The 223,393-nt window shown below is 71.3% G+C and carries 203 protein-coding genes and 9 pseudogenes (2 of these 212 only partly in view); 100 read left to right on the top strand and 112 right to left on the bottom strand.

Annotation, left to right across the window (positions count from 1 at the left end):
* Window positions 1-190, bottom strand: partial view of an FMN-dependent NADH-azoreductase gene (locus ACIPSA_RS19165; protein ID WP_402636087.1) — the beginning only. It extends 422 nt beyond the left edge of the window; the window shows 190 of its 612 coding nt (coding positions 1-190); its start codon is at window positions 188-190; its stop codon lies beyond the left edge, outside the window.
* A gap of 545 nt (window positions 191-735) precedes the next feature.
* Between ACIPSA_RS19165 and ACIPSA_RS19170 the strand changes: the two are divergent.
* Window positions 736-960: pseudogene (locus ACIPSA_RS19170) on the top strand (hypothetical protein); the annotation flags it as partial.
* 109 nt (window positions 961-1,069) lie between these two features.
* Here the strand turns inward: ACIPSA_RS19170 and ACIPSA_RS19175 are convergent.
* Genes ACIPSA_RS19175 through ACIPSA_RS19185 form a run of 3 tightly spaced genes read right to left on the bottom strand, consistent with a single transcriptional unit; the run spans window position 1,070 to window position 2,783 of the window.
* Complete coding sequence (locus ACIPSA_RS19175; RefSeq protein ID WP_402636090.1) at window positions 1,070-1,678, bottom strand: flavin reductase family protein; 609 nt, start codon at window positions 1,676-1,678, stop codon at window positions 1,070-1,072.
* Between the two features lie 9 nt (window positions 1,679-1,687).
* The gene (locus ACIPSA_RS19180) at window positions 1,688-2,119 is read right to left on the bottom strand and encodes an SDR family oxidoreductase (RefSeq protein WP_402636690.1); all 432 of its coding nucleotides are present in this window, start codon (window positions 2,117-2,119) and stop codon (window positions 1,688-1,690) included.
* Window positions 2,120-2,174: 55 nt separating this feature from the next.
* Window positions 2,175-2,783: a TetR family transcriptional regulator gene (locus ACIPSA_RS19185; RefSeq protein WP_402636093.1), complete on the bottom strand. Its 609-nt coding sequence runs from the start codon at window positions 2,781-2,783 to the stop codon at window positions 2,175-2,177.
* A 99-nt stretch (window positions 2,784-2,882) separates the two neighbouring features.
* Here ACIPSA_RS19185 and ACIPSA_RS19190 point away from each other — a divergent pair, with 99 nt between their 5' ends.
* Window positions 2,883-3,086: a carboxypeptidase-like regulatory domain-containing protein gene (locus ACIPSA_RS19190; protein WP_402636095.1), complete on the top strand. Its 204-nt coding sequence runs from the start codon at window positions 2,883-2,885 to the stop codon at window positions 3,084-3,086.
* 299 nt (window positions 3,087-3,385) lie between these two features.
* Entirely contained in the window at window positions 3,386-3,616 is a 231-nt protein-coding gene (locus tag ACIPSA_RS19195; protein WP_402636098.1) for a hypothetical protein, read from the top strand.
* A 36-nt stretch (window positions 3,617-3,652) separates the two neighbouring features.
* On the opposite strand, the gene ACIPSA_RS19200 is transcribed toward ACIPSA_RS19195, so the two are convergent.
* The gene (locus ACIPSA_RS19200; protein ID WP_402636101.1) at window positions 3,653-4,228 is read right to left on the bottom strand and encodes a TetR/AcrR family transcriptional regulator; all 576 of its coding nucleotides are present in this window, start codon (window positions 4,226-4,228) and stop codon (window positions 3,653-3,655) included.
* A gap of 233 nt (window positions 4,229-4,461) precedes the next feature.
* Between ACIPSA_RS19200 and ACIPSA_RS19205 the strand changes: the two genes are divergently transcribed.
* Both ACIPSA_RS19205 and ACIPSA_RS19210 read left to right on the top strand, forming a co-directional pair.
* Window positions 4,462-5,439, top strand: coding sequence for a hypothetical protein (locus ACIPSA_RS19205; protein ID WP_402636104.1), 978 nt, complete (start codon window positions 4,462-4,464; stop codon window positions 5,437-5,439).
* A 131-nt stretch (window positions 5,440-5,570) separates the two neighbouring features.
* Window positions 5,571-5,693, top strand: a pseudogene (locus tag ACIPSA_RS19210) (TetR/AcrR family transcriptional regulator); the annotation flags it as partial.
* 296 nt (window positions 5,694-5,989) lie between these two features.
* Here the strand turns inward: ACIPSA_RS19210 and ACIPSA_RS19215 are convergent.
* A complete protein-coding gene (locus ACIPSA_RS19215) occupies window positions 5,990-6,838 on the bottom strand; it encodes a helix-turn-helix transcriptional regulator (protein ID WP_402636107.1) in 849 nt (282 codons plus the stop codon).
* 71 nt (window positions 6,839-6,909) lie between these two features.
* On the opposite strand from ACIPSA_RS19215, the gene ACIPSA_RS19220 reads away from it, so the two are divergent.
* Together ACIPSA_RS19220 and ACIPSA_RS19225 are read left to right on the top strand one after the other, a co-directional pair.
* Window positions 6,910-7,725, top strand: coding sequence for a phytanoyl-CoA dioxygenase family protein (locus ACIPSA_RS19220; protein WP_402636109.1), 816 nt, complete (start codon window positions 6,910-6,912; stop codon window positions 7,723-7,725).
* Window positions 7,722-8,069 (top strand): hypothetical protein, encoded by a 348-nt coding sequence (locus ACIPSA_RS19225; RefSeq protein ID WP_402636111.1) that lies wholly within the window; start codon window positions 7,722-7,724, stop codon window positions 8,067-8,069. Before ACIPSA_RS19220 ends, ACIPSA_RS19225 begins: the two co-directional genes overlap by 4 nt.
* A 327-nt stretch (window positions 8,070-8,396) precedes the next feature.
* Here the strand turns inward: ACIPSA_RS19225 and ACIPSA_RS19230 are convergent, their stop codons facing one another.
* A complete protein-coding gene (locus tag ACIPSA_RS19230) occupies window positions 8,397-8,624 on the bottom strand; it encodes a hypothetical protein (RefSeq protein WP_402636693.1) in 228 nt (75 codons plus the stop codon).
* Between the two features lie 520 nt (window positions 8,625-9,144).
* A complete protein-coding gene (locus ACIPSA_RS19235) occupies window positions 9,145-9,774 on the bottom strand; it encodes a DUF1707 domain-containing protein (RefSeq protein ID WP_402636114.1) in 630 nt (209 codons plus the stop codon).
* 116 nt (window positions 9,775-9,890) lie between these two features.
* Here ACIPSA_RS19235 and ACIPSA_RS19240 point away from each other — a divergent pair, with 116 nt between their 5' ends.
* From ACIPSA_RS19240 to ACIPSA_RS19255, 4 genes are all read left to right on the top strand, one after another.
* Window positions 9,891-10,160, top strand: coding sequence for a hypothetical protein (locus ACIPSA_RS19240; RefSeq protein WP_402636117.1), 270 nt, complete (start codon window positions 9,891-9,893; stop codon window positions 10,158-10,160).
* A gap of 54 nt (window positions 10,161-10,214) precedes the next feature.
* On the top strand, window positions 10,215-10,562 hold the full coding sequence (locus tag ACIPSA_RS19245) for a GntR family transcriptional regulator (protein WP_402636119.1): 348 nt from the start codon (window positions 10,215-10,217) through the stop codon (window positions 10,560-10,562).
* Entirely contained in the window at window positions 10,559-11,542 is a 984-nt protein-coding gene (locus ACIPSA_RS19250; protein ID WP_402636122.1) for a DUF1648 domain-containing protein, read from the top strand. Before ACIPSA_RS19245 ends, ACIPSA_RS19250 begins: the two co-directional genes overlap by 4 nt.
* A 711-nt stretch (window positions 11,543-12,253) precedes the next feature.
* Entirely contained in the window at window positions 12,254-13,342 is a 1,089-nt protein-coding gene (locus tag ACIPSA_RS19255; RefSeq protein WP_402636125.1) for a PP2C family protein-serine/threonine phosphatase, read from the top strand.
* Between the two features lie 466 nt (window positions 13,343-13,808).
* Here the strand turns inward: ACIPSA_RS19255 and ACIPSA_RS19260 are convergent, their stop codons facing one another.
* The 6 genes from ACIPSA_RS19260 to ACIPSA_RS19285 form a co-directional block, all read right to left on the bottom strand.
* Entirely contained in the window at window positions 13,809-14,774 is a 966-nt protein-coding gene (locus ACIPSA_RS19260) for a pirin family protein (RefSeq protein WP_402636127.1), read from the bottom strand.
* 98 nt (window positions 14,775-14,872) lie between these two features.
* Window positions 14,873-16,627, bottom strand: a complete 1,755-nt coding sequence (locus ACIPSA_RS19265; protein ID WP_402636129.1) for an RICIN domain-containing protein — start codon at window positions 16,625-16,627, stop codon at window positions 14,873-14,875.
* A 59-nt stretch (window positions 16,628-16,686) separates the two neighbouring features.
* Window positions 16,687-17,448: a carbohydrate ABC transporter permease gene (locus tag ACIPSA_RS19270; protein ID WP_402636696.1), complete on the bottom strand. Its 762-nt coding sequence runs from the start codon at window positions 17,446-17,448 to the stop codon at window positions 16,687-16,689.
* 71 nt (window positions 17,449-17,519) lie between these two features.
* Window positions 17,520-18,488: a carbohydrate ABC transporter permease gene (locus ACIPSA_RS19275; protein WP_402636132.1), complete on the bottom strand. Its 969-nt coding sequence runs from the start codon at window positions 18,486-18,488 to the stop codon at window positions 17,520-17,522.
* 4 nt (window positions 18,489-18,492) lie between these two features.
* Window positions 18,493-19,740 (bottom strand): extracellular solute-binding protein, encoded by a 1,248-nt coding sequence (locus ACIPSA_RS19280; RefSeq protein ID WP_402636134.1) that lies wholly within the window; start codon window positions 19,738-19,740, stop codon window positions 18,493-18,495.
* A gap of 65 nt (window positions 19,741-19,805) precedes the next feature.
* On the bottom strand, window positions 19,806-21,734 hold the full coding sequence (locus ACIPSA_RS19285; RefSeq protein WP_402636136.1) for a glycoside hydrolase family 127 protein: 1,929 nt from the start codon (window positions 21,732-21,734) through the stop codon (window positions 19,806-19,808).
* A gap of 256 nt (window positions 21,735-21,990) precedes the next feature.
* On the opposite strand from ACIPSA_RS19285, the gene ACIPSA_RS19290 reads away from it, so the two are divergent.
* From ACIPSA_RS19290 to ACIPSA_RS19310, 5 genes are all read left to right on the top strand, one after another.
* On the top strand, window positions 21,991-23,013 hold the full coding sequence (locus ACIPSA_RS19290; RefSeq protein ID WP_402636138.1) for a LacI family DNA-binding transcriptional regulator: 1,023 nt from the start codon (window positions 21,991-21,993) through the stop codon (window positions 23,011-23,013).
* 288 nt (window positions 23,014-23,301) lie between these two features.
* Window positions 23,302-24,129 carry an FAD binding domain-containing protein gene (locus ACIPSA_RS19295; protein ID WP_402636141.1) on the top strand — a complete coding sequence of 276 codons (828 nt, stop codon included), beginning with the start codon at window positions 23,302-23,304 and terminating at the stop codon, window positions 24,127-24,129.
* Window positions 24,126-26,843 (top strand): molybdopterin-dependent oxidoreductase, encoded by a 2,718-nt coding sequence (locus ACIPSA_RS19300; protein ID WP_402636144.1) that lies wholly within the window; start codon window positions 24,126-24,128, stop codon window positions 26,841-26,843. Before ACIPSA_RS19295 ends, ACIPSA_RS19300 begins: the two co-directional genes overlap by 4 nt.
* Before the next feature lie 3 nt (window positions 26,844-26,846).
* A complete protein-coding gene (locus ACIPSA_RS19305; RefSeq protein ID WP_402636147.1) occupies window positions 26,847-27,836 on the top strand; it encodes an antibiotic biosynthesis monooxygenase in 990 nt (329 codons plus the stop codon).
* Between the two features lie 124 nt (window positions 27,837-27,960).
* Window positions 27,961-28,866, top strand: a complete 906-nt coding sequence (locus ACIPSA_RS19310; RefSeq protein ID WP_402636150.1) for a LysR family transcriptional regulator — start codon at window positions 27,961-27,963, stop codon at window positions 28,864-28,866.
* Between the two features lie 28 nt (window positions 28,867-28,894).
* On the opposite strand, the gene ACIPSA_RS19315 is transcribed toward ACIPSA_RS19310, so the two are convergent.
* Window positions 28,895-29,455: a GNAT family N-acetyltransferase gene (locus ACIPSA_RS19315; RefSeq protein WP_402636153.1), complete on the bottom strand. Its 561-nt coding sequence runs from the start codon at window positions 29,453-29,455 to the stop codon at window positions 28,895-28,897.
* 269 nt (window positions 29,456-29,724) lie between these two features.
* Here ACIPSA_RS19315 and ACIPSA_RS19320 point away from each other — a divergent pair, with 269 nt between their 5' ends.
* Window positions 29,725-31,305: an IS200/IS605 family accessory protein TnpB-related protein gene (locus ACIPSA_RS19320; protein ID WP_402636156.1), complete on the top strand. Its 1,581-nt coding sequence runs from the start codon at window positions 29,725-29,727 to the stop codon at window positions 31,303-31,305.
* Here ACIPSA_RS19320 and ACIPSA_RS19325 read toward each other — a convergent pair.
* Entirely contained in the window at window positions 31,302-31,892 is a 591-nt protein-coding gene (locus ACIPSA_RS19325; RefSeq protein ID WP_402636159.1) for an HD domain-containing protein, read from the bottom strand. The genes ACIPSA_RS19320 and ACIPSA_RS19325 overlap by 4 nt on opposite strands.
* Before the next feature lie 56 nt (window positions 31,893-31,948).
* Here ACIPSA_RS19325 and ACIPSA_RS19330 point away from each other — a divergent pair, with 56 nt between their 5' ends.
* On the top strand, window positions 31,949-32,623 hold the full coding sequence (locus ACIPSA_RS19330) for a hypothetical protein (protein ID WP_402636161.1): 675 nt from the start codon (window positions 31,949-31,951) through the stop codon (window positions 32,621-32,623).
* Between the two features lie 31 nt (window positions 32,624-32,654).
* On the opposite strand, the gene ACIPSA_RS19335 is transcribed toward ACIPSA_RS19330, so the two are convergent.
* Window positions 32,655-34,529 carry a glycoside hydrolase family 47 protein gene (locus ACIPSA_RS19335; protein WP_402636164.1) on the bottom strand — a complete coding sequence of 625 codons (1,875 nt, stop codon included), beginning with the start codon at window positions 34,527-34,529 and terminating at the stop codon, window positions 32,655-32,657.
* A 255-nt stretch (window positions 34,530-34,784) separates the two neighbouring features.
* Here ACIPSA_RS19335 and ACIPSA_RS19340 point away from each other — a divergent pair, with 255 nt between their 5' ends.
* Window positions 34,785-35,150, top strand: coding sequence for a cupin domain-containing protein (locus ACIPSA_RS19340; protein ID WP_402636699.1), 366 nt, complete (start codon window positions 34,785-34,787; stop codon window positions 35,148-35,150).
* Window positions 35,151-35,247: 97 nt separating this feature from the next.
* Here ACIPSA_RS19340 and ACIPSA_RS19345 read toward each other — a convergent pair whose 3' ends face one another.
* From ACIPSA_RS19345 to ACIPSA_RS19360, 4 genes are all read right to left on the bottom strand, one after another.
* Complete coding sequence (locus ACIPSA_RS19345; RefSeq protein WP_402636167.1) at window positions 35,248-36,219, bottom strand: NAD(P)-dependent alcohol dehydrogenase; 972 nt, start codon at window positions 36,217-36,219, stop codon at window positions 35,248-35,250.
* 120 nt (window positions 36,220-36,339) lie between these two features.
* Window positions 36,340-37,314, bottom strand: a complete 975-nt coding sequence (locus ACIPSA_RS19350) for a D-cysteine desulfhydrase family protein (RefSeq protein ID WP_402636170.1) — start codon at window positions 37,312-37,314, stop codon at window positions 36,340-36,342.
* 63 nt (window positions 37,315-37,377) lie between these two features.
* A complete protein-coding gene (locus tag ACIPSA_RS19355) occupies window positions 37,378-38,736 on the bottom strand; it encodes a VWA domain-containing protein (protein WP_402636174.1) in 1,359 nt (452 codons plus the stop codon).
* Window positions 38,733-39,590, bottom strand: coding sequence for an AAA family ATPase (locus tag ACIPSA_RS19360; protein WP_402636177.1), 858 nt, complete (start codon window positions 39,588-39,590; stop codon window positions 38,733-38,735). The genes ACIPSA_RS19355 and ACIPSA_RS19360 overlap by 4 nt, the downstream gene beginning before the upstream one ends.
* 144 nt (window positions 39,591-39,734) lie before the next feature.
* Here ACIPSA_RS19360 and ACIPSA_RS19365 point away from each other — a divergent pair, with 144 nt between their 5' ends.
* On the top strand, window positions 39,735-40,307 hold the full coding sequence (locus ACIPSA_RS19365; protein WP_402636180.1) for a TetR/AcrR family transcriptional regulator: 573 nt from the start codon (window positions 39,735-39,737) through the stop codon (window positions 40,305-40,307).
* A gap of 58 nt (window positions 40,308-40,365) precedes the next feature.
* Here the strand turns inward: ACIPSA_RS19365 and ACIPSA_RS19370 are convergent.
* The 7 genes and pseudogenes from ACIPSA_RS19370 to rhaI form a co-directional block, all read right to left on the bottom strand.
* A pseudogene (locus ACIPSA_RS19370) lies at window positions 40,366-40,688 on the bottom strand (ABC transporter permease); the annotation flags it as partial.
* 19 nt (window positions 40,689-40,707) lie between these two features.
* The gene (locus tag ACIPSA_RS19375; RefSeq protein WP_402636182.1) at window positions 40,708-41,391 is read right to left on the bottom strand and encodes a lactate utilization protein C; all 684 of its coding nucleotides are present in this window, start codon (window positions 41,389-41,391) and stop codon (window positions 40,708-40,710) included.
* A complete protein-coding gene (locus ACIPSA_RS19380; RefSeq protein ID WP_402636185.1) occupies window positions 41,388-42,899 on the bottom strand; it encodes a LutB/LldF family L-lactate oxidation iron-sulfur protein in 1,512 nt (503 codons plus the stop codon). The genes ACIPSA_RS19375 and ACIPSA_RS19380 overlap by 4 nt, the downstream gene beginning before the upstream one ends.
* Window positions 42,896-43,651, bottom strand: coding sequence for a (Fe-S)-binding protein (locus tag ACIPSA_RS19385; protein WP_402636187.1), 756 nt, complete (start codon window positions 43,649-43,651; stop codon window positions 42,896-42,898). Before ACIPSA_RS19385 ends, ACIPSA_RS19380 begins: the two co-directional genes overlap by 4 nt.
* Window positions 43,652-43,723: 72 nt before the next feature.
* The gene (locus ACIPSA_RS19390) at window positions 43,724-45,172 is read right to left on the bottom strand and encodes a rhamnulokinase family protein (protein WP_402636190.1); all 1,449 of its coding nucleotides are present in this window, start codon (window positions 45,170-45,172) and stop codon (window positions 43,724-43,726) included.
* On the bottom strand, window positions 45,169-47,208 hold the full coding sequence (locus ACIPSA_RS19395) for a bifunctional aldolase/short-chain dehydrogenase (RefSeq protein ID WP_402636192.1): 2,040 nt from the start codon (window positions 47,206-47,208) through the stop codon (window positions 45,169-45,171). Before ACIPSA_RS19395 ends, ACIPSA_RS19390 begins: the two co-directional genes overlap by 4 nt.
* A gap of 141 nt (window positions 47,209-47,349) precedes the next feature.
* The gene (gene rhaI, locus ACIPSA_RS19400) at window positions 47,350-48,510 is read right to left on the bottom strand and encodes an L-rhamnose isomerase (RefSeq protein ID WP_402636195.1); all 1,161 of its coding nucleotides are present in this window, start codon (window positions 48,508-48,510) and stop codon (window positions 47,350-47,352) included.
* Between the two features lie 262 nt (window positions 48,511-48,772).
* On the opposite strand from rhaI, the gene ACIPSA_RS19405 reads away from it, so the two are divergent.
* From ACIPSA_RS19405 to sigJ, 9 genes are all read left to right on the top strand, one after another.
* Window positions 48,773-50,290 (top strand): sugar ABC transporter ATP-binding protein, encoded by a 1,518-nt coding sequence (locus ACIPSA_RS19405; RefSeq protein ID WP_402636198.1) that lies wholly within the window; start codon window positions 48,773-48,775, stop codon window positions 50,288-50,290.
* A gap of 25 nt (window positions 50,291-50,315) precedes the next feature.
* On the top strand, window positions 50,316-51,356 hold the full coding sequence (locus ACIPSA_RS19410; protein ID WP_402636201.1) for an ABC transporter permease: 1,041 nt from the start codon (window positions 50,316-50,318) through the stop codon (window positions 51,354-51,356).
* Window positions 51,349-52,338 carry an ABC transporter permease gene (locus tag ACIPSA_RS19415; RefSeq protein WP_402636203.1) on the top strand — a complete coding sequence of 330 codons (990 nt, stop codon included), beginning with the start codon at window positions 51,349-51,351 and terminating at the stop codon, window positions 52,336-52,338. The genes ACIPSA_RS19410 and ACIPSA_RS19415 overlap by 8 nt, the downstream gene beginning before the upstream one ends.
* A 30-nt stretch (window positions 52,339-52,368) precedes the next feature.
* Complete coding sequence (rhaS, locus tag ACIPSA_RS19420) at window positions 52,369-53,451, top strand: rhamnose ABC transporter substrate-binding protein (RefSeq protein WP_402636206.1); 1,083 nt, start codon at window positions 52,369-52,371, stop codon at window positions 53,449-53,451.
* 17 nt (window positions 53,452-53,468) lie between these two features.
* Window positions 53,469-53,789: an L-rhamnose mutarotase gene (locus ACIPSA_RS19425; RefSeq protein WP_402636208.1), complete on the top strand. Its 321-nt coding sequence runs from the start codon at window positions 53,469-53,471 to the stop codon at window positions 53,787-53,789.
* 17 nt (window positions 53,790-53,806) lie between these two features.
* Window positions 53,807-55,219: a BNR repeat-containing protein gene (locus ACIPSA_RS19430; protein ID WP_402636211.1), complete on the top strand. Its 1,413-nt coding sequence runs from the start codon at window positions 53,807-53,809 to the stop codon at window positions 55,217-55,219.
* Window positions 55,220-55,296: 77 nt separating this feature from the next.
* Window positions 55,297-56,322, top strand: a complete 1,026-nt coding sequence (locus tag ACIPSA_RS19435) for a LacI family DNA-binding transcriptional regulator (protein ID WP_402636214.1) — start codon at window positions 55,297-55,299, stop codon at window positions 56,320-56,322.
* Window positions 56,323-56,419: 97 nt separating this feature from the next.
* A complete protein-coding gene (locus ACIPSA_RS19440; protein ID WP_402636217.1) occupies window positions 56,420-57,721 on the top strand; it encodes an alpha/beta fold hydrolase in 1,302 nt (433 codons plus the stop codon).
* Window positions 57,722-57,969: 248 nt separating this feature from the next.
* Window positions 57,970-58,872, top strand: a complete 903-nt coding sequence (gene sigJ / locus ACIPSA_RS19445) for an RNA polymerase sigma factor SigJ (protein WP_402636219.1) — start codon at window positions 57,970-57,972, stop codon at window positions 58,870-58,872.
* Between the two features lie 3 nt (window positions 58,873-58,875).
* On the opposite strand, the gene ACIPSA_RS19450 is transcribed toward sigJ, so the two are convergent.
* Window positions 58,876-59,106: a DUF5999 family protein gene (locus ACIPSA_RS19450; RefSeq protein ID WP_402636222.1), complete on the bottom strand. Its 231-nt coding sequence runs from the start codon at window positions 59,104-59,106 to the stop codon at window positions 58,876-58,878.
* 348 nt (window positions 59,107-59,454) lie between these two features.
* Between ACIPSA_RS19450 and ACIPSA_RS19455 the strand changes: the two genes are divergently transcribed.
* Window positions 59,455-60,306: a pentapeptide repeat-containing protein gene (locus ACIPSA_RS19455; protein ID WP_402636224.1), complete on the top strand. Its 852-nt coding sequence runs from the start codon at window positions 59,455-59,457 to the stop codon at window positions 60,304-60,306.
* Here ACIPSA_RS19455 and ACIPSA_RS19460 read toward each other — a convergent pair.
* Window positions 60,268-61,824, bottom strand: a complete 1,557-nt coding sequence (locus tag ACIPSA_RS19460) for a cytochrome P450 (protein ID WP_402636226.1) — start codon at window positions 61,822-61,824, stop codon at window positions 60,268-60,270. The genes ACIPSA_RS19455 and ACIPSA_RS19460 overlap by 39 nt on opposite strands.
* A gap of 108 nt (window positions 61,825-61,932) precedes the next feature.
* Between ACIPSA_RS19460 and ACIPSA_RS19465 the strand changes: the two genes are divergently transcribed.
* Together ACIPSA_RS19465 and ACIPSA_RS19470 are read left to right on the top strand one after the other, a co-directional pair.
* Entirely contained in the window at window positions 61,933-62,538 is a 606-nt protein-coding gene (locus ACIPSA_RS19465) for a TetR/AcrR family transcriptional regulator (protein ID WP_402636229.1), read from the top strand.
* A 137-nt stretch (window positions 62,539-62,675) separates the two neighbouring features.
* Window positions 62,676-63,416 carry a DUF2470 domain-containing protein gene (locus ACIPSA_RS19470; RefSeq protein ID WP_402636231.1) on the top strand — a complete coding sequence of 247 codons (741 nt, stop codon included), beginning with the start codon at window positions 62,676-62,678 and terminating at the stop codon, window positions 63,414-63,416.
* Window positions 63,417-63,473: 57 nt separating this feature from the next.
* Here ACIPSA_RS19470 and ACIPSA_RS19475 read toward each other — a convergent pair whose 3' ends face one another.
* The 4 genes from ACIPSA_RS19475 to ACIPSA_RS19490 form a co-directional block, all read right to left on the bottom strand.
* Window positions 63,474-64,712 carry a lactonase family protein gene (locus ACIPSA_RS19475; protein ID WP_402636234.1) on the bottom strand — a complete coding sequence of 413 codons (1,239 nt, stop codon included), beginning with the start codon at window positions 64,710-64,712 and terminating at the stop codon, window positions 63,474-63,476.
* Window positions 64,713-64,870: 158 nt separating this feature from the next.
* Window positions 64,871-65,920 carry a hypothetical protein gene (locus ACIPSA_RS19480; RefSeq protein ID WP_402636236.1) on the bottom strand — a complete coding sequence of 350 codons (1,050 nt, stop codon included), beginning with the start codon at window positions 65,918-65,920 and terminating at the stop codon, window positions 64,871-64,873.
* 34 nt (window positions 65,921-65,954) lie between these two features.
* Window positions 65,955-67,208, bottom strand: coding sequence for an aromatic acid exporter family protein (locus tag ACIPSA_RS19485; protein ID WP_402636239.1), 1,254 nt, complete (start codon window positions 67,206-67,208; stop codon window positions 65,955-65,957).
* Between the two features lie 134 nt (window positions 67,209-67,342).
* Window positions 67,343-67,837 (bottom strand): FBP domain-containing protein, encoded by a 495-nt coding sequence (locus tag ACIPSA_RS19490; RefSeq protein ID WP_402636241.1) that lies wholly within the window; start codon window positions 67,835-67,837, stop codon window positions 67,343-67,345.
* A 404-nt stretch (window positions 67,838-68,241) separates the two neighbouring features.
* On the opposite strand from ACIPSA_RS19490, the gene ACIPSA_RS19495 reads away from it, so the two are divergent.
* Window positions 68,242-69,531: an ROK family protein gene (locus ACIPSA_RS19495; RefSeq protein ID WP_402636244.1), complete on the top strand. Its 1,290-nt coding sequence runs from the start codon at window positions 68,242-68,244 to the stop codon at window positions 69,529-69,531.
* A 124-nt stretch (window positions 69,532-69,655) separates the two neighbouring features.
* The gene (locus ACIPSA_RS19500; protein WP_402636247.1) at window positions 69,656-70,483 is read left to right on the top strand and encodes an alpha/beta fold hydrolase; all 828 of its coding nucleotides are present in this window, start codon (window positions 69,656-69,658) and stop codon (window positions 70,481-70,483) included.
* Between the two features lie 238 nt (window positions 70,484-70,721).
* On the opposite strand, the gene ACIPSA_RS19505 is transcribed toward ACIPSA_RS19500, so the two are convergent.
* Window positions 70,722-71,762, bottom strand: a complete 1,041-nt coding sequence (locus ACIPSA_RS19505) for a PHP domain-containing protein (RefSeq protein WP_402636250.1) — start codon at window positions 71,760-71,762, stop codon at window positions 70,722-70,724.
* Window positions 71,763-71,888: 126 nt separating this feature from the next.
* On the opposite strand from ACIPSA_RS19505, the gene ACIPSA_RS19510 reads away from it, so the two are divergent.
* Entirely contained in the window at window positions 71,889-72,134 is a 246-nt protein-coding gene (locus tag ACIPSA_RS19510) for a hypothetical protein (protein ID WP_402636253.1), read from the top strand.
* Window positions 72,135-72,146: 12 nt separating this feature from the next.
* Here ACIPSA_RS19510 and ACIPSA_RS19515 read toward each other — a convergent pair whose 3' ends face one another.
* The 3 genes from ACIPSA_RS19515 to ACIPSA_RS19525 all read right to left on the bottom strand — a co-directional run bounded on the left by ACIPSA_RS19515 (window position 72,147) and on the right by ACIPSA_RS19525 (window position 74,905).
* Window positions 72,147-73,370, bottom strand: coding sequence for a ricin-type beta-trefoil lectin domain protein (locus ACIPSA_RS19515; RefSeq protein ID WP_402636255.1), 1,224 nt, complete (start codon window positions 73,368-73,370; stop codon window positions 72,147-72,149).
* A gap of 120 nt (window positions 73,371-73,490) precedes the next feature.
* Window positions 73,491-74,123: a VanZ family protein gene (locus ACIPSA_RS19520; protein ID WP_402636257.1), complete on the bottom strand. Its 633-nt coding sequence runs from the start codon at window positions 74,121-74,123 to the stop codon at window positions 73,491-73,493.
* Window positions 74,124-74,242: 119 nt separating this feature from the next.
* Window positions 74,243-74,905: a DUF4230 domain-containing protein gene (locus tag ACIPSA_RS19525; protein ID WP_402636259.1), complete on the bottom strand. Its 663-nt coding sequence runs from the start codon at window positions 74,903-74,905 to the stop codon at window positions 74,243-74,245.
* 174 nt (window positions 74,906-75,079) lie between these two features.
* Here ACIPSA_RS19525 and ACIPSA_RS19530 point away from each other — a divergent pair, with 174 nt between their 5' ends.
* The gene (locus tag ACIPSA_RS19530; RefSeq protein ID WP_402636261.1) at window positions 75,080-76,042 is read left to right on the top strand and encodes a ribose-phosphate diphosphokinase; all 963 of its coding nucleotides are present in this window, start codon (window positions 75,080-75,082) and stop codon (window positions 76,040-76,042) included.
* A gap of 152 nt (window positions 76,043-76,194) precedes the next feature.
* On the opposite strand, the gene ACIPSA_RS19535 is transcribed toward ACIPSA_RS19530, so the two are convergent.
* Genes ACIPSA_RS19535 through ACIPSA_RS19545 form a run of 3 tightly spaced genes read right to left on the bottom strand, consistent with a single transcriptional unit; the run spans window position 76,195 to window position 79,045 of the window.
* Window positions 76,195-77,676, bottom strand: coding sequence for a glycosyltransferase 87 family protein (locus tag ACIPSA_RS19535; protein ID WP_402636264.1), 1,482 nt, complete (start codon window positions 77,674-77,676; stop codon window positions 76,195-76,197).
* Window positions 77,673-78,536: a class I SAM-dependent methyltransferase gene (locus ACIPSA_RS19540; RefSeq protein WP_402636267.1), complete on the bottom strand. Its 864-nt coding sequence runs from the start codon at window positions 78,534-78,536 to the stop codon at window positions 77,673-77,675. Before ACIPSA_RS19540 ends, ACIPSA_RS19535 begins: the two co-directional genes overlap by 4 nt.
* Window positions 78,536-79,045 carry a glycosyltransferase family 2 protein gene (locus ACIPSA_RS19545; RefSeq protein WP_402636269.1) on the bottom strand — a complete coding sequence of 170 codons (510 nt, stop codon included), beginning with the start codon at window positions 79,043-79,045 and terminating at the stop codon, window positions 78,536-78,538. Before ACIPSA_RS19545 ends, ACIPSA_RS19540 begins: the two co-directional genes overlap by 1 nt.
* Window positions 79,046-79,158: 113 nt before the next feature.
* Here ACIPSA_RS19545 and ACIPSA_RS19550 point away from each other — a divergent pair, with 113 nt between their 5' ends.
* On the top strand, window positions 79,159-79,884 hold the full coding sequence (locus ACIPSA_RS19550) for a response regulator transcription factor (protein ID WP_402636271.1): 726 nt from the start codon (window positions 79,159-79,161) through the stop codon (window positions 79,882-79,884).
* Entirely contained in the window at window positions 79,874-80,986 is a 1,113-nt protein-coding gene (locus ACIPSA_RS19555; RefSeq protein WP_402636273.1) for a sensor histidine kinase, read from the top strand. Before ACIPSA_RS19550 ends, ACIPSA_RS19555 begins: the two co-directional genes overlap by 11 nt.
* Before the next feature lie 94 nt (window positions 80,987-81,080).
* Here the strand turns inward: ACIPSA_RS19555 and ACIPSA_RS19560 are convergent, their stop codons facing one another.
* From ACIPSA_RS19560 to ACIPSA_RS19570, 3 genes are all read right to left on the bottom strand, one after another.
* The gene (locus ACIPSA_RS19560) at window positions 81,081-81,530 is read right to left on the bottom strand and encodes a hypothetical protein (protein ID WP_402636276.1); all 450 of its coding nucleotides are present in this window, start codon (window positions 81,528-81,530) and stop codon (window positions 81,081-81,083) included.
* Between the two features lie 313 nt (window positions 81,531-81,843).
* Window positions 81,844-82,248 carry a hypothetical protein gene (locus ACIPSA_RS19565; RefSeq protein ID WP_402636278.1) on the bottom strand — a complete coding sequence of 135 codons (405 nt, stop codon included), beginning with the start codon at window positions 82,246-82,248 and terminating at the stop codon, window positions 81,844-81,846.
* The gene (locus ACIPSA_RS19570) at window positions 82,245-83,390 is read right to left on the bottom strand and encodes a molybdopterin-dependent oxidoreductase (RefSeq protein ID WP_402636281.1); all 1,146 of its coding nucleotides are present in this window, start codon (window positions 83,388-83,390) and stop codon (window positions 82,245-82,247) included. The genes ACIPSA_RS19565 and ACIPSA_RS19570 overlap by 4 nt, the downstream gene beginning before the upstream one ends.
* Before the next feature lie 681 nt (window positions 83,391-84,071).
* Here ACIPSA_RS19570 and ACIPSA_RS19575 point away from each other — a divergent pair.
* The gene (locus ACIPSA_RS19575; protein WP_402636284.1) at window positions 84,072-85,535 is read left to right on the top strand and encodes a DUF1996 domain-containing protein; all 1,464 of its coding nucleotides are present in this window, start codon (window positions 84,072-84,074) and stop codon (window positions 85,533-85,535) included.
* Window positions 85,536-85,556: 21 nt separating this feature from the next.
* Here ACIPSA_RS19575 and ACIPSA_RS19580 read toward each other — a convergent pair whose 3' ends face one another.
* Window positions 85,557-86,039 (bottom strand): anti-sigma factor antagonist, encoded by a 483-nt coding sequence (locus tag ACIPSA_RS19580; protein WP_402636287.1) that lies wholly within the window; start codon window positions 86,037-86,039, stop codon window positions 85,557-85,559.
* 199 nt (window positions 86,040-86,238) lie between these two features.
* Window positions 86,239-87,189, bottom strand: coding sequence for an NADP-dependent oxidoreductase (locus tag ACIPSA_RS19585; protein WP_402636290.1), 951 nt, complete (start codon window positions 87,187-87,189; stop codon window positions 86,239-86,241).
* Between the two features lie 71 nt (window positions 87,190-87,260).
* On the opposite strand from ACIPSA_RS19585, the gene ACIPSA_RS19590 reads away from it, so the two are divergent.
* Complete coding sequence (locus ACIPSA_RS19590; RefSeq protein WP_402636293.1) at window positions 87,261-88,217, top strand: GlxA family transcriptional regulator; 957 nt, start codon at window positions 87,261-87,263, stop codon at window positions 88,215-88,217.
* 68 nt (window positions 88,218-88,285) lie between these two features.
* Window positions 88,286-89,143, top strand: a complete 858-nt coding sequence (locus ACIPSA_RS19595) for a hypothetical protein (protein ID WP_402636296.1) — start codon at window positions 88,286-88,288, stop codon at window positions 89,141-89,143.
* 4 nt (window positions 89,144-89,147) lie between these two features.
* Here the strand turns inward: ACIPSA_RS19595 and ACIPSA_RS19600 are convergent, their stop codons facing one another.
* From ACIPSA_RS19600 to ACIPSA_RS19610, 3 genes are all read right to left on the bottom strand, one after another.
* Window positions 89,148-89,711, bottom strand: coding sequence for a TetR/AcrR family transcriptional regulator (locus ACIPSA_RS19600; protein WP_402636298.1), 564 nt, complete (start codon window positions 89,709-89,711; stop codon window positions 89,148-89,150).
* Entirely contained in the window at window positions 89,708-90,070 is a 363-nt protein-coding gene (locus ACIPSA_RS19605; RefSeq protein WP_402636301.1) for a DUF1304 domain-containing protein, read from the bottom strand. The genes ACIPSA_RS19600 and ACIPSA_RS19605 overlap by 4 nt, the downstream gene beginning before the upstream one ends.
* A 64-nt stretch (window positions 90,071-90,134) precedes the next feature.
* Window positions 90,135-91,382 (bottom strand): helix-turn-helix domain-containing protein, encoded by a 1,248-nt coding sequence (locus ACIPSA_RS19610; RefSeq protein WP_402636304.1) that lies wholly within the window; start codon window positions 91,380-91,382, stop codon window positions 90,135-90,137.
* Window positions 91,383-91,709: 327 nt separating this feature from the next.
* On the opposite strand from ACIPSA_RS19610, the gene ACIPSA_RS19615 reads away from it, so the two are divergent.
* From ACIPSA_RS19615 to ACIPSA_RS19635, 5 genes are read left to right on the top strand one after another with little or no spacing between them, the layout of a single operon-like run.
* Entirely contained in the window at window positions 91,710-93,536 is a 1,827-nt protein-coding gene (locus ACIPSA_RS19615; protein ID WP_402636307.1) for an ATP-binding protein, read from the top strand.
* Window positions 93,537-93,541: 5 nt separating this feature from the next.
* Window positions 93,542-93,952 (top strand): roadblock/LC7 domain-containing protein, encoded by a 411-nt coding sequence (locus ACIPSA_RS19620; protein WP_030043913.1) that lies wholly within the window; start codon window positions 93,542-93,544, stop codon window positions 93,950-93,952.
* A complete protein-coding gene (locus tag ACIPSA_RS19625; RefSeq protein WP_402636309.1) occupies window positions 93,949-94,320 on the top strand; it encodes a DUF742 domain-containing protein in 372 nt (123 codons plus the stop codon). Before ACIPSA_RS19620 ends, ACIPSA_RS19625 begins: the two co-directional genes overlap by 4 nt.
* Window positions 94,301-94,906, top strand: a complete 606-nt coding sequence (locus tag ACIPSA_RS19630) for a GTP-binding protein (RefSeq protein WP_402636312.1) — start codon at window positions 94,301-94,303, stop codon at window positions 94,904-94,906. Before ACIPSA_RS19625 ends, ACIPSA_RS19630 begins: the two co-directional genes overlap by 20 nt.
* The gene (locus ACIPSA_RS19635) at window positions 94,903-96,144 is read left to right on the top strand and encodes a cytochrome P450 (protein ID WP_402636315.1); all 1,242 of its coding nucleotides are present in this window, start codon (window positions 94,903-94,905) and stop codon (window positions 96,142-96,144) included. The genes ACIPSA_RS19630 and ACIPSA_RS19635 overlap by 4 nt, the downstream gene beginning before the upstream one ends.
* A gap of 280 nt (window positions 96,145-96,424) precedes the next feature.
* Here the strand turns inward: ACIPSA_RS19635 and ACIPSA_RS19640 are convergent, their stop codons facing one another.
* Window positions 96,425-98,155 (bottom strand): hypothetical protein, encoded by a 1,731-nt coding sequence (locus tag ACIPSA_RS19640; RefSeq protein WP_402636318.1) that lies wholly within the window; start codon window positions 98,153-98,155, stop codon window positions 96,425-96,427.
* Between the two features lie 85 nt (window positions 98,156-98,240).
* On the opposite strand from ACIPSA_RS19640, the gene ACIPSA_RS19645 reads away from it, so the two are divergent.
* Window positions 98,241-98,462, top strand: a complete 222-nt coding sequence (locus ACIPSA_RS19645; protein ID WP_402636321.1) for a hypothetical protein — start codon at window positions 98,241-98,243, stop codon at window positions 98,460-98,462.
* A gap of 56 nt (window positions 98,463-98,518) precedes the next feature.
* Here the strand turns inward: ACIPSA_RS19645 and ACIPSA_RS19650 are convergent, their stop codons facing one another.
* The 3 genes from ACIPSA_RS19650 to ACIPSA_RS19660 form a co-directional block, all read right to left on the bottom strand.
* Complete coding sequence (locus tag ACIPSA_RS19650; RefSeq protein WP_402636323.1) at window positions 98,519-98,689, bottom strand: hypothetical protein; 171 nt, start codon at window positions 98,687-98,689, stop codon at window positions 98,519-98,521.
* 288 nt (window positions 98,690-98,977) lie between these two features.
* Complete coding sequence (locus ACIPSA_RS19655; protein ID WP_402636326.1) at window positions 98,978-100,609, bottom strand: amidohydrolase; 1,632 nt, start codon at window positions 100,607-100,609, stop codon at window positions 98,978-98,980.
* 30 nt (window positions 100,610-100,639) lie between these two features.
* Entirely contained in the window at window positions 100,640-102,133 is a 1,494-nt protein-coding gene (locus ACIPSA_RS19660) for an APC family permease (protein WP_402636328.1), read from the bottom strand.
* A 124-nt stretch (window positions 102,134-102,257) separates the two neighbouring features.
* Between ACIPSA_RS19660 and ACIPSA_RS19665 the strand changes: the two genes are divergently transcribed.
* The 3 genes from ACIPSA_RS19665 (at window position 102,258) to ACIPSA_RS19675 (ending at window position 104,752) form a co-directional block, all read left to right on the top strand.
* Window positions 102,258-102,977, top strand: coding sequence for a TetR/AcrR family transcriptional regulator (locus ACIPSA_RS19665; RefSeq protein ID WP_402636331.1), 720 nt, complete (start codon window positions 102,258-102,260; stop codon window positions 102,975-102,977).
* 117 nt (window positions 102,978-103,094) lie between these two features.
* Window positions 103,095-103,559: a pyridoxamine 5'-phosphate oxidase family protein gene (locus ACIPSA_RS19670; RefSeq protein WP_402636333.1), complete on the top strand. Its 465-nt coding sequence runs from the start codon at window positions 103,095-103,097 to the stop codon at window positions 103,557-103,559.
* Window positions 103,560-103,780: 221 nt separating this feature from the next.
* A complete protein-coding gene (locus ACIPSA_RS19675; protein ID WP_402636337.1) occupies window positions 103,781-104,752 on the top strand; it encodes a cation diffusion facilitator family transporter in 972 nt (323 codons plus the stop codon).
* Between the two features lie 101 nt (window positions 104,753-104,853).
* On the opposite strand, the gene ACIPSA_RS19680 is transcribed toward ACIPSA_RS19675, so the two are convergent.
* The 3 genes from ACIPSA_RS19680 to ACIPSA_RS19690 all read right to left on the bottom strand — a co-directional run bounded on the left by ACIPSA_RS19680 (window position 104,854) and on the right by ACIPSA_RS19690 (window position 106,324).
* Window positions 104,854-105,303: a nitroreductase family deazaflavin-dependent oxidoreductase gene (locus ACIPSA_RS19680; RefSeq protein WP_402636340.1), complete on the bottom strand. Its 450-nt coding sequence runs from the start codon at window positions 105,301-105,303 to the stop codon at window positions 104,854-104,856.
* Window positions 105,304-105,395: 92 nt separating this feature from the next.
* The gene (locus ACIPSA_RS19685; RefSeq protein ID WP_402636343.1) at window positions 105,396-106,028 is read right to left on the bottom strand and encodes a LysE family transporter; all 633 of its coding nucleotides are present in this window, start codon (window positions 106,026-106,028) and stop codon (window positions 105,396-105,398) included.
* Entirely contained in the window at window positions 106,025-106,324 is a 300-nt protein-coding gene (locus ACIPSA_RS19690; protein WP_402636346.1) for a hypothetical protein, read from the bottom strand. Before ACIPSA_RS19690 ends, ACIPSA_RS19685 begins: the two co-directional genes overlap by 4 nt.
* Here ACIPSA_RS19690 and ACIPSA_RS19695 point away from each other — a divergent pair.
* A complete protein-coding gene (locus ACIPSA_RS19695) occupies window positions 106,323-107,570 on the top strand; it encodes a cytochrome P450 (RefSeq protein ID WP_402636349.1) in 1,248 nt (415 codons plus the stop codon). The genes ACIPSA_RS19690 and ACIPSA_RS19695 overlap by 2 nt on opposite strands.
* Before the next feature lie 30 nt (window positions 107,571-107,600).
* Window positions 107,601-107,810 carry a ferredoxin gene (locus ACIPSA_RS19700; protein ID WP_402636702.1) on the top strand — a complete coding sequence of 70 codons (210 nt, stop codon included), beginning with the start codon at window positions 107,601-107,603 and terminating at the stop codon, window positions 107,808-107,810.
* On the opposite strand, the pseudogene ACIPSA_RS19705 reads toward ACIPSA_RS19700, so the two are convergent.
* Window positions 107,776-108,021, bottom strand: a pseudogene (locus ACIPSA_RS19705) (TetR/AcrR family transcriptional regulator); the annotation flags it as partial. The gene ACIPSA_RS19700 and the pseudogene ACIPSA_RS19705 sit on opposite strands and share 35 nt — an antisense overlap.
* A 36-nt stretch (window positions 108,022-108,057) precedes the next feature.
* Here ACIPSA_RS19705 and ACIPSA_RS19710 point away from each other — a divergent pair.
* A complete protein-coding gene (locus ACIPSA_RS19710; RefSeq protein ID WP_402636352.1) occupies window positions 108,058-108,594 on the top strand; it encodes a flavoprotein in 537 nt (178 codons plus the stop codon).
* A gap of 25 nt (window positions 108,595-108,619) precedes the next feature.
* Here ACIPSA_RS19710 and ACIPSA_RS19715 read toward each other — a convergent pair whose 3' ends face one another.
* Window positions 108,620-109,486, bottom strand: coding sequence for an endo alpha-1,4 polygalactosaminidase (locus ACIPSA_RS19715; protein ID WP_402636354.1), 867 nt, complete (start codon window positions 109,484-109,486; stop codon window positions 108,620-108,622).
* Between the two features lie 256 nt (window positions 109,487-109,742).
* Here ACIPSA_RS19715 and ACIPSA_RS19720 point away from each other — a divergent pair, with 256 nt between their 5' ends.
* Window positions 109,743-110,711 (top strand): aldo/keto reductase, encoded by a 969-nt coding sequence (locus ACIPSA_RS19720; protein ID WP_402636357.1) that lies wholly within the window; start codon window positions 109,743-109,745, stop codon window positions 110,709-110,711.
* 58 nt (window positions 110,712-110,769) lie between these two features.
* Here the strand turns inward: ACIPSA_RS19720 and ACIPSA_RS19725 are convergent, their stop codons facing one another.
* The gene (locus ACIPSA_RS19725) at window positions 110,770-111,603 is read right to left on the bottom strand and encodes a phytanoyl-CoA dioxygenase family protein (protein ID WP_402636360.1); all 834 of its coding nucleotides are present in this window, start codon (window positions 111,601-111,603) and stop codon (window positions 110,770-110,772) included.
* 403 nt (window positions 111,604-112,006) lie between these two features.
* Between ACIPSA_RS19725 and ACIPSA_RS19730 the strand changes: the two genes are divergently transcribed.
* Window positions 112,007-113,986 (top strand): ricin-type beta-trefoil lectin domain protein, encoded by a 1,980-nt coding sequence (locus tag ACIPSA_RS19730; protein WP_402636363.1) that lies wholly within the window; start codon window positions 112,007-112,009, stop codon window positions 113,984-113,986.
* A 106-nt stretch (window positions 113,987-114,092) separates the two neighbouring features.
* On the opposite strand, the gene ACIPSA_RS19735 is transcribed toward ACIPSA_RS19730, so the two are convergent.
* The 3 genes from ACIPSA_RS19735 to ACIPSA_RS19745 all read right to left on the bottom strand — a co-directional run bounded on the left by ACIPSA_RS19735 (window position 114,093) and on the right by ACIPSA_RS19745 (window position 117,862).
* Window positions 114,093-115,364 (bottom strand): hypothetical protein, encoded by a 1,272-nt coding sequence (locus tag ACIPSA_RS19735; RefSeq protein WP_402636365.1) that lies wholly within the window; start codon window positions 115,362-115,364, stop codon window positions 114,093-114,095.
* A gap of 266 nt (window positions 115,365-115,630) precedes the next feature.
* Entirely contained in the window at window positions 115,631-116,317 is a 687-nt protein-coding gene (locus ACIPSA_RS19740; protein WP_402636368.1) for a DUF4232 domain-containing protein, read from the bottom strand.
* 156 nt (window positions 116,318-116,473) lie between these two features.
* A complete protein-coding gene (locus ACIPSA_RS19745) occupies window positions 116,474-117,862 on the bottom strand; it encodes a serine/threonine-protein kinase (RefSeq protein ID WP_402636371.1) in 1,389 nt (462 codons plus the stop codon).
* A gap of 46 nt (window positions 117,863-117,908) precedes the next feature.
* Between ACIPSA_RS19745 and ACIPSA_RS19750 the strand changes: the two genes are divergently transcribed.
* A complete protein-coding gene (locus tag ACIPSA_RS19750; protein WP_402636373.1) occupies window positions 117,909-118,457 on the top strand; it encodes an RNA polymerase sigma factor in 549 nt (182 codons plus the stop codon).
* A 77-nt stretch (window positions 118,458-118,534) separates the two neighbouring features.
* Here the strand turns inward: ACIPSA_RS19750 and ACIPSA_RS19755 are convergent, their stop codons facing one another.
* The gene (locus ACIPSA_RS19755; protein WP_402636376.1) at window positions 118,535-120,913 is read right to left on the bottom strand and encodes a SpoIIE family protein phosphatase; all 2,379 of its coding nucleotides are present in this window, start codon (window positions 120,911-120,913) and stop codon (window positions 118,535-118,537) included.
* A 254-nt stretch (window positions 120,914-121,167) separates the two neighbouring features.
* Between ACIPSA_RS19755 and ACIPSA_RS19760 the strand changes: the two genes are divergently transcribed.
* From ACIPSA_RS19760 to ACIPSA_RS19775, 4 genes are all read left to right on the top strand, one after another.
* Window positions 121,168-124,254, top strand: a complete 3,087-nt coding sequence (locus tag ACIPSA_RS19760; RefSeq protein ID WP_402636379.1) for a glycoside hydrolase family 2 TIM barrel-domain containing protein — start codon at window positions 121,168-121,170, stop codon at window positions 124,252-124,254.
* 260 nt (window positions 124,255-124,514) lie between these two features.
* On the top strand, window positions 124,515-124,754 hold the full coding sequence (locus ACIPSA_RS19765; protein ID WP_402636381.1) for a hypothetical protein: 240 nt from the start codon (window positions 124,515-124,517) through the stop codon (window positions 124,752-124,754).
* A gap of 3 nt (window positions 124,755-124,757) precedes the next feature.
* Window positions 124,758-125,135, top strand: a complete 378-nt coding sequence (locus ACIPSA_RS19770) for a toxin Doc (protein ID WP_402636384.1) — start codon at window positions 124,758-124,760, stop codon at window positions 125,133-125,135.
* 479 nt (window positions 125,136-125,614) lie between these two features.
* Entirely contained in the window at window positions 125,615-127,270 is a 1,656-nt protein-coding gene (locus ACIPSA_RS19775; protein ID WP_402636386.1) for an RICIN domain-containing protein, read from the top strand.
* Here ACIPSA_RS19775 and ACIPSA_RS19780 read toward each other — a convergent pair.
* The 5 genes from ACIPSA_RS19780 to ACIPSA_RS19800 form a co-directional block, all read right to left on the bottom strand.
* Entirely contained in the window at window positions 127,255-128,244 is a 990-nt protein-coding gene (locus ACIPSA_RS19780) for a 2-hydroxyacid dehydrogenase (protein ID WP_402636389.1), read from the bottom strand. The genes ACIPSA_RS19775 and ACIPSA_RS19780 overlap by 16 nt on opposite strands.
* On the bottom strand, window positions 128,241-129,410 hold the full coding sequence (locus tag ACIPSA_RS19785) for a lactate 2-monooxygenase (protein WP_402636705.1): 1,170 nt from the start codon (window positions 129,408-129,410) through the stop codon (window positions 128,241-128,243). The genes ACIPSA_RS19780 and ACIPSA_RS19785 overlap by 4 nt, the downstream gene beginning before the upstream one ends.
* 132 nt (window positions 129,411-129,542) lie before the next feature.
* Window positions 129,543-130,214, bottom strand: a complete 672-nt coding sequence (locus tag ACIPSA_RS19790; protein WP_402636391.1) for a cyclase family protein — start codon at window positions 130,212-130,214, stop codon at window positions 129,543-129,545.
* A complete protein-coding gene (locus ACIPSA_RS19795) occupies window positions 130,211-131,803 on the bottom strand; it encodes a purine-cytosine permease family protein (protein WP_402636394.1) in 1,593 nt (530 codons plus the stop codon). Before ACIPSA_RS19795 ends, ACIPSA_RS19790 begins: the two co-directional genes overlap by 4 nt.
* A gap of 157 nt (window positions 131,804-131,960) precedes the next feature.
* Window positions 131,961-132,524 carry a hypothetical protein gene (locus tag ACIPSA_RS19800; RefSeq protein WP_402636397.1) on the bottom strand — a complete coding sequence of 188 codons (564 nt, stop codon included), beginning with the start codon at window positions 132,522-132,524 and terminating at the stop codon, window positions 131,961-131,963.
* A 324-nt stretch (window positions 132,525-132,848) separates the two neighbouring features.
* Between ACIPSA_RS19800 and ACIPSA_RS19805 the strand changes: the two genes are divergently transcribed.
* On the top strand, window positions 132,849-133,283 hold the full coding sequence (locus ACIPSA_RS19805) for a protease inhibitor (RefSeq protein WP_402636400.1): 435 nt from the start codon (window positions 132,849-132,851) through the stop codon (window positions 133,281-133,283).
* 135 nt (window positions 133,284-133,418) lie between these two features.
* Here ACIPSA_RS19805 and ACIPSA_RS19810 read toward each other — a convergent pair whose 3' ends face one another.
* Window positions 133,419-133,790, bottom strand: a complete 372-nt coding sequence (locus tag ACIPSA_RS19810) for an STAS domain-containing protein (RefSeq protein ID WP_402636403.1) — start codon at window positions 133,788-133,790, stop codon at window positions 133,419-133,421.
* A gap of 292 nt (window positions 133,791-134,082) precedes the next feature.
* Window positions 134,083-135,588, bottom strand: a complete 1,506-nt coding sequence (locus ACIPSA_RS19815; protein WP_402636406.1) for an MFS transporter — start codon at window positions 135,586-135,588, stop codon at window positions 134,083-134,085.
* Window positions 135,589-135,838: 250 nt separating this feature from the next.
* On the opposite strand from ACIPSA_RS19815, the gene ACIPSA_RS19820 reads away from it, so the two are divergent.
* Complete coding sequence (locus ACIPSA_RS19820) at window positions 135,839-136,366, top strand: SRPBCC family protein (protein ID WP_402636409.1); 528 nt, start codon at window positions 135,839-135,841, stop codon at window positions 136,364-136,366.
* A 4-nt stretch (window positions 136,367-136,370) separates the two neighbouring features.
* On the opposite strand, the gene ACIPSA_RS19825 is transcribed toward ACIPSA_RS19820, so the two are convergent.
* From ACIPSA_RS19825 to ACIPSA_RS19845, 5 genes are all read right to left on the bottom strand, one after another.
* Window positions 136,371-139,232: an NHLP bacteriocin export ABC transporter permease/ATPase subunit gene (locus ACIPSA_RS19825; protein ID WP_402636412.1), complete on the bottom strand. Its 2,862-nt coding sequence runs from the start codon at window positions 139,230-139,232 to the stop codon at window positions 136,371-136,373.
* 1 nt (window position 139,233) lies between these two features.
* Window positions 139,234-141,456: an NHLP family bacteriocin export ABC transporter peptidase/permease/ATPase subunit gene (locus tag ACIPSA_RS19830; RefSeq protein WP_402636415.1), complete on the bottom strand. Its 2,223-nt coding sequence runs from the start codon at window positions 141,454-141,456 to the stop codon at window positions 139,234-139,236.
* The gene (locus ACIPSA_RS19835; RefSeq protein WP_402636418.1) at window positions 141,453-142,259 is read right to left on the bottom strand and encodes an HlyD family efflux transporter periplasmic adaptor subunit; all 807 of its coding nucleotides are present in this window, start codon (window positions 142,257-142,259) and stop codon (window positions 141,453-141,455) included. The genes ACIPSA_RS19830 and ACIPSA_RS19835 overlap by 4 nt, the downstream gene beginning before the upstream one ends.
* Window positions 142,260-142,368: 109 nt before the next feature.
* Window positions 142,369-142,584 carry a type A2 lantipeptide gene (locus ACIPSA_RS19840; RefSeq protein ID WP_402636421.1) on the bottom strand — a complete coding sequence of 72 codons (216 nt, stop codon included), beginning with the start codon at window positions 142,582-142,584 and terminating at the stop codon, window positions 142,369-142,371.
* A 514-nt stretch (window positions 142,585-143,098) separates the two neighbouring features.
* On the bottom strand, window positions 143,099-143,512 hold the full coding sequence (locus tag ACIPSA_RS19845) for a PaaI family thioesterase (RefSeq protein WP_402636424.1): 414 nt from the start codon (window positions 143,510-143,512) through the stop codon (window positions 143,099-143,101).
* A 199-nt stretch (window positions 143,513-143,711) separates the two neighbouring features.
* Between ACIPSA_RS19845 and ACIPSA_RS19850 the strand changes: the two genes are divergently transcribed.
* A complete protein-coding gene (locus ACIPSA_RS19850; protein ID WP_402636427.1) occupies window positions 143,712-145,124 on the top strand; it encodes a S1 family peptidase in 1,413 nt (470 codons plus the stop codon).
* A 108-nt stretch (window positions 145,125-145,232) separates the two neighbouring features.
* Here the strand turns inward: ACIPSA_RS19850 and ACIPSA_RS19855 are convergent, their stop codons facing one another.
* Window positions 145,233-147,392, bottom strand: coding sequence for a SpoIIE family protein phosphatase (locus ACIPSA_RS19855; protein WP_402636430.1), 2,160 nt, complete (start codon window positions 147,390-147,392; stop codon window positions 145,233-145,235).
* Window positions 147,393-147,794: 402 nt separating this feature from the next.
* Between ACIPSA_RS19855 and ACIPSA_RS19860 the strand changes: the two genes are divergently transcribed.
* The 3 genes from ACIPSA_RS19860 to ACIPSA_RS19870 all read left to right on the top strand — a co-directional run bounded on the left by ACIPSA_RS19860 (window position 147,795) and on the right by ACIPSA_RS19870 (window position 152,149).
* Entirely contained in the window at window positions 147,795-150,260 is a 2,466-nt protein-coding gene (locus ACIPSA_RS19860) for a SpoIIE family protein phosphatase (protein WP_402636433.1), read from the top strand.
* Window positions 150,261-150,341: 81 nt separating this feature from the next.
* Window positions 150,342-150,617 (top strand): hypothetical protein, encoded by a 276-nt coding sequence (locus ACIPSA_RS19865; protein WP_402636436.1) that lies wholly within the window; start codon window positions 150,342-150,344, stop codon window positions 150,615-150,617.
* Window positions 150,618-150,685: 68 nt separating this feature from the next.
* Window positions 150,686-152,149 carry a cytochrome bc complex cytochrome b subunit gene (locus ACIPSA_RS19870; RefSeq protein ID WP_402636708.1) on the top strand — a complete coding sequence of 488 codons (1,464 nt, stop codon included), beginning with the start codon at window positions 150,686-150,688 and terminating at the stop codon, window positions 152,147-152,149.
* On the opposite strand, the gene ACIPSA_RS19875 is transcribed toward ACIPSA_RS19870, so the two are convergent.
* Window positions 152,085-152,468, bottom strand: coding sequence for a cytochrome c oxidase subunit 4 (locus ACIPSA_RS19875; protein WP_402636439.1), 384 nt, complete (start codon window positions 152,466-152,468; stop codon window positions 152,085-152,087). The two genes, ACIPSA_RS19870 and ACIPSA_RS19875, sit on opposite strands and share 65 nt — an antisense overlap.
* A complete protein-coding gene (gene ctaD, locus ACIPSA_RS19880) occupies window positions 152,465-154,147 on the bottom strand; it encodes a cytochrome c oxidase subunit I (protein WP_402636442.1) in 1,683 nt (560 codons plus the stop codon). Before ctaD (ACIPSA_RS19880) ends, ACIPSA_RS19875 begins: the two co-directional genes overlap by 4 nt.
* A 166-nt stretch (window positions 154,148-154,313) precedes the next feature.
* Here ctaD (ACIPSA_RS19880) and ACIPSA_RS19885 point away from each other — a divergent pair, with 166 nt between their 5' ends.
* From ACIPSA_RS19885 to ACIPSA_RS19900, 4 genes are read left to right on the top strand one after another with little or no spacing between them, the layout of a single operon-like run.
* Complete coding sequence (locus ACIPSA_RS19885; RefSeq protein WP_402636444.1) at window positions 154,314-155,381, top strand: glucose-1-phosphate thymidylyltransferase; 1,068 nt, start codon at window positions 154,314-154,316, stop codon at window positions 155,379-155,381.
* Window positions 155,378-156,349: a dTDP-glucose 4,6-dehydratase gene (gene rfbB / locus ACIPSA_RS19890; protein ID WP_402636447.1), complete on the top strand. Its 972-nt coding sequence runs from the start codon at window positions 155,378-155,380 to the stop codon at window positions 156,347-156,349. The genes ACIPSA_RS19885 and rfbB overlap by 4 nt, the downstream gene beginning before the upstream one ends.
* The gene (gene rfbD / locus ACIPSA_RS19895) at window positions 156,346-157,230 is read left to right on the top strand and encodes a dTDP-4-dehydrorhamnose reductase (protein ID WP_402636451.1); all 885 of its coding nucleotides are present in this window, start codon (window positions 156,346-156,348) and stop codon (window positions 157,228-157,230) included. Before rfbB ends, rfbD begins: the two co-directional genes overlap by 4 nt.
* Window positions 157,231-157,245: 15 nt before the next feature.
* Window positions 157,246-158,049, top strand: coding sequence for a hypothetical protein (locus tag ACIPSA_RS19900; protein ID WP_402636454.1), 804 nt, complete (start codon window positions 157,246-157,248; stop codon window positions 158,047-158,049).
* On the opposite strand, the gene rfbC is transcribed toward ACIPSA_RS19900, so the two are convergent.
* The 3 genes from rfbC to ACIPSA_RS19915 all read right to left on the bottom strand — a co-directional run bounded on the left by rfbC (window position 158,034) and on the right by ACIPSA_RS19915 (window position 161,276).
* Window positions 158,034-158,657 carry a dTDP-4-dehydrorhamnose 3,5-epimerase gene (rfbC, locus tag ACIPSA_RS19905; protein WP_402636457.1) on the bottom strand — a complete coding sequence of 208 codons (624 nt, stop codon included), beginning with the start codon at window positions 158,655-158,657 and terminating at the stop codon, window positions 158,034-158,036. The two genes, ACIPSA_RS19900 and rfbC, sit on opposite strands and share 16 nt — an antisense overlap.
* A gap of 28 nt (window positions 158,658-158,685) precedes the next feature.
* Window positions 158,686-160,626: a glycosyltransferase family 2 protein gene (locus ACIPSA_RS19910; protein WP_402636460.1), complete on the bottom strand. Its 1,941-nt coding sequence runs from the start codon at window positions 160,624-160,626 to the stop codon at window positions 158,686-158,688.
* 203 nt (window positions 160,627-160,829) lie between these two features.
* The gene (locus ACIPSA_RS19915; RefSeq protein WP_402636463.1) at window positions 160,830-161,276 is read right to left on the bottom strand and encodes a MarR family winged helix-turn-helix transcriptional regulator; all 447 of its coding nucleotides are present in this window, start codon (window positions 161,274-161,276) and stop codon (window positions 160,830-160,832) included.
* Window positions 161,277-161,414: 138 nt separating this feature from the next.
* Between ACIPSA_RS19915 and ACIPSA_RS19920 the strand changes: the two genes are divergently transcribed.
* The 3 genes from ACIPSA_RS19920 to ACIPSA_RS19930 are packed head-to-tail and all read left to right on the top strand — an operon-like array spanning window position 161,415 to window position 163,493.
* The gene (locus ACIPSA_RS19920; RefSeq protein WP_402636466.1) at window positions 161,415-161,921 is read left to right on the top strand and encodes a metallophosphoesterase family protein; all 507 of its coding nucleotides are present in this window, start codon (window positions 161,415-161,417) and stop codon (window positions 161,919-161,921) included.
* Window positions 161,922-161,933: 12 nt separating this feature from the next.
* Window positions 161,934-162,521, top strand: coding sequence for a GNAT family N-acetyltransferase (locus ACIPSA_RS19925; protein WP_402636469.1), 588 nt, complete (start codon window positions 161,934-161,936; stop codon window positions 162,519-162,521).
* Window positions 162,522-162,578: 57 nt separating this feature from the next.
* Window positions 162,579-163,493, top strand: coding sequence for an aminoglycoside phosphotransferase family protein (locus tag ACIPSA_RS19930; RefSeq protein ID WP_402636472.1), 915 nt, complete (start codon window positions 162,579-162,581; stop codon window positions 163,491-163,493).
* A 334-nt stretch (window positions 163,494-163,827) separates the two neighbouring features.
* On the opposite strand, the gene ACIPSA_RS19935 is transcribed toward ACIPSA_RS19930, so the two are convergent.
* From ACIPSA_RS19935 to ACIPSA_RS19965, 7 genes are read right to left on the bottom strand one after another with little or no spacing between them, the layout of a single operon-like run.
* Window positions 163,828-164,457, bottom strand: a complete 630-nt coding sequence (locus tag ACIPSA_RS19935) for an SRPBCC family protein (RefSeq protein ID WP_402636475.1) — start codon at window positions 164,455-164,457, stop codon at window positions 163,828-163,830.
* A 31-nt stretch (window positions 164,458-164,488) separates the two neighbouring features.
* Window positions 164,489-165,595 carry an XdhC family protein gene (locus ACIPSA_RS19940; protein WP_402636478.1) on the bottom strand — a complete coding sequence of 369 codons (1,107 nt, stop codon included), beginning with the start codon at window positions 165,593-165,595 and terminating at the stop codon, window positions 164,489-164,491.
* A 50-nt stretch (window positions 165,596-165,645) separates the two neighbouring features.
* On the bottom strand, window positions 165,646-166,818 hold the full coding sequence (locus ACIPSA_RS19945; RefSeq protein ID WP_402636481.1) for a VWA domain-containing protein: 1,173 nt from the start codon (window positions 166,816-166,818) through the stop codon (window positions 165,646-165,648).
* Between the two features lie 5 nt (window positions 166,819-166,823).
* Window positions 166,824-167,699 (bottom strand): AAA family ATPase, encoded by an 876-nt coding sequence (locus ACIPSA_RS19950; RefSeq protein WP_402636711.1) that lies wholly within the window; start codon window positions 167,697-167,699, stop codon window positions 166,824-166,826.
* A 15-nt stretch (window positions 167,700-167,714) separates the two neighbouring features.
* The gene (locus ACIPSA_RS19955) at window positions 167,715-168,569 is read right to left on the bottom strand and encodes an FAD binding domain-containing protein (protein ID WP_402636484.1); all 855 of its coding nucleotides are present in this window, start codon (window positions 168,567-168,569) and stop codon (window positions 167,715-167,717) included.
* Window positions 168,566-170,953 carry a xanthine dehydrogenase family protein molybdopterin-binding subunit gene (locus ACIPSA_RS19960; protein WP_402636487.1) on the bottom strand — a complete coding sequence of 796 codons (2,388 nt, stop codon included), beginning with the start codon at window positions 170,951-170,953 and terminating at the stop codon, window positions 168,566-168,568. The genes ACIPSA_RS19955 and ACIPSA_RS19960 overlap by 4 nt, the downstream gene beginning before the upstream one ends.
* Window positions 170,950-171,444 carry a (2Fe-2S)-binding protein gene (locus tag ACIPSA_RS19965; RefSeq protein WP_402636490.1) on the bottom strand — a complete coding sequence of 165 codons (495 nt, stop codon included), beginning with the start codon at window positions 171,442-171,444 and terminating at the stop codon, window positions 170,950-170,952. The genes ACIPSA_RS19960 and ACIPSA_RS19965 overlap by 4 nt, the downstream gene beginning before the upstream one ends.
* Before the next feature lie 255 nt (window positions 171,445-171,699).
* On the opposite strand from ACIPSA_RS19965, the gene ACIPSA_RS19970 reads away from it, so the two are divergent.
* Window positions 171,700-173,724 (top strand): GTP-binding protein, encoded by a 2,025-nt coding sequence (locus tag ACIPSA_RS19970; RefSeq protein WP_402636493.1) that lies wholly within the window; start codon window positions 171,700-171,702, stop codon window positions 173,722-173,724.
* A 277-nt stretch (window positions 173,725-174,001) separates the two neighbouring features.
* On the opposite strand, the gene ACIPSA_RS19975 is transcribed toward ACIPSA_RS19970, so the two are convergent.
* The 3 genes from ACIPSA_RS19975 to ACIPSA_RS19985 form a co-directional block, all read right to left on the bottom strand.
* Window positions 174,002-174,700 carry a hypothetical protein gene (locus tag ACIPSA_RS19975; RefSeq protein WP_402636496.1) on the bottom strand — a complete coding sequence of 233 codons (699 nt, stop codon included), beginning with the start codon at window positions 174,698-174,700 and terminating at the stop codon, window positions 174,002-174,004.
* Window positions 174,701-174,837: 137 nt separating this feature from the next.
* Window positions 174,838-175,671, bottom strand: coding sequence for a hypothetical protein (locus ACIPSA_RS19980; RefSeq protein ID WP_402636499.1), 834 nt, complete (start codon window positions 175,669-175,671; stop codon window positions 174,838-174,840).
* Window positions 175,646-176,191 (bottom strand): RNA polymerase sigma factor, encoded by a 546-nt coding sequence (locus ACIPSA_RS19985; protein WP_402636502.1) that lies wholly within the window; start codon window positions 176,189-176,191, stop codon window positions 175,646-175,648. Before ACIPSA_RS19985 ends, ACIPSA_RS19980 begins: the two co-directional genes overlap by 26 nt.
* 86 nt (window positions 176,192-176,277) lie before the next feature.
* On the opposite strand from ACIPSA_RS19985, the gene ACIPSA_RS19990 reads away from it, so the two are divergent.
* A complete protein-coding gene (locus ACIPSA_RS19990) occupies window positions 176,278-177,186 on the top strand; it encodes a serine/threonine-protein kinase (RefSeq protein WP_402636505.1) in 909 nt (302 codons plus the stop codon).
* Between the two features lie 98 nt (window positions 177,187-177,284).
* Here ACIPSA_RS19990 and ACIPSA_RS19995 read toward each other — a convergent pair.
* Window positions 177,285-177,398 (bottom strand): annotated as a pseudogene (locus tag ACIPSA_RS19995) (IS5/IS1182 family transposase); the annotation flags it as partial.
* Between ACIPSA_RS19995 and ACIPSA_RS20000 the strand changes: the two are divergent.
* Together ACIPSA_RS20000 and ACIPSA_RS20005 are read left to right on the top strand one after the other, a co-directional pair.
* Window positions 177,385-177,807, top strand: a pseudogene (locus tag ACIPSA_RS20000) (helix-turn-helix domain-containing protein); the annotation flags it as partial. The pseudogenes ACIPSA_RS19995 and ACIPSA_RS20000 overlap by 14 nt on opposite strands.
* 14 nt (window positions 177,808-177,821) lie before the next feature.
* Window positions 177,822-177,911 (top strand): annotated as a pseudogene (locus ACIPSA_RS20005) (GNAT family N-acetyltransferase); the annotation flags it as partial.
* A gap of 330 nt (window positions 177,912-178,241) precedes the next feature.
* Here ACIPSA_RS20005 and ACIPSA_RS20010 read toward each other — a convergent pair.
* Complete coding sequence (locus ACIPSA_RS20010; protein ID WP_402636508.1) at window positions 178,242-178,697, bottom strand: hypothetical protein; 456 nt, start codon at window positions 178,695-178,697, stop codon at window positions 178,242-178,244.
* 1,191 nt (window positions 178,698-179,888) lie between these two features.
* On the opposite strand from ACIPSA_RS20010, the gene ACIPSA_RS20015 reads away from it, so the two are divergent.
* The 3 genes from ACIPSA_RS20015 (at window position 179,889) to ACIPSA_RS20025 (ending at window position 184,260) form a co-directional block, all read left to right on the top strand.
* Window positions 179,889-181,529, top strand: a complete 1,641-nt coding sequence (locus ACIPSA_RS20015) for an FG-GAP-like repeat-containing protein (protein ID WP_402636511.1) — start codon at window positions 179,889-179,891, stop codon at window positions 181,527-181,529.
* A 192-nt stretch (window positions 181,530-181,721) separates the two neighbouring features.
* A complete protein-coding gene (locus ACIPSA_RS20020) occupies window positions 181,722-182,105 on the top strand; it encodes a hypothetical protein (protein WP_402636514.1) in 384 nt (127 codons plus the stop codon).
* Between the two features lie 295 nt (window positions 182,106-182,400).
* Complete coding sequence (locus tag ACIPSA_RS20025) at window positions 182,401-184,260, top strand: endoglycosylceramidase (RefSeq protein ID WP_402636715.1); 1,860 nt, start codon at window positions 182,401-182,403, stop codon at window positions 184,258-184,260.
* A 59-nt stretch (window positions 184,261-184,319) separates the two neighbouring features.
* On the opposite strand, the gene ACIPSA_RS20030 is transcribed toward ACIPSA_RS20025, so the two are convergent.
* Window positions 184,320-185,570, bottom strand: a complete 1,251-nt coding sequence (locus ACIPSA_RS20030; protein WP_402636517.1) for a YncE family protein — start codon at window positions 185,568-185,570, stop codon at window positions 184,320-184,322.
* A gap of 184 nt (window positions 185,571-185,754) precedes the next feature.
* Here ACIPSA_RS20030 and ACIPSA_RS20035 point away from each other — a divergent pair, with 184 nt between their 5' ends.
* Window positions 185,755-186,414: a TetR/AcrR family transcriptional regulator gene (locus ACIPSA_RS20035; RefSeq protein WP_402636520.1), complete on the top strand. Its 660-nt coding sequence runs from the start codon at window positions 185,755-185,757 to the stop codon at window positions 186,412-186,414.
* 211 nt (window positions 186,415-186,625) lie between these two features.
* Window positions 186,626-188,605 (top strand): RICIN domain-containing protein, encoded by a 1,980-nt coding sequence (locus ACIPSA_RS20040; protein ID WP_402636523.1) that lies wholly within the window; start codon window positions 186,626-186,628, stop codon window positions 188,603-188,605.
* Window positions 188,606-188,614: 9 nt separating this feature from the next.
* Here ACIPSA_RS20040 and ACIPSA_RS20045 read toward each other — a convergent pair whose 3' ends face one another.
* Window positions 188,615-188,950, bottom strand: a complete 336-nt coding sequence (locus tag ACIPSA_RS20045) for a hypothetical protein (protein WP_402636526.1) — start codon at window positions 188,948-188,950, stop codon at window positions 188,615-188,617.
* Complete coding sequence (gene ctaD / locus ACIPSA_RS20050) at window positions 188,947-190,572, bottom strand: cytochrome c oxidase subunit I (protein WP_402636529.1); 1,626 nt, start codon at window positions 190,570-190,572, stop codon at window positions 188,947-188,949. The genes ACIPSA_RS20045 and ctaD (ACIPSA_RS20050) overlap by 4 nt, the downstream gene beginning before the upstream one ends.
* 105 nt (window positions 190,573-190,677) lie before the next feature.
* Between ctaD (ACIPSA_RS20050) and ACIPSA_RS20055 the strand changes: the two genes are divergently transcribed.
* A complete protein-coding gene (locus tag ACIPSA_RS20055; RefSeq protein ID WP_402636532.1) occupies window positions 190,678-191,226 on the top strand; it encodes an RNA polymerase sigma factor in 549 nt (182 codons plus the stop codon).
* A complete protein-coding gene (locus tag ACIPSA_RS20060; RefSeq protein WP_402636535.1) occupies window positions 191,219-192,196 on the top strand; it encodes a CU044_5270 family protein in 978 nt (325 codons plus the stop codon). Before ACIPSA_RS20055 ends, ACIPSA_RS20060 begins: the two co-directional genes overlap by 8 nt.
* A gap of 75 nt (window positions 192,197-192,271) precedes the next feature.
* On the opposite strand, the gene ACIPSA_RS20065 is transcribed toward ACIPSA_RS20060, so the two are convergent.
* On the bottom strand, window positions 192,272-193,120 hold the full coding sequence (locus ACIPSA_RS20065) for a hypothetical protein (RefSeq protein WP_402636538.1): 849 nt from the start codon (window positions 193,118-193,120) through the stop codon (window positions 192,272-192,274).
* 60 nt (window positions 193,121-193,180) lie between these two features.
* Here ACIPSA_RS20065 and ACIPSA_RS20070 point away from each other — a divergent pair, with 60 nt between their 5' ends.
* Window positions 193,181-193,729: a MarR family winged helix-turn-helix transcriptional regulator gene (locus tag ACIPSA_RS20070; RefSeq protein ID WP_402636541.1), complete on the top strand. Its 549-nt coding sequence runs from the start codon at window positions 193,181-193,183 to the stop codon at window positions 193,727-193,729.
* Window positions 193,730-193,753: 24 nt separating this feature from the next.
* On the opposite strand, the gene ACIPSA_RS20075 is transcribed toward ACIPSA_RS20070, so the two are convergent.
* Window positions 193,754-194,119 (bottom strand): nuclear transport factor 2 family protein, encoded by a 366-nt coding sequence (locus ACIPSA_RS20075; protein WP_402636544.1) that lies wholly within the window; start codon window positions 194,117-194,119, stop codon window positions 193,754-193,756.
* A 170-nt stretch (window positions 194,120-194,289) separates the two neighbouring features.
* On the opposite strand from ACIPSA_RS20075, the gene ACIPSA_RS20080 reads away from it, so the two are divergent.
* Complete coding sequence (locus ACIPSA_RS20080) at window positions 194,290-194,583, top strand: hypothetical protein (RefSeq protein ID WP_402636547.1); 294 nt, start codon at window positions 194,290-194,292, stop codon at window positions 194,581-194,583.
* 38 nt (window positions 194,584-194,621) lie between these two features.
* Here the strand turns inward: ACIPSA_RS20080 and ACIPSA_RS20085 are convergent, their stop codons facing one another.
* On the bottom strand, window positions 194,622-196,382 hold the full coding sequence (locus ACIPSA_RS20085) for an ABC transporter ATP-binding protein (protein ID WP_402636550.1): 1,761 nt from the start codon (window positions 196,380-196,382) through the stop codon (window positions 194,622-194,624).
* Window positions 196,383-196,413: 31 nt separating this feature from the next.
* Window positions 196,414-197,019: a rhodanese-like domain-containing protein gene (locus tag ACIPSA_RS20090; RefSeq protein WP_402636553.1), complete on the bottom strand. Its 606-nt coding sequence runs from the start codon at window positions 197,017-197,019 to the stop codon at window positions 196,414-196,416.
* 90 nt (window positions 197,020-197,109) lie between these two features.
* On the opposite strand from ACIPSA_RS20090, the gene ACIPSA_RS20095 reads away from it, so the two are divergent.
* Window positions 197,110-197,397 carry a metal-sensitive transcriptional regulator gene (locus ACIPSA_RS20095; RefSeq protein ID WP_316754609.1) on the top strand — a complete coding sequence of 96 codons (288 nt, stop codon included), beginning with the start codon at window positions 197,110-197,112 and terminating at the stop codon, window positions 197,395-197,397.
* Between the two features lie 6 nt (window positions 197,398-197,403).
* On the opposite strand, the gene ACIPSA_RS20100 is transcribed toward ACIPSA_RS20095, so the two are convergent.
* Together ACIPSA_RS20100 and ACIPSA_RS20105 are read right to left on the bottom strand one after the other, a co-directional pair.
* Window positions 197,404-198,150: a sulfite exporter TauE/SafE family protein gene (locus tag ACIPSA_RS20100; RefSeq protein WP_402636557.1), complete on the bottom strand. Its 747-nt coding sequence runs from the start codon at window positions 198,148-198,150 to the stop codon at window positions 197,404-197,406.
* On the bottom strand, window positions 198,147-199,925 hold the full coding sequence (locus tag ACIPSA_RS20105) for a rhodanese-like domain-containing protein (protein ID WP_402636560.1): 1,779 nt from the start codon (window positions 199,923-199,925) through the stop codon (window positions 198,147-198,149). Before ACIPSA_RS20105 ends, ACIPSA_RS20100 begins: the two co-directional genes overlap by 4 nt.
* Before the next feature lie 197 nt (window positions 199,926-200,122).
* Between ACIPSA_RS20105 and ACIPSA_RS20110 the strand changes: the two genes are divergently transcribed.
* The 3 genes and pseudogenes from ACIPSA_RS20110 to ACIPSA_RS20120 form a co-directional block, all read left to right on the top strand.
* Window positions 200,123-201,208 carry an S-(hydroxymethyl)mycothiol dehydrogenase gene (locus ACIPSA_RS20110; protein ID WP_402636563.1) on the top strand — a complete coding sequence of 362 codons (1,086 nt, stop codon included), beginning with the start codon at window positions 200,123-200,125 and terminating at the stop codon, window positions 201,206-201,208.
* Complete coding sequence (locus ACIPSA_RS20115; protein ID WP_402636566.1) at window positions 201,208-201,837, top strand: MBL fold metallo-hydrolase; 630 nt, start codon at window positions 201,208-201,210, stop codon at window positions 201,835-201,837. The genes ACIPSA_RS20110 and ACIPSA_RS20115 overlap by 1 nt, the downstream gene beginning before the upstream one ends.
* A gap of 52 nt (window positions 201,838-201,889) precedes the next feature.
* Window positions 201,890-202,231, top strand: a pseudogene (locus ACIPSA_RS20120) (short-chain dehydrogenase); the annotation flags it as partial.
* On the opposite strand, the gene ACIPSA_RS20125 reads toward ACIPSA_RS20120, so the two are convergent.
* Entirely contained in the window at window positions 202,222-202,761 is a 540-nt protein-coding gene (locus ACIPSA_RS20125) for a hypothetical protein (RefSeq protein WP_402636569.1), read from the bottom strand. The pseudogene ACIPSA_RS20120 and the gene ACIPSA_RS20125 sit on opposite strands and share 10 nt — an antisense overlap.
* A gap of 50 nt (window positions 202,762-202,811) precedes the next feature.
* Here ACIPSA_RS20125 and ACIPSA_RS20130 point away from each other — a divergent pair, with 50 nt between their 5' ends.
* A complete protein-coding gene (locus ACIPSA_RS20130) occupies window positions 202,812-203,609 on the top strand; it encodes an SDR family NAD(P)-dependent oxidoreductase (protein WP_402636572.1) in 798 nt (265 codons plus the stop codon).
* Between the two features lie 4 nt (window positions 203,610-203,613).
* On the opposite strand, the gene ACIPSA_RS20135 is transcribed toward ACIPSA_RS20130, so the two are convergent.
* Complete coding sequence (locus tag ACIPSA_RS20135; RefSeq protein ID WP_402636575.1) at window positions 203,614-205,008, bottom strand: pyridoxal phosphate-dependent decarboxylase family protein; 1,395 nt, start codon at window positions 205,006-205,008, stop codon at window positions 203,614-203,616.
* A 62-nt stretch (window positions 205,009-205,070) separates the two neighbouring features.
* Between ACIPSA_RS20135 and ACIPSA_RS20140 the strand changes: the two genes are divergently transcribed.
* On the top strand, window positions 205,071-206,486 hold the full coding sequence (locus ACIPSA_RS20140) for a PLP-dependent aminotransferase family protein (RefSeq protein ID WP_402636578.1): 1,416 nt from the start codon (window positions 205,071-205,073) through the stop codon (window positions 206,484-206,486).
* A gap of 107 nt (window positions 206,487-206,593) precedes the next feature.
* On the top strand, window positions 206,594-207,292 hold the full coding sequence (locus tag ACIPSA_RS20145) for a L,D-transpeptidase family protein (protein WP_402636581.1): 699 nt from the start codon (window positions 206,594-206,596) through the stop codon (window positions 207,290-207,292).
* Between the two features lie 36 nt (window positions 207,293-207,328).
* Here ACIPSA_RS20145 and ACIPSA_RS20150 read toward each other — a convergent pair whose 3' ends face one another.
* Window positions 207,329-208,531: a Gfo/Idh/MocA family protein gene (locus ACIPSA_RS20150; RefSeq protein WP_402636584.1), complete on the bottom strand. Its 1,203-nt coding sequence runs from the start codon at window positions 208,529-208,531 to the stop codon at window positions 207,329-207,331.
* Window positions 208,532-208,679: 148 nt separating this feature from the next.
* On the opposite strand from ACIPSA_RS20150, the gene ACIPSA_RS20155 reads away from it, so the two are divergent.
* Both ACIPSA_RS20155 and ACIPSA_RS20160 read left to right on the top strand, forming a co-directional pair.
* Window positions 208,680-209,837, top strand: a complete 1,158-nt coding sequence (locus tag ACIPSA_RS20155) for an ROK family protein (protein WP_402636587.1) — start codon at window positions 208,680-208,682, stop codon at window positions 209,835-209,837.
* Between the two features lie 100 nt (window positions 209,838-209,937).
* On the top strand, window positions 209,938-210,123 hold the full coding sequence (locus ACIPSA_RS20160) for a hypothetical protein (RefSeq protein ID WP_402636590.1): 186 nt from the start codon (window positions 209,938-209,940) through the stop codon (window positions 210,121-210,123).
* 59 nt (window positions 210,124-210,182) lie between these two features.
* Here the strand turns inward: ACIPSA_RS20160 and ACIPSA_RS20165 are convergent.
* From ACIPSA_RS20165 to ACIPSA_RS20180, 4 genes and pseudogenes are all read right to left on the bottom strand, one after another.
* A pseudogene (locus tag ACIPSA_RS20165) lies at window positions 210,183-211,830 on the bottom strand (SpoIIE family protein phosphatase).
* A gap of 125 nt (window positions 211,831-211,955) precedes the next feature.
* Window positions 211,956-212,606 (bottom strand): class I SAM-dependent DNA methyltransferase, encoded by a 651-nt coding sequence (locus ACIPSA_RS20170; protein WP_402636718.1) that lies wholly within the window; start codon window positions 212,604-212,606, stop codon window positions 211,956-211,958.
* A gap of 163 nt (window positions 212,607-212,769) precedes the next feature.
* Window positions 212,770-214,137 (bottom strand): S1 family peptidase, encoded by a 1,368-nt coding sequence (locus ACIPSA_RS20175; protein ID WP_402636593.1) that lies wholly within the window; start codon window positions 214,135-214,137, stop codon window positions 212,770-212,772.
* A gap of 118 nt (window positions 214,138-214,255) precedes the next feature.
* A complete protein-coding gene (locus ACIPSA_RS20180; RefSeq protein WP_402636597.1) occupies window positions 214,256-215,086 on the bottom strand; it encodes an SAM-dependent methyltransferase in 831 nt (276 codons plus the stop codon).
* Window positions 215,087-215,283: 197 nt separating this feature from the next.
* On the opposite strand from ACIPSA_RS20180, the gene ACIPSA_RS20185 reads away from it, so the two are divergent.
* Genes ACIPSA_RS20185 through ACIPSA_RS20195 form a run of 3 tightly spaced genes read left to right on the top strand, consistent with a single transcriptional unit; the run spans window position 215,284 to window position 217,672 of the window.
* Complete coding sequence (locus tag ACIPSA_RS20185; protein WP_402636600.1) at window positions 215,284-216,462, top strand: MalY/PatB family protein; 1,179 nt, start codon at window positions 215,284-215,286, stop codon at window positions 216,460-216,462.
* Between the two features lie 48 nt (window positions 216,463-216,510).
* Complete coding sequence (locus ACIPSA_RS20190) at window positions 216,511-217,269, top strand: type 1 glutamine amidotransferase domain-containing protein (protein ID WP_402636602.1); 759 nt, start codon at window positions 216,511-216,513, stop codon at window positions 217,267-217,269.
* A 10-nt stretch (window positions 217,270-217,279) separates the two neighbouring features.
* Window positions 217,280-217,672 (top strand): PPOX class F420-dependent oxidoreductase, encoded by a 393-nt coding sequence (locus tag ACIPSA_RS20195; RefSeq protein WP_402636605.1) that lies wholly within the window; start codon window positions 217,280-217,282, stop codon window positions 217,670-217,672.
* A gap of 90 nt (window positions 217,673-217,762) precedes the next feature.
* On the opposite strand, the gene ACIPSA_RS20200 is transcribed toward ACIPSA_RS20195, so the two are convergent.
* The 3 genes from ACIPSA_RS20200 to ACIPSA_RS20210 all read right to left on the bottom strand — a co-directional run bounded on the left by ACIPSA_RS20200 (window position 217,763) and on the right by ACIPSA_RS20210 (window position 222,054).
* The gene (locus ACIPSA_RS20200; protein ID WP_402636608.1) at window positions 217,763-220,561 is read right to left on the bottom strand and encodes a hypothetical protein; all 2,799 of its coding nucleotides are present in this window, start codon (window positions 220,559-220,561) and stop codon (window positions 217,763-217,765) included.
* Window positions 220,562-220,714: 153 nt separating this feature from the next.
* Window positions 220,715-221,128, bottom strand: coding sequence for a Zn-ribbon domain-containing OB-fold protein (locus ACIPSA_RS20205; RefSeq protein ID WP_402636611.1), 414 nt, complete (start codon window positions 221,126-221,128; stop codon window positions 220,715-220,717).
* Between the two features lie 143 nt (window positions 221,129-221,271).
* On the bottom strand, window positions 221,272-222,054 hold the full coding sequence (locus tag ACIPSA_RS20210) for a TetR family transcriptional regulator (RefSeq protein ID WP_402636614.1): 783 nt from the start codon (window positions 222,052-222,054) through the stop codon (window positions 221,272-221,274).
* 156 nt (window positions 222,055-222,210) lie between these two features.
* Between ACIPSA_RS20210 and ACIPSA_RS20215 the strand changes: the two genes are divergently transcribed.
* Together ACIPSA_RS20215 and ACIPSA_RS20220 are read left to right on the top strand one after the other, a co-directional pair.
* Window positions 222,211-223,038 (top strand): hypothetical protein, encoded by an 828-nt coding sequence (locus ACIPSA_RS20215; RefSeq protein WP_402636617.1) that lies wholly within the window; start codon window positions 222,211-222,213, stop codon window positions 223,036-223,038.
* Window positions 223,039-223,135: 97 nt separating this feature from the next.
* Window positions 223,136-223,393, top strand: partial view of a peptidoglycan-binding protein gene (locus ACIPSA_RS20220; protein WP_402636620.1) — the start only. 423 nt of this gene lie beyond the right edge of the window; only the first 258 of its 681 coding nucleotides appear in the window; it begins with the start codon at window positions 223,136-223,138; the stop codon falls past the right edge of the window.

Raw genomic sequence — 223,393 nt, forward strand, 5'->3', positions numbered from 1 at the left:
CGGCCGGAGCGAAGACGCCGGTGACCCAGTCCGCCGAGACGAAGTTCGGCACGTGCACGGTCACGTCCCGGTAGGTCACGATGCCCTCGGGGTTCTGCTGGCGCCAGGCGGCGACGTATCGGGCGCTGATCTGCCGGGTGACGGAGTCGGCGCTGCGGGAGCTGGAGTCGATGTGGAGCAGGTGCGGCATGAGTCTCTTCCCAGAAGTTCAGGATTGACCGTTCCATAATCAGCTTGTGGACGTGGAGCGGTCGCAAGGGATGCAGGTGTGGTGAGTTGCCCGGGGCGGGCTTCGCGTGCCGTGACATGGTCGACGGCAATAGCCGGGCGGCCGGGGAATGGAGCGGTTTGCTCTCCCTCGACCCCTTCACTGTACTCGATAAAGTTTAACGGTCAACCATTGGTCTTCGGTCGGCGTGCAACGGGGGCGGGCCGGAGCCCGCGAGGGCCCCGGGGCGTCATACTTCCGCCGACGGCAGGACCCGGGACGCGTTGGCTGTCCTCTCTGTCTCGCTTGACCGCATGCACCCGGCTTGCCGCCCGGGTGACGGGGTGGGCATCGCATGAATGGGCGATTTCGAGGCCGGCGCCGAACGTCGATGGTCAGACGGATCGCGGGTGGTGAAGAGCACCGGCGAAACCGGAACCTGAACCGGAACCGAAGTCGCAGACGGGCATCGGCGTAGGCCCGGCGACGGCTCCCGGGCCGCGCAGGGCGGGCGGTGCGAGGCATGCGGACGCATCGACGAGGTGGAGGTTCACCACGTCGCCAAGCTCACCGACCTCGGACGATCCGGGAACCGGCCGCCGTGGGCAGCTCTCATGGCCGCGCGACACCGCAAAACCCTCATGGACTGCGGAAGTTGGCACGCGGACATCCGCGGCACAAGACCTGTGCCAGTACTCCGCGGTCGTGGCATTCGGCTGGCCTGGCAGAAGGCAAACGACTTCCGGATGTGAGCCTGATGGAGGCCGTCTTCGCTCATCGCCCCGCTGCTGGGACAAACTCCCCGAAGGCATCTTCGGCCTCGACCTGATTGCCGCTTCAACGGCCGTCATGCGGCCTCGGTCATTGGGCGCTGGGTTCCTCGTAGGGGACGCGGTTCAAGTGCAGGACCTCGCCCAGAGTGCCCCATTCGTCGCCGCCGAGTTTGGTGAGCGGACGCAGCAGTTCACTGCTGGGCCGGCCGTCGACGAGGTAGTCCTCGTCAACTGCGGCATGGAGCACGCGTCCGAAGACCAGGGTGGAGTTGCCCATGCGCAGGGTGGTGTGCGAACGGCACTCCAATGCCACATAGGCGGCGGCGACTCTGGACGGGCGTACGCACCTGCTGGCTTCGCGCTCGATGCCCGCAGTGTCGAATTCGCTGACCGAGCGCGGGAAGTCGATGGCAGTGGCGTTGATCTGCTGCAGGAGTGGTTCGGACGAGAAGTTCACGACGAACTCCCCGGTGTCCTCGACGTTCCGCAGGGAGTCCTTTCGGCCGATCGAGGTGAACTGGACGATCGGGGGATCGGTGCTGGCGATGCTGAAGAAGGAGTGCGGGGCCAGGTTCTCGGTAGTTCCGTCCGGTGTGATCGTGGATACCCAGGCGATCGGCCTCGGAATGACGACCGATGTCAGGAACCTGTAGAAGTCCGCGCTGCTCATTGCCTCGGGAGCGTATTCCACACGCATGATGACCTCTCAGGAGCTGTTGCGGCCGATGCTCGCACCGCCGCCGACGCGGAGGATCTGGCCGGTGATGAGCTCGTCCGGGCGCCCGAACCTGCCCATGGGAACGGTCGCCAGGTAGCGCGCGGCTCCGGCCGACCCGGGCGGGTTGTTCCGCCGGAACAGCTCGGTCTCGTGGGGCCCCGGGGCTACGGCGTTGACCGTGATCCCCTGTGCGGCGAGTTCCCCGGCCCAGCCGCGCGTCAAGAACTCCATGGCGCCCTTGGCCGCACCGTAGGACGTCCGTTCGGCCAGGCCCAGGGTGACCAGACTGGTCACGTTCACCACGCGGCCCCAGGACCCGCGTCGAGGTCTGCGTGGATGGCACCCTCGGCGATGCTGTCCGGGCCGTGCGAAAGCCCTACCGCCTCGGCGGCGCCACAGCGATGCGCGGCGCCCTGAAATGGGCGGGGCGGGGCAGTGGACCTGTGCGGCGTCGCCCGTCCGGGTCCTGAGCTGTTCAGCCGGTCCCGGGGGGTGCGGGTAGCCCCCGGCTTACTAGGTCCACGGCCTCGGTCACCAGGGTGACCACGTCCGGTCCGGAATCCGGTTCCCAGCAGCTGATGGCTGCCTGCTGGGCCGCGAAGACCGCAGCGGCGGTCGTCCGTACATAGAGGTGGCACTCCGGCAGGCCGGTGCGTGCCGCCACCGCCCTGGTCACCGCGTCCTCTACAGCGCGGTTGGTCAGGGTGATCCGGGGCAGGAGCTCCGGACGTTCGCGCAGCAGGAGCACGCGTTCCAACCAGATCTTGCCGGTGGCGAGCTCGCTCAGCCGCCCGACGAAGACGGCCCGGATGGCCTCCAGCGGGGTTTCCTCCGGGGGACGGGCGGTGATCCGCTCCTCGATCAACGCGGGTGTCCCCTCCTCCAGCATGAAGGCTGCCTCGTCCTTGCTGGAGAAGTAGTTGAAGAAGGTGCGCGGGGAGACCCCGGCGTCGGCGCAGATGCTCTCCACCGTGACGGCTTCCGGGCCGTGACGACGGAAGAGGGCTACTGCGGAACTCTGCAGCGCTCGGTGCATCGCTCGCTTCTTGCGCTCGCGCAGCCCGTCGGGGCGGTTGCTCTCCATGTGTTCGTCGCACCCCCTGTGAGCTGATGGCCAGGTGATTGCTACAGTACTGCAAAAATGCAGTCCTGCAAAAAACTAGGGCGCCAACTGGTGCGCAGCGTGACCGACGGGACCGGTGAGTACGCCGCGACCGGTCTCCCCGAGGGACGCCTCAGCATCGTGGTCTCGGCGCCCGGCCTGCATCCGATGGTGCACCAGACACTGCTGCAGAACGGAATGACGGCCAGGGCGGACTTCGCTCTGCACGGCAGGCCGCAAGGGCGCCACGCCAAGCCGGCGCAGGTGATCAACGCGCAGTCGTAACCGGACAGTCGCAGGATCGGCGCCGGTCCTGGATGCAACGCCGACCTGGAACGGTCGCGGCCGTCTGCGGGACCGACACTCCGGCTCGGCACCGCGCACGCTGGGCGTCGGAACCGTGGCGCGCGCCCGAGGGGTGGAAGTACCTCGTGAAGTGGACCGTCGTAGTTGATCGTGGACGGGGGCGCCATACAGGTGCGGAGGGGCCACGGTGGAGCAGGACGACCAGCGGCGCTGCGGGGTCGGTGAGGCGGTGTTTGTCGTGGTGCCGGCGGGAGCGGGCTTGGTGGCGTCGTCGCCAGGTGGACCACTGCAGGTGGAAGGTCGACGGCACCGACCTGTCCAGCCCCTCACGCCGCACCGGCACCTGCGCCATCGCCTTCGCCGCATCCGGCACCTACGCGGTCTTTCCGGTCCGCTCCTTGGCGGCCTGCGCGGCCCGGTCGGCCCGGACGTGGTCCTGTATGGGTTCGTCCGCCGGGGTCAGCACCTCGCCGACCCGCGAGCGGGTGATGGTCCACTCCTTCCATTGAGGCGCCCGGTCGGTGAACGGAGTGTGGCCGCGCCGCTCAGTCCAGCACAGTCAAGGCGCTGGACAGGGCACTCTCCAGGAAGGCCCGGCCGACACGAGCCTTGCCCATGACACGCATCCCCTGGATGAAGGTGGTGAGAAACCGGGCCAGCGCTGCGGGGTCCTTGTCGGCGGACAGGTCCCCCCGCGCCTGCGCCCTCTCCAACGCGCCGGCGATGGTGCCCTCCACCAGCTGTAGCGTCCCACTGACCCGGTCCGCGGTCGCCGAATCAGCGGAGCGCTCGGTGGCGGCATTGACCAGGAAGCAACCGCGTTCTGGCTCGCACAGGTCCGCCTCCGCCATGGTGCGGAGCGTGGTGCGCAGTGCGGATCGCACGTCGACAGCCGACTCCAGCGCGGCGATCAGCTCTCCGGCGTTGCGGGAGCAGTATCTCTCCAACGCCTGGGCGTACAGCTTCTCCTTCGAGCCGAAGGCGGCGTACAGGCTGCCGCTGCCGATGCCGAGTTCGGCGGTGAGATCCTGCAGGGAGGTCGCGGCGTATCCGCGGCGCCAGAACAGGTTCATCGCGCGGTCGATCGCCTGCTCTGTGTCGAACTCCCGGGGGCGTGCCATGGACGCCAAAGTAATAGTTATGGACTGAAGCATCAAGAATGATGCTGACTCGCCGCTCGGCGGATGATGTGTGGGCCGAAGCGGGCGAGTACCTCACCGAGAAGGAACTCACCGACCTGATCCTGGCGATCGGCAGGATTCGGTCGGTGCCTCGGCTTCGGCCGTCACGGGGATGCTCGTCGGCCGGGAAGCGGAGCTGCGAGGCATCAGCAGGCTCCTTTCGTCCGAGGGCGGTGGCGCCCTGGTCCTCGACGGAGAACCAGGCATCGGCAAGACCAGTCTCCTGGCAGCCGCGCAGCCGCGCAGCCGCGCAGCCGCAGGCCGAGGACGTCGGCTTCACCGTTCTGCACCTGGCCGGATCCGAGTCGGCCGCGGAGGTGCCGTTCCAGGGACTGCACCGGCTGCTCACCCGTCTGCTCGATCGGGCCGCCCGCCTTCCCGCAGCGCAGCACCTGGCGCTCATGACCGCCCTCGGACTGCGACAGGAACCCGCGCCTGAGTCCTTTCTCGTCGCTCTGGCCGAGGCCGCTGCCCAGGGTCCGGTGCTGGTGTGCGTGGACGATCTGCAGTGGCTTGACCAGTCGGGTGCCGGCGCCCTGGCCGTCGTGGCCCGGCGCCTCGGCTACGACCCGATCGTGCTGCCGGCCACCTCGCGCACGCTCGCGGAGGAGCGGCCCGCCCCGGCCGACCTGACCCGCGTCGACCCGGGCCCGCTTTCCGAAGCCGACGCCCGCGGGCTCGTGCGACGGGCCCGCGCGGATCTCGATCCGACCGCCTGCGGCCACATCCTCACCCGGGCCGAAGGCAACCCGCTCGCCCTCGTGGAACTGTCGAAGGGTTGGTCGCCCGACCCGGTGGCCTACCTTTCGGAGCCGGGAGAGCGCGGCGACGTGCTCACGGTCACCGCGCGGCTGGAGCGGGCCTTCGTCGGGCGGCTGGAACTCGCGTACGGCGGCTGGCCGCGGCGCAGGCGGCAGGGGACCGACTCGCACGGCCCACTGCGCGAGGCGCTGGCCGTCTTCGAGGCGATCGGAGCACGGCCCTGGGCCGATCTGGCCGGGGAGCGGCTGCGGGCGGCAGGACATCGCGCGCCCACCCGGCAAGGGAATGTCCTGGCGCAGTTGTCGCCGCAGGAGCTGCGTCCGCGCCGGCAACGACCAGACCCTGCCCATCGATCCGTGCCGACTGCAGTACGTCTACCAGGGCGTTGACCCCAACGCCGACAGCTCCGACTACAACGCACTGCCGTGGCGGATGGGCCTGCTCACCCAGACCAACTCCACCTGCTGACCGCCTGAACCATCACCGCGCATCCACGCACCCCGCCGGGGCTCACCCAGTGACGGCAGAGCTGATCAGCGAGGCCGCCGAACGCACCGGGCACCAGTTGGCCCAGCCCGCCGAGACGATCGCGAGGTTCTTCCTCACAGGCTTCGACGGGCTGACGATGCAGCACCTCTCCGTCGCTCCCTGATCAAGGCCGCCGCCCTCGCCGGAGGAGCCATGGTCTGATCGGAAAGCCGCGTGGGCAGTTCGCCGTCGGGGAACGGCTTGGCGACGCCCGCCTCACCTGCGGGCCCAAGAGCCAGCCCCGCCTGCCGATCGCCTCGCCTCCCGACACACCCGAGCCGCGTGACCGCGGCGCCGGTCGGCAGGGCGGGACATCGCCGGACGCTACGACGAGGTGCTTCCGTTCTTCCGCGCGTTCGCCCACCGTTCAGCCGGTGACGTACCGCATCCTCGCCACCGGCCGGACGTCCCTCAGAATGACGCCCCATCCGGGACCTGGGCGCTCTGGACGACGGTTTGAGCGGCGCGGATGCTGCGCGGGGCGGCACCGAGTTCGCGGCGACAGGCCTTGTTGAACGCCTGCAGGTCGGGAATGCCGACGGAGGAGGCGACGGCGGGGATGGACAGCGTGGTGGCCCGCAGGAAGTGACGCGCCCGCTCCATCCGCCGGGCGCGGATGTAGCCGACCACGGTCTCCCCGGTCGCGGCGCGGAACAGCCGGGTCAAGTGGTTGTGCGAGACGCCCGCTGCCTTCGCGATCTCGGGTACCGACAGCGGCTCCGCCAGCCGGGCCTCGATCAGCGCGGCCGCGGCCGCGACCGCGGGATGGGCGGCCTGCGGGCTCGCCGCCCTCGGCGGGGCGAGCTGGGCGACCCGCCACAGAGCGGCCCACACCTCGGCCGCCGACCGCGCCGGAGTGTGTGGCCAGGCGGCCAGCGCCTGTCGCAACTGCCGGGACAAAAGGCCGACTTCGGGCCCAGCATCCTGGATCATCGGGATGCTCCAGGGCCTGCCCGCCGAACCCAGACGCAGATGTACGTAGAGGTGCTCGGAGCGCCCCCGGTAGCGATAACGGACCTCGGTGCCGGGCGGAATGAGGCTGACCCTGCCGGCGCGGATGGTGTGCGGGACACCGTCCACCGTGAGGTCGGCCTCGTAGCCGTAGAGGTGGAACTGCCACAGGTCCGGCAGGAGGAACTCGTCCACCTGGCCTGCGGGCCCGTGCACACCGATACCGACGGCAGCGAGCACGGGAGGCTCGTCGAGAGGGGCGAGGACCTTGTGCGTGGACACCTGCACTCCTTCGGCGCCGGGGCTCATGGTGATATTCGACCACTGAAGAGTGAACCCGGCCCACCCGGTGAACGATTGCCGCCCCTAGCGTGACGGTCATGGAGAACAGGCAAGAGCTGCTCAGCTCGGTCCAGATGGCGCGCTTCGTGGCGCGTGGATCGCTGCGCCTGGACGCGGTGGTCCCGGCGGAGATGAACGCCGAGGGCCTGGCGGCGTTGGCGGACGGGGTGCCGCCGGTGCCGTACGGGACGCCGGCGTGCAAGGCGTACGGGGAGGGTTCTTTCGTCCGCAGACTGCTGGAACTTCCGCAGGTGTCAGGGGCCCTGCACAGTCTGGTGGGTCCGCAGCCGACGGTGGACCACCACGCCGTGCACGTCCGCGAGCCCGAGGGCGGCGAGGCACAGCCGTTGCACGGGGACGCCATCATCGACGTCCGGCCGGACGCCTTCGACGTGCAATTGATGTACTACCCGCAGGCTGTGACTCTGGAGATGGGCGGCACCCTGAGCGTGCCCGGAAGCCACCTGCGCCGCATCAACGAGTCCGACACCGGCCGCTACCAGAACCTGCGCGGCCAGGATCGACTGGTCTGTCCGGCCGGAACGGTAGTGTTTTTGCACCACGGGCTCTGGCACGGCGGCAGGCGCAACGACAGCGACACGGTCCGCTACATGTTCAAGATCCGCTTCAACCCGACGGTCCGCCAACGGCTCCTGTGGGACACGTCGGATCTGGACGACCCGCAGGTGGTCCGGGAACTGGACGTGACGTTCCCCTGGTACGAGTGGGCGACGGGTCGCCTGGAGCGCTACAACAGGATCCTGCTGTGGCGGGAACTGACTGGCGACGACGCCTTCGACATCGACTACTGGGTGACCAGGGTCTCCAATCGCCCGCAGGGGGCGGCGATATGACGACTGAATCGACCCACCTCACCCCGGCGCCGGGCACGGCCCCCGCCGGGATGCGACGGCAGCAGGTGCTGGTCCTGTACCTGGCGACCTCCGCCCTCGACTCCTACGTCGTCGGCTGGTCACTGTACGACGGCACCGGCCTCACCTCACCGACCACGGGCGACAGCGACGAACCGCCGTACGAGTCCGGACTGGCGGCGCTGCGGGACGGCTGGCGACTCATCCAGGCTGCCCAGTTGATCCCGCCCCATCCGGGCCACGAGTACGACGTCTCCTTCCTCAAGCACGAGTTCTTCTTCGAACGCATCTGTGATGTGCCCGGTCATCGGACGGAGTGCCCGTAGGCCCCACGGACGACGCCGGGCACGCGCCGACGCCGAACGGGCCGCGGTGATCGCCTTCGCTGTGGCCCGCGGTCGGCGCAGTCGTCGTGTCGCCGGCTGCGGAGGGACCGGAGACGAGGGCCAGTGGCCGGCGCGGTCGAGCAGGCTCAGCGCGTCGGGCACGTCGGGTGGGGCGGGAACCCGGCGAGCGCGTCGTGGTCCGACACGGCCGGTTTCCCGTTCGGCGACACCCGTACGGGCTGTCGACGGCGTCCCGCACAGCGAGACGACCGTGTCGATCGTCGCCAACACCGGCCGGCGATCACCGTCGTGACCGCCGGCCTCAGGTCAGGACGTCGTGCCGGTCACTGTGCTCCCCGACTTGGTCACGTAGTACGTCGCGGTGGCGCCGCTCCAGAAGTGGAAGGTGAGCTTCACGCGCGCGTTGTCCTTGACCGCGTCGAGGAAGGCGGCCGTGAGGCGGATGGCCTTCTTGGCGTAGTCCGGCGCGAAGGCGGTGTTGAACTGCTGGTCCGCTCCGGGCGGTGGCAGCGCGCTCCTGCTGCCCGTGATCAGTCAGGACACGGTGTGGGAACTGGCTGGTGCCGGAGTGCTGTTGCCCCGGAAATCCACCTCGTTCGGTCCCAAGCCGACGGCCGGTCTGGCGATGCGCGTGCTTGGCCTGTCGTAGCTCCGCTCCGGTGCCATCGACGCGGTCCTGAACTGCAGTTCGGCGCTACGGCCAATTCCCGAACTTGTAGGGGATGAGCCCGAGTTCCGGTGCATCTCGGTACACCCACGTGATCGACATGTTCAGGTACTCGGCGGTCTGCTTGGCGTTCATGAACTGCGTGGGCCTGCACGGTCCTCAAGGTCACATGGGTCGAGAAGCCCCGAGCCTTCGGTGCAGACCACGCTTTGTCGAGGCGGCGGATCGAGTGGTAGGGGAACGCTCCCTCGGGCCCTTCAAGCCTTCCGCTCCACGAGGCGGTGGCCCGGCTCGCTCAAGCACGGCCCACAGCAGCGCAACCGTGCCGGCATCCGCGTTGGGCCGCCGCTGGGGGTCGGCGGACGCGCACGGCAACGGATTCGCCCGCTATTTCGCGTCCGACGCCTCGACCCGCACGCTCCCGCCATGCGTCGATCCCGTCACCGTGATCACATGCGTCACCGCAGCCCCCGGCACCGCGTGCCGCGAGGCATTGTCGCGGACCCGTCCGCCATGCGTCGAGATACCGCTCAGGTCGACCGCGACTCCCGGCGGCACCGTCAGCCGCACGCTTCCGCCGTGCGTCGAGATTCGGAGCGTGCTCTGCCCGCCCTCGGGCAGCCGCGCCAGGGTGTAGTCCAGCCGCGCCGAGCCGCCGTGCACATCGAGCTCGATGATGCGCGGCACCACCCATGCGCCCTCCCGGCGAAGCCGCTGGCCGTTCACGTGCCACCGCTCCACCTCCCCGTCCGCCGCAGCCGGGGCCGTCGACGCGGGCGCACGGACGGTCGGCGGAGCAGGCGCCGCGACCGGCAGGTCATCCGCGAGCGGCTCCAGATCTGCGAAGGTGCGCGCGGTGAGCGCACGCTCCACTCGCTCCTCAAGCTCATCGATGTCCAGCCGGCCGTCCGCCGCCGCATCCCGCAGGATCTCGACCATCCGGTCGCGGTCCGCATGCGAGACACGCAACAGACGTGGATCGCGCTCGGCTCGGCCGCTCGGCCCCTCGATGCTCATAGCCATGTACCTTACGACCCAGCCCGCACCCCGGGCGAGCACGAATGACCGGGCCCGGCCACTGCTCTGGCTGACCTCGCCGGGTCGGCTCGTCGTGGCGCCGATGTTCCAACCCGTTGATCCGCGCGCTGCCGGCAGCCGGCAAGGAGCGCGAGGCGGTGGAGTTCTGCATGGGCTGGGAGCCGGGCACCTCCAACGCGCACTTCGGAGAGTGGATGGACGCCCTGGACAAGGTGGCGGGCATCAACGGCGCCCACTTCGCATCCTCGGTGCGGGACGGCCGCTCGGCGGTGAACGGCTTGCTTCCTTGGGCGGGCGGACTGCTGTGCGCGGCGATGCTCCTCGTGGTGCTCGGGCTGCGGCCTCGGACGGCGGAGTTTCGCTGAGCCCGAGAGACCCCTACGACACATGAAGTGATTGGTGCTATCTTCATTAGCACCATGCTTCTGAGGTTGAACGCGAACGACAACCGCCCTCTGCACGAGCAGGCGGCCGGTGCGATCCGGCGGGCCATCGCTGAGGGCGAGTGCGGGCCGGGCGACCGGCTCCCCCCGGCGCGGGATCTGTCCCGGGCGCTCGGGGTGAACGTCAACACTGTTCTGAGGGGGCTTCGGACGCTGCGCGAGGAGGGCCTGCTGGAGTTCCGGCGGGGCCGGGGAGTGACGGTCGCCGACGGAGCGGACCAGCGCTCGGCACTGCTGGATCGCGTACGCGACCTGGTGGCCGATGCCGCGCACCTGGGCTACGGCAAGAGCGACCTCATCGAGATGATCAAGGGGGTTCCGTGACCGACCGTGCGGGACGCAAAAGCGGAGCGGTATGGGGCGTGGCCGGCGCGGGTGCCGGTGTCCTGGTGCTGCTGGTCGGACTGCCGTCGGCCGCGAGCGGCCGGCTGCCGGACCGGCTGGCGACTCACTGGAGCGCCGGTTCAGGCAGGCCCGACGGTTCCATGCCGTTGTGGGCTGCCGCGCTGTTTCCGGCGCTGATCTGGGCGGTGCTGACAGCCGTTGTGGCGCTGACCGTGTGGCGGGCAGGAGCCGGCGCGGTTCCGGGGTGGGCGGTTGCGACTCTCGGATTGGGTGGTGTGGCGCTGGTCGGCGGGCAGGTGTCCGTGGTGCGGGCGAATCTGGACCACACGGACTGGCACGAGGCGGGCTCGGTGACCGGTTGGGCCGTGGGCACGCTCGTCGTGGTGGCCGTGGGTGGTGGGGCCTTCTTGTTCGCCGTGTGCCGAAAACCGGCTGCTCCTCGGTCCGTCGAGGACGGTCCGACCATGGATGTTCCTGCCGGGGAACGGTTCGTGTGGCTCTCGTCCGCATCGAACCCGTGGCTCCAGGTGACATCCGCCGTGACGGGGCTGCTCGCGGTCGCCGCAGTGGTGGCGGTGTCGGCGGGGCTCACGGACCGGACCTCGGGGGTGGTGGTCGCCGCGGTGCTCGCTCTCCCCTGCGTTCTGGTCTTGTGCGGTTCCTCGGTGCAGGCGCGGGTCAGCGAGCGAGGGCTGGAAGTGGCCTTCGGACCCTTTGGCTGGCCGAGACGGCGTTGGGCCCCCGACGGCATCGAGTCCGCTCGTGCTGAGAACCGTACGCCCGCCCAGGTGGGTGGCTGGGGCTACCGGCTGAGCGGGCTGGGGACCACCGTGATGCTGCGTGGTGGCGAGTGTCTGGTCGTCCGGTCCAGCAACGGAAGGGAATTCGCGGTGAGCGTGGATGACGCCGAGCGCGGAGCAGCCCTCTTGAACTCCACCTCAGTCCGACGGGCCGGGTGACGGGCCGAACGGCCGCCGCGGCCGGCGCCGTGCTCAAGCTCACGGCCAAGGCCTCGGAGGAAGGCGGCAGCACGCCGACCGCCTCGCCGACGAGCTCGGAGAGCTCCGAGAGCGCCAAGCTGACCGCGTCGAGCAGTGACTCGACCGCCCGTGGTCTCGGTATTGCCGGGCTGGTCGTGGGCGTCCTGGTCTGGCGGTGGCGTTCGCCGTCGTGCGCGGCCGTTCCACCGGATCCCGGGCCGAGTAGAGCGCCTGCCAGTGACCACACCGCCGGTCCGCCAGTGTGGACCACTCCTGTGAGTGAACACCTCTGTTGGGCTGGGGCGATATGGTCGTCCTGGAAAGTCTGGGCCAGTCTCGAGGGTCGGGATTGGTGCAGTTGTCCTTGTCGTCCAGGGGTGCGGCCGCTGCCGCGGCACACGTCAGGGGGCTTCTTTGCCGCCAGAGACACAAGCATGCGCTCTGACGTTCCCGGGCTCCGATCGCCGAGCGACACCTCGTGCGGGTTCCAGCACCGACACGGCCAGGCTGACTTTCCTGCGCGACGCCGTCCGGGGTATCGGCGCGACCCTGGATCTCGAGCGCCAGGCCGGCCAACTGGCCGGCCTGGCGGTACCGGGGTTCGCCGACTTCGCATCGGTCCATCTGTGCGATCAGGTGGTTGCCTCGGAAGATGACCTCGCACCTCAGAAGCTGGAGGGTGCGGTGGTGATGCACCGCGTTGCGGCAGTCCACCATGAGGACCCGGACTGCCAGGAGGAACTCCGCCCGGGGAAGACCTTCGTCTACCAGGCCGACACGGCCATGGCCCGATTCCTTGCGGCGGTCGAACCGGTCCTCATCCCGCAGGTCGGCGAGGACGTCCTTCAAAAGCTCCCGGCAGAGCTCGACGGCCCGGCGGCCCGATCGGTGCTGAAGGGCTCCTCCCTCCTGCTGGTGCCGCTGCTGGCGCACGGCGCGGCCCTCGGCTTCATGGCATTCGGCCGTAAACCCGACCGCCCCGCTTTCGTCGCCGCCGACCTGACAGCCTGTGAGGAGGTGGCCGGGCGGGCGGCCCAGGCCCTGCACAACGCCAGGATCCACAGCGACGAAGCGACAACATCCGCGGTGCTGCAGCGCAGCCTGCTTCCTACGCCGCCCCCTCGCCTGCCCGGAGTGGAGATCGCCTACCGGTATCACCCAGGAAGCCGCACCACGCAGGTCGGAGGGGACTGGCTGGACGTGATCCCCCTGCCGGGGCACCGAGTCGGACTCGTCATCGGTGACGTGGCGGGTCACGGCCTGCACGCGGCGGTCGTCATGGGGCAGCTACGCACGGCGGTCAGAACCCTCGCCACCTTGGACCTGCCCCCCGGACGGCTACTGGCCCAGCTCGACGCCTTCGCGCAGCGCCTGGGACACCCCCACCTGGCGACCTGCCTGTACTGCGTCTACGACCCGACGACCGGCCGCTCCGCCCTCGCCAGCGCCGGCCACCTGCCGCCGGTCCTTGTGGCGCCCGACGGCAGCAATGAACTGCTGACGGTCCCTGTCGGCGCTCCGATCGGAGTGGGCAGCACCACCTTCGACACGCTGGAACTGCTCACGGATCCCGGCAGCCTCCTGGTGCTGTGCACCGACGGCCTGGTGGAGACCCGCGGACAGGACATCGAGGAGGCACTCCGCGCGCTCGGCCGAAGACTCACCGCTCAGCGCACGCCGCTGGAGGACGCCTGTGAGGCACTGTTGCGGCTCCGGCATCCCGACGGCCACCACGACGACATCACCCTGCTCATGGCCCGCCTGGACGGCCTTCCATGAAACTCGCCGCGGACTTTGGTTGTCATCGCGTCCACTTGCCACCCTGATCCTGATCTCGAATGCACCCGGCTAGCGAGTCTGGGACCCGGCGGATGAAGGAACCCGGTGGATTGTGAAACGCCAACCCGTGTTGCGGTCAGCATGGTTCCGAAGAGGGTGGGCTTCCGCGCTCGCCGAGGAAAGAGCGATCCGCCGGCGACTCGCGGCGCGAGTTCGAGAACGCGGTGGTGAGAGGGAGACGGGAAGTGTGAGCGGAGTCGTCGCAGAGAACTGACTGTCTGTCAGTAAAGTCAGCATTGGGTCAGCATCAGTCCGGCCAAAGCTGGTTACGGCTGGCGAAACCTGCACTTCGAGGTGGAGTGGAACGGGTGGCGTGAAGGAGGTTTGCTCACGTGGTCTGAGCGAACCGGGCGGGGCGCGTTTCACCTCGCCCGGCTATGCGCGCGCCGGGCTGGAAAGTACCAGCTCAGCGGACCCGACCCCGCGGCTTCAGTGGCACCGGCGGCAGCTCCGGCGCAGGCAGTGGATCCCCGTCGTACCCCTTCACTTCCCCAAATCTCGCCCCGTTCATCCAGCCCTCACGAGCCCGTTCGATGTCGTCCTGCGTACGTCCGACAAAATTCCACCACATGATCAGCTCTTCCTCGAACGGCTCGCCTCCCAGCAGCATCAGCCCGGCGTCCGACTCGGCCCGCAGCGGCAGTTCGGTGCGCCCGCAGCCGAGGTAGAGCATCGAGCCCGGCAGTACGGGCACCCCGTCGACGTGCGCCTCTCCGGACATCGCCAGGACCCCGTACTCGAAGTCCGGTTCGAGGGGCAGCCGGACGTCGGCGCCACGGGTGAGCGCGAGGTCTGCGCCGACGATGGGCGAGTACGCCGTACCGGGCGAGGCCGAGCCGTCGAGCGCGCCCAGGATCACGGTCGCCGTGAGGCCGGGCCCCGTGACCGTGGGCAGCTCCGGGTGGTGCTCGAACGCGGGCTCGACGTTCCGGTGCACGTCCGGCAGCGCGACCCACAGTTGCGCGCCGTGCAGGAACCGGGCGTGCGGCCGCGGGCTCTCCTCGGAGTGGCTGATCGCCCGGCCGGACGTCATCAGCCCCAGTTCCCTCGGCCTGATGGTCTGCAGGCTGCCGGTCGAGTCGCGGTGCAGCACCTCGCCCTCGTGCAGCCAGCTCACCGTCTGCAGCCCCATGTGCGGATGCGGCGGGACCTGCATGCCGGGCTCGTCGGCGATGTCGTCCGGGCCGTAGTGGTCGACGAAGCACCAGGCGCCGATCATGCGGCGGCCCAGGTTGGGCAGCAGCCGCCGTACCTCGGTCGACTCGCCCAGCTGGACCTGGCGAGGACTCAGCAGCTCCCGGACGGGTTCGGCGACGACGAATCCCCGGCCGCCGCACACACTCGGCACCGCCTGACGGTCAAGATTGCTCATGCCGGACAACCTAGCCCCGGCGCGGCGCCACCGGCAGGCCAACGCCTCGGTACGGCCGACCGTTCAGCCCAGCGGCGAGCCGCGACCGGACGGCGACCTCAACGCGCCGTCAGTTTCCACAGATGGTCGGCGGTGCCGTTGTCGTCCCACTGGAGGACCTGGGCCCCGGACGAGGTGCTCATGCCGTTGACCCCGAGCAGCAGCCCGCTGTTGTAATTGGCGATCTTGTAGTAGCCGTCGCCGGACGGGATCATCTGCCAGAGGTGGTCGGCTGTGCCGTTGTCGCCCCAGATCAGGGCCGTGCCGCCGTCGGAGGTACTCATGTCCTTGATGCCGAGGAGCAGCCCGCTCGCCCTGTTGGTGATCTTGTAGAGGCCGGAGCCGGCGGAGGCCAGGGTCCAGGACTGGGTGCTGCTCGTGCCGGACGTGGCCTGCACGGCCGAGGTGCCCTGCGCCGTGCCCGCGCCCGCGGTGTCCAGGGCGAGCCCGCTGTTGCGGTTGGTGATCTGGTACGTCCCCGCGAGCGAGGCCGAGGTCCCGCTGGGCGTGATCACCAGGTGGTAGCCGTCGAACGCGTTCATCGCGACCGGCACGGTGATCGCGCCGCCGCTCACGGTGTAGTCGGTGTCGGAGACGGTCACCGGCCCGGACACCGCCGTCGTACGGCCCTTGGAGGGGGTGTACTCCAGCTTGACGTGCACCGTGCCGCCGAACGCCGACAGGGAGCCGAGCCCCTTGATCTGCACCGCGTTCGATCCGGCCCCGCCGCCGAAGACGACGCTGATCTGCCGTCCGTCACCCGTCAGGGAGGCCGCGCCGTCGATGCCGGTCTGTGCCGGGGGAGTGGTGACCAGCATGTTCCCGGACATGTCGCCGTACCACTTGTACAGCCAGTACGAGCCGTTCGGTGAGGCGCCGGTGTCGGTGAGCGTGTCGCCGAGGGTGCCGTAGTGGTTCCAGAAGGCCAGCTCGGCGTCGCGCACGCCCGCCCGCTCGAACTTGGCGACGTAGCCGATCAGCGAGCCCGGCACGCCGACCTCGCTCGGAGTGCCGTACTCCTCGATCGCGATCGGACGCGGGCTGAGGCCCAGGCTGCTCTCCAGCGCGCGGTACGCCGAGACGTGCGCGGCGATGTCCTTGCTGCCCTGCAGCTCGTGCCAGGCGATGACGTCGGGCACGGTGCCACTGGCCTTGGCGTCGGTGAGGAACGTGGTCATCCAGGACTGGTTCCACGCCGAGTGGCTCGGGCCCTGGATCGGGGTCGTGGTGTCCTTGGCGCGGACCTCCTGGTACGTGCGCGCCCAACCGGCGTCGAAGGCGCCCGCGTTGGCGGTGTCCCAGGTCCAGTCCGGCTCGTTCCACAGCTCGTAGGCGGCGATGTTGGTGGCGCCGGAGGACCGCACGGAGGCTACCTGCTGGTCGACGGCCGACAGCCAGTCGCTCCAGCTCACCCACTTGTACGGGAAGTCCGGGTACCAGTCCGGCATGCGGACGACCACCTTGGCGCCCGCGCGGGCCGCCTTGGCGGCCACCACGAGTGCGTCACCAGCGGGCTTGGGCTCGCCGTTGGGCAGCTGGGAGCCGCCCGGGGCCATCTGCACGAAGGTGTTCGGCTTGAGCGGGGTGACCAGGCTGTCGGCGGGGGTGCTCGCGTCGGCGAGGCCGTAGAGGCTGCCGGTCGCCACATGGGTGACGGGGCGCAGGGTCTGGTCGGCGTTCACGACCAGGGTGGTGGAGGCGGTGGGGGCCGCCTGGGCGGGGACGGCGGCGGTGACCAGCGCGGCCGCGGTGAGGGCGGCGGCGCCGAGGGCGGCCGTCAGGCGTACGGGGAGGGGTGGACTTGTGCGGCTCATGACAAATTTCTCCTCACTGGGGAACTGGGGGGAATCGGGGGAGGGGACGGTGGGGGTGATCAGTCCTTCACGGCACCCGCGGTCACGCCCGCGGCCACGTAGCGCTGTGCGAGGACCAGCAGAACGGCTGCGGGGATCGACGCGACGACGGCGGTGGCCATGATCGCGTTCCATTCCTGGTTGTTGTTGCCGATGTAGCGGTAGATGCCGAGGGTGATCGGCTTCCAGTTGCCGCCGCCGTCGAGGGTGTTGGCGAAGACGAAGTCGGACCAGGCCCACAGGAAGGTGAACAGCGAGACAGTGACGACGGCGTTACGGCTGACCGGCAGCACGACCGACCAGAAGGTGCGGAAGGCTCCGGCGCCGTCGATGCGGGACGCGGCGATGAGCTCGCCGGGGATGCCCGACATGAACGCCGCGCAGATCATGACGCCGAAGGGCACGGCGATGGTGGAGTCCGCGATGATCAGCCCCCACCAGGAGTTGAGCAGACCGAGGTCCAGGAAGATGCCGTAGAAGCCCATCGCCATGACGATCCCGGGGATCATCTGCGCCATCAGCAGCGCCAGGCCCAGCGCGCCGCCGCCGCGTGGGCGGAGTTTCGCCAGGGAGTAACCGGCGGGGGCGGCCAGGAGGAGGGTGAGGGCGACCGTGCCCAGGCCGATGAGCAGGCTCGTGCCGAGGTAGGGCAACTGGTCGTCCAGGACGGCCCGGTAGCCCTCGAAGGTGGGGTGCAGCGGGAGCAGGTCGGGCGGGTACTTGCGCATGTCCCGCTGCGGGGTGAGGGACACGTTCAGCATCCAGTACACCGGGAACAGCATCAGCGCGGTGAGCAGAAGCCCGATCAGGGTGTACAGGGAGTTCACGGTGTTCGGGGTGTGCCGGTGCGACTTCACGCCTCCTGCCTCCTCTGGACGCGGATGTACAGCAGCCCGAAGACGAGCGCGATGAGGATGAGGATGTTGCCGACCGCGGCCCCGGGGCCGAACTTGGGCAGCAGGGTGCCGAAGCCGAGCTGGTAGGACCAGGTGGCCAGGGTGGACGACGCGTCGCCGGGGCCGCCCTTGGTCATGATCCAGATCAGGTCGAACACCTTGAGGGTGTAGACGAGCCCGAGCAGCAGGGTGATCGCGGACACCGGGCGCAGCAGCGGGAAGGTGATCCGGCGGAACTGCTGCCAGCCGCCCGCACCGTCGAGCGCCGCCGCCTCGTACAGCTCGCCCGGGATGTTCTGCAGCCCGCTGTGCAGGATGACCAGGTTGAACGGGATGCCGATCCAGATGTTGGCGACGATCACCGAGGTCAGCGCCCAGTCCGGCGAGGTCAGCCAGCCGACCGGGTCCACGCCCAAGAAGTGCAGGAAGTAGTTCACCACTCCCGACTCGCTGTTGAACATCCACGACCACGTCGACGCCGAGACGATCAGCGGCAGCAGCCACGGGACGAGGAACAGCGCCCTCAGCACGGTGGAGAGCCTGAAGTGCCGGTTGAAGAAGACCGCGAGCGCGAGCCCGATGACGTACTGGAAGGCGATCGACACGAAGGTGAAGGCCATCGTGTGCCGCATCGCCGGGCCGAACGTCGGATCGTCCAGCACCTTCCGGAAGTTGTCCCAGCCGGAGAACGGCGCGTCGCCCGCCACGAAGGACCGGACGGTGTAGTCGCGCAGACTCAGGTCGAGGTTGCGGTAGAGCGGATATACGTAGAACGCGGTGAGGTAGGCGAGAAGGGGTGTCACGAAGGCGAGGGCGGTGAGGCGGCTCCTGCGCCGGTGCCGGCGGCGCAGGGACAGTGCGTCGGCGCCGCTCGCTCCCGCGGTGGCCGGTGCTCGCCGCGAACGGTCGACCCGGGCGATGGTCATGCCGCTACTGGCCCTTCTGCGCGCTCGACTGTGCCGTGGCCAGCGCGTCCTGCGGGCTCTTGCCGCCCGACAGCGCCGCCTGGACCGCGGTCCACATGGGCTGGGAGATGGCCGGGTACTTGGTGCCCAGACCGCCGCTGGTCCGGCCGCGAGCCGCGGCCACCGCGTCCACCCACGGCTTGAGCTTCGGGTTCCGCTTCACCTGCTCGGCCTGGACGGCGCTCGTCGGCGCGACGTACATCAGTGTCGTGTCGGTGGGCAGCAGATTCGCGTCGCTGGTCAGACACGTGACGATCTTCTTGCTGACCTCGTAGCGTCCGGAGTCCTTCTGGACGGGGACGGTCACGAACTCGCCGCCCGTCGGCACGGGCGCCGAACCACCGTGCCGCCCGGGGATGTTGATGATGCCGTAGGCGAAGCCCGCCTTGTCGGCGTTGCCGAGCTGCCAGGTGCCGTTCTCGCTGAACGCGTACTCCCCGGTGGCGAACTCCTGCCAGCTGGTCGTCTGCGTGTTCTGCAGCACGTCCTTGGGCGCATACCCCTCGTCGACCCACTGCTTCCACAGCGCCAGCGCGGCGACCCCCTTCGCGGAGTTCAGCTCGATGAGGTCGCCGTCCGCGCCCCAGAACCAGGGCAGGAACTGGAAGCTGCCCTCCTCCGTGTTGATCGCGGAGAAGGTGATGCCCTTTTTCCCAGCCGCCCTGACCTTCTTCAGCGCCGCCGTCAGCGACGTCCAGTCCTTGACCGAGGCGGGGTCGACGCCCGCGGCGGCCAGGATCTTCTTGTTGTAGTAGAGGGCGAGGGTGTTGGCGCCGATGGGCACGCCGTAGGCCGCGTTGCCGATGGTGCCGGCGCCGATGATGTTCTTCTGGATCGACGAGGCGTCGAGGCCGAGGTCGCTCGTCTTGTTGAGGATCCCCGCCTCCACCAGTGTGGAGACGACGGGGTTGTCCACGAGCATCACGTCGGGCGCGTTGCCCTGCTGGGCGGCGAGCAGCGCCTTGTTGCCCAGGTCCGTGGTGTCGTACGAGGTCCGCTTGAGCTTCACCCCGGCCCGGGTGCCGCACGCGCTGACGAGTCTGCCCCAGGCGGAGGTGGCGTCGAACTGGGGGTACGGGTCCCAGAAGGTGTACGTCCCCCCGGACGGGGAGGACGACCCCGAGGAGTTGGAGGCGCCACCGCAGGCGGTGAGGGAGGCGAGCGTGCCGACGGCGGCGAGCGCGGCGAAGAGCGTACGGCGGGTGGGTATCACGGGGTGACCTCGCTGTCGTGGGGCGGGGTGTGGGGCGCGGAGTGTGGGGTGTGGGATGCGGGGTGTCAGGAGGTGGGGAGCCAGACGCGCATGCTGCCGTCCTCGCGGTTGGCCCAGGCGTGGTACGGGACGGCGGTCAACTCGACGGGCTCGCCGTCCGGTTCGGGATGTGTTCCGTCCACCTCGGCGTACGGCCACCACCCCCGGTCGGGGATGCTGCGGCGCCGGCCGGCGGCCACCACGGTGGTGATGCCGCCGAGCAGGTCCGGGCGGTGCTTCACGGCCAGCGGACGGGTGGGGTCCAGGACGATGTCGTCCAGACCGCCGCCGGGGTGGTCGACCTGCTCCAGGCAGTGGACGAGCGGCCCGCGTTCGATCGCCACGCAGCCGCGTACGGCGTCCACCCGGGGGTCGGCCGCGGTCAGCCGTGGCTCCAGGCCGAGTTCGAGGACGATCTGGTCGCCGGGCGCCCAGGTGCGCTCCAGGCGCAGCCAGCCGTCGGAAAGGGGCGCATCGGTCCGGTCGTACGTCCGTGTGCCGCACCGCACGCGGAACTCCCGTGCCCACTGCGGGATGCGCAGGGACAGCGTCCAGGGGCGGTCGGCCGGGGTCTCCTCGACCGTGAGGGCGACGGTGCCGTGCCACGGGTAGTCGGTCTCGGCGCGCACGGTGACCGGGCCGGCGGCGTAGCGACCGGTGACGTACTGGTGGATCTGCAGACCCCGGTCGTCTCCGGAGGCCAGGTAGTGCTCCAGGCTCGCCAGCAGGCGCATCGCGTTGGGCGGGCAGCAGGCGCAGCGGAACCAGCGGGTGCGGCGGGCCGACTGGTCGCCGCCGGAGTCGGTGTGTCCGTCGCGGACCTGGAGCGGGTTGACGTACAGCCAGCGCTCGCCGTCCAGGGAGACACCCGCCAGGAAGCCGTTGTAGAGGGTGCGTTCGATCAGGTCGGAGTAGCGGGCCTCGCCGGTGAGCAGGGCCAGGCGCCAGCTCCACTGGACGGAGGCGATGGCGGCGCAGGTCTCGCAGTAGGCGCGCTCGTTGGGCAGTTCGTACGGGTCGCCGAAGTCCTCCTGGTCGTGGTGGGCGCCGAGGCCGCCGGTCAGGTGGGTCTTGGCGGTGGTCATCGAGTGCCACAACCGCTCGCCCGCTGCTCGCAGTTCGGCGTCCCCGGTCTCCGCCGCCAGGTCGGCCGCGGCCGCCAGCAGGTACAACTGCCGTACGGCGTGGCCCTCGACGTCGGTCGCCTCGCGCAGCGGCACGCGGTCCTGGCAGTAGGCCTCACCGCCGAGCAGCCCATGGCCGTGCCGGTCGACGAAGTAGCCGGCCAGGTCCAGGTAGCGGCGCTCCCCGGTCTCCCGGTACAGCTCGACCAGGGCGGTCTCCACCTCGGGGTGGCCGTCGATGCCGTCGATCGGGCGGCCGCTCGCGGGGAGGCCGAAGACCGAGTCGATGTGATCGGCGAACCCGCGGGCCACGTCCAGGAGTTCGGCGCGTCCGGTGGCCCGATGGTGGGCCACGGCCGCCTGGATCAGGTGGCCCGCGCAGTACAGCTCGTGGCCCCAGCGCAGGTCCCGGTAGCGTTCGCCGCCCTTGACCAGTTGGAACCAGGTGTTGAGATAGCCGTCGGCCTGCTGGGCGGCGGCGACCAGGGAGACGATGCGGTCCACCTCGGTGGCCAGTGACTCGTCGGCGTCCTGGCCGAGCTGCCAGGCGGCCGCCTCCAGCCACTTGTAGACGTCCGTGTCCACGAACGGATACGCGCCCCGGAACCCGCCCTCCGCCGCGCCCGCCGCCAGCCGCAGGTTGTGCAGGTTGCCGGCGGACTCCAGCAGGCCCGGTCCCTGGGGGATGGAGACGCGGGCGTTGGTCGCGCGGCGGGCGTGCCAGAAGCCCGCGTCGATGCCGGCGGCCGCGGGGCGCAGCGCGGCGTGGGTGTCCGGGCCGAGCCGGACCGGGCCGGTGGGGGAGGGCAGGGCGGAGCGTGTGCGGGGCATGGCTCTCCGGGTGGGTGGCGTGACGGCGTTCGGAGTGTTCATTGTTCGCAATGTCGAACGTTGTCCGGGGAAAGGGTCACAGTCAGTCGCGGAGCAGTTTTGAGCAACCGTTTTCTCGCCGAGAAGTACAGGGGAGCGGGGCGGGTCGGTCAAGACGTGCTGCAAGAAGTTTTTCAACTTGCCCGACCTTCTGGCACTTCCGCCGGACGGCTGCCACGATGTGAGCCGTCGTCATCACCCAGGAAAAGGCTTGCCCGTGACCTCCGCTCCAGGCTCTCCCCCCACCGGCCGGGCCAGGCTCGCCGACGTCGCCGCGCTGGCGGGCGTCAGTGTGGGCACGGCGTCGAAGGCGCTGAACGGCGGCGGCCGGATGCGTCCCGAGACCCGGCAACGGGTGCTGGACGCGGTGGAAGCGCTCGGATTCCGGCCCAACCAGCATGCCCAGAGCCTGCACAGCGGCCGCAGCTGGACGGTCGGCCTGATGACGACGGACGGGATCGGCCGGTTCAGCACCCCGGTGCTCCTCGGCGCCGAGGACGCGCTCGGTGCCGGGAAGATCTCGGTCCTGCTGTGCGACACCCGCGGCGACGCGATCCGTGAGCAGCATCATCTGCGCAACCTCACCGACCGCCGGGTGGACGGCATCATCGTCGCCGGCCGCCGTACGGACCCCCGGCCGCCGCTGACCGGCATCGACCCGTCGATCCCCGTCGTCTACGCGCTCTCCCCGTCCACCGACCCCGCCGACACCTCCGTCGTCACCGACGACCGCGGCGGCGCCCACCTGGCCGTCGAGCACCTGCTGGCCACCGGCCGCACCCGTATCGCCCACGTCACCGGCCCGGAGCACCACCAGGCGGCCCGCGACCGCGCCCGGCACGCCATCGAGCACCTGCGGGGCGCGGGACTGGAACTCGTCACGGGCCGGGTGCACTTCGGGGAGTGGAGCGAGGCGTGGGGCCGGCGCGCCGCCGACGCGGTGCGGCGTACGGCGCCGGACACGGACGCCTTCTTCTGCGGCAACGACCAGATCGCCCGGGGTGTGGCCGACGCGCTGCGCGAACGGGGCAGGAGCGTCCCCGGTGACGTCGCCGTCGTCGGCTACGACAACTGGGACACCATGGCGCTCGCCTGTCGGCCACCGCTCACCACGATCGACATGAACCTGGCCGAGATCGGCAGGATCGCCGCCCTGCGCCTGCTCCACGCCATCGACACCGAGCCCGAGCCGGGCGTGCACACGGTGCCGTGCCGGCTGGTCGTGCGCGAGTCCAGCTGAGCCGGCCCGGTCTGACCTTCTTCTGACCTCCTTGCGCATTCAACGTCTTCATATCCGCACGCCGAAGCCCTGGCCCGGCGCGGCCGGGCAATGGTTTCTGAGATACGCTTGAAAAAGGTACGCGCGCCCGCCGGAACCTTATCGAGCGTTCGATCCGAGCGGTCACAAGTGACTGCCCCGCTGTTCGGCGCGCGCACCGATACTGATGCCAATATTTCGGACCGTACATGCGCAGCCCCATCTGGTCGATCCAGTTCGGCTGGCGTTTTCAGTTCGGCAGGCGTTTTCATGGACCTCAACACCATCACCGAAGTCGTCCGGCGACCGAGCGAGCGGCCAGGCGCGGACTGGCGCGAAGGCGACGCCTGGCTCGCAGGCGGAACGTGGCTGTTCTCCGTCGAGCAGCCGGACCTGCGCCGCCTGATCGATCTGACAGCCCTGCGCTGGGAACCCCTCGTCCCGAGCAGCACGGGCCTCGAAATCGGTGCCACATGCACCATCCGTGACCTGTATTCCTGCCCGCTGCCACGTGACTGGCTCGCCGGTTCCCTGATCGCGAAAAGCTGCGAGGCGTTCCTGGCCTCGTTCAAGGTCTGGAATTCGGCGACCGTCGGCGGAAATATCTGCATGTCTCTGCCGGCCGGCCCGATGATCACCCTGACCGTCGCACTCGAGGCCAAATACGTACTGTGGGGTCCGGGCAGGTCCGCGCGCGTCGTCGATGCCCTCGACTTCGTTACCGGCGACCACCGGAACATTCTCGCTCCCGGGGAAATCCTGCGGAGTGTCGACATTCCGGTGCGCGCCTTGCGGAAACGCGCCGCGCACCGCCGTTTCACACTGACCCGTCTCGGCCGTTCGACGGTGTTCCTCATCGGCACCCAGACGCCGGGAACGAGCGATCTGCTGCTCACCGTCACGGCCGGCACCACACGCCCGGTGCGCCTCGCCTTCGACACCATGCCCGATGCCCGGACCCTGCGGCAGAGCATCGACGACATCCCCGCCGACATCTGGTTCGCCGACCCCAACGGGACCCCTGACCACCGGTGCCACCTGACGAAGCACTTCGCCGAAGAGATCCGTCGCGAACTCATGGCTGGGAGCCCGGCATGACCTACATCGTCAATGGACAGTCCTTCGACGAGACACCACGCCCCGGCCAGTGCCTGCGCACCTTTCTGCGCTCGCTCGGCCACTTCGGCGTCAAGAAGGGCTGCGACGCGGGCGATTGCGGCGCATGCACGGTGTGGCTGGACGGCGATCCGGTGCACAGCTGCATCACCCCCGCGTTCCGCGCGGACGGCCACGAGGTGACCACGATCGAGGGCCTCGGATCACCCGGCGACCTGCACCCGATGCAGCGCCGGTTCCGTGACGCCCCGGGGTTCCAGTGCGGCTTCTGCACCGCGGGGATGATCATGACGGCGGCAACGCTCACCGAGGCCCAGAAACAGGACCTGCCAAGGGCGTTGAAGGGAAACCTGTGCCGCTGCACGGGCTATCGCGGGATCGAGGATGCCGTGCGGGGCGTCGCCGGTATCGAGACGGCCGCGCCGGGAAAGGCCGTCGGGACGAGCGTCGGCGCGCCGGCGGCCGATGACGTGGTGACCGGCCGCGCCGAGTTCACGATGGACACCCACATCGAGGGCATGCTTCACCTCAAGGTGCTGCACTCACCCCACGCGCACGCCCGCGTCGTCTCGATCGACAAGACCGCCGCACTCGCGGTGCCCGGTGTGCATCGGGTCTACACCTGGGAAGACGTGCCGCGCAGGCGTTTCACCACGGCGATTCACACCGACCACCTGGTGGATCCGGACGACACCTTCATCCTCGACAACACGGTCCGCTTCGTCGGCCAGCGCGTCGCCGCGGTCCTGGCCGACACGGCCGGCGCGGCGGAAGAAGGCTGCCGACGCGTCGCCGTCGAGTACGAGCCGCTGCCGGCGGTGTTCGACCCCGAAGAGGCCATGGCCGAAGGGGCGCCACAACTGCACGGCACACACGATCCGTTCATCCGTGACCCCGTCCGCAACGTCCTGATCGAGCTCCATGCGCACATCGGGGACGTCGAGGCGGGGTTCGCCCAGGCCGACGTCATCCACGAAGGCACCTACCACTCGCCGCGGGTGCAGCATGCGCATCTCGAGACCCACGGCTCGATCGCCTGGATGCAGGACGGCCGGCTGAACGTCCGAACCAGCTCGCAGTCGCCGTCGATCGCGAAGGTCAAACTCGCCCATCTGTTCGCGCTGCGCCCGGACCAACTCCGCGTGTTCTGCAAGCGCGTCGGCGGCGGTTTCGGTGGCAAACAGGAAGTGATCACGGAGGACCTGGTCGCGCTCGCCACCCTGGGCACCGGGCGGCCCGTGTGCTTCGAGTACACCCGGGAGGAGGAGTTCACCACCGCCTCGCCACGGCATCCGATGACGTTGACGGTCAGGCTCGGGGCGAAGGCGGACGGCACGCTCACGGCGTTCCAGGTCCGCAATGTGTCGAACACCGGCGCCTACGGCAACCACGGCGGCGAAACACTGTACGCGGGTGGCGCGGCCGTCATGATCTACCGCTGCCCGAACAAGAAGTACGACGCGTACTCCGTCTACACGAACACCGTTCCCAGCGGGGCGCTGCGCGGTTACGGGATGACGCAGCCGGCGTTCGCCGTGGAATCGGCGATGGACGAACTGGCCCGCGCCCTGCACATCGATCCGCTCGAACTGCGGCGACGCAATGTCGTGCGACCGGGTGAGCCACTCGTCGCCCTGCACGACGGCCCCGACGACGTGTTCTTCACCGAGGACGCGATCGCGAAGTGCATCGATCTGGTGGGGGACGCGCTGGCTCGTACGGCCCATCAGCCGGCACCCGGCCCCGGGTGGCTCGTCGGGGTGGGCGTCGCGAGTTCGCTGCACGAGACGGCGCCCCCGACCGAACACATCTCGGAGGCCTGGGTCACCCTCGGCGACGACCTCGTCTACGAACTGGCCGTCGGAACGGTCGAGTTCGGCGAGGGGACGTCGACCGCCCATGTCCAGATCGCGGCCAACCAGCTGGGCACGACGCCGTCGCGGATCCGCCTGGTGCAGTCCGACACCGACCGCACGGGATTCGACACCGGAGCGTTCGCGAGCGCGGGACTCTTCGTGTCCGGCAACGCGGTACTCCGCGCGGCCAACGCCGTGCGCGACCGCATCCTGGAGTTCGCCGCCGCGCACACGGGCGTCCATCTCGTGATGTGCTCGATGGACGACGACGGCGTCGTCTGCGGCGACCGGCGTGTGTCCCTGGCCGAGCTCGTCGCACTTGCCCGAGCGCGCGGAATCCGCTTCACCGCCGCCCGCAAGGCGTACGGCTCCCCGCGCAGCGTCACCTCCAACGCGCACGGTTTCCGCATCGCCGTTCATCCGGCGACGGGCGAGATCCGCATCCTTTACAGCGTCCAGGCGGCCGACGCCGGCGAAGTCATCAACCCCGCGCAGGTCCGGGGGCAGGTGGAAGGTGGTGTCGCCCAGGGAATCGGCTTCGTGCTGACCGAGAACCACCATGTCGACGACGACGGTGTCATGGTCAATCCGAACTTCCGCAACTACCGTATTCCCACCTACGCCGACGTTCCTCGTACCGAGGTACTCCTGGTGGAATCGACGGACTCCGTCGGGCCCATGCGGTCGAAGGGTATGGCGGAATGCTGCATCAACCCGGTGGCTCCGGCGCTGGCGAACGCCCTCCACGACGCCACGGGCGTCCGCTACCGAGCGCTCCCCCTGACGCCGGAACGTATCTACAGTCGGCTCGGCCAGATCCAGTCGGTTCCGATGGCCTGAGCAATGAACACCGGAAAGACTGAAAAGACCGGAAAAGGCGAGGATGCCGCCGCTACGGCCGTCATCGGTCAGAAGGTTCTGCCGGGGCTGGAGCGCGAGTTCAAGACGTGGCAGGAGGGCGTCAACTCGGCCGCCGCCGACTACGCCGGGTATCTCGGTGCCGAGATCTCCCCGCCGACCGCCCTGCAATCCGAATGGGTCATCGTGTACCGGTTCGACTCGATACCCCATCTGCAGACGTGGATCAACAGCGCGACCAGGCAGCGCCATCTCGATGTCGGCAGCAAGTACTTCGACGGCCCCGCCACGCAGCAGGTGCTCGGGGGCGGCACGCGGACGGTGGATCCGCTGGTGACCGTTGTCGTCACCCACCGTGTCCATCCGGACCACGTCGGCGGCTTTCTCGACTGGCAGCGCCACATGACCGAGGAGGAGAGCAAGTTCGAGGGGTTCTGCGGAACCGAGCTCTTCCGCCCGATCGAGGGACTTCAGGACGAATGGACCACGCTGTACCGGTACGACAGCGCGGAACACCTGGATGCCTGGCTGACGTCGAAAAAGCGGCAGGAGGTTCTCGCCGAGGGCGAGAGGTTCAACGACTTCAGGATGCGCACGATCGACAACTCGTTCGGGAGCTGGTTCGCGTTCGAGGAGAACGGCAAGGAGACGCCGCCGCCCTCGGAGACCAAGACGTCCGTCGCGGTCTGGGTCGGTCTGTACCCCACTGTGGTGCTGCTGACCCTCGCTTTCAAGCCGCTGGGGCTGCCGCTCTGGCTCGGCCTGCTGCTGAGCAATCTCGTGTCGAGCTTCGTCATGAGCTTCGTCACGATGCCCTATTACGTGAACCCGCTGCTCAAGCGGTGGCTGCGGCCGCCACCGGATGAGCCGGCGGCGAAGACCAACGGCATCGGCCTGGGCATCGTGGCCGTGGTGATGGCGTTCTGGGCCGTCGTCTTCTACGTCGTCACGACCGGGATCTGGACGCTGCGCTGAAACCGGTCACTCGGGCGGCCGGTGCGGTCGAAGAGCCCCGGCACAGGAGGTGACATAGGCAACCAGTGGGGATCCCGTCATCGGGCATTGGGATTTCTATGGGACGCGGAGCATACTCGGACGGGTGGACAGCTCATCCCTCGACCTGAACCTGCTGCGTACCTTCCTGGCCGTGTACCGGTCGGGCTCCTTCACGGGCGCCGGGCAGCTGCTGGGGCTGTCCCAGCCGACGGTGACGACCCAGATGCGCACGCTGGAGCGGCAGGCCGGACGCGAGCTGTTCGAGCGGCTGCCGCGGGGTGTCGCGCCGACGGCCGTCGCCGACGAGCTGGCGGCGCGGGTCGCCGCACCGCTCGACGAACTCGCGGCCGTGGCGGGCCCGCACCCGTTGCCGGGCGGCCGGGCCGAGCCGGTCCACCTGGCCGGCCCCGCCGAGTTCCTGTGCACCAGCGCGCTGCCCGCCCTGGCACCGCTGGTGGCGGAGGGCGTACGGCTGCGCGTGGCGACGGGGCTGACCGAACCGCTGCTGGACGAACTGCGGGCGGGCCGTCACGATCTGGTGGTCGCCACGGCCCGCCCGCGCGGCCGCACGCTGAGCGCGGTCCCGCTCGGTGACGAGGAGTTCGTGCTGGTCGCCGCCCCCGTGTGGGCCGAGCGGCTGAGGGAACCGCTGGCTGTCGAGGGCCCCGTCGTGCTGCACTCCGCGCCACTGGTCACGTACGCCGAGGACCTCCCGATCGCCCGCCGCTACTGGCGCCACGTCTTCGGCCGGCGACTCTCCTGCCCCGCCGCGGTGACCGTGCCCGACCTGCGCGGGGTCCTGGCGGCGGTGACCGCCGGCGCGGGCTTCACCGTGCTGCCCCGCTACCTCTGCGCCGACCAGCTGGCCTCCGGCGCCCTCGTGCCGCTCCACGAGCCCGAGGACCCGCCGATCAACACGGCCTTCCTGGTCCAGCGCCCCGGCCGTCCCGAGAACCCCGACGTGGCCCGCGTCCGCGACTGCTTGCTGCACACCGCGCGTTCCTGGTAGAGGCGACCGTGTTCGCCCGCCCGCCCGGTCAGCCGGCGGTGCTGCCCCGGATCCACTCCGGTGCCGTCACCGACCAGATCTCCTCGTCGTGCCGCTTCCCCCGATAGAGGTAACTCTCGCGCAGCACACCGTCCTTGCTCATCCCGAGCCGACGGGCCACGGCGATGCTGGGCTCGTTCTCCGGGCAGACCCACCACTCGACACGGTGGATGCCGCGCTCCCGGACCGCCCAGTCGATGAGCACGCGCGCGGAACGGGTCACCAGACCCCGGCCGACCGCCGCCGGCTCCAGCCAGCAGCCCGCCTCGGCGATGCCCTGGCCGAGGTCCAGCCGGCGCAGGACGACCGCGCCGACCAGCCCGCCGTCCACCCGGATCCCGCGGATCCGGCCCGTGTCGGCCGCGGCCCTCTGCGCGTACGACTGCAGGAACGCCCGGCTCGACTCCAGGTCGGTGACGACGTCCGGCAGCCCGTTGAACCGCCCGATGAACTCGCGGCCCCGGTCCACATGGGCCAGGAACTCCCCGGCCTGCCATGGTTCGAGGGGGCCCAGCTCGGCGCTGTCGTCGCCCAGGGATATCGCGTGCATCGTCACCTTCGTCGTACGGGGTTCGGAACTGCTGCCGCTCAACCGAACTCAAGTGTGCTGTAGCGAGTATGAGTGATGACCGTCTGCTGGTGCCGATGCGCGTGCACAGGATTTTCACGGGAGCGAACGGGAGTTTGTGTTCCGAATGCGTGACCTTTGCGGGCGGGGCTGGTTGGTTGCCGTGACGGGATCTTTGGCGCCGGTTGGGGGTGTGGGGTGGGCGGGCTGCGGGAGGTGGCGGACCCGTTCGTGGTGCCCGCACCGGTGGGGTGGCGGTCCGGGCCCGGCTGCGGGTGTCGCAGACGGATGCGGCGGTGCTCGGTGAGGTCGGCGCGTTTCTCGGTTCGCTGGCCGCCGGTGATCTCGCGCAGCGGTCCCGTCAGGGACTGGCCCACGACGCGGCCTCGTGGGCGGCACGGAAGAGGGGACTGACCCCAGGCTCCTCGGCGCGGTGGGCGGGCAGTATCACCAAGGCCACACACGACCAGTGGGCGCTGGCCCGGCGCGGTCAGGCGGCCGAGATGGTTTGGCTGCGCGGGCAGATCGCAAGGGTCGAGGCGCGGCTGGCCCGGCCGCTGGGCGCCAAGGCCGACAAGCGGGCGGGGCTGCCGCGTGGTTATGGCTCGCGGGCGGAGTGGCATGCCAAGTCCCGCCGCCTGCACGCCCTCAAAAACCGGCTGGCGGGGCTGGAGGAGGACTGGGCGGCGGGCCGGGTGCACGTGGTGCGCGGCGGCAAACAGCTCGCGCGGCTTCGCCACCACCTGGACGAGGCCCGGCTCACCGGGCAGGCCTGGCGGGAGCGGTGGCGGGCGGCACGGATGTTCCTGGCCGCCGACGGAGAGTCCGGCAAACGCTTCGGCAACGAGCCCATCCGCATCACCGACACCGGACAGGTCTCCATCAAACTCCCCGCCGCGCTCGCCCGCCTGGCCAACGCCCCGCACGGCCGGTATGTGCTGGAGGCGACCGCGGAGTTCCAGCACCGGGGCGAGGAGTGGGCGGACCGGATCACCGCCAATCGGGCGGTCGCCTATCGCATCCACCACGACACCGAGCGCGGCCGCTGGTACGTCACCGCATCCTGGCAGGGCGCCCCCGTTCCGGTGCTGCCGCTCAAGGCGGCCCTGGCCCGGGGTGTGGTCGCGGTGGACATGAACGACGATCACCTGGCCGCCTGGCAGCTGGACATCCACGGCAATCCTGTCGGCGAGCCCCGGCGCTTCTTCTACGACCTGTCCGGCACCACCCGGCACCGGGACGCCCAGATCCGCCACGCACTGACCCGGCTGCTGCACCACACCCGCCGATGCGGGGCCGCGGCGGTAGCGATCGAGGACCTCGACTTCACCGACGGCAGGACACGCGAACACTTCGGGCGCAACAAGCGTTTCCGCCGTCTGATCTCCCGCTTCCCCACCGCCAAGCTGAAGGCCCGGCTGACGGCGATGGCCGCGGAACAGGACCTTGCGCTCGTCGCGGTCGACCCGGCCTACACCTCCCGGTGGGGCGCCCAGCACTGGCAGCAGCCCCTCACCACCACGACCCGACAGACCACGCGCCACGACGCTGCGGCCGTGGCCATCGGACGACGCGCCCTCGGGCACCCGATCCGGCGTCGGACGGCACCGCCCCGTACCCACCAGAGCGATGGAAACGGGCATCGGACCGCCCAGGCCCGACCAGGTACCCCGGGGCGCGAGGGACCCCGCCCCCGCATTCCCGGACCACGCACCAGATGCGTGCCGCCCGGCAGTGGAGCGAAAGCGGGCGACCAGCGTGCCCAACACCGTTCGGGACACGCGGCTGAGCAGCAGTCCTGGCACCAGGACTCACTCCCGCTCAGTCTCTAGGAACGGTGGGACATCTGGTAGGCCAGCCTACGGTCGGCGCCCTCGCCGATGCCCGTGAGGTACTCGTCCAGCAGCATGAACTCCTCCCAGACGGGGCGCCCTTCGGCCCGGGCGAGCCGGTTCACGACCAGGTCCTCCAGGTCGGGGACGCGCTTGTTCTTCCAGACCTTGTCGGCGAGGCTCACCAGCAGGTCCTCCAGGCCGGCTCCCGGTGTGCCCCAGGACGCGTGCGTACCGGCGAACCGGGCCAGCCGGGCCTCCACGCCGTGGGCCAGCAGGAGTTCGCGTCCGGCCTCCTCGTGCCGCGAACCGGGACCGGAGAGCTCGTCGGGATGCAGCGTCTTGCCGACATCATGCGTGGCGGCCCCGAAGAGCACCGCCTCCCGGTCGAAGTCCAGCGCCGGGCAGCGCTCTTCGACCCAGTCGACGAGCCGCGCCGCGACATCGTGCACCGCCCGGAGGTGGGCGACCAGCCGGGGCGGGGCATCAAGTCGCTGAAGCAGCTCGGCGGCCCTTCGCGGAAGCGGTCTCAGGGGCGGGTCCTCGATCTCGTCCACAGCGATCGAAAAAGCATTCGTGAGGGGCACCGTGCCAGAGTAGTCTCCGGCGCGACTCGGACACCGACGGCTTGCGGAGGGCATTCATGCCTGCGGTACACACGGCGTTACTCCTCGGGACGGGCCTCTTCTGGACCGTCGCCTACGTGCTGCTGATCCGTACCGGGGTGCGGGAGCGGACGTTCGGGATGCCGGTCGTCGCGTTCGCCACCAACTTCAGCTGGGAGTTCATGTTCGCCTTCGTGCGGCCGCCGTCCGGTCTCGGGCACGTCATCAACATCGTGTGGTTCTTCTTCGACGTGGCCATCGGCTACACGATCGTCCGCTTCGGCCGGGCCGAGTTCCCCTACCTGCCCGACCGGTTGTTCCTGCCCGCGCTGGCCGCACTGCTGCTCCTCGCCTATCCGGGCATGAACTACGCCTCGGAGCGGTTCGACGAGGGCGCCGGCGCCCTCACCGCGTTCGGCAGCAACCTGGCCATGTCCGGGATGTTCCTGGCGATGCTGGCCGCCCGCCGGGGGACACGCGGCCAGTCACTCGGCATCGCGGTGACCAAACTCCTCGGAACGGCCTGCGCCTCGCTGACGATGCTCACCGACCCCGACGGGGATCCGCGCTACGACAACGCCCTGATGTACTACCTCTACATCGGCTGCCTCGTCGTCGATCTCGCCTACGTGTACGCGGTGTTCGCCGTAGGCCGCGCCGCGGGCGCCGCCCGCTCCGGCGAGCCGGCCGCTTGGAATGCCGTCCCGAGCTGACCGGCACCGCCGCCGCGGTCGCCGGTCTTCCTCAGGACGTCACCAGCTGCCACTGCTGTGAGGCCGAGTCGCTCGGCGCCCGCTGCACCACCGCCGCGCCGTCGCCCGTGCCGTCGACGTCCAGGGCCTTGCCGCTGTTGCGGTTGACGAGGCGCTGGTGGCCGCCGCCCGCCGACTGGAGCGTCCACTGCTGGGTGGGGGTGCCGTTGTGCTCCCACTGGTTCAGGGCCGTGCCGTCCGCGGTGGAGGAACGCGGCACTTCCAGCACCTTGCCGCTGTTGAGGCTGGTCAGCTTGGTGTAGCCGCCCGAAGTCGTGGCGATCCACCGCTGGTTGGCACCGGAGTGCGGGGACCACGCGATCACCGCGGCGCCGTTCGAGGTCGCCGCCCCGCTCACGTCGATGGCCCGTCCCGTCGCCCGGTTCAGCAGATGGAAGGTGCCGCTCGGCGCGGGCGCCGCCACCCGGTTGGCGCCGCGCAGCACATTGCCCTCGGTGGTCAGGTAGTTGGTGGTGTAGTCGAAGCGCGGCGCGCCGGACCACAGGAGGTAGAAGTACTTCATGTTCTCCGAGAACCAGTAGCCGGGCGTCAGGTCGCCCTTGGTCGTCGGGGTCGTCGTCATGTCCGACACGACGGTGTAGCCGTTCGGCACCTTGCAGTGGGACTTCTGCGCGTTCCAGAGCCACTTGGCGCGGTCCCGGTAGACCTCCTTGCCGGTCAGCAGCCACAGGAACAGCGCGGAGTCCGCGTACTCCGGCCGCAGTTGGTACTGGTTGCTGGTCGCGCCGAGCGTCGTGTAGTCGATCCCCTCCGGCGGCAGCCGGTACGACGCCAGCGCCGCCGCCCATGAGGAGTGGTACGACTCGCCCTCGCTCAGGTTGCCGCCCTGGGCGAGCAACCCCGCGTAGAACGCGGTGAGTTCGGACTGTCTCCGGCCGGCCGGCGCCCCACTGTTCATGTCGGCGGACCTGAACCAAAGCCGCCCGTCGTAGGTCTCCCCGAGCCGTCGCAGGACCGCCGAGGTCAGTGTCTGGTACCAGCCGCGGATCTCCGTGTCACCGAAGAACTGGTAGGCGTCCCACAGATACTCGAAGTACGAGTCCACGGGCGGGTCCACCCGGGCGGTCGCGTCGGTCCAGGCACCGCTCTCGACGTCGAGCGTCGTCCCTACCAGGTTCAGCGACGAGCGCCGGTCGTACGGTGCCTTCAGCGCTTTCTTCGCCGCGTCGAAGTACTTCGGGTCGCCGGTCAGCTGGGACAGCCACCCCAGCTCGGTGATGTTGCTGCCGGCTTCGGCGAGCGGCACCTGGCTGCCGCTGACCGCACCCGTGCGCAGGTTGACGTACCGGTACGGCGCCCCGGTCGGCGACGACGTGAACGCGGGCAGCAGTCGGTCGGCCAGGTCGCGCGCCTTGGTGAGCAGGACGGAGCTGCCGGTGCAGTGGTAGCCGGAGAGCAGGCCGCCGACCAGCCGGATGATCGTCTCGAAGACGTGCACGCTCGCGTTGCGGTCGAAGTCCAGGTTCCCGTCGATCCAGGAGACGGCCGCGTCGAGTTCGCCGTCCAGCTCCATGAGGTACAGCGTGTCCAGCGACTCCACGACGGTCAGCCCCAGCGGCACCCCGCTGATGAAGAACTCCGAGCCGGTGCCGGACACCGGGCGCAGCTCGTCGCGGCCCCAGGTCAGCCGCCGGTAGGCGGTCCAGGAGGTGAGGAACTCCTGGCGTACGTCCTCGGCGAGGGCGGGGTCGGCCGGTCCGGGCGCGGCGGCCGCCGATGCCGCCGCGGGGCCGCCGAGCGCGGCGAGGGCGGCCGCCGCCCCGGCCGCCGAGCGCAGCAGGGCCCGGCGGGTCAGACGGGCGCCCAGGGGTCCGGCGGGGAAGGTGCTGGTGGGGGGTGTTGCCATGAGGGGGCTCCGTTCGGGGCGTTGACAACGTTGTCTTCTCGGATCTCCTGGCTCAGGATGCTGGGGTGTTGCGGGTTTTCCGGTGAACTGGGCGCGAGTCGCGGGCAGTCGGCATGCGGCGCGCGGGCCGGCACCGCGGTGCGTGCGGTGCGCGGCTAGCCGAGTCTGGAGCGATGAGCGTGAGCATGTCAATGCTTGCCGCGCCGGGTCGGCAGGCAGACGATGGAGTACGGGGCCGGAAGGGAGGACACCGTGATGTTGGAAGTGAAGACGGTGGACAAGCCGGACGAGCGGCGCGACTTCCCCCGCGGCCATCTCGAAACCGTCCATCTGACCGGGCTGGACTTCGCCGTGGCCACCTTCGAGCCGGGCTGGCGCTGGTCGGAGTCCGTGGGCCCGATCGCGGGCACCGAGACCTGCCGGATCCACCACAACGGCTACGTGGTCCAGGGACGGATGCTCCTGCGCATGGACGACGGCGCCGAGGCCGAGGTCGGCCCCGGCGACGTCTTCGTGTGCCCGCCCGGCCACGACGCCTGGGTCGTGGGTGACGAACAGGTTGTGGTGTACGACTTCGCGGGCGGCATGGCACAGCAGTACGCGAGGGCTCCGGAGACCTGAGCGGCTCCGGAGACCTGAGCGGCTCCGGACCTGCCCCGCGGTGCTCGTCGCCGCGGGGCACGGTCATGGTGGGGCACGGTCATGGTCGGCCGGCCGGTCAGACGGTGACGACGACCTTCCCGCGCGCGTGCTCCTCTTCCAGGTACCGGATGGCCTCGGGGGCCTCGCCCAGTGTGTAGGTCCGGTCGATGACGGGGGCCAGCTTCCCGGAGTCGGCCAGCCGCCTCAGCTCCGCCAGCACCGCCTTGCTGGGCGCCGGGCCGATGAGCGGGCGCAGCCGCTGGCGGACGAAGGGGGAGAGCACGAGTCCCTTGAGGATGAGCGCGGGAGCCCCGAGGAACTGCCCCGGGCTGCCCCCGCCGCCCAGGACGAGCGTCCCGGTGGGCGTGAGGGCGCGCCGGAGCTCCGAGATCCCACGGTTGGCCACCATGTCGAGGACGACGTCGTAGCGCCGCCCGGCGCGCGTGAAGTCCTCCCGCGTGTAGTCGACGACATGGTCCGCGCCCAGTGAGCGGACCAGCTCGGCGTTGCGCGTGCCGCACACACCGGTCACCTCCGCGCCGAGCGTCCTCGCGATCTGCACGGCGAACGTGCCGACCCCGCCGGAGGCGCCGTTGACCAGCACTTGTTGCCCCGGCCGCAGCCCCGCCACGTCACGCAGTCCGCGCAGGGCGGTGTTCCCGGCCAGCGGCAGGGCCGCCGCCTGTTCGAAGGTGAGGGTGGCGGGCTTGCGCTCCACCCAGGCGTCCGGGACGCACACGTACTCCGCGAACGTTCCGTCGACCTCGCCGAACACCTCGTCGCCCGGCTGGAGATCCCGTACGTTCCGGCCGACCGCCGCCACCTCGCCCGCGAAGTCCCGGCCCCGGATCCGGGCCCGGGGCGCGCGGGGGCCCAGCGCCAGCCGGGCCACGTACGGGTCGCCGCGCATCAGGTGCCAGTCGTACGCGTTCAACGCGGCGGCCCGCACCCGCACCAGCACCTCGTCGTCGCCGGGCACCGGCTTGTCCACGTCCCTGAGCTCCAGTACGTCCGGCGGACCGTACCGGTCCTGGACGACCGCTTTCATGCCGTCTCCCCCCTAGCTGTGTACTCGCAGGTTAGGGGCAGGTCCCGCGGCCGGGCATCGGGGAAGTGCCGTAATCCCGGGGGTGGAGGAACGCGGGTGCGTGTAAGGGGCCGGGTGTCGTCAGGGCTCGTAGGTGACGACCCCCTCCTCGGCGAACGCGACGGCCTCCGCGTGCCCGAAGAAGCCGGGCAGCCCGCCGGTGTGCACGAACACCGTCCGCTCGCCCGGCCGGATGTCACCGTCCCGGACGGCGGCGGTCAGACCGGCCAGCGCCCGGCCGGTGTAGACCGGGTCGAGGACCAGTCCCTCGGTGCGGGCGGCGAGCCGGAGCGCGTCGGACGCGGGACCGGTGAGCGTCGCGTACCCGGCGCCCACCTGGTCGCGCCGCACCCGCAGCCGGTCCGGGACGACCGCCTCCGTGGTGAGCGGCGCCGCGAACTCGCCGACGGCGGCGGCCGGATCGGCCAGGGCACCCACGTCGACCCCCAGCACCGCGTCCGCCCCCAGCGACGCGACAAGTCCGGCCATCGTGCCACCGGATCCGAGGGCGACGACCGCGGTCCGCATGTCCGGAACCTGTTCGCGCAGCTCCTCGCCGCACCGCACATAGCCGCGGGCGCCCAGCACACTGGACCCGCCGAACGGAACGAGCGCCGGCCGGGAGCCGTTCTTCCCCAGCCGCTCGCAGATTTCGGCCGCCACCGTGTCCAGACCCGCCCGGTCGACCTCACCCGCCCAGGCCAGCCGCGCCCCGAACAGCCCGTCCAGCGCGAGGTTCCCGGACCGCGACTCGTTCTGCAGGCCGCGCAGCACGAGCACCACGTCGAGGCCCAGACGCGCGCCGGCGGCCGCCGTCAGCCGGGCGTGGTTGCTCTGCGGGGCGCCGGTCGTCACCAGCGTGTCGGCCCCCTCCGCGAGCGCCGCGCCCAGGGTCCACTCCAGCTTGCGGATCTTGTTGCCGCCCCCGCCGAGACCGGTCAGGTCGTCGCGCTTGATCCACAGGTCGTCCGGGCCGAGCCCGATGGCGGTGGCCAGCCGGGGCGCCGGTTCCAGGGGGGTGGGGAAGGTGCCGAGTTCCACGGGCGGATGGGTCATGTCGTACGTCCTCGTCTGCGGGCGGTGGTGCCGCAAGTCGATCACACGACGGCGCCGGACGCCTCACACCGGCAGCAGCCGCGCGATCAGGCCGCCGAGCTGCCGGGCCGTGCGGCACTCGTGCATCTCGACCAGGTCCGCGTAGGCGGGCGCGGCGGAGTCGCCGGTGCCCCACTGGGAACGCTGCTCCGGGTTCAGCCAGTAGACGCGGCGGGCCCGTTCCCCGATGCGGCGGACGGCCGGCAGGTTGGGGTCGCTCATGTTCGTACGGGCGTCACCGAGGACGAACACGGTCGTGCGCGGGCCGACCGCGTCGCCGTACCGCTCCGCGAACTCGCCCAGCGCCACGCCGTAGTCGCTGCTGCCGTGCCAGCCGGTGAGCGTGGCCTCCGCGCGGATGCGGGCGCCGAGGCCCTCCGGGTCGGCCGTGCCGTGGTCGATGAGGCCGGTCACCTCGTCGATCCGGTTGACGAAGGCGAACACCCGCACCTTGCTGAACTGGTCGTGCAGCGCCTGCACCAGCAGCATCGTGAAGTCGGAGAAGCCCGACACCGAGCCCGAGACGTCGCACAGCAGCACCAGCTCGGGCCGCACGGGACGGCGCCGGCGCAGCACCGGCCGTATCGGCACGCCGCCCGTCGACAGCGACCCGCGCAGGGTGCGGCGCAGATCGATCGTGCCGCGCGCGGCCCGGCGGCGCCGGGCGGCGAGCCGGGTGGCCAGCTTCCGGGCGAGCGGCTGCACGGTCCTGCGCAGTTCGGTCAGTTGGTCGCGCCCGGCGAACAGGAAGTCCACCCGGTCGGCGGTCGGCCGCACCGCGCGCCGGGCGATCATGTCCCGGTCGCGCCGCTCGGCGACCCGCCGCCGCGCCTCCGCCGCGACCATCGCGCGGAACGCGTCGATACGGCGCCGGATCTCGTCGTCGAGCAGCCGGTCGGCGAACCCGTCGCCCCCGTTCCGCCCCTGGACGTCCGCCCGTACCCGGGCCAGCAGCGTCTGGGGGCGGAGCCGGTCGAGGGTCTGGTACGACGACCAGCCGTCCGACTCGGGGGAACTCCCGTATCCGCCCAGACCGTCGACCGCCTCCGCGGCCAGCCGCGCCATCATGGTCCGGTCGTCGGCGGCCAGCGCGGCGGCGAGGCGGTCGCGCAGCTCCTCCCGGTCCGCGGACCCGGCCTCGGGCGCGCCGACGCCCCGCGCGAAGTACAGGTCGAAGACCGGGTCGAAGACGGGCCGCTGGGCCGGCCCGTGCAGCAGGGTCGCCGCCAGGCCCTCCCGCAGCAGTTCCCGGTCGGCGAACCCGAGCGCCTCCACCGCGTGGGCCGCGTCCACGGTCTCGCCGGTGCCGATCCGGACGCCGTGCGCGCGCAGCGCCCCGACCAGGCCCGTCAGCCGCTCGACGACACCCGCCGGCGTGCTCACAGGTTGTCCAGGTCCAGCTTGGCGGCCGCCTTGAGGATGTCGTCCTGGTGCTTGAGGATCACGCCCAGGCTGTCGCGTACGACCGTCTCGTCGAGGGTGTCGGCGCCCAGCGCCAGCAGTGTGCGCGCCCAGTCGATCGTCTCGGCGACCGACGGCACCTTCCGCAGGTCCATGGCGCGCAGCGCGCCGATCACCCGAACGACGGAGGCGGCCAGCGCCTCGCCGAGGCCCGGCACCTTCAGCCGGACGATCCGCCGCTCCAGCTCCTCGTCCGGGAAGCCGATGTGCAGGAAGAGGCAGCGGCGCCGCAGGGCCTCGGACAGCTCGCGGCCGGCGTTGGAGGTGAGCACGACGAAGGGGCGCTGCGTGGCCGTGATGGTCCCCAGCTCGGGGACGGTCACCTGGAAGTCGCTGAGCACCTCCAGGAGGAGCCCCTCCATCTCGACGTCGGCCTTGTCGGTCTCGTCGATCAGCAGCACGGTGGGGTCGTCGCCGCGGATGGCGGTCAGCAACGGGCGCGGGAGCAGGAACTCCTCGCTGAAGATGTCCGTGCGCGTCTCGTCCCAGCTCTCGTCCCGGCCCGCGCTGATGCGCAGCAGCTGCTTGGCGTGGTTCCACTCGTACAGCGCGCGGGACTCGTCGACGCCCTCGTAGCACTGCAGGCGTACCAGCCGGGCGTCCGCGACCTGGGCGACGGCCTTGGCGAGCTCAGTCTTGCCGACTCCCGCGGGACCCTCCACCAGCAGCGGTTTGCCCAGCCGGGCGGCCAGGAAGACGGTCGTGGCGACCGCGGGCGAGGCGAGGTAGCCGGTCTCGGCGAGGCGTGCGGAGACGTCGTCGACGGAAGTGAACAACGGGGCCTCCGGCGGGGTCGGGGAGCAGGTGTCCGGTCTCCTATCTAAGCGCTTGTTCACCGCCTCTGTCACGCGGTGTCGATGGTGATCCTCGGCGCACACCGATCGGTTTCCCATCCTTCGCCGGCGCGGTAACCTCGCCGTATGACCACCATGGACAAGGCGTCCCCCCGAGACCGGCTGCTCGACACGGCCGCCCGGCTCTTCTACGACGAGGGCGTCTCCATCGGTGTCGAGGCGCTGTGCCGGGCGGCGGGCGTCTCGAAGCGGTCGATGTACCAGCTCTTCGACAGCAAGGACGAGGTGCTGGCGGCGAGCCTGGAGCGGCGGCGGCCGTGGTACGAGGCTCAGTTCGAGCCCGCCGACCCGGACGCCGTGACGCCTCGCGAGCGGATCCTGTACGTCTTCGAGCGCCTGGCGAAGGCCTCCGCGGACCCCGGCTACCACGGCTGCCCGTACCTGGCGGTACTGGTCGAGCTCAAGAACCCGGAGCACCCGGGCGCCGCGGTCGCCCGCGCGGCCAAGGAGCGCCTGGAGACGGCCTTCCGCAGCCTCGCCGAACGCGGGGGCGCCCGCGACCCCGAACTGCTCGCCCGCCAGCTCATGCTGATCTTCGATGGCGCCAGTGCCCGCGTCGGCGCCCGGGTGGAGCGCCTGGACGACGGTCTGGCCACGGCGACGGTGACGACGCTGCTGGATGCCGCGGGAGTGAAGTAGGGCAAGCCGGAAGGGGACGGCTCCGCCGAAGCGGCCGCACCTTCGTGTCTCCCTCCGCTCACGCCGTTGCCACCGCACCGGCCGCCGGAGTCCGCAGCATCCGCCGGGCCGTCCCCGGACTCGTCCCCGGCGTCGCCGCCGCGACCGCGGTCACCGCGGCCCGGATGCCGAAGGCCTGGCCGGGCAGCGTGCCGTCGGTGCGGACCATGGTGAACGGGACGATGCCGGCCAGGGCGGCCACGGTGCCGAGCAGGACGCCGTCGCCGTGAGGATCAGCCCCTCGACGCTCACCGTGCCGAGCACCTGGTCCGGAGCCGCGCCCGACGGCCGCTGCCGGCCGAACTCCCGGACGCGGTAGGCCGCAGCCGCGTACAGCGAGGGGTGTACACGGCAACACCCCCTACTGGCTCCCGTTCTGAATGTCCGAAGGGACACCGGCCCGGGAGACGAGCACGACCTCCAGGGTGCGCGGGCCGTGCACCCCCTCCACCCGGTCCAGCTCGATGTCGCTGGTCGCCGACGGGCCGGAGATCCAGGTCAACGGGCGGACGGGGTCGAGGCGTTCGAGGGCCTGCGGGACGGAGGAGACGACCTGCTCGGGTACGCGGACCACGCAGATGTGGTGGTCGGGGACCAGGGTGATCCGGCGGCGCCCCTGGTCGGGGCCGCCGTCCAGCACGATGGTGCCGGTCTCGGCGATCGCCACCGCGCACGCCGTGACCACGCTGTCGACCCGGTCGAGCTCGTGCGCGGTGCTGTCCGGCCGGTCGGCGACACGCGTGACGTCCGTGGCCGACAGCCAGCGCTCGTCCAGCCCGGGCGGCACGAGCACCGACGCCGCCTTCCGGCCGGCCAGCAACCCGGCGATCACCGACGGGAGTTCACCGGCCGTACAGCGGTGCACGACCGCCCGGTAGTCCGACAGGTTCTCGGCCAGCAGGTCCGCCGTCCGCTCGACGGTCCGCTCGCCGTGCTCCCGCAGGTAGTCCCGGGTAACCGCCTGCTCGTACGGCGTGTCGTCGTCCGCTCGCACGTCCGCGAGCGCGCGCCGCACCCGGCCCAGGATCCGGTCCCTGCTGTTCACTTCGCGCCCTCCTTGCCGCCGTTGGTCCGCTGCCACCAGTCCCGGAACGGCTCCGCCGGCACGGCGGGCAGATCGCGGGTTGCGCTCCACGCCTTGCCGGGGCCCGGCAGCGTACGGGGATGCAGACGGCGGGTGCGGGAGGCGAGGCGCTGGCCGGTGCGCAGGGCTCCCGGGTGGGTGAACGCCCAGCGTGCCGCGCGCATGGCGGCCCGTTCGGCGGCATGCCCCTTCGCCGGTCGCAGCACGACCTTGTTGCCCTGCCGCGTCGCCGGACCGCCCTCCACGACCCGCTCCCGCAGGTGCACCAGCACCTCGGGGATGTCGATGGCCACCGGGCACACCTCGTAGCAGGCCCCGCAGAGCGAGGAGGCGTACGGCAGCGAGGCGTCGATCTCGCTCTGCGTGCCCCGGAGTTGGGGGCTGAGGATGGCGCCGATGGGGCCGGGGTAGACCGAGCCGTACGCGTGCCCGCCCGCCCGCTCGTACACGGGGCACACGTTGAGACACGCCGAGCAGCGGATGCAGCGCAGCGCCTGGCGGCCGACCTCGTCGGCGAGGGTGTCGGTGCGGCCGTTGTCGAGCAGGACCAGGTGGAAGGTCTGCGGGCCGTCGGCCGTCTCGGAGTCCGTCGTCCCCGTCCATGTGCTCGTGTACGGGTTCATGCGCTCGGCCGTCGAGGAGCGGGGGAGCGTCTGCAGGAAGACCTCAAGGTCGCGCCAGGTCGGCACGATCTTCTCGATGCCGACGACCGAGATCAGCGTCTCCGGAAGGGTCAGGCACATCCGCCCGTTGCCCTCGGATTCGACGACCACGAGCGTGCCGGTCTCGGCGACCATGAAGTTGGCGCCCGAGATGCCGACCTTGGCGCGCAGGAACTTCTCCCGCAGATGCAGGCGCGCGGCCTCGGCGAGTTCGGCGGGCGTGTCGGTCAGACCGTCCGGGGCCGGACGGCCCCACTCGCCCATCTCCGCACGGAAGATGTCCCGGATCTCACCCCGGTTGCGGTGGATCGCCGGGACCAGGATGTGCGAGGGCCGGTCCTTGCCCAACTGCACGATCAGCTCGGCGAGATCGGTCTCGTAGGCATGGATGCCCTCTTCGAGGAGTGCCTCGTTGAGTCCGATCTCCTGCGTGGCCATCGACTTGACCTTGACGACCTCCGACTCGCCCGTCATCTTCACGAGGTGAGCCACGATCCGGTTCGCCTCGTCCGCGTCGGCGGCCCAGTGCACGATGCCGCCCGCCGCCGTGACCGACTCCTCCAACTGGACCAGATACCGGTCGAGATGACGGAGCGTGTGGTCCTTGATCCGCTTGCCCGCCTCCCGCAGCGCGGCCCAGTCGGACACCTCCGCGACGGCCTTGGCCCGCTTGGCGCGGATGGTGTGCGTGGCGTGGCGCAGATTGCCGCGCAGGGTCCGGTCGTTGACGGCGTCGTGCGCGGCCTTCGGAAACGCCGGGTGGGCGGATGGGGGAAACACAGGCATTCCTACGAACGTGCCGCTCATGCCGCCGGCTCCTCCTCCGTGCTCGCCAGGATCTGCGCGATGTGCACCGGCCGCATGCCCGTCCGCAGGCGGGTCATCGTCCCGCCGATGTGCATCAGACAGGAGTTGTCGGCCGCGCACAGCACCTCCGCTCCCGTCGACTCGGCGCTGTGCACCTTGTCCGCGCCCATCGCCGCCGAGACGTCGGCGTTCTTCAGCGCGAAGGTCCCGCCGAAGCCGCAGCATTCCTCGGCGCCCGGGAGCTCCGCCAGCTCCAGCCCCTTCACAGCCCGCAACAGCCGCAGGGGGCGGTCGCCGAGCCCCAGGCTCCGCAGCCCGTGGCAGGTCGGGTGGTAGGTCACCCTGTGCGGGTAGTACGCCCCGACGTCCGTCACCCCCAGCACGTCCACCAGGAACTCGGTCAGTTCGTACGTCTTCGGCACCACCGGGGCCAGCGTGGCGGCGAGGGTGCCCCCACGCCCCTCGGCGAGCGCCCGCTCTCCCATCCGCGGATAGAGCTCCCGCACCATCGCCCCGCACGACCCGGACGGCGTCACGATCGCCTCGTACTCCCGGAAGACATCGGAGAAATGACGGGCGAGTGGCTCCGCCTCATGCCGGTAGCCGGTGTTGTAGTGCGCCTGTCCGCAGCACGTCTGGGCCATCGGGAAGTCGACCTCGACGCCCAGCCTGGTCAGCAGTTTCACCACCGCGCGGCCGGTGTCCGGGTAGAGCGTGTCGTTGACGCAGGTCAGGAACAGGGCGACACGCATCACGGCTCCTCATGGTCGATCATCGGATGAGTGCAGGGTAATGGGCGGCGACGATCGCGGGGAGACCCCGGCTCACGGCGTGGCGAGCCGGGCCTCGGCCTCCCGCCAGCGCGCCGCCCGGCCGTCCGGCTCGTAGCGGGTCAGCGGCTGGGTACGGGCCAGCAGTCGGCGCATGTCGGCACGGTCGCCCACGAGGCCGTGAGTGCGTGCCTGGACCAGGACGTTGCCCAGGGCCGCGGCCTCCGTCGGCCCCGCCACCACCGGCAGGCCACAGGCGTCGGCGGTGAGCTGGCACAGCAGCGCGTTGCGGGTGCCGCCGCCGACCACGTGCACGACGTCGACCGGATGGCCGGCCAGCCGCTGGGCGTCCTCGACCGCCCGGCGATGGGCCAGGGCGAGGGAGTCGACGATGCACCGCGTGACCTCGGCCGGGGTGCGCGGAACGGGCTGCCCCGTCGCCCGGCAGGCCTCGGCGATCCGCTCCGGCATCCGGCCCGGCGCCAGGAACGCCGAGTCCCCCGCGTCCACGACCGACCGCAGCGCGGGCACCTCGGCCGCCTCGCGCAGCAGCCCGCCGAGACCGGGGTCGCCCCAGGCCCGTACGCACTCCTGCAGCAGCCACAGCCCCATGATGTTGCGCAGATAGCGGACCGTGCCGTCCAGCCCCAGCTCGTTGGTGAAGTTGGCGACGCGGCTCTCCTCGGTGAGCACGGGCGCGTCCAGCTCCAGGCCCGCCAGGGACCAGGTGCCGGTGCTGATGTAGGCGAAGCGCTCGCCGACGGCCGGGACCGCGGCCACCGCCGACGCGGTGTCGTGCGAGCCGACCGCCGTCACCGGCACGGGACCTTCGAGCCCGGCCTCCTCCAGCACCGCCGCCCGCACCACACCGGCAGGGTCGCCCGGCTGCCGCAGCGGCGCGAACAGGCTCAGGTCGATGCCCAGGCGGGCCGCGACGTCGTACGACCACGCGCGCGTGCGGGGGTCGACGAGCTGGGTGGTGGAGGCGTTGGTGAGTTCCGTGCCCTGCTCGCCCGTCAGCCAGTAGGCGATCAGGTCGGGGATGAGCAACAGGCGCTCGGCGTGGGCGAGTTGCCGGGTCCCGCGGGCCGCCGTCAGCTGGTACAGGGTGTTGATCGGTGCGTACTGCAGCCCGGTCGCCGCGTACAGCTCGGCGGCGGGCACGGTCGCCCACACCTTCTCGGCGACGCCCTCGGTGCGGGCGTCCCGGTAGTGCACGGGATTGCCGAGCAGGGCGCCGTCGGCGTCGAGCAGCCCGTAGTCCACGCCCCAGCTGTCGATGCCGACGGAGTCCACCTGGCCGGCCGCCCGCAGCCCCTCCAGCACCCCGGCGTACAGCGCGAGGATGTCCCAGCGCAGCCCCTCCGGCATCCGGACAGGCCGGTTGGGGAAGCGGTGTGCCTCGGCCAGCTCCAGGCTGTCGGGGCCGACACGGCCGACCATGACGCGCCCGCTGGAGGCGCCCAGGTCGACCGCGGCGTACGACTTCACGGCGGCGCTCACCGCAGGAACGCGGCCGCCACGCCCGCGTCGACCGGGACGTGCAGTCCCGTGGTGTGCGTCAGGTCTCCGCCGGTCAGCGCGAACACGGCGTTCGCGACATGCTCCGGCAAGACCTCCCGCTTGAGGATGGTCCGCTGCGCGTAGAACTCGCCCAGTTTCTCCTCCTCGACCCCGTACACGGCCGCCCGCTGCGCGCCCCAGCCGCCCGCGAAGATCCCGGAGCCGCGCACGACCCCGTCCGGGTTGACGCCGTTGACGCGGATGCCGTGCTCGCCCAGTTCGGCGGCCAGCAGCCGCACCTGGTGGGCCTGGTCGGCCTTGGTGGCGGAGTACGCGATGTTGTTGGGTCCGGCGAAGACGGCGTTCTTCGAGGCGATGTAGACGATGTCGCCGCCCAGACCCTGCGGGATCATCACCCGCGCGGCTTCCCGCGACACGAGGAAGGAGCCGCGGGCCATGATGTCGTGCTGGAGGTCCCAGTCCTTCGCCGAGGTCTCCAGCAGGGGCTTGGAGACGGAGATCCCCGCGTTGTTGACCACGAGGTCGACCCCGCCGAAGGCGAGCACCGCGGCCCTGAAGGCGTCCGCGATCCGCTCCTCGTGCGTCACGTCCACGGTCACGGCGACGGCCCTGTCGGGACCGCCGAGCTCCTCGGCCACAGTGCCGGCGCTCTCCGCGTTCACGTCGGCGACGACGACACAGGCCCCCTCGGCCACCAGCCGGTGGGCGATCGCCTTCCCGATCCCGCTGCCCGCACCCGTCACCAGCGCGACCCGCGCCGCCAGCGGCTTCGGCTTCGGCATCCGCCGGAGCTTGGCCTCCTCAAGGGCCCAGTACTCGATCCGGAACTTCTCCGCCTCCTCGATCGGCGCGTACGTCGACACGGCCTCGGCGCCGCGCATCACGTTGATCGCGTTGACGTAGAACTCGCCGGCCACACGCGCCGTCTGCTTGTCCTTGCCGAAGCTGAACATGCCCACGCCGGGGACCAGCACGATCGCCGGGTCGGCACCGCGCATCGCGGGGGAGTCGGGCAGGGCATGGCACTTGTAGTAGGCGGCGTACTCCTCGCGGTAGGCGGCGTGCAGCTCCTTGAGACGGACGCTCGCCTCCTCCAGCGGCGCGGTCGGCGGCAGGTCGAGGACGAGGGGCCGTACCTTCGTCCGCAGGAAGTGGTCGGGGCAGGACGTCCCGAGCGCGGCGAGCCGCGGGTGCTCGCTCCGGGCCAGGAAGTCGAGGACGGCGTCGGAGTCGGTGAAGTGCCCGACCTGCGCCCGGTCCTGGGAGGCGACGGCACGGACGTACGGCGCGAGCGCGGCCGCCCGCTCCCGCCGCTCGCCCTCCGGCAGCGCCTCGTACCCCTCGATCACGGGCCCGAACGGCTCCGCCTTGCCGCGCCCGGCGAGGAAGGCCTCGGCGGTACGGATGATGTGCAGCGAGTTCCGCTCGCACTCCTCGGAGCTGTCGCCCCAGGCGGTGATGCCGTGTCCGCCGAGGATGCAGCCGATCGCCTGCGGGTTGGCCTCCTTGACGGCCGCGATGTCCAGCCCGAGCTGGAACCCGGGCCGCCGCCACGGCACCCACACCACGGTGTCGCCGAAGCACTCGGCGGTCAGCTTCTCCCCGTCGGCGGCACACGCGAGCGCGATCCCGGAGTCGGGGTGCAGATGGTCCACGTGCGGGGCGTCCACCAGTGCGTGCATCGCGGTGTCGATGGAGGGAGCCGCCCCGCCCTTCCCGTGCAGGCAGTAGTCGAACGCGCCGACCATCTCGTCCTCGCGCTCCACGCCCGGGTAGACGTCCGTGAGCGCCCGCAGCCGGTCGAGCCGCAGCACGGCGAGCCCGGCCTCGGTGAGCGTCCCGAGATCCCCGCCCGACCCCTTCACCCACATCAGCTCTACATCGCCGCCGGTCACGGGGTCCGTGCCGGTGCCCTTCGCGGACGCGTTGCCGCCGGCGTAGTTGGTGTTACGGGGATCGGCGCCGAGTCGGTGGGAACGGGAGATGAGGGCGGCGGCTTCGGGGTGGGGTGCCATGAACCTTCGGTCCTTACTCGAAAGAGGGTGAGTGCAACGCCCCAAAGGGGCGCGGGGCGGTACCGATATGCGGCTCCGCCCCGTGGGCGAGACCAGCCACAACGGACCCGCAGCCCGCAAACGACGGATCCCGGCAGACGCCTACGCGCCCCAACCGGCCTGCTCCCCTCCAACCCGCTCAGCAACGATCCTCTGAGCCCACCCGGACCGGGCATACGCGGAAACGGGGTCGGGGGCCAGCCCCATCTCCTGCCGGACCTCCGCAAGCAACGGCCGCACATCCGTGTCGTACGCGTCCATCAGCACCGCGTTCGCCCCGAGCACGTCGCCGGAGGCCTGCGCCTCGGCCAACGCCGGCCTGTCGACCAGCAAGGCCTTGGCGGTGGCCTCCTGCACGTTCATCACGGAACGGATGATCGCCGGAATCTTCGCCTCGATGTTGTGGCACTGATCCAGCATGAAGGCGACATCGGGCCCGAACCCGCCGCCACGCACGACCTCGTACATGATCCGGAACAGCTGGAACGGATCCGCGGCCCCCACCATCAGGTCGTCGTCCGCATAGAACCGCGAGTTGAAGTCGAACCCCCCGAGCTTCCCCTCTCGCAGGAGCGTGGCGACGATGAACTCGATGTTGGTCCCCGGCGCGTGGTGCCCCGTGTCCACCACGACCTGCGCCTTGGCTCCGAGCTTCAGGCAATGGGCGTACGCCGTACCCCAGTCCGGGACGTCGGTCGTGTAGAAGGCGGGCTCGAAGAGCTTGTACTCCAGCAGCATCCGCTGCCCCTCGCCGAGCCGCTCGTACACCTCGGTCAGTCCCTCGGCCAGCCGGTCCTGCCGCGCCCGTACGTCGTCCTGCCCGGGATAGTTCGTACCGTCCGCGAACCACAGCTTCAGGTCCTTCGACCCGGTCGCGTCCATGATGTCGACGCACTCCAGCAGATGACCGACGGCCTTGCGCCGCACCACGGCATCCGGATGGCAGATGCTGCCGAGCCTGTAGTCGTCGTCCTGGAAGGTGTTGGAGTTTATGGTGCCGAGCTTCAGCCCACGCTCCTCGGCGAACTTCGCCAGAGCCGCGTAGTCCTCCACTTTGTCCCACGGAATGTGCAGGGCGACGGTCGGCGCGACACCGGTGAACGCATGCACCTGCGCCGCGTCCTCCAGTTTCTCCTGCGGACTGCGTGGAACGCCTCGTTGGGCGAACACCTTGAAACGGGTCCCCGAGTTCCCGTACGCCCACGACGGCGTCTCAATGGCCTGGTTCTTCAGCGCGGCCTTCACCGCGGCGAGGTCGGTCACTTCAGGGCTCCTGTGGTGTCGGCCGGAACGACTGAATGTGTGAAACGATTCAGAACGGCAAGCTATGAGCCCGCCGAAGGGGTGTCAAGCTCTGCGGCCGACCGCGTTTTCCGCAACTCGGCCGCGGCCTTCTACTATCGAAATTTTTTCGACACGGACCCATTGACGTGACATGGCTGCCACGCCTAACGTCCCGGCAATCCAGTTGAAACCTTTCACGACGCGGTGGGGGCCGACCCGCAGGCGTCGTCGAGGAGCCCCCATGACCCACCCGTCCGACACGGGACCGGCCCCGGTGCTGGCGCTGAGGGACGTCTCCAAGTCCTTCGGCGCCGTACGCGCCCTGCGGGACGTCTCCCTGGAGCTGTTCCCCGGCGAGGCGCACGCCCTCGCCGGGGAGAACGGCGCGGGCAAGTCGACCCTGATCAAGACCCTGGCAGGGGTGCACCGACCGGATGCCGGACAGGTGCTGCTCGACGGCGAGCCCGTCGTCTTCCACGGCCCCGGCGACGCCCGCGCCGCCGGAATCGCCGTGATCTACCAGGAACCCACGCTCTTCCCCGACCTCTCGATCGCCGAGAACATCTTCATGGGCCGCCGGCCCCGCCGCACCCTCGGCCGCATCGACCACAAGGCCACCCACGCGGCGACCGCCGCCCTGATGAAGCGGCTCGGCGTCGAACTCGACCCCGACCGCCCCGCCCGCGGCCTGTCCATCGCCGACCAGCAGATCGTCGAGATCGCCAAGGCGCTCTCCTTCGACGCCCGGGTCCTGATCATGGACGAGCCGACGGCGGCCCTGACCGGCAGCGAGGTGGCCCGTCTCTTCGGCGTCGTCCGCACCCTGCGCGAGCAGGGCGCCGCGGTGCTGTTCATCTCGCACCGGCTGGAGGAGATCTTCCAGATCTGTCGGCGGGTCACCACGCTCCGGGACGGCGCCCGGATCGCCAGTGAGCCGCTGACCGGCATGACCGAGGACGACCTGGTCCGCCGTATGGTCGGCCGAGACCTCGACGAGCTCTACCCGAAGCAGCACGTCGTCCCCGGCGAAGTCGCCCTGAGCGTACGGCGGCTGACCCGGGAGGGTGTCTTCACCGACGTCTCCTTCGAGGTCCGGCAGGGCGAGATCGTCGGTCTCGCCGGGCTGGTCGGCGCCGGGCGCACGGAGGTCGCCCGCACCGTGTTCGGCGTCGACCGGTGGGACGCGGGAGAGGTCGAGGTCCAGGGCAGGAAGCTGACCAACGGCGCGCCCTCCACCGCGATGGCCGCCGGACTCGCCCTCGTCCCCGAGGACCGGCGCGCCCAGGGCCTGGTGATGGACATGTCCATCGAGCGGAACATCGGGCTGACCGGACTGCGCACGACCGCGAAGGCCGGGCTGATGGACCGGGGCGCCGAGCGCAGCCGCTCCCTCGACTGGGCGGTGAAACTGCGGGTGAAGTACGCCCGGATCGCCGACGCGGTCTCCACGCTCTCCGGCGGCAACCAGCAGAAGGTCGTCCTCGCCAAGTGGCTGGCCACCGGCCCCAGGGTGCTGATCGTCGACGAGCCGACACGCGGCATCGACGTCGGGACCAAGGCCGAGGTGCACCGGCTGCTCGGCGAGCTGGCCGCCGACGGGGTGGCCGTCCTGATGATCTCCTCCGACCTGCCCGAGATCCTCGGCATGGCCGACCGCGTGCTGGTGATGCACGAGGGCCGGATCACAGCCGAGATCCCGCGCTCCGAAGCCACCGAGGAAACCGTGATGGCCGCAGCCACCGGGAGGACCGCCGCATGACCACCAGCACTCCGGGGAGGGCCGCATGACGGTGACCACCCCGAACGAGACCCCGGTCGCCGAGGTGCCCAGGTCGAGCGGCACGCGGCTCGTGGACCGCGTCTTCAGGATGCGCGAACTCGCCATCCTGGTCGTCTTCCTGGTGATGATCGCCGTCACCCAGGCGGGCAACAGCGCGTTCCTGTCCGAGCAGGGCATCAAGGACCTGCTGCTCAACGCGACCATCCTGGTGCTGGTCGCCACCGGCCAGTCCCTGGTCGTCATCACCCGCAATGTCGACCTGTCGGTGGGCTCGACACTCGGCATCAGCGCATTCGCCGCCGGCACATATCTGCACGGCGGTGGAAACGCGGTCGTCGCCGTCGTCCTCGCGATGCTGCTCGGCGTCGGATTCGGCCTCCTCAACGGTCTGCTGGTCAGCCTCGGCCAGGTGCCGGCGCTCGTCGTCACGCTCGGCACGCTGTACATCATCCGCGGCATCGACTCCATCTGGGTGGGCCCCCGGCAGATCACCGCGGCCGACCTGCCGGGCGGGTTCGTCGACTTCGGCTCCGGCGGGCTCTCGGCGATCCCCTGGCTCGCCCTCATCGCCCTGGCGGTGCTGACGGCGACGGCGTACTACCTCAAACACTTCGGCAGCGGACGGGAGTTGTACGCCCTGGGCTCCAACCCCGAGGCCGCCCGGCTCGCCGGCATTCCCGTGCGGGGGCGGATCCTCACCGCGTACACCTTCTGCGGAGGGCTGGCCGGGCTCGCGGGAGTCATGTACCTCGCCCGGTTCGGCAACGTCGACTCCGGTACCGGCGCCGGCTACGAACTCACCGTGGTCAGCGCGGTCGTGGTCGGCGGCATCGCCTTCACCGGCGGCTCCGGCAGCGTGTACGGCGCGGCCCTCGGCGCCCTGCTCCTCACCTCCGTCAACAGCGTGCTGCCCGCCCTCGGCGTCAGCTCCGTCTGGGTGCTCGCCATCAACGGCCTCCTGCTCCTGCTCGCCATCGCGGTCGACCGGATCGTCGCGCTCCGCGTGGCCGTGGCCCTGAAGAAGAGGAACGCCCGCCATGCCTGACTCCTTGACGCGCGCGATCCGCTGGGACACGGTCGTCGGCGCGCTCCTCCTGGTCCTCCTGCTGCTGTCGTTCTCCTTCGCAGACGGCTTCGGCAACGCCCTCAACCTGTCCTTCCTGATCGGCAACACGCTCCCCATCGCCCTGATCGCCCTGCCGATGACCCTCCTGGTCGTCGCCGGCGAGATCGACCTGTCGGTCGCCTCCACCGCCGGCCTGTCCGGCGCCGTGCTGGGCAAGCTCTGGAACGAGGGCATGGCCATCGAGACGATCATTCCGCTGTGCCTGCTGCTGGGCGCGGTCTGCGGGCTGGTCAACGGCCTGCTCGTGACCCGGCTCGGGCTGCCGTCCCTCGCCGTCACCATCGGCACCCTGGCCGCCTACCGGGGCATCGCACAGATCGTGCTCGGCTCCGACGCGGTCACCGACTTCCCCGCGCGGTACCTGGACTTCGCGGCCGGACGCATCGGGAACACCTTCGTCCCGCAGGCCTTCCCGCCCTTCCTGGCGCTGCTGGCGATCGCCGTGGTCGTCCTGCACGCCACCCCGTTCGGCCGGTCGCTGTTCGCGGTCGGCGCGAGCGAGGAGGCCGCCCGGTTCGCGGGCATCCGCGTCAAGCGCAGCAAGCTGATCCTGTTCACCGCCACCGGCCTCATGGCCTCCCTCACCGGCGTCTTCTGGGCGCTGCACTACGCCAGCGCCCGTTACGACAACGCCACCGGACTCGAACTCTCCGTCGTCGCGGCCGTGCTGCTCGGCGGCATCGACTTCGACGGAGGCAAGGGCACGCTCGGCGGCGCGATCGCGGGAGTCTTCCTGCTCGGTGCGCTGCAGAACGTGATGAGCCTGCTGAACGTCTCCGCCCAGTCGCAGATCGTCGTCACCGGCGTCCTCCTCGTCGTCTCCGTGCTCGGTCCCCGGGTCGTTCGCCAGATCTCCGTGGCGAGGTCGGGCCGTAGAGCCGCCTCGACCCCGATCTCGTAACCCCGCTCACCCTCGTAAAGGACCTCCGTCATGCGCAAGTCATCGATCCGCCGTGCCTGCGCGGCCCTCGCCGCCGTCTCCTCCCTCGTCCTCGCCGCCACCGCCTGCGGCGGCACCACCAAGAACGACGTCAAGAACGAGAGCACCGGCTCGGCCGCCTCGGCCGGCAAGGCGGACCCCGGCGCCGCCCTCAAGAAGGGCCTCACCGTCGGCTTCCTGCCCAAGCAGGTGAACAACCCGTACTTCACCTCCGCCGACAAGGGCGGCGAGCAGGCCCTGACCTCACTGGGCTCGAAGTACAAAGAGGTCGGCACGACCAGCGCCACCGACACCGCCGGCCAGGTGAACTACGTCAACACGCTCACCCAGCAGCAGGTGGACGTGATGGCCGTCTCCGCGCAGGACCCGGGCGCCCTGTGCACCGCGCTCAAGCAGGCCATGAAGAACGGCATCAAGGTCGTCACCTATGACTCCGACACCAACCCCGGGTGCCGCAACGCCTTCGTCTCGCAGGCCAGTGCGGAGGACCTGGGCCGGACCGAGGTGCAGCTGCTCGCCGAACAGATCGGCTACAAGGGCGAGATAGCGATCCTGTCCGCCGCGCAGACCGCGACGAACCAGAACACCTGGATCGGCTACATGAAGGACGAGTTGAAGGATCCCAAGTACAAGAACGTCAAGCTGGTCAAGATCGCCTACGGCAACGACGAGGCCCAGCTGTCCTTCCAGCAGACCCAGGGCCTCCTCCAGGAGCACCCGGACCTCAAGGGGATCATCTCTCCGACCACGGTCGGCATCAAGGCGGCCGCGCAGTACCTGTCCGGCTCCAAGTACAAGGGCAAGGTCAAGCTGACCGGCCTCGGCACCCCCAACGACATGCGCAAGTACGTCAAGAACGGCACCGTCGACGCCTTCGAGCTGTGGGACCCGGCCAAGCTCGGCGACCTCGCCGCCCGCACCGCGGTCGCCCTGGTGTCCGGGCAGATCACCGGCAAGGAGGGCGAGACCTTCAAGGCCGGCGACACCTCGTACACCATCGGCAAGGACGGCGTGATCAACCTCGGCAAGCCGACGGTCTTCGACAGCAAGAACATCGACCAGTTCAACTTCTGACGATCCAAGGGGCGTTGATGCAACGCGTGTGCTTCCTGCTGAAAGTCCGGGCGGACCGCCTCGGCGAGTACCGCGAGCGGCACGCCGCCGTCTGGCCGGAGATGCTCGATGCGCTCTCGGCCGCCGGCTGGCACAACTACTCGCTCTTCCTGCGCGAGGACGGACTGCTCGTCGGTTACCTGGAGACCGAGGACTTCGCGGCCGCCCTGGCCGGCATGGAGGCCACCGACGTCAACGCCCGCTGGCAGGCGGAGATGGCGCCGTTCTTCGAGTCGCCGGCCGGCGCCCGGCCCGACGAGGCCATGAAACCGCTCACCGAAGTGTTCCACCTGGCCTGATCCCTGGAGTCCCGCCGATGAGAAGACGCACAGTTCTGACGACCGCACTCCTGGCCGCCGTGGCGGCCCCCGGCACCGCGAACGCGGCCGACCCCGGCCCGTCCGTAACCAAGCAGGGCACCACCCAACTCGACGCCCAGGCCGTCTACTTCGTCTCCTACGACGGTCTGGTCAACAACAACTCCTTCCAGAAGAACGGCCTGCTGACCTACCAGGGCTACCAGTACGCCGCCTGGTACACCTCGACCCGCAACGCGGTCGTCGCCCGCCGGGTCCTGGGCGCCTCCACCTGGTCGACCGTGACGCTCTCCCACACCCTCAAGAGCGACGACTCCCACAACGTCATCTCCATGGGCGTCTCCAGGACCGACGGCCGCCTCCACCTCAACATGGACTCGCACAGCGACGGCTTCTTCTACGTCAAGTCGGTCGCCGGACTCCTCGACAACCCCGCGTCCACGTCCTGGACCTCGTCCGTCTTCGGCGCCGTACAGACGACCCTCGACGGGCTCGCCCTCACCTCGCAGTTCACCTACCCCCAGTTCGTCGCGACCCCCGAGGGCAGGCTCCAGCTCAGCTACCGCGCCGGCATCTCCGGCAACGGCCGCAACGCCCTCGCCGAGTACGACGGCTCGGCCTGGACCGCGCTGGGGGAGTGGACCAGCTCCACCGGCACCTACACCAGCTCGCACGGCTCCAGCACGGCCCGCAACATGTACCTGCACGGCATCGACTACGACGCGGCCGGCCGGCTGCACGCCTTCTTCACCTGGCGCGAGCAGAACGCCGCCGTGATGTGCAACAGCGGCGGCATCACCAACCACGACACCGGCTATGTCTACTCCACCGACCGCGGCCGCACCTGGCGCAACGACGCCGGCACGCTCGTCGGCACCACGGGAACCTCCGACACGGTGGCCGTGACCGACAGCGGCCTGGTCGTCGACTCGCTCAACCCCGACCACTCCCTGATGAACCAGGAGAGCCAGGCCACCGACTCCACCGGCCTGCCCCACGCGATCATCAGCTATGTCCCCGGCCGCTTCGGCCAGTGCACCACGGACTACGTCAGCGACCGCACGGCGAACGGCCGCGCCTTCCACCTGCGCAAGAACTCCTCCGGCAACTGGCAGAAGACCGAGATCCCCGTCGCGCTGAACTCCAGCCAGCGCACCAAGCTGGTCCTCGACACGTACGACAACGCCTACGCGATCTTCCCCTACGGCCGGATCGCCGGTGCCTCGAAGTCATCCGGGTACACGGACTGGGCGCTGCTGTACGACGGCGGCGACCTGAACGCGTTCGGGGAGGTCGTGATCGACGAGACGCGGGTGAAGGCGGACGGTGTGCTGTCGTTCATGTACCAGGAGAAGTCGAGCGGCACGACCCCCTCGGCGCTCTATGTCGTGGATTTCGCACTCCCTGCCTGACCGTCTGTTCTGGGCAGTGCTGAGGGTAATGTGAAGGCCTCCCCGCTGCCCCCCGCTCACCTGGAGGTCTCCCGCCGATGGCCCAGTCCGTGGGTATCAAGGACGTCGCCCGCGCCGCCGGAGTGTCGGTGGGCACGGTCTCGAACGTCATCAACCGCCCGGACAGCGTCGCGAGCGAGACCCGGGCGCGGGTGCTGTCCGCGATCGACCGGCTCGGCTACGTCCGCAGCGAGTCCGCGCGCCAGCTGCGCGCGGGCCGCAGCCGGATCATGGGCCTGCTCGTCCTCGACATGGGCAACCCGTTCTTCGTCGACGTGGCACGCGGGGCCGAGCGGGCGGCGCGGGGGGCCGGGCTCGGTGTGATGGTGTGCAACAGCGCGCAGAACGCGGGCGAGGAGGCCGAGTACCTGTCGCTCTTCGCCGAGCAGCGGGTGCGCGGCGTGCTGCTCACCCCGGCCGACGCCACCGGGCGGAACATCGAGTCGTTCCGCCGGCACGGCATCCCGTTCGTGCTGGTCGACCGGGTCGCCGAGGGCACCTCCGAGTGCTCGGTCTCCGTCGACGACGTGGCGGGCGGCGCCCTTGCCGTCCGCCACCTCGTGGACGCCGGGCACCACTCCATCGCGTACGTCAGCGGTCCGCCCGGACTGAACCAGGTCCGCGACCGCCGCACCGGCGCGCTCCACGCCCTCGCGGAGGCGGGCCTGGGACCCGACGCGCTGCGCGAGCTGCCCACCGAACGCCTCGACGTGGCCGCCGGCCGGGACGCCGGCGCCCGGCTGCTCGGCCTCGCCGACCGTCCGACCGCCGTCTTCTGCGCCAACGACCTGCTCGCCCTCGGCGTTCTGCAGGCCATGTACGCGGCCGGGGTCGTCGTCCCCGACGACCTCGCGATAGTCGGCTACGACGACATCGAGTTCGCGGCCGCAGCCGCCGTCCCCCTCACCTCGGTGCGGCAGCCCGCCGTCACCATGGGCGCCCTGGCCGCGGAGCTCCTCCTGGAGGAGACGGAGGAACAGAACGGGCCGGGGGCGCACGAACACCGGCGGGTGGTGCTCCAGCCGGAGCTCGTGGTGCGCCGCTCCAGCCTCGCCGCCCGCTGATCGCGTGTTCAGTAAGAATCCATGATCCAGGGGGTCGGACGGCGGGCGGACATGTGCTGAACTGGGTCGCGACCATCCGTCCGTCCCGGGAGACCTGTTGAGCCTCAGCTACCGCCAGCCCGGCGTCGTACTCACCGACCGCCACTTCACCGTGCCCCTGGACCATGCCGACCCGTCGGGCGAGACGATCGAGCTGTACGCCCGTGAGGTCGTCGCCGGCGACAGGGCGCACGCGGACCTGCCGTGGCTGGTCTACCTCCAGGGCGGCCCCGGCTATGGGGCGAACCGTTTCATCGGCAGGCAGGCCTGGCTCGACCGGGCCCTGAAGGAGTACCGCGTCCTGCTCCTCGACCAACGCGGCACCGGCCGCTCCACACCCGCCAACCGGCAGACGCTCCCGCTGCGCGGCGGCCCCGCCGAGCAGGCCGACTACCTTGCCCGGTTCCGCGCCGACTCGATCGTCCGCGACTGCGAGACCGTCCGTGCCCGGCTGACGGACGGCGCCCCCTGGACCGTCCTCGGCCAGAGCTTCGGCGGCTACTGCGCGGTCAGCTACCTTTCCCTGGCCCCGGAGGGACTGAAGACCGTCGTGATCGCCGGCGGCCTGCCCTCCCTGGACGCCCACGCCGACGACGTCTACCGCGCCGCCTATCCGCGCATCGAGCGCAAGGTCACCGCGCACTACGCCCGCTACCCGCAGGACGTCGAGCGCGCCCGCCGGATCGCCGACCACCTCCTGAGCCACGACGTGGTCCTGCCGAACGGCTACCGCCTCACGGTCGAGGCCTTCCAGTCCCTCGGCCTCATGCTCGGCGCGAGCGACGGCAGCCACCGCCTCCACTACCTGCTGGAGGACGCCTTCGTCCGCACCCCGCACGGCACGGAGCTGTCCGACGCCTTCCAGGAGGAGGTGCAGGGCCAGCTGTCCCACGCGGGCCACCCGCTCTTCGCCCTCCTCCACGAGCCGATCTACGGCCAGGACGCCCGCCCCACGGCCTGGGCCGGCGAACGGATCCGCGCCGAGTTCCCGCAGTTCGACGCGGCCAAGGCCCTCGCGGGCGACGCGCCGGTGCTGTTCACCGGCGAGACCATCCACCCCTGGATGTTCGAGACCGACCCGGCCCTGCGCCCCCTGCGCGAGACGGCCGAGCTGCTCGCCGCCCGCACCGACTGGCAGCCCCTGTACGACCCGGCCCGCCTCGCCGCCAACGAGGTCCCGGTCGCCGCGGCCGTCTACCACGACGACATGTACGTCGACACCGCGCACTCCCTGCGGACCGCCCGTGCGATCCGCGGTCTGCGCACCTGGGTGACCGACGAGTTCGAGCACGACGGACTGCGGGCCGGCGCGCCCCGCGTCCTGGACCGGCTGCTCGCGCTCACCCGCGACGAGGCCTGACGCCGGACGCGTAAAAGGAGTTGCGACGGTGGCGGGGCGGCATAGTCTGCGCCCAGGACCGAGCCGAAGATCAGTCAGCTTCAGCTTCGGCTTCGGCCCATGACCGACGACTGACGGCGCGCTCTCGTGACGGCGCGCTCTCGCCGTGGTGGCGCACCCGGACGACCTCGAGTACGGGTGCTCTGCTGCGGTCGCCTTCGCATGGTCCGGCCGATGATCCAGCCACTCGCAGACCGAACGGGGACACCATGAACGACTTACACGGCACGGAAGCCCTCGCCGAGCGCTTCGAGGAACACCGCGGGCATCTGCGCGCGGTGGCCTACCGGATGCTCGGCTCGCTCGCGGAGGCGGAGGACGCGGTCCAGGAGGCCTGGCTGCGGCTCGGCCGCACCGAAACGGACGAGATCAGGAACCTCGGCGGCTGGCTGACCACCGTCGTCGGCCGGGTCTGCCTCGACATGCTGCGCTCGCGCACCGCCCGGCGTGAGGAGCCGATGGACGACACGTTCGTCCCGGACCCGGTGATCCGGCCTCTGTCCCAGATCGACCCCGAGCAGGAGGTGCTCCACGCCGACTCGGTCGGTGTGGCCCTCCTGGTGGTCCTGGAGACGCTGGAGCCCGCCGAGCGGCTGGCGTTCGTCCTGCACGACATGTTCGCGGTGCCGTTCGACGACATCGCGCCGATCGTGGAACGCACCCCGGCCGCGACCCGGCAACTGGCCAGCCGGGCCCGCCGCAGGGTCCAGGGCGCCACCCCGTCGGCCGATCCCGACCTCGGGCGCCAGCGCAAGGTGCTCGACGCCTTCCTCGCCGCCTCCCGCGGCGGCGACTTCGAGGCGCTCGTCGCCCTGCTCCACCCGGACGTGGTGCTGCGCGCCGACGCGGGTGCCCTGGTACGGGGAGCGGCCGCGTCCAAGGTGGTGCACGGCGCGAAGGCCGTGGCCGAACAGGCGGCCACGTTCTCGCAGTTCGCGGGATTCGCCAGGCTCGCCCTGGTCAACGGCTCGGTGGGATTCGTCACCGCGCCCGAGGGCCGTCCCCTGTCGGTCACCGCCGTCACGATCGCCGACGGGCAGATCACCGGAATGTACTTCCTGGCCGACCCCGAGCGCCTCGCGCGGCTGGATCTGCCCGCACTGCAGGACTGAGACTCAGGCGGCCACGGCCACGGCCACGGCCACGGCCACGGCCACGGCCAGCGGTCCCGGGGCACGGTGCGGGCCCACAGCCCGTCCGTCGGGGAGGAGTTCACCGGTGTCGTCGAAGACGATGGTGCCGTTGCACAGCAGGCTCCACCCCTGTTCGGGGTGGGCCGAAACGATGACGGCCCTGTGGTGGTCGGGGAGGTCGGCGCTGGGGCACGGTGGCTGGTGGCTGCACATGGTCCGTCTCCTGGGTTCGTCTGGCTCCTGACTCTGCCGGCTGCTTCTTCTTTGGTAGCCGAAAATGTTTTCCGTTGTATGAGAAGACCTCCACAGGGCCGGAAACTCATCGGTGAGTTTCCGTTCCCTGCGGGGGAGTCGGGCCGGGGTGAGCAGCGGGCGGCACTGGCGAGCAGCGGTGGATACACCGGGGCGGTCACGCCGTCGATGGTGGCTCCGGCGTTCTTGAGCATGGCGCCGACCCGGCGGTTGAGGTGGGGCGGGCGCGGCGTGCCGTCGCGCCCGTCACCCGTCGGGCCTTCGCAGGCCGGGACAAGAACGGCCGCGCAGGTCAGTAGGCTGGGCGTCATGCCTGATCACATAGCCGGCCGGCCGTCATCCGCGACCGAACTGCGCGGCGACTGCGCACAGTGCTTCGGGCTGTGCTGTGTCGCCCTGCCCTTCGCCGCCTCGGCGGACTTCGCGGTCGACAAGCCCGCCGGAAAGCCCTGCCGGAACCTCGGGGACGACCACCGCTGCGGCATCCACGCCGATCTGAGACAGCGGGGCTTCACCGGCTGCACGGTCTACGACTGCTTCGGCGCCGGCCAGAAGGTCTCCCAGGTCACCTTCGGCGGGCAGGACTGGCGCACCGGCTCCAAGGAGCACGCCCGGCAGATGTTCGACGCGTTCCCCGTCGTACGGCAGCTGCACGAACTGCTCTGGTACCTCACGGAGGCGCTGGGCCTTTCCGCGGCCCGCCCCGTCCATGCCGGCCTGCGCACGGCCTTGGAGAAGACCGAGCGGCTCACCCGGCAGACCCCCGCGGAACTGGCCGCGCTCGACGTGGCCGCGCACCGGCAGGAGGTCAACACGCTTCTGCTGCGCACCAGTGAGCTGGCACGGGAGGGCACTCGCGGGAAGAACGGGAAGAAGAAGGACCGCCGGGGTGCCGACCTGATGGGCGCCCGCCTCAAGGGGGCCGACCTGCGCGGCGTCAGCCTCCGCGGCGCCTACCTCATCGCCGCCGATCTGCGCGACGCCGATCTGCGCGGCGCGGACATGATCGGCGCCGACCTGCGCGACGCCGACCTCACGGACGCCGATCTGACCGGCGCGTTCTTCCTGACCCAGCCGCAGCTCAACGCGGCCCGGGGGAGTGCCGGGACCCGGCTGCCGGAGTCAGTCACCCATCCCGTGCACTGGGCAGCGCGGCGCTGACACCGGGCCCTCGGGGACGGTCACCGGCGCGGCCGGCGCGGGGGCGGGGCGCCGCTCCAGGTGCAGTCGCAGCCCCTCCGGCATCAGCGTCAGCCGCTCCGTCACCCGCAGCCGGTAGTCCGGGTCGGACCGGAGGTCGTAGCGCCGCAGCAGCAGGCCGAGGACGAGCGTCGCCTCGTGCAGCGCGAACTGGCGGCCGATGCAGGCCCGCGCTCCGGTCCCGAACGGCTTGAAGGTGTGCGGCGCCCGCCCCCGTACGGCCTTCGCGTCGAACCGGTCCGGATCGAACTCCTCGGCATCCGCGCCCCACACCTCGGGATCGCGGTGCAGCATCGGCGTCAGCACCAGCGCCCACGCGCCCCGCCGCATCGGATGTTCCCCGGCCAGCACCGTGTCCTGCCGGGCCTCGCGGGCGTAGGCGGGCGCGGTCGGCCACAGCCGCAGCGACTCGTCGAGGACCCGGCGCACGTAACGCAACTTCGCGACCTGGTCGTATCCGGGCGCCGGGGAGTCGCCCCAGACGCGGTCCACCTCGGCGCGGGCCCGCGCGGCGACGTCCGGGTGCCGGGAGAGGTAGTGCAGCGCGAAGGACAGCGCACCGGACGTGGTCTCGTGCCCGGCCACCAGGAAGGTGATCACCTGGTGCCGGACGTTCTCCGGTGACAGCCGTTCCCCGGTCTCCGGATGCGCGGTGTCGAGCATCCGGCCGAGCAGGTCCCCGTCCCCGCCGCCGGACCGGCGCCGGGCCTGTACCAGGTCGTCGACGGTGCGGTTGAGGAGGGCGATGTCGGCGGTGTTGCGACGCGAGGCCGCGCGCAGCAGGAAGGGGGCGAGCGGCGAGGGCACGCTGTTCAGCCGCTGGGCGTAGGTGAGCGTGCCCACCATCGCGGTGACGAAGGGGTGGAGCCGGTCGCGCTCGAACGATCCGAAGTCGTGGCCGAACCCCGTGCGGGCGATGGTCTCCAGGGTCAGCTTGGTCATGTCGCCGGGCACGTCCACGGCACGTCCGGCAGCCTGCTCCCGGTCCCAGTGGTCGGTCAGCCGCTCGGCCACGGCGAGCATCATGGGGTGGTAGCCCTCCATGGCCTCGCGGCCGAAGGCGGGGGCCAGGACGTCGTGCGCCAGCTGCCAGTTGGGTTCGTGGTTGTACGCCGTGAACAGCCCGTCCCCGGCGACCGGGCGCAGGTTGGCGATGCCGAGGCCCACGTGCTTGGCGAACCGGGATTCGTCCGCGATGTCGGCCGCGATGCGGGCGCCCCACACGAACACGAACTCCTTGCCGAACGCCTTGCGCCGGAAGACGGGGCCGAGTTGGCGGGCGAAGCGCAGCGAGTCCTGCACGGGGGTGCGCCGGTCGACACCGAGCACGTCGCCGAGCAGGGGGAGCCGGCGCGGCGGATGCGGGATGCGGTGCAGCTCGGGCCAGCCCTGTTCGGCGCCACGGAATCCCTTGGGCAGCCACTGCCCGGCCGTCCCCGTGTCCGTCGTCGTGTCCGTCTCCGTGTCCGTCTCCGCCATGGCGCGATCTCCCTTGATCCAGCCGCAGGTCGAGCGTGTTGTACGTGGATTCAATAGCAGGTTTCAGTCTGATCCCCTCGTTGAATCGACGTCAAGTAAAGTGCGGACATGGCCGCGAACCGGGGCGAACGCACCCGCCGCAGACTCAGCACGGAGGAGCGCCGGGAGCAGCTCCTGTCGGTCGGGGCCAGGCTCTTCTCGGAGAGCCCGTACGACGAGGTGTGGATCGAGCAGGTCGCCGAGATCGCCGGCGTCTCCCGGGGGCTGCTGTACCACTACTTCCCGACCAAGCGGGACTTCTTCACGGCGGTCGTGGAGCGGGAGAGCGAGCGGATGCTGCGCATGACCGAGGCGGTGCCCGGTGTGCCCGTGCGCGAACAGCTCACCACCGGCCTCGACACCTATCTCCAGTACGTCGAGGCCCATGCCCACGGCTACCGGGCCTTCCACCGCGCCGACGCGGCGGGCGACCAGACCGTACGGCGCGTCTACCGGCGGGCCCTGGCCGCCCAGGAGCGCCAGATCCTGGCCGCCCTGTCCGCGGACCCGGAGTTCGGCCCCGTCTTCGGGCAGCGGCCGGATGTGCGCCTGGCGGTGCGGGGCTGGCTGGCCTTCACGACGGCGGTCTGCCTGGAGTGGCTGCGCGACTCGGGCCTCTCCCGGGAACAGGTCCGCGATCTGTGCGCGCGGGCGCTGCTCGGGGTCATCGCGTGACCGACGTCGGGCGACATGGCGGTGCCGACGCCGGGTGACCCCGCGATGCCGACTTCGGGTGACGCGGGGCGGTCCGCGGTTGGCGTGCGGCCCGATCTTCGATAGGTTAGGCAAGCCTTACCTAAGGAGGTTTCGGGATGGGTGACAGCCAGACCTGGACGGCCGTGCCCGGCGCGGCGGAACAGGCCCGTTCGGTGCTCGCCGCGGCGTGGTCCTGCGCGGTGACCGCGGAGGGCGGGCGGGAGGAGTTCGTCGGCGCGCACACCGTGGCCGAGGACGGCCGGGTGATCCTGCACGTGCCCGAGGACAGCGCCCTGCTCGCGGCCGCGATCTGCGCACCGCGCGGCGAGCCGTCCGCCGTGCTGGAGTTCGCCGACGTCGCGCCCGTCGCTGTCCGCAACCGGATCCGCGCCAGGCTCTGGCTCGCCGGCCGGTTCGCCGTCGAGGCCGGTCACCTCGCCTTCCGGGCCACCCGCGTGGTGCTGCGCCGGCCCTCCGGCGCCGTGGTCGTCGGCCTCGACGCGTTCTTCGCCGCCGTGCCCGACCCGCTGGCCACGGCCGAGGCCCAGCTGCTGACCCACCTCGCCGGCGCCCACCCGGACGCCGTCGAGCGCCTCACCCGCCTGGTCGACCCCGACAGCCTGCACGCGGCGGTCCGCGTCCAGCCCCTGGCCGTGGACCGGCACGGGCTGACGCTGCGCATCGAGCGCGCCCGCTCCCACGGCGACGTACGACTGCCGTTCCACGCGCCCGCCGCCGACGTGTCACAGCTGACCGAGCGCATGCACGTCCTGCTCACCCAGGCGAGCGCGGCCTCCTGCCTCCGCCCGCCGGGACCGGTCCGGCGGATCGGGTCGCGGCGAAGCAACGGTGCCTGATCGGCGCAGCTGCGCGTGCCGGACCCCGCGGCTGCGGCCTGGTCCGCCGGGCAGGCCCTACAGAGGCAGCGCGCAGACGGCGACCGGTGAGGAGAACGGCTCGCCCGCGAGCCGCAGTTCACCGCTGTCCAGGTCCACGTGGAAGACGCTCACCGTGCTGGAGCGCTGGTTCGCCGCGAACAGCAGCCCCCCGTCCGGTGAGAAGGCGATCTGCCGGGGGAAGTCGCCGGCCACCGGCACGGTGTCGAGCAGCCGGAGCCGGGCCCCGTCCGCCTCGACGGCGTACCGCGTGAGGCTGTTGTGGCCGCGGTTGGCGAGGTAGGCGTACGAGCCGTTCGCGGTCACCAGGATCTGCGCCGGGTAGCTCGTGCCCTCGCCGGTGCCCGTGGACTGCGCCTCGCCGATCGTCAGGCGGCCGGTGGGCGGGTCGTACGCGCACACCGCGACCGTGTTGTCGACCTCGTTGGCCAGATAGGCGTGCCGGCCGTCCGGATGGAAGGTGAGGTGGCGCGGGCCCGCGCCCGGCCGGGTCCGCGCCCGCGCGACCTCGGTGAGCGTGCCCTTCGCCGGGTCGATGCGGTACGTGTAGACGGTGTCGGTGCCCAGGTCGACGGCGAGGACGTGGCCGCCGTCGGGGCTGGTGACGAACTGGTGCGCGTGCGGGCCCTGTTGCCCGGGGCCGGGCGCGGGACTGGAGTGCGTGACCAGGTCGGTGCGTTCCCCCAGGGCGCCCGACGCGTCGATCGGGTGCACGGCCACGCTGCCCGACCCGTAGTTGGCGCTGAGCAGCCACCGGCCGGTGGGGTGGACGGACAGGTGGCAGGGGGCCGAGCCGCCGGTGCTCCGGCTGCCGAGGATCCGCCGGCCGGCCAGGCGGACGGCGGTCACCCCGCCGTCCGTGCGCTCGTCCACGGCGTACAGGGTGCGGCCGTCCGGGTGCAGCGCCAGGTAGGACGGGTCGGCGACTCCGGTGAGCGTGCCCGTTCCGGTGATCCGGCCCGTCGACGGGTCGTAGGTGGCCAGGCCGATGCCGGTGCCGCCGCCCTCGGCCGAGGTGTAGGTGCCCAGGTAGAGGGGGCGGGGGCCGGACGGCTTCCGGGAGCCCTCGACGGCGGGCTGTTTCTCCGGGGCCGGTGTGGCCGCCGCCGGGGTGGTCGTCCGTTCCGCGTCCGCCGTCGTGTGCGACCGGGGTGCCGCCGGTGCGGGCAACGTCACCACCGCGACCGCACCCGCCAGCGCCCCGACGAACCGGCGCCTGCTCCAGCCGCCGCCCGTCGCCTCCGCACCACTGTCCATGCCCGCACCTCAGGTCGTCGGCTGCCTCGGTCGTGACTGCAACCTTGGCCCGGACCGGCCGTCGAACGCAAAAAACGCAAAAAGGCGACGAGCGCCGCGGCGGACGCCATGGGCGAGACGGCTGCCGGTGTCTACCACTCACCGACGGCTGCCGGTGTCTACCACTCACCGTCCTCGACCGGGTCGCCCGGCATGTCCTTGAGCTGCTTCACCTGGCCGGGAGACGGCTGCTGCCAGGGCTCCAGGTCGTCCCCGAGCCAGTCGCCGACCGGCTTGACCGAGCCGAGGGCGTCCGTCGGGGCGAGGTCCTCGGCGTCCTGGTCGTAGTAGTCGAACCAGGGGAGTCCCGCCCGGGTGTACGCCGCCCGGTCCACCGGCGACGGCGGGGGAGCCTCGCCCGTGATGCGACGCCATTCCGGCGGCGTCACCAGGTGCACGAACACCCGCCCGGCCGGCTTCTCGGCCCATTCCTCGAGCTTCCGGTCGTCCCGGTAGACCTCCTGGCGCATCGAACCCCCGACGCCGAGCCCCATGGCGGCGGCCATGGGAGCACGCGGCGCGGCGGCGGGCGCCGGCACCGCGCCGGGGGCGGGCGGCGCGGCCATGGGCAGGGCGGCGCCGTACCCGCCGAACGCGGTCTTCGTCCGCATCCGCTCCCGGCGGACGCGCTCCCGCTCGCGCCATTTCGCGAGCGGCTCGTCCCGCAGCGGGAAAGACTGGAGCTGGACGCCGCCCCACACCTCCTCGCCCGTGACCTGCCCCTCCACCGTCGCGCCCAGCCCGAGCGGCACGGCCACGAACTGGCGCACCGTCCCCTTCCCGGAGTTGATGCCGTCCAGCCAGGGCTGCCGGGGCAGCGCGAGGTAGTTCTGCGGCTTCCGGGACAGCCGGTCGCTCCACCGCTTGCCGGACACGGCGCACACCTTGCCCACCCCGACCTGCAGCGCGGCCGGTTCCGTCGTGCCCGCGAAGCTCAGCCACATCGCCTCGCGCAGATACACCGGCAGCATCACGCCACCGCGCGCCCGCCACTCGGGCGGCACCGTGTCCGGGAAGTCGGCCACCCTGCGGACCGGGAACTCGCCCAGTCCCGGCGGCAGCGGATGCGTGCCCGTCTCGGGCAGGCGCAGCGTGCGCACGAACCGCACCGCCACACCGCCCGGCAGCCGCAGTGTGTTCCCGTCGATCCGTACGGCTGTGTCGGTCATCCCCCAGCTCCCCCTTCGCTCGCCCGGTTTCCCCTCAGGAAGAACGCCGGTCGGCACCGGGGTGGTTCCGGCGCAGCCGCTCCGGTACGCCCACACGCTCCTGCAGCCAGGTCAGACGCGGCAGCTTCGCGCGCTGCTCACCGGAGACACGGTCCAGTTCCTCCAGCAGGCGGCGCGAGCGGTGCTCGGTGTCGAGCTCGTCGATGATGCGGTTCACCTCGGTCAGGACGGCGCCGTGCAGCTGCCAGTGCCGGTTGTCGCGCTCGACCTCGTCCCGCAGCAACAGGGCCAGCTTGTCGCGGGTGGCCGCCGCCGCGTGCAGCTCCGCGCTGAGCCGTGCCTCCGCCGCGTCGGCACTGTGGCTGAGGTCGGTGGTGACCAGTACGGCGAAGCTGACCACGGCGTCGCCGATCTCGGACAGCAGCCGCTCGACGGTCGCGCCCGCCTCCGAGGGGAACAGCGGATCGGGGTCGCGGGCCTTGGCCAGATCGGTGATGGTGCGGGCCAGCACCCGCAGCACGACCGTGCAGATCTCCAGCGTGTCCAGGCCCGTCCGCAGCACCACCCGGTGCAGCAGGCCCTCCTTGACGCGCGGATTGAGCCGCAGACTGTCCTCGGCCTGCCGCAGGGCCGCGTCCACCTCGACGATGTCGTGGTCCAGCCGGCGCGCCTCGTGCAGCCGTGCCGCCGCCCGCTCCACCGGAGTGCGGCCGGCGGCCTCCTCGCCCATCCGCAGCATCAGCCGCCGCACCCGCCGCGCCAGGCCCTCGATCGACGCCCCGGCCTCGTCCACCCAGACCGGGGGAGGGAGCAGCAGGTTGATGGCGAGCCCGACGGCCGCGCCGATCAGCGTCTCCACCACCCGCGCCCAGGCCGTGTTCCCCACGGTCGTGACCCCGAGCACCAGCATGGCGCTGATGGCCACCTCGGGCACGTACTCGTCGACGCGCACCAGGTGTCCCACGGCCAGCGAGGCCACGATCAGCAGCGCGAGACTCCACCAGGTCAGCCCCACGAGCAGGCTGAAGGCGATGGCGACGAGCACGCCGGCCACCACCGAGTTCACCCGGCGGATGCCGTTGGTGAGCGTGGCGTACAGGGTGACCTGGACGACCAGCAGGGCGGTCAGGGGCGCGGTGAGGGGCGCGGGCTCCGGGCTCAGGCGCAGCGCGACGACGTACGCGATCGTCGCCGCGGCGGCCGACCGCAGCGTCTGTACGACCACGGGGTCCCGGTACCGCCTCAGGAACCGCGTCGGCCCCGCCGTCCACTTGCGTACGTCTTGCATCCCTTGGCCTGTTCCCGTTCGGTGGAGGCGTCGAACGTACCGTTTGCGGACCGGTTGTGTCCGCAACGTGACGTCGGAATTCCGGAACGGGGGCCGGCCGGGTCGGACCCGGGCGGTGCCGGCGGTCGGGGCGGTCAGACGTACAGCTTGTCCAGGAAGGCGGAGAGATTGCCCGTCGTCCGGTCGATCTGCTCCTCGGTCGTGAGGCTCTCCTCGATGCGCATGCCGGACTCGGGCACCTTCTTGCCGCGCGCATACAGCGAGCAGGCCAGGTCCGTGCACATGTACAGGCCGACCGAGTTGCCCTCGCGGCCCGCCGCGCCCGCCTTCCGGGCCGTCATCAGCGAGACACCGCCTCCGGGGTGGGTCGTCAGGCACACCGAGCACATGCTGCGGTGCAGGAGACTCCGCCGGACGGACGGAAAGCGCAGCGCGACGCCGACGGGCCGGCCCTCCCGTTCGGTGACCAGATAGCTGCGGTCGGGCGCGCCGGGATCCCGCCAGCCGAGGAAGTCCAGGTCGTCCCAAGGGCGTTCGGCCAGGTCACGGGGCACCGCCAGACGTTTGGCCTCCCCCTTGGAGCAGTTGACGAACGAGTTGCGGATGTCCTGCTCGGTGAGCGATCGCATGAGGAAGTCCTTCTCGGGATGGCGTGAAGCTAGGGCTACTAGGTTTTTGCCTAGCAAGCCTCTGCACAGCCTAGGCAGCCAAGGCTGGGGGAGCCAGTGGTTTTCCGGTACGACGGCCGAGCCCCGCGACTTCGAGGTGGCGTGGGGATGTCCCTCGTCGCACTCGCCGAGGCGGATGACCAGGACGCCCTGAAATGGCACAATCGCCGCTCATGGGGATCACCGCGCGCGAATTCGACCGGCCGCCACGACCACTGGTGGGCCGGGCTTCCCGGTGGTGACGTGCGTGTGCTCCGGGGCTGAGCGCGCTTAGCTCACAGCGTGAACTAAGGGTTGGAGGAAAGTCGCGCCGAGCCCGCCCGCGGAGGTATGTTGCAGGTCGGGCAGGGGGCGGAGGGAGCCACATGGCGGGGCGGAACGGGCGCACGGTACGGGACCTCAGGCGGGGTAACCGCACGGCCGTGCTGCAACGGCTGTACTTCGACGGGCCGCTCAGCCGCTTCGAGCTCGGCCCGGCGACCGGCCTGAGCTCCGGCTCGGTCAGCAACGTCGTCGCGGACCTGATCGCCGACGGGCTGGTCGAGGAGGCCGGCAGCGTCGACTCCGACGGCGGCCGCCCCCGCACCCTGCTGCGCGTCGCCCCGGCCAGCGGGCACATGATCGGCGTCGATGTCGGCGAGACCCGGGTCCGCGTCGAGCTGTTCGATCTGACCCTCACCGAACTCGCCCGTTCCGAAAGGCCGCTGGAGCAGCAGCGGTACGACGTGGACGTCATCGTCGGTCATGTCCGCGACGGCGTCGCCGAGGTCCTCGCGGCCGCCAGAACCGATCCCGCGCGGCTGCTGGGCGTCGGAGTCGGCGTCCCCGGGATCGTCGAGCACACCGCGGACCGGGGCGCCGTCGTGCACGGGCAGACGATCGGCTGGGACGCCGTGCCGCTGGAGGCACTGCTCCGCTCCGGATCCCAGCTCCCCGATTCCGTTCCGTACTTCATCGACAACGGCGCCAAGACCCTCGGCCAGGCGGAGATGTGGTTCGGCGCGGGACGCGGAGCCCACAACGCGGTCGTGGTGCTCTTCGGCTCCGGCGTCGGCGCCTGCCTCGTCACCCCCGAGGTGGAACACGGGCGGGCCGTCGAGTGGGGCCATCTGACGGTACGGGTCCGGGGGCGGCGCTGCCGCTGCGGCGCGCTCGGCTGTCTGGAGGCCTACGCGGGGGCCGAGTCCCTCCTCGCCCGCTGGCGGGAGGAGGGCGGGTGCCCGCCGGAGCGCACCGACGAGGAGACCGCGCTCACCGCGATGCTGGCCGCCGCGTATCCGCCCGAGGGCACCGCCGCCGACCCCGTGGCGCTCGCCGTCCTCGAGGAGACGGCCGAGTACCTCGGCGCCGGCCTGTCCGACCTGATCAACCTCTTCCAGCCCGAGCGGATCCTGATCGGCGGCTGGGCGGGACTCCAGCTCGGCGCCCGGTTCCTGCCCGCCGTACGCCGCCACGCGAGCGAGTACGCGCTGCGCCACCCGGCCGAGAGGGTGACCATCGACCTGGGCAGGCTCGGCCCCGACGCGGTCACCGTCGGCGCCGCGATCCTGCCGCTCGCCGACTTCTTCGCCCGCGGCGGCCGGCGTGCGCAGCCGGCGGCCGACGACCGGCTCCCGGCCTGGCGGGCGGCACTTCAGGAGCGGGCTCCGCGCTAGGACCTGTCCGGCGGAGGCACCGCCGGTCCATGACCCGTGAGGTAATCGACGCCCGTCGCCGGTGACGGAAGCATGAAGGACGTACCCCCAACCGCACCACCACCGGATTCCAGGAGGACGTCCCATGCCGTACTTCGAGAGCCCCGTCGACGGTGTACGCCTGCACTACGTCGACCACGGTCCGGCCGACGGACCGGTGATCGTCTTCGTCACCAGCGCCTGGCTGGGCTCCGAGATGTGGGAGTTCCAGATGCTGCCGCTGACCAAGGCGGGCTACCGCTGCGTGAGCATGGACCGGCGGGGCCACGGGCGTTCCGACGACGTGTGGGGCGGCTTCGACCTCGACACCCTCGCCGACGACCTGCACGGGATCCTCGACCACCTCGACCTGCGCGAGGTCACCTTCGTCGGCCACTCGGTCGGCACCGCGGAGATCGTGCGCTGCCTGACCCGGCACGGCGACGACCGGGTGGCCCGGGTCGCCCTCGTCAGCGGCATCGCGCCCGGCGTGGTCAGGACGGCGGACAACCCCGACGGTGTGGACCCCGCCGACGCGCTCGCCGCCAACGAGGTCTTCCGGAAGGACAGGGCGGGCTTCTACGAGGCCAACGCCGACGCGTTCTTCGGAGTCGGCCTGCCGGGGGTCGAGGTGTCGCCGGCGTACGTGCGCCACGTCATCAACCGCTGCCTGACCACCTCCCCGCACGCGTCGTACGCCATCCAGGAGGTGGTCGTCGGAGTCGACCTCGCCGCCGAGATGCCCAAGCTCGCGCTGCCGGTGCTGGTCGTGCACGGCACGCACGACGTGTCGGCGCCGCTGGAGGTGTCCGGTGCCCGCTCGGCACGGCTCGTGCCGGACGCCACGCTCAAGGTCTACGAGAACGCCGCCCACGGCCTCCTCTTCACGCACCCCGACCGGCTCAACGCGGACCTGCGGGAGTTCATGGCCTGACGGCGGGCAGAGAAAAGCCCCGACCGCGACGGGGGAATCACGGTCGGGGCGGCCAAGCGGTGGGCGCGAATGGCGGTCGCCTCTCGGCGAAAGGCTCCACAGGGCTTCAGCCGAACGATCGTCCCTGTGGGCTGGAGGTGAGGCCCGGGGACACTGTCCCATCCACACCCACGGCTGGTTCAACGGGCAACCACCCCTGGGTGTTCCTGCCCCGCACCTGGTTCGGCGGTGATCTGCGTCACGCGGCCCGTGAGGGCGTACGACCCTCCCGGGTCCAGGCCAGCAGTTCCGGCGCAGACCAGGTGGTCACCACGCGCTCGGCGGGCACCCCGCACTCCTCGGCCCGGGCACAGCCGAGGATCTGCCAGTCCAGCTGGCCCGGCGCGTGCGCGTCGGTGTCGATCGAGAACAGGGCTCCGGCGTCGACGGCCCCCCGCAGCAGCCGCAGAGGCGGATCGAGTCGCTCCGGTCGGCTGTTGATCTCCACGGCCGTGCCCGTCTCGGCGCACGCGGCGAACACCTCGTCCGCGTCGAACTCCGACTCCGGCCGCCCCTGCCCCGTGACCAGCCGCCCCGTGCAGTGCCCCAGGATGTCCGAGAGCGGGTTGCGTACGGCGGCCACCATGCGGCGGGTCATCGCGCGGGCTTCCATCCGCAGCTTGGAGTGCACGGACACCACGACCACGTCGAGCCGCTCCAGCAGTTCCGGCTCCTGGTCGAGCGAGCCGTCGTCCAGGATGTCGCACTCGATGCCGGTGAGCAGCCGGAACGGTGCCCAGGACGCGTTGAGCCCCGCCACCACGTCCAGCTGCTCGCGCAGCCGCTCGGACGACAGACCGCGGGCCACGGTCAGCCGCGGCGAGTGGTCGGTCAGCGCCGCCCACTCGTGCCCGAGGCGCGCCGCGGTGCGCCCCATCTCCTCGATCGGGCTGCCTCCGTCCGACCAGTCGGAGTGCAGATGGCAGTCCCCGCGCAGGAGCGCGCGCAGCCGCTCTCCGCCGCCGGCCGCCGGGCTCCCGGCCTTCCCGGCCTCCTCCTCCAGCTTCCGCAGGTACTCGGGCACCTGCCCGGCCAGGGCCTCCCGCACCACCTGCGCCGTCTTCGGGCCGACGCCCTTGAGCGACTCCAGTGTCCCGGTGGCCGCGCGCTCGGCGACCTCCTTCCCGGGCAGTGCCGTCAGCGCCTGGGCGGCGGTGCGGAAGGCTCGTACGCGGTACGTCGGCGCCAGGGACCGCTCCAGCAGGAAGGCGATCCGGTCCAGCGCCTCGACGGGGTCCATGGACACCTCCTCCTCCAGGGTTCCCCAGCGCCGACGGGGCCGCACGACGGGTGGCGGAGGCCGGCGCGTCCCCCGATCAGTGACGTGCGTCACTCGCTATCGCCGGTTGCGTTCTACCCTCGATGCATGACCGAAATAGCAGCCCCGCACATCTCCCATCCGCGGATCATGGTGCTGCGGGTGATGACGGGCAAACCGGGCACCCCGCCCTTCCGCATCGTGGAGATCGACGGTCAGGTCGTCGGTGAGGCGCATGCCGTCACCGACGTCCTGGAAACCGCCGCGGCCTTCGGCATCACCGTCCACGACCTGGACGACCCGGAGGTGGTCCGCTGGGTGGGCGGCGACAAGTTCACCTGGAAGCCCCGGTAGACCCGGCCGGGTTCAGCCGACCGTCCACTTCTGGTTGGCGCCGCCCGAGCAGGTCCAGATCTGCAGCCGGGTGCCGTTGGCCGAATTGTTGCCGGTGACGTCCAGGCACTTGTTCGCCTGCGGGTTCACGATGTCGTTCGCGGCGGAGACGGCCCACTTCTGGTTGGGCCCGCCCGTGCAGTCCCACAGCTGTACCGTCGAGCCGTCCGCGGTCCCGTTGCCGGTCACGTCCAGGCACTTGCCGAGCGCCCGGATCGTGCCGTCCGAGCCGACCGTCCACTGCTGGGCGGCGCTTGCGTTGCAGTCGTAGAGCTGTACGGGGGTGCCGTTGGCGGAGTTCGCGCCGGCCACGTCCACGCACTTTCCGGCCAGCCCCTTGATCGCGACTCCGGCCGCCGAGCCGCTCGTCGTCACCGACACCGAGTCCACCACCAGCTGCTGCGGGAAGGCGGTGGAGCTGTTCGGGTCGCCGGGCCAGTCTCCGCCCACGGCCAGGTTCAGGATCAGGAAGAACGGCTTGTTGAACACCCATGTCCTGCCGCCCAGGTCGGCGGGGGTGCGCCGCTGGTAGACGGTGCCGTCCACCGACCAGGTGATCGAGTCCGGCGCCCAGTCGACCGCGAAGGTGTGGAAGGCGTCCGCGAAGGCCTGGCCGCCGGACAGGGAGTAGGCCGCACCGATGCCGCCCGAGCCGGAGTAACCGGGGCCGTGGATGGTGCCGTGGATGGTCGAGGGCTCGTAGCCGACGTTCTCCATGACGTCGATCTCGCCCGAGTCGGGCCAGTTGACCGGAGTGCCGAGCATCCAGAACGCGGGCCACATCCCCTGCCCGCGCGGGATCTTCATCCGGGCCTCGACGTGCCCGTACTGGGCGTTGAACTTCCCGGCGGTGTTCAGCCGGGCCGAGGTGTACTGGCAGGTGCCGTACCAGCACTGGTAGCCGGCCGGGTTCTCGCGCCGGGCGGTGATCACCAGATGACCCTGGCCGTCCAGGGCCGCGTTCTTGTTGCCCGACGTGTAGTACTGCCGCTCGTGGTTGTTGACGTTGTCGCCGGTCTCGGTCTGCCACTTCGAGGAGTCGGGCGCCGATCCGGCGGCTCCGTCGAAGGTGTCGGAGAAGGTCGCGGCGGAGGCGTCGGAGGCGTCCGCCCGCGCGGGGCCGACCGCGGCGGACGCGACCAGAGCGGCGGACAGGGCTGCGAACAGGCATCTGCGGAGCAGGCGTGGGGAAGCCACAGCTCTCCTTCGGGTGGTGGTGGGGGTATGTACCGCCACTTGATTTAAGAAGTGAGATAACAGCGCGTCAAGTGTTTGGTGCGGACACGTCAATGAGATACGGGCCGGCGTGCTCCACGATCAACGCTTCGGCACGCGCGCGTGCACCGCCCGGCCCAGTCGCCGTCCCAGAAACAGGTAACCGACCAGCGCTCCCGCGGTGTTGAGGATGACGTCATCGATGTCGAAGGCGCGCCCGGTCACCAGCGCCCCCTGCGCCAGCTCCACCAGCAGCATCACGATCGCGGTGAGCAGCAGCACCCGCAGGATCCCGCGGGCCCCTGGCGCCAGCACCGGTACCAGCACCCCGAACGGGACGCCCAGCAGCAGGTTCCCGCCGATCTGCTTGACGGCGTCACGCAGTTCCGGCTGGTCCAGGTACGCCTTCAGCGAGCGGCCCGGATGCAGATTGTTGTGTGTGAGCGGCACCGAGGCCGGGGAGGGCTCCAGGGTGAGCCGGGCCAGCGCGGCGGCGAACGCCACCATGAAGGCGAAGGCGCACGCCATCGCCAGCAGCCGTAACGGGGCGGGGAGCGCGCGGCGTTCGGCCCCGCCGGGCCGCGGGGCGCTCTTGGCCGCCGGGCCCGCCTTGGCTGTCGGATCGGCCTTGGCCGCCGGGCCGGTCTTGGCTGTCGGGCCGGCCTTGGCGGCGGGGTCGGCCTTGGCGGTCCGGCCGGACCTGATGGTGCGCAGACTCAGGGCGATACGGGCCATTCGGTCCTCCAGACTTCAACTTCCCCGCGTTGTAAGCCGGTTACCCCTGACGGCTCCGACGATGCCGCCGACGGGGGCGGCGGTCGGCGTTCTCGCCGGGACCGCGTTCCTCGCCGACATCAGGACCCGTACGAGACATGCACCTCCTTGAAGCCCAGGGATCCCAACAGGCCCTGGAGCATGTCGGTGGTGTTCGTCTCGGCCCGCGTGGTCAGCCCGCTGTCCTTGGCCGCCGCGCCGATGTGGCGTACGGCGAGCTGCTGCACGGCGTGCTCGCTGTTGGGATTGTCCGAGAAGAGGTCACCGAGCCGGTCGATCAGGCCGCGCTGCTTGGACACGGTGTAGGAGCGGTCGGCGTCGAGGGCCGGCCTGCCGAGCTGTGCGTGCGGCAGCCGGAGCGTGGCGGAGGTGCGGTCGCCGTTGACCGACACGTCCTTCTGGCCGACCTTGCCGAGGTCGACGTAGGCGTCCACGCTGCCCGCCCCGACGTACAGGGTGCGGGTGCCGCGGACCGCGTCGGGCAGGTACTTGGTGTCCTTCTCCAGGTCCACGACGACCTGGAAGTTGCCGGAGGCGGCGTCGTACCGGCTGATGTCCTGGATGGACTTGAGGAGCGCGGGACCCGACCGGTCGTGCGTCTCGGTGCCGAACAGGTCCTTGAGGCCCGGGAGCACGGCCAGCCGGATCCCGGCGAACAGCACCGCGAGCACCAGGACGAAGGCGGTCACCAGCTTCGCCCAAAGGGGCATGCGGGCCGGCAGGGCCTTGATGGACGTCGTCATGTCGTCGGCCCTCCTTCCTACTTTCCGCATGCCCGCCAAATCCCTTGGCAGACCAATTCGTTGGCCGATCGGCCCCCCTGGCGGAGACGCGCCGGGCGCACCGGCGTGGAGGTCCTCACCTCGGCGGCGTCAGTAGCATGAGCCCCGCAGCCCATGATCATGGAGGAGCGGATCGTGCGTGACATCGCCGTCTTCAGTGGCAGTGCCCACCCCGAGCTGGCGCAGGAGGTCTGCACACACCTCGGGGTGCCGCTCAGCCCCACCCGGGTCAGCCGGTTCGCCAACGACTGTCTGGAGGTGCAGCTTCAGGCCAATTGCCGGGAGCGGGACGTCTTCATCATCCAGCCGCTGGTCAGGCCGGTGCAGGAGCACCTGGTCGAGCTGCTGATGATGTGCGACGCGGCCCGGGGCGCCTCCGCGGGCCGCATCACGGTCGTCATGCCGCACTATTCCTACGCGCGCTCCGACAAGAAGGACGCGCCCCGCATCTCCCTCGGGGGCCGTCTCGTGGCCGACCTCATGGTGGCGGCGGGCGCGAGCCGCGTGCTGGCCATGACCCTGCACGCGCCGCAGGTGCACGGCTTCTTCTCGGTGCCGGTGGACCATCTGCACGCGCTGCGCGAACTCGCCGCACACTTCCGGAAGTACGACCTCTCGCGCACCACCGTGGTCTCGCCGGACCTCGGCAACGCCAAGGAGGCCGCCGCCTTCGCCCGGCTGATCGGCGCCCACGTCGCGGCGGGCGCCAAGCAGCGGTTCGCGGACGACCGGGTGAGCATCAGCTCGGTGATCGGTGAGGTGGCCGGGCGCGATGTCATCGTGCTGGACGACGAGATCGCCAAGGGCAGCACGGTGCTGGAACTGCTGGAGAGGCTGAGGGAGTTGGGGCCGCGCTCGATCCGGGTGGCGTGCACCCACGGGCTGTTCGCGGCGGGCGCCCTGAAGCGGCTCAGCGATCAGCCGGACGTGCTGGAGATCGTGTGCACCAACACCGTGCCGGTGCCGGTTGCGGACCACGAGGAGCACAAGGCCAAGCTGAGCATCCTGTCCATCGCACCTGCGCTCGCCGAGGCCGTGCGCCGCATTCACAACGGTGAGTCCGTCAGCGCCCTGTTCGACGCGCCCCGGAGCGAATAGACAGGAAGGGGACGGCGCGGTTCTCGTCGTCGCGGCCACCGACGGGCCGATGCCGCAGACCAAGTGCTGTACCCGTCGGCCTGCCGGCCTCTCGCCGCTGATCGCGGTGCTTCTGGGAGCTGGTTCACCCGGGCAAGGCGGTCGCCGCACCGTCAGGTCCGCTCCTCGTCGGACCGCCGGTCGATGCCGAGGAGAGCCTGGCGTGCCCTGCCGGAGCGGAGGCAGGCGCCCGTGCCGATCACCACGGCTGCGATGCCGTAGGCCCATGCCTGTAGGGGGAAGCCGGGCAGGAGCCGGCCGGCGAGGTAGAGGACGGTGCCGGCGAGGGTGACGGTCAGCCACTCCCACCGGCCGTCCATGGCCACGAGGGCGACCACGAGCAGGGAGTACCAGGGATAGCTCGGTGAGAACAGGAGCAGGGCGGTGCCGGTGACCAGCAGGGCGCCGTGCCAGGGACGGGCCGGGTCCCCGCGCCACCACACGTACAGGGCGGTCAGGACGAGCAGCACGGCGGCGGTCACCCCTGCGGCGGTGTCCGGCAAGAGGAGCCTGAGCAGGGCGAAGCGGCGGACGTGGCCCGGTTCGTAGCCCTCCTCGTGGAGGTAGCCGGGGAGGTAGCCCAGCACGCCCGCCCCGGAGGCCGCGACATAGGGCACGTACGCGAGCGCCACCGCGGCGACGGCGGCGGCGACGACACGCAGGACGCGGGCCGGGCCGCGCTGCCCGGACAGGGCGCCGGGCAGGACGAGGACGGGCAGGAGTTTGACGGCGATCGCCGCACCGAGCAGCCCGCCACGGCGGCTTCCGGCGGTGGCGGTGCCGAGCGAGAGCACGACGAACAGTACGCCGAGAGTGTCGATGTGGGCGTTGTTGACCGCTTCCAGGGCGACGGCCGGGCACCAGGCCCACAGCGCGGCACGGGCCGGAGCACGCTCCGGGTCACCACGGCGGCGCAGCACGCGGAGCAGGGCGAGGGTCGTGCCGAAGGACAGGGCGGCGCCGCCGATCTGGAGCGGCTTGTGGCGACTGTCCGGCGGGGACAGAACGTGGACGGCGAAGTACCAGCCCTCGGCGACAGGGGGGTAGATGGTGGGGACGGTGGGTCGGTTGATGCGGACGCACAGGCCACCGCCGGTGTGGGTGAGTCCCCATCCCTCACAGGCTTCCTGGGTGGGGAAGAGCCAGTCGTCGCGCAGCCGGGCGAGTTCGGGTGCGGCGGGCGGGTGGGCGTAGGGGGAGATGCCGGCGGCCTGGACGCGACCGTCCCAGGCGTAGCGGTACATGTCGTTGCTGGTACGCGGCTGCGCGGCGAGCCCGGCCAGGGCGACCGCTGCCGAACCGGCCAGGACGAGGACGGTCGCGGCGCGGACCGGGACCGCGCGTATGGTCCACGCGGCGGCGGCGAACAGAGCCCAGGCGACGGCGTATCCGCCCAGCAGCCGGCCGGGGGCGCTGTGGTTGTCGCCCGCGTGAAGGGTGTCGACGACGACGGCGGTCAGAGCGGTGAGGAGGAGCACCGTCACGGCGACGCGGATCCGGGGCCTGTGGGGACCGGCCGGTGCGGTGGGACGCGGCGGCGGGGGTGTGGCTGAGCCACCGGGATCCTGCCGGTGCGGGGTGGCGGTCTCGGTCATGTGCGGTCGGGCCCTCCGCGGCGTATGGGGGGTGAGGTGTCGAGCGCCGTGTTCGGGCGGTGGAGTTCCAGGAAGGGGCGGTCGTCGGTCGTCCACCGTCCGGTGAGGACCCACCCGGTGGCGTCGGCGGCGTGCAGCAGGGCGGTGGTGCCGACGCGGGCCCAGGGGAAGGAGCGTCCGTGGCGGCCGTGGGCGTCCTCGACGCGGACGGTGAGGCGTTCGTCCACGTCCTGCGGGGCGGCCTCGGCCAGCAGGCGTCCGCCGGGGCGGAGCAGGTCACGCAGGCGGGTGAGCAGGGCCTCCGGGTCGCCGCCGATGCCCACGTTGCCGTCCATCAACAGGACCGTGCCCCAACGGCCTTCTCTCGGCAGCCGGTCGAAGACGGACCGCTGCAGGGCGGTTCCGCCCTGGCGCCGGGTCCGGGCGACGGCGGCCGGGCTGACGTCCACTCCGAGCGCCGGCATACCCCGAGCAGCCAGGGCGGCCACCAGACGCCCGGGCCCGCAGCCGACGTCCAGGACGGGTCCGGTGCAGCGGTGCAGTACGGCGGTGTCGGCGGCGTCGGGTGCGGCGCAGAAGCGCTCCACGTCCAAGGGGAGCAGTTCATCCGCCCCGTCGGTGCGCGGTGTCATGCGGCGCAGGTACAGCGGGCCCCTGCCGAGGCGCACGGCACGACCGTACGGGTCGTCGGTCCAGGGCTCCCCCGACCCGACCGGCGTGAGCCGATCGGCCTGGTGCACCGGCGCTCGCAGCTGGGAAGGCAGCGTGACGTGGAGGAGGTCCTCCTCCGACGCCGTTGGCTCCTCCGGATCGGTACGGCCGGCGACGGAAGTGCGCGTCCCCTGCGCGATGTCGCTCATCAGACGGTCTCTGCGAGCGAGGCCATGGCGGTGGCGAAGCGGGATCCGGGCGGGCAGCAGGTGACCACCGAGGCGGCGTCGGCCGCGGTGTCCACGTCGCGAAGAAGCGGCAGGTCACCGACCGTCAGCCTGGCGTGCAGGGGCCAGGCACCGCGGGCGGTGGGCCGGCGACGGCCCAGGACCAGGTCCGCGGCGCCGTCGAGGACGGGACCGGCGACGGCCGGCAGCAGACCGGGATCGAGGGAGGCGTCGCAGTCGCAGAAGCAGACCACGTCGGCAGTGGCGGCGGTGAGGCCCGCGTGGCAGGCGGCGCCGAAGCCGCGCCGCGGCTGGTGGACCACGTACGCACCCAGGTCACGGGCGATGTCCGGGGAACCGTCGGTGGAACCGTTGTCGACGACGATCGCGCGCCAGCCGGACGGGATCCGCTCCAGCACCCACGGCAGGGCCTCGGCCTCGTCGAGGCAGGGCAGCACGACGTCCACAGAAGAGGGGGATTTCTCGATCACCCCACTCACCCTACGGATGCAAAACGGGCATAAGGGATGTCTGGTCCTTACGGATCGCTGACGTCGCTCGCCGTGTCCGTCCCCGCCCCCGTCCGCCTGTGAGACTCGGCGGTGTGAAACGCGTACTCGTTGTGGACGACGATCCCACAGTCTCCGAAGTTGTCGCCGGATATCTGGACCGGGCGGGATTCGCCGTCGACGTGGCCGCCGACGGCCCCGCAGCCGTCGCTCAGGCCGCCTCCCGGCAGCCCGACCTGGTGGTCCTGGACCTCATGCTGCCCGGCATGGACGGGCTGGAGGTATGCCGCCGCATCCGTATGACCGGACCGCTCCCGGTGATCATGCTGACCGCGCGCGGCGACGAGGAGGACCGCATCCTCGGCCTGGAGGTCGGTGCGGACGACTACGTCACCAAGCCGTTCAGTCCCCGCGAACTGGTGTTGCGGGTGGAGTCCGTGCTCCGCCGAGCCGGGGCGGCGACGGCCGTCCGGGCCGACGTCGCGGAGCCGTGGCTGCGGTCCGGCGTGCTCGCCCTGGATCCCACCGCCCGGCGCGCCACCCGAAAAGGCTCCGAACTATCCCTGACCATAAGGGAGTTCGACCTGCTGGAGTTCTTCATCCGGCACCCCGGGCAGGCCACGAGCCGGGAGCAGCTGATGCAGCGGGTCTGGGGCTGGGAGTTCGGCGACCTGTCGACCGTCACCGTGCATGTGCGGCGTCTGCGCGAGAAGGTCGAGGACGACCCGGCTCACCCTCGCCTGATCAGCACGGTGTGGGGCATCGGCTACCGCTTCGACCCTCCCCTGTCGCAGGAAGCGGAGGCCGGCCATGGTCGGTGACACGTTCCTCATCGCCCTCTACGCGGCGAGCGGCGCGGCGGGTGCCGGACTGGTGGGAGTCGCGGTCCTGCGGGCGCTGCGGCACCGGTCCGTCGCCGTGTCCCTGGCCGTGGTCGCCGCCGTCACCGTGGCGGCGATGCTTGCCGGAACCATGCTGGTGTCCCAGGCGATGTTCCTGTCCGATCACGACCTGTGGGTGGTGACGATGGTGTGCGCCATGGCCGCGGTCGTCTCGCTCGTCGTGGCACTCCTCCTGGGCCGCAGCGTCGTGAACGGCAGCCGGGAGCTGGCCGAGGCCACCCGCGCCCTCGGGGACGACGGCAGCTTCACCCCGCCCGCCACCGCACCCACCGCTGAACTGGCCGAGCTCACCGGCCAGTTGGTTGCAACCAGTGCCAAGCTCGCCGATTCCCGGGAGCGGGAGCGGACCCTGGAAGCCTCTCGACGGGAACTGGTCGCCTGGATCTCCCACGACCTGCGCACGCCGCTGGCCGGCCTGCAGGCGATGACGGAGGCCCTCGAGGACGGCATGGTCGACAATCCGCGCGTCTACCTCACCCGCATCCGCTCGGAGGTCGGGCGCATGAGCGCCATGGTCAGCGACCTGTTCGAACTCTCCCGTATCCAGGCCGGCGTACTGGCGCTGTCCCCGACCCGGATGTCGGTGTACGACCTCGTCGGCGACGCCATCGCCGGCGTCGACGCATTGGCCAGGGAACACGGCGTACGACTCGTGGGTCACGGAGTCGAGCCGGTACCGGTGGAGGTCGACGGCCGCGAGATGTCGCGTGTCCTTGCCAACCTGCTGGTCAACGCGATCCGCCGCACGCCCGCCGACGGCACGGTCGCCGTCTCGGCTCACCGTGAGGCGGACCGGGTCGTGCTGTCGGTGACCGACGGCTGCGGCGGGATCGCCCCGGAGGACCTGCCCCGCGTCTTCGACACCGGCTGGCGCGGTACCGACGCCCGCACCCCGCCGGCCGGCGCCGGGCTCGGTCTGGCCATCGTGCGGGGCATCGTGGAGGCCCACCAGGGACGTGCGGCGGTGCGCAACGTGCCGGGAGGCTGCCAGTTCGAGGTGCATCTGCCCGCGGCGGTCTGAGGCCGACGAGGAGGCAGAACCGGCCCGGCGAGGAGAAGCCGGGGTCGGTCCTGCCGCATGTCACACAGTCGCCCCGGCAGGCAACGTTCTCCCGTCAAGGAGCGGCGTCCGGTGCGTGCTCTGGGGGTACCCCCTGCTCGGGAAGCGTGCCGGGCGTCGCGTCGGGGCGAACGTCCTCGGCGGGCCGGGTCGCCGCCACCGTCAGCAGGGCGAAGGCCACAGCGAAGCCGAGCATGGTGAACACGCCCTTCGGCCAGAAGATGTGACTGCCGACGAACGACCAGCAGGCGGCGAACAGCACGGCAGCACCCGGCAACACCCGCACACCATGGCGCCGCCAGAGCACCGCGCAGGCGGCGAGCGAGGCCACGGCCAGTCCGTACACCCCGGTCCGGCCCAACTCGTCGCCAGTGGCGAACAGCCGTCCGGCCGCCCCATGGACACCGTGGTCCACCACGGTGCCGGCGGAGATGCCGGCCACCGCGTCAAGGCCGGAGTAGTAGGCGGCGAAGCAGAGACATCCGGCCCACGAGAGCACCGTCAAGGCCCCCTCCGCATCACTGCGAGGCCTGCCCCACAAGGGCACCACCAATCCGAGGACAAGGAAGGGAAAGACAGGCAACAGGACGATGTGCAGAACGGCCCAGTGCCCTGCCGTCGCCGCCGTCAGATGCCGAGGGTGCATCAGACCGGCGGCGGCCAACAGCAACGGAGCGGCGGTCACCACGGCGGTCACGCGAAGAGTACGAAGGGATCGCATCCGCTCACGCTAGGCGGCCACCAGGTGCTCCGCCGCGCCCGCCCGCGACGCGTAAGACACCCGTAAGGCGGCTCCTCCTTCGGCCGGACGAGGAACATCACTCATCGGACGGCCGACGACTTCGCCCGAATCCCCGCACAGCCAGGACGAGCGCGGTCACCGTGGCCACGGCCACCAGTGCGATCAGCCAGTTACTCGGATAGTCCAGCGGCAGCACCGACGAGTTGGCCGTCTTCCCCGGCCGTAGCAGCACGGGCAGCGCCACCGTCGTCAACGCGCCCACGACCACCAGGGCAGCACGGACCGGCCCGCGCACACCGCCGCGCACCAGCAACAACCCCACCAACAGCACCATCGGGGCGATCACCGCATCGTGCAGGACGATCGCCCCGCCCAGCCACACCAGCACATCCGGCAGATCGCGGACATCGCTGAGCAGGGACGCTCCGACGCCCATGAGCGCCACACCGGCCACGCCCACTGTCGTACGCAGCACCTTCACCCCAGCACCTCCAGTCGGCCTACCCACTTGGTCTGCAGCACACCCGGCCGATTGGGGGCGATCAGCCGCGCCGGGTAGCCGTGGTCGGGGTCGAGTTCCTCGCCGTTCAGGCGCAGGGCGAGCAGGGTCAGCGGGTCACGGGCGTGCTCGTGCCCCATCTCCGACACCCGGTAGCCGCCCCTCAACTGCAACGACACCACCCGTACCCGCGCCTGCGCCGGCGCCCCCGCACGCTCCAGCAGGTCCGCGACGCGTACGCCGGTCCAACGCGCCGACTTGCTCCAGCCCTCCACGCACGCGATCGGCAGCTCTACCTCATGCTGCGGCAGAGCGCGCAGCTCCTCCAGGGTCAGGGTGTAGGGCCGTGGGCCGACCACCGTCAGGCGGTACTCCTGATCGGCGATCCGGCCGACCCCGGCCGCGGCGGCGGTCCGGTTGACCGGGAGCGCCTGTGGCCCCTTGTCCGGGTGACGGGGCGCGAACAGGAGGAAGTCCTTCAGCGGGGTGAACGACTGGCCCACCGTGGTGAGTGTGACGGCCCCGACGGCCGCGCCCACCGCGGCCAGCAGCGAGCGGCGGTCGGGGCCGTCCTGCGTGGGCAGGGCGAGCGTCCCGGGCGACCGACGGGTCCAATGCGCCTTGATCTCCGGCGCCTTGACCGCGATGTGCAGCATCAGCGCCCCGACGACCAGCCACCCCACCGCATAGTGCACGGGCACGAAGGAGAACGGCCATGGGTACCACTGGGCCGTGTTCAGCAGCCCTGTTGCCAGCTCGAAGACGGCACCGGCCACCAACACCGCGACCGAAAGCCGCTCCAGGGCATGCTTGACCGAGCGCAGCGGCGGCCACTCGAACAGCCGCGGATACACCGTCCACAGCTTCGCCAGCAGCAACGGGATCGCCGCGATGCCCGAAGCGACGTGCAGCCCCTGGGTGAGCCGGTATCCCCAGGCCGGGCGGCTCGGGATGTCGTTGGCCAGCCAGCCCGGCGGATGTTGCATGACATGACTGACCAGCCCGGTGACGAAGCACACGGCGAACGCCGGACCCAACCAGCGGCCGATCGAGGTCGCCGTACGGGCATCATGCAGTCCGCCCTTGAACACCGGCGGAGAGACACTCAGTTTCATGCCCTCCATCCCACTCGGCACCTGGCCGCATCGGAACACCTCAACCCTTACGGAACAGGGACGTTCCAGTCGGCACAGAGTTCGCTGCTGCTCAGGAAGGGACGAGGTCATCCGTGCACACCGGTCCGGGATTCGTACGGCAGTTGGCACAGGAGCTCGCTCCTCGCTGGTTTCTCAGGCTGCATCCGGAGTGACTCCTTACGAGACTCTGACGCGGGGTCGAAACCTCTGTCGCCTCATCTGCCTCAGAGGCAATGCTGACCGCGCCGGTCGCCGAAGCCAGGTGACGGAGAAAGGTTGAGGAGCAGCGCATGATCAGGCATCGCCGCCATGCAAGGGAAGCGGCAACCGCACTGCGGCGCGTCCTTATGCCGCTCTCGTAACTGAAAGACCCACCAGTGCCCGACGACCCGATTGCGAGATCCCGCAGCGGCGTCGAACCGGAACAGCCGCAAGAACGCGAACCGGGTACGCCGCCGGGTCAGGAGTGTTCCTGCCCATGGCGTTGACGGTGGTGGTGCCCGGCCCGGCCTCATGGCTACGTCTGCCGGCCCGCCGGCCCAAGTCCTTCCTGGCATGACACGCCGACAGTTCTCCGCCCCCGCGCTGATGCCCCGTGGCCCCGGTCACGGAGGCAGTCGGTCGGAGACGTGTCACGCCCACTTTGATCGAGAACCTCATAGGAGTCCCATGCGTCGCAACATGCCCAGGCGATCGAAGACGTCGAACCGAGCCATCGCCGCCGTAGCAGGTTTGGTCCTGGGGGCGGGAGGGCTGATAACGGTCAACATGTATGCCTCCGCCGACGTGAGCGGAAACGGCAACTCGACGAAGAGCGCCTCGCAAGGCCAGGCGCAAGTGCTCGCGGCACAAGCCGCCACCATCAGCTGCCCGGATGTCAGGGCCGAACTGACCTCGGTCCCCAGCCAGGCCAGGGCGCAGGTCGACGGGGAACTCGCGCTCCTCGACAAGCAAGTGGCGGAGGCCTACCAGCGGCTGCGGAATTCCGCCCAGGCGATCCAGCGGGGCAGCAACTTCGCCGACAACGCGGTCATGGGGCCGTTGAGGGACGAGCGGGTCGCGATCATCGACCGGATCGCGATCGCCATCGGCAGGTCGGGGACCGGGCCGCAGGGGCTTGAATCCCTCGCCGCGTGTACGCTGCGCGCATCCGGCAACCAGACGGGCACCGGCCGGCAGGGCGACAGCGGCCAGCAGGGCAACAGCGGCCAGAGCGGCAACGGCCCGGTGGCCGCCGACTTCGTGGACATCACCACGGTCCGCCCCAATGTGAGGAATACCCGCAAGTCGCGCGGCGCCTCCCGGGGCACCTTCACCACACAGTGCGGCGTCAACGAGAACAAGCTGCACAACTCCGACAACATCATCGTCGCCCCCGGTGTCGGCAACGGCGCGCACCATACGCACGACTACGTCGGCAATCAGGACAACGACGCGTTCACCAGCAACGAGGAGTTCGCCGCTGCCGGGACCAGCTGCCGCAACCAGGGCGACAAGTCCACGTACTACTGGCCGGTGCTTCGTCTCCAGGACGGCACCCAGGAGTTCGACGCCAAGAAGCTCGGCGGCGGCGCCGAGGGCAACGTCGGCCGCATTCTGACGGCCTCGCAGGTCACCCTGAACTTCATAGGCAGCCCGAAGGGCAAGGTCGTGGCAATGCCCAGGTTCCTGCGCATCATCACCGGTGACGCCAAGGCATTCACGAACGGCGCCGCGAACGCCAACGCGGCGTGGAGCTGCACCGGCTTCGAGAACCGGCAGCTGACGGACAAGTACCCGGTCTGTCCCGAAGGCAGCAGTCTGGTCCGTACCTCCAAGTTCCAGAGCTGCTGGGACGGCCAGAACATCGACAGCGCCAACCACCGCTCGCACGTCGCGTTCGCCGATCCCAGGACCGGTCGCTGCCCGAGCGGTTTCAAGGCCATTCCGCAGCTGGTCCAGCGTCTGGTCTACGACGTGGACGCGCCCAGCCTCGACGACAACGGGCAGTCCAGCCCGTTCTACGCGGTGGACGGTTTCCCGGAGCAGATGCACAAGCCCATCACGGACCACGGCGACTTCATCAACGTCTTCGACGAGAGTCTGATGAACCGGATGGTCCGGTGCATCAACACCGGCCGAAAGTGCCGGTGACCTCCTCTCCGAGGCAGCGGGTCATAAAGAGCCGGACGTGGCCTCGGGCTGTCCCAGGGCCGCGTCCAGCGTCGGCCGCGGGGGCAGCAGCCGTGACAGCCCGGTGAGCCGGAAGACGCGCAGGGTCAGCGGATGGGTGCACACCAGCTCCAGCTGCCCGTCGCGGTCGAGGACCCGGCGCCGGGCCCGGTACAGCAGGCGCAGCCCCGAGCAGTCGAAGAACTCGATGTGCCGCAGGTCGAGCACGATCCGCGCGCCGGGCCGGTCCGTCACCCGGTCCAGGTACGGAGCGATCTCCATGGCCGCCGCGATGTCGATCTCGCCGCGGAACTCCAGCACCGTGTGTCCCCGGTCCTGGTGGATGCGCAGGTGCCGGGTGAGCGGAGCGGGCTCCCGCCGCGGTTCCTGCCGCGGTTCCTGTCGCACGACGGCCCCACCTCCCACCCGCGCCGGGAAAACCGTTCCCGCCCAGCAAGTTACCCTCGATAGACGGAATTTGAGCATGTTCGATTGACATATGTCTTCGAGTTTGGCGCAAGTAGTTCTTCGGTCCGGGTGCCGGGGCCGTCGAGGCCGTCGGCTCCCAGGCCACCGGCGTGGCCCCGGCGACCACGCCGTGCTGTCCTTCACCTCGTGAGCTCAGCGCCGCAACGGCAAGACGATCAGACCCGTGCTCACCTTTCCGGCTCGGTCGGCTTCCGGCTCAGTCGACCAGCAGGACCAGCTTGCCCGTCGTCCGGCCGGTGTCGCCCAGCGCGTGCGCCTCGGCGGCATCGGCCAGCGGGAACGTCCCCGCGATCGTGGCGCGCAGCTTGCCCGCCTCGACCAGCTCCGCGATCGCCCGCATGCCGCCGCGGTCGGCGTCCACGAGCATGCGCACCGCCCGTACGCCCAGCCGCTCGGCCTCCTCGTAGAGCTCCTCCGAGCCGACCGGCAGGATCGAGACCAGGACCCCGCCCGGCCGCAGCACGCGCAGGGAGCGGACCGAGGTGTCACCGCCGATCGTGTCCAGCACCACGTCGACGTCCCGTACGGCCTCCGTGACGTCGGTGCCGCGGTAGTCGATCGCCTCGTCCACGCCGATCTCCCGCAGGAAGTCGTGCTTGCCCGCGCTCGCCGTGCCGATCACATACGCGCCGCGCGCCTTGGCGATCTGCACGGCCACATGCCCGACCCCGCCGGCCGCCGCGTGGATCAGCACCCGCTGGCCCCGCCGCAGCTCGGCGATCTCCACCAGGGCCTGCCAGGCGGTCAGCGAGACCAGCGGCAGCGCGCCGGCCTGCGTGTGGTCGATCCCGGCCGGCTTGCGCACGAGGGCCCGGGCCGGGGCGATCACGTACTCGGCGTGCGAGCCGTGGCCGTACGGGTAGGGCAGCATGCCGAAGACCTCGTCCCCGGGCGCGAAGGCGGCGACGCCGATCCCGGTCTCCTCGACCACGCCGGAGACGTCCCAGCCCAGGACGAAGGGCGGCTCGCCCAGAAAGCCGCCGGTGGCGCGGTGCTTCCAGTCGGTGGGGTTGACCCCGGCGGTCCGCACCCGGACCAGCACCTCGTTGGGGCGCGGCGCGGGCCGCTCGACCTCCGCTTCCTTGAGGACCTCGGGACCGCCGAGGACGTCCTGACTGATGACTCGCATGGTGTTCACATCGCTCATGGTCACCCAGCCTGCCGGGGCCCGCCCGCCCGTGAAATGGCATGATTGCCAAGCTTCGATAAGATCGTGCCATGCATGGCAAGCGGAGTGCGGAACGGGTCGTCGTCCTGGCCCTCGACGGCGTCTACCCCTTCGAGCTGGGCATCCCAGCCCGGATCTTCGGCGCGGCCGACGACCGCTACGAGGTGCTGACCTGCACCGTCGACGGGAAGCCGGTGCGTGCCAACGCCGACTTCTCGATCGCCGTCGACCACGGCCCCGACATCCTGGCCACGGCCGACACGGTGGTGGTCGTCTCCGTCACGCCCTCGCGGATCCCGGCCGAGCTGCCCCCCGAGGTCGCTGCCGCGCTCGCGATGATCCGCCCCGACGCGCGGATCGTCTCCATCTGCACCGCCGCGTTCGTCCTCGCCGCGGCCGGGCTGCTCGACGGCCGCAGGGCCACCACGCACTGGCAGGTGGCCGACCGCTTCCGGGCGATGTACCCGCAGGTCGACCTCGACCCGGACGTGCTGTTCGTCGACGACGGCCGGATCCTCACCTCGGCCGGCGCCGCCTCCGGTGTGGACGTCTGTCTGCACGTGGTCCGCACGGACCACGGCAGCGAGCTGGCCAACAAGGTGGCCCGGCGCTGCGTCGTCCCCCCGTTCCGGGACGGCGGCCAGGCCCAGTACATCGAGCAGCCGGTCCCGGAGAGCGGCGCCGCGAGCACCGCCGCGACCCGCGCCTGGGCCCTGGAACACCTCGACGAACCGCTGACCCTGACCGACCTGGCCGGCCATGCCCGGATGAGCCTGCGCACCTTCGCCCGCCGCTTCAACGAGGAGGTGGGGCTCAGCCCCGGCCGCTGGCTGATCCAGCAGCGCGTCGTCCGGGCCCGGCATCTGCTGGAGTCCAGCGACCTGTCCGTGGACCGGATCGCCGGCCAGGTCGGCTTCGCGACGGGTGCCTCCCTGCGCCAGCATCTGCACGCGGCGATCGGGGTCTCCCCGCAGGCGTACCGGCGTACCTTCCAGACGGCCCGCTGACCCCCGAACGTTCCGGCCCGGTGCCACGTCGAAGGACCGGAACACGAGCGGAGGACCAGGGGGCGGGGATGCGCGGAGGCCTTGTGGCACTGACCGTACTGGCGGCCGTGACGGCGGTGGCCTGCGACGACGGGAACGGGCCGGACGTGGTGGTCAAGGGCACGCCGCCTGCGACGCCCTACAGCGGTCCGCTGTACGTCCCCACCAAGTCCGTCGACCAGAGTACCCCGCAGGCCCTGCGCACCGCGTCCGGCGCGGCCGGCCGGGCACTGGAGTGCGACGGGGAGATCTACGACGGCGGCGGGCCCGACGGGTGGGACAGCCGCGACGGCGGTGACACGCCCGAGGACGGCCTGAAGCTGTACTTCGACATGTTCGAGCCGATGCTCCCGGACCACGGCTACCGCGTGGAGCGCAGGGAAGCGGACCGTGTGCTGTACTCCTTCGACGTCGGCGGCCGTACCAAGGTGGCGGTCGTGGTCGCCAAGGACCAGAAGGACCGGCCCGGTTGGGGCCCGGAGACCAACGCCTCCTGCGATCCGGCCGAACTTCCGGCGAGCTTCACGGACTCACAGGAGTACGAGATCTGGACGGACAAGGACGGCAGGCGGGCACCGGTCGCGGAGATCACCGGTTACGCCGGTGCCGAGCACTGCGACTGGCAGAAGGCCCACTTCCTGGACCTGGGCAGGGGCGAGGACCGCAGGACCTACGCCCGCGACCCCGACGGCGTGCTCGACACCGACATCATGCTGACCGCCCCGTACGACGGCGACGTGCGCATGTCCGCCGACGCGCACGACACCGGATACCGCTACCACGACCGGCAGTTGTGGCTGACGGACGACCGGTCGACGGCGTACGTCCGCACCCCCGACGGAGTGGAGGCCTGGCCCCTGATGAAGCAGGGCCCGGCCTGCAAGTGAGGCGTCACCGGCTCATGTGCAGGGCGACCAGCAACTGCCATACCTGGTCGGCCACTTCGTCGGAGGTGGCCACCAGGAGCCCGTGCAGCCAGTCGGCGAGGACACCCGCGAAGGTGGCCGCCACGGCCGAGGCGACCAGCGGGGCGTCCGCGGCGCCCGCCAGCTCGCGCTCGGCCAGGCTGCGGGCCCGCAGGTCCCGGTGCAGGACCAGGCCCAGCGGCCCGCCGCCGCCCGGCGCGAGCAGGGTCCGGTACAGGGCCGCGTGCGGGGCGAGGCCCGCGAAGAACGCCGGCAGCGCGGGCGGGGCGTGCACCGGATCGGGCCGTCCGCGCCAGGCGTGCAGCGCCTCCACGGCCTCCCGTACGACGTCCGCGCAGGCGTCGGTCGCCAGCGCCTCCAGGCTGTCGTAGTGCACGTAGAAGGTGGCCCGGCCCACCCCGGCCCGGCGCACCAGCGAGGCGACGCCCACCTCCTCCAGCGGGCGCTCGGCGCACTCGTCCAGCAGGGCCTTGCGCAGCCGCGCCCGGGTGCGCGCGGCCCGCGGGTCCTCGGGCGCGGTCCCGGTCACCGGGCGGCGAGGACGGCGGCCAGCGCGAGCGCGCCGGGCAGTGCCTGCGCGAACAGGATGCGACGGTTGGCCGTGGCCGCGCCGTACACACCCGCGACGACCACGCACGACAGGAAGAACACCTGCGCGCGGAACCCGGTGGGATCCGCGGCGATCAGCCCCCATATCAGGCCCGCCGCCAGGAAACCGTTGTAGAGCCCCTGGTTGGCGGCCAGCGGCGCGGTCGCCCGCGCCATCTCGGGGTCGAAGCCGTGCAGCCCCCGGCCCGGCTTCTTCTCCCACAGGAACATCTCCAGCACCAGGATGTACGCGTGCAGCGCGGCCACCAGGCCGACCAGCACGTTCGCCACGATTTCCATGATCAGCGGACTCCTCACACCACTTGGACAGGTGTCCAATATAGCTGGACAGGTGTCCAGGAAGTCACTCGGGGGTGCCGCCTCCCCCGAATCCGGCGCCCCTGCGCAGCTCCCAGGCCCGCAGCGCCAGTTGCATCTCGAAGCGGGCCGCCGGGTCGTGCAGCAGGCCACCGAACAGCTCGTCCAGCTGCCGCATCCGGTAGCGAACGGTCTGCGGGTGCACGGCCAGGCGCGCGGCGACCTCGGTGACGCCCCGGCCGGACTGGAGCCAGCTCAGCAGGGTCTCCGCCAGCCGCTCGCGCTGCGGCGGGCGCACCTGCTCCAGCGGGCGCAGCCGACGCTCGGCCACGGCGTCCAGCAACGCGTCGTCGCGCAGCAGCAGAAGCGTGGACAGATGGTCCTGGCAGCGCACGACCCCGGCGTCCTCCTCGGCGCCCACGAGCACACCCCGGCGGACCAGGTCCAGTGCCTCGGCCGCCCAGCGCAGCGACCGCGCGCCCTCCTGGAGCGCGACCGTCGGACCCATCGCCGCGCGCAGCCCGTTCAGCGCCCCGGCCACCGCCCGGGCCCGCCCCGGCCCCTCCGGGTCGGGCACCACCAGCACCGCCGGCTGCGTATCGAACCGGGCGAGGAACTCCGGCGGCACGATGGGCTCCGTCCCCGACCACGGACCGTGCTCGACCGCCACCACCGCCACCGCCCGCGGCACCGTCCAGCGCGCGGCGTGCGCGAGATCCGCGATCGCCTCGGCCGCGGCCGGGGGATCGGCGGTCAGCAGGTCGATCAGGCGTGCGCGCCGCTGCTGGAGCTCACCGGCCGCGTGCAGACGGGCCTCGGTGTAGCCCGCCGTCGTCGCGGCCGCCATCTCGTCCAGGTGCAGGAACAGTGCCTCGCCGAAGGCGCCCAGCACGTGACGGGGCAGCAGGCCGTCGTCCACCAGGGCGTTCACCCGGCGCCAGGTCACCCGGGCGCCCAGCCGCAGGGCCCACTGGAACGAGTCGAGACTGCGCCCCTCCTCGGCCTCGCCGCGGCCGATGCGCTGGTACGTCGCCTTCACCGGCGCCCAGTCGATGTCCGGCTCGGCCATCCGCTCCAGGAATCCCTGCAGCGCGTGATCCACGCCCCGGTGCACACCCTGCATGTACGTGTCGTCCGTCGGACGCGCGTACTCGGGGATCTCCGTCCTGATCGCCCGGACGACCTCCTCGGTGATATCGGCGAAAAACGGTCTGAGGCGGTCGTGCAGACCCGGCGGCAGTGACTTGAACGGGCCGCGGATGTCGACTTCTTCCGCTCCGGCTCTCTTTGGCACTCCGGCGACGATACCGGCGAGTAACCCGCCGGGGCTCATCACGAACGGACAGTTGTCGCGGCGGGGACTGTCGAACGCTGACAAGTGGGGTGTCGGTAAGTTCCCTCGTCTGTATGGGGGTTTGTCGATTTGGGGCTCCTGTCTGAGAGTGACGGAACCCTCACGTCGGCGATGTCCGCGGTTGATCCTTTCGGGTCCAAACCCGATAAGCTCCAGTCCTGCACTGCGAGTTGACGTCACAATCTTCACGTCGGCTCGTAGTGCGTACTCATGAGTGCGGCCCTTGCACACCCCCCATTTCGATCGTGTTGCTTTCGAAGGATGCAGATGGAACTCGCCACTCCGCCCCCGGCGGCGCGGGCCCCTGTCGCCTGGTACAGCTGGTGGCTGATGCCACTGGCCTTAGGAGGAGGGACGGTTGCCGCCACGTTCATGAGCTCCGAGCGGATAAGCGTCGCGGTCGCCGGTGCCGCCGCGACCGCCGCCGGCTCGGTGTGCGTACGGCTCCTGATCCGCTCGCAGAAGCAGCTGCGCCGCTCCGAGGGCAGCTTCCGCTCCTCGCAGGCCGAGCACTCCCAGCAGTGGCAGCAGCATGTCTCCGGCCTGGAACGGAAGTTCAGCGCCGAGCGCGCCGCCCTGGAGGCCCAGCTGACCGAGCAGGCGGCCGCCTACGAGGCTCGGATCGGCGAACACACGGCGGTCTACGAGGCTCAGCTCGGTGACAACGCCCGGGCGTACGAGGAGCGGCTGGCCGACCAGGCCACGTCCTACGAGGCACAGCTCACCGACCGGGCCGAGGTCTGGCAGGAGCAGGTCGCGCACCAGCGGGCCGCCGTCACGCGGCTCGCTGACGAGCAGCTGCCGGAGGCGCTGAAGCGGCTGCGCGCCGGTGACGCCATCGACGACCTGCTGCCGGCGACGGAGCAGCGCGCGAAGGTCGACAAGGAACTCCAGACGGATCTGCGCCGGATCCTGCGGACCTCCCTGATCGGCGTCGAGGAGGAGTTCAACCGCTCGACCTCCGCCGAGCAGGCCGTGATCAGCATCGGCAACCGCATCCACGTCCTGACCAGCAAGCTCCGCGGCCGCCTGCACGAGATGCAGGGCGAGCACGGCCGGCTGCCCGCCGTGGCACGCGGTCTCATGGAGCTCGACCAGGAGCTCGGCCCCGCCGACTCGCTCGCCGCGAGCATCGGCGTGCTGGGCGGCTCGGACCGGCCGGGCCGGCAGTGGCAGGAGCCGCAGCGGCTGCTCAGCGTGGTCCGTGGCGGCATCGGCCGGATCAAGGACTTCCATCGGGTCGAGGTACGCCATCTGCCCGAACTCGGCGTCGACGGCGGCCTGGTGGACCACCTCACGCTGGTCTTCGCCCACCTCCTGGACAACGCGGCCCGCTATTCGCCGCCCACCGAGCCGGTGATCGTCTCCGGCAAGGAGGTGCCGAACGGTGTCGGCATCGAGATCCAGGACTCCGGCAAGGGCCTGAGCGAGGAGAAGAAGCGCGAGGCCGAGCACTCCCTCACGGGCACCGCGGCCGGCCCCGGCCTCGGCGGTATCTCCGAGGACGCCAACATCGGTCTGCGCGTCGTCGGCATCCTCGCCCGCCGCTACGGCATCCGCGTCACCTTCGCGGACTCGCCCTGGCTCGGCACCTCGGTGGTCGTCGTGGTCCCGCACAAGTACTTCAGCCCCCTCACGGCCGCCACCCCGGCGACCACGCCCGCCGCCCCGGCCACCCCCGCACCCGCGGCGCCCGCGGCCGACGACCCGGTGGTCACCGAACCGGTGCAGGCCGACACCGCCGACATGGTGGACACCACGCCGGGCGGACTGCCCCGGCGCAGGAGCCGGCACCGCGAGACGGAGCCGGACCGGTCACCGCAGCGGGCCGACCGCGCGGACGTCACCCGGGTCGCCGCGGTCCCCCCGGACGAGTCGTTCGCCGGCCTCGCCGCCTTCGCCACGGCCGGACGCGAGTCCACCGGGCCGGAGACGGCGACCGCGGACCGGTCCTTGGCCGAGTTCGGGATTCCGGCCGCCGCCGGGCACGAGTCCACGGAGGAGGAGACCCTCGGCCTGCGCCGTGAGCCCGAGGCACCCGCGACGTCCGACCGCCGCGAGTCCACCTCGCATCGAATTGAAGAGAGCGACTAGTCCACATGACGCAACAGGGAACCGACGTGAGCTGGGCGCTCCGCGATCTGGTGGAGAGCATCCCGGAGATCCGCTTCGCCCTCGTGGCCTCCAGCGACGGCAAGGCCATCACCTCCTTTGGCGCCGAAGACCCCGACGACGTGGACCGCTTCGCGGCCGTGGTGGCCGGCCTGCAGGCCCTGGCCCAGCCGGTCGCCGAGCAGTTCCCCAAGTACGCGGGCCAGCTGCGCCTCGCGATGATCGAGGTCGACGGGGGCCATCTGTTCGTCGTGCGGGCGGGTGTCGAGACGTATCTCGGTGTCCTGGCCAGGGAAGGACTCGACCAGGGCCTGCTGGGACACCAGATGAGGGACCTGGCCCGCAGGATGGGTGAGCTCCTCGGCACCACTCCGCGCCTGGAGGAGCACTCTGGATGAGTGCTCCCCGCCGGCCCACGGACCCGTCCGGTCTTGAGCGCTACTACGTCCTCACCGGGGGACGCAGCGGACCGGGCGGGTCGGCGTCGACCCTCGACGTGGCGACCCTCATCGTCTCCCGCACCGCGCCCTCACCGGGGATGCAGCACGAGCACGAGGAGATAGTCCGGCGCTGCCGCGACCCGCTGTCGGTGGCCGAACTCGGCGCCCATCTCGGATTGCCCTTCAACATTCTCGCGGTGCTGTTGGCGGATCTGCTGGACGCAGGCCGTATTGAAGCCCGTGATCCCATCCCGGCGCACCACGCCGGACGCGGGCCCGACCTCGCGCTCCTCCAGGAGGTACTCAGTGGACTGGAAAGGCTTTGACCATCCCGGCGAACCGGCCGCCGGGGGCACCCGCTCGGTCAAGGTGATGATCGCCGGCGGGTTCGGCACGGGAAAGACCACCATGGTCCGCTCCGTCAGTGACATCAAGCCGCTCACCACCGAGGAGACCCTCACCCAGGCCAGCGTCGAGGACGACCACCTCATCGGCGTCGCCGACAAGGCCGAGACCACCGTCAGCCTGGACTTCGGCAAGATCAGCCTCAACGAAAGCCTGATGCTGTACCTGTTCGGGACGCCGGGCCAGGAGCGGTTCTGGTTCCTGTGGAACGGTCTGTTCAAGGGCGCGCTCGGCGCGGTGGTCCTGGTGGACACCCGCCGCCTGGCCTCCAGTTTCCGGGCGATCGAGGAGATGGAGCGGCAGAACGTGCCCTTCGTCATCGCGCTGAACATCTTCCCCGACTCCAAGGAGCACCCGGTCGAGGAGATCCGGGACGCCCTGGACATCTCCCCGGACATCCCGGTCGTCGCGTGCGACGCCCGCGACCGGGCCTCCAGCCGGGACGTGCTCGTCGCGCTGATCCGTCATCTGCAGGAACGCTCGGCCGTCGCAGTGGAGTCCCGATGAACGACCAGTCCCACGGTTCCGGCGCCGCGGGCGGGTGCCCCGTCGCGCACGGCGACGGCATCACCCGGCTGTACGGACCCGAGTCGGCGACCGACTCGCACGGCATCTACGAGCGGCTGCGCAAGCGGTACGGAGCGGTCGCTCCCGTCCTGCTGGAGGGCGACGTCCCCGCCTGGCTGGTGCTCGGCTACCGCGAGAGCCGCCGGGTGCTGGACAATCCGTTGCAGTTCAGCCGGGATTCGAGGATCTGGCGGGACTGGAACGAGGGCCGGATCGCCGAGACCTCGCCGCTGATTCCGATGCTGGCCTGGCGCCCCGACTGCGTCTCCCAGGACGGCGAGCCGCACCGCCGGCTGCGCGGCGCGGTCAACGATGTGCTGCAGGCTGCTGTCGGCCGCGGTATCCGGCGCCACGCCACGCACTTCGCCAACAAGCAGATCGACGGGTTCGCGGACAAGGGCCGCGCCGATCTGGTGGCGGACTACGCCGACTATCTGCCGATGCTCGTGATGACCCGCATTCTGGGGCTTGCCGAGGCGGAGGGGCGCAGGCTGGTCGAGTCCTGCGCCCAGGTGCTCAAGGGCGGCGAGGACGCCCTGATGCACGACGGCATGATCAGGGAGATCTTCGGTGAACTCGCCGAGCGCAGGCGGTCCGAACCCGGCTCCGACCTCGCCACCGGCCTGCTGGAGCATCACGCGGCCCTCGACCACGACGAGGTCGTCCACCACCTGCGCGTGGTGCTGATCGCCGCGCACGTCACGACCAACCTGCTGGCCCGGGTGCTGCAGCTGGTCCTGACCGACGCCTCCCGGCTCTCCGGGCTGATCAGCGGTCAGCTGAACATCTCGGCGGTGGTGGAGGAGGTCATGTGGAACTCTCCGCCGCTGGCCGTCATGCCGGGGCGCTTCGCCGCCAGCGATGTCGAACTGGGCGGGCAACGCATCGAGGAGGGCGACCTGCTCGTTCTCGGCCTCGCCTCGGGCAACCTCGACCCCGAGGTCCGGCCCGACCCGGGTGTCTCGGTGCAGGGCAACCAGGCGCACCTGGCGTTCGGCGCGGGCCCGCACGAGTGCCCCGGACAGAGCATCGGGCAGTCCATGATCGAGGTTGCGGTGGACGTCCTGCTGCACCGACTGCCGGGCCTGCGGCTGGCCGTGCCGGCGGATGAGCTCACCACGACCGCCTCCACCTGGGATTCTCGGCTGGACAGGCTGCCGGTCGAGTTCCCGGTGTGAGCACGCTGCTGCCCGGTCGGAAACCCGACCGGGCAGCAGGTCGTCCCCGGAGCCCCGTCCGGCCGACTCTGCGGCGGCCGCCGGGCCTTCCCGAGACCAGCGCCCACGCGTGGTCGCCGCTGATCCAGTGTTGGATGGCCTCCACACCCGTCCGCACCCGGTTCCGCTCGTCAGGACGCGGACGGCGACTTTGGCAGTGCTCCCGCCGCCGTGTCGACGAGGTCGGTGGTGAGGGTGGCCCCACCACCGTCTACCGGGTTTCTGGAACGGGACCGAGGCGTCAGCCGTCGAGCCAGTCGCCCGTGACGCCCGTAGGACGGTGTCCCGTGGCGTTCCAGAGGAAATGCGGGTGGGCGCTGCCGAACATATAGGCGAGCAGCGCGGTGTCTTCCCTCCCGGTTTGAGGGTCGTGCAGGGTGTAAAAGTATTCACATCCGACTGCGCCGGAGTCTTGTTGGACATCACGAGCGCGGTCCGGGGACGGTGCGGCTCTGGATGCCTCCACGGCGGCGATGTAGGTGCGGCGCAGGATCTCCCATGCGCTGTCGATGTTGCCGTACCAGGGGCCGTGCAGTGCTTCGAAGGCATGGAGCTCGGCGTCGAAGAGGGGCCATGTCTGGGGGTATTGGGCTCGGCAGCGTGCGGACAGCTCGGCGGTCCGGGGGCTCAGCGCTGGTGCGGTGGGCCGCGGGGTGATGGTGAGGGTGGTGCCGTCGGTGAGGATGCCGGTGCATGCGTTGGGCTGCAGGTCGCAGAGCGGGCACTCCTCGGCCGGGGGGAGGCCCTGGGTGATGCCGTCGAACCACAGGGCGTGGCGGCCCGTGAGCCCCATCCAGACGATGGTGGTGGGCATCAGCCAGGTGTTCCACATCGGGGGATGCGCCTCGGGCATGCAGTCGTACTTGACGCGGGCGATGGCGCAGGCAGCGAAGAGGGCCTTGGTGTGGGTGGGCATGTCGGCGAGCCAGAAGTTGCTGATCTCGCCGGTGAGGGCGTCGGCTCGTACGTCGGTCATGTCGTCGATGACGCGGCACAGCAGCAGGGCGGCGAGGTGTTCTTCCTGCCAGAGTTCGGTGTCGGGTGAGACGTGCCAGAACAGGCAGTCCAGCATCTGCAGGAGTGCGTAGGTGCTCTGGGTGAGTGGGTTGGTCTGGGGGAGCGAGACGGTGCCCGCGTGGTGCTGTTGGAGCCAGTACTCGTCGACGGATCGCTTATGGGCTGCGTAGAGTCCGCAGACCAGGGCCCGTGCGCTGTTGGTGCTGAAACTCTCGGCCAAGCGGCCTTCGACGAGTTGGGTGAGGCGCGTGGTATCGATGGTGTCGATCACGCGTTTGTACTCGTGGAAGAGGAGGATGTCGTCCTCGAAGCGGTGGCGGTGGCCAAGGTCTCGTTCAAGGTCGTTCAACTGCCGGACCCAGGACCATCCAAGAGTCAGGACGCTGTCGAGTTCCGGGCGGTACGGCCAGGTCTTGACGGTGAGGGGACGACCGGCGCTCTGTCGCCAACGGTAGTCATCCAGCGTGCGTGCGGGGGGCGTGGGCAGCCGACGGCACAGGGGGCAGTCGCAGACGGTTGTCTGCTCCTCCTCGCGCGGCGGGGCGAGCGCCCGGCTCCGCCAGGCCCCTTCCAGCATCATGGAGGTCAGTCGGCAGACCTCGATATCGGTGCTGACCTGGGGGAAGGCTGCCTCGATCGTGCGCAGGCTGGTGTCGAGCCGCCTCAACCTGGCGTAGCCCTCCTCGTCGGGTGGGAGGAACGCGCGCGGCGCCAGCTGTAGGGCTCCCTCCACATGCAGCGTGGTGCTGGAGCGGGGGGATATGAGTTCGTCCAGCCGCTGCTGAGCGGCGTTCTGGCAGCTTCGGTACTGCTCCGTGCTCGCATTGATGCGTTTCGCCAAGAGGCGGGCCAGGGTGTTCCCCGCCTCCTCGGGCTGGAGCTGGGCGCTCGGCTGCGCCGGGAGCGAGCTGTCGGCGGGCGCCTTCGGAACAGCACCTACGACTTGAGATGTCACACCGGTCTCCTTCAAGCTGTGGTCCTGGCAACGGAATCGATCGACCGTGGTTGTCGGCCGGTCGTGTCCGAGGATCTTCTGTCCCTTGCGCGACGGCCTCGCCGGACAGCCGGACTCACGCGACCGGCTCCGGCTCCTGCTGCGAACGACGGCGAGGGGCACGACTGCTGCGTTGACGGCCGAGGAAGCGGAGCGGGTCGCCCACCTGCCCGTCGAGGACGAACTGCCGCGTGCCCGCTCGGTTCTCGAACGCGACGGGCCGCTCGTCCACGGCAGATTCACCCTCGACACCGCCGGCCTTCCATGAACGGCCCGCCCTTGTCGAAGCGCTCTTACTGCAAGTCGGGTACCAGCAGCGCCGCTTCAGCTGTGTTGATCAGCAAGCACTCGCGGCCTGCTGCCCGCGGGGCGCAGCGGGGTGATGATGAGCTCGCGCGCGACCTCGGCTGTCGGATCCGCGCGGTCCGGCCGGCTGGCGTCGAACCGGTCGTCGAAGAGAAAGGCCAGGGAGAACCAGTTCATCAGGACGTCCATGTCGTCCGCCGACGCGTGCGGAAAGGTGCGGGCGGCGGCCTGTGGCAGGTCCGAGGGCCTGTACTCGGAGGGTGTCGAAAGGCAGGTCGAACCTGACGTCCTGAGGCATAGATGTCCTTCCGGGATACGGAACGCAGAGCCCCCCGCCCCTGCGAACGGGCGGCCGGATCGGCCGCCCGCGCACTCGAACTCCGCTTCCTGGCCGGAAAGTTGGGCCGAGAAGCGTTACGAGACTGCCCAGAGCGTAAATGATCTACACCGTGATACTGCCGTGACGTGTGTTACTGCTCACGCCTCATGAGCCGCGTACACTACCTGGCCCCCTACATAGGTGAGCGCCACCTTCGCCTCCGCGATCGCCTCCGCCGGTCCCGCGAACGGATCGCGGTCCAGGACCACCAGATCGGCCAGCGCCCCGGCGGCCACCCGGCCCGTGTCGTCCAGCCCGTTCACGTACGCCGACCCGGCCGTGTACGCCGTGAACGCCTGCGCCGCACCGATCCGCTCGCCGGGCAGGAACACCGGGTTTGTGCCGCCCGGCTCCACGCGGTTGACCGCGACATGGATGCCCTGCAGCGGATCCGGGCTGCTCACCGGCCAGTCGCTGCCCGCCGCGAGCCGCGCCCCGGAGCGCAGCAGCGACCCGAACGGGTACTGCCACGCGGCGCGTTCGGGCCCGAGGAAGGGAATCGTCAGCTCGTCCATCTGCGGCTCGTGCGCCGCCCACAGCGGCTGGATGTTGGCGGTGGCACCGAGCCGGGCGAAGCGCGGCACATCCTCGGGATGCACGACCTGAAGATGCGCAAGATGCGGCCGGGTGTCGCTCGGCCCGTTCGCGGCGCGCGCCGCCTCGATCGCGTCCAGCGCGTCGCGCACGGCCCGGTCGCCCAGCGCGTGGAAGTGGCACTGGAAACCGAGTGCGTCCAATTCGGTCACATACAGCGGAAGTTGCTGTGGATCGATGAAGCTGTTGCCTCGATTGGCCGTCGTGCAGCCGCAGTTGTCGAGGTACGGATCCAGCAGTGCCGCCGTACCGTTCTCCGCGACCCCGTCCAGCATCAGCTTCACGCTGCCCGCCCGGAACCGCCCGTGGCTCAAGGCGGCCCGGCGCTCGACGAGTTCGGGGATCTGCTCGGCGCCGCGCTCCCGGTCCCACCACAGCGCGCCGACCACCCGCGCGGTCAGCGAGCCGTCCTGGGCCGCTGTCCGATACGCGTCAGAGGGGTCGTCCATGCCGAGGAAGTCCCCGACCAGCGCGTCCTGCCAGGCCGTGATGCCCAGCGCGTGCAGATGGCGCTGGGCGTGCAGCAGCGCGGCGAGCCGGTCGGCCGCGGTGGCCGGCGGGGTGAGACGGCCGACGAGCTGCATCGCGCCTTCCTGCAGCGTGCCGCTCGGCTCACCGGAGGCGTCGCGCTCGATCCGTCCGTCGGCCGGGTCGGGCGTGTCCCGGGTGATGCCCGCGAGCTCCAGGGCACGGCTGTTGACCCAGGCGCCGTGGTGGTCGCGGTTGGGGAGATAGACGGGCCGGTCGGGGACGACCGCGTCCAGCAGCTCCTTCGTCGGCGTACCGCCCTCGAACGCCTCCATCGACCAGCCGCCGCCGAGGATCCACTCCCGCTGCGGATGCGCGGCCGCGTACGCGCGCACGGCGGCCAGTGTCTCGTCGGCGGTCCGCGTCCCGGTCAGATCGCACTGGGTGAGCTCCAGGCCCGCCGGCACGGGGTGCACATGGGCGTCCTGGAAGCCGGGCAGCAGCAGCCGTCCGGCCAGGTCGACCACCTGCGTCCGGGGCCCGGCGAGTTCGTGCACCTCGTCGTGCCCGACGGCGGTGATCCGGTCGCCGGTGACGGCCACGGCACTCGCCGTGCGGCCCTCGGGGGTGAGGACGGGGCCGCCGGTGAAGAGGAGATCAGCGTGCATGTTCTCTTTCCTTGTGGGGTCGGTCGGGGGTCAGTTGGGGGTGGCGAGCAGCTGCGGCGCGTCGGCGTCCGTGCCCTCGCCGGTGCGGAAGTACGGGGAGCGGCGCACCCACTTGGCGTACGCGGCGGCGACGAAGCCGGACGCGATCATCGCCAGCGGCATGAGCAGCAGGAACCAGCCGTTGTCCGGACGGAGTTCCAGCCGGTCGGCGGAGGTGTAGAAGGACCAGCCGAGGTAGCCGCCGAGGCCCAGGAGCGCGGCGGCGCTCAGGGTGGGCAGCACCACGGCCCGTACCCCCTGCCAGGGGTCGGTGCGCAGCAGGGAGCGGAAGCGCACGGCGGCGGCGAGCGCGGTGAGCGCGTAGGAGAGCGCGACGACGATGCCGACGGCGTTCACGGTCGCCAGGATCATGTCGGCGAGCCGCGGGATCACCAGGGCGAGCGCGGCCACCGCGGTGGCGATCGCCCCGATCAGCAGGGTGCCGGCCGCCGGTGTTCCGTACCGGGCGCTGACCTTGGACCACACCGGGCCGACGGTACGGTCCCGGCTCATCGCGAACATGCCGCGCGCCGTGGGGATCACCCCGGCCTGGAGCGAGGCCACGGCCGAGAACATCAGGGCCACCAGAGGCAGCGCGGCCAGCGGCTGCGCGGCCAGCCGGTCACCGAAGTACGCCAGGCCCTGGGCCCCGTGCCCGGCCAGCTCGTCCTCGGACAGCACCCGCTGGAAGGCGACCGAGCCGAGCAGGAACAGCGCCAGCATCGTCACCAGGGTGATCATTCCGGCACGGGAGGCGTCCCGCGGGTGGCGGACCTCCTCGTTGACGCTGAACGCGGCCTCGAAGCCCCAGTAGCAGAACACCGACAGCAGCATCCCCTGCGCGAGCGCCGACGCCGACGGAATGGCGAAGGGGTCGAACCAGGAGAGGCTGAAGTCGTGCGGGCCGGTGACTATGCCGTAGCCGCAGAACCCGAGCAGCACGACGTACTCGAAGACGAGCAGGCCGCTCTGCAACCGCGCCGCGGTGCGGATGCCCGTCACGGCCGTCAGCGTGACGGCGATCAGGATCCCGATGCCCACCGCCGTCGACTGCGCGGTCGACCCCGGATCCAGCGCGAGTCCGGCCACCCGGTGCAGCCCGGCCTCGCCGGCCAGCTGCAGGATCGCCGACCCGGTGACGGCCGTGGTGTAGGCGAGGAACGCGACCGACGCCGAGAGGTTCACCCAGCCGACCATGAAGCCGAGCCACGGGTTGAGCGAACGTCCCACCCACACATACCCGTTGCCGGCGTTGGGCTCCACCCTGTTCAGGCGGGAGAAGGCGCCCGCGATGCCCAGGATCGGCAGGAACGCTAGCAGCATGATGGCCGGCAGATGCAGGCCGACCACCCCGGCCGTGACCCCGAGGCCGATGCCGATGCTGGTGGTCGCGGCCGTGCTGGACGCGGCGACGGCGATGCCGTCCAGGACCCCGAGGGACCTGCGCAGCTCGGGCGGGTCGACGTTGCGGGACGTGTCGTTCATGGCCGGCTCTCCGCTCGCACCTGGGGGCCTGGCCGGCCCCGGTGAGCGGACATGAAACTGCCCGGGTCCTTCACAGGTCAACGGTGTTGTCATAAGGTGCCCGCACATCCCAGGGAGGACTCCCATGAGCGAACGCGTCGTCCCGCCCACGGCCCGGCAGCGCAGGCGTCCCACGAAGCAGGGCGTCGTCCTGTCCACGGAACTGATCGTCGCCACGGCCCTCGGACTGATCGAGGAGCACGGTGCCGACGCCCTGTCCGTGCGCCGTCTGGGGCGGGCGCTGGGCGCCGACCCCAGCAGTCTGTACCGCTACTTCCGGCACACCGACGACCTGATGCTCGCCGTCGCCGACGAGCTGATCGGCCGCACCATGCGCAGCTGGCGCCCCACCGGCGACTGGCTCGCCGACCTGCGCGAACTGGGCCTGCGCATGCACGACGGCGCCCTCGCCCACCCCCGGGCGGCGGTGCTCAGCTCCTACCGGGTGACCGGACGGGCGTACGAGATCCAGGCCGTCGAGGCCATCCTCGGCGTACTGCGCGGCGCCGGCTTCCCCGACGCCGAGGCGGTGCGCATCTACCACGCCTTCGTCGACCAGGCCCTGGCCTTCGCCGCGCTGGACTCCGCCTCCCTGTCCCTGCCGAGGTCCGCCCGGGAGGCCGAGGCGGAGGTCTGGCGGGCGACCTACGCCCGGCTGCCCGCCGACACCCACCCGCACATCGCCGCGACCGCCCGCCACCTGGTGGCCTCCATGCGGGGGAGCTCCTACCCGGCCGCCCTGGAACTGCTGCTGAGCGCGGCGGCGGCCCGGCTGGCGGAGATCGGCGCGGCGAGGAACGACTGACGGTCACACATGGCCGCGCTCGTCCGTCATCCCGATGAGACCGATCAACGAGCACGATCAACGAGCACGATCAATGAGCCGGATCAATGGCACCGACCACGAGGAGGCCGCAGGCCGATGACGCCGCCGCCCGCCCGCACCGCCGAACAGCGCAAGCAGGACACCCTCCGCAGGCTGGAGCACGACGAGGATCTCTGGGTCGCCACCGCGGCCGCCGACGGGGGAGCGCCTTACCTCGTTCCGCTCTCGTTCGTGTGGGACGGCGAGACCCTGCTGCTCGCCACCCCGGCCGCCGCCCCCACCGGCCGCAACCTGGTGGCGACCGGCACCGCACGGCTCGGTGTCGGACCGACCCGGGACGTCGTCATGATCGAGGGCGACGTCGAGCCCTTGGCCTGCGACGAACTGCCCGAGGAGGAAGCCGACCGCTTCGCCGCGGAGACCGGCTTCGATCCGCGCCGGCTCACCACGCGCTACCTGTACTTCCGGGTCCGCCCACGACGCGTGCAGGCCTGGCGCGAGGCCAACGAACTGGACGGGCGTGAACTGATGCGCGACGGTAAGTGGCTGGTGGACGACTGAACCGGACGGCCGGGAGTCGGCAAGCCGGCCGCCGGAGGCGAGGGGCGCGGCGGGGCCGTACGCGGAGCGCGGACACGACGACCCGGCCGGGCGCTGCTTCACCCCGCGCCTCGGAGCGTCCACGGTGCCCGAACAGGGCTGAGCCGAATCCGGGCCTCCGGTGGAGGCCGTCGGCCCACGGCACGCGGTGTGAGCGGACCGGTCCGGGGCAGTCGGTGTACGTGAGCGGGACATCCTCCGATCGCCGGGCCGACGGCAGGACGCGGGTCACCGTGCTGGTGGCGCTCGTGGCCAATCTGGTCATCGCCGTCGCCAAGGCCGTCGGCGGCTTCGTCGCCGGGTCGCCCGCGCTGCTGTCGGAGGCGGCGCACTCGGTCGCCGACAGCCTCAACGAGGTCTTCCTGCTGGCCGCGCTGCGCCGCAGCCGGCGCCCCGCCGACGAGCGGCACCCCTTCGGCTACGGCAAGGAGCGCTTCTTCTGGTCGCTCCTCGCGGCCGTCGGGATCTTCGTCATGGGCGGCTGCTTCTCCTTCTTCCAGGGCTTCGAGGCCCTGCGCAACGGCACGGAGGAGAAGTTCAGCGGCTATGTGGCGGGCCTGGCCGTGCTCGGCGTCGCGCTGGTCGCCGAGGGGGCCTCCCTGCTGCGGGCGCTGTACCAGGTGCGCGGGCAGGACGGCGGCCGCGGCGGTCTGCGTGATCCGGCTCTGCGCACGGTCGTGGCCGAGGACGCCACCGCGGTGCTCGGCGTGACGCTCGCGATCGCCGGCATGGCCCTGCACATGGTCACCGGGCAGGTGGTCTGGGAGGCCTCCGCCACGCTGGGGATCGGCCTGCTGCTCGTGTACGTCGCCTACCGCCTGGGACGCGACGCGCGCGACCAGCTCATCGGCGAGGCCGCCGACCCCGAGCTGAGCGCCCGGATCCGGGCCCTGCTGCGGGCACAGCCCGAGATCGACAGCGTGGAGGCGCTGTTCACGATGAAACTGGGGCTCGACTCGACCCTGGTGGCGGCCCGGGTGGACCTGGTGCCCGGCGTGGACAGTGAGACGGTCGAGGAGGCGGCCGTACGGATCAAGCGCTCCGTCGCCCGTACCGTCCCCGAGGCCGACAAGATCTTCCTCGACGTCACGGACCGCCCGGCGGCCGAGGCACGGGAGGGCCCCGCCGCGACGGGGGAACGCGGCGGGGCCTGACGCACGGGTGCCCGGAGCGGAGCCGGTTCATGCCTCCCCGGAACAGATTTTTCTAAAAAACCGGGTTCCGCGGCCGGAAAGACGGTGATCCGCGGCCTGAATCAGTCGCCGTCGGCCGGTTCGAGCACGAAGACCGGGATCTCCCTGGAGGTCTTCTCCTGGTACTCCGCGTACGGCGGATACGCGGCCACGGCCCGGTCCCACCACGCGGCCTTCTCCTGGCCGGTCACCTCACGGGCCGTCATGTCCTGCTTGACCGGCCCGTCCTGCAGCTCCACGCGGGGCTCGGACTTGACGTTGAAGTACCAGACCGGATGCTTGGGCGCACCGCCCTGCGAGGCGACCACGGCGTACCGGCCGTCGTGCTCCACCCGCATCAGCGGTGTCTTGCGGATCTTGCCGCTCCTGGCACCCAGGGTCGTCAGCAGGATCACGGGCATCCCCGTGTCCAGCAGTGTCGTCCCCTTGGTGCCGCCAGAGCTCTCGTACAACTCGACCTGCTCCCGCACCCACTGGGTCGGGCTGGGCTCGTACTCGCCCTCAAGAGGCATGAGGTTGGTCCCCTCGTCGGTACTGCGGCTTACTGGCAGCATCCTTCAACACCGGCGCACGCGCGAATCATCCGCTCTTCGGTCCTCGCCGGTCACGCCGGTGACACCGCCATCCGTACCGCGAGCGCCATGATCACGCCACTCGACAACAGCGCGGTCACCAGCCGTCCGCGGTGGCCGGTCAGGGTGTGGCCGAGCAGCGCGCCGCCCCCGGCGAGCAGCAGCTGCCAGCTCGCGGAAGCCGCGAAGGCACCCAGCACGAAGAGGCCCTGCTCCAGCGGGCGTACGGCATCCGCGGTGCGGGTGCCGAGCACCAGAGCGGCGAAGTAGATCACGGTGGTGGGGTTCAGCAGGGTGATACCGAGAAGTCCGAGATACGCCCGTGCCGGGCCGGGTACCGGCCGGTCCGGGCGGGTGGCGAGCCGGTGCAGGCGGTACTGCCGCAGTGCGGCGGCCGCGCCCCACACCGCCAGCACGGCCAGCACCAGGGCCGAGGCCCAGCGCAGCGGTCCGAGCACCGGCCGCAGCACCGCCGCCACGGCGGTGCCCCCGACGGTGGCGAGCAGGGCGTAGAGGCCGTCGGCACTCGCCACGCCCAGCGCGGCGCAGGCGCCGGTCCGAAGGGACGTACGAGCCGTGAGGGACACTAGATAGGTCGCGACCGCTCCGACGGGTACGGCGATGCCGTAGCCGGCGAGCAGGCCCGCGACGAGTGCGGCCGTCACGAGCGCGCGGAATCGGGCCTCCGCGGACGGCCGGGCTGCTGCTGGACCCGCACCGGAACAACAACGGCGGCGGAGGTCGGCGGCAGGAAGGCGTCAGTCGTGGTCATGGGCAGATCCTGCGGTCCGCGACCCGGCGTCGGCAAGAGAATTTCGGCGTGGAAACGACGGTCGAGGACATGAGGTCCGGCCAGATCGCGTGGATCACCGATCTGGCCGAACTTTCCGTCGCTCCATAGGTGCCCGGGGCATCTAATGATGATCGGCACCACGCACCCTTCGTCTGCGAGGTCTTCCATGACGGAACTGCCGGAACTGACGGAACCGACGGAACTCACGAGCCCGGCCCATCCGACCGAACCCGTCGCCTTCCCCCAGGACCGCACCTGCCCCTACCACCCGCCGACCGGCTACGACCCGCTGCGCGACCAGGGCCCCCTGGCCCGGGTCACCCTCTACGACGGCCGGCCGGCCTGGCTGGTCACCGGCCATGCCGCCGCCCGCGCGCTGCTGTCCGACCCCCGCCTGTCCACCGACCGCACCCGCCCCGGCTTCCCCATGCCCACGGCCCGCTTCGCGGCGGCCCGCGCCATCCGGGTGGCCCTGCTGGGCGTCGACGACCCCGAGCACCGCACCCAGCGGCGGATGATGATCCCGTCCTTCACCCTCAAGCGTGCCGCCGAGCTGCGGCCCGACATCCAGCGGATCGTCGACGGGCTGATCGACGCGATGATCGCGCAGGGCCCGCCCGCGGAGCTGGTGAGCGCCTTCGCGCTGCCCGTGCCGTCCATGGTGATCTGCGCCCTGCTCGGCGTCCCGTATGCCGACCACGAATTCTTCGAGGAGCAGTCGCACCGCCTGCTGCGCGGCCCGGAGGCCGCCGACACACTGGACGCGCGCCACCGGCTGGAGGTCTATCTGGGCGGGCTGATCGACCGCAAGAGCCAGGAGGCGGAGCCGGGCGACGGCATCCTCGACGAACTCGTCCACCAGCGACTGCGAGACGGCGAGCTGGAGCGTGAGCAGCTCGTCTCGCTGGGGATCATCCTGCTGGTCGCGGGCCACGAGACGACCGCCAACATGATCTCCCTCGGCACCTTCACGCTCCTGCGGAACCCCGAGCGGCTGGCCGAACTCCGTGCCGACCCCGCGCTGCTGCCGGCCGCGGTCGAGGAGCTGATGCGGATGCTGTCGATCGCCGACGGGCTGCTCCGGATCGCCCTGGAGGACATCGAGGTGGCCGGGACGAGGATCCGCACGGGCGAGGGCGTGGTCTTCGCGACCTCCGTCATCAACCGGGACGACTCCGTCTACGCCGAGCCCGACGCCCTGGACTGGCACCGCCCGGCCCGCCACCACGTGGCCTTCGGCTTCGGCGTCCACCAGTGCCTCGGCCAGAACCTGGCCCGCGCCGAGATGGAGATCGCCCTCGGCACGCTCTTCGAGCGGCTGCCGGGACTCCGCCTGGCCGCACCCCCGGAGGAGATTCCGTTCAAATCCGGCGACACGATCCAGGGGATGCTGGAACTCCCCGTGAACTGGTAAGAGGCTCATGCCATGCACACAGAACGCGCCATGCACATCGACATCGACAGGGACGCCTGTATCGGCGCGGGCCAGTGCGCCCTGGCCGCCCCGGGCGTCTTCACCCAGGACGACGACGGCTACAGCATGCTCCTGCCCGGCCGGGAGGACGGCGGCGGCGACCCGATGGTGCGGGACGCGGCCAACGCCTGCCCGGTCGGTGCCATCAAGGTGACCGAGGCGGAGGCCGCCGCCGGCTGACGTCAGCCGGCCGTCGCCGGCAGCGTCCGCGCCCCTCGCGGGCCTCGGCCGTCGGCATCGTGCTCCGGTCGACGCCCGCCGTGACCATGGCCCCCTCGGCCGGCAGGAACAGGGGGCCGGTCAGTGCGGCGGGCAGCCCCGCGCGGGTCACCGGAGCGGTGAGGTACTCCCGGAACGCCCGCTTGTGCGCGCGCACCTGGTCCTCCACCCGCGAGGGCTGTCCTTCCCGTGCGAGTAGGGTTCCCGGATGACCGAACAGGCCGGGAAACCCTTCCTCTACCTCGTCGTGTGCGCCGCCGGGGTCGCCGCGGGCGTCAGCGAACTGATCACCGCCGCGCAGGAGCGGGACTGGGAGGTCGGGGTCATAGCGACGCCGGTCGCCATGGGCGGGTTCTTCGACGCCGCCGCCGTCGAGGCGCAGACCGGCCGCCCCGTCCGCTCCGCCTGGCGGACCCCGGCCGATCCGCGTCCCTTCCCGCCGCCCGACGCCGTGGTGGTCGCGCCCGCCACCTTCAACACCGTCAACAAGTGGGCGGCCGGGGTCGCCGACACCCTCGCCCTGGGCACCCTCTGCGAGGCCTACGGCGTGGGCGTCCCGACCGTTGCCCTGCCGTGCGTGGCGGACGCGCTCGCCGCCCATCCCGCCTACCAGGACAGCCTCATACGGCTGCGCGGGATGGGCGTCCGGTTCGGCGAGCCCTACTCCGGTGAGCCCGACGAGTACGGCAGGCGGCCCAAGTTCCCGTGGGCGGACGCCCTGGACCTGCTGGAGCGCCACTGGTGACGGACCGGCCGCGGACGGGGCGCGGTCACGGCCGCACCTCGCGCACGTACCCGGCGCTGCCCGGCGTCGAGACCATGCGGTCCCGGCGCACGATGCTCAGCCTGCCGCCGAACCCCGCGACGGCCCGGCGCAGGCCCTCCTCCGAGTACTCGATGACGACCACCCGGTCGTCGAACGCCTTGGCGTAGGTGCCGCACTCGTCGTACTGGCCGCACTCCTCGGCCACGGCGAAGTCCAGCCCGGCCTTCCTCCGGACGCCGGCCAGTTCCGGCGTGTTCTTCTGGCCGATGGCCAGGTGCCGGGCGTGCGCGTGCCGGGAGAGCAGAGCGATGAACGCGGTCGCGTCGTCGGCGGTCAGCAGGTGCCGGGAGCGGGTGTAGCTGTCGTAGTTGTCCGGCTCGACGGCGTCGAAGCCCTTGTCGGCGCACTCGTCGATCCAGCGGCCGACCCGCTTCGCCACGCGCTCGCGCCCGGCCGGGGTGCGGATGTCGAGCAGCGCCTCGTTCCAGTCCTTGTCGACGACCACCTCGCCGTCGGCGTCGCGCAGCAGCAGGTCGGCGGGCCAGGAGGCGCGTTCCTGCGGCTGTGCCTGGAAGGCGTTGACATAGCAGATGTTGTACAGGCCGCGCGCGGGGGACGACGAACGGTCGCGGCTGACGATGCGAACCCCCTGCGGCGGGGGATAGGCGCCACCGATCTGGTAGTCGAAACCGGCGTGCCGCGGCGGGAGCCGCACGTCCGGGGAGGCGCTCCGCGACGACTTCGGCCGGTCCGCCCGCGAAGGGCCGCTCGATCCGCATCCCGTCAGCCCCACGGCCATCGCGACGGCAAGCACGACAGCGCCGACGGCCGTCCCGGGACCTCCGACGCGGGAAACACCCTTGACGGGCATGTCCGCTCCATCAATCGCGGGTACGACCCCGCCTCGGACCGGCGCGGCGGTCCTGGCGACTTGGGCCGGACTGAGAACGTGTCCGTTACCGGCTGGGCGCACCTCTGCGTGCCCGTGCTGGGCATGGGCACGTGATCAGGATCAAATCGTCCGCACACCGCCGCCGTCAAGTGGGGCTCGCACGACGACAAGTGAGGGCCCGTACGACGACGTACGCTCCCAGGTGATGACCGACCCGAAGGCAGGAGCAGCAACGATGCAGTATGTGAAGCTCGGTTCGACGGGCCTGGACGTGTCGCGGATCTGTCTGGGCTGCATGACCTACGGCCTGCCCGACCGCGGCGTCCACGAATGGACCCTCGACGAGGAGGCGTCACGCCCGCTGATCCGGCAGGCGCTGGACGCGGGCATCAACTTCTTCGACACGGCCAACGTCTACTCGGACGGCACCAGCGAGGAGATCGTGGGGAAGGCGCTGCGCGACTTCGCCGACCGCGACGACATCGTGCTCGCCACCAAGGTGCACGGGCGGATGCGCCCGGGGCCGAACGGGGGCGGGCTGTCCCGCAAGGCGATCATGTCGGAGATCGACCACAGCCTGCGCCGCCTCGGCACCGACTACGTGGACCTCTATCAGATCCACCGCTACGACCATGCCACGCCGGTCGAGGAGACGATGGAGGCGCTGCACGACCTGGTCAAGGCGGGCAAGGTCCGTTACATCGGGGCCAGTTCGATGTACGCCTGGGAGTTCTCCAAGGCCCAGTACACCGCCGAGCGGCACGGCTGGACCAAGTTCGTGTCCATGCAGGACCACTACAACCTCCTCTACCGCGAGGAGGAGCGCGAGATGCTGCCGCTCTGCGCGGACCAGGGCGTCGGCGTGCTGCCGTGGAGCCCGCTCGCCCGCGGCCGCCTGACCCGCGACTGGGGCACCGTCACCGAGCGCAGCGCGAACGACAACTTCGGCGGCCGCCTCTACCTGGAGGGCGACCACGCGATCGTCGAGGCCGTCACCCGCATCGCCGGCGACCGGGGCGTCCCGCGCGCCCAGGTCGCCCTCGCCTGGCTGCTCCACCAGGACACGGTGGTCGCGCCGATCGTCGGTGCCTCCAAGCCGCAGCACATCGAGGACGCGGTGGCCGCCGTGGAACTCGAACTGAGCGAGAAGGAGATCGAGGAACTGGAGCAGCCCTACACCCCGCACGCCATCAGCGGCCACTGAAGTGCGCGACCAGCCACGAACGACCCGGAGTCGAAGGACGGCATGACCCGCGGAGCGGTCAGTGGGGTCCGTGCGGCGCGAACTCCGTGCCGCACGGACCGGCGCCCTCGCTCTCCGGGAGCGGTACACGGTCGCCGGACATGGACAGCGTCCGGTAGTAGCGGCCGATGCGCCGCGTGGAGCGGCCGACGTAGTGGCCGATGAAGGAACGGCGGAAGCGGTCGGCGCTGCGGTTCGGCCCCGAGCCGTGCACCAGGCTGCCGTTGAAGAACAGCACGTCGCCCGGTGCCATGTCGACGGGTACGGCCGTCAGGCCGGGCGGCGGGGGCACGTACTCCCGGGTGAACGACCGCTCTACGTCGGCCTCTTCGGGGCAGAACAGGTCCATCCGGTGGGTGCCGGGGACGACTTCGAGACCGCCGTTGTCCCGGTCGATCGCGTCGCAGGCGACCCAGGCGGCCACGCACGTGCCCGGCTCGACCCGCAGATAGAAGTTGTCCTGGTGCAGGGCCTGGCCGCGGGCGCCCGGCGGCTTGAAGTAGAACATGCTCTGCGCGGCCAGCACCTCCTCTCCCAGCAGACCCTCCAGCACCGTTCGCAGTCGCGCGTCCAGGAGGAGGTCCCGGGCGGCCGCGCTGATCTCGTGCGGCTGCATCACCCGCGGATGGGTGTGCAGCGGGTCTGCCGGGCCGTCGCCCCGCGGCGTCAGAGGCTCGAAGTGCCCGGGCACGGGGCCGGACGCGCGCAACTCCGCGAACTCGGCGCACAGCCGGTCGATCTCGTCGTACCCGAACAGCCCGCGCACGATCACCGAGCCCGCCTCCTCGAACTGCCGCCGCATGGCCTGCGGGGGCACTGGTGCGCCGGCGGCACCGTTGTCCGTGGCCGTCATGTGTCCACCCTCCGGTCTCTTGTCCCTGTCCTGCCTCGGACAGCCGAGCCAGGCCGTGCCATCGTCCGGATTTCCCCGCCGGTTCCACTTCAACCGGAGTGATGTCTACTCACCGCCGGGACCAATTGACGTTTTGTCAATTGCCCCGGAAGGCGGAGCAATGCCAAAACCGCTGGTTCCCTTGTTGCGGCGTGCGAGCCTGTGCGAAAGTGTGCGCTGTCGGTGCGCGGACAATTACCTTTCCCGCTGCGCGCACCAGGCCGCTCCGGACACCCCCCACGCTTCAAAAGAGCTGCCGAAGGCGGATGTTCGAGATGCCGAACGCCGGACGGGTAAACTCCGTGCGGCGACATACTCATTGGTATGGACTAAATCCCGTGTTGCGTCTGGGAGGAATGCAGCTGTGAATCACGCACGTCCGTCGAATTCCCCGAGCCCTGTGCGGCCGTTCGACGTCACGGACGAGCAGCTGAGTGCCGAGCTGAAGCAGTGGACGGGCACGACGCCCGCGCTCCATCCCGTGGGCGAACTCCTCGACCGGCACTGGGAAGCGGCCTTCGCCTACGCCCGACTGTGCACCGACGGACCGCGCGCGGCCGGGATGCTCACCACCGCGGCGTTCACGAGGCTCTTCGGCGAGTCGCTCCGCCAGGCGGGCCCGACCTCCGCCTGGCGGTCCCACCTGCTGATCACCGTGCGGCGCATCGCGGCGGAGTGGGACAGCGACGGCCGCCAGGAACTGCTGCACCCCGCGCTCCTGTCCGGCGCCGGTGCCGGGGAGCGTGCGGCCGCCCGGCTCCTGCCGCCCTCCGACCGCCGCCTGCTGTCCCGGGCGTTCCAGCGCCTGCCCCAGTCCTCCCGCGCCGTGCTGTGGCACACCGAGGTCGAGTGCGAACCGCTTGCGATACCGGCGGGACTGCTCGGCCTGGACGAGCAGGGCGCCCACGCCGAACTCCGGCGCGCCCGCGAGCGGCTGCGCGAGGAGTGCCTCCAGGCCCACCGCGAACTCGCCTCCGAGGACGAGTGTCTGCGCTACATCCGGATGCTGGACGTGACCTTCCGGCGCGGCGACGTCGCCGTCGACCCGGACCTCCAGGAGCATCTGAACGGCTGTGCGCACTGCTGCCAGACCGCCGACCAGCTCGCCCAGTTCAACGGATTCCTCGGCGTCGCCCTGGCCGAGGCCGTCCTCGGCTGGGGCGCTCAGGCCTACGTGGAGTCGCGGGCGGGACTGACCGAGGAGGAGACCGGGACCGCCGAACCGGAGCCCCCGCAGGCGCCGGCCGCGCCACCGGCCGGAGGCGAGGCGTTCACCGCCACGGCCGTCACCGTGAGCGAGGCCCTCGCCGCCGAGGCCCCCGTCCCCGCCCAGGGAGACGCCCCCGGCCACCCGGCCCCCGGATCGCGCACCGGTTCGCGCCGTGCCGCGCCGGGATCCCGCACCGACGCCCGCCGCTCCGCTCCCGCGGACGGCATCCGCTCCCGCCGCTCCGCGTTCCGGGCGGCCCGGCGCGCCCGCCGCCGGAACCTGGCTCTGGCCGTGGCGACCGTGAGCGGACTGGTCGTCGTGCCGTTGGTCCTGTGGTCCGTCCTCTCCTCCGGCGGCGGTTCCGCCCCGGCCGCCGACGGCAAGTCCTCCAAGGCGCCGGGTTCCGGCTCGTCGACGTCGGGGCCCTCCTGGGTCGGGAACGAGACGTCCCAGGGCACCCTGAGCGGCCGGCTGCACAACGTCGGGTCCGGGCTGTGCATCGGCGTCGTCGGCGCGAAGGCCGTCAAGGGCGCGGAGACCGAGCTCGCCGAGTGCTCCTCGGCCGCGAGCCAGCGGTGGACGTACGAGACCGACGGAATGCTGCGCAATGCCGCCGCCCCCGACCTGTGCCTCGACTCCCACCTCGGCTACTCGGTGCAGCTCGCCCCCTGCACGGCCGCGTCCGGGGCGAGCGAGAAGAGTGTTCGCTACGACTTCACCCTCCAGGGCGCGCTGGTGCCCCGCTGGAACCAGGAACTGGCCCTCGCCCCCGCCGCCACCGACGGCGCGGGCGCCCTCGTCCTCAAGACCCGCACGAACTCCGCGGCCCAGCGCTGGGTGATCGACACGTCCAAGCCCGACCTCCAGATGGAGGTGGTCAACTGGGACGCCGACAGCACGCCGTCGTCGGCGGCCACGGCCGGGGCCACCCCGAAGGCGGCGAGGACACCGTCCCCGACGCCCACCCCCTCGGCGACCAGCGCGGCACCGCAGCCGACGCCGACGGCCTCCGGCAAGGCCGACACCTGCTCCTCCTACCCGTACTACTGCTCCCCGGACGGCCACTACGGCGACTGGAACAACGGTCCCGGCACCGGCGGCTACGGCCCGGGCACCGGACACCGCGTCCGCTGAGGGGCCGAGCGGCCATCGTTGCCTCCCGGGCCGGCCCGTGCCGTCCCGGGACGGCACGAGCAGGGCGACGGGCAGAGCGACGGGCAGGGCCCTGGCCGCGAGCCGGTTACGAGGAGGACGCGCCCGTCGCATCCGTCGCGCCCGTCGCGCCCAGGAACTCCTCCCAGCCGCCCGTGGGGGACTGCCCGGGGTTCAGCGTGCGCAGCTTGCGGAGCACGGCAGGATCCTGTGCCTCCAGCCACTTCACGAGCTGCTTGAAGGAGACGAAGCGGACGTCGTCGTGCTCGGCCATGCGGCCGATGGCCTCCTCGACGGCGTCCATGTAGATGCCGCCGTTCCAGCGCTCGAAGTGGTTGCCGATGAAGAAGGGAGCGCGGTTGCTCTCGTAGGCGCGCTGGAACCCGTTCAGGTAGGTGTCCCGGGCCTGAGTGCGCCAGGCGTCGAACTGGCCGCTGTCGCCGAGGGGGTTTCCGGCGGACTGGTTGTACATCATGTTGTAGTCCATCGACAGCACCTGGAAGGAATGACCGGAGAAGGGTATGGACTGCAACGGGAAGTCCCAGATCCGGCCGCCCTGCACCTTGCCCGGCCAGATCTGCAGCCCGCCGGGGGAGCTGGCGTCGTACTTCCAGCCGAGCGCGGCCGCGGTGGGCAGCAGGTTCGCCTGGCCCTCCAGACAGGGGGTGCGGCCGCCGATCAGCTCCTTGCGGTAGTCGAACGGCAGCGGGTCCAGGTCGGTGAAGCCGGTGTTCGTCTTCCACTTCGTGACGAAGTCGACTGCCTGTTCGATCTCGCTGCGCCACTCTTCGGGCGACCAGTTGCGCACGCCGTTCGCGCCGCAGAAGTGCCCGTTGAAGTGGGTGCCGATCTCGTGGCCCTCCAGCCAGGCCTCCCGCACCTGCTGGATGGTGGCGTGGATGTGCCGGTCCGCGAGGTAGCCGATGTCGGAGGCGCCGACCGGGTGCTGCGGCGGACGGTACAGGCTCTTCTTGGACTCCGGCAGCGTGTAGATGCCGCTGAGGAAGAAGGTCATCGAGGCGCCGTGGTCGGAGGCCACCTTGCGGAACCGTGAGAAGAGCTTGTTGCTGATCTCGCCCGCGCCGTCCCAGGAGAACACCACGAACTGCGGCGGCCGTTCCCCCGCCTTCAGCCGCGTGGCCTTCGGCTGCTTCGGCTGGGCGCCGGTGTTCGCGGTGGAGCCGTCGCCGATGAGTTTCACGGGCCGGGCCTGCTTGCCGTCCTTGGCGTCCCCACGGCTGTTCCCCGAGCCGCCGTCACCGCCCACGGTCCAGCCCCCGGCCGAGCAGGCCGAGAGGGCGCCCAGGGCCCCCGCCGTCGCCCCCGTGGTCAGCAGCCGCCTGCGTGAGATGCCGCTCATGTTCGTCCCCGATTTCCTCGTCGCGGCTCCGGGCGGAGCCTCCTCGCTGTTCGATCGACGGGTTCGATGGGCGGGTACGGCGGAAAGATCGGAGCGGCCGGGGCCTGTTGCCGTCCTGTGACACTCGTGGCGGAGCGATGACGAACCCCGCCATGACGAACCCCGCCATGAGGGAACTCGCCATTACGGACCCCGACATGACGAACCCCGCTGTCGGGGGAGAAGCAGCGGGGTCCGGGTCGGGGTGGGGCAGGGGCGGAACGGTCCTAGGCGCCGGTACCGGGGCTGATGACCGTCAGGAAGACGGAGGAGGCGTTCCCGGACACGGGCACCTCGCCCGCCGTCCACGTCGCCTTCAGCGAGTCCCGCTCGTCCGGCGGGGTGACCAGCAGCGCGGCAGGGGTCGCCGTCTTCGCTCCGCTGATCTCCGGATTGGAGAAGGTCAGCCCCGCCCAGGCGCTCTGACCGGGCTTCAGGGTGACCGTCGCCGGCGTACCGGAGGAGCGCTTGGGGTCCGGGCCGAGCTGGGTGCCGGAGGCGTTCACGAACGCGGCACCGGGGTAGCCGCGCAGGGTGCAGGTGCGGGCCGACTTGTTGGTGAGCACGATCGGGAAGTTCTCCTGACCGGCGCCCGGGTCGTTGCGGCCCACGGACGCGGACAGCTCGGAGGTGTGGCAGCGCGCGCCGGTGGCGGCGGTGGCCGTACCGCCGTGCGTGGAGCCGGTCGCCGTCGGGGCGGCGGATGCCGGCGCACCGGTCGGGGCCGAGCCGGTGTCGGACCCGGGCGCGGAGGAGGCCGCCGAGCCCTCGGTCGCGGGCCCCGCCGTGCCCGACACCGTCTTCGAGGGCTGGGTCTGGTCCTTGGAACTGCCGCAGGCGGTCAGGAGGCCCAGTACGGCGACCGCGCCCGCCAGCACTGTCGCGCGCTGCAAGGACCGGGGTGTGTGCACCATGTCTGTCAACACTCCTGGATCTTCACGGCACGCGCGAGGCGCGTGCCCGCGGCGCCGTGCGCGCCGTCATGGGTCTTCGATGCGCGGGCCACCGGAAAGGTTCGCGGTCCGCATGCTTCTTTTACCGTGCTCGCCGTTCTTTTGCCTCGCTCGCTGTCAGGTGACCCGGAGCGAGCGAAGTATGCCCTCGGTCGCGTCGCCGCTCCCGTGCCGGCGCACCTGCACGTACACCTGTGGCTGCGTGCCACCGTCCGCCGGGTCGAGCGCGGTCTCGGTGATCGTGCCGCCGTCCGGGCAGTCGGTCCAGGTGCGGACCCGGCCGTGCCAGTCGGCGCTCGTGAAGGCGCGGGCGCCGTCGTAGTGGCAGCCGGAGTGGGCGAGGGCGTTCACCCGGGCGGTGACGTCGCCGTGCTCGCTCAGCCCGATGAACACGCCGTTGACCGCGGCCTTGAGGTCCGGCCACTTCGACAGGTCGTCGGCGACCTCCAGCCCCGGCTGGTGCCCGGACGTCAGGCCCAGGGCCTTCGGATTCCAGCCGGAGCCGCGCAGTTGACCTCCCCAGCCCGCGGGCACCTGCGCCGAGACCCGGCCGGTGGAGTCCGCGACCCGCACCGACTTGGCCGGGGAGTCCCGGTTCAGCAGCGTGACCGTGACCGCCGCGGCCGTGCCGGCCAGGACCGCGGCCACGACGAGCGTGACGGTGTTCAGCCGCTTGCGGACCGGGTCGAGCCTCCTGCGGGGTTGGACCGAGGACACGGCCGCGGACAGCCGGTCCAGCTCTGCCGCGAACACCTCCGCACCCGGCCAGCGCCGCTCCCGGTCCGGCTCCAGGGCGCGCATCAGCGCCCGCCGGACGCCGTCGCCGAGATCCGGACGCAGCCGCTCCGGCCCGACGACCCGCCCCGGGGCGCCCGGCACGGTACCGGTGACCAGTTCGTAGCCGACCGCGCCCAGGCTGTAGACGTCGGCCCGCGCGTCGAGGCCCGCACCGGGCTGCGCCTGCTCCGGGGGCTGGTACCCGGCCGAACCGGCGGCCAGGGTGAGCCCCGAGGCCTGCGCCAGGCTCTTGGCCAGCCCCAGGTCGGCGAGCAGCACGCGATGGACGCCCCCCGGCGCCGTGCGCAGCAGGATGTTGCTCGGCTTGATGTCCCGGTGCACGATGCCCGCCTCGTGCAGGGCCGCCGCGCTCCGGGCGGCCAGCGCCGTCAGCCGCAGCGCCTCGGGCACCGGCAGCGGCCCCGTGGCCAGCCGGTCGGCGAGGGTGCCGGCGTCGGCGTACTCCATCACGAAGTACGGCCTGCCGTCCGGCAGTTCCCCGATGTCGTAGACCTGCACCACCCGGTTGGAGTCGGCCTTGCGCAGCAGCCGCGCCTCGGACAGGAACCGGTCGCGGATGTCGAGCCGGTGCGACCAGTTGTCGGCGAGCACCTTGACGGCCACCGGGGCCTGCAGTACATCGTCGTGGGCGAGCCATACGGTGCCGAAGGCGCCGCTGCCCAAGGGCCGTTCGAGGCGGTAGCGGCCGATCCGCTCCGGGGATTGCATGGGACTATCATGCCTGCCCTGAGATCGACTCCGAAGGGGACCTGGCGTGCACGATGCGGCGCTGACCGAAGACCTCGCCCGGCGCGCCGCCGCGGGCGACCCGGCGGCCTTGAACAGGCTGCTGACCGAGGTCCGGCCGGAGATCCTCCGGCGTTGCGGGCGCTTCCTGCCCTGCCGCGAGGACGCGGAGGAGGCCGCCCAGGACGTGCTGCTCCAGGTCGCCCGGAGGATCTCCACCTTCGAGGGCCGCAGCCGCTTCAGCACCTGGCTGTACACGGTCGTCGCCAACTGCGCCCGGCAGAAGTACCGCGAGCTCAAGCGGCGCGCCGCCGAGCAGCCCGGCTCCATCGAGCCGTCCCAGTACGTCGACCCCCGCACGACCAGCGTGATCGCGGGCTCCCGGGTCGACCTGCTGGAGGCGCTGGACCGTCTGGAGCGCGAGCACCCGCACCTGGTGGCGCCGCTGGTCTACCGCGACATCTGCCAGCTGGAGTACGCGGAGGTCGCCGAGCGGGTCGGCATCCCGCTGGGCACGCTGAAGTCCCGGCTGCACGAGGCCCGCAAGCAGGTGCGCCCCTGGCTGTCGGCCTCCTGAGCCGGCCGCCGGCCCGCCGGTCCGCCGGTCAGCTCCTCCTGCTCGGTCCTCCTGCTCGGCCCTCCTGCTCGGTCCTCCTACTCGTCCTCCTCGAACAGTGCGATCTCCGCCCAGATCGTCTTGCCCTCGGCCGTGTGCCGGCTGCCCCAGCGCTGGGTGAGCTGGGCGACCAGGAGCAGCCCCCGCCCGCCCTCGTCCCAGGTCTTGGCGCGGCGCAGGTGCGGGGCCGTGTGGCTGGTGTCGGAGACCTCGCAGATCAGCGTGTTCGCGTCGCAGATCAGGCGCAGCCGGATGGGGTGCGAGCCGTAGCGGATGGCGTTGGTGACCAGCTCGCTGACCACCAGTTCCGTCGTGAACGCGGCCTGGCTCAGCGCCCAGGCGTCGAGCTGCTCCACGGCCTGCTTGCGGATCGGCGCGACGAGCGCCGGGTCGGCCGGGATGTCCCAGGTCGCCACCCAGGAGGCGGCCAGCCCCTTGGTGCGGGCGAGCAGCAGGGCCACGTCGTCCTGGGCGCCGCCCGGCGGGAGCAGGGTGTGCAGGATCCGGTCGCAGGTCTCGTCCAGGGATTCCGCGTACGCCGCCAGCGCCTCGTGCAGCAGCCGGCGACCGGTGTCGATGTCGCGGTCGAGTGCCTCCAGCAGACCGTCCGTGTACAGCGAGAGCACGCTGCCCTCGCGGAGCTCGATCTCGGCGGACTCGAACGGCAGCCCGCCCAGCCCGAGCGGGGGACCGGCGGGCAGGTCGAGCTGCCGGGGCGGGCCGCCGGGCGGGACCAGGACGGGCGGGGGATGCCCGGCGCGGGCCATGGTGCAGCGGCGTGACACCGGGTCGTAGACGGCGTACAGACAGGTGGCGCCGACCTCGCCGGGGCTGCTGTCCCCGCCGGACTCCTCGGACAGCCGGATCACCAGGTCGTCGAGGTGGGTGAGCAGCTCGTCCGGGGCCAGGTCGATGTCCGCGAGGGTGCGTACGGCGGTGCGCAGCCGGCCCATGGTGGCCGAGGCCTGGATGCCGTGGCCGACGACGTCACCGACGACCATGGCGACCCGCATCCCGGACAGCGGGATCACGTCGAACCAGTCGCCGCCCACCCCGGCACGCGCCGCCGGCAGATAGCGGGAGGCGGCCTCCACGGCGGCCGTGCGGGGCAGCGACCGGGGCAGCAGGCTGCGCTGGAGGGCGAGGGCGGTCTCGCGCTCGCGGGAGTAGCGGCGGGCATTGTCGACGCAGACGGCGGCGCGGGCCGTGATCTCCTCGGCCAGGAGCACGTCGTCCGGGGTGAAGGGGTCCGGGCGCCGGTGCCGGGCCAGCACGGCGACCCCCAGGGTCAGTCCGCGGGCCCGGATCGGCACGGACATCACGCTGTGGATGCCGAACTCCTGCGCCCGAGCGCCACGCGCCGTGTCGACGGCCAGCCACTGCTCCAGGTCGGAGGGCACCGAGGCCACGATCGTGCGGCCGGCCGTGAGCGACGCGGCCTGCGGGGACGAGGCGGGGTAGACCTCGACGTGTCCGGGCTCGACGACTGCCTCGGGGGTGCCCTGGAACACCGAGTGGTGCGCGGCCCGGCGCAGCGGGACCGGCGGGGTGATCCGCGCCGGGGGCTCGCTGCCGTCCTCCTGAGGGTCCAGCAGGTCGACGCGGACGAAGTCGGCCAGCGCCGGCACGCACACCTCCGCCAGTTCCTGTGCCGTCCGCGTGACGTCGAGGGTGCTGCCGATGCGGACGCTGGCCTCGTTCACCACCTGCAGCCGTTCCCGGGCCAGATAGTTGTCGGTGACGTCGTGTGCGGCGAGGCACACGCCGCGCACCCGCCCCTCGGCGTCGGTGACCGGGGCCATCCGGGCCAGCCAGGCGTGCGCCCGGTCCTCGCCGCCGACGTGCGTGAACGTCTGGACGTCCAGCGGGCGGCCGGTGGTGAGCACCCGGAGCAGGCTGTGTTCGAGGTCGTCGCTCTGCGGCCGGCCGCCGATCTCGGACAGCCGGAGCCCCTGGAGGTGCTCGGCGGGCAGGCCGACGACCTCGGCCATCGCGTTGTTCATCGTGCACAGCCGGAGCTGGTCGTCGTACACCGCGACGGCACACGGGGACTGGGTCAGCGCGGCGCCGGCCAGCGGGTCGTCCGGTGTGGGGGAACGGCCGCCCTTCAGCGGGGTGACGACGAGCCAGTCGGCGGGGCGGTCGTCGCACGGCGGACGGTGGTGGGCGAGCAGCCACACCGACACCGTACGGCCGTCGCGGTGCCGCAGATCGAGCGTCCCGTCCCAGCGTGGACCGGAGGGCAGGGGCGGGATGCCGTCGCCGGCCAGCAGTGCCGCCGCGGGGCGGCCCACGACCTCGGCGGCCGGGTGGCCGAGCAGCCGGCGGGCGCCCTCGTTCCATTCGACCAGCGTGCCGTCGCCGTCGATGACAGCCCGGGCCGTAGCCGCGTCGTCGAACGGATAGTCCGGGCCCATCGTCGCCACTCCCAAGCGCACACTCACAGTGAACAGGTGCGTCACTTGTGTTCCAGCGTAGTGCGTCCGCCCCTCCCGCGGATGTCAACCCCGGGCGGCCGGGCCGAGGCGTCGAGGGGGGAATTCGGCCGAGGTGACCCCAGGGGCAGGTGTACGGTCCCGCACCCTTGACGACCGAGTGTGGCACACCGTCAGAATCTGTTTGTTCACGATCAGTTGTGAGTACTTCTGGGCCCTGATGAGGGAGAGCCGTCATGACGGTCACTCGCAGATCGGTTTTGGTCGCCGCCACGGCAGCGCCGACGGCCGGAGCGCTCCTGGGCGCCCCGGGCGCGTGGGCGGCCGGGGCGCCCGGCGGTGCCGGCGGGCGCCGCACGGTCCCGCTCCGGGACGGCTGGCGCTTCGCGCTGGTCAACCCGGGCGGGATCACCGACCCGACCGGCGCGTACGCGAACGCCGCCGACCCGGGCTACGACGACTCGGCCTGGCGCGAGGTCGCGGTGCCCCACGACTGGAGCATCGAGCAGACCCCCACCACGGACCACGGCACCACCAGCGGCACCGGGTTCTTCCCTGGCGGCCTGGGCTGGTACCGGATCGCCTTCACCCTGCCGCCGGGCTACGCCGGCAAGCGGGTCTCGGTGGAGTTCGACGGCGTCTACATGGACTCGTACGTCTACTGCAACGGCACCGAGGCCGGACGCCACCCCTACGGCTACACGGGTTTCGCCTTCGACCTCACCGGCCTGCTGCACACCGACGGCAGTACGGAGAACGTCATCGCGGTCAAGGTGCAGAACCGGCTGCCCAGCAGTCGCTGGTACTCGGGCAGCGGCATCTACCGCGAGGCCCGCCTGGTGGTGACCGAGCCCGTGCACGTGGCGCGCTGGGGCACGTACGTCACGACGCCGGACATCACCGCCGAGCGAGCCGTCGTACGGGTCCGGACAGCCGTCGTCGACGAGTCCGGCGGCGGCGCGGACGTCGAGGTGCGTTCCCGGATCGTCGGCCCCGACGGACACACGGTCGCCCGCACGTCCTCCACCGTGACCGTCGCCGACCGGGCGACCGAGACCCATGAACTCACCGTCCCCGAGCCCCGGCTGTGGGACTTCGACGCCCCGCACCGCTACACCCTGGAGAGCGAACTCCGGGTCGGCGGCGCGACCACCGACACCCACCGCACCGCCTTCGGCATCCGCAGCTACCGGTTCGACCCCGACGAGGGCTTCTCCCTCAACGGCACACACACCAAGATCAAGGGTGTCGACCTGCACCACGACCAGGGCGCCCTGGGCGCGGCGATCAGCATCGACGCGGTGCGCAGACAGATGACCATCATGAAGTCGATGGGCGTCAACGCCTTCCGCACCTCCCACAACCCGCCGTCGCCGCAGATGATCCAGGTCTGCGAGGAGCTGGGCATCGTGATGATGGTGGAGGCCTTCGACTGCTGGAGGACCGGCAAGACGCGGTACGACTACGGCCGGTTCTTCGACGAGTGGTGCGAGCGGGACGCCACCGAGATGGTCCTCGCGGCCCGCAACTCGCCCGCCGTCGTGCTGTGGTCCATCGGCAACGAGATCCCCGACTCCACCAGCACGGCCGGGCTCGCGATGGCCGACCGGATCATCGGGGCCATCAAGGCCGCCGACGACACACGCCCCGTCGTCATCGGTTCGAACAAGTACCACGGTGTGCCGGCCAAGGGCTCGGCCGCCGACCAGATGCTCGCCAAGCTCGACGGACTCGGCCTGAACTACAACACCGCCAAGTCGGTGGACGCCCTGCACGCCGCCTACCCGCACCTGTTCCTCTTCGAGTCGGAGTCGTCGTCGGAGACCTCGACGCGCGGCGCCTACCAGGAGCCGGAGCACCTCAACACCGGCGAGAACCACACGCCGGGCAGGCGCGCGACCTCCTCGTACGACAACAACCTCGCCTCCTGGACGATGAGCGGTGAGTACGGGCACAAGAAGGACCGGGACCGGAAGTGGTTCGCCGGGCAGTTCCTGTGGTCGGGCATCGACTACATCGGGGAGCCCACGCCGTACGACGTCTTCCCGGTGAAGGCGTCCTTCTTCGGCGCGGTCGACACGGCCGGGTTCCCGAAGGACATGTACCACCTGTTCAGGAGCCAGTGGACGAGCGAGCCCATGGTCCATCTGCTGCCCATGACCTGGAACCACGAGGCAGGGGACACGGTGGAGGTCTGGGCGTACGCGAACGTCGCCTCCGTCGAGCTGTTCCTCAACGGAAGGTCGCTGGGCGTCAGGGAGTTCGACACCAAGACGACCACCGACGGCCGCACCTATCTGGAGACCACCGAGGCCACCGGCGACGACCGGACCTTCACCAGCGGCCCCTACCCGGGCAGTTACACCAGCCCGAACGGCAGCGCGGGCAAGCTCCACCTCATCTGGAAGGTGCCGTACGAGCCCGGTGAACTGAGGGCGGTGGCCCGGCGGGACGGCAAGGTGGTCGCCACGCACGTCCTGCGCACGGCCGGTGCCCCGCACGCCGTGCGACTCACCGCCGACCGCAAGTCCCTGGCCGCCGACGGCCGTTCACTGGTGTTCGTGACCGCCGAGATCGTCGACGCCCACGGCGTCGTAGTGCCGGACGCCGAGCACCTCATCGCCTTCGACGTGGCCGGCGGCTCGCCGGCCGGGCTCGACAACGGCCGTGAGGAGAGTGCCGAGCGTTACCAGGCGAGCACCCGAACCGCCTTCCACGGCAAGGCGCTTGCGATCGTGAGGTCCGGCACCCGGGCGGGTGACCTGAGGGTCACGGCAGGTGTGGACGGCCTGCGGAAGGGCACGGCGACCGTGCGCACCACACCCGCCCGCCCGGTCGTCCGCGCACCCGCCTCCGACTTCCGGCCCGACTACCCGACACCCCCGAACTACCCCTGGGCGGACGCGAGTTACTCCGGCCGCTCCGACACCCTCCCGGCCGCGATGCTCGACGGCGACCCCGCGACCGGCTGGTCCAACGCCTTCGCCAAGTCGGCGACGGCCCTGCTGCCCGCCTTCAGCGGGGCCCGCCCCGAGGACTGGGTGTCGGTCGACTTCGGCCGGACCCGCACCGTCGACCGGGTGGAGGTCTCCTTCACGGTGGACACGACGCACGCGCTGCCCGCCGCGGTCGAGGTCGCGGTGTGGGACGGGCGTGCGTACGTGCCGGTGGAGGGAGCGACGGTGGACTGGGCCACCGCCTCGGACTCCCCGACGGTGATCACCTTCGGCCCGGTGAGCGGCGCCCGGATCCGGCTGACGCTGACGAGCGCGCACCCGGGGGAGGCCAAGGGGGCCGTACGGATCAGCCGTCTGGAGGTCTGACGGCCCCACGCGAGCGGTCCGGACGGGAATCGGTCCCCTTTTCTGTCTCGTCCGGACCGTTTTCTGTCTCGTCCGGACCGTTGACGGGGTGTCATGTCTCGAACGGCATCGCGCGCATCCGCGTCCGCGTCCGGCACGGCTTCCACCTCGCTCGGGGCGACCGCCCGCGACCCCCCGGCGTGTTTCCCGTAGGTACCGTTGGACGCACCTCTTGACCTGCGGGTATTTACGGCGGAGTACCCGGGCGGTACCGTGTGGTCATGCCAGCTCTCAATGTGGAGTTCAGTGAGCGCGAGCTAGAGGACCTGCGGCAGATCGCCAAGGAGCGCGGGACGTCGATGAAGGCGCTGGTGCGCGAGGCGGCCGCGGCCGACATCGCCCGGCACCGTGCGCTGCAGGAGGGCGCCGAGGCCTTCCGCCGCTTCTTCGCCGCTCACGCGGACGAGTTCGCGGCCGCGTTCCCCGACGACGAACCGCCCATGAAGGGCGAGGTCGCCTGACCGATGCCGCCCGTCCTCCACATAGACGTGCCCTGGCTGCTCCAGCGCCACGAGGAAGTGCTGCCGGACCAGCCCACCATCAACGACTTCTCCGCGCTGGTCGCCGCCGTCGCCCGGCACCGGGTCGACCCGCCGCGCCTCGGCGTTAACTCCGACCCGGCCTGGCGGGCCGCCGCGCTGTTGCACACCCTCGCCCTGCTCAAGCCGCTCCCGTCGGCCAACGCCCGCTTCGCCTGCGCGACCGCCGTGGCCTACATGTTCGTCAGCGGGGCCGGCATCGACCCGCCCTACGGAGCCCTCGTGGACCTGGCCCGCGACCTGATCTGCGGCACGACGGACGTGTACGGCGCGGCCGACCGGCTCCGCTCCTGGCAGATCTGACATCCGCCCGGGGCCGGGGCGTGTCATGGGGAAGTCGCCCCGCCCCGGGGCCGCCGGCCGAGGGCGGAGGAACGGGGCCGGCGGCCGGTTTCGCGCGGGAGAGCCGCCGTCCTGCGCGGGGCCTCCGAGAAGGGCCGGTTCCCAGTGCACTACCCGGTGGCCCGCGCCGGGAGCGTGCGTGACCGGCCGCCGCGTGCGGTTGCTTCACACGGGGCGCATGGAATGTCGAAAGCAGGTGCGAAGAGCGTACATCGACGCGATATCTGACTTACTTTCAAACCTGTCGATTTCGGGTGGGCGCCTTGTTGGTCGTGAGACACTTGTGCAAGGGTGAACCACCCGTGCGGGGGGTAAAGTTCTGGGACTCATTCCACGGGTGAGGAGCCCGGCCCGACGAGGGGCCGGTGAATTCCCGCTCCCCGCGCACCGAATAGGTACGCACCATAAGCAGCGCCATACGCAACAAAGGAACCCGCTCCGTGCCCACCCCCCACCCCCCGCGTCCTCCCTATCCACCGCCCGGCGCGGTGACGGGAGAACCCGACGAAGCTCTCGCCGCCCCGCTGCGAGCCGGCTCGGACGCAGTGGCCTCCAGGTCCGTCGCGCTGCTGATGGCGCGGCACTGGCAGCCGGCCCAGGAGTACGCGGTCATCTGCCTCGCCACCTCGGGCCCGCTCGCGCACATGGTCACGGCCACCGCCTTCCACCAGATCCTCGACCGGCTGGTGCTCGGCGAGTCGGCCGAGGCGATCCGGCCCCGGCTGCTGGTCGCCGTCCGGGACACGGTCGGGAACTGGTCCGCCGAGGACCGAATATCCGAGGTTCTGCCGGACCTGGGGAAACCCGCCGGGGGCCGCGGCATGCGCGCCGCGAAGTCCATGACGCCCGAAAATCGCAAACTCGCCGAGCGCGCATTCCAGGGCCTTCCGCCGCACGCGCAGTGTCTGCTGTGGCACATCGAGGTCGAGGCGGAGTCGATAAACGTACCCGCCGGTCTGCTGGGTATGGACGCCGACACCGCGGCCGCCGCACTCGCACAGGCGCGGGACAAATTCCGCGAGGGCTGTGTACGCGCCCACCGGGAACTCGCGCCGACCAAGGACTGCCGCTTCTACAACCGCCTTCTCGACGTGCCGATCCGGCGTGGCGGCGCACTGCTGCCGGACGTCCAGGCGCATCTGGCGGAGTGCCCCTACTGCCGGCACGCCGCCGAGCAACTGGGCCAGATCGAGGCCGGCCCGGGCATGCTGCTCGCCGAAGCGGTGCTCGGCTGGGGAGCCCGCCGCTACGTCGACTCGCGCCCGGGCCGTACGGGCTCGGCGGGCACCCGTACGCGGAGCACCTCCCGCCGCACCGGGGGACGCAGGCGCGGGGCGGCGCGCAACCGCCTGCTGGCGCGGATCCCCACGCCCGCACGCCGCACCCCGGGGGAGCCCTGGTCGTCCAGGACGCTGCTCACCGGCGTCGGCATCGCCGGGGCCGGACTGCTCGCGACCGTCCTCGCCGTCAGCGCGCTGTCGGACGGCGGCGACGGCACCGACCCGGTTGCCTCCACCGGTGCCTCCGGCGCCCGGAGCACCGTGTCCGGCGCCGACCAGTCCCCGCCCGCCGCCTCCGCCTCCGGGCTGCCCACCGTGACCCGGCAGACGCGGCTGCGGAACGCCGCCGCCGACCTGTGCCTGGACATCGACGGCAAGCCCAAGGCCGGGGCGGTCGTGGCGCTGTCGGCGTGCTCGTCGGCGTGGACCCAGCAGTGGACGTACGAGACGGACGGCCGGCTGCGCAGTGTGGCCGACAGCGGCCTGTGCCTGGACTCGCACGCGGACGCCGGCGTGGTCATCCTCGGCACCTGCGCGGACAAGCAGTCCGAGCGGGGCGACGACGTGCGCTACGACCTCACCGTCCAGGGCGAGTTGCTGCCCCGGTGGGACGAGACCCTCGCCCTGGCATCCGCAGGCGAGAGTCCCGGGGCGGACATCGTCGTCAAGGTCCGCGACGGCTCCACCGGGCAGCGCTGGCTGACCGACCCGCCGTCGGCCAACCCCGGTTCACTGTCGATCGCTGGCACCGGCGGCCCGTCGGCACAGCCGGCCCAGCTGTCGGACCAGGCCGCGCAGGGTCAGGGCCTGTCCTGATGCACGACGTCCCGCGGCGGGTCCCCCGCCAGGAACCCGGTGACGTTCTGGACGGCGGCCAGTGCGATCCGTACCACGGTCTCGCGGGTGACGCCGCCGACGTGGGGTGAGAGGACCACGTTCGGGGCGCTGAGCAGGCGGAGGGCCGGGGTGGGCGGTTCGGGGTCGAAGACGTCGAGGCCCGCCCCGGCCACGGTGCCCTTCTCCAGCGCGTCCGCGAGGGCGTCCTGGTCGATCAGGGCGCCGCGGGCCGTGTTGACCACGAAGGCCGTCGGCTTCAGCAGCGCGAGGCGTCCGGCGTCGAGCAGGTGCCGGGTGTCGTCGGTGAGCGGCGTGTGCAGCGTGACGTAGTCCGAGGAGCGCAGCAGTTCGTCGAGGGGGACGTGCCGGGCGCCGCCGAGCCGTTCCTCGGTCTCCGCAGCCACCCGACGGCGTCCGGCGTACAGGACGGTCATGTCGAACGCCGTGGCGCGGCGGGCCACCTGCTGCCCGATCTGCCCGAGCCCCACGATGCCGAGCGTCTTGCCGGACAGTTCGGTGAGCGAGTGCTGGAGCCGGGGCAGCGCCCAGTCGCCCTCGGCCAGTGCGTTGTGCGCGGGCACCAGTTGCTTGGCCAGCGCCAGCATGAGCGCGAAGGTCTGCTCGGCCACGTTCTGCGCCTCGGCGTCGCTGGAGCCGATGGTGCACACCGCCACCCCGCGGGCGCGCGCCGCGGCCGCGTCCACGTAGTCGAAGCCGTGGCTCGCGCACTGCACCAGCTCCAGTACGGGCGCGGCGGCGATGTGCGCGGCGGTCACCGGGGCGAGCGCGGTGACGACGACGTGCGCCTCGCGCAGCGCGGCCGGGTCCTCGTCGGCGGCCTCGACGACGGTGACGTGCACGGTGCCGGGAAACAGCGTGGCGAGCGCGTTTCCGGTCGGCCGGCCGCCCATGTGCGGCGGGACGACGGCGAGGACGTTCCTGGGTTCGGTCACACGGACTCCTCGGCGAGGTCGGCGGCGCTGATCGTGGCGGGCGTGGCGTGCCCGGACAGGGCGAGGGTGAGGTCGAACTCGGCGAGCAGACAGCGGATCACGTGCTCGACGCCCGCCTGTCCGTCGAGGCCGAGACCGTAGACGTACGGCCGTCCCAGCAGCACGGCCCGCGCGCCGAGCGCGAGGGCCTTGAAGACGTCGTCGCCGGTGCGGACCCCGCTGTCGAACAGCACGGTCAGCCGGTCGCCGACCGCTTGCGCGACCCGCGGCAGCGCGTCGGCCGCCGCGACCGAACCGGCCACCTGCCGGCCGCCGTGGTTGGAGACCACCACGCCGTCCACTCCGGCGTCGGCGGCCAGCCGGGCGTCGTCCGGGTGCAGGACGCCCTTGAGGACGATCGGCCCGTCCCAGTGCTCACGCAGGAACGCCAGATCCGGCCAGGTGTGGCTCGCGTCCCCGAACAGACCGAGGAAGTGCAGCACGGCCGCGTCGGGATCCTCGTGCACCGGCTTGGCCAGGCCCGCCCGGAAGGCCGGGTCGGAGAAGTAGTTGGCGGTCCCCACCCCGCGCAGGAACGGCAGGTAGGCCTGGTCGAGGTCGCGCGGCCGCCAGGCCAGGATCGGTGTGTCCAGCGTGACGACGAGCACGGTGAACCGGCAGGCCTTGGCCCGGCCGAGGAAACTCCGGGTCACCTCGCGGTCCTTGCCCCAGTACAGCTGGAACCACCGCTCGGCGTCCCCCATCGCCTCCGCCACCCGCTCCATCGGCGTGCTGGAGGCGGACGACAGGATGTACGGCACGCCCTGCGCCGCGGCGGCCTTCGCGGCGGCGGTCTCGGCCTCCGGATGCATGATCGACAGCACGCCGACGGGCGCGAGCGCGAGCGGCGCGGGCAGCGGGCGGCCCAGCACCTCGGCCGAGAGGTCGCGCTCGTGCACGTCCCGCAGCATCCGCGGGACGATCCGCCGCCGCTCCAGGGCCGCCCGGTTGGCGCGCGCCGTACTGCCGTTGCCCGCACTACCCGCCACATAGCCGACCGGCCCCGGGCCGAGCCGCCGCTCGGTCAGCTCCTCCAGCCGGGTCAGATCGGTGGGCAGGCGCGGCACGGCACCCGTCATCCCGTTCAGATAGATCTCGTACTGGAAGTCGGCCCAGTGCTTCGCCATCCGTCCGCCCCGCCTCTCGTCGTTGAGCACGCGTGCCGACGATACTCGCGGGTAAGTGCGGTGCCGTCCACGGGGGATGCGGGCGCGCGGTGCCCGGTCGGCCACGCGCGCCCACCCGCTCGCGACGGCCGGTCAGCCCACGCGGGCGACCGCGCGGACGGGTGCTCCGTCCGCCCCGGGCAGCCGCAGCGGGAAGAGGTACACCTCCACCTCCGGCGCGCCCACCAGCCGGTCCAGGCCGGTGAGGTTCTCGGCGATCACGCCGCCCGCGCCGCACAGCACCCGGTGGGCGGGCAGGTCGAAGCCGGCGGTGGGATCGCCGGGTTCGGGCGTGGGATCCACGCTGAGCGCGTCGACGGCCACCGTGCGCACGCCCGCTTCCACGACGGTCCGGGCCGCGTCCGTAGTGAGCCACGGATGCGCGAGGTACTCGGTGGTGCCCCAGTGCGCCGACCAGCCGGTGGCCAGCAGGAGCACGGCGCCCGGCGCCGACGAGAGAGCGTCCAGCGCGGGCGCCAGCATGCCGGGCGTGATCGGCGTCCGGGCCGGCAGCCCCCGTACGTCCGCGACCACCGCGCGCCCGGCGAACCGGTCCAGCGGCAGTTCGTCGAGGCGGGGCCAGGCGTCGTCCACGTGGTACGGCGCGTCGACATGGGTGCCCGACTGCGAACCCAGGTGCAGCCGCAGCACGTTGACGCCGTCGGCCGGGGCCCGCAGGGCGGGGGAGACGGTGACCTCCGGGTCACCGGGATACACGGGCATCCCGGTGACCACGGGCACCGACAGATCGATCCAGTCGGTCATCGGCCGGCCTCGGCCGCCAGCGCGGGCGACACGCCGTCCGGCTCCGTGCCCGGACCGGTGATCGGCGGAACCGGGGTGTCGACGGTACGGGCCAGCCGCGGGCCCTCGGGGCCGTACACCGCCCGGGGCTCGGGGAACAGTCGCAGCAGCCCCAGGAAGAGCACGGCGGCCACCGCGAGCGACAGCGGCAGGCTGATGTCGACGCCGTTCGCCAGGTCGCCGAGCGGGCCGACGAACTGGCCCGGGATGTTGGTGAACAGCACGCCGACCACCGCGGACACCCACCAGGCGGTCATGCCGCGCCAGTTCCAGCCGTGCGCGAACCAGTAGCGGCCGCCGCGCTGCCGGCGGTTGAAGACCTGGAGCGCGTCCGGGTCGTACCAGCCGCGCCGGGTGTAGAAGCCGAGCATCATCACGACCATCCACGGCGTGGTGCAGGTGATGATCATCGTGGCGAACGTCGAGATGGACTGCACGAGGTCCAGGCCGAACCGGCCGATGAAGATGAACGCGATGGAGAGCACACCGACCAGCAGTGTGGCCTGCACCCGGGACAGCTTCGGGAACACGGAGGAGAAGTCCAGGCCGGTGCCGTACAGGGAGGTCGTGCCCGTCGACATGCCGCCGATCAGGGCGAGCAGACACACCGGCAGGAAGAACCAGCTCGGCGAGATGGCGAGGAGCCCGCCCACGAAGTCGGGGGCCGCAGGGTCGACGTACTTGGGCGCCTCGGTCGCGATGATGCTCGCGGTGCCCAGGCCGAAGACGAACGGCAGCAGGGTCGCGATCTGGGAGAGGAACGCGGCACCGACCACCTTGCGGCGCGGCGTGTCGGCCGGGATGTAGCGCGACCAGTCGCCGAGGAACGCGCCGAACGACACCGGGTTGGAGAGCACGATCAGCGCCGCGCCGATGAACGACGGCCAGAACATCGACTTGGTCGCCGCGTCCGCCGAGGCGGTGAAGACACCGGCGTACGACGGGTCGAAGTCACCGGCGAAGGCGATCGCGCCGAGCAGGAACAGCACCGTCGCCGAGGTCACCGCGATCTTGTTGACGAACAGCATGAACCGGAAGCCGTATACACACACGGCGAGGACCAGCCCGGCGAACAGCGCGTACGCGACGACGTACGACAGCGTGCTGCGCTCCAGGCCGAACAGCCGGTGCGCGCCGCCGACCAGGGCGTCGCCGGAGCTCCACACCGAGATGGAGAAGAACGCGACGGCGGTCAGCAGGGACAGGAACGAGCCGACGACGCGGCCGTGCACTCCGAGGTGGGCGGAGGACGCCACGGCGTTGTTGGTGCCGTTCACCGGGCCGAAGACCGCCATCGGGCAGAGGATCAGCGCGCCCGCGACGACACCGAGGAGGGTGGCCGCGAGCCCCTGCCAGAAGGAGAGCCCGAACAGGATCGGGAACGCGCCGAGGACGCAGGTGGAGAAGGTGTTGGCCCCGCCGAAGGCGACCCGGAACAGGTCCAGCGGGGTCGCGGTGCGGTCGGCGTCGGGGATGCGCTCGACGCCGTAGGCCTCGACCTCGGTCAGTGACGGGGTCGGGGCGGTGGGGACGTGCTCGGGGAGGGACACAGGGGGCTCCAGCGGGGGACGGCGGTGGAGCGCGGGGTGGCGCTTGGGCGGTACGGACGGCCGTTCCCTGTCGCTGGGGTGTGCGGCGGAACGGATGCCGTCCGGTCGGTTTCAGCCGAAGGTAAGACGGTGGACGGCACCCGTACCAGAGGATGTTTCATCCTTCATCGCCGTCTTCAGTGGATGAATCGACCACCTCCTCGACATCCGGTCCCTGTGCGCGGACCCGCTGGACGTGTTCGAGGGAATCGCTCAGTTCGGTGAGCCAGTCGTCGGTGTGGCGCTGGACCAGGCGTACGCACCAGGCGAGGGCGTCGCTGCGGCTGCGGGCGACACCACCGGCGATCAGCGTGTCGAGGACCTGGCGCTCGGGCTGCCGCAGCCGGGTCATCACGGGCGCGGCCACATGTGTGAACAGGGCGCGCTCGGCGCCGCACTCCACGCCCCAGGACACCTTCCGGCGGAAGCGGTGCTCGGCCTCGCGGGCCACGGCCATCCGGGCCTCCCGGGTGCGCTCCCGGAACTCCTGGATCCGGCCCTGGACGGCCGCCTCCCGCTCGGCGTCCGAGACGTCCTCGGTGAGCCGGGGGCCGGGTATGCGACCGATCACGGTGACCTCCTCGCGGTCGACGGACACCTCGACCAGCTCCTCGAAGAGGTCGTCGGGCAGCCGGCCGGCGAACCAGCCGCGCACTTTGTCTCGCTGCTCTGAAGTAATCATGTAATGAGAATTACTCCGACCGAAGGTGAACACAAGGGGTCACGGAGGAGTCAGCCGAGAGCTGAAGCGGAATGTTTCAGGACTATTAACGAGGCGGTGCTAATCGGCCACTTGGCCGCTTTGGGCGATCAAGAACCGCTCAGTTTCGGGGTTGTAACGTTCGAACTCCGTGACTTCACGCCACTGATTCAATACGCAAGGTTACTGAAATCTGTGGGTGGGATGTGTGTTTCGGCGACGGACTCGGCAGAGTGTGGCCCGCCGCTCCGGCGCCCACCGGGCCGAGGGCGGCACCCTGTCGAATCAAGCGGAAGGATGCACACAATGCGGAACACCGCGCGCTGGGCAGCGACCCTCGGCCTCTCTGCCGCCGCCGTCTGCGGACCCCTGACCGGGGCCTCCGCCGCCTCGCCGGCCAGCGCCCCCGCCTCGCTCTACGCCCCCTCGGCCCTGGTGCTCACCATCGGCCACGGCGACAACTCGGCCATGGTCACCCCGGAGCGTGCCGTCACTCTCAGCTGCGCCCCGAAGGCCTCCGGGACCCATCCGGCCGCAGTCCAGGCATGCGCCGAACTACGTGGCGCCGGCGGCGACTTCGACGCCCTGGCGGGCAGCGGCGATGTGCAGTGCACCAAGGAGTACAACCCGGTGCTGGTCACCGCCCAGGGCGTGTGGCAGGGCAAGAGGGTCTCCTATGAGCGCACCTTCGGCAACGCGTGCGTGAAGGACGCCTACGAGAGCAGCGTCTTCGCGTTCTAGGACCGGGATCGCCCGGTCACCGTGACATGCCGGAACAGGCCCGTAACTGGGGAGTGCGAGCCCTTGTCGCGGAGACCGGAGATCTCGCACCGGGGGTCGGACGGGCGGAGTGGGGCCGCCCGCCGACCCCCGGGATCACGGCCGCTCCCCGGGCACCCCGGGGAGCGGCGGAAACCGCTCCAGCAGCCCCGTGCCGCGCAGCAGCCGCTCCAGTCGCGGCCCGTCGCCCACCAGACGCAGCCGGCCCCCGCGCTCCCGGGCCCTCGCCTCGGCCCGGCAGAGCGCGCGCAGCCCTGAGCAGTCGAAGAAGTCCACGGACCGCAGATCGACCAGCACCTCCGGCTCCGGCCAGGCGGTCGCGGCGTCCAGGTGCTCGCCGAGGAGACCGGCCGTGGCGATGTCGATCTCTCCGTAGACCTCGACCACGACGACCGGGCCGACGGCCCGGGTGCGGGCATACCGGTTGGGAAGCGGGCGGACGCCCAGGTGTTCGGTTTCTGGTGTCATGACTGTCTCACCTCGCCCCGGGCATGGATCCGGGTAGTTACCCCGGTGAGCTCGCGACCACCCCTGTGATGCGGTCCGCAAGATCAGTAGCACCCGAAAGGGTGAACTTCCCACCCTTTCCCTTGACTTCGTTCCGCCGTCCACTTCGCGGCGCCCTCGATGTGTACGAACAGCGCGGCACCTCCGACGTAGACGTATACGAAAAGCGAAGAGGGGCCGCCGTCTCCCTGGTGGACGGCGGCCCCTCGGCCTGGTTGCTCCGATCAACGGTCCTGCGGAGCTCGTGCGGAGGTCACATGTGGACGACCGGTGCGGCGGTCGCGTCCTGCTGGGGAACCCCACGCCGGTAGAGCGCGAACGCGATCAGCGCGCCCGCTGCGAAGAGTCCCGCCGACCACCAGAACGCGGTGGTGTAGCTCTCGATGGTCGCCTGCGCCTGGACGAGCTTGCTGGTCGCGTCCCGGCCGGACAGGTAGTCGGTCGCGGCGCTCGCGGCGAGCGTGTTCAGCAGGGCCGTGCCGATCGAACCGCCCACCTGCTGCATGGCGTTGACGGTCGCCGAGGCGACACCGGCGTCCTCGGCCGCGACCCCGCCGGTGGCCAGCTGCATGGCGGGCGGCATGACCAGGCCCAGGCCCACGCCGATGACGACCACCTGCGGCAGCACCGCGCTCATGTAGTGGGAGCCGACGCCGATGCCGGTCAACCAGGCCATGCCGACCGCGGCGACGGCGAAGCCCAGCGGGATGATCGCCTTCGGGCCGATGCGGGGCAGCAGGACGGTGGTGCCGAGCTGTGCCGTCACCATCAGTGCGCCGATCATCGGCAGGAACGCCACACCGGTCTTCGTCGGGCTGAAGCCGAGGTTGAGCTGCAGGTAGTAGGTGAGGAAGAGGAACACGCCGAACATGCCCGCGCCGGTGATCAGCACCGCGAGGAACGAGGCCGCCCGGTCACGGTCGAGCAGGATCCGCAGCGGCAGCAGCGGGTGTTCCGCGCGGGTCTGCCACCAGACGAAGGCCGTGAGGAGCAGGCCGCCCATGATCAGGAAACCCCAGGTCAGCGGCGAACCCCAGTCGTGGGTCTCGGCGTTGGAGAAGCCGTAGACGAGGGAGAAGAGGCCGGTGGCGACGAGGACCGTGCCCGGCACGTCCAGCTTGGAGCCGGCGGCGTCGCGGTGGTTGGTCAGCAGGATCCAGCCGCCCGCGAAGGCGACGAACGCGATGGCCACGTTCACATACAGAGTCCAGCGCCAGTCGAACGCGTCCGTCAGGAGGCCGCCGAGCAGCAGGCCGACCGCGCCGCCGGCGCCCGCGATCGCGCCGTACACGCTGAACGCCCGTGCCCGCTCCCGGGCGTCGGTGAACGTCGTGTTGAGCAGCGACAGTGCGGCGGGCGCGAGGAGCGCGCCGAAGGCGCCCTGCAGGGTACGGGCGGTGACCAGCATCCCGAAGCCGTTCGCGGCACCGCCGAGCGCGGAGGCCGCGGCGAAGCCGACGACGCCGACGAGGAAGGCCGGCTTGCGGCCGAACAGGTCGGCTGTCCGCCCGCCGAGCAACAGCAGGGAGGCGAAGGCCAGGGCGTACGCGGTGACGATCCACTGCCGGTTGCCGTCGGAGAAGCCGAGGTCGGCCTGGGCGGACGGCAGGGCGATGTTCACGATCGTGGCGTCGAGGACCACCATCAACTGCGCGACGGCGACGACCGCGAGGATCCACCATCGCTTGGCGGAGGCGGCGGGCTCCGCCTTCGCCGCGGCGCCCGTGCGGGCGTCCTCGGCCAGGGTCTTCTCGGGCATGGGGAACCACTCCAGGGAAAGTCGTTCAGGAGAGCTCGGGGCTCAGGGATCAGGGCTTGGGGCGACGAGACTGTAAACGAAACCGTTTCGTACGCGTTGAGGCTAGACCACGTTCAGCGAAACGGCAACGTTTCGATTTGTGTCACGCCGCGCCGCTCCCGGAGCGGGCCCGGCCCGTCGGGGAGATCGTGGAGGCCTGTGGCCCGAGCCGGCCCAGCGACGCCGACCCTGATCGAAGGACTGATCCGCCATGACCGCCGACCGCACCGGCACCTATCTGACCTTGGACGACGGCCGCCCGGCCGTCCGCTTCAGCCGTGTCTACGACCACCCCGTCGAGCGCGTCTGGCGGTTCGTGACCGATCCGGACGAGACGGTCCACTGGTTCCCGTCCCGCCTGCGGATCGAGGGGGAACCCGGCGGCACCGTCCACTTCAGCGGCGACCCCCACCAGGCGGACGGCACCGGCACGGTGCTCGCCGTCGACGAGCCGCGGCACCTCTCCTTCACCTGGGGCGGCGACGAGCTGCGCTTCGGCCTCGAAGCGCTGGACGGGGGGCGCACGCGCTTCACGCTCACTGACGTCCTGGCGGAGCGGAACGCAGCCGCCCGCAACGGCGCCGGCTGGGAGGTGTGCCTGCTGGCCCTCGACGCCGTGGTCCGCGGGGAACGGCACGGGGGACCGCACTCCGCGGACGCCGCCGACTGGCAGGAGTACTACCGCGCCTACCTCGACGCCGGAATCCCCTCCGGCGCCCCGGTGCCCGGCCTCGACTGAACCCTCACGCCAGCTGCCGCCGCACCAGCTCGTGCAGCCGGCCGCCGGTGTCCGCGAGGAGTTCGGCGGGCGGACCCTGCTGGGCGACTTTGCCGTCCTCCATCACGATGATCCGGTCGGCGTCCAGCACTGTCGACAGACGGTGGGCGATGACGATCCGCGTGGCGTTGAGCCCCCGCGTGCTCTCGATGACCGTGCGCTGGGTGTCGTTGTCCAGGGCACTGGTCGCCTCGTCGAAGAAGAGGATGCGCGGCCGGCGGATCAGGGCCTGGGCGATCATCAGACGCTGGCGCTGCCCGCCCGAGATCGCCCCGCTGCCCGAGACGATCGTGTGCAGGCCCATCGGCATCCGCCTGATGTCCTCGCCGAGCCCCGCCAGCTCGGCCGCCGTCATCGCCTCCTCCGGCGTGTACGGCTCGGTGCCGCAGATGACGTCCAGGATCGAGCCGGTGAACGGCTGGGCGTGCTGGAGCACCACCCCGCACTGGCGGCGCACGGCCGACTGGTCGAGGGCCGCCAGGTCCTGGCCGTCGTACAGGACGCTGCCCGAGACCGGCTCGTCGAAGCCGATGAGCAGGCGCAGCAGCGTGGACTTGCCGCAGCCGCTGGGCCCGACGATGGCCACGAACTCGCCCGGTCGGACGGCGAAGGACACGTCGTCCAGGACGAGCGGGCCGTCGTCGGCGTACCGGAAGGACAGCCGGCGGGCCTCCAGCGCGCCGGACAGCGGACCCGGCCGGGTGCTCGCCGTGCGCACCTCGGGCGTGGCGTCCAGGACCGGCCTGATCTCCTCGAACAACGGCAGCGCGGCCACCGCCGAGACGAAGGAACCCGTGAGCTGGGTGACCGAGGTCAGCACCATCGTCACCGACGTGTTGAAGGTGAGGAACGCCGCCGCCGACATCGCCCCCTTGGCCGGACCGGCCAGCAGCATGAACATCAGCAGGGTGCACACCGGCAGATAGACCGCGCCCAGCACGGTGGTGAGGTTCTTGATCCGGCCGACCTTCTGCTGGAGCTCCCGGCTGCGCGCGAACTCCCCGGCCCAGGCGGCGTACGCGTAGTTCTCCGCCGCCGCAACCCGCAGCTTGGGCAGACCGCGCAGCGTCTGGAACGCCTGGTTGTTCAGCTTGTTGCCGAGCGTGACGAGCCGGCGCTGCCAGCGCACCTGCCACAGTCCGAGGCCCAGGAACACCGCCGCGATCACGACGAGCATGCCGATCGCCGCGAGCGCCATCGGCACGCTGTACCACAGCAGCAGCCCGAGGTTCATCGCGCCGACCGTCACCGACTGCGCGACCACCGGGCCGACGCCCGCCAGCAGCCGCCGGATCGCGCTGATCCCCATGGCGGCACTGGCGAGTTCACCGGTGGAGCGCTGGGTGAAGAACCGGGTCGGCAGCCTGAGCAGCCGGTCCCAGACGGCCGGTTGGAGCGCCGACTCGATACGGCCCTCCAGACGCAGGATGGTCAGGTTCTCCAGCAGAGTGAACGCGGCAGACACGACCCCGCTGACCATCACCGCCAGACAGACCTGGACGATCAGGCCTGTCTGGGCCCTGGGCACGTACTCGCCGAGCACCTTGCCCGTGGCGATCGGCACCAGTGCGCCGATCGCCACCGTCACCAGCCCGGCCAGCATCAGGTTGAGCAGGTCGCCGCGCGTGCCGCGCAGAGTGAACCGCAACAGCCCGAGCGGACCGAGCCGCCGCTCGGGCAGCGGCCGGTAGAACATCACCGCGCGCGGCTCGAACTCCTCCGCGTTCGCCTTCTCGACCGGCGTCTCGCGTCCGGTGCCCGGGTGCACGGCCGCATAGCCGCCGCGCCGCCACAGCAGCGCGACCGGCGCTCCGGACAGCGCCCGGTGCCCGACCAGCGGGCCCACGTTCTCCCGCCACCAGCGCCCGTCCAGGCGTACGGCACGGGCGCGCACCCGGGAGGCCAGGGCCACCCGCTCGACCGGGTCGAGGCGTTCGCTCTCCGTGCCGCTCTGCGCGGGTTCGGCCAGGGTGATCCCGGTCGCCTCGGCGACGAGCTTGCAGGCCGCGTAGCCGGCGTCGGCGTCGGCGGCCGTCGTACGGCGGGCCGAGCGCCTGCCGATGGAGGCCAGCAGCGTCCGGTCGGCCTGGGCACGGACCGCCTCACCGGCCTTGATCCCGGCGGCGGTACGCGTCTCGTGGGTGCGCTCCAGCTGCTCGATCCACCGGTCCAGCGCGGTCAGCAGCCGGTACTGCTGGTCGACCATGCTCTGCCACAGCGCCGGGTCCATCAGCAGGTCGGCGGCGGCCTCCGCGCCGTACAGGGAGCCGTACTGCACGCTGCCCGGCGGCACCTGCATCCAGAACACGTCGTCGTCGTCCCCCACGCCCGAATGAGCTCCCGCGGGGGCACCCCCATGCGTGGCGGCCCGATCCTCGGCCATCGGTGCCTGGAAGAGGACGGACAGGCCGCGGCCGACGCCCAGGGCGACCGCGTACTCCAGCGGGCTCGACGCCGGGGGCACGAACTGCGGGTTGCCGTACTCGTCGTACGACCAGGTCTGGGTGTGGGCGGGCTGGTACAGCTCGCGCAGGCTGACGCGGTGGACGACGCAGTCGCGTACCGGGCGCGCCACCAGGGTGTGCTGGGGGCCCGCGACCGGGCCGAGCAGCAGCGCGCCCGCCTCCAGACGGCCGAGGTGGTGCCAGTGGCCCTGCTGCGCGGCGTCCACCGCGAACAGGTCCAGGGCACCGGCCGCGACCAGCCACAGCACCTGCGGACCTTCCAGGTCCAGCCGGTTGAAGCCCGCGCAGTCGACGCGCGTGCCCATGGACCCCAGCGCACCGAGCACGAGGTCGCCTTCGTACCCCTCCTGAACAGTCGTCATCTCACCGCTCCCTGACCAGCGCGGCGTACGCGCCGCCGCGCGCCACCAGCTCCTCGTGCCGCCCGCGTTCCACGACCGTGCCGTGCTGGAGCACCACGATCTCGTCGCTGTCCCGGACGGTGCTCAGCCGGTGGGCGATCACCACACAGGCGCAGCCGCGCCGGCGCAGGTTGTCCATCACGGCCAGCTCGGTCTCCGCGTCCAGCGCGCTGGTCACCTCGTCCAGCACGAGGATGCTGGGCCGCCGCACCAGCGCCCGGGCGATCTCGAGGCGCTGGCGCTGCCCGCCGGAGAAGTTCCGGCCGTCCTGCTCGACCTTGCTGTGGATGCCGCCGGGGCGGCGCGTCACCACGTCGTACAGGGCAGCGTCCCGCAGCGCCTCCACCACGGCCTCGTCCGGGATCGACGGGTCCCACAGGGCCACGTTGTCGCGGACCGAGCCCTCGAAGAGGAACACGTCCTGGTCCACGAAGGAGACGGAGGCGGCGAGCGCGCCGCGCGGGATGTCCTCCAGACGGCGGCCGTCGATGCGGATCACGCCGTCCCAGGGCGCGTACAGACCCGAGATCAGCCTGGAGACCGTCGACTTGCCGCTGCCCGAGCCGCCCACCAGCGCCACCTGCTGACCGGGTCCCACGGTCAGGTCGAACCCGGTCAGCAGCGGCTTGTCCAGCGGGCTGTAGCCGAAGGTCACGTTCTCCAGCTCGACGTGCCCGTGCAGCCGGCGCGTGGAGTCGCTCCCGCCGGGGCGGGCGTAGAGCGGGTCGGCCTGGAAGTTCTCCACGTCCTTGAGCCGGGCCACGTCGGCCGCGAAGTCCTGGATGCGGCCCGCCACGCCGTTGAGCCGGGTGAGGGGTGCGGTGAAGCGGGTGACCAGTGCCTGGAAGGCGACCAGCAGACCGACCGAGATGTGCCCCTCGACGGCACGCAGGCCCCCGATCCACAGGATGAGCGCGCTGTTGAACGTGGCGAGCGTCGGCGCGACCATCCCGAGCCAGGCGCTCGGCACGCCGAGCCGCTGCTGCTCCTCCAGCGTGGTGGCGTGCTGCCCGGCCCACTTGCGGAAGTAGCCGTCCTCGCCGCCGGTCGCCTTCATCGTCTCGATCAGCTGCAGCCCGGTGTACGACGTGTTGGTGAGCCGGGCGGTGTCCGCGCGCAGCTTCGCCGTCCGCGTCGCCCGCAGTCGTACGACCAGCCGCATCGCCACCACGTTCAGCAGGGCCACGCCGATGCCGAGGAACGTGAGCTGCGGGTCGTAGGTGTACAGCAGCACGGCGTACAGCACGACCACGACCGCGTCCACGCCGGCCGCCGCCAGGTCGCGGGCCAGCGTCTCGGCGACCTGGTCGTTGGACTGCAGCCGCTGCACCAGGTCGGCCGGGGAGCGCTGCGCGAAGAACGTCACCGGCAGCCGCAGCAGATGGCGCAGGAAGCGGGCGCTGGAGAGGGTGGAGGAGATGATCCGGCCGTGCAGCAGGTTGGCCTGCTGGAGCCAGGTCAGCACCAGCGTGAGCAGGACACAGGTGCCCATCGACGCGAACAGCACGCCCAGCAGGGACGTCTGACCGCCGATCAGGAACATGTCGATGTAGGTACGGCTGAGCGCGGGCACCGCCGCGCCGACCGCCACCAGCAGCAGGCTCGCCAGCATCGCGGCGGGCATGGTGCCCGCGGTGCCGCGCAGCCGGGCCGGCATCGCGCCGAGTACCCCCGGCCTGCGCCCGCCCTTCTCGAAGCCGTCGCCCGGCTCCATGACCAGGACGACTCCGGTGAAGCTTCCGTCGAACTCCTCGATGGGCACGAACCGGCGGCCCTTGGCGGGGTCGTTGATGTACACCCCGCGGCGGCCGAAGCGGCGCCCGATGCCGTCGTAGACGACGTAGTGGTTGAAGTCCCAGAACAGGATGGCCGGTGCCGTGACCTCGGCGAGGGCGGCCAGGTCCATCTGCATGCCCTTGGCGGTCAGACCGTAACCGCGTGCCGCCTTCAGGAGGTTGCTGGCGCGCGAACCGTCGCGGGAGACGCCGCAGGCGATGCGCAGTTCCTCCAGCGGGACGTGGCGGCCGTAGTGGCCCAGCACCATGGCGAGGGAGGCGGCGCCGCACTCCACCGCCTCCATCTGGAGCACGGTGGGCGTGCGCACGGTCTTCCCACGGCCCTTGGGCACGGGGCGCCTGGCCGGGGCGGCGCGTCGGCGGCCGCGGGTCTCCTGGGTGGTGGTCACGGGAGCAGCCAATCGACGGGACGCTGGTCGGCCAGCCGGATCGAACCCGTGGCCAGGGTCATGGAGTCGAGCCTGTACGGCGGCCCCCCGGCAGAGCTCCACTTGTAACCGCTCCTGGTGCCCGCCGACTTGTCGAGCCTGACGAGTACGGCCACGGGGCGGCCCTTCCTGGTGAACTGCTCGCCGAGCTGGCTGTCCCCGAGGAAGGCGGCGATCGACTGGGCGGACTGGGCGGTCCGGTCCACCGACTTCACATGGCCGCGCAGCACGCCGTACTCCTGCGTCGACACGGAGGACACGGTCAGGTCGACGGCGGCGTCCGCGGGAACGGAGGCCGCGTTCTCGGCGGGGACGTACACCGTCGCGTAGAGCGGGTCCGAGGCATGGGCGACCTTCTCCACCGCGGCGACGTCCGCGCCGGTCCGGACGATCTGCCCGATGGTGGCGGCGAGCGCCGTGACGCGGCCCGCGGCGACGGTGCGGACGACCGAGTCGCCCTGGCTCGTACGGACCTTCAGCACGGGTGAGCCGGCGGGGAGCCGCTCGCCCTGCTCGGCGAGGACGGCGGTGACCTGGCCGGCGACGGGGCTCTGCAGGATGTAACTGCCCTGCCCGTGCGTGAGGATGGCCGGCGCGCTCACCGTGGAGGCGACCGAGCCGGTCACCGCCCAGAGGGATGCGGCCGCCATCACCACGACGGTGACGGAGAGCGCCAGCCAGCCCTGCGGGCGGGCGAGACGCACCGGAAGGTCGAGCTCGTCCGGTGACTGGAGCTTGGCGAGGGCCTGTTGGCGGAACTGCACGGGACTTCCCTCACCTGAGGAGAGACGTTCGATACGGCGTGGTGGTGCTGGACACCGCAGAGCCCCGGAGCCGGGAACGGCTCCGGGACTCGACGGCGGCGAGGTGCGATCAGAGACCGGCGACCAGGCTGGTGACCGGGGCGGTGTTCAGACCGGTGACACCCTCGACGGTGCCGACGGCCGTGTTGACCAGACCGGAAACCGGGGCGATGCCGTCCACCAGGCCGGTCGCGGTGCCGAGGGCGTTCACGGAAAGGCCGCCGGAGACGTTGTCGAGGTCGGCGTCCGAGATCTCGGCGGTCTCGACCTGGGGGGTGGAGTTCATGATGGAACTTCCCTTCATATGGATATTTCACAAGGGGGAGAGCGGCCCCCTCCGGTGACAGATGGACCGCCGCGACCGCAGGCGCCGGGCGCCCGTTTCCGGAAGCCCTTCGCGGCCCCCGCGGTGCGATGGATCAAAGCACGCACGCGGCTCGCGCAGCCACTCAACCAGGCGTCTCACCTGGGAACTTGTGCCTCGGAGGACCCCAACCGTGCAGGCGCGCGCACGGCTTGTCGGCGACTCCTTCACATGGCGCACGGCATCGGCGCGGACAAACGCTTGCCCCCGGGGCGGCGAATCCGGCACTCCGCGCCAAAGGCGCGCCGGGGGGCGCGCGTTTGTGCAGATCCGCCGGTCCCGGTGACTTGGTTGAGTATTCAATGTGCAGATTCCCTGAAGCAGGGATTCCGGTCCGAGTTCTCGACGGAACGTGTTCGGCCGATCGCCGACCGTGTCGGCTCAGTGTGTGTCGCGCCAGTGTGTGTCTGGCCAGTACGTGTCGGGCCAGTACGTGTCAGCCCAGTAGCGCGTAGACCGTGCTCGCCCGCGCCGCGATCTGCCCGGAGCCCTCGTCCGTCAATGTGATGTCCGCGAACGCCATCCGGCGGCCCAGCTTGGTCAGCACCGCTTCGATCAGGACATCAGAACCGGTCACCGCCCGCTGGAACGACGTCGACTGCTGCACCGTCGTCATCGGCACGAAGCCGCCGCGCGCGGCCGACACGGCGATCACGGTCGCGGTGTCGGCGGCGGCCATCAGGGCCTGCCCCGACAGCCCGCCGCCCTCCCGGGAAAGCCGGTCCGACCAGGGGAGACGTAGCACCGCACGGTCTTCGCCCAACGCCTCGACCGACAGGTCGAGTTCGAGGACCCAAGGGGCGAAGTTGGCGGAGAGGATCTTGTCGGCTTCGGCAGTGGTCATCGTCATATGGGGGATTGTTCCCGGCCGGGCCCGGCGACACGCGGAGCGTGGCCGATTCACCATCGCAGAAAGAAAGTTGGCAAACGGAATTGAACGCACCGCGTGACCCGCCCGTACCTATGGCCAACCAGGCGCCCCCGATCCGCTGCCGGACACCGGCAGAGACCCCGTCCCTTGGAGGTCGAGAAGTTTGAGTCACAAGCGAATGCCGAAGCGCAAGGCCGCGATAGCGGTGGGCGGTGTCGCGGCGCTCGGAGCGGCGGCCCTTCTGCTGCCGAACGCGAACGCGTCCCAGGACGGCGCCTCGGCGGGTGCCGCCGCCCCCAAGACCCTGAAGGCCACGGACGCCTCGGACCTCGCCTCGCAGCTCGCGAAGGCCCTCGGTGACGCCTTCGCCGGCTCCTACTACGACAGCGGCAAGCAGCAGCTCGTCGTGAACGTGGTCAACGGCGACAACAACCTGCTCGTCCAGGCGAAGAAGGCCGGCGCGGTCGTCCGCCAGGTGGCGAACAGCACGGCCGCACTCAAGGCCGCCGCGCAGACCCTGAAGACCAAGGCGACCATCCCGGGCACCTCCTGGGCCGTCGACCCGAGGACCAACAAGGTCCTGGTGACCGCCGACAGCACCGTCACGGGCGCAAAGTGGAACAGACTGGAGTCGACGGTCCAGGGCCTCGGCTCGAACATGGCGACCATCAAGAAGTCCGCCGGCACCTTCAAGACCAAGGTGTCGGGCGGCGACGCCATCTTCTCCCAGGTGCAGAACGGCACGGTCCGCTGCTCGCTCGGCTTCAACGTCACCGCGTCGGACGGCAGCCCCGCCTTCCTGACGGCCGGTCACTGCGGTGTCGCGGCCAAGGACTGGTCCGACTCCCAGAACGGGCAGCCCATCGCCACCGTGGACCAGGCGACCTTCCCCGGCAACGGCGACTTCTCGCTCGTCAAGTACAACGACGCCACCACCCAGGCGCCGAGCGAGGTCAACGTCGGCAACGGGCAGACCGTCCAGATCAAGCAGGCCGTGGACGCCACCGTCGGCACGACGGTCTTCCGGATGGGCTCCACCACCGGTCTGCACAACGGCCAGGTGACCGGCCTCGACGCCACCGTCAACTTCCAGAGCGAGACCGACCCCAACGGCGTCGACACCGTCACCGGCCTCATCCAGACCAACGTCTGCGCCGAGGCCGGCGACAGCGGCGGCTCCCTGTTCACCCAGGACGGCGGCGCGGTCGGCCTCACCTCCGGCGGCAGCGGCGACTGCACCAACGGCGGCGAGACCTTCTTCCAGCCGGTGACCACCGCCCTCCAGGCGACCGGCGCCACGCTCGGCGACTCCGGCGCCGCAGGTGCCGGTGCCGGTGCCGGTGACCAGTCCGGCGCCACGGCCGACCCGTCCGCGACGGCCGGCGACCAGCAGGCGGGCGGCGACGCGGTCGGCGGCGGCGACCAGTCCGGCGCCACGGCCGACCCCTCCGCGACGGCGGGCGACCAGTCGGGCACCGGTGACCAGACCGGCACCGGCGACCAGTCGGGTACGGGCGACGGCACCGGTACCGGTACCGGTGACCAGTCCGGGACCGGCGCGGGCGACGGCTCGGTCACCGAGAGCCAGTAGACCCACTGATCGGCATCACCAGCGGTTCCGGCCGACGGTGGACGGCCCGGCCCTCCGGCGGGAGGGCCGGGCCGCGTCGTCGTTTCGTCGCCGGACAGGACTGGCGACTCAGCCGTCTGCCCCGTCTCCCCGCGCCCGCAGCAGCAGCAGCGCCACGTCGTCGACCCGTTCCCCTGCCGCCACGCTTTGCCCGACCAGTTCGTCGGCCAGTCGCTCCAACGGCTGGTCCCCGATCGTGGTGAGCAGTTCACCGAGGCAGGCCAGCGCGTCCTCGATGTCGACGCCGGGGGACTCGATGAGGCCGTCGGTGTAGAGGACGAGGACCGAGCCGGGGGCCAGGTGCACCTCCGTCGTCGGGTACGTCGCCTCCGCGTCGATGCCCAGCAGCGGACCGCCGGCCAGGTCCAGGACGCGCACCCGCCCGTCCGGCCGTCTCAGCAGGGGCGGCGGGTGCCCCGCCCGGGCCATCACGGCGAGCCCGTGCGCCGGGTCGAGCCGCAGATAGAGACAGCTCGCGAACAGGTCGGCGCCGAGGTCGACGAGCAGCCGGTTGGTGCTGCTCATGACCTCCTCCGGCGGCTGGCCGCCGGTCGTGAAAGCGCGTACCGCGATCCGGATCTGCCCCATCAACCCGGCCGCGGTCACGTTGTGCCCCTGGACGTCCCCGATCACCGCCGCCGCAAGCGGGCGCGTCGGCACCAGGTCGTAGAAGTCGCCGCCGATCTCCATGCCCCGAGTGGCGGGCAGATAGCGCGCGGCCGCCTCGATCCCGGGCGGCGGCACCAGCGAACGCGGCAGCAGGGCCTGCTGCAGACCGTGCGCCAGCTGGTTCTTGGCGTCGTACAGCAGCGCCCGTTCCAGGGCCTGCGCGATGAGCCCGCCCAGGCTCGTCAGGACGGCCCGCTCGTCGGTCGGGAAGACATGCGGCTCCGCGTAGGCGAACACACAGGTGCCCACCGGCCGCCCGGACGCGATCAACGGCAGGTAGGCCCAGGCCGCGAAGGGGCTCGGGTTCCTGCTCTGCTCCGGATACAACCGGGCCAGCTGCCGCCAGGAGTCGAAGAAAGCGGGCACCCCGCTGTTGAGGACGTGCGTGCCCGGCAGCCGCTCGGTCAGCGGCGTACCGTCGAACCGCTCGACCACGTGGGCATCGGGATACCCGCGGTGTCCCAGCACGTGCAGCCGCCCGGCCTGCGATCCGAGGATCACCACGGCCTGGCTGCCCACGGCGGGGACGATCTCGTCCGCCACCAGCTGCACCACGTCCTGCACGCCCGCCGCCTCGGTCAGCGCGGCGGACAGGCTCAGCAGCTGGGAGATGGTGACCAGACGTGACGGGCCCGCGCCCGTCTGCGGCGCGGAGCGCGTCATCTCCGCCACCGCCCGGGCCTTGGAGACGCGCACGCTCAGCCCGGTCTCGCTCGGGTACAGCCGGAAGGACAGCCAGTCGCCCGGCGGGCGCAGCGCCACGAACGACGTCACGTGCTGGCTGATCAGGGCGGCCCGGTAGCGGTCCTCGTACATCGGGTCGTTCAGCCAGGGCACCGAGGCCCACAGATGGGTGCCGAGCAGCTCGCCGACCGGGGTGCCGAGCAGCTCGGCGGCCGCCGCGTTGGCGAACCCGACCCTGCCGTGCAGATCCAGCGACACGAGCCCGTACGGCAGCCGCGCCACCATCCGCACCGCCTCGACCGTCCCCAGGGTGCCCGCCACGCCGGTCACGGTCGCCGGCAGCAGATCGGGCTCCGCGTGCAACGAGCGGTTGTCCGCCACGGCCCGCTCCAGCCGTATCGCGAGCCGGTCGCAGGCCGCCGTCAGATGCTTCCGCTCCCGCTCGGACAGTTCCGGCGGATGAGAGCCGGGCCAGGTCACGAAGACGGCGCCGTATGCCCTGTTCGCGGTGGCCAGGGGCAGCGCGGCCAGCGCGAAGGGATAGGGCAGGACCACGGCGATACGGGGATAGCGGCGGGCCATGTCCTCCTCGCCGCCCACCCAGACCAGGCGTCGGCCGCGGACCGCCTCCGCGACCGGGATGGGCGCGCTCAGCCCCACCCGCTCCCACGGCGCCGCGAACTGCCGAGGCAGCCCCGCCGTCACCGCCATCTCCAGCACCTGCTCGTCGGCGGCCAGCAGGTACACCCCTCCGGAGTGCGCGTGGACCTCGTCCATCACCGCGGCCAGCGACAGGGACAGCAGCGGCCGCCCGACCCGGGCCCCGGCGACCGCCGCCGCCTGCGCGGGCGTCTGTCCGTCGGACACGCCGACCACCTCCTCGCACGGCCGCGCGTCGCACCCCAGGGACTCAGACTCTCTCCTGGTGGCGCGCGGCGCACGGCGAGCGGGCAGCACCGGGCACACTCCTCCCGCGACCTGCGCGTGGACCAGGGCGCCGGCCCGGTTCGGACACGATGTTCGAGTACCCCGAAGGACCCGGCCCATGCCCGCTCACGGAGAGGCTGACGGGCGTGCGTGTCGTGGAAGTGACCGTCGGCGAGCGCGTACACCTCGGCCTGTTCCGGGCGCCCGGCGGTGGCGGACAGTCACGCCTGTCCCGAGATCACCGTGCGGCACGCATGTGTGAAGACATGTTCGGCTCCTTTCGAGCGCCGCGGCCCCGCGGGCTCCCCGGAACGGTCACAGGGGCTGCGCAGGCGCCCCATAAGCGCTGTAATGGCGGACGTGGTCAGTGAGGGCGCTGCGGTACGCAGAACGAGGAGGGAGCGTGCCGAAGTTGCCCTTGACGCGGTCATGGGCGACCCCGGCTCACCCGACCGGCTGCACCGCGTCATCGAGCAGGCGCTGGTTTTCGCCGGGGCGGCCTTCGCCGGCGTGTACGTGCCCGGCGACGACGGCGCCCTGCGCCTCGTGGAGTCGGCGGGGCTGCCGCGGACGCTGTACGGGCTGCGCGACAGCTATCCCGCCGCGGGCCAGTCGCCGCACGCCCAGGCCCACGGCACCGGGCGGCCGGTGTGGCTCGGCCCCGACGAACTGGCCGCCTGCCCGGAGGCGCGGCGGACACCGTCCCCCGACTTCTTCCTGGCGGCGCTTCCGGTGCGCGCGCAGGGCGGCGGAGGCGGCGGCGGGGGCTGTCTCCTCGTCGTGAGCGAGAGCTCCGACGGCTTCGACACCGAGGACCGCAGATGCCTCGAACTGATCGTCGGCGCGGTCGCTCTGCCCGCCCCGCCGGTGGCCCCCGCCGCCGGTGAACTGACCGCCGACGCCTTCAGCCTGGCCATGGACACGGGCCGCGTCGAGGTCGGCGACGAGATCCTGGAGCTGTTCGGGATCGGCCGTGACGAGTTCGACGGCAAGGTCGAGACCCTGCTCGGGCTGACCGTGCCCGAGGACCTGCCCGCGCTGATGTCCGTCGTCGAGGCCGACCACATGTCGATCGGCGACCGTGAGCTGGAGTTCCGCGTCGTGCAGCCCTCCGGGCCGCCCAAGTGGCTGAGGCTGCGCGGACGGCTGCTGCCGGGCGCCGAGGGCCAGTCGGCGCTCCTCGTCGGCACCGTCGCGGACGCCTCCAAGCTGCGCTCCGACGTCACCGACGTGGCCCGCGTCCAGCGCCTGGCCGCGGCGCTCGCCATCGCGGGCACCGTCAAGGACGTGGGCCAGGCCGTCGTCACCGCCCTGCGCAAGCCCCTCCAGGCCGACCGGATCGCGCTCGCCGAGCTGGAGAACGACCGCCTCGTGGTCACCGTCCTCGACCCGCCCGAACCCGAGTCCTGGCCCGAGCTGTGGCGCTCGGAATGGCGCACCGAGTGGCCCGACGCGCCCGTCCGCGCCATGCCCACCCTCGCCGCCGCCCTGCGCGAGGGCCGCGCCCAGATCTGGCCCGCCGGCACCGCCCTGGAGCCCGCCCTCGCCGAGGTCGGCCCCGGCGGCCTCGCCGTCCTGCCGCTGCCCGCCGGCGGCCGCATGGCCGGCGCCTGCCTCATCGGCTGGGACAGCCCCCACGAGTTCGGCCCCGACGAACGTGCCCTGCTCACCGCCTCCGCGGGTCTGGCAGGCCAGGCACTGATGCGCGCCCACGCCTTCGACGCCGAGCACGAACTCGTCGGCATGCTCCAGCGCACCCTCCTGCCGCGCCGCCTGCCCAAGCTGCCCGGCGCGGTGGCCGTGGCCCGCTACCTGCCCACCACCGCGGGCCTGGAGGTGGGCGGCGACTGGTACGACGTGATCCCGCTGCCGGACAACCACGTCGCCCTCGTCATCGGTGACGTCCAGGGCCACAGCGCGGCCGCAGCCACCCTCATGGGCCAGATGCGTACCGCCCTGCGCGCGTACGCCGCCGAAGGCCACACGCCGGACGTGGTGGTCTCGCACGCCAACCGGCTCCTCCTGGAGATGGAGTCGGACCTCTTCGCCACCTGCTGCTACGTCGACGTCGACATGGAGGAGGGCACCGCCTGGTGCGTGCGGGCCGGGCACCTGCCTCCGGTGCTGCGTCACCCGGACGGCTCCACGGAGATCGTCGAGACCGACGGCGGTCCGCCGCTGGGCGTGGTCACCCGGGCCGACTTCCCCATGACCCTGCTCCGGCTCCAGCCCGGCACCGTGCTCGCGCTGACGACGGACGGTCTGGTGGAGTCCGCCGAGGCCGACATCGACGACGGCATGGGCCGGTTCGCCCACGACCTGTCCGGCTCCGACCCCGCCCACCTCGGGCTGGTCGCCGACGCCCTGCTCGGCAACGCCCACCGCAGTGACGACGTCGCCCTGCTCCTGATGCGCTACGACGGCATGGCCGTACGCCCGCTCCGGGAGAGCTGGACGGTGTGGCGGGTCCCGGAGGCCGTCCGGCACGCCCGCCGCTTCACCAAGCGGACCATGCGCGCCTGGGGCGTGCACGACGACGACCTGGACACCGTGCTGCTCGTCGTCTCCGAGCTGGTCACCAACGCCCTCGTGCACACCGACGGCCAGGTCCGCCTCGACCTCACCCTCGTCAACCACCGGCTCCGGCTCGCCGTCGCCGACGCCTCGCCGCGCAGCCCGGTGAAGCCCACCAGCATCGGCTGGGAGGCCACCGGCGGCCGCGGCATCCTCCTCGTGGAGGCCATGTCGGTCGCGTGGGGGACACTGCCGATGAGCGGCGGCAAGCTGGTGTGGGCCGATCTCGCGCTCGGCGGCTGACCCGCCACACGGGTGTGGGTGCGGGCCCCGCACGGCAGGTCGCGCGGGCTGCCGGCCGCCGCCGTGCCTAGGGTCCTTTGCGTGTCACACACCTTCGAAGAGCTCGTGGCGAAGCAGCGCGCCGCCGAACTGGCCCATGCGCAGGTCCTGGAACTGCGGGACACGTACGGTCCGCCGGCCGAGGCGCAGCTGACCGGCGCCCAGAAGGAGACCTACGAGACGGCCCTGCGGGCCTGGCGCGACCTCGCCCGGGAGGTACAGACCGCGCTGAGCGAGTACGCGAAGGGCGAGGGCCGGCCGCGGCCCGAGATCGAGGCGGAGGTGGAACGAGCGGCGGCGACACCGGAGGACACGTGAACCGCTCCAGCTCCAGCTCCAGCTCCAGCTCCGGCCCGGCACCCGGCGCCGCACGCCGGGCCGAGCGGCTGGCCGACGCCGCGGACGCGCGGCTGCCGGTGCTGGAGGGCGGGGCGCTGCTGCGCAAGGCGTTCCCCGACCACTGGTCGTTCCTGCTGGGCGAGCTGGCCCTGTACAGCCTCCTCGTCCTGGTGCTGACCGGGGTGTGGCTGACCTTCTTCTTCAAACCGGAGATGCGTGAGGTCGTCTACGCGGGCTCCTACGTCCCGCTGCACGGGGTCCGCATGTCGGCCGCCTTCGACTCCACGCTGTACATCAGCTTCGACGTGCGCGGCGGTCTGCTGATGCGGCAGGCGCACCACTGGGCGGCGCTCGTCTTCGTCGCCGCGATCGGCGTGCACATGCTCCGGATCTTCTTCACCGGCGCCTTCCGCAGGCCCCGCGAAGTGAACTGGACGATCGGGCTCACGCTGTTCGTGCTCGCCCTCGCCGAGGGCTTCGCCGGCTACTCGCTCCCCGACGACCTGCTCTCCGGCACGGGCCTCAGGATCGCCCACGGCATCATGCTGTCCATCCCGGTGGTGGGAACGTACGTGGCCTTCTTCGCCTTCGGCGGCCAGTACCCCGCCCACGACATCGTCACCCGCCTGTACTCGATGCACATCCTGCTGCTGCCCGGCGCACTGATCGGCCTGGTCACCGTGCACCTGATCCTGGTCTTCCACCTCAAGCACACGCAGTGGCGCGGACCGGGCCGCTCGAACCGCAACGTCGTCGGCAAGCCGCTCTTCCCCCGGTTCGCGGCCTCGTCCGGCGGGCTCTCCCTCACCGTCTTCGGCGTGCTCGTCCTGATGTCCGCCGTCGCCCAGATCAACCCGGTCTGGCTGTACGGCCCCTACCGCCCCGACCAGGACTCGACCGGATCCCAGCCCGACTGGTACGTCGGCTTCCTGGAGGGCGCGCTGCGCCTGGTACCGCCGTGGGAGACGAACCTAGCCGGTCACACCCTCATGTGGAACGTCCTGCTCCCGGCCGTGATCCTGCCCGGACTGCTGTTCACCGTCCTGTACGCCTATCCGTTCGTGGAGCAGCGCCTGACGGGGGAGTGGGACCGGGAGCGGCACCTGTGCGACCGGCCCCGCGAGCGCCCCGTGCGCACCGGCCTGGGCGTCGCCGGGACCGTCTTCTACGGCGTGCTGCTCCTCGCGGGCGCCAACGACGTCGTCGCGCAGTCCTTCCGGATCTCGGTCAACGTCCTGACCTGGGTACTGCGCGTCGCCCTTGTGGTGGCGCCGGTCGTCGCGTTCTGGGTCACCCGGTGGCTGTGCCTGGCCCTGACGGAGGCGGAGCGGGAGCGCCTGGCGAAGGGCGAGCCGACCGGGGACGTACGGCAGACCGTGACGGGCGGCTACGAGAGCGACCACCGCCCGGTCGGCGACTTCCGTCCCGGCGCGCCCAGAAGACCCATCACCGGTCCGCGTACTGGAAGACCATCCCGAGGACACCGCGCGCCAGTACGCCGAAACCGATGAGGAACAGCCACAGTCCGAACACCACCCCGGTCGCGGTGACCGCGAAGCCGAGCGCGGTGACCAGGGGCCAGATGCTCTGCGCGGGGAAGAACTCCAAGGGCCCCGCGCCATCGGCCACTTCGGCGTCCGGGCGGTCCTGGGGGCGCCGTCCCCTGCGCACGTACTGCACCATGCAGAAGAACGCGATCACGGCGGCCATCCCGAAGGCGACGATCAGCGCGGCCGTGCCCGTCGCGTCGCCCGACCACGCGCCGTAGAGGGCGGCCGTACCCGCGAAGAACAGCGCGACACCGCCGAACAGCAGTCCCTCGACCTTCACCGCAGTCCCTCCTCCTGCGCCCGCCGGACGATCTCGGGGTGGTGCAGGTCGAAGGCGGGCGATTCCGACCGCACCCGGGGCAGCGCCTCGAAGTTGTGCCGGGGCGGCGGGCAGGACGTCGCCCACTCCAGGGCGCGCCCGTATCCCCACGGGTCGTTCTCGGTGACCTTCGGCGCCCGGTGTGCCGTACGCCAGACGTTGTAGAGGAAGGGCAGGGTGGAGATGCCGAGCAGGAACGCCCCCAGCGACGACAGGGCGTTGAGGAGGGTGAAGCCGTCGCCGGGGAGATAGTCCGCGTACCGGCGGGGCATCCCGGCCTCACCGAGCCAGTGCTGGACCAGGAAGGTCAGCTGGAACGACGGGAACAGCAGCCAGAAGTGCACCTTGCCCAGCCGCTCGTCCAGCATCCGTCCGGTGAACTTGGGCCACCAGAAGTAGAAGCCGGCGAACATCGCGAACACCACCGTGCCGAACAGCACGTAGTGCAGGTGCGCCACGATGAAGTACGAGTCCGTGAGGTGGAAGTCGAGCGGCGGCGAGGCGATCAGCACCCCGCTCAACCCGCCCAGCAGGAACGACACCAGGAAGCCGAGCGACCACAGCATCGGGGTCTCGAACGAGAGCGACCCGTGCCACATGGTCCCGATCCACGCGAAGAACTTGATCCCCGTGGGCACCGCGATCAGGAACGACATGATCGAGAAGAACGGCAGCAGCACCGCGCCGGTCGCGAACATGTGGTGCGCCCACACCACCGCGGACAGCATGGTGATCGCGATCGTCGCGCCGATCATCGGCAGGTACCCGAACATCGGCTTGCGGGAGAAGACCGGCAGGATCTCGGAGATGATGCCGAAGAACGGCAGCGCGACGATGTAGACCTCCGGATGCCCGAAGAACCAGAACAGGTGCTGCCACAGCAGCGCGCCCCCGTTCGCGGCGGCGAACACGTGGGAGCCGAACTTCCGGTCCGACTCCAGGCACAGCAGCGTCGCGGTGAGCACCGGGAACGCGGGCAGGACCAGGATCGACGTGAACAGGATGTTCCAGGTGAAGATCGGCATCCGGAACATGGTCATGCCAGGTGCCCGCAGGCACATGATCGTGGTGATGAAGTTGACGGCGCCCAGAGTCGTCGACACGCCTGTCACCACGAGTCCCATCACCCACAGGTCACCGCCCGCGCCGGGCGAGAAGTAGGCACTGTTCAGCGGCGCGTACGCGAACCAGCCGAACGCGGCCGCGCCGCCGGGCATCACGAACCCCGAGACCACCATGAGACCGCCGAACAGGTACATCCAGTACGACAGCGCGTTCAGACGCGGGAAGGCGACGTCCGGAGCACCGATCTGCAACGGCATCACGGCGTTGGCGAACCCGGCGAACATCGGGGTCGCGAACAGCAGCATCATGATCGTGCCGTGGATCGTGAAGAACTGGTCGTAGCCCTGCTCGCTGAGGAACTGCAGTCCCGGGCGGGCCAGTTCGGCGCGCATCCCCAGGGCCAGCAGGCCCGCCAGGAGGAAGAAGCAGAACGCCGTGACCATGTAGAGGCGGCCGATCACCTTGTGGTCGGTCGTCGAGGCCCAGCGCAGCAGAGTCCGGCCGGGCGGGGGCGCGGCGGCGGCGTACCGCTCGACAACCTCGTAGGAATCCGAAAGTTCCGACAGTTCCGACATCGTGCGCGCGACGCTACTCCGACGTCACGGTGCCGTACCCGCGCCACGCCCTGGCTGCCGGCACACGTACCCGTAAGCCGCTCGTGGGACAGGGCGCGTGCTGTCGTAACAAACCAGCAAAACAAACAAAGGTCCGATGCTGACGATCACCGATAGGGTGTGTCGGATGAAGGCTCTGGTGCTCTCCGGCGGTGCCGGTACACGGCTGCGGCCGATCACGCACACCTCGGCGAAACAGCTCGTGCCCGTGGCGAACAAGCCTGTGCTCTTCTACGGGTTGGAGTCCATAGCCGCGGCCGGCATCACCGAGGTCGGGATGATAGTCGGCGACACCGCCGCCGAGATCGAGGAGGCGGTCGGCGACGGGTCGAAGTTCGGCCTGGAGGTCACCTACATCCCCCAGGAGCGGCCCCTGGGCCTCGCCCACGGGGTGCTGCTCGCGCGGGACTTCCTCGGGGACGACGACTTCGTGATGTACCTCGGCGACAACTTCGTGGTCGGCGGCATCAACGCGCTCGTCGACGAGTTCCGCGTCAGCCGTCCCGACGCCCAGATCCTGCTCACCCACGTCCCCGACCCCCGCTCCTTCGGCGTCGCCGAACTCGGCCCGTCCGGGCAGGTGATCGGCCTGGAGGAGAAGCCGGAGCATCCGAAGAGCGACCTCGCGCTGGTCGGCGTCTATCTCTTCACCCCGGCGATCCACGACGCGGTGCGCGCCATCGGTCCGTCCTGGCGGGGCGAACTGGAGATCACCCACGCCATCCAGCATCTCATCGACAGCCGGGCCGACGTGCGCTCCACGGTCATCAAGGGCTACTGGAAGGACACCGGCAACGTCGACGACATGCTGGAGGTCAACCGGACCGTCCTGGAGAGCATGGAGCGGCGGATCGACGGCGAGGTCGACGAGCGGACCGAGACGGTCGGCCGGGTGGTCGTCGAGGAGGGGGCGCGGATCGAGAACTCGCGGATCGTCGGCCCCGTCGTGATCGGGTCCGGCACCGTGGTCAGCGACTCCTACGTCGGCCCCTTCACCTCCATCGCGGAGAACTGCCGGATCACCGACAGCGAGCTGGAGTTCTCCATCGTGCTGCGGGACTCCTCCATCGACGGGGTGGGCAGGATCGAGTCCTCGCTGATCGGCCGGTATGTCCAGGTGACCCCGGCAGCCGGAGTGCCCAGTGCCCACCGCCTCGTCCTCGGAGACCACAGCAAGGTGCAGATCCGTTCATGAATCTCCTCGTCACCGGCGCCGCCGGGTTCATCGGCTCCACGTACGTCCGCACGCTTCTCGCCGACGACGCCCCCGACGCGCCGCACATCACGGTGCTCGACAAGCTCACTTACGCCGGCACGCTCACCAACCTCCCCGTCGGTCACCCCCGCCTGGAGTTCGTCCAGGGTGACATCCGCGACGCCGAGCTGGTCGACAAGCTCATGGCGGAGGCCGACCAGGTCGTGCACTTCGCCGCCGAGTCGCATGTCGACCGGTCGATCGACGGAGCCGGAGAGTTCGTCCTCACCAACGTGGTCGGCACCCAGACGCTCCTGGACGCGGCGCTGCGCCACGGCGTCGGCCCGTTCGTGCACATCTCCACCGACGAGGTCTACGGCTCCATCGAGTCCGGCTCCTGGCCGGAGACCCACCCGCTGGCCCCCAACTCCCCCTATTCCGCGTCCAAGGCCTCCTCCGACCTGCTCGCCCTGGCCTACCACCGCACCCACGGCCTGGACGTCCGCGTCACCCGCTGCTCCAACAACTACGGGCCGCACCAGTTCCCCGAGAAGGTCATCCCGCTGTTCGTGACCAACCTGCTCGACGGCGCGAAGGTCCCGCTGTACGGCGACGGGCGCAACGTGCGCGACTGGCTGCACGTCGAGGACCACTGCCAGGGCGTGGAACTCGTCCGTACGAAGGGCCGCCCCGGCGAGGTCTACAACATCGGCGGCGGCACCGAACTGAGCAACAAGGAGCTCACCGGCCTGCTCCTGGAGGCCTGCGGGGCGGACTGGGACCGGGTCGAGTACGTCACCGACCGCAAGGGCCACGACCTGCGCTACTCCGTCGACTGGAGCAAGATCCGCGACGAGCTGGGGTACCGTCCGCGCCGTGACTTCGCCACCGGGCTGGCCGAGACGGTCGCCTGGTACCGGGACAACCGTGCCTGGTGGGAGCCGCTGAAGCGGCGGGAGTCCCGATGAGGTGGCTGGTCACCGGGGCGGGCGGCATGCTCGGCCGCGACACGGTCGAGGAGCTGCGCCGGCGCGGCGCGGACGTGACCGGCCTGGGCCGCGCCGCCCTGGACATCACCGAACCCGACGCCGTACGGCGGGCGTTCGACGGACACCGCCCGGACGTGGTCGTCAACTGCGCGGCGTACACGGCCGTCGACGACGCCGAGACCGACGAGGCACGGGCGCTGCGGATCAACGGCGACGGCCCCCGGCTGCTCGCCCGCGCCTGCGCCGAACGCGGCGCCCGCCTGGTCCACGTCTCCACCGACTACGTCTTCGACGGCGACGCCCGCGCCACCCCGTACCCGGAGAACCACCCGCCCGCCCCGCGCACCGCGTACGGCCGCACCAAACTGGCCGGGGAGCGCGCCGTCCTGGAGGAACTCCCGGGCGCGGCCGCCGTGGTGCGCACCGCCTGGCTGTACGGCGTCCACGGCCGCAGTTTCGTCCGTACGATGCTGGAGCTGGAGGCCCGCAGGGACACCCTGGACGTGGTCGACGACCAGCGCGGCCAGCCGACCTGGAGCGCTGACGTCGCCGCCCGGATCGCGGACCTCGGTACCGGGCTCTCCCGGGACGAGGGCGCACACGGTGTCTTCCACGCCACCAGTTCCGGCGAGGCCAGCTGGCACGAACTGGCCCGGGAGGTGTTCCTGCTCGTCGGCGCCGACCCGGACCGGGTGCGGCCCACCAGCAGCGACGCCTTCCCCCGCCCCGCGCCCCGCCCCGCCTACAGCGTCCTCGGGCACGCCAGGTGGCGGGAGATCGGTCTGGCACCGCCGCGGGACTGGCGGTCCGCCCTGCACGAGGCACTGCCCCACATCCGCAAGGAGTTCCCCTCCCCATGAAAGGAATGTCCCTCGATGTCGATTCGAGCAACCGTGAAGTCCGTGCTGGGCGAGAAGAACATGAAGGTTCTGCGCCGCCTGAAGCGGCGCCTCGCCGGTAAGGGGACCAAGCCGAGCGGACTCGAAGCGATCTCCAACGATCTCAACAAACTTGCCCTGCACTTCAAGACGGACAAGTGGGGAACGCACCGCTACACCCAGCACTACCAGCGTCATCTCCAGCACCTGAAGAACGATTCGTTCAACCTTCTGGAGATCGGGATCGGCGGTTACAACCGCCCCGGCCAGGGCGGCGCGTCGCTGCGCATGTGGAAGCAGTTCTTCCCGAAAGCGCAGATCTTCGGAATGGACATCCAGGACAAGTCATTCGTCGACGAGGACCGCATCACGACGTTCATCGGCGACCAGTCCGACCCGTCGTCCCTGAACGCCGTCGCCGACAAGATCGGCGAACTCGACGTCATCATCGACGACGGCAGCCACCGCAGCCCGCATGTGCTCACGACGTTCGCCACACTCTTCCCCCGGCTCAAGGACGGTGGCATCTACGCCGTCGAGGACACGCAGTCCTCGTACTGGCCCGAATGGATGGGCAGTGAGGACCGCGACGCCCCGAACACCAGCATGGCGATGCTGAAGCGGCTGACGGACGGGCTGAACTACGAGGAATTCGTGGACGAGAACTATCAGCCGTCCTACACCGACCTCAACGTCGTCGCCGTGCACTTCTACCACAATCTGGTGATCATCGAAAAAGGCAGGAACGCCGAAGGAACCAACAAGCGGAAGGCGCTGAAGCAGCGCTACGCCAAGTCCTGATCCCGCCGAGTGGACCTGGAGCGCAGCCGCTCGTAGTGGGCGGAGCAGTCCGCGTGGGTGGGAAGCAGCCCGGACCGCTCCGCCTCGGCCAGTGAGGGCGCGGCGGCGTCCTTCTCGGAGAGCACCGGCTCGATGTCCTCCGGCCAGGCGATGCCCAGGCCGGGGTCGAGCGGGTGCACCCCGTGCTCGCGCCCCGGGGCGTACCCCGTCGAGCACAGATAGACCACCGTGGCGTCGTCGGTCAGCGCCATGAAGGCGTGTCCGAGCCCCTCGGCGAGGAAGACGGCGTGGCGGGTCTCGTCGTCCAGTCGTACGGCCTCCCAACGGCCGTACGTGGGCGACCCGACGCGGACGTCCACCACCACGTCCAGCACGGCCCCGCGCACGCACGTGACGTACTTGGCCTGACCGGGCGGCACGTCGGCGAAGTGCACCCCGCGCAGGACGCCCCGCCGGGACACCGAGCAGTTGGCCTGGGCCAGGTCCAGGTCGTACCCGGTGGCCTCGCGGAACTCCTCGCCCCGGAACCATTCGTGGAAGCTGCCCCGGTCGTCCGGGAAGACCTTGGGCTCCAGCACCCAGGCACCCGCGATGTCCAGTGGTCGCACGCCGTCACGTCCTCCGTGTCATGTTCTGCTACGCGTTCTTACCCAGGACCGCGCCCACGACGCGCCGCGCCTTGCGCACCAGCCGCAGCAGCAGACCCGGCGCCGGCGGACCGGCCACGCGGATCCCGCCGGCGCGGGTCACGTGCAGCGCGAGCGGCAGCCCGAGGAAGCGGGGTGCCTCGGCCTCCGGGACCAGACACACCTCCGTCCGCCACGTCGCCCCGCTCATCCCGCGCACCGGCACCGATGTCTCCAGCAGCGAGCCCGCCCCGTCGGCGGGGGTGAGCGTGCCCGTCTCCCGCAGGGACCTGCCCGACGCGGTGTCGGTGAACCGCACCAGCACGTCGGCGCGGTCGGGGACGTACAGGGGCAGCACAAGACTCAGCCGGTGGTCGCCCGAGACCGCGGCGTCCTCGGGGGTGAGGCGGCCCACGCCGAGGGCCTTGCTCGCGCGGTCGACGTCCAGGGAGAAGTTGTCGTACTGCTTCGTCCAGTACGGCAGCACCACGCGGCCCGCGACCACGCCGGCGGGCGGCGTAGGGCGGCCCTGCCGCGGTGCCGGACCGAGGCGGCACTCCTTGGACCAGCCGCCGAGGCCGACGCGGACGTACGCGTCCCACAGGCCGCCGTGCAGTGGGCCGCCGCCCTCCGCGGTACCGGGGGCCACGGTGGCCGTGCCGCGCAGCACCAGCCGGACCCGTCCGTCCCCGGCCGGGACCCGCTCGCGGGTGACCTCCACCGGCTGGAAGTAGGAGGCGGAGGTGGCCCGGTCACGCAGGATCAGATCCACGGTGGCCTTCTCGAAGCCGCCGACGGCGTCCGCGCCCAGCCAGGCCGCCGCCTCGTCGATGTCCCGCGGCGCGCTGTCCGCGGGGGTGCCGGGGCCGTCGGCCGGGAACGTGAGCGGCTGTCCGCCGGAGCTGTACTCGCCGGTGAACGCGATGCGCAGGGTCCCGTCCTGCCATTCGACGCCGGTGGGGGCGGCCTTGGGCCCGACGCCGGTCTCCCACTGGGCATAGGCGACCAGGTCGTCGTAACGGTCGTCCCTGATCAGGGACGCGACGATGCGCTGCCCCGGCCTCAGCGCGGGCGCGACACCGGGGCCGAAGCGCTCCAGGACCACCCCGTGCATCTCGTGGAACAGCTCGCGCCGGTAGTCGTCGGGCATCGCGAGCAGCCGGCGGCCGCTCATCCGCTCCACCATCTCGACGCGCAGCCAGCGGCGCAGCAGCCGGTCGCGCAGCGGGCCCGGCTCGGTGTACCGCTCGACGACGTCCAGGGCCTCACGGAGGTTCTTGAAGTAGCCGACCGGCTCGAACCGCTGGAAGCCCGCGTTGGCGGCGTCGTCCCGCTTGACGTGGTAGTAGCAGACGTAGTCGCCGATCACCGAGACGTTGTCGGCGCGCAGATACGCCTCGGTGATGAAGACGTGGTCCTCCAGGCGGCGCCGGCCCTCGGGGAAGCGCAGCCCGGTGCGGTCCAGGAAGGAGCGCCGGAGCATCTTGTGCGGGGTCAGGCTGTCGATCAGCGGTGCGTTCTCGACGGTGGCGTGCGGACGGTTGCGGCGGAACAGCTCCACCGGTACCGGGCGGCCCTTGCCGGCCATCTTGCCGACGATCACATCGGCCTTGTTCTCCACCCCGTACTCGTACATCCGCTCAAGGGCCTCGTCGCCGAGATAGTCGTCGTTGTCGACGAACATCACGAACTCGCCCTCGGACGCGGCGATCCCCACGTTCCGGGGCTTGCCCGACCAGCCGGAGTTCTCCTGGTGGATGACCCGGATGTGCGGGTGTCCGGCGGCGAGCGCGTCCAGTCTGGCCGGGGTCCCGTCGGTGGAGCCGTCGTCGACGAAGATCACTTCGAACTCGTCGGGAGGCAACGACTGGCGCAGCAGCGAGGCGATGCAGTCCTCGATGTACGGCCCGGGGTTGTACACGGGGACGATGACGCTGACCTTGACCGGCATCCGGTTTCCAACTCCCCCTTGGATCGCCACGTGTTGCCTCGGCGGCACCTGTGCGTGGCCGAATGCTAACCCGGTCCTCGTGCGGGCGGAAAACGTCCGCCCAGCACAGAGGGGCCGAGGTCCGTCACTGCCCGTCGTGGGTCTTGGCCAGAAGTTCGAGGATCTCGGCGGTCAGGTCGTGCCCGTCTCCCCGGGCCGCGGTGTCACTGCCGCGACAGCCGTTCCATCAGTCCCAGCGCGGTGAGGACCGTCTGCCGCTCCTCCTCGGTGAACCGGTCCTGGAAGGCGCGGGCCAGCCACTCCTCGCGCGCCTGGCGGTTGCCCTCGACGCGGGCCCGGCCGGCCTCGGTCAGGGTGACCAGCTGACGTCGGCCGTCGTCGGGGTCGGGGGTGCGGCGGATCAGGCCGTGCTGTTCGAGGGCGGCGAGCGTGGCGGCCATCGACTGCGGCCGCACCCCTTCCGCCGACGCCAGGGCGCTGGCCGTGGCGGCGCCGTGTTTGCCGACCAGGGTGAGCGCCGACTCCTGGGACGGGGTGAGGACGCCCTCGGCCTCGTCCGGCGCGACCTCTCGAATGCGGCGCCGCAACCTGCTGAACACCACGCGCAGGTCGCGCGCGGCACGGGCGGCGGAGTCGGAGATGCGGTCCATGCCGTCACCGTAGAATCCTCAGTCTGGACTGTCCAGGCCGAGCTGTGTAATCCGAGCTGTGTGATCCAGGCTGTGCGGTCCAAGCTGTGCGGTCCCGGTGGCTCGGTTGCCCAGCCTGGTTTGCCCTAGTCTGGCCAGGTGCGCCTGCTGCTCATGTCCGACACCCATGTCCCCGCGCGTGCCCAGCGGCTGCCGGGACAACTCCTCGCCGAACTCCCGCACGCCGACGTGGTGTTCCACGCCGGCGACTGGGTCGACACCGCCACCCTTGACCTGCTGGAGCGCCACAGCCGGCGGCTGATCGGCGTCCACGGCAACAACGACGGACCGGAACTGCGGGCCCGGCTGCCCGAAGTGGCGTACGCCGACCTCGGCGGCCTGCGTTTCGGCGTCGTCCACGAGACCGGCCCCGCCCAGGGCCGCGAGGCGCGCAGCGCCGCCCGCTTCCCCGACCTCGACGTCCTGGTCTTCGGGCACAGTCACATCCCCTGGGACACCACCGCCGCCACCGGCCTGCGCCTGCTCAACCCCGGCTCCCCGACCGACCGCCGACGCCAGCCGCACTGCACCTACCTGACGGCGACCGTCGCCGACGGCGCGCTCACGGACGTGACGCTGCACCGGCTGCCGCCGCGCGGTGTGTGACAGGATGCCCCGATGATCTCCGGCTCGCCCATACCGTCCGTCGTCCCCGCAGGCCGGATGGCGGCGGCCGCCCAGCCCGTGCTCGCCCTCCCGAACGGCCTGGAGCTGCGCCCCTGGCGCCCCGCCGACGCGGAGGCCCTGCTCGCCGCCGGACAGGACCAGGCGATCCGCCAGTGGAACCTCCTGACAGTGGAGAGCCGGGACGACGCGCTCCGGCGCATCGAGCGCATGCACGAGCGCTGGCGGGGCGAGACGGGCGCCGTCTGGGCCGTCGCCCGGCCCGGCGGCGCGGCGACGGGGCTCATCGGCTGGAACGACATCGACCTCGCGGGCGGCAGCGCCGAGATCGTCTACTGGGTCCTGCCCGGAGCCCGCGGCGGCGGCATCGTCGTCGAGGCGACGCGGCGGCTCAGCCGCTGGGCGCTGGACGACCTGGGCCTGCACCGACTGCGGTTGTGCCACTCGGTGGCCAACCCGGCATCCTGCCGGGTGGCCGAGAAGGCCGGCTACTCCCTGGAGGGCACCATGCGCGGAGCCCTGCTGCACGCCGACGGCTGGCACGACCAGCATCTGCACGCCCTCGTCCGCGGTGACAGCTGAGGGCCCGACGACAAATTCCGTGGACAACGGAGTGGCCAACTCGATGGAATCCACTCTGTGTTGATCGACTCCGCGCTCGTACGCCGCCTGCTCGCCGCGCAGTTCCCGCAGTGGGCCGACCTGCCCATCGCGCCGGTCCCGCGGGCCGGTATGGACAACGCGACCTTCCGACTCGGCGACCGGCTCTCGGTCCGGCTGCCCCGCTACGCCCACTGGGTGGGACAGGTCGAGCGCGAGCACCGCTGGCTGCCGGTGCTCGCCCCGCACCTGCCGCTGTCCGTCTCCGAGCCGGTGGCGAAGGGCGAACCCGGCGAGGACTACCCGTATCCCTGGTCCGTGTACCGATGGCTGGAGGGGGAGACGGCGACGACGGACGGCCTGGCCGACCCGGTGCGGGCCGCCCTCGACCTCGCCGGATTCATCGACGCCCTGCAGGGCGTCGACACCTCCGGCGGCCCCGGCCCCGAGCAGAGCAACGCCTTCCGCGGGGTCCCGATGGGCGACCCACGCGACTCCATCGCCGTCGAGGCACGGGTCCGGCCCAAGATCGAGACGCTCGGGAGGGCAGGCCTGGCGGACGCCGCCGCGGTGACGGAGGTGTGGGAGGCCGCGCTCGCCGCCCCGGCCTGGGACCGGCCGGCGGTGTGGATCCACGGCGACCTGGCGACCGGCAACATCCTCACCCGGGGCGGCACGCTGAGCGCCGTCATCGACTTCGGCACGCTGGCCGTCGCCGACCCCGCGGTCGATCTGCTGCCCGCCTGGATGTTCCTGCCCGAGGGGGCCCGGGACGCCTTCCGGGACGCCGTGGACGCCGACGACGCGACCTGGGCCAGGGCCCGGGGCTGGGCCCTGGCCTGTTCACTGCCCGTGCCCGACGACCCGTTCTTCCAACAGGACCCGTCCCGCGTCACCCGGGCCCTGCACCACCTGGAGCAGGTCATCGGCGACCATCGACGCCACGCCGCCTGACGGCCCGGCGCGAGGGTTCACGCGTCGGGCCGGCCTCCCGCTGCCGTACTCGCGCGACGTTTCCGGCCACCATCGGGCCGCGGCCGTGACGACCCTCGCCCCGGCCATCGCCCCACCCGGCCGGGTCGTGCCGCCCGACGGCCGGGCGCGGGGATTCGTTCCTCAGGCCCGCCTCCGGCGTCGTGTCTTGGCACGGCGTCGTGCCTCGGCACGGATCCCGGCCACCGCCAGTGCCACCAGCGCGGCGGCTCCCGCGATCACGGCGGCCCGCTCGGCTACCGGCGCCCCGGCCGGCGTCGTGCCGCCCGACGGCCGGGGCGCCGCGATTCGCCCTTCAGGCCCGCCTCCGGCGTCGTGTCTTGGCACGGCGTCGTGCCTCGGCACGGATCCCGGCCACCGCCAGTGCCACCAGCGCGGCGGCTCCCGCGGCCACCGCGGCCCGCTTGGCCACCGGCACCCCGGCCGTGCGGAACAGGTCCAGCGGCTCGGGCTCGGGTGGGGGCTCTGTGACGGCGCCGGCCGGTTCTGCCAGGCGTTCCGACAGGCAGGCCGCGAACTGGCCCACCAGCCGGTCGCCCACCTCCGCCATCACCCCGCGCCCGAACTGGGCCGGCCGTCCGGTCACCGTCAGGTCGGTGTCGACCGACACGGCCGTACCGCCGTCCCGTTCGGTGAGCGTGCCGGTCACCGTGGCCCGCGCCGTGCCCTGGCCGCGGGTCTCCCGGCCGCTGGCGAGGAGCACGATGCGGTGGGCGGACTCGTCCTGCTCCTCGAAGACGGCGGTTCCCTTGTACGTCACCGTGATCGGGCCGACCTTGACCTTCACCGCCCCGGTGACGGTCTTGCCGTCGTAGTCCTCCACGGTCGCCCCGGGCATGCACGGCGCGACGCGCTCGATGTCGAGGAGCGCCTGCCAGGCGTCCGTGACCGGGATCGGGACGGTGAACTCGTGGTGCAGCTCCATGACTTCCTCCTCGCGTTCGGGCTCCTTGTGCTCAGGCGGACCCGGTGGGGTGGATCGCCCCCTCGGTCACGGTCAGCGGCGCACCGCTGCCGCCCCAGCGCAGCGCGACGATCTCGGCGGCCACGGACACCGCGACCTCCTCGGGCGTACGGGCCCCAAGGTCGAGCCCGACCGGCGAGCGCAGCCGGGACAGTTCGGCCTCCGTGAGACCGGCCGCGGCCAGCCGCTCACGTCGTTCGTCGTGGGTACGCCGGCTGCCCATCGCCCCGATGTAGGCGGCCGGCCGGCGCAGCGCCTCCTCCAGCAGCGGTACGTCGAACTTCGGGTCGTGGGTGAGGACACAGATCACCGTCCGCTCGTCGGTCTCCGCGCCGCTCAGATAGCGGTGCGGCCAGTCCACGACGACCTCCACGCCCTCCGGGAAGCGCTTCGGCGTCGCGAAGACCGGGCGCGCGTCGCACACGGTGACCCGGTAGCCGAGGAAGTCGCCGATGCGGGCGACCGCGGCCGCGTAGTCGATCGCGCCGAAGACCAGCATCCGCGGGGGCGGTGCGAAGGAGTGCAGGAACACGGTGACGTCGTCCTCGCGCCGCTCGCCGTGCGGGCCGTAGTGGCGCAGGCCCGTGGCGCCCAGGGCGAGTTCGCCACGCGCGTCGGCGGTGACCGCGACGTCCAGGCCGGTCGTGCCGAGCGTACCGGTGACGGACCCGGGCCAGACGGCGAGCGTGGCCCCGCGCCGCGCCGGCCCGTCGACCACCGTGGCCAGCGTCACCGGTTCGCCCTCGGCGACCGACGCCGCGACCGCCCCGAACGCGGGGTCCGACTCGGGCGTGACGGGCCGCACCAGCAGGGTGATCACGCCGCCGCAGGTGAGGCCGACCGCGAACGCGTCCTCGTCGCTGTACCCGAAGGTCTCCAGCCGGGCCTCCCCGCTCGCCACCACCTCCTGCGCGAGCTCGAACACCGCCCCCTCCACACAGCCCCCGGACACGCTCCCCACGACCTCGTCGCCGGGCCCCACCGCCATGGCGGCACCGGGGCCGCGCGGAGCGCTCCGGCTGACCGCGACGACCGTGGCGAGACCGAACGGGACCCGCGCCGCGTACCAGCGGTCCAGCGCCGGGAGAATCTCACGCACGATCCGCTCCTTTCGCACCCGTCCAGGCACCGCCCAGGCGCCTGTTCGGGTCACACCTGTTCAGAGGCCATCTCCGCCTGGGCCAGCTCCACATAAGCCACCTCGACGGAGGCCGCCTCCGCCCCGCGCACCACCGCCGCCAGCCGCTCCAGCGCCGCCAGGCTGTGCCCCTCGACGAAGGCGTCCACGCTGGGCAGTGCCGCCGCCATCCCGGCGGCCAGGGGCGCGTAGCCCGGACGTGCCTTGCGCGGATTGGCCCAGATCACCCGGTACGCCAGCCCGTGCAAGCGTCGCATCTGCGCCCCGAGCAGCTCCGGATCGCCACGCTCCCACCCGTCCGACAGCAGCACCACGACCGCGCCGCGCGCCATGCCGCGCTGCCCCCAGCGGTTCAGGAACGCGCGCAGCAGTTCGCCCAGCCGGGTGCCGCCGCGCCAGTCGGGCACGGCCGCGGCGACCGCCGCCATCGCCAGGCCGGGGTCGCGGTGCGAGAGTTCGCGGGTCACCCGGGTCAGTCGGGTGCCGATCGTGAACACCTCTGTGCGGCCCCCGCGGGCCGCGGCGTGCGCGAACCGCAGCAGCGCGTCCGCGTACGGCGCCATGGAGCCGCTCACGTCGACGAGCAGGACCACCCGGCGCGGCCGCTCGACCCGGGCGTGCCGCCGCAGCCGCGCCGGCTCGCCGCCGCGCCGCAGCAGCTCCCGCACCGTCCGGCGCGGATCGACGTCCCCGCGCCGGGCCGGCCGCCGCCGCGCGGAGCGCCGGGTCTGCGCGCGCAGCGCGAACGCGGCCAGCAGCCGGTTGAGCTCGGCCCGCTCGGCGGCGTCGAGACCGGCGACATCGCGGTGCCGCAGCACCTCGGCGGAGCTGGCGAGCGTGGCGGTGGGCGGGCCGGCGGCTCTGCTCCCGGCGGGCGCGCGGGAGCCGGCGGGCATGTCCCGTACGACGGGCCGCAGCCGGGGCGGGGGAGCGGCGCGTACCGCACGCGCCGGGGGCTCGTCGCCCGGCCCGAAGTAAGCGGCGAACACCCGGTCGTACCGTTCCAGGTCGTCCCGTGAGCCGCACAGCGTCAGCCTGCCCGCCCAGTACACGTCCGCCCGCATCCCGGGCCGCAGCAGGTCCAGGGCCCGCAGGAACGCCTGGAGCCGGTCGGCGCTGGCGTCGACGCCCGCCCCGCGCAGGGCACGGGCGAAACCGAGCAGGACGGCGTCGGCGGCCGGCATGCCCCTCACGCCCCCCGCGCCGCGAGGACGGCCGTGAGATCGAGCCCCCTCGCCCGCTCGGCGTCCTCCCGGTACTTCAGCACCGACCCGAGGGTCGCCACGGCCAGCTCCGCGTCCACCTCGCTCGCCCCCAGCGCGTCCAGGGCCTGCGCCCAGTCGATCGTCTCGGCCACCCCGGGCGGCTTGACCAGGTCCGCCGCGCGCAGCGCCTGCACCAGCGCCGTGACCTGCTCGGCGAGCCGCGCCGACACCTCCGGCAACCGGCCTCGCACGATGGCGAGTTCCCGGGCGAACCCGGGATGGTCGAACCAGTGGTACAGGCACCGGCGCTTCAGCGCGTCGTGCACCTCCCGGGTGCGGTTCGAGGTCAGGACGACGACGGGCGGCACCTCGGCCCGCAGCGTGCCGAGCTCCGGAATCGTCACCGAGAACTCGGACAGCAGTTCCAGCAGGAACGCCTCGAACTCGTCGTCGGCCCGGTCGATCTCGTCGACCAGCAGCACCGACGGCTGTGTCTGCAGCGCACGCAGCAGCGGCCGGGCGACGAGGAAGCGCCGGTCGTACAGCTCGCTCTCCAGGCGCTCCGCGTCCTTCACCCCGGCCGCCTCGGCGGCCCGCAGGTGCAGCAGCTGGCGCGGGAAGTCCCAGTCGTACAGGGCCTGCGAGGCGTCGATGCCCTCGTGGCACTGCAACCGGATCAGCGGCGCGTCGAGCGCCTCGGCGAGGGCGGACGCGAGCGCGGTCTTGCCCACGCCCGCGTCGCCCTCGCAGAAGAGCGGCCGGTGCAGCCTCAGGGCCAGGAAGCAGGCGATGGCCAGACCGTCGTCGAGGAGGTATCCCGTCTCCTCCAGCCGGGCCCGCACCTGCTCCGGGTCGTCCATCCGGGTGATCGGCACTCACCCCATTCCGGCGGCGGTCAGCACCGCCCGCTTGGTGAGCACCCGGGCCAGGTGCGCCCGGTACTCGGGCGAGGCCGACACGTCCTGGGACGGCTGGGTGCCCTCGGCCGCCGACTCGGCGGCCCGCGCCACCGCGGCCGGATCCCCGGCACCGGCCAGGGCCGCCTCGGCCGCCGCGGCCCGCAGCGGGGTCGCGCCCATGTTGGTCAGGCCGATGCGCGCCTCCGCGATGCCCCCGTCGTCGCGCCGCACCAGCGCCGCCACGCCGACGATCGCCCAGGCCTGGGCGACCCGCTGGAACTTCTCGTAGTGGAAACTCCAGCCGTCCCTCTTCGGCACCCGCACCTCCACCAGGAGTTCGTCCGGCGTCAGCGCGGACTGGAGGTAGTCGAGGAAGAACTCACGGGCCGGGATCGTGCGCCGCCCGCCCGGCCCCGCGGCGACCAGCTCCGCGTCGAGGGCCAGCACCACCGCGGGCAGGTCCCCGGCCGGGTCGGCGTGCGCGAGCGAGCCGCCGAGGGTGCCCCGGTGCCGTACGGCAGGATCGGCGACCGTGGCCGTGGCGGCCGCCAGCAGTCCGGCGTGCCGACGCACCAGCGGGTCGCGGATCACGTCGTGGTGCGTGGTCATCGCGCCGATGGCGAGCGTGTCGCCGTCCTCGCGGACCCCGCGCAGCTCCGGGATCCGGCCGACGTCCACGACGAGCTCCGGGAAGGCCAGCCGCAGCCTCAGCAGCGGCAGCAGGCTCTGCCCGCCGGCCAGCACCTTCGCGTCCTCGCCCGCGTCCGCGAGCGTGCGCACCGCTTCGTCGACGCTCGTCGGACGGGCGTATTCGAATGCCGGGGGAATCATTCCGCGGTCTCCTTTCCGGAAGCGCCCGACCGCACGGCCCGCCACACTCGTTCCGGTGTGCACGGCATGCGCACGTCGTGCACGCCCAGCGGCCTGAGCGCGTCCACGACGGCGTTGACCACGGCGGGTGTCGAGGCGATCGTGCCCGCCTCCCCGACCCCCTTGACCCCCAGCGGGTTGGAGCCCGAGGCCGCCGGAGTCTCCGTCCGGTCGGTCACGAAGTCCGGCAGGTCCGCCGCCGACGGCACCAGGTAGTCGGCCATGGTGCCGGAGACGAGGTTGCCCTCGTCGTCGTACACGGCCTCCTCGTACAGCGCCTGCGCGATGCCCTGGGCGAGCCCGCCGTGCACCTGCCCCTCGACGATCATCGGGTTGACGACGTGGCCGACGTCGTCGACGCAGACGTACGACCGGATGCTCGTCCGCCCGGTCTCGGTGTCGACCTCGACCGCGCACAGATGGGTGCCGTGGGGGTAGGAGAAGTTCTCCGGGTCCACCAGGTGTTCGGCGTTGATGGTGGGTTCCATGCCGTCGGGCAGGTCGTGCGAGGAGAACGTCGCGAAGGCGACCTCCTGGATGGTCTTCCGGGCTTCCGGGGAGCCCTTCACGGAGAAGACGCCGCCGGTGAACTCCAGGTCCTGCTCGCTGGCCTCCAGCAGGTGCGCGGCGACCTTCCGTGCCTTCTCCACCACCTTCTCCGCGGCCCGGTGCACGGCCGCCCCGCCGACGACCAGCGAGCGCGAGCCGTAGGTGTCCATGCCCTGCGGGGCGGCCAACGTGTCGCCGTGCACCACCTCGACGTCCTCGAACGGCACGCCCAGCACGTCGGCGGCGATCTGGCTCCAGCAGGTCACATGGCCCTGCCCGTGCGGGCTGGTGCCGGTGACCACCTCGACCTTGCCGGTGGGCAGCATGCGGATGGCCGCCGCCTCCCAGCCGCCGGCCCCGTACCTCAGGTCGCGCAGCACCCGGCTCGGTGCCAGACCGCACATCTCGGTGAAGGTCGACACGCCGATGCCGAGGCGTACGGTGTCGCCGCGCTCGTTGCGCTTGTGCTGTTCGGCGCGCAGATCGTCGTAGCCGAACAGGGCGAGCGCCTTCTCGGTGGCCGCCTCGTAGTTGCCGCTGTCGTACGTCAGCCCCGCGATCGTGGTGTACGGGAACTCCTCGTGCCGGATCCAGTTCCGGCGCCGCACCTCCACCGGGTCCAGGCCGAGCTCGGCCGCCAGCTCGTCCATGATCCGCTCGATGGCGAACGTCGCCTCCGGGCGCCCGGCGCCGCGGTAGGCGTCGGTGGGCGTGCGGGTCGTGAAGACGCCGGTGCAGTTGAACTCGTAGGAGTCCATCTTGTAGATCGCCGGGTACATGAAGGCGCCGAGGATCGGGATGCCGGGCGTGACGAGCATCAGGTAGGCGCCCATGTCGGCGAGCAGGTCCACCTTCAGACCGAGGAGCTTTCCGTCACGGGTCGCGGCGACCTCGATGTCCTGGATCATGCCGCGGCCGTGGTGGGTGGCGAGATAGCCCTCGGAGCGGGACTCGGTCCACTTCACCGGGCGGCCGAGCTTGCGCGCGACCGCCAGGGCGATGGCCTCCTCGCCGTACACCTGGAGCTTGGAGCCGAAGCCGCCGCCCACGTCCGGGGCGATCACGCGCAGCTTGTGCTCGGGGACGCCGGTGACCATCGCCAGCATGATCCGCAGGATGTGCGGGATCTGTGTCGCCGAGTAGACGGTGTACTCGCCGGAGGCGGCGAGCGGGGTGACGACGACCGCGCGCGGCTCCATCGCGTTGGGGATCAGCCGCTGCTGGTGGTAGCGGCGCTTCAGGGTCACCTCGGCGCGCTGCCGGACCGACTCGAAGCTCTCGCCGGTGGCGAGCGGCCAGGTGTAGCAGCGGTTGGTGCCCTTGTCGGCGTGGACCAGCGGGGCGCCGTCCGTGAGCGCGGCCTCCAGGTCGAGGACCGGGGGCAGCGGGTCGTAGTCGACCTCGATCGCCTCCAGCGCGTCGGCGGCCATGTACCGGTCGCGGGCCACCACGACGGCCACCGGGTCGCCGGCGTAGCGGACCTCGTCGACGGCGATCGGCGGGTGGTCGGGCAGCACGATGTCCTCGGTCACCGGCCAGGCGCACGGCAGCGAGCCGAGTCCCTCGGCGAGGTCGGCGCCGCCGAACACCGCCACCACACCGGGGCGTTCGAGCGCCGGGGACACGTCGACGCGGGTGATGCGGGCGTGGGCCATCGGGCTGCGCAGGACGGCCAGGTGCAGCAGTCCGGTGACCTGGATGTTGTCGGTCCAGTTGGTCTGGCCGGTGATCAGCCGGGCGTCCTCCTTGCGCAGCCGGGAGCGGCCGACCTCGCGTTCGACGGCCTGATCGGTCATGCCTCGACCTCCTCGACGACCTTCTGGACGATCTTCTCCCCGGAGGCGACGAGCACCGCGCGGACGATGTTCTGGTAACCGGTGCAGCGGCAGAGGTTGCCCTCCAGGGCCTCTCGGACCTGGTTCGGCTTGGGATGCGGGTTCTCGCGCAGCAGATCGCGCGCGGCCATCAGCATCCCGGGGGTGCAGTAGCCGCACTGAAGGCCGTGCTGCTCGTGGAACGCGCGCTGCAGCGCCGTCCACTCGCCGTTCTCGGCCAGCCCCTGGACGGTGGTCACCTCGCTCCCGTCCGCCTGTACGGCCAGCACCGAGCAGCTCTTCACGCTCGCCCCGTCCAGGTCGACCGTGCACGCCCCGCAGTTCGAGGTGTCGCAGCCGATCGGGGTGCCGGTCAGGCCGAGGCGGTCGCGCAGGTAGTGGGCCAGGAGCAGACGGGGTTCCACGTCGTCCTCGTACGTCGTGCCGTCCACCTTCACCTTGATATGGGTCATGTGCCCTCCAGACCGTGCGGGCGAGGGAGAGGGAAATCAGCGACCGAACGTGATGTAGGTCACTCTATGACGACCCTTTGGATGCGGCGAGTGCTGTGGCGGGGCCTTTGTTGAGCGTTAATCCATTGCTGTCGGGGTCCGGTTCCTGCTGCACTGCTCGGGTCCAGTCGGCACCCGGAGAGGACCTTCAGATGCGAACTGCGTGCATGTCCACCCAGGAAGGAATCCCACCCATGCCGAAGGACATCACGCTCAGTGCATCTGCTCAATCTCGGAATTCTTGCGCACGTAGACGCCGGTAAGACCAGTCTGACCGAACGGCTGCTGCACACGGCCGGAGTCATCGACGAGATCGGCAGCGTCGACGACGGAAGCACCCGGACCGACACCCTCGCGCTGGAGCGGCAGCGCGGCATCACCATCAAGTCCGCCGTCGTCTCGTTCCCGCTCGACGGCGTCACCGTCAACCTCATCGACACGCCCGGCCACCCGGACTTCATCGCCGAGGTGGAGCGGGTCCTCGGCGTGCTCGACGGCGCCGTCCTGGTCGTCTCGGCGGTCGAGGGCGTTCAGGCGCAGACCCGCGTTCTGATGCGGACGCTGCGCCGGCTGCGCATCCCCACCCTGGTCTTCGTCAACAAGATCGACCGGCGTGGCGCGCAGGACGAGGCCGTCCTGCGGTCGATGGCCCGAAGGCTCACCCGGTCCGTCGTACCGATGGGGAGGGCCGCCGGACTCGGCACCCGCGACGCCCGGTTCGTTCCCGGCCTCGGCCAGGCCGCGCTCGACGTCCTCGCCGACCACGACGACGAGCTGCTGTCGGCGTATGTCGAGAACGTCGAGAACGCCGAGAACGCAGTCTCGTCCGACCGCCTCCGCGCCGCCCTCGCCGAGCGGACCCGGCAGGCGCTCGTCCACCCGGTCTACTTCGGCTCCGCCATCACAGGCGCCGGCGTGCCCGAGCTGATCACGGGCATCGAGCGGCTGCTGCCCCCGGCCGGGGGTGACCCCGACGGGCCGCTCTCGGGCACCGTGTTCAAGGTCGAACGGGGGCCGGTGGGGGAGAAGGTCGCCTACGCGCGGATCTTCTCCGGCACCCTCCGCACCCGCGACCGGATCCTGTTCGGAGCCGGCCCCGAGGAGGGCAAGGTCACCGCGGTCAGCGTCTTCGACCACGGCACGGACGCCCGGGAGGAGGGCGTCGCCGCGGGCCGCATCGCCAGGCTGTGGGGGCTGGGCGGCATCAGGACCGGTGACAAGATCTGGGGGTCCCCCCGCGCGGGCGCGGCCGAGGGCGGGGGAGTGCCGAGTGCGGCGTACGAGCACCACTTCGCGCCGCCTACCCTGGAGACGGTCGTCGTCCCCGGCCGGGACGTGGACAGGCGGTCCCTGCATGTCGCGCTCACCCAGCTCGCCGAACAGGACCCGCTCATCGACGTGCGCCACGACGCGGTACGGCGGGAGGCCTCCGTCTCGCTCTACGGCGAGGTGCAGAAGGAGGTCATCCAGGCGACCCTCGCCGACGAGTACGGCCTGGACGTCACCTTCCGCGAGACGACGACGATCTGCGTCGAGCGTCCCGCCGGGACGGGAACGGCCGTCGAGTACAACAAGAGGGACCCCAACCCGTTCCTCGCGACCGTCGGCCTGCGCGTCGATCCGGCGCCGGTCGGATCGGGCGTGGACTTCCGGCTGGAGGTGGAGCTGGGCGCCATGCCGTACGCCTTCTTCAAAGCGGTGGAGGACACGGTGCGGGAGACGCTGGACCAGGGGCTGCACGGCTGGCGGGTCACCGACTGCGCGGTCACCATGACCCACTCCGGTTACTCGCCCCGCCAGAGCCACGCCCACCAGGGCTTCGACAAGAGCATGTCGAGCACTGGCGCGGACTTCCGCGGGCTCACCCCGCTCGTCCTCGTCGAGGCGCTGCGCCGGGCGGGCACCCGGGTGTACGAGCCGATGCACCGCTTCCGCCTGGAGGCTCCCGCGGACACCCTGGGCGCGCTCCTGCCGGTGCTCGCCCGGCTCGGCGCGGTGCCGCAGACCACCGCGACGCACGGTTCCGGCTGCGTTCTGGAGGGCGTGGTACCGGCTGCCCGGGTGCACGCGCTGGAGCAGCGGCTGCCCGGGCTGACCCGGGGCGAGGGTGAGCTGGAGAGCGCCTTCGACCACTACGCGGCGGTCACCCGTGGCACGGTCCCGCAGCGGCCGCGCACCGACCACAACCCGCTGAACCGCAAGGAGTACCTGCTGAACGTGACGCACCGGGTGGGTGGTTGAGGGCGGCTTGCTCGTGATGCGGGCTACCGGCGACTTGTCAACTTGCGCCTGGAGTCACCCAGGCCCCACATGGACCGGGGCGAGCGCTTCGCCGACTGGCTGCCCCGGGCCCGCATCCACTCGGCGAAGTGACGGTGAGCGCTCGACCAGCGTCACCACGGCACCGAACTACCGATCACGTCACATGAGATGTCCTGCCACCGGGCCTGCGCCCACCGTTCCCCGCTTTGGCACGCCCAGCGGGACAACGCAGGAAGTGCGCCGCGGCTCAGCGAGATCAGCCGGCCAGCCGGTTGATGGCACCGGCAGCGATGCCTTCCATGTAGCCGGGGTCGTCGCTGGGCTGACCGGAGAGTCCGACAATGCCGAACCTGTGGCCGCTACGGATTACCGCGACGCCACCAGAAACCTTGCCGTCGCCGTTGAAGGCCGGGTACCAACTACCCTCGCCGGCCTTGACGGAGATCGCCTGCCCCTTGCCGTAGTACCAGTGACCAGCCGGCTCGACCTGGCAGCCGCGCACCAGCCTGTTGAGCTGCTTCTCGTACGAGGCCGCCGACGTGTCGGTGGAACTGTCTGCGACGGATTCGGTCAGCAAGGTGTCGTCGGCGTCGAAGGTCCAGGTCACGTCTGCATAGGCGCCGGCCTTCCCCTTGGTCAGCGCTCGCATCGTTTCCTCGCCGGAGCATGCCGAGAGAGCTTGCTTCCCGGTCATGTCCACAGTCGCGCCGGCCGGGGCCAAGCCCTGCTGAAAGAAGTCCTCACTCTGCATCAGGTTGGCGGAGCCGAGGCCGGGCTCGGCAGGAGTGGCGGTAGGCGCGGTTGCCGACCGGCGTGCAGAGCTCGTGTCCGCGCCGGCGGCAGCGGGATGCGCGCCGATGCCGACCGCGATCAGGGCGGCACCGACAAAGGCCGCCACTCCTGCGGTACGACCGCGACGCGAGAACTTCTTGCCGGCTGCCTGGTTGTCGAACATCTCATCTCCTGTCTGGTGGTGACGCGGTTCGCGTCTTCGTACACCTGGGAGATGCCGGAGCCACGGGAGATGTTGGACAGCGGTCTGCTGTGATCTGTGTGATCCACCTCACCTCTGTCGGCGGGGTCGGGGTGGTCTCAGAGCTGTGTCACGGCCGCACGAACGATCCGCGTCATCGCAGCCGTGTCCAGGCAGGCATCAACCTCCAGGACCCCGTAGTGGGAGCCGTTGCGGAGTATGGCGATGCCTCCGCACGGCTCCTTGCCTCGTGGCGCTGTCCCCGCGGTGTTCAGGTCACCGTCGTAAGAACCCATCCAGCTCGCGGTGATACCCGGAGCGACATCAATGGTGTGGGTCGGCCCGTAGACCCAGTGGCCGGCCGGCTCCTCCTGGCACGGCACTTCCTCCAACAGCAGCCGCTGGGCGAAGTTCTGAGCCAATGCCGGGCTTTCGGCCTCAGCGGCGACTTCGCGCGCGACCTGATCCTCGATGTTCACCGCCAGCGTGGGATCGCTGTCGTCGGTGTCCCTGGTCGTCACCAGCCCGCGGAAGTGTGCGTCCGGTCCTCCCAAGGTCTCGCCGAGGGTCTTCTCTCCGGCGCACGCCGCGTTGGCGTACCTGCCGTCTCCGACACGATCCCGCACGTAGATGCGCTTGGAGAACCCGGCCTTCGTGAACTCGGCCGCTGCCAACAAGTGCCGGTCCGCCATAGGTCCGTCGGCGGGCTTCGGCGCGGGAGAGCCGCTACCCGGCGAGGACGCCGCAGCGCTCGGCATTGCTGTCGGGGCACCCGGAGCAGAGCGAGCGGGCAGGACGAACCGGCCGGTCAACAGGCCAAGTCCGACGGCTACCGCCAGGATGACGACGATCGTCCGAGCCCGCACGGCAGCACCTTCCGGCTCCTGGTCAAGCTGATGTCGGTCGAGAGTGGAGAGCTGGGGTGCCTCAGAAGCCGGCGCCGAGGCGGTCACGCATGAAGCGACGAGCCTGATGGATGCGGTCCTTGACCGTGCCCAGGGGAGCGTTGGTGATCTCAGCGACCTGAATATAGGTCAGGTCTCCGAGGTCGCGAAGCACAAAGGATTCCACCAGGGCCGGATGCCGCTCCTCGAGCGCGGCCAGCGACTCCATCAGGTCCAGACGGGTACCCGCTATGACGCTTGTCGTCCGTGGGTCGGCACTCTCGGGAACGACCGCATGACTGTCCTCCGCGCGCCGGCGCATCGAGCGATACGTGGACCTGGCGGCGTTCGAGGCGATCACTGTCACCCATCCGAGGAACGAGCCTCGACCGCTGTACTCGTGCAGATGTGTGCTGATGGACAGCAGAGCGTCCTGCGCGGCCTCTTCGGCGTCGGCATGGTGCGGAAGAAACCTGGAGCAGCGGCGCATGACCGTGGGGCGAAGCCTGACGAGGAGGCGGTCCAAGGACGCCCGGTCACCTGCCTGGGCAGACACCACGAGCTGTGTCAGCTCATCCTCTTCGATCACCCTGCTGCCCCCCGTTCACGTCCGACCTGCTCCCCCTGGGCGCACCGAAGTTCCCCGCCCCATCGCATCGGGCAGAATGTTGCCACATGCAGAAGCTGGGCCGGTATCTCCTCGAGGACAGACTGGGCGCCGGTTCGTTCGCCACCGTCTGGAAGGCGTACGATCCCGAGCTCGACACGGATGTCGCGGTCAAGCTGCTGGCCGACAACTGGGCGTCGAACGCCGATGTAAGACAACGATTCCTGGCGGAGGCGAGGCTGCTCCGCAGGATTTCCAGCCCACGTGTCGTACGGGTTCACGACGTCGGTGTCCAGGACGACCGACCCTACTTCGTCATGGACTACATCCGAGGCGGCACGCTGGCTGAGAAGATCGGGCACTGCGTGCCTGCGGAGGCACTCCAGCTGGCAGCCGAGGCCGGATTCGCCGTTCAGGTGCTCCATGACGCAGGCGTCGTCCACCGCGACATCAAGCCGTCGAACCTCCTGCTCGACGCCGGCCGCACGCCCACTGCCGTACTTGTCGCGGACCTCGGCAGCGCGAAACAACTGGCTGACGCATCCGGGTTGACCGTGACCACGGGCACTCCCGCGTACATGGCGCCCGAACAGGCCTTCCAGACCGGCGGGTTCGATGGTCGAGCCGATGTGTACGCCCTCGGTGTCGTCGCGTACGAACTGCTGACCGGACGCAAGCCGTTCGGTTCGGGCGGTCGCGCGATCCTCACTGCGGAGCAGGCATCGACGTCATCGTTGCCAACGATCCCCAGAGAGCTGGGGGTTGCGAACGGCGTCCACACACTTCTTCGTGCCGCGCTGTCCGTAGAACCCGAGGACCGACCGCAAACCGCCAAGGCATTCGCGGATGCGCTGCTGTCACAGGGAGGAGAGGAGCGGGCGTCGACCAGGCCTTCGGGGCCGACACACCTTGCGGTCTGGCTTGCGGCGGTCGCCCTGTTCCTGGTGACAACGGTGCTGACCTGGTCGGTCCGCTGAGCTGGCCGGCTGCGGTCGCGGTGGTTGGCGTACTCCGCCGCAGTACGGCAGCGACTGAAGTCCGGCAGGGTGATGCGTCGGTCAGCCCTGACGGAGTGGAGGCAGAGCCGGATCGCGGCGACGGCGACGGTGCCGTGGAAGACGTAGGCTCGCTTGCCGTACCTCGTTGCCACGGTCCGGAAGGTCTTGAGCCGGTGGATCGTCCGCTCGGCCTTCCGGGCTGCCTCGTGCACCCGACTTGATCGGGCACAAGATGTCGGGTCCGGCATGGTAGGCGCTGCCTGGCGTGGTGATCGTCAAGAGGACGAGCTCGCGGGCATACCGTTGTCGGAGCACATCCGGCGCCGTCGGCTGACCCTCGCGGGCGCCGAAGTACTCGCGGGGCGTGAGACGCCGCTGGAGATCGCGGTGCGCTATGACCACGGCTCCGGCCAGGCGTTCGTGCGGGCGTTCCGTGCCATGCACGGCATCGGACCGGGCGAGGCCCGGCGTACCGACGCCGCGCTCGGCTCCCAGTCCCGGATGGCCTTCCGCCTCACCATCGAAGGGAGCAGCAGTATGCGATCCCGCGTTGTGGACAAGGCGGACTTCGCCATCGTCGGACTCAAGACCCGGGTACCGCATGGTGCAGCAGGATTCCTCCTGGTCTGCGGAAGATCCGCGAGCGTGAAGCGGCACATGGCCTGGACCGGTGGCCGCGGGCCTGCATGCGCCGGGAACTGTGACACCACAGCGCCGTCGGTGCGGGAACATCCCCGAGGCCGTCGGACACCGCAACTGCCGAACGGCACGGACAGACGCTGTCCCCGGACGTGAACGAAGCCGGCCTTTGCCCCTGGAACTGTGCGACCGTCAGGCAGACGGCCGCTGCAGATCATCCGCCGCGGCACCGGCTCGGTGGTGGCCTGGCGGCGGGCCGTCGTGCGCGTGCAGAACCATGGCGGCTGGGCTGGGCAGCTGGGGCAAGTGGTGGGTTTAGGCAGCGTGGGCAACTGAGCCGGTGAGACGAAATCGCCGTCATACGCCAGACGTCTGGCTCAGTGCCGTCCCAGCTGTCACTGGGTCGGTGACGACAGCCGCACCCCACCGCCACGACTACGCTGCCGCACCACCCGGAGGGGAAAGCTCCACAGCCAGACGGCGCTGACCAGCCCGGCAGCGATCACACCCATGAGGTCGTGCCACCAAAACCCGCCCCCACCGGGCGGGTAGACCTCGTCGCCACCCGCGTCGACGGCGGGAACAGCTTGACCAGTCGCGAGGTCCTGTCTTCCGGCCATCTTGATCCGAGTACGCCGGTCGCTTCCGTCCGCAGACAGAAAGGTCCCAACTTCGTCGCAGCCCCTCTTGTTGCAGCGGATGTTCGTCGCTGTCCAGCGACCAGGTCGCCCGTGGCCGTCGCGCGCCGACAGGGCCGGGCCCAACGAGACAAGCAGGCTCACGAAGACGATCGCTGCGCCCGGTCCCGCGACGTATCGCCACCAGAAGCGCCACCCGGCCGGGAAGTACATGCCGCAAACTGTACGGTTGTGCGGGTTGAGTGCCCAATAGCGAGTCGGCACAATCCCCGCGCACAGCGGACACCCTGGCCAGTTCACGGCCGAGGTGCGTCTTCGGGGCACTGTCAACCAGCGCGACCTGGACAACCCCAAGCCTGAGCCCAGGGCCTCCAGAGCCGTGCAGGCGGCGAACGCCGAGTGGCTGACTGCGCTACGACGACCACGTACGCAGTCGGACATCCACGGACGCTCACAGACCGTCCCTCCAGGTCATCCCCAGGTTGCCGCCCCCCCCATATCGCTTCGGGACGAAGAGGTCGTGCCGGAGCGTCATCCTCAACGGGCTGCTCATCTCGGTGAGCGTATGACCTTGTCGTCCCGAGGCACCTTGGGCGGGCGTTCGGACTTGAGCCGCTCTACCTCTCACCTGCTGCCGTGGCAGCTGGCGTTCACCTGCGTCCGCCACAGTCCGCCGGCCTGGTCACACTCGGTGAGATACGCACATAAGAGGTATGTTTGGATCAAGGTCGGCAGTGATCTGCCGAAGACATGCATGCCGGGCTGGAGCACAGGGGAGTCTGACCAACTCGCCCGTCCGGCCACGGCTCGCGAAACGGGGGACTCATGACCATGTACCAGCGCGTGCCCGCTGCGGCGGGCGCGATTGCCGTCCGCGCCGCGCTTCGATCAAAACGGATCGGATGACCGGGGAATCAAGCTCTCCCTCAAGTAACGGCTGGAACGGCGTAGTCGTCGCGACCGCCCAAAGCGGTTGCCGCTGCCTCGGACCCAGGTACCACCGCGCCCACAGTCGGGCTTGCCGGTGTCGAGCCCGGCATGTGTCGAGCCGACTGGGCCGCCCGTAAGGGACCACCAACAGGTCAAGGGCTCCACACATGTTGAGGAAACATGCGCATAACTCGAATACATAAGCTACTGATGTCAGCCGGTGCGCTGGTCCTGGCAACTGCCATGCCCGCCATCGCCGACACCCCTTCCCCGATTGCACCCTCCACCAGCCCCGCGCCCTCCACGCCGTCGGGCCCCTCGGCACCCTCCACGTCGGCAACACCCACACCTTCTACGCCCTCGGTGCCCTCTACTACACCCTCTACGCCCACACCCTCTGCCGACGATGACGATGCGGTCGAAGACGACGCGTGGACGAGCGAGGCGGCCGAGAAGTTCTGGACGTCCGAGCGGATGGCCGCGGCCACACCGGACTCTCCCCGCCCCGAGGCGCCCGCCGGCTGGAAGCCCGCCGCACGCCTGTCGGCCGCGGCAGCCGCCAAGGACGGCTCCTACTTCGGAGGCGTTCCCACCGTTGGCACCTTCTTCCACTACACAAGCAACCCCGCCACCGACAGGCTGGAGGGGCGTTTCTGCTCGGCCAGTGTCATCGACAGCCCGCAGGGCAACGTCATCCTGACCGCCGCACACTGCTCGGGCGGCAGCAAGGGCATGTTCGTGCCCCGCTACGATGGCGCGGCGGCGAACCCTGCCCCCTACGGCCGGTTCCCGGTGCAGAAGTGGGTCCGCGACTCCCGCTGGTACAGGGTGGGCGACAAGCCCACCCGTGACGCCTACTCCGACCTGGACTACGCCTTCGCCCGGGTAGGCACCAACAGCAGCAACCACAGCCTGCAGAAGGCTGTCGGCGCCGCTCTCAAGCTCGGCCAGGTGAATGGCGACTACAGCCGGACCGTGACCGTGGTCGGCTACCCGGGAACCCACAACCCGAAGAACCGGCCGATCATCTGCCCCGGCGTCACAACCCGGCGGCTGCCCGGCTACCGGCAGATGCGCATGGAGTGCGGCGGCTTCTACGGAGGCACCTCCGGAAGCCCCTGGATCACCGGCCTGAACACCACGACCGGCAGCGGAACCGTGATCGGCAACCTCGGCGGCTACTACGGCGGTGGCCTGGAGAACGACAGCGACCGCATCTCCTTCGCCGTCACCTACGATGAGCGCGCCCTGGAGATCTACGCCGCCGCGAAGAACAACACCGAGCCGGAGAAATACCCGCGCGGCTACAGCATGTACCCCACCGGCGGCGGCCTGTGGACCAACGCCAAGAAGATGGCCTCCGGTGACTACAACGGCGACGGCAAGACCGACATGATCGTGGTCTGGGTGGACGGTGAGGTCACCCTCTACGCCGGTGACGGCAAGGGCGGCTTCTCCGGCGAGAAGAGGATCACGAAGTCCGACACCTGGAAGGACGCCAAGGTCATCGCCGGAGGCGACTTCACCGGCAGCGACTCCTCCGACCTCGTCGTGGTCTGGGTGGACGGCGAAGTCACCCTCTACACCGGCGACGGCAGGGGCGGATTCGCCAAGGAGACGCAGCTCCAGAAGCCCAACGACACCTGGCGGAACGCCACCCAGATCACGGCCGGACGCTACAGCGACAACAAGTGGACCGACGACCTCATGGTCCGCTGGGTCGACGGGGAACTCTCCCTCTACACCGACGTCGACGGCCGGGGCCTCCTCCACGAGCACAAGCTCAAGGACCCCAACGACACCTGGGAGCACGCCACGATCCTCACCGCCGGCAACTTCACCGGCGGCTCCAACTGGGACGTGATAGTGCGCTGGTCGGACGGCGAGCTCTCGCTCTACCGCGACGCGGGCCCCTCCGGCGTGGGAACGGAAGTCCGGATGCTGTCCTCTAACCAGCTGTGGACCCACGCCTCCGTCATGACCGCGGGCGCCTACACGCAGGGCGAGCCCGACGACCTGCTGGTGCGTTGGTCGGATGGTGAGACCACCCTCTACACCGACACCTCTACGGCCCTCGGCCGTGAACACATGCTCGTGCCGCCCAAGGCCGACTGACCCACCTCTCAGGAAGGCGAGGTACGCGCGATGTACCTGCGCACTGCAGCGATCGCTCTCACCGCGACCATCATCGGCCTCGCGGGCTCTCATACAGCCTCGGCGGCGGACAGTCCGGGCCTGAGCGTCAGCATCCGCGAAAGCGATAGCGACAGCACCGCAGACGGCCCCCTTCAGCAGGGTGCGCCCGTCGTGGTCACGTCTGACGTCGACCTGACCTCCCTTGCCGCGGACGGCAACGGCAGCTTCACCGTGAAATCTCCGGCGTTCGCCAGGGACGTGACCATGGAGATGCGGAAGAACAGCTTCGGGGAAGGCTACGGCACCATCAGCTGCGACATCCGGCCGGGGAGCTACGTGGTCGACATCGCCGGGCAGCACGAGAAGTCCGCAGCGATCGGCAACCGGGGTCACCTGACCATTACGATCAAGGACGACAACGACCGGTACTGCGAGCAGGCGGCCGGTTTCTCCAGTCGCACCGGCACCGTTGCCGCAGTCGTCGGCGGCGGCGCGATAGTCCTCGCCGCCGCCGGCTACACCGCCGTGCGCCGCCGGAGGACCAGGAACACCTGACCCCGGCAGTACCGGGGGCTGCCGTCACCACACGGCGGCCCCCGCCACAGAACCGACCACCAGGCCCCGTCTCCACCTCCTGGCCGACTCGCAAGCCTCAACTCGCCCTGGATTAACGGGGGCACGCCGTCTCCGCGTCCGTGGACTTGCACTCGTGGCGCCTGGATGAGCCTTGAGAGAAGTCGTCGTCCGGCCCTGGCGCTTCTCTCAGGCCGCGAGTGGGAGGGGGGCGAACGAGCCAGAACTTACTCTGGAGTCAGAAGGGTTGACGGTGTCCTGAAAGCGCTTGACTGTAATGGACATGGCTAATATCCGGGCACGTTTGATCGTTGTCCTGGTTGTCCTCTGTGGATTCCTGGCGGTGGCCGGCACCTCGCCCGCCACCGCTGCCCCCGCCGACTCCCTCTGGTTCGACGGCACCTCCCTCACCGTGCAGAACGGCCGCTTCGTCGACGGTCAGGGCCGTGAGGTCGTCCTGCGCGGCTACAACGTCTCCGGCGAGACCAAGCTGGAGGAGAACAGCGGCCTGCCCTTCGCCTCGGTCGCCGACGCGCAGAAGTCGGCGACCGCGCTGCGCGCCCTCGGCGGCGGAAACGCGGTCCGCTTCCTGCTCTCCTGGGCCCACGCCGAGCCCGTGCGCGGCCAGGTGGACACCGCGTATCTGGCCGCCGCCACCGCACAGATGCGCGTCTTCCTCGACGCCGGCATCCGCGTCTACCCCGACTTCCACCAGGACCTCTACTCCCGCTACCTGTTCAACACGGGCAGCTGGTACACCGGGGACGGTGCCCCCAAGTGGGCCGTGGATCTCGGGAGTTACCCGTCCGAGTCCTGCGGGATCTGCTTCTTCTGGGGCCAGAACATCACCCAGAACTCGGCCGTGACGAAGGCGCAGTACGACTTCTGGCACAACGACTACGGCCTCCAGGACGCCTTCCTGACCACGGCGCAGTCCACGATGGCTTACCTCGCCCAGCACCTGACGGACACCGAGTTTGCGGGTGTCGTCGGCTTCGACCCCTACAACGAGCCGTATGCGGGCACCTACGAGTCGGGCCAGACGTCCCGCATCTGGGAGCGGGACCTGCTGTGGCCCTTCTACCAGAAGTTCCGGGCCCGCATGGACGCGGCCGGCTGGCAGGCCAAGCCCGCCTTCGTCGAGCCGAACCTCTTCTGGAACGCCAACATCGACTCCCAGAAGCAGGAGGGCGGGCTGCTCGACGCGGGCACGCTCGGGTCGCGCTACGTCTTCAACACCCATTTCTACGACCAGAAGGCCATCTCCGGCATCCTGATGTGGGGCAAGGCGGAGGACGGCCAGTACGCGACCGACTTCGGCACCGTCCGCGACCGTGCCTCGGCCGCCGGGACCGCCGCCGTGGTCAGCGAGTTCGGCCACCCCTTGTCCGGGACGGTGTCGGACAAGGCGCCGACCGTGGTGAAGGCGATGTACCAGGCCCTCGACTCCCGCCTCTCCGGGGCGAACTGGTGGTCCACCCCGGCGTCCTCCGGCCCGGTCCTGTCCGGTTCCCAGTGGCAGTGGGACATCTACAACGGACGCCACCACGAGCTGATGAACGGCAATGCCGACAAGGTGCTCACCTCCGGCGACGCCTGGAACGACGAGGATCTCTCCGCCGTGAAGCTCGACGACTCAGGTACGGTGACGCTCCGTCAGGACGCCCGGCTGCTCGACCGGATCTACCCGAGCGCGACCTCCGGCAGCACCGCGGCCTTCACCTACGAGGACCGCTCCCGGGACGGCTCGACCACCCTGACATGGAACCCGGTGCCGAGCTCGCTCCCGAACGTGTCGCGGCTGGTGGGCTCCGGCCAGTACGGCCTCCTGGTATGGCGCTCGGGAAGCGGTACGGCACCCACCGAACTGCATCTGCCCGCGTCCTTCCCGACCGCGTCCACCACGGTCGTCTCCGACCTGGGCACGGCGTACGCGCCCCCGTCGTACACCGCCTCGACCCCGGTCGGCGTGGCCCCCGAACCGGGCGGCACGGGCAGCCGCCGCCTCCTGCTCACGGACAGCGACTCCGGCGTCCTGCACTACGCGCTGGTGACCAACGGGGCGACGTCACCGTCCGCGGACCTGCTGAGCGCGGCCAGGTCCGAGCTGGCGGCCTGGTCGGCGGCGCACTTCTGACAGACGACTGGCCTCCGGGGCGCGTGCGCGTCCCGGAGGCCGGATCACTCCCGTTCACCTCAACTCGACGACGGGCTGGTCCAGTCTTCCTGCACATGCCCCAGCCGGACGCGCTGCGGGTGGTCGCCGACCGCGACGGAGGTGACCTTCTGTCCGGTCGCGAAGTCGATGGCGGTGACCTGGTCGGCTCCGCTCTCGGAGATGATGCAGTCCTTGCCGTCGCCGCTGACCGTGGCCCAGTAGGGCTTGGAGGCGGTGACCAGCGGGCCCTCCTGGAGGGTGGCGCGGTCGACCACCGTGGCGTAGTCGTCCATGGTGCCTGCGACGCACAGCTTGGTGCCCGCCGGGTTCATCGAAATCCCGTGGTGGCGCGAGTCGTTGACCCAGGTGGTGCGGTCTTCGCTGGTCGCCGGGTTCTTCGGCAGGGTCTTCATCCGGGTGATCTTGTCGGTGGCGACGTCGTACTCCAGGAAGCCGTTGAAGAACGACACCTGGAAGTAGAGCTTCGACTCGTCGGGGGAGAAGACCGCGGGGCGGACCGCGTCGGAGAAGTCCTTGAGACCGAAGGCGTCCAGCCGGTCCCGCATGTCGATGATCCTGACCTGCTTGTACGTCGTCGCGTCCACGACCGTGATGTGCCGGTCGCCCTTCGTCCAGTCCCAGGCCGGGTCGTCGAGGGAGGTGTTGACGTCCCCGATGGCCATGTTCCAGATGTACTTGCCGTCCTTGGTGAAGATGTTCTCGTGCGGCTTGTCACCCGTCGCGAACGAGCCGAGCTGCTTGCCGGTGTAGATGTCGAGCACGTGCACGGTGTTCGCGGTGGAGGCGGAGACCGCGACCCGGGTGCCGTCGGGGGAGACGGCCATGTGGTCGGAGCGGTAACCGGACACCGGGAAACGCCAGTTGATCTTCCCGGTCGCCAGGTCGATCGAGACGACGTCGGCGAAGCTCGGCCGGGAGACCACCACCGACTTGCCGTCCGGCGTGGAGTACATGTCGTCCGCGAACTGGTCGTGGCCCTCGCCGACGCCGTTGCGGATGGCCATGAAGTAGATCCACTTGATCGGGTCGGCGTTGATCGCCGCCATCCGGGCGTCCTTGTCCGGGATGACGTTGATCCGGCCTATCTTCGCGAAGTCGCCGGTGGACTTGATGACGTCCGCGGTGCCGTCCCAGTTGTTGCCGACGAACATCACCTCGCGCAGGGAGGCGGCGTCGGACGCGGCGGTGGCCGCGGTCGCGGGAGCGGTGAAGGTCAGGACGAGGGCGGCGGCCACGGAGCAAAGGTGCCTGGGTCTGAAGGCAGGCATGACTGCTCTCTCCTCTGGGTGGGGGTGGGGGTGGGGAAGCGCGTGTCATGACGGGGCGATGAATCTGAACACGCGTGCATTCAGAGTTAACTTACTGAAAAGTAAGGTGGGGTGGCCTTCTCCACAAGACCACGGGCACGACAAAATTGGCCGCAGGCGGGCGAGTTGGGGAAGGGAGGGAAGCGTGGCGGGCAGGCTCAGGGCGCCGACCGGCCGCTATGCGGGAAAGTCCGCTCAGGAGCGGCAGGCGGAACGCCGGCGCCGGTTCCTGGGCGCGGCGCTCCGGCTCTTCGGCGACACCCCGGGTTTCCGGGCCACGACCGTCGCGTCCCTCAGTGAGGCCGCCGGCCTCTCCACCCGCCAGTTCTACGAGGAGTTCCGCACTCTGGAGGACGTCCTCGCGGCGCTGCACCTCCAGGTCAACGACTGGGCCGAGCAGGCCGTGCTGGCCGCGCTCACCGGCGCGGAGGGTCTGCCGCTCCCCGAGCGCGCGGCCGCGATGTTCCGTGCCTACGCGGCGAACGTCACCGCCGACCCGCGCCGTATCCGCATCACCTTCGTCGAGATCATCGGCGTCAGCCCGCGCCTGGAGGAACAACGCCTCGCCCGCCGCGCCCGCTGGGTCGAGCTGATCTGCGCGGAGGCCAAGGCGGCCGCCGCGCGCGGAGAGGCGGCGCCCCGCGACTACCGCATCGCCGCGTCGGCGTTCATCGGCAGCGTCAACGGCCTCCTGCACGACTGGAGCGCCGGCTGGGTGGAGGCGACCCTGGACGAGGTGGTCGACGAACTGGTCCTGCAGTTGCTGGGGATACTGCGGCCGGGGGGCTGGTCGGCGGGGGAATGAGTCCTCCGTACTCCGTCCGCCGGGCCCGTCCGGCGTTCGCGGGCCCAACGGCCCGGTCAGCACGTCGAGTTCACTCCCGTCACATCCGTTGACTTCCCCCTCCTGCGGCTCTACGGTCGGCGCGCGAACCGTTCGGATTGCCGACCCTTGTTCGGAATATCGAAAACACCATCCCTCGAAAAGCTCAGCACCCGCTTTGTGGAGGAGCCGCATGAACCCCCCGCCCCGACGCACCGGCCCACGTCTCCTACGCCGCTGCAGAGCCGCCGCCGTACGCGCCCTGGTCCTCGCCCTGACCGCGACCGCCGCGCTCCTCTTCGCCCAGCCCGGCACGGCACAGGCGGCGACGACCCGTCAGATATCGGTTCCGGCCGCCCCGATGGGCTGGGCCTCCTGGAACAGCTTCGCCTCGAAGATCGACTACAGCGTCATCAAGCAGCAGGTCGACGCGTTCGTCGCCGCCGGACTGCCGGCTGCCGGATACCAGTACGTCAACATCGACGAGGGCTGGTGGCAGGGCACCCGCGACAGCGACGGCAACATCACCGTCGACGCCAGTGAGTGGCCGGGCGGCATGAGCGCCATCGCCGACTACATCCACAGCAAGGGCCTCAAGGCCGGCATCTACACCGACGCCGGTAAGAACGGCTGTGGCTACTACTACCCGACCGGCCGCCCCGCCGCCGCGAACACGGGCAGTGAGGGCCACTACGCCCAGGACATGCTCCAGTTCTCGAAGTGGGGCTTCGACTTCGTGAAGGTCGACTGGTGCGGCGGTGACGCCGAAGGCCTCGACGCGGCGACGACGTACAAGTCGATCAGCTCCGCCGTCAGCTCCGCCGCCGCCACCACCGGGCGCCCGCTCACCCTCTCCGCCTGCAACTGGGGCTACCAGAACCCCTGGAACTGGGCGCCGGGCCTCGCCCCCATGTGGCGGACCAGCACCGACATCATCTACTACGGCAACTCGCCGTCGCAGACGAACATGCTGTCCAACTTCGACCAGGCACAGCACCCGGCCTCCCAGCACACCGGCTACTACAACGACCCCGACATGCTGATGGTCGGCATGTCCGGCTTCACCGCCGCCCAGAACCGCACCCACATGGCCCTGTGGGCGATCTCGGGCGCCCCGCTGCTGGCAGGCAACGACCTGACCAGCATGACGAGCGAGACCGCCGCCATCCTCAAGAACTCCGACGTCGTCGCCGTCGACCAGGACCCGCGCGGCCTCCAGGGCGTCAAGGTCGCCGAGGACACCACCGGTCTCCAGGTCTACGGCAAGGTCCTCTCGGGCACCGGCAACCGTGCCGTCGTCCTGCTCAACCGCACCTCCTCCGCCCAGAACATCACCGTCCGCTGGTCCGACCTCGGCCTGACCAGCGCCTCCGCGACCGTCCGTGACCTGTGGGCCCAGAAGGACCTGGGCTCCTACGCCACGAGCTACACCACCAGTGTCCCGGCGGGCGGCTCCGTGATGCTCAAGGTCAGCGGCGGCACCGAGGCGGCGAGCACGAGTTACAGCGCCACGTCCACCGGCAAGTACACCGCCGTGAGCGCCGCGAGCACCGGCCTGAACGTCGTCGACATCGCCTACACCGACACCGGCTCCACCGCTGTGACCGGCACCCTCCAGGTCAACGGCCAGACCTCCACCACGGTCTCCTTCCCGCCGACCGGCTCCAGTCAGGGCACGGTCTCGGTCCAGGTCAACCTGTCCAAGGGGTCCGTCAACTCCCTCACATTCAGTGGTAGTTCACTGCCCACGCTGGGCGCGGTCACGGTCGCCCCGGTCTCCGGAACCAACGGCAACCTGCTCGTGGGCAAGCAGTCCGGGCGCTGCGCCGACGTCTACAACAACACCATCACCAACGGCACCCAGGCGGAGATCTGGGACTGCAACGGCGGCGGCAACCAGACCTGGACGTACACCTCCCGCAAGGAGTTCGTGCTGTACGGCGACAAGTGCCTCGACGCCTACAACCTCGGAACCACCAATGGCACCAAGGTCGTGATCTGGGACTGCAACGGCCAGAACAACCAGAAGTGGAACGTCAACTCCGACGGCACGATCACCAACGTCAACGCGGGCCTGTGCCTGGACGTCTACAGTGCGGGCACCGCGAACGGCGCCTCACTCGTCCTGTGGACCTGCAACGGCGGCGACAACCAGCAGTGGTCCCGTACCTGACACCGCTGTCTAGGCGGCGGCGAGCACCAGCAGGCTCGTCGCCGCCAGCACCGCACCGCCCAGCACGCACCAGGCCACCAGCCGCTGCCTCAGCGCCCGGTACCTGGCCTCGTACGTGTGCCGCAGTTGCTCGGCGCGTTCGGCGGTGCGCTGCCACGAGACGCGGGCCAGGGCCAGGTACTCCGTCTCGAAGTGCCGCTCAAAATCGTCCCGTTGGCTGTCGGTGAGCCAGCCCAGCCGGGAGGCCGCACGGGCCGCCGCCGCACGGCCCTCCTCCCGTGCGGCGGCGAGCAGCAGATGACCCTCGATCTCCTGGACGAGTGTCCGCTCCTCCCCGGTGCTCATGGCGTGGTCAACTCCCGCTCCGCCGACGGCACCTGCGGATGGTGCAGGTCGAACGCCGGGGATTCACTGCGGATCCGTGGGAGGGTGACGAAGTTGTGGCGCGGCGGCGGGCAGGACGTCGCCCACTCCAGCGAACGGCCGTAACCCCACGGGTCGTCGACCTCGACCTTCTTGCCGTACTTCGCGGTCTTCCAGACGTTGTAGAAGAACGGGAGCAGGGACGAACCCAGCAGGAACGAGAAGATCGTCGAGACCGTGTTCAGCGTCGCGAAACCCTCGACCGCCAGGTAGTCGGGTACACGGCGCAGCATCCCCTGGGTGCCCAGCCAGTGCTGGACCAGGAACGTGCCGTGGAAGCCGATGAACAGCGTCCAGAAGGTGATCTTGCCGAGGCGCTCGTCCAGCATCTTGCCCGTCATCTTCGGCCACCAGAAGTGGAAGCCGGAGAACATCGCGAAGACGACCGTACCGAAGACCACGTAGTGGAAGTGCGCCACGACGAAGTACGTGTCGGAGACGTGGAAGTCGATCGGCGGCTCGGCGAGGAGAACGCCGGTCAGCCCGCCGAAGACGAACGTGACGAGGAAGCCCGTCACCCAGAGCATCGGGGTCTCGAAGGACAGGCTTCCCCGCCACATGGTGCCGATCCAGTTGAAGAACTTCACACCGGTCGGGACCGCGATCAGGAAGGTCATGAAGGAGAAGAAGGGCAGCAGCACACCGCCGGTGACGTACATGTGGTGCGCCCACACGGTCACGGACAGACCGGCGATCGAGATGGTCGCGGCGATCAGACCCATGTAGCCGAACATCGGCTTGCGGGAGAAGACCGGGATGACCTCGGAGATGATGCCGAAGAACGGCAGCGCGATGATGTACACCTCCGGGTGGCCGAAGAACCAGAAGAGGTGTTGCCACAGCAGGGCTCCGCCGTTGGCGGCGTCGAAGACGTGTGCGCCGAACTTGCGGTCCGCCTCCAGGGCGAACAGCGCGGCCGCGAGGACCGGGAAGGCGAGCAGCACCAGGACGGCGGTCAGCAGCACGTTCCACACGAAGATCGGCATGCGGAACATGGTCATGCCCGGGGCACGCATGCAGATGATCGTGGTGATGAAGTTGACCGCGCCGAGGATGGTGCCGAAGCCGGAGAGGGCCAGACCCATGATCCACATGTCGGCGCCGATGCCCGGCGAGCGGACCGCGTCCGACAGGGGAGCGTAGGCGAACCAGCCGAAGTCGGCCGCGCCGTCCGGGGTGAGGAAGCCGCCGACCGCGATGAGCGACCCGAACAGGTAGAGCCAGTAGGCCAGCATGTTCAGCCGCGGGAATGCGACGTCGGGGGCGCCGATCTGGAGCGGCATGATCCAGTTCGCGAAGCCGGCGAACAGCGGTGTGGCGAACATCAGCAGCATGACGGTGCCGTGCATCGTGAACGCCTGGTTGAACTGCTCGTTCGACATGATCTGCAGGCCCGGACGGGCCAGCTCGGCACGCATGAGCAGTGCCATCACGCCACCGAGGCAGAAGAACCCGAACGCCGTGAGCAGATAGAGCGTTCCGATGGTCTTGTGGTCGGTGGTCGTCAGCCATTGGACGGCCTTGACGTGTTTGATCCTCTTCACGTCCCGCCTGTGTCCGCGTCGGCCCCACGTGTCACACTCGGACGACGCGACGAGAATCACGAAAAAGGGTGTGACGATCCGGAGGGTGCCGGACACGAACGGAACATGAGCAACGACGAGATCTTCGCCGCTGCCTATCGCGAGCACTACTGGGCGGTCAGCCGCTATGTCGCGCGGCGACTGGACGGGCGGACCAGTGAGGTCGAGGAAGTGGTGGCGGAGGCGTTCACGGTGGCCTGGCGGCGCCGGGCGGACCTGCCGCCGTCACCGCTGCCCTGGCTGTACGGCGTGGCACGCAACTGCCTGGCGAACGCGGTACGCGGTTATGGACGCCGGCGCAGGCTGGTGGACCGGCTGGGCAACGACGAGAGCGCGCACGGGCGGCAGATCGTGGACAGCCCCGACGCCGAGGGGCCCGGCGCCTGGGTGCACGACGCGCTCGCCCGGCTCTCCCCGGCGGACCAGGAAGTGCTGCGCCTGACGGCGTGGGAGGAGCTCGGCGTCGACGAGGTCGCCGTCGTCCTCGGCTGCGGCAGCCGGGCGGCCGCGATGCGACTGCACCGCGCCCGCCGACGGCTGAAGGCCGAGATCGACCGCATGCGCCCCGCCCCCGCCGTCGACGCGACGCTCGCGAAGGAACACCGCCATGGCTGACGAACTCGGACTCCTGCGCAGCGCCAACCCGGTGCCGGCCGACGGTGCCCACTACGGTGACGGGCCGCTGGACCATCACGCCGAGCGGCACCTCAACCGCCTGCTGCACGACCCGCACTCCGGTCGCGGCCGCCGGCATTCCCGGCTGATGTGGGGCCTCGCGGCCACTGCCGTCGTCGTCGCGACCTCCCTGACCGTGCTGCTCAGCGGCCCCGGCAGCGCCCCCGCCGTTGCCGCACCCCGCCCGCTGACCGTGCGGGCCCACTCCACTCCCGTACCCCTGAAGCAGCTGGCCGAGCTGGCCGAGGTGACCGCGACGGACGGCGACCCGGAACTCCGCAAGGGCACACACGTGCAGTCCTGGAGCCTGAGCATGAGCGACCACACGGCACCGGTCACCCTCCCCGAGGAACGCGTGGTGCGCTGGAACGCGGACGACAGCCACACGGAACTCGTCGTGGCGACCGACCCGCGCCACCCGGGCCGTCCGGTCCTCACCGACGAGGGCGGCGAGCCGCGCACGGTCGAGGACGGCCACGTTCTGAGCCGGCAGACGTATCCGCCGAGCTGGAGCGACGCCCCGCCGGTGGCACGGCCCCCGCACGACGCCGCACGGCTGCGCGCCTACCTGAAGGAGGCGGTCCGCACCGACTCCTCGCTCACGACGCCCGAACTCCTCGACGCCGTCGAGGAGTTGCTGGACAACTGGACACTCGGCGCCCGTGAGTCGGCGGCGCTCGCCCGGCTCCTGGCGGACGTCGGGGGACTGCGGCCCGTCGGACAGGTCACGGACCGGCTCGGCAGGACCGGTCAGGCGTACGTGTACGACGCGAAGGGCAGCCGCCGGATGCTCGTCCTGGACCCGGCCACCGGCGCCGTCCTCGGACTGGAGACCACGTTCACCGAGGACGAGCCCGAGTACGGCGTGAAGACCGGCGACGTCATGGAGTACAGCGCCTGGATGCGCTGATGTACGGAGTACGGCGCCTGGACGCGCTGATCCATGGAGTACGGCGCCTGAATGCGCTGATCACACGCAGGGCGGTCAGGACTCGTCCGCCGGCGGCGGCGTCGTGGGATCAGCCCCGGCCAGGAAGCCGGTGGCCTGGGCGTGGAGCCGGCCGGCGCCGATCGCCTCCGCCCAGCGGGCGATCTCCGTCGCCAGCGCCCGGGCCCCGGCCTCGTCACCCGCGTCGCGTGCCAGCATCGCGAGCAGCATCTGCTGGGAGAGAGTGCCGGGCACCGTGCCCGCGCGGGCACCCAGCGCGGTGGCCCGGCGCCAGCGGTCCAGGGCGCGGTCGTGGTTGCCGGTGTCGTGGTCGTGGCCACCGAGGTGCCGCAGCGCCTCGCGGGCCAGCAGGTCGTCGGGGCCCGCCTCCCCGGCACGCAGGGCGGCCGCATAGTGGGCGGGGGCGGCGGCCTGGTCGGCGAAGTGGTTGTCGGTGATCAGACCGAGGTACATCGAGGCCCAGCCCCGGCGTCCCTCGTCCGGGGCGGTCTCGTGGAGTTCGCGTGCCCGGTCGAGCAGCGCGGCGAGGGCCTCCGGATCCTTGCCCGCCGGGCCGAGCGACAGCGTGCCGTCGACGAGCAGCAGCCGGCCGTAGGTGTGCCGCAGCCGGAGGAGGTCCACGTCCCAGTCGCCGTCCGGGAACTCCTTCTCCGCCTCCGTGATGCGCTCCGCCGCGGTGTCCGTACCGGCGAACCAGTCCCGCTCCAGGGCCACTTCGGCGGCGTCCCGGGCGATCCGCGCGCGGGCCGAGGGCTCAGTGGACGCGGCCGAGTCCAGCAGGCGGAAGGCCCGCTCCCACCGGCCGGCGATCCGCAACTCCCTTGCCGCTGCCAGGAGTTCGTCGAGGTTCAGGACCGCGCTGAGGGTACTTGGGGCATGTGTCATGCCGGGCAAGGTAGTTAGGGAGAAAATCATCCACAAGAAAACTACTGCGGGAGGCAGTGAATGGGGGACTCGATCGACCGGATGGTGGCCGTCTGGGCCAAGGAGCTGGACTGGCTGGACCCGGTCAAGGAGGCGATCGTCGGCCGGTTGGCGATCCTGGCCCGGCACACCGCACAGGCGCGCCGGGACGCGCTGGACTCCGGCGGGCTGAAGTACGGGCAGTTCAAAGTGCTGTTGGTGCTGCGCAGGTCGGGACCGCCGTACGAGGCGAGCCCGTCACAGCTGGCCGACCTGCTCGGGCTGACCCGTGGTGCGCTGTCGGCGCGGCTCGCCCCGGCCGAGGAGGCCGGGCTGATCACCCGTACCCATGAGACGGGCGACCGCAGACGGGTGAGGGTGCGGCTCACCGCCGCCGGTCATGCCGCGTTCGAAGCGCACGCGGTGTCGGAGGACGCGGGTGAGGGCGCGCTGCTCGCAGCACTGACCGAAGAAGAGCGGCGGACACTAGCCGATTTGCTGCGGAAGCTGGTCGTGGCAGCAGAGTCCGCGGCCGACGCGCCTGCCCCAGCGCTGCCCGGGCCGAGAAGGTCCAGGTCAGCCGCGAAGTGACCTGGACCGACGCGATCCTTCTCGTTACTCGTCCCATGCCTGGATCATGATCTGTTCGGTGATCTTGCCGTCGCGCAGCGTGATCATCGACTCGGCGAGTACCCGGACGCCGTCCCCGTACTCGCAGGACTCGCTGAAGGCGGCGTGGTCGCCCTGGATGATGCACTGCTCCAGCTTGTGCGTCATGTCGCGGCTGTAGACGTCGTCGAGCATCTCGGCTATCGCGGGCCGGCCGTGCAGGATCCTGGGCTGGCTGGGCTGGCTGTCGCGGTCGATGATGCGGATCTCCGCGTCGTCCGCGTAGAGCGCCAGAAGGGTGTTCCCCGTGGTTCCTTCTATGCCCCGGCGCAGTGTCTCGGTGTCGAAGGTGGAGCCTGTCGCGCTGCCCATGGTGACCTCCTTCGAGGGCCCGCGGCCCGAAGAGGGCGGGCCGTGAGGACCCCTCCTACGAGCCTGCTCCGCCCGGGCGGCCTCGGCAAGCGCAGCCGGGGCGGTCCGCCTGTCGGGTGAGCGCGGGCCGGTGCCCGTGTCCGCGCGGGCCCCGGCACGTTGCTCAGAGCATGATCTCAACACGACGTATCGTCGCCGCCATCGGTCTCGCCGTGGGCGTCACGGGACTCGCCGCGCCGATGGCGAACGCGGCCGACGCGGGCGCACAGAACACCGGGAAGCTCAACCCGGTCGCCATGCTCGACTCGCTCGCCGAAAGCGGCATCCCGGCGGAGCACAAGGGAGAGCTCCCGCGGGTCTCCGAGCAGTTGAACTCCCTGAACCGCGTCAACGACCTCAACCAGCTGCACCAGGTCACCGACCTGGTCGCCCCGGTGACCGGACTGCTGCCCGCCGTCCAGTAGCGGGCGCCGCGTCGCACCCCCCCGGCCGAAGGACGCGGTCAGCCCGCGGTCGCGAGGAACTGCGTCGCCGCCAGCTCCGCGTACAGCGGGTCGGAGGCCACCAGCTCCCGGTGCGTGCCCACCGCGCGCACCCGGCCCGCGTCCATGACGACGATCCGGTCGGCCATCGTCACCGTGGACAGCCGGTGCGCGACCACGAGGACGGTGGTCGACCGCGCGACGTCGGCGACCGTGTCGCGCAGTGCCGCCTCGTTCACCGCGTCCAGCTGCGAGGTCGCCTCGTCCAGGAGCAGCAGCCGGGGGCGGCGCAGCAGGGCGCGGGCGATGGCGACGCGCTGGCGTTCACCGCCCGACAGCTTGGTCCCGCGGTGCCCGACCAGCGTGTCCAGGCCCAGCGGCAGCTTGGCGACCAGGTCGTCGAGCCGGGTCGTCTTCACCACCCGCGCCACGGAGTCGTCGTCCGCCTCGGGATTGCCCAGGAGCAGGTTGTCCCTGAGCGACCCCGACAGCACCGGCGCGTCCTGCTCCACGTACCCGATGGCCGAGCGCGGCCGGGGCAGCTCCCAGTCCGCCAGGCTCCGGCCGTCGAGCGTGATGCCGCCGGATTCGGGGTCGTAGAACCGTTCGATGAGGGAGAACACCGTCGTCTTGCCCGCGCCCGACGGGCCCACGAACGCCGTCATGCCGCGCGCCGGTATCGCGAAGCTGACCCCGTGGTGGACGTACGGCAGGTCGTCCGCGTACCGGAAGCGGACGTCCGTGAAGGCGAGGGAGGCGGGTTCGGCGCCCGCGGAGGGCAACGGGGCCGGTTCGGAGGCCGGTTCGGCGGGCAGCCGCAGTGCCTCCTGGATGCGGGCGAGCGCCCCGGCGCCGGTCTGGTACTGCGTGATCGCGCCCACGACGTCCTGGATCGGCGCCATCAGGTAGAAGACGTACAGCAGGAACGCCACCAGCGTCCCGATGCCGATCGCCCCGGTAGCCACCCGCGCCCCGCCGACGGCGAGGACGGTGATGAAGGCGATCTGCATCGCCAGTCCCGCCGTGTTGCCCGCCGCGGCCGACCACTTGGCGGCGCGCACGCTCTGCCGCCACGACTCCTCGGCGGCCGCGTGCAGCGTCCGCTCCTCGCGGTGCTCGGCGCCCGAGGCCTTCACCGTGCGCAGCGCGCCGAGGATCCGCTCCAGCGAGGCGCCCATCGCGCCGACCGCGTCCTGTGCCTGCCGGCTCGCCCGGTTGATGCGCGGCACGATCGCGCCGAGCACCGTGCCCGCGCCGGCGATCACCGCCAGGGTGACCCCGAGGAGCACGGGATCGACCACGGCCATCATCACGACCGTGGCGACGAGCGTGAGCCCGCCCGTGCCCAGGGCGACCAGCGAGTCGGTGGTGACCTCGCGCAGCAGGGTCGTGTCCGAGGTGATCCGGGCCATCAGGTCGCCCGGCTCACTGCGGTCCACGGCCGCGATCCGCAGCCGCAGCAGATACGAGGACAGGGAGCGCCGCGCGCCGAGCACCACCGACTCGGCGGTGCGGCGCAGCACGTACGAACCCAGCGCCCCCAGCGCCGCGTTGGCCACGACCAGACCCGCCATCGCGAGCAACGGCCCGGTGATGGACCGGTCGTGCGCCAGGTCGTCGATCAGCCCGCGCGCCACCAGCGGCAGCAGCAACCCGGTCGCCCCGGTGACGAGCGAGAGCAGCGCGCCCGCCAACAGGGCCCACCTGTGGGGTCGTACGTATCCGAGGAGGAGCCGCCAGGCGGGCGGCTCGTTCTCGTGGTCCGTCGCTGCTTCGCTCACGGTGCTCCCTGTCCGGAGTCGGGTGAAGCACTCAGGCTACGTCGGTCGCCTCCGCGGAGGACGTGGCGGCCCCACGCCCCGCCAGCCGCGCCAGTGTCGCGTCGAGGTCGGCCGGGCGCGGGCGGTTGTGCGGCAGCTTCGCGAGCAGGGCGGCCATGCCGCAGGTGTTGGTGAGCGCGGAGAAGACCAGTCCGCCCGCGACGCCGGCCGAGAGCAGCAGCCAGGCCGGGTGGAGCTGTCCGAGACCCAGGCCCGCCAGGACGACGGTGCCCGCGGTCAGCCGTACCTGGCGTTCCATGGACCAGGAGGCCCGTGTGCCCGGTGCCGGGCGGTGCAGCTCGTGGCCGCGCCCGGCCCAGCCGTTCGTGCCGCCGGTCAGGGTCATGGCCCGCACACCGTGTTCGGCGAGGATGTCCTGGGCGTTCTCCGCGCGGGCGCCCGAGGCGCACACCAGGAGCAGCTCGCCGCGCGCCCCGCGCACCGCGGGAAGGGCGCGACGCAGCTGGTCCAGGGGGATGTTGAGCGCGCCGGGCAGGTGCCCGGAGGCGTACTCGCCCGGCGTCCGTACGTCGATGACGGTCAGCTCGGGCAGGCGACCGAGGGCCTGGCCGGGGTCGAGGGTGAGGGGAGTGCTCATGGTGAGTGCGATCCTTCCTGGAAGCGGGTGAGGAACCGGAAACCCCAGGGGCGGGTAAAATACCCCTGAGGGTATGTGAAGGAGTTGGCTGTGGAGCTGCAGTTCGAAGGTGATGAGCTCAAGTCGGTGCTGAACCGGCTGCGCCGGGCGCAGGGGCAGATCTCCGGGGTGATCAAGATGATCGAGGAGGGGCGCGACTGCGAGGACGTGGTCACTCAGCTCGCCGCGGCCTCGCGTGCCCTGGACCGGGCCGGGTTCGCGATCATCGCGACCGGGCTGCAGCAGTGCCTGATCGACGCCGACGGCAACCGGTCGGACGGTGAGACGACGGAGCAGATGAAGGCCCGGCTGGAGAAGCTGTTCCTGTCACTTGCCTAGCGTTCGTCAGAGGACCGCGTCGGCCAGCATGAGGGCGGCCACCGCGAGCAGCGCGTAGGCGAAGACCCGCTGGAGCGAGCCCGCGGACAGCCGGCTCGCCAGCCTCTTGCCGTCCCACGCCCCGAGCACCGCGGCCGCCGCGAACGGGCCCACGGCGGACCAGTCGACACTCATGGCGGAGCCCGTCCGTGCGGCCAGGGCGGTCGCCGAGTTGAGGGTGATGACCAGCAGGCTCGTGCCGACCGCGGCGCGCATGCGCAGGCCGACGACGTTCACGAGGGCCGGTACGGCGAGAAAGCCGCCGCCCACGCCCAGAACGCCGGTGACCGCGCCAAGGCCCGCGCCCACCCCGGCAACCCGGGAGGTCCGCGCGGGTGCGCCGGGCCCCTCGGCGGCGGACGGGCGCAGCATGCGCAGCGCGGCCAGCGCCGCGAGCACCGCGAACGCCCCGGTGAGCAGTGCGGCCGGCAGATCCCGGGAGACCGCGCCGCCGACCGCCGCGGGCACCAGCCCCGCCGCCGCGAACAGCGCCCCGGCCCGCCATCGCACGGTCCCCTCACGGGCGTGCGCACCGAGCGCGGTGGCCGAGGTGACGGTGACGACGACCAGGCTGGCCGTGGTGGCCGCGGCCGGCGTGAACCCGAGCAGATAGATCAACGCGGGCACGGCCAGCACACTGCCACCGCCCCCGAGCGCGCCGAGCGCGAGCCCGGTGACGGCCCCGGCGCCCAGCGCGAGGAACAGGACGCTCACGTGCGAGGCCCCCGGCGGCCGGGACACGCCTGCGACGGTGAGGTGTCACCGGGTACGGCGGACGCGGGCCCGGGGCCGGATGCCCCGGGCAGGTCACTCGTCGCCGCCAGGTGGTGATCCTCGATCACCGGCAGCCCCTCCGCGACCCATGCCCGCAGTCCCCCGACGACGTCCACCGCGTCCTCGCCCCGCGCGGTGAGCAGGGCCACTGCCTCGCGGGAGCGCTTGCCGGAGCGGCATATGGTGACGATCGGGCGGTTCCGGGCGGCATCGGGGAGGGGTGCTCCGGCCGTCAGCGCCGACAGTGGGGCGTGGAGGGCGCCCGGGGCGTGCCCGGTCTCCCATTCGGCGTCCTCCCGGACGTCCAGCAGCACCGCTTCCGCGGTCACGAGCTCCTGGGCCTCGGCCGGAGTGAGCCGCGCCATGGGCAGCCCGGACTCGCGCGCCGCGCCGAACCCGTCGTCGACGGCGACGACGTCACGTCCGGCGGCGTCCAGGACCGAGGCGGCGACGGCGGCCCGCATGCCTCCGGCGCAGTGCACCCACACGGTGCCGTCCGGTATCTCCGCCAGCCGTTCGCGCAGCCGGTGGAGCGGGATGTGCAGCGAACCCCGGATGTGTCCGGCCCGCCGCTCCGAGTCCCGCCGTACGTCCAGCACCACGATCCCCTCGCGGTCCTGCCGGGCTAGTGCGGCGAAGGTGCCGCGAGGAAAGGCCCGCGGCCGCTCGCCCGGACGTATCCACGCCTCGGGCGATCCGGTGGCGGCCGCGGCCGGCCGGTCCACGCCGACCCGGGCCAGTTCCCGCTGGGCGGCCGCGAGCTGGGCGGCCGACGCGGCGAGCAGCGTGACCGGCCTGCCCCACGGCAGCAGCCAGGCCAGATAGGTGGCGAGCTGCCCCTCCGCCTCGAAGTTGAACGCCCCGGCGACATGCCCCTCGGCGAACGCGACCCGGCTGCGCAGATCCACCACCCACTCCCCGGCGGCCAGCCGGGCGGCGATTTCGTCGGCGTCCGCCAGGCGGGGCGGGGTGAGGTCGACGGGGGAGGGGCCCTCGGCATTGGCCGGGCCCATGTGCGCGTAGTACGCCGGTATGTCGTCCAGCCCGGCGAGCAGGTCGGCGACGAACGTGTCCGCGTCCTTGACCAGCGCCTCGTTGGCGGTGCGCTCCCGGCCGATCGTCGACTCCGTCACGTCGCCCGCGGCGTCGCCGGCGGAGCAGAAGCTGCCGAAGCCGTGCGTGGGCAGCACCGCGGTCTCGTCAGGGAGCTCGGCGGCCAGCCGGTGCGCCGAGTCGTACTGGGCCCGCGCCAGCTCGCCGGTCAGCCGGGGCTCCACCAGGTCGGGCCGCCCGACCGTGCCGATCAGCAGCGAACCGCCGGTGAAGACGGCCACCGACCGGCCGGCGTCCTCCAGCACGTACGAGGTGTGGTGCGGGGTGTGCCCGGGCGTGGCCAGGGCGCGCAGCGCCAGCCCGCCCCCGATCTCCAGGCGGTCCCCGTCCGCCACCGGCACCCGTTCGTAGGCGACCCGCGCCCCGGCGGGCACGACGTACGCCGCACCGGTGACCCGGGCGAGTTCCAGACCGCCGGACACATAGTCGTTGTGCACATGTGTCTCGACGACATGTGTCAGGCGCACGCCCCGCCGGGCGGCGGCCGCGATCACCCGGTCGATGTCCCGGGGCGGATCCACCGCCACGGCGCCGTGCGCCCCGCCCGCCAGATAGCCGCGATTGCCCAGTCCCGCCACGTCGATGGTGTCGACGAAGTACACGGCAGCACTCCTCTCCTCGGTGATCCCGGCCGGTCAAATTACCCCCGGGGGTATATGGCCACCGTAGCAGAGGTACCCCCGGGGGTATGTGACGCGTGTGGCGGGAAAGATCCACGACGGCCGTCGCGCTCCGTGCCGTTACCGATCAGTCGCGCGTAGGGTCGAAGGACAGGCACGACGATGGAAGGGGCCAGGCCATGGCGCAGGAAGTACGCGGCGTGATCGCACCGGGCAGGAACGAACCGGTCCGGGTGGAGACGATCGTGGTGCCGGATCCCGGGCCCGGAGAGGCCGTCGTACGTGTCCAGGCCTGCGGGGTCTGTCATACCGACCTGCACTACAAGCAGGGCGGGATCAACGACGAGTTCCCCTTCCTGCTGGGGCATGAGGCGGCCGGCGTCGTGGAGTCGGTCGGCGAGGGCGTCACCGACGTGGCGCCCGGGGACTTCGTGATCCTCAACTGGCGTGCCGTGTGCGGCCAGTGCCGGGCCTGTCTGCGCGGCCGGCCCTGGTACTGCTTCAACACCCACAACGCGAAGCAGAAGATGACCCTCACCGACGGCACCGAGCTGTCCCCGGCACTGGGTATCGGCGCGTTCGCCGAGAAGACGCTGGTCGCGGCGGGGCAGTGCACCAAGGTGGACCCGGCCGTCTCCCCGGCGGTGGCGGGGCTGCTGGGCTGCGGCGTGATGGCCGGCCTCGGTGCCGCGATCAACACCGGCAACGTCGGGCGCGGCGACAGCGTGGCGGTCATCGGCTGCGGCGGAGTCGGTGACGCGGCGATCGCGGGGTCGCGACTGGCGGGCGCGGCGAGGATCATCGCGGTCGACATCGACGACCGGAAACTGGAGAAGGCGCGCGCCATGGGCGCCACCCACACGGTCAACTCCAAGGAGACCGATCCGGTCGAGGCGATCCGTGAGCTGACCGGCGGCTTCGGCGCCGACGTCGTCATCGAGGCGGTCGGCCGCCCGGAGACGTACAAGCAGGCCTTCTACGCCCGCGATCTCGCCGGGACGGTCGTGCTGGTCGGCGTGCCGACCCCGGAGATGAAGCTGGAACTGCCGCTGCTGGACGTCTTCGGGCGCGGCGGGTCGCTGAAGTCGTCCTGGTACGGCGACTGCCTGCCCTCCCGTGACTTCCCCATGCTGATCGACCTGCACCTCCAGGGCCGCCTGGACCTGGAGGCCTTCGTGACGGAGACCATCGCCCTCGACGAGGTCGAGAAGGCCTTCGAGCGCATGCACCACGGCGACGTCCTGCGCTCGGTGGTGGTGCTGTGATGACCACGCGCATCGAACGCCTCGTCACCTCCGGGCAGTTCACGCTCGACGGCGGCACCTGGGACGTGGAGAACAACGTGTGGATCGTCGGCGACGAGCGCGAGGTCATCGTCATCGACGCGGCCCACGACGCGGAGGCCATCGCCGAGGCCGTCGCCGACCGCCGGCTGACCGCCATCGTGTGCACCCACGCCCACAACGACCACATCGACGCGGCGCCCGCCCTCGCCGACCTGACCGGTGCCACGATCTGGCTCCACCCCGACGACCTGCCGCTGTGGAAGCTCACCCACCCGGACCGGGAGCCCGACGCGCATCTGGCCGACGGGCAGGTCATCGAGGCGCCCGGCCTCGACCTGACGGTGCTGCACACCCCCGGCCACTCACTGGGCGCCGTATGTCTGTACGAGCCGGGCCTGGCCACCGTCTTCACCGGCGACACCCTCTTCAAGGGCGGCCCCGGCGCCACCGGCCGCACGTACTCGCACTTCCCGACGATCATCGAGTCGATCCGTGACCGCCTCCTCACCCTCCCGCCCGAGACCAAGGTCCTGACCGGCCACGGCGACTCGACGACGATCGGCGCCGAGGCCCCGCAGCTGGAGGAGTGGATCGCCCGGGGTCACTGAGGGCCGACGGTAAAGGTGACAGAGGATGTCCGGCTTTCCCGTGACCCTGGACAGGGGCCCGCGCGGCGCCACCGCCGTCGCGCTGCCCCCCGGCTGGCTGCGCTCGGAGATCATGCTCGACCACTTCGGCGTCACCGAGGACAACTGGCGGGACGCCCTCGACCGCGTCCCGCACTTCGCCATCTCGGAGTCCCCGCGCTTCGTCGGCCGGGCCGTCACCGCCCTCGCCGCCGACCCCCGCGTCGCCCGCTGGAACGGGTAGTCCCTGTCCAGCGGCGGACTCGCCCGGGCGTAGGGCTTCACGGACCTGGACGGCAGCCGCCCCGACGCGTGGCGGTACCTCGTCGAGGTGCAGGACGAGGGGAAACCGGCGGACGTGACCGGCTACCGCTGACTCACGGCCGGGGGCAGCGGCCAGCGCGCCGAGTGACCGGGCGGCAGCGCCAGATCCTCCCGTACGGCAGCGTAGTAGCCCTCACGGCCGGCGCGCTGCCGCTCCAGCAGAGCCTGCCACGCCCGTGGGTCCCGCCGCTCCTCCCGCAGGAACCGTTCCATCTCCATCGCCGTCACGACCCATTCCCGTGCCTTCTCCACCACCGCCGGGCTCCCCAGCAGGATCAGCGCCTCCCCGGAGGGATCCCGGGCGATGGCCGCCTCGGCCAGCAGCGGCTTCGCCTCCTCGGGCGTCAGGGGATGCGGGTGCGGGTCGATGCCGAAGTGGGCGGCCAGCCGGTACGTCAGCGTGACCGACGTCTTCAGCGTCCGCGCGTAGTCGGCGTACACCGCGAACCTCCGCTCCTCCCAGCGCGCCGCCTGCTCGCGCCGGAACCGGGCCTGATCGCCCCTGACGACCGCCAGATACGAACCGAGGGCACCGATCACGACGCCGATGAGGGCGGGCAGTTGCTGTATGAACGCGGACATGTGCGCACGCTATCTGTCCCGTTGATCGTCCCGGCCGTACGGTCGCACTCATGACCGGACTCACGCGCTTTCAGGGACACGGAGTACTCGTGACGGGCGCCGCCCGCGGCATCGGCGCTGCCGTCGCCCGGCGGCTGGCCGAGGAGGGCGCACGGGTGCTGGCGACCGACCGGGACCTGCCCGAGGCGGAGCAGACGGCGGCCGCGCTGCGTGAACAGGGGCTCGCGGTGGAGGCGTTCGCGTGCGACGTGGCCGACCGGGGCTCCGTGGAGGCGGCCGTCGCCCATACCGTCGGGACCTTCGGCTCGCTCGACGTGCTCGTCAACAGCGCCGCGCACTGCACCCCGGACGTCCCCCTTTTCGAGGACCAGCTGGACGACGCCTGGGCCCGCGACCTCGACGTCACCCTCACCGGCGTCCACCGCTGCTGCCGCGCCGCCCTCCCGCACCTCGCCGCCTCCGGCCGGGGCGCAGTCGTCAGCATCGGCTCCGTCAACGCCCAGATGGACTTCGGCAACCACGCCTACAGCGCTGCCAAGGCCGGACTCGGCTCCCTGACCCGCACCCTCGCCGGACATGCGGCGGCCCGCGGTGTCCGGGTCAACCTGGTGGAGCCGGGCACGGTCCGCACCTCGGCCTGGGAGGGACGGGACGACGACCTTGACGCCCTCCGCGTGCTCTACCCCCTCGGCCGTGTCGGCGAGCCCGAGGACATCGCCGCCGCCGTCGCCTTCCTCGCCTCCCGCGACGCCGCCTGGGTCACCGGCACGACCCTCCGCGTCGACGGCGGACTCACCGCCGTGCACAGCGGATTCCACGCGGCGCGGCGGCCGTTCCGGGAGGTCTGAGAGGTCACGGAGCCGTCGATGCCGCCGCGAGCACGTCCAGCACCCGCCGCGTGTCGGCCTCGGTGGTACGCCAGTTGCTGAACGCCGCCCGCAGTCCGGGCACCCCGTCGTACACCGTCGGCGTCATGAACGCCTGCCCGGAGGCGGCGACCGCCCGCGCCAGGGCGTCCACCCGCTCCTGCGTGGGATCCCCGGCGAGCGTGAAGCAGACCACGTTGAGCCGGACCGGAGCCAGCAGCCGCAGCCCCGGCAGGGCGGCGATGCCCTCGCCCAGGCTCCGGGCCAGGGCGATGTTCCGTTCGACGATCTCGCGGTGGCCGTCGCTGCCGTACGCGACGAGGGAGAACCAGGCCGGAAGGGCACGCAGCCGCCGGGAGTTCTCCGGGGTCAGGTGCAGGAAGTCCGGCTCGCCGACCGGCAGGCCCAGATACGGCGACGCGTTGTGGAACACCGCCACCTGCAGGTCCCGGCGGCGGGTGAACTGGACGGCCGCGTCGTAGGGGACGTTGAGCCACTTGTGCAGGTCCACGCAGACCGAGTCGGCCGCGTCGAGCCCGTCCACGAGATGCGCGTGCGCGGGGGAGAGGGCGGCGAAGGCGCCGAACGCGGCGTCCACGTGCAGCCAGAAGTCGTGCCGCTCCTTCAGGGCCGCGATCGCCCGCAGATCGTCGAAGTCGACGGTGTTCACGGTGCCCGCGTTGGCCACGACGAGCGCGGGCCGGCCGGCCGACTCCGCCAGCGCCGCGTCGAGGGCGGCCACGTCGACGGCCTCCCTGTTGCCCGGCAGCAGCGGCACCTGCCGCAGCCGGTCCCGCCCGATGCCCAGCACCGACAGCGCCTTCGTCACGCTGGAGTGCGGGCTGCCGGAGAGCACGTCGACCGGTCCGAGCGCGGCCGCGCCCTCCCGGGAGACGCTCACGCCGAGCCGCTCGCCCAGCCACTCGCGGCCGATCGCCAGACCCACCGTGTTGGACACGGTCGCCCCCGTCACGAACGCCCCGCTGTGCTCCTCGCCCAGCCCGAACAGCTCACGCAGCCAGGCCACCGTCTCGCGCTCGAGGGCCGCCGCCCAGGAACCCCCCGCGCCGGACAGGTTCTGGTCGTACGCGGAGGTCAGCCAGTCTCCGGCGACCGACGCCGGTGTCGCGCCGCCGGTGACGAAGCCGAGGTAGCGCGGCCCCGCCGAGCCGGAGAAGCCCGGCGCCCACCGCTCGCCGAACCGTGCCAGGGCACCCTCGGCGCCCGCGCCGCCGTCCGGGAGGGGAGCGCGTCCGGGTGCCTGCCCGAGCCGGGCGACCGGGCGCTCGGCCAGGCCGGACACTTCGGCCGCGGCGAAGTCGCGGGCGGACTGCAGGAGTTCGGGAAGCCGGGAGAGGTCGTCGGCGAGTGTGGGGTGCATGAACCGCAGCGTACGGCCGTGGCGGCGTCCGGGACTTGGTCCACTTACGGGAAACTGGACCAATGGAGACGGGCTTCGTCGCCGCGCTCGGCGCCTGGCGCACGCAGGAGGGACCCCTTTCCCGGTCCCTGTCCACAGCCGTACGGGAGGCGGTGGCCGACGGCCGCCTGCCGGCCGGCACCCGGCTGCCGTCGGAACGGGAACTCGCCCGCGCCCTGCGGATCAGCCGCGGCACCGTAGTGACCGCGCTGACCCTGCTGCGGGACGACGGCTGGCTGCACACCCGGCACGGCAGCGGCAGCGTCGTACGCCTGCCCGCCCGCCTCACCGAACGCACCACCCCCTGGTCCCTCGACCGGGGCGGAGCGTCCGGCGCCGACCTCGACCTCACCCTCGCCGTCACGGCCGCGCCCCACGAGGCCTACCTCGCCGCCCTCGCCCGCGCCGCCGAGCGCAGCGCGGCCCTGCTCGTCGACTCCGGCGTCGCCACGGCGGGACTGCCGCGCCTGCGCGAACTCCTCGCCGACCGCTACACGCGCTCGGGCCTGGCGACCCGCCCCGAGCAGATCCTGGTCACCTCGGGCGCCCAAGCCGCACTCACCCTGCTCCTGGACCACCTCCACACCGACCGCAGGGCACCGGTGGCGGTGGAGAGCCCGGCCTACCCGGGCGCCCTGGCCGTCCTGCGCGGACGCCGGGCCCGGCTGCTGCCCGTGCCCGTCGCGGCGGACACCGGCTGGGACACCGAGCGCCTGGCCGACGCCGTACGACGCGGACGCCCCCGGCTCGCCTACCTCGTCCCGGACTTCCACAACCCGACCGGCGCGCACATGGACGGGCCCACACGCCGCGCCCTCGCCGAACTCGCCGACCGGCACGAGCTGACGCTCCTCGCCGACGAGACGATGCGTGACCTCGACCTCAGGACGCCGCCCGGCACCGAGCCCCATCTGTCCGGGCGGCACGTGATCCAGATCGGCTCGGCGAGCAAGACCCTCTGGAGCGGACTGCGCGTCGGCTGGATCCGGGCGGGCGCGGATCTCGTACGACAGCTGCGGCGCAACCCGCTCCAGGCCCAGCTCTCCCCGCCGCCCCTGGAACAGCTGATCGCCACCGAGCTGCTCGGCGACGGACTGGCGGCCCTGCTCGCCGACCGCCGGGAGCGGCTGCGCGCCCAGCGCGACCACCTGACCTCGCTGCTGGCGGCGACCGGATGGACGTACGCCGTCCCGGACGGCGGCCTGACGGTGTGGCTGCGCCTCCCCGGGCCCGTGTCCGCGAGCGGCCTGGCGGCCAGGGCGGCCCGTCACGGCCTGGCGGTCACCCCCGGCCCGCTCTTCGCCGCGGACCGCACGACCCTGAGCCGCCACCTGCGGCTGCCCTTCACCGCGACACCGGACACGCTCACGCGGGCGGTCCGCATCCTGCGGGAGTGCGCCGCGACCGAAGGGGAGCGGGACCGCGCGGCCCAAGGGTGAAAAACTTCACCGTTCCGTCACAACCCGGACGCCCCGTGCAACCGGTAGCGTCACCCACTGGTCTAGACGACAAAGACCACAACCATCGCGAAAGGTGATCACCCACCATGGGGGACATACGCAGACGGGGCGCCATCGCGCTCGGCATCACGGGACTGGTGGCACCGCTCACACTCGCACTCACCACGGCACCCGCCCAGGCGGCCGCGAGCTGCACCACGCAGGCCGGGCCGTACCAGAAGCAGGTGGAGAAGTTCCTCGGCCGCCCGGTCGACGGGAAGCAGTCCGCCGCCGACTGCAAGGCCATCCGGGCCTTCCAGAACAAGCACGGCATCACGCCCGCCGTCGGCTACGCGGGTTCCGTCACCTGGGGCGTGATGGACCTCATGAACAAGCAGAAGGCCGTCGGGAACGACCCCAACAAGGACGGCACGTGCCCGGTGAACAAGGGCCGCATCGCCTGCGTGAACCTCACCCTCCAGCTGAGCTGGGTCCAGGACGGCGACAAGCTGGTCTACGGGCCGGTTCCGGTCCGTACCGGGCGCGACGGGTTCGAGACCCGCACCGGCCTGAAGAAGATCTACTGGCGTGACAAGGACCACGTCTCGCACGAGTACAACGTGCCCATGCCGTACAGCCAGTTCTTCGACGGCGGCCAGGCCTTCCACTCGGTCAACCTCAGCATGTGGAACCCGCCCGGGTCGCACGGCTGCGTGAACATGACCAGCAAGGACGCCAAGAAGTACTGGTCGCTGCTGAAGACGGGCGACGACGTCTTCGTGTACGGCCGCAAGCCGGGCACCTGAGCGCGGCAGGCCCCGGCCGACGGCAGTGCGGAAACGTCACACCTGAGGGGCGTCACCGAAGTCGGGGATCTCCAGCCGAGTCCCGCCCTGGCGCGCGGACTCATGGGCGATGATCCCCGGCAGCGTGTAGCGGGCCGCGACCCAGGCGTTCACGGACGGCAGGGTGCGGGTCTCGACCGCGGTCACGAAGTCGTCGACCAGGAAGTGGTGACTGCCCTCGTGTCCGTTGTGCAGGCGGTCGAACTCCCGGGGCAGCCGTGACCGGTCGTGCACCGGCGCCGAACCCGAGGTGAACGCCGCCCGCAGCTCCGGCGCGATGTGCTGGAGGGACGGGTCGTCGGGGGGCAGGGTGGGCTTGGGCTCCAGCAGCTCGGAGATGTCCTTCACCCCGTTCTTGTCCTGCCACAGGGCCACCGTCGCCAGCTGCTCCATGCTCGCCTCCGTACCGAAGAACCGGAAGCGGGACTCGCGGATGTGGGACGGGTAGCCCACCCGCCGGAACTCGTTCGTGCGGAACGATCCGCCGCCCGCCACGGCGAACAGCGCGGTCGCGTTGGAGACGTCGTTGCCGAACTGGCTGATGTCCTGGTCGAACACCCCGTCCCCGCGCTCGTCGCGCACACCGATCGCGGAGACGCTCACCGCGTGCGTTTGCCAGGCGCCGAGCACCCCGCCCACGGAGTGCGTCGGGTAGAGCAGCGGGGGATAGCTGGCGGTCGCCTTCCAGTTGTCGCCGCCGCTGTAGCGGTACGCGTCGTAGAAGCCGAGGTCCATGTCGTGGACGTAGTCGCCCTCGGCGTAGAAGATGCGCCCGAAGGCGCCGTGGGCGATCTGGTTGCGGGCGTGCACGGTCGCCGGGTTGTACTGGCTGGTCTCGCCCATCATGTACGTCAGTCCCGTCGACCGGACCGCGTCGATGATCGCGCCGATCTCCTCCGTGCTGATCGCCATGGGGACCGCGGAGTAGACGTGCTTGCCGGCGCCGAGTCCCTGGACGACGAGCGGGCCGTGTGTCCAGCGCTGGGTGAAGATCGCGACCGCGTCGACCGCGGGCGACCGAAGCATCGCTTCGTACGAGGGGAAGGTGCCGGTCAGGCCCTCGGCGGTGGCCAGCCGCTCCGCGCGTTCCGGCAGGAGGTCCGTCACGTACACCTCGCGCACGCCCGGATGGGCGAGGAAGAGCTTGGCGAACTGACCGGAGAACTGACCGGCTCCGACGATGCCGAGTGAGAATGTCATGGCTACTTACTTTTGCCGTTGAACAATCCAGTAGTCAATAGTCGCGTCGATGCCCGTCGATATCTCTTCTTGCGCCTATGCTGTTCGGCTTGTTCCGGTCTAGACTGGTCATGTTACTTCCGTAGCGAAAGAAACTCTGCGAGAACCCATGACCACACACGCCGTCAGCTGGCCGCCGCTGAGTCCCGGGGAGCGCTCTGTTGCGATCGAGGTGCTCGTCCACGGCCCGCTGTCGCGCACCGAGCTCGCCCGCCGGCTGGACCTCTCGCCGGGCAGCCTCACCAGGCTGACCAAGCCGCTGATCGAGTCGGGTCTGCTGGTCGAGGTCCCCGAGGCGGGTGCCGCCGCTCAGGTCCGCCAGGGGCGGCCCTCCCAGCCGCTGGACGTCGTCGCGGAGTCCCGCGCGTTTCTCGGCTTCAAGATCACATCCGACCGGGTCTACGGCGTCGTCACCACCCTGAGGAGCGAGGTCGTCGCCCGCCTCGACCGGCCGCTGTCCACCCATGAGCCCGCCGAAGTCGCCGATCTGCTGCGGGAGATGACCGCCCGGCTCACCCCGCGCTTCCCCCTCGCGGGCATCGGCATCGGGGTGGGCGGTCATGTGCGGGACCGTGCCGTGGTCGGGGACTCGCCCTTCCTGGGGTGGCGGGACGTCCCTCTGGCGGCGCTCGTCGAGGAGCGCACCGGACTGCCGGTGGTCGTCGAGAACGACGTCGCCGCCCTGGTCGAGGCCGAGATCTGGTTCGGTGCCGGGCGAGGACTCGACCGCTTCGCCGTCCTGACCATCGGCGCCGGCATCGGCTACGGGCTGGTGCTCGGCGGCAGACGGGTGCCGTACGCCGAGCAGGACCGCGGCTTCGGCCACCACTGGATCATCAACCCCCACGGCCCGCTGACCCCAGACGGCGAGCGCGGCAGCGCCGTGTCGCTCCTCACGATCCCCAGCATCCGCTACCAGATCCGCGCCGCCACCGGCCGCGACGCGACGTACGAGGAGATCCTCGCCGGGGCCGCCGACGGCGAGCCCATGGCCGCCCGGGTGATCGGCGAGGCGGCGCGGGCGCTGGGCACACTGGTCGCCCAGATCGCCAACTTCGCGATGCCGCAGCGCATTCTGCTCGCCGGGGAGGGGGTCGGCCTGATGGAGGTGGCCGGCGTCGTGGTGGAGGAGACCGTCCGGGCCCATCGCCACCCGCTGGCCGAGCCGGTCGACCTCGCGACCAAGGTCTCCGACTTCCACGACTGGGCCCGCGGGGCTGCCGTACTCGCGATCCAGGTCCTGGTGCTCGGTTCCGCCGAGGGGTGAACTCCCCTGTTCCTCTTGACAGATTGACGTGATGAGTAACACGGTCCGGAATGCCCGGATCGCTCATACTTACTCACCTCGCCTTCACGTCGACCGGCATATGCTTCACACCATGTCCACCACTGTTGAAGCCGTCTCCGAGCGATCGGCCGCGGAGGTCAACGAGCAGATCCGGGCCCTGTGGCTCCGGTCGGGCGGGACACTGAGCGTCGAGCAGCGCGAGGAGTACCAGCGGCTCGTCCTGGAGTGGGCCGCCGCGGCCCCGCAGTCCACCTGGGCGGCCTAGGGCTGGCCCAGGGCCTGTCCGGCGGGTCATGCCGCAGACCGTCCGTCCCCCCGGCGCGCTCAGACCGAGTCCGGCGTCCAGGGCAGTTGCTGCTCGAACCAGACCACCTTGCCCGTGCTCAGCCGCGTCGCCCCCCAGCGGTCCGCCAGCCGGTCGACCAGGAACAGCCCCCGGCCGCTCTCATCGCTCGGCCTGGCGTGCCGCAGCCTCGGCACCAGCGGCGAGTCGTCGCCCACCTCGCAGCGCAGTACGTCCGTGCGCAGCAGCCGCAGTGTGATCGGCCGGGTGGCGAAGCGTACGGCGTTGGCCACCACCTCGCCGACCAGGAGCTCGGTCGTCTCCAACAGGGGGTCCAGATCCCACCGCGTCAGGGTCCTGCGGGTCAGCCGGCGGGCCTGCCCCGCGGTCCGCGGATGCGGGGCCAGATACCAGTACCCGACGGCCTCCGGCCGGATGCCCACCAGCAGGGCGGCGAGCAGCGCGATGTCGTCGTCCCGGTTCCCCGCTCCCAGGGTGCCCAGCGCCGCCTCGCACAGTGATTCCGGCGGCAGTGGCTCGTGCCCGGCGGTGGCCGCGCGCAGGCGGCCGAGCAGTCGCATCCACCCCGGTCAGGACGTCGGAGCCGCGGGACTCGACGAGCCCGTCGGTATACAGCAGCAGGGTCGCTCCGCCGGGTGCGGGCAGCTCGGTGGACTCGAAGGAGTCGCTGCCGACGCCGACCGGCGCCCCGGGCGGGATCCGCAGGATCTCCGCGCTGCCGTTCGGGTGCACGAGCAGCGGCGGCGGGTGGCCGGCGTTGGCCACCAGGAGCCGGTGCAGCACGGGGTCGTAGAGCACGTAGAGGCAGGTCGCCATGTGCGGGCCGCCGAGGCGCTCGGCCTGCTCGTCCACGTGGTGCAGGATCTCGTCCGGCGGGAGGTCGAGCCCGGCCAGGGTCTCCACGATGGTGCGCAGCTGGCCCATGATCGCGGCCGAGGCCGGCGAATGGCCCATCACATCGCCGATGACCAGCGCGACACGGTTGCGTGGCAGCGGAATCGCGTCGTACCAGTCGCCACCGACCCGCGCGGTCCGCGAGGCGGGCAGGTACCGGGTGGCCAGCCGGACTCCGGTCGTCTCGGGCAGCGACGCCGGGAGCATCGCGCGCTGCAGCGCGTCCGCGACGGAGGCCTCACGCCCGTACAGCAACGCCTTGTCGATGCCGAGCGCGGTGTGCGTGGCGAGCCGCGAGGCGACCAGGAGGTCGTCGCCGGTGAAGGGCGGCCGGCCGGGCCCGCGCAGCAGGACGACGCTGCCGAGGGCATGACTGCGGCCGCACAGCGGGGCGAAGATCATCCGTCGCCCCGGCGCCTCCACCGCGGCGGCGCTCGCCGCGCCCAGCAGCTCCGCCACCGCGGCGGCGATCCCCGGAACGTCCCCGAACACCGGACGCCCGTCGTGCAGCGGCCCGGCGAGGGGGCCCGTGACGGCCGAAGGCGCGCCCGGTGCCCGGGGCTTCGCGGGGCCCGCCGTCGGCGGCGGCCGGGACCCGAGGTCGGACGGCTTGCGCCGCGGTGTGCGGTCCGTGCTGTGCGGCCGCAGAACGACCGCGCCGGCCGGGGACTCGTCCCCGACCGGCAGTGGATCGCACACATGGACGTATGCCCGGTCGGCGAACGCCGGCACGGCCGCCCGGCACAGCTCGTACAGCATCTCGTCGAGGTCCATGCCCCGGGCGATCCGCCGGGTGGCCGTGTCGAGGTACCGGAGCCGGTCCGTCTGCGGCCCGGCGTCCGCCGGCCCGTCGCCCCACGGACCGCTGCCGGGTCCTTCAGGGGCTCCGAGGTGCTTCGTCACATGGGCTGCTTCCGTCTGCAGCGCAGGAAGATCTGCTCCTCGGGCTGCACGTCCACGCTCGCCGGTGCGTAGGTGTACGAGGTCTCCCCGACGATCTCGAAGCCCGCCGCCTGGACCACCTCGCGCAGTTCGTCCCGCAGATAGCCGGACACCCGGATGGTGCTTCCGATGAACGGGATCGCGAAGTCGTCCACGTCCGCCTCCACCATCGACAACGCGAGGAGGCCGCCGGGAACCAGCAGACGATGGATGGTCCGCAGGGCGAGGGGGATCTCGGTGCGCGGCAGCATGAGCAGGGAGAAGAAGGCCGCGACCGCGTCGAAGCGGCCGAGGTCGCGGGGACCGCCGGGCCGCAGGTCCGCGACGTCCAGCTGGTGGAACTCGGCTTCGGGCACGTTCTGCCGGGCCAGGGCGAGCATGCCGCCCGACAGGTCGATGCCGACGACCTCGAAGCCCGCCGCCACCAACTGGCGCGCGGTGGGCAGCCCGGTGCCGCAGCCCAGGTCCAACGCGCGGGACCCGGCCGGCAGGGACTCGACGATCCACTCGGCGGCGGCGATCTGCCCGTCCTTGTGCGGGAAGGCCTCGTCATAACGGCCGCCGATGGCGTCGAACGCCTCGGCCTGACCCGTGCGGTCGAGCCGCATGTTCCCGTAATCGTGCTCTTCGGTGGGGCTGTTCACGAACAAACTCCCCTTCGGAGACCTCTTGGTGTGATTTTTTCACACGTCGCACGGCCGCGGAACGTCCGACGGGGCCGAGCGACGTGTGCCGGAGCGGTCACCAAGAGTATGCGTCTCCGGGGGCGGATCAGCCCCAGGTGGCCGAGTAGTACCGCTGGTACGCCTTGCGGTCCTGCTCCGCGCGGATGTACCGCGTCGCCACCAGCGCGATCAGGCTGCCCCCGATGACCAGCAGACCGGGACCGACGTTGCGGGTGTCCGTGAGCCGGGACAGCAGGGTCGTGTCGTCCGCGGTGCCGGTGACCGCGGTCGACGAGCCGGGCGAGGCCGCGTTCGGGGCGACGGCGGCCTGGGTGGCCGCGGCGGACGGTGCGGCGCCCTGGCCGTTGGCGTTCTGTGTGGAGACGATCAGCTTCACGCCGAGCGCCGCCATCGCCTTCGTCACCGGCTGGAAGAACGTCGTCCCGCCCGTCGTGCAGTCGCCGCTGCCGCCCGAGGTCACGCCCAGCGCGATGCCCTCGGAGAACAGCGGGCCGCCGCTGTCGCCCGGCTCGGCACACACGTTGGTCTGGATGAGGCCGGTCACCGTGCCCTCGGGATAGTTCACGGTCGCGTTGAGCGCGGTCACCTGGCCGTCGTGCAGCCCGCTGGTGCTGCCGCTGCGGAACACCCGCTGCCCGACCGTCGGATCCGCCACCCCGGTGATCAGGACGCCCTTGCCGCCGCCGACGGAGACCACGGCGGCCCCGTTCCCGGCCTTGCCGGACGCGTACTGGATGAGGGAGAAGTCGTTGCCCGGGAAGTTGGTGTTGACCGTCGTGCCCAGCTGCTGGTTGCCCTGGTTGTCCGCGAACCAGATGGTGTTGGGCGGACCGCAGTGCCCTGCGGTGAGGATGAAGTCGCTCTGCCCGTTGGTGACGTTGAACCCCGCCGAGCAGCGCCCGCTCGTCGACAGGATCGGCAGGGCCGCGTTCAGGCGCGTGGTGAACGTGCCCTCGGTGCGCTCCATGTGCACAAAGCTGCCGATGCCCGCGGCGACCTGGGTCAGCCGGGACCAGTCGGAGGCGGTGACCGTCTTGTCGGCCTCCACCACGACCCGGTTGGTCCGGTAGTCCACCACCCAGGCGGTACCCGCCACCCGGGGTGCCGAACGCAGCGTGGCGGTGGCCGACTTCAGCTCGTTCATGCTGTGCCGCACCATCTTGGCCTCGGCCCCGGCCCGCTTCACCGCCGCCGCGGCCTTCTCGTCGGTGACCGCGACGACCGGGTGCCCGTCGGCGCCGATCCAGCTGCCCGCCGTACGGGCGGTACCCAGCTGGGACACCAGGCCGGCGCCGGTCTTCCCGGCCGTCCGCGCCGAACTCAACGGGACGGCGGACGCTCCGGGAGTCTCGCTCGCCATGGCCGTGGTGACCATCGCGCCTCCCAGAAGGAGTCCGCCGACCGCCGCCAGCTGTGTACCTCGCCGGACGACCCGTCGTCGTGCGTGCCTCATGCATGGCTCCCGAACCCCGAACGCGCGGCTCCAACACCGCGGGGCCCTCCGGTCGTTGAGTGCCCTTCCCTCCATACGTGGCCCGACGCGACGGCGTTCACCGCAGCGCTGATCTTTCTCAGGCCTTGCGGGCCACCCCGCCGAACATGGCGACCTCCTCCGGCTCGGTGCCGCCCACCTCCTCCGGGCGCCAGCGCGAGCAGGACACCAGGCCCGGCTCCAGCAGGTCGAGGCCGTCGAAGAACCGGGTGACGTCCTCGCGGGTGCGCTGGGTGAGCCTGGGCGTGCCGTGCTCGTTCCAGAACCTGACCGCCTCGTCCACGTCCGGCATCGCCGGGCTGGTGATGGTGTGCGACAGCACGAGGTGGCTGCCGGACGGCAGCCGGTCCATCAGCCCGCGCACCAGTCCGTACGGGTCCTCGTCGTCGCCGATGAAGATCACCACGCCCAGCAGCATCAGCGCGACGGGCTTGCCGAAGTCCAGGGTGCCGGCCGCGTGCCGGAGGATCGCGTCGACATTGCGGAGGTCCTCGTCGAGGAAGTCGGTACGGCCCTCGGGCGTGCCGGTGAGCAGGGCACGGGCGTGGGCGAGGACGAGCGGGTCGTTGTCGACGTACACGGTCCGGGAGTCCGGGGCGACGCTCTGGGCGACCTCGTGCGTGTTGTCGGCGGTGGGCAGCCCGGTCCCGATGTCCAGGAACTGGCGTATGCCCACCTCCCCGGCCAGATGCCGCACGGCCCGCCCCAGGAAGAGCCGGTCCGCACGGGCGTACTCGCCGATGCCCGGGTGCAGCTGACGGATCCGGTCGCCGGCCGCACGGTCGACCTCGTAGTGGTCCCGGCCGCCGAGCCAGTAGTTCCAGATCCGGGCCGTGTGCGACCGGCGGGTGTCGACGCGGGCGCGCAGGGACGCGGCGACGTCGTTCGTGACTGTCGGGTTGTCGGTCACGGGTCAGCTCCTGGGCCACCGATGAGAGCAGTGTGTGATACAGAGTCAAGAGGCAATCCAGGCGCCCGAGTTGAGCTCCACGGCACGTCCCGGGCCTTTCGCCCCATGACGGAACGGTGCCGTCTCGCACCCGACCGGCGGAACGTACCCCTTTCGCCCCATTCCGGCTCACCCCGAGGCCCCCTATCTTGAGCCCCATGACCAGCATCCCGCACGAGACGACAGGTGAGCCGAATCCGCTGCGCGCACTGACCCTCGGCCGCCTGCGACGCCGTACGAGCATGAAATGGCGCACCTACCCCGAGGACGTGCTGCCGCTGTGGGTGGCGGAGATGGACGTGCCCCTCGCCGCACCCGTCGTCCGTGCGGTCACGCACGCGCTGGAACTCGGCGACACCGGTTACCCGGCGGGCACCGCCTACGCCGAGGCGCTGACCGCCTTCGCCGCCAAGCGGTGGGGCTGGGACGGGCTCGCCGCGGAGCGCAGCGCGATCGTGCCCGACGTGATGCTGGGCGTCGTCGAGATGCTCAGGCTGGTCACCGGGCCCGGGGATCCGGTGGTCGTCAACTCGCCGGTGTACCCGCCGTTCTTCCAGTTCGTCGAGCACATGGACCGGCAGGTCCTGGAGGCGCCTCTGGGCGCGGACCTGCGCATCGACCTCGGCGTGCTGGAGGAGGCGTTCCGGCGGGCCGTCGCCGGGGGCGGGCGGGCCGCTTTCCTGCTGTGCAGCCCGCACAACCCGACCGGCACCGTGCACACCGCCGACGAGCTGACTGCCGTGGCCGCCCTCGCCGAACGGTACGGCGTCCGGGTCGTGGCCGACGAGATCCACGCCCCGCTGGTCGCCGCCGGTACCGCCTTCGTGCCGTATCTGAGCGTGCCGGGCGGCGAGAGCGGCCTGTCGCTGATGTCGGCGTCGAAGGCCTGGAACCTGGCCGGTCTGAAGGCCGCGGTCGCGATCGCCGGGCCCGCGGCGGCAGCCGACCTGGCCCGGCTGCCCGAGGAGGTCAGCCACGGCCCCAGTCACGTCGGCGTCATCGCCCACACCGCCGCGCTGACCGACGCCGGCGGCTGGCTGGACGCCCTGCTGGCCGGGCTCGACGACAACCGGCTGCTCCTCGCCGCCCTGCTGGCCGACCGCCTGCCCGCCGTCCGGTACCGGCCGTCGGAGGCCACCTACCTGGCCTGGCTCGACTGCCGTGCCCTCGGTCTCGGGGACGACCCGGCCGAGGTCTTCCTAGAGCGCGGCCGGGTGGCCCTCAATTCCGGAATCCCGTTCGGCTCCGGCGGAGCCGGGCACGTACGCCTGAATCTGGCCACGTCGCCGGAGCTGATCACGGAGGCCGTGCGCAGGATGGCGGCCGCTCTGCGGTGAACGGGGGCGCCCGGACGCGGACCACGACCCGGCTGCCATGATGGGCCCATGCGCGTGCTGATGCCGGTCCCCGACCGGGACTTCGACGTGACCGAGGTGGCCGTGCCCTGGCGGCTGCTCACCGACGCGGGCCACGAGGTGGTCCTCGCCACCGAACGCGCCGGGACCCGGCCCGCGGCCGATCCCCGGCTGCTCACCGGAGTGCTCTTCGGGCAGCTCGGCGCGGCGGACGAGCCCAAACGGTGGTACGAGCAGCTCACCGCGGCGCCGGAGTTCACGGCCACGGCCGCCTGGGCGGATGTCCCGGTGGACGACTTCGACGGGCTGCTGCTGCCGGGCGGTCACGCGCCCGGGATGCGGCAGTACCTCGGCTCGGCCGAACTCCAGCGGCAGGTCGCCCGGTTCTGGGCGCTGGGCAGGCCCGTCGGCGCCATCTGCCACGGGGTGCTCGTCCTGGCCCGTGCCCGGGACCCGGAGACCGGCCGCAGCGTTCTGGCCGACCGCCGTACGACCTGCCTGCCCAAGTACATGGAACGCGCCGCCTATCTGTCCACCGCCTGGCGCCTCGGCCGCTACTACCGCACCTATCCGGCCTACGTCGAGGACGAGGTGCGGTCCGCGCTCGCGGACCCGGACGCGCGGTTCGAACGAGGACCCAGGGTGCTCAGCCGGCGCGGCACCGCGAGCGACGACACCCACGCGTTCGTCGTCCAGGACGGCACCTATCTGTCGGCACGCTGGCCGGGAGACGCCTACCTCTTCGCCCGCCGCTACCTCGAACTCCTCGGACGGCGGACCTCCGCCTAGACTGCCGGGCATGGACGACACCCACACGTCGCTGGACCGGCTCGCAACGGGCAAGTACCTGCTGGTCACCAGTTACCGCAAGGACGGCACCCCGGTCCCGACCCCGGTCTGGGTGGTACGGGACGCAGACGCGCTCGGCGTCTGGACGGCCACCAAGTCCTACAAGGTGAAGCGGATCCGCCGCCGCGCCGACGTCCTCGTCGGGCCCTGCGACGCGCGCGGCAATCCGACCGGCGACCAGGTCCCCGCCACCGCCGAGATCGTCGACGCGGCCACGACCGACCACTACCGCGACCTCGTCGCCCGCAAGTACGGCATCCTCGGCCGCCTCACGCTGTTCGGCAGCCGGCTGCGCAACGGGCTGGACGGCACGGTCGGAATCCGGGTGACCCTGACGCCCTGAACGCGGTGACGACCCTGACGCCCTGGGGGAGCCGAGGCTCCCCCAGGGCGGGGCAGCGGGTCGCCGGCCCCTGGTACTGCAACGGTGGTACTAGGACGCGTCCAGCACCGTGCCGTCCAGCACCAGCCCGTCGGGCAGCGGCGCGCCGGTCTCGTCACTGGTCTGCTGGAAACGTACGGACTCCTCGGGCTCGTCGACCCGGTCCGTGACCGTGGGGACGGTGACGTCCGCGCTGGTCTTGCCCGCCGGGACGTTCACCCACAGGTAGATGCCCGTCTTGGACAGGGGGCGTTCCGGGTCGGGCGAGGCCCCGGTGGTCTCCTGGAACCAGTGCGGGTCCACGTCCTTGGTGGACAGCTCCTGACCGGTGACCGGGACCGCGGCGAACGCCGCCGAGAGGTCGATGTCGGCGGTCTCGGACAGCGACAGCCGCCACTTCAGCGTCTTGCCCTCGGTCACCCGGCCGGCGAGCGGGGTCACGGTGATCTTCGGCGCCGGGTCGTCGTTGCGCACGGTGATCCCGCCCAGGTAGGAGCCGACGACCGCGCCGTGGACCGCCTTCACCAGGACGTCGTACTGCACGTCGTTGCCGTAACGCGTGTCGCCCTTGACCTTGATCGGCACGTCGATGTCGTGGCCGCCGGGCCGCACCGTGACAAGGCGGTCCTTGGCCGTGCCGGTGACCGGGTCGACGACATACACCCGCACCTGTCCGCTGCCCTGCCCGGACACCTGGACCGGCACCTGGTAGGTGCGGACACCCGAGTCGCCCTCGTCCACCGTGGTACGGCCGACGTCGACGCGCGGCAGCGCGGCCGCCCGTACCGCCGGAGTGCCGGGGCGCCAGCCCCAGGCGTCCATGAGCCAGGCCTGTCCCGACCGTGAACGCGGCGTCAACTCAAGGGACTTGATGTGGCGCAGGTCGAGCCCGGCGCGGCCGGCGGCGGTCAGCGGCACACGCACCTCGCGCGCCCAGTACGACGCGGTCCGCTCGCTGCCCGGCAGCCCGTCGACACGCACCCGGCCGAGGGGCGCCCGGTGGCCGGAGGTGTCCGTGACGGACACGTCCAGCCGGGTCCCCGTGGAGTTCGGCGGCACGAACACCCGCAGAGCCAGTGCCTTGGCGCCACCGAGAGTGACGGGGCCGGCCGTGCGCACCCGCACGGCGGAACCGGCGGAGGTCCAGCGCAGCGCGATCGCGTGCCGCCCGGCCTCCTTCTCCGTCGACCACATCGCGAAGTGCGGCGAGGCCCCCTTGGCACCGCGGCCCAGGCAGGCGACGGACGGGCTGGGATCCACCGCGGAGCACAGCCGCGCGCCGGCGCCGGTCACGGTCACCTTGCCGTCCGGCAGGAAGCCGGCACCGCGGTTCGCGCCGACCGCGTGGCTCAGGACACGGGCGGGATCCGCCGACGGGGCCCGCCGTCCCGAACCGTCGAGCAGCGGACGCACCCGGTCGTCCCCGGCGAGGAACAGCCGGGCGGCGGCCGCGATGTACGTGGAGCCGGCCTTGTGCTGCTGGTCGGCGGTCAGCCGGGTGGCGGCACGCTTGGCGCACACCGGGTCCGGGTGGTGCGAGTCGTCCCAGAAGTCGTCCTCGGCGGGGGCCTGTGCCTGCCCCGGCGTCCACTCGGTGTTGAAGAAGTTGTGGTTGGCGCCGATGACGTAGACGGCGCTGTGCAGGGCGGTGCCACGGCTGACCGCGCGGGTGCCGTCGACGTACACCTCGCCCTGCAGGTCGGAGACGTCGCCGTCGCAGCCCGGCAGGATCGTCATCGACGGCACGTCGGGCACCGGGTTCTGGCCGAAGACCGTGGGGCCGATGAGGACGGTGCCGCTGATGTGCCAGCGCACCGGGCCGTGGTAGCCGTCCTGGTCGGCCGGCGGCGGGTACAGGCTGTCCAGCGCGGCCCGGCTCACGCCCTCGCCGCCCCGGGAGTGCCCGATGAGCAGGACGCGGGACAGGTCGGCGCGCGGCGCGTTCCTTACGATCGCCGGTGCCGTGCCGGGGTGTTCGGCCCAGTCGGCCCACTGGGCCAGGTGGAGCCGCACCAGTGACGAACGGGCCTGCGCTCCGCCGTCCTCGGCGGCGAAGTCCTGGCCGTTGATGCCGTTGGCCGAGATCGACACCGTCACATAGCCCTGGGAGGCCAGGAGTTTCTGGTCGCGCAGATAGCCGCGGTGGCTCGGCACCGGCTTGCTGCCCGTCTTGCAGGGCCAGTCGCCGGTGATCTCGCCGTGCGGGGCGTAGCAGGTGTAGTGGCGGCCGTGCAGGAACAGCGCGAGCGGGCGTCGGCCGGTGGCTCCGGTGGGCGCCACCACCACGGCGCGCATCTCGACCGGTGCGGAGAACCCGGGCAGGCGCACGGACTTGAGGTTGTACTCGCCGGTCACCGTGCGGTACGAGCCCGGCTTGCCGGGGTCCACGGAGTTGGCGGGCAGCGGGGCCGGGGGCCGCGCCGCCGGCCGGACACCCTTGTTGCCCTTGTCGCCCTCGTCGCCCTTGGACCCATCGGTGCCGGAGGCGTCAAGTCTTCGCCCGCCGGACCACACTTCGAGACTCTTCAGATCGGCCGGCCGGACGCCGTCGAGGCCGAGGCGGAACGTGTGCTCGTCCTTCCCGGGCGCCGGGATCCCCAACAGCCGCCCCCCGGCGCGGAATTCGACCCGCGCGTCTCCCATGGGCACCGGGGCGGCGGACCGCCACGTCAACTCGGGTGCCGTGGGCTTCCCGCCGATCCGCCAGCCGGGTGGGAGGCTCCCGTCGGACACGGCTGCCAACGGCTTTGCGTCAGGCGATGGTTGAGCCTGCGCCGACCACCCCGAGGATCCTCCCGCCACCGCGAGCACCGCGGCGGCGGTGACCCATATTCGCCGGGCACGGACCACTGTTTCCCCTCCTCGAAACCGCGAGTTCGGACACCCCGGCCGTCCCGGGGGTCCCTCGCGCCCCGGAGGACGGGAAGGAGAGGCTGTGGGTTGCTTGTGGAGAGGTGGTGATCGTGGACGATGGCCGAGATCGGAGGGGTCGTTGGCCGGTCGTCAGGTCCAGGCGCGGTACGGCTCGTCGAGCAGCTGGAAGACCGGCTCGCCGCGCACCGGATCCTTGGCCGTGGACAAGCGGACGCGGTCCCCGCTGTGTATGCCCACCGGCGGACCCATGACCCGGCCCCGTACGACGAATCCCTCGGCCATCTCGATCAGTGACACGTTGCGCGCGGCGGGCGTGTTGCGGTGCACCACGGTGGAGTGCCGGACCGTGCCGGTGCCCTCGCTGCGCTCCGTACGCAGCTCGCTGCCCTGGCACACCGGACACAGCAGCCGGTGGTACATGGCTGTGCCGCACCAGGCGCAGCGCTGGTAGACGATGGCGTCCTTGGCGACGGACCCGGAGTCGAGAACGCCCGTCGCGGAGCCGGCCGCCGGACGAACGGCGCTCCCTGAGTGGTGGTACACGCTGGTCAACTCCCTGCGGTCGGCCGGAATGCCGCGTGCCGATGTCAGCCGGGCACGCACGTGCGCGGCTCACCGTGCCACCGTGCACGCCCACAGAGTATGGCACTCAGTGCCACTCGTAAAGGCACTCCGTACCCAGACTTTCAGTCGCGGCGGTCGCGGCCGAGTGTGGACTCGATCTCCTGCACCATGCGCCACAGCGGGGCCCCGCGTCGGGAGACGAGAACGACCACGTCCTCCGGGTGCCCGGACCCCTCGGGCTGCCAGGACACCTCGGGCTGCTCCGCCCGCTCCGGGTACTCGCGACGCCGCTCGGCGGGCGGCGGCGCGCCGGGCCGGCCGAAGGCGGACTGTACATAGGCGAGCGCGTGGTCCACCGTGGCACCGGCGTCGCCCTCGCCGTCCGAACGCAGCCAGGAGCGGAGCGCGTTGTTGTGTGCCGCGACCACCGCGGCCGCGATCACGTCCGCCCGGAGATTCCCGTCGGGCCGCCCGGCGAAGCGCCCGCGAAGGTACTCGGCGAGAGCGCGCTCGTAGCGCCACACCACGGACAGCTCGTACGCGCGCAGCCCCGGCACCTGCTTGGTGAGCCGGTAGCGCTGCACCGAGAAGGTGGGGTTCTCGGCGTACATCCGCAGCACCAGCCGGGCCGCGTCGCAGACCCGTCGTACCGGCTCGTGCTCCTTGTCGCTCGCCGCCAGGAACGCGGTCATGTCGGCCAGGCAGCGCTCGTGGTCGGGGAAGACCACGTCCTCCTTGGAAGGGAAGTAACGGAAGAACGAGCGCCGTCCCACTCCGGCGAGCGCCACGATGTCGTCGACGGTGGTCTGTTCGTAGCCGCGTTCCAGGAACAGCTGGAAGGCCGCCGCGACCAGGGCGTCCCGCATGGGCGGCTTCGCGGACGGCGCCGCGCTGCTGGAGCTCATGAACGTGAACGTAGCACCCGGCCAAGGGACATGGCACTCAGTGCAGTCCCAAGAGGGAACTGAGTGCTTTCCGGTACCGGGGCGCACCGCCCGACGGGAGCCGCCCGCGCCCCGACGTACCCTGTGCGCACGTCCAGCCGCCCGAGGAGATCCCGCATGCCCGCCGCCCGTCCCCGCGTCCTCTACGTCACCGACCTGGCGTACCAGGCCCGCGGGCGCCGCTACTGCGACGAGGACATCTTCCTCACCTCCCGGCTCCACGCCCACTTCGACCTGGCGCTGTGCCATCCGACGGCGGCGGCCGCGCTCATGGACGGGTTCGACGCCGTCGTCGTCCGCAACAGCGGTCCGGTCCATTCGTACCAGCAGGAGTACGCGGCCTTCCGCGCCCGCGCCCTCGACAGCGGCGCACGGGTGTACAACCAGCTCACCGGCCGGGCGGACATGGCCGGCAAGCAGTACCTGCTCGACCTGAGCGAGGCGGGCTTCCCCGTCATCCCCACCGTGGACCGTGCCGAGGACCTGCACCGGCTGCCGGCCGCCGAACGCTATGTCGTCAAGCCGAAGCTCGGCGCCGACTCGATCGGCCTGGAGATCGTCTCCGCCGACCGGCTGCCCGCGATGGCCGACGGGACCGTGCTCGTCCAGCCGTGCGTCGACTTCGCGTACGAGGTGTCGTTCTACTTCGTCGACCACGACTTCCAGTACGCCCTGTACGCGCCGGACCCCGACCGGCGCTGGCGGCTGGAGCCCTACGAGCCGGCCCCCGAGGACCTGGAGTTCGCCCGGCGCTTCATCGACTGGAACGGCATCGAGCACGGGATCCAGCGCGTCGACGCCTGCCGCGCCCCGGACGGCGGTCTCCTGCTGGTCGAGCTGGAGGACCTCAACCCGTACCTCTCCCTGGACGCCCTCACGGACGAGGCCAGGGAGTCCTTCGTCACCGCCATGACCAGGTCCCTGCACCGCTTCGTCCGGGGCTGAGCCGGCCCGGCCCGCTGCTGAGCCGGCCCGGCCCATCGCTGAACCGGCGGGCCGCCGCTCCCGTATCTCTGCACGGGGATCGCGGAAGGAGAGCAGCGTGTCGACACCGCCCGACCCTGAACAGCCGCACGGGGGCCCGGTCCTGGAACCCGTCCGTGTCCTGCGCCTCCGTCGCTTCGACGCGCTCGCGGAGCTCATGCGCGAGATGCGGCCGGACACGGAGGGCACGGACGGCTACGAGGCCGTCGCGCCGCCACGGTGGCAGAACGGCTCCGAGGACGAGACCAGCGAGCTGCCGCCCATCACCGGCGCAGCGCGCGCCACACCGTCCGGCGGCCGCTTCGGTTTCGGCTCG

Source organism: Streptomyces sp. NPDC086549 (assembly GCF_044746205.1).
In the GTDB taxonomy this organism is placed as follows: domain Bacteria; phylum Actinomycetota; class Actinomycetes; order Streptomycetales; family Streptomycetaceae; genus Streptomyces.

What these genes read in the sequence shown, in the direction of transcription:
- ACIPSA_RS19175 (WP_402636090.1), bottom strand. Translation starts at nt 1,678, where the DNA reads ATGCGTGTGGAATACGCTCCCGAGGCAATGAGCAGCGCGGACTTCTAC.
- ACIPSA_RS19185 (WP_402636093.1), bottom strand. Translation starts at nt 2,783, where the DNA reads ATGGAGAGCAACCGCCCCGACGGGCTGCGCGAGCGCAAGAAGCGAGCG.
- ACIPSA_RS19200 (WP_402636101.1), bottom strand. Translation starts at nt 4,228, where the DNA reads ATGGCACGCCCCCGGGAGTTCGACACAGAGCAGGCGATCGACCGCGCG.
- ACIPSA_RS19215 (WP_402636107.1), bottom strand. Translation starts at nt 6,838, where the DNA reads ATGAGCCCCGGCGCCGAAGGAGTGCAGGTGTCCACGCACAAGGTCCTC.
- ACIPSA_RS19220 (WP_402636109.1), top strand. Translation starts at nt 6,910, where the DNA reads ATGGAGAACAGGCAAGAGCTGCTCAGCTCGGTCCAGATGGCGCGCTTC.
- ACIPSA_RS19225 (WP_402636111.1), top strand. Translation starts at nt 7,722, where the DNA reads ATGACGACTGAATCGACCCACCTCACCCCGGCGCCGGGCACGGCCCCC.
- ACIPSA_RS19235 (WP_402636114.1), bottom strand. Translation starts at nt 9,774, where the DNA reads ATGAGCATCGAGGGGCCGAGCGGCCGAGCCGAGCGCGATCCACGTCTG.
- ACIPSA_RS19245 (WP_402636119.1), top strand. Translation starts at nt 10,215, where the DNA reads ATGCTTCTGAGGTTGAACGCGAACGACAACCGCCCTCTGCACGAGCAG.
- ACIPSA_RS19255 (WP_402636125.1), top strand. Translation starts at nt 12,254, where the DNA reads ATGCACCGCGTTGCGGCAGTCCACCATGAGGACCCGGACTGCCAGGAG.
- ACIPSA_RS19260 (WP_402636127.1), bottom strand. Translation starts at nt 14,774, where the DNA reads ATGAGCAATCTTGACCGTCAGGCGGTGCCGAGTGTGTGCGGCGGCCGG.
- ACIPSA_RS19265 (WP_402636129.1), bottom strand. Translation starts at nt 16,627, where the DNA reads ATGAGCCGCACAAGTCCACCCCTCCCCGTACGCCTGACGGCCGCCCTC.
- ACIPSA_RS19270 (WP_402636696.1), bottom strand. Translation starts at nt 17,448, where the DNA reads ATGCTGTTCCCGGTGTACTGGATGCTGAACGTGTCCCTCACCCCGCAG.
- ACIPSA_RS19275 (WP_402636132.1), bottom strand. Translation starts at nt 18,488, where the DNA reads ATGACCATCGCCCGGGTCGACCGTTCGCGGCGAGCACCGGCCACCGCG.
- ACIPSA_RS19285 (WP_402636136.1), bottom strand. Translation starts at nt 21,734, where the DNA reads ATGCCCCGCACACGCTCCGCCCTGCCCTCCCCCACCGGCCCGGTCCGG.
- ACIPSA_RS19295 (WP_402636141.1), top strand. Translation starts at nt 23,302, where the DNA reads ATGGACCTCAACACCATCACCGAAGTCGTCCGGCGACCGAGCGAGCGG.
- ACIPSA_RS19300 (WP_402636144.1), top strand. Translation starts at nt 24,126, where the DNA reads ATGACCTACATCGTCAATGGACAGTCCTTCGACGAGACACCACGCCCC.
- ACIPSA_RS19305 (WP_402636147.1), top strand. Translation starts at nt 26,847, where the DNA reads ATGAACACCGGAAAGACTGAAAAGACCGGAAAAGGCGAGGATGCCGCC.
- ACIPSA_RS19315 (WP_402636153.1), bottom strand. Translation starts at nt 29,455, where the DNA reads ATGCACGCGATATCCCTGGGCGACGACAGCGCCGAGCTGGGCCCCCTC.
- ACIPSA_RS19330 (WP_402636161.1), top strand. Translation starts at nt 31,949, where the DNA reads ATGCCTGCGGTACACACGGCGTTACTCCTCGGGACGGGCCTCTTCTGG.
- ACIPSA_RS19335 (WP_402636164.1), bottom strand. Translation starts at nt 34,529, where the DNA reads ATGGCAACACCCCCCACCAGCACCTTCCCCGCCGGACCCCTGGGCGCC.
- ACIPSA_RS19340 (WP_402636699.1), top strand. Translation starts at nt 34,785, where the DNA reads ATGTTGGAAGTGAAGACGGTGGACAAGCCGGACGAGCGGCGCGACTTC.
- ACIPSA_RS19345 (WP_402636167.1), bottom strand. Translation starts at nt 36,219, where the DNA reads ATGAAAGCGGTCGTCCAGGACCGGTACGGTCCGCCGGACGTACTGGAG.
- ACIPSA_RS19350 (WP_402636170.1), bottom strand. Translation starts at nt 37,314, where the DNA reads ATGACCCATCCGCCCGTGGAACTCGGCACCTTCCCCACCCCCCTGGAA.
- ACIPSA_RS19365 (WP_402636180.1), top strand. Translation starts at nt 39,735, where the DNA reads ATGACCACCATGGACAAGGCGTCCCCCCGAGACCGGCTGCTCGACACG.
- ACIPSA_RS19380 (WP_402636185.1), bottom strand. Translation starts at nt 42,899, where the DNA reads ATGAGCGGCACGTTCGTAGGAATGCCTGTGTTTCCCCCATCCGCCCAC.
- ACIPSA_RS19385 (WP_402636187.1), bottom strand. Translation starts at nt 43,651, where the DNA reads ATGCGTGTCGCCCTGTTCCTGACCTGCGTCAACGACACGCTCTACCCG.
- ACIPSA_RS19395 (WP_402636192.1), bottom strand. Translation starts at nt 47,208, where the DNA reads ATGGCACCCCACCCCGAAGCCGCCGCCCTCATCTCCCGTTCCCACCGA.
- ACIPSA_RS19405 (WP_402636198.1), top strand. Translation starts at nt 48,773, where the DNA reads ATGACCCACCCGTCCGACACGGGACCGGCCCCGGTGCTGGCGCTGAGG.
- ACIPSA_RS19410 (WP_402636201.1), top strand. Translation starts at nt 50,316, where the DNA reads ATGACGGTGACCACCCCGAACGAGACCCCGGTCGCCGAGGTGCCCAGG.
- ACIPSA_RS19415 (WP_402636203.1), top strand. Translation starts at nt 51,349, where the DNA reads ATGCCTGACTCCTTGACGCGCGCGATCCGCTGGGACACGGTCGTCGGC.
- rhaS (WP_402636206.1), top strand. Translation starts at nt 52,369, where the DNA reads ATGCGCAAGTCATCGATCCGCCGTGCCTGCGCGGCCCTCGCCGCCGTC.
- ACIPSA_RS19425 (WP_402636208.1), top strand. Translation starts at nt 53,469, where the DNA reads ATGCAACGCGTGTGCTTCCTGCTGAAAGTCCGGGCGGACCGCCTCGGC.
- ACIPSA_RS19430 (WP_402636211.1), top strand. Translation starts at nt 53,807, where the DNA reads ATGAGAAGACGCACAGTTCTGACGACCGCACTCCTGGCCGCCGTGGCG.
- ACIPSA_RS19435 (WP_402636214.1), top strand. Translation starts at nt 55,297, where the DNA reads ATGGCCCAGTCCGTGGGTATCAAGGACGTCGCCCGCGCCGCCGGAGTG.
- sigJ (WP_402636219.1), top strand. Translation starts at nt 57,970, where the DNA reads ATGAACGACTTACACGGCACGGAAGCCCTCGCCGAGCGCTTCGAGGAA.
- ACIPSA_RS19450 (WP_402636222.1), bottom strand. Translation starts at nt 59,106, where the DNA reads ATGTGCAGCCACCAGCCACCGTGCCCCAGCGCCGACCTCCCCGACCAC.
- ACIPSA_RS19455 (WP_402636224.1), top strand. Translation starts at nt 59,455, where the DNA reads ATGCCTGATCACATAGCCGGCCGGCCGTCATCCGCGACCGAACTGCGC.
- ACIPSA_RS19460 (WP_402636226.1), bottom strand. Translation starts at nt 61,824, where the DNA reads ATGGCGGAGACGGACACGGAGACGGACACGACGACGGACACGGGGACG.
- ACIPSA_RS19465 (WP_402636229.1), top strand. Translation starts at nt 61,933, where the DNA reads ATGGCCGCGAACCGGGGCGAACGCACCCGCCGCAGACTCAGCACGGAG.
- ACIPSA_RS19470 (WP_402636231.1), top strand. Translation starts at nt 62,676, where the DNA reads ATGGGTGACAGCCAGACCTGGACGGCCGTGCCCGGCGCGGCGGAACAG.
- ACIPSA_RS19475 (WP_402636234.1), bottom strand. Translation starts at nt 64,712, where the DNA reads ATGGACAGTGGTGCGGAGGCGACGGGCGGCGGCTGGAGCAGGCGCCGG.
- ACIPSA_RS19480 (WP_402636236.1), bottom strand. Translation starts at nt 65,920, where the DNA reads ATGACCGACACAGCCGTACGGATCGACGGGAACACACTGCGGCTGCCG.
- ACIPSA_RS19485 (WP_402636239.1), bottom strand. Translation starts at nt 67,208, where the DNA reads ATGCAAGACGTACGCAAGTGGACGGCGGGGCCGACGCGGTTCCTGAGG.
- ACIPSA_RS19490 (WP_402636241.1), bottom strand. Translation starts at nt 67,837, where the DNA reads ATGCGATCGCTCACCGAGCAGGACATCCGCAACTCGTTCGTCAACTGC.
- ACIPSA_RS19495 (WP_402636244.1), top strand. Translation starts at nt 68,242, where the DNA reads ATGGCGGGGCGGAACGGGCGCACGGTACGGGACCTCAGGCGGGGTAAC.
- ACIPSA_RS19500 (WP_402636247.1), top strand. Translation starts at nt 69,656, where the DNA reads ATGCCGTACTTCGAGAGCCCCGTCGACGGTGTACGCCTGCACTACGTC.
- ACIPSA_RS19505 (WP_402636250.1), bottom strand. Translation starts at nt 71,762, where the DNA reads ATGGACCCCGTCGAGGCGCTGGACCGGATCGCCTTCCTGCTGGAGCGG.
- ACIPSA_RS19510 (WP_402636253.1), top strand. Translation starts at nt 71,889, where the DNA reads ATGACCGAAATAGCAGCCCCGCACATCTCCCATCCGCGGATCATGGTG.
- ACIPSA_RS19520 (WP_402636257.1), bottom strand. Translation starts at nt 74,123, where the DNA reads ATGGCCCGTATCGCCCTGAGTCTGCGCACCATCAGGTCCGGCCGGACC.
- ACIPSA_RS19525 (WP_402636259.1), bottom strand. Translation starts at nt 74,905, where the DNA reads ATGACGACGTCCATCAAGGCCCTGCCGGCCCGCATGCCCCTTTGGGCG.
- ACIPSA_RS19535 (WP_402636264.1), bottom strand. Translation starts at nt 77,676, where the DNA reads ATGACCGAGACCGCCACCCCGCACCGGCAGGATCCCGGTGGCTCAGCC.
- ACIPSA_RS19540 (WP_402636267.1), bottom strand. Translation starts at nt 78,536, where the DNA reads ATGAGCGACATCGCGCAGGGGACGCGCACTTCCGTCGCCGGCCGTACC.
- ACIPSA_RS19555 (WP_402636273.1), top strand. Translation starts at nt 79,874, where the DNA reads ATGGTCGGTGACACGTTCCTCATCGCCCTCTACGCGGCGAGCGGCGCG.
- ACIPSA_RS19570 (WP_402636281.1), bottom strand. Translation starts at nt 83,390, where the DNA reads ATGGAGGGCATGAAACTGAGTGTCTCTCCGCCGGTGTTCAAGGGCGGA.
- ACIPSA_RS19575 (WP_402636284.1), top strand. Translation starts at nt 84,072, where the DNA reads ATGCGTCGCAACATGCCCAGGCGATCGAAGACGTCGAACCGAGCCATC.
- ACIPSA_RS19580 (WP_402636287.1), bottom strand. Translation starts at nt 86,039, where the DNA reads ATGCTCAAATTCCGTCTATCGAGGGTAACTTGCTGGGCGGGAACGGTT.
- ACIPSA_RS19585 (WP_402636290.1), bottom strand. Translation starts at nt 87,189, where the DNA reads ATGAGCGATGTGAACACCATGCGAGTCATCAGTCAGGACGTCCTCGGC.
- ACIPSA_RS19590 (WP_402636293.1), top strand. Translation starts at nt 87,261, where the DNA reads ATGCATGGCAAGCGGAGTGCGGAACGGGTCGTCGTCCTGGCCCTCGAC.
- ACIPSA_RS19595 (WP_402636296.1), top strand. Translation starts at nt 88,286, where the DNA reads ATGCGCGGAGGCCTTGTGGCACTGACCGTACTGGCGGCCGTGACGGCG.
- ACIPSA_RS19605 (WP_402636301.1), bottom strand. Translation starts at nt 90,070, where the DNA reads ATGGAAATCGTGGCGAACGTGCTGGTCGGCCTGGTGGCCGCGCTGCAC.
- ACIPSA_RS19615 (WP_402636307.1), top strand. Translation starts at nt 91,710, where the DNA reads ATGGAACTCGCCACTCCGCCCCCGGCGGCGCGGGCCCCTGTCGCCTGG.
- ACIPSA_RS19620 (WP_030043913.1), top strand. Translation starts at nt 93,542, where the DNA reads ATGACGCAACAGGGAACCGACGTGAGCTGGGCGCTCCGCGATCTGGTG.
- ACIPSA_RS19625 (WP_402636309.1), top strand. Translation starts at nt 93,949, where the DNA reads ATGAGTGCTCCCCGCCGGCCCACGGACCCGTCCGGTCTTGAGCGCTAC.
- ACIPSA_RS19635 (WP_402636315.1), top strand. Translation starts at nt 94,903, where the DNA reads ATGAACGACCAGTCCCACGGTTCCGGCGCCGCGGGCGGGTGCCCCGTC.
- ACIPSA_RS19650 (WP_402636323.1), bottom strand. Translation starts at nt 98,689, where the DNA reads ATGGACGTCCTGATGAACTGGTTCTCCCTGGCCTTTCTCTTCGACGAC.
- ACIPSA_RS19655 (WP_402636326.1), bottom strand. Translation starts at nt 100,609, where the DNA reads ATGCACGCTGATCTCCTCTTCACCGGCGGCCCCGTCCTCACCCCCGAG.
- ACIPSA_RS19660 (WP_402636328.1), bottom strand. Translation starts at nt 102,133, where the DNA reads ATGAACGACACGTCCCGCAACGTCGACCCGCCCGAGCTGCGCAGGTCC.
- ACIPSA_RS19665 (WP_402636331.1), top strand. Translation starts at nt 102,258, where the DNA reads ATGAGCGAACGCGTCGTCCCGCCCACGGCCCGGCAGCGCAGGCGTCCC.
- ACIPSA_RS19670 (WP_402636333.1), top strand. Translation starts at nt 103,095, where the DNA reads ATGACGCCGCCGCCCGCCCGCACCGCCGAACAGCGCAAGCAGGACACC.
- ACIPSA_RS19680 (WP_402636340.1), bottom strand. Translation starts at nt 105,303, where the DNA reads ATGCCTCTTGAGGGCGAGTACGAGCCCAGCCCGACCCAGTGGGTGCGG.
- ACIPSA_RS19695 (WP_402636349.1), top strand. Translation starts at nt 106,323, where the DNA reads ATGACGGAACTGCCGGAACTGACGGAACCGACGGAACTCACGAGCCCG.
- ACIPSA_RS19690 (WP_402636346.1), bottom strand. Translation starts at nt 106,324, where the DNA reads ATGGAAGACCTCGCAGACGAAGGGTGCGTGGTGCCGATCATCATTAGA.
- ACIPSA_RS19700 (WP_402636702.1), top strand. Translation starts at nt 107,601, where the DNA reads ATGCACATCGACATCGACAGGGACGCCTGTATCGGCGCGGGCCAGTGC.
- ACIPSA_RS19710 (WP_402636352.1), top strand. Translation starts at nt 108,058, where the DNA reads ATGACCGAACAGGCCGGGAAACCCTTCCTCTACCTCGTCGTGTGCGCC.
- ACIPSA_RS19715 (WP_402636354.1), bottom strand. Translation starts at nt 109,486, where the DNA reads ATGCCCGTCAAGGGTGTTTCCCGCGTCGGAGGTCCCGGGACGGCCGTC.
- ACIPSA_RS19720 (WP_402636357.1), top strand. Translation starts at nt 109,743, where the DNA reads ATGCAGTATGTGAAGCTCGGTTCGACGGGCCTGGACGTGTCGCGGATC.
- ACIPSA_RS19725 (WP_402636360.1), bottom strand. Translation starts at nt 111,603, where the DNA reads ATGACGGCCACGGACAACGGTGCCGCCGGCGCACCAGTGCCCCCGCAG.
- ACIPSA_RS19735 (WP_402636365.1), bottom strand. Translation starts at nt 115,364, where the DNA reads ATGAGCGGCATCTCACGCAGGCGGCTGCTGACCACGGGGGCGACGGCG.
- ACIPSA_RS19740 (WP_402636368.1), bottom strand. Translation starts at nt 116,317, where the DNA reads ATGGTGCACACACCCCGGTCCTTGCAGCGCGCGACAGTGCTGGCGGGC.
- ACIPSA_RS19745 (WP_402636371.1), bottom strand. Translation starts at nt 117,862, where the DNA reads ATGCAATCCCCGGAGCGGATCGGCCGCTACCGCCTCGAACGGCCCTTG.
- ACIPSA_RS19755 (WP_402636376.1), bottom strand. Translation starts at nt 120,913, where the DNA reads ATGGGCCCGGACTATCCGTTCGACGACGCGGCTACGGCCCGGGCTGTC.
- ACIPSA_RS19760 (WP_402636379.1), top strand. Translation starts at nt 121,168, where the DNA reads ATGACGGTCACTCGCAGATCGGTTTTGGTCGCCGCCACGGCAGCGCCG.
- ACIPSA_RS19765 (WP_402636381.1), top strand. Translation starts at nt 124,515, where the DNA reads ATGCCAGCTCTCAATGTGGAGTTCAGTGAGCGCGAGCTAGAGGACCTG.
- ACIPSA_RS19770 (WP_402636384.1), top strand. Translation starts at nt 124,758, where the DNA reads ATGCCGCCCGTCCTCCACATAGACGTGCCCTGGCTGCTCCAGCGCCAC.
- ACIPSA_RS19785 (WP_402636705.1), bottom strand. Translation starts at nt 129,410, where the DNA reads ATGGCGAAGCACTGGGCCGACTTCCAGTACGAGATCTATCTGAACGGG.
- ACIPSA_RS19790 (WP_402636391.1), bottom strand. Translation starts at nt 130,214, where the DNA reads ATGACCGACTGGATCGATCTGTCGGTGCCCGTGGTCACCGGGATGCCC.
- ACIPSA_RS19800 (WP_402636397.1), bottom strand. Translation starts at nt 132,524, where the DNA reads ATGATTACTTCAGAGCAGCGAGACAAAGTGCGCGGCTGGTTCGCCGGC.
- ACIPSA_RS19805 (WP_402636400.1), top strand. Translation starts at nt 132,849, where the DNA reads ATGCGGAACACCGCGCGCTGGGCAGCGACCCTCGGCCTCTCTGCCGCC.
- ACIPSA_RS19810 (WP_402636403.1), bottom strand. Translation starts at nt 133,790, where the DNA reads ATGACACCAGAAACCGAACACCTGGGCGTCCGCCCGCTTCCCAACCGG.
- ACIPSA_RS19815 (WP_402636406.1), bottom strand. Translation starts at nt 135,588, where the DNA reads ATGCCCGAGAAGACCCTGGCCGAGGACGCCCGCACGGGCGCCGCGGCG.
- ACIPSA_RS19820 (WP_402636409.1), top strand. Translation starts at nt 135,839, where the DNA reads ATGACCGCCGACCGCACCGGCACCTATCTGACCTTGGACGACGGCCGC.
- ACIPSA_RS19825 (WP_402636412.1), bottom strand. Translation starts at nt 139,232, where the DNA reads ATGACGACTGTTCAGGAGGGGTACGAAGGCGACCTCGTGCTCGGTGCG.
- ACIPSA_RS19840 (WP_402636421.1), bottom strand. Translation starts at nt 142,584, where the DNA reads ATGAACTCCACCCCCCAGGTCGAGACCGCCGAGATCTCGGACGCCGAC.
- ACIPSA_RS19845 (WP_402636424.1), bottom strand. Translation starts at nt 143,512, where the DNA reads ATGACGATGACCACTGCCGAAGCCGACAAGATCCTCTCCGCCAACTTC.
- ACIPSA_RS19850 (WP_402636427.1), top strand. Translation starts at nt 143,712, where the DNA reads ATGCCGAAGCGCAAGGCCGCGATAGCGGTGGGCGGTGTCGCGGCGCTC.
- ACIPSA_RS19860 (WP_402636433.1), top strand. Translation starts at nt 147,795, where the DNA reads ATGGCGGACGTGGTCAGTGAGGGCGCTGCGGTACGCAGAACGAGGAGG.
- ctaD (WP_402636442.1), bottom strand. Translation starts at nt 154,147, where the DNA reads ATGTCGGAACTGTCGGAACTTTCGGATTCCTACGAGGTTGTCGAGCGG.
- ACIPSA_RS19885 (WP_402636444.1), top strand. Translation starts at nt 154,314, where the DNA reads ATGAAGGCTCTGGTGCTCTCCGGCGGTGCCGGTACACGGCTGCGGCCG.
- rfbB (WP_402636447.1), top strand. Translation starts at nt 155,378, where the DNA reads ATGAATCTCCTCGTCACCGGCGCCGCCGGGTTCATCGGCTCCACGTAC.
- rfbD (WP_402636451.1), top strand. Translation starts at nt 156,346, where the DNA reads ATGAGGTGGCTGGTCACCGGGGCGGGCGGCATGCTCGGCCGCGACACG.
- ACIPSA_RS19900 (WP_402636454.1), top strand. Translation starts at nt 157,246, where the DNA reads ATGTCGATTCGAGCAACCGTGAAGTCCGTGCTGGGCGAGAAGAACATG.
- ACIPSA_RS19910 (WP_402636460.1), bottom strand. Translation starts at nt 160,626, where the DNA reads ATGCCGGTCAAGGTCAGCGTCATCGTCCCCGTGTACAACCCCGGGCCG.
- ACIPSA_RS19915 (WP_402636463.1), bottom strand. Translation starts at nt 161,276, where the DNA reads ATGGACCGCATCTCCGACTCCGCCGCCCGTGCCGCGCGCGACCTGCGC.
- ACIPSA_RS19925 (WP_402636469.1), top strand. Translation starts at nt 161,934, where the DNA reads ATGATCTCCGGCTCGCCCATACCGTCCGTCGTCCCCGCAGGCCGGATG.
- ACIPSA_RS19935 (WP_402636475.1), bottom strand. Translation starts at nt 164,457, where the DNA reads ATGGAGCTGCACCACGAGTTCACCGTCCCGATCCCGGTCACGGACGCC.
- ACIPSA_RS19945 (WP_402636481.1), bottom strand. Translation starts at nt 166,818, where the DNA reads ATGCCGGCCGCCGACGCCGTCCTGCTCGGTTTCGCCCGTGCCCTGCGC.
- ACIPSA_RS19950 (WP_402636711.1), bottom strand. Translation starts at nt 167,699, where the DNA reads ATGGACGACCCGGAGCAGGTGCGGGCCCGGCTGGAGGAGACGGGATAC.
- ACIPSA_RS19955 (WP_402636484.1), bottom strand. Translation starts at nt 168,569, where the DNA reads ATGATTCCCCCGGCATTCGAATACGCCCGTCCGACGAGCGTCGACGAA.
- ACIPSA_RS19960 (WP_402636487.1), bottom strand. Translation starts at nt 170,953, where the DNA reads ATGACCGATCAGGCCGTCGAACGCGAGGTCGGCCGCTCCCGGCTGCGC.
- ACIPSA_RS19965 (WP_402636490.1), bottom strand. Translation starts at nt 171,444, where the DNA reads ATGACCCATATCAAGGTGAAGGTGGACGGCACGACGTACGAGGACGAC.
- ACIPSA_RS19975 (WP_402636496.1), bottom strand. Translation starts at nt 174,700, where the DNA reads ATGTTCGACAACCAGGCAGCCGGCAAGAAGTTCTCGCGTCGCGGTCGT.
- ACIPSA_RS19990 (WP_402636505.1), top strand. Translation starts at nt 176,278, where the DNA reads ATGCAGAAGCTGGGCCGGTATCTCCTCGAGGACAGACTGGGCGCCGGT.
- ACIPSA_RS20010 (WP_402636508.1), bottom strand. Translation starts at nt 178,697, where the DNA reads ATGTACTTCCCGGCCGGGTGGCGCTTCTGGTGGCGATACGTCGCGGGA.
- ACIPSA_RS20015 (WP_402636511.1), top strand. Translation starts at nt 179,889, where the DNA reads ATGGCCGCGGCCACACCGGACTCTCCCCGCCCCGAGGCGCCCGCCGGC.
- ACIPSA_RS20025 (WP_402636715.1), top strand. Translation starts at nt 182,401, where the DNA reads ATGGACATGGCTAATATCCGGGCACGTTTGATCGTTGTCCTGGTTGTC.
- ACIPSA_RS20030 (WP_402636517.1), bottom strand. Translation starts at nt 185,570, where the DNA reads ATGCCTGCCTTCAGACCCAGGCACCTTTGCTCCGTGGCCGCCGCCCTC.
- ACIPSA_RS20040 (WP_402636523.1), top strand. Translation starts at nt 186,626, where the DNA reads ATGAACCCCCCGCCCCGACGCACCGGCCCACGTCTCCTACGCCGCTGC.
- ACIPSA_RS20045 (WP_402636526.1), bottom strand. Translation starts at nt 188,950, where the DNA reads ATGAGCACCGGGGAGGAGCGGACACTCGTCCAGGAGATCGAGGGTCAT.
- ACIPSA_RS20055 (WP_402636532.1), top strand. Translation starts at nt 190,678, where the DNA reads ATGAGCAACGACGAGATCTTCGCCGCTGCCTATCGCGAGCACTACTGG.
- ACIPSA_RS20060 (WP_402636535.1), top strand. Translation starts at nt 191,219, where the DNA reads ATGGCTGACGAACTCGGACTCCTGCGCAGCGCCAACCCGGTGCCGGCC.
- ACIPSA_RS20065 (WP_402636538.1), bottom strand. Translation starts at nt 193,120, where the DNA reads ATGACACATGCCCCAAGTACCCTCAGCGCGGTCCTGAACCTCGACGAA.
- ACIPSA_RS20070 (WP_402636541.1), top strand. Translation starts at nt 193,181, where the DNA reads ATGGGGGACTCGATCGACCGGATGGTGGCCGTCTGGGCCAAGGAGCTG.
- ACIPSA_RS20075 (WP_402636544.1), bottom strand. Translation starts at nt 194,119, where the DNA reads ATGGGCAGCGCGACAGGCTCCACCTTCGACACCGAGACACTGCGCCGG.
- ACIPSA_RS20080 (WP_402636547.1), top strand. Translation starts at nt 194,290, where the DNA reads ATGATCTCAACACGACGTATCGTCGCCGCCATCGGTCTCGCCGTGGGC.
- ACIPSA_RS20090 (WP_402636553.1), bottom strand. Translation starts at nt 197,019, where the DNA reads ATGAGCACTCCCCTCACCCTCGACCCCGGCCAGGCCCTCGGTCGCCTG.
- ACIPSA_RS20110 (WP_402636563.1), top strand. Translation starts at nt 200,123, where the DNA reads ATGGCGCAGGAAGTACGCGGCGTGATCGCACCGGGCAGGAACGAACCG.
- ACIPSA_RS20115 (WP_402636566.1), top strand. Translation starts at nt 201,208, where the DNA reads ATGACCACGCGCATCGAACGCCTCGTCACCTCCGGGCAGTTCACGCTC.
- ACIPSA_RS20125 (WP_402636569.1), bottom strand. Translation starts at nt 202,761, where the DNA reads ATGTCCGCGTTCATACAGCAACTGCCCGCCCTCATCGGCGTCGTGATC.
- ACIPSA_RS20130 (WP_402636572.1), top strand. Translation starts at nt 202,812, where the DNA reads ATGACCGGACTCACGCGCTTTCAGGGACACGGAGTACTCGTGACGGGC.
- ACIPSA_RS20135 (WP_402636575.1), bottom strand. Translation starts at nt 205,008, where the DNA reads ATGCACCCCACACTCGCCGACGACCTCTCCCGGCTTCCCGAACTCCTG.
- ACIPSA_RS20140 (WP_402636578.1), top strand. Translation starts at nt 205,071, where the DNA reads ATGGAGACGGGCTTCGTCGCCGCGCTCGGCGCCTGGCGCACGCAGGAG.
- ACIPSA_RS20145 (WP_402636581.1), top strand. Translation starts at nt 206,594, where the DNA reads ATGGGGGACATACGCAGACGGGGCGCCATCGCGCTCGGCATCACGGGA.
- ACIPSA_RS20150 (WP_402636584.1), bottom strand. Translation starts at nt 208,531, where the DNA reads ATGACATTCTCACTCGGCATCGTCGGAGCCGGTCAGTTCTCCGGTCAG.
- ACIPSA_RS20155 (WP_402636587.1), top strand. Translation starts at nt 208,680, where the DNA reads ATGACCACACACGCCGTCAGCTGGCCGCCGCTGAGTCCCGGGGAGCGC.
- ACIPSA_RS20160 (WP_402636590.1), top strand. Translation starts at nt 209,938, where the DNA reads ATGCTTCACACCATGTCCACCACTGTTGAAGCCGTCTCCGAGCGATCG.
- ACIPSA_RS20170 (WP_402636718.1), bottom strand. Translation starts at nt 212,606, where the DNA reads ATGCGGCTCGACCGCACGGGTCAGGCCGAGGCGTTCGACGCCATCGGC.
- ACIPSA_RS20175 (WP_402636593.1), bottom strand. Translation starts at nt 214,137, where the DNA reads ATGAGGCACGCACGACGACGGGTCGTCCGGCGAGGTACACAGCTGGCG.
- ACIPSA_RS20185 (WP_402636600.1), top strand. Translation starts at nt 215,284, where the DNA reads ATGACCAGCATCCCGCACGAGACGACAGGTGAGCCGAATCCGCTGCGC.
- ACIPSA_RS20190 (WP_402636602.1), top strand. Translation starts at nt 216,511, where the DNA reads ATGCGCGTGCTGATGCCGGTCCCCGACCGGGACTTCGACGTGACCGAG.
- ACIPSA_RS20195 (WP_402636605.1), top strand. Translation starts at nt 217,280, where the DNA reads ATGGACGACACCCACACGTCGCTGGACCGGCTCGCAACGGGCAAGTAC.
- ACIPSA_RS20210 (WP_402636614.1), bottom strand. Translation starts at nt 222,054, where the DNA reads ATGAGCTCCAGCAGCGCGGCGCCGTCCGCGAAGCCGCCCATGCGGGAC.
- ACIPSA_RS20215 (WP_402636617.1), top strand. Translation starts at nt 222,211, where the DNA reads ATGCCCGCCGCCCGTCCCCGCGTCCTCTACGTCACCGACCTGGCGTAC.